Source organism: Streptomyces sp. NPDC046335, assembly GCF_055587985.1.
This window is the reverse complement of the sequence record NZ_JBVJFF010000001.1, coordinates 114564-341059: the sequence shown is the minus strand read 5'-3', so window position 1 is coordinate 341059 and position 226496 is coordinate 114564. Positions and strand designations below refer to the sequence as shown.

196 protein-coding genes, 6 tRNA genes and 1 riboswitch (2 of these 203 cut by a window edge) are annotated in these 226496 nt (G+C 71.1%); of the genes, 103 read left to right on the top strand and 99 right to left on the bottom strand.

Annotated features, from left to right (window positions below):
* Together ACZ6JY_RS01445 and ACZ6JY_RS01440 are read right to left on the bottom strand one after the other, a co-directional pair.
* A protein-coding gene (locus ACZ6JY_RS01445) for a YfjP family GTPase (protein ID WP_469191070.1) crosses the window boundary here: on the bottom strand, window positions 1-1441 show its 5' portion. Its footprint begins 428 nt before the window's first position; the window shows 1441 of its 1869 coding nt (coding positions 1-1441); its start codon is at window positions 1439-1441; its stop codon lies beyond the left edge, outside the window.
* Window positions 1442-1445: 4 nt separating this feature from the next.
* Window positions 1446-3140, bottom strand: coding sequence for a dynamin family protein (locus ACZ6JY_RS01440; RefSeq protein WP_469191068.1), 1695 nt, complete (start codon window positions 3138-3140; stop codon window positions 1446-1448).
* 272 nt (window positions 3141-3412) lie between these two features.
* On the opposite strand from ACZ6JY_RS01440, the gene ACZ6JY_RS01435 reads away from it, so the two are divergent.
* The 3 genes from ACZ6JY_RS01435 to ACZ6JY_RS01425 all read left to right on the top strand — a co-directional run bounded on the left by ACZ6JY_RS01435 (window position 3413) and on the right by ACZ6JY_RS01425 (window position 4407).
* Window positions 3413-3485: transfer RNA gene (locus tag ACZ6JY_RS01435), tRNA-Arg, on the top strand.
* Between the two features lie 204 nt (window positions 3486-3689).
* Window positions 3690-3959 (top strand): type II toxin-antitoxin system Phd/YefM family antitoxin, encoded by a 270-nt coding sequence (locus ACZ6JY_RS01430; RefSeq protein ID WP_469191066.1) that lies wholly within the window; start codon window positions 3690-3692, stop codon window positions 3957-3959.
* Window positions 3949-4407 (top strand): PIN domain-containing protein, encoded by a 459-nt coding sequence (locus tag ACZ6JY_RS01425; protein WP_469191064.1) that lies wholly within the window; start codon window positions 3949-3951, stop codon window positions 4405-4407. The genes ACZ6JY_RS01430 and ACZ6JY_RS01425 overlap by 11 nt, the downstream gene beginning before the upstream one ends.
* Before the next feature lie 150 nt (window positions 4408-4557).
* Here the strand turns inward: ACZ6JY_RS01425 and ACZ6JY_RS01420 are convergent, their stop codons facing one another.
* Window positions 4558-5118, bottom strand: coding sequence for a hypothetical protein (locus ACZ6JY_RS01420; RefSeq protein ID WP_469191062.1), 561 nt, complete (start codon window positions 5116-5118; stop codon window positions 4558-4560).
* Window positions 5119-5368: 250 nt separating this feature from the next.
* Here ACZ6JY_RS01420 and ACZ6JY_RS01415 point away from each other — a divergent pair, with 250 nt between their 5' ends.
* The 3 genes from ACZ6JY_RS01415 to ACZ6JY_RS01405 all read left to right on the top strand — a co-directional run bounded on the left by ACZ6JY_RS01415 (window position 5369) and on the right by ACZ6JY_RS01405 (window position 10343).
* Complete coding sequence (locus ACZ6JY_RS01415; RefSeq protein WP_469191060.1) at window positions 5369-5701, top strand: VOC family protein; 333 nt, start codon at window positions 5369-5371, stop codon at window positions 5699-5701.
* Window positions 5702-5934: 233 nt separating this feature from the next.
* Window positions 5935-7701: a hypothetical protein gene (locus ACZ6JY_RS01410; RefSeq protein ID WP_469191058.1), complete on the top strand. Its 1767-nt coding sequence runs from the start codon at window positions 5935-5937 to the stop codon at window positions 7699-7701.
* A gap of 176 nt (window positions 7702-7877) precedes the next feature.
* Window positions 7878-10343: an ATP-binding protein gene (locus tag ACZ6JY_RS01405; protein ID WP_469191056.1), complete on the top strand. Its 2466-nt coding sequence runs from the start codon at window positions 7878-7880 to the stop codon at window positions 10341-10343.
* 17 nt (window positions 10344-10360) lie between these two features.
* Here the strand turns inward: ACZ6JY_RS01405 and ACZ6JY_RS01400 are convergent, their stop codons facing one another.
* Window positions 10361-12283 carry an AMP-dependent synthetase/ligase gene (locus ACZ6JY_RS01400; RefSeq protein ID WP_469191054.1) on the bottom strand — a complete coding sequence of 641 codons (1923 nt, stop codon included), beginning with the start codon at window positions 12281-12283 and terminating at the stop codon, window positions 10361-10363.
* A gap of 193 nt (window positions 12284-12476) precedes the next feature.
* On the opposite strand from ACZ6JY_RS01400, the gene ACZ6JY_RS01395 reads away from it, so the two are divergent.
* The 3 genes from ACZ6JY_RS01395 (at window position 12477) to lacZ (ending at window position 18137) form a co-directional block, all read left to right on the top strand.
* Window positions 12477-12953 carry an SCP2 sterol-binding domain-containing protein gene (locus ACZ6JY_RS01395; RefSeq protein ID WP_469191893.1) on the top strand — a complete coding sequence of 159 codons (477 nt, stop codon included), beginning with the start codon at window positions 12477-12479 and terminating at the stop codon, window positions 12951-12953.
* A gap of 63 nt (window positions 12954-13016) precedes the next feature.
* The gene (locus ACZ6JY_RS01390; RefSeq protein WP_469191052.1) at window positions 13017-14762 is read left to right on the top strand and encodes an arabinofuranosyltransferase AftB family protein; all 1746 of its coding nucleotides are present in this window, start codon (window positions 13017-13019) and stop codon (window positions 14760-14762) included.
* 153 nt (window positions 14763-14915) lie between these two features.
* Entirely contained in the window at window positions 14916-18137 is a 3222-nt protein-coding gene (gene lacZ / locus ACZ6JY_RS01385) for a beta-galactosidase, LacZ type (RefSeq protein WP_469191050.1), read from the top strand.
* A gap of 83 nt (window positions 18138-18220) precedes the next feature.
* Here the strand turns inward: lacZ and ACZ6JY_RS01380 are convergent, their stop codons facing one another.
* The 3 genes from ACZ6JY_RS01380 to ACZ6JY_RS01370 form a co-directional block, all read right to left on the bottom strand.
* Window positions 18221-19855: a vWA domain-containing protein gene (locus tag ACZ6JY_RS01380; RefSeq protein WP_469191048.1), complete on the bottom strand. Its 1635-nt coding sequence runs from the start codon at window positions 19853-19855 to the stop codon at window positions 18221-18223.
* Window positions 19856-20028: 173 nt separating this feature from the next.
* A complete protein-coding gene (locus ACZ6JY_RS01375; RefSeq protein ID WP_469191046.1) occupies window positions 20029-20898 on the bottom strand; it encodes an ABC transporter permease in 870 nt (289 codons plus the stop codon).
* Complete coding sequence (locus ACZ6JY_RS01370; protein WP_469191044.1) at window positions 20895-23582, bottom strand: alpha/beta fold hydrolase; 2688 nt, start codon at window positions 23580-23582, stop codon at window positions 20895-20897. Before ACZ6JY_RS01370 ends, ACZ6JY_RS01375 begins: the two co-directional genes overlap by 4 nt.
* 148 nt (window positions 23583-23730) lie before the next feature.
* On the opposite strand from ACZ6JY_RS01370, the gene ACZ6JY_RS01365 reads away from it, so the two are divergent.
* A complete protein-coding gene (locus tag ACZ6JY_RS01365; RefSeq protein ID WP_469191042.1) occupies window positions 23731-24960 on the top strand; it encodes a threonine synthase in 1230 nt (409 codons plus the stop codon).
* 58 nt (window positions 24961-25018) lie between these two features.
* Here ACZ6JY_RS01365 and ACZ6JY_RS01360 read toward each other — a convergent pair whose 3' ends face one another.
* From ACZ6JY_RS01360 to iolC, 6 genes are all read right to left on the bottom strand, one after another.
* A complete protein-coding gene (locus ACZ6JY_RS01360; RefSeq protein WP_469191040.1) occupies window positions 25019-26446 on the bottom strand; it encodes an APC family permease in 1428 nt (475 codons plus the stop codon).
* Between the two features lie 383 nt (window positions 26447-26829).
* A complete protein-coding gene (gene mmsA, locus ACZ6JY_RS01355) occupies window positions 26830-28341 on the bottom strand; it encodes a CoA-acylating methylmalonate-semialdehyde dehydrogenase (protein WP_469191038.1) in 1512 nt (503 codons plus the stop codon).
* 17 nt (window positions 28342-28358) lie between these two features.
* Window positions 28359-30257, bottom strand: coding sequence for a 3D-(3,5/4)-trihydroxycyclohexane-1,2-dione acylhydrolase (decyclizing) (iolD, locus tag ACZ6JY_RS01350; RefSeq protein WP_469191036.1), 1899 nt, complete (start codon window positions 30255-30257; stop codon window positions 28359-28361).
* Complete coding sequence (gene iolB, locus ACZ6JY_RS01345) at window positions 30254-31066, bottom strand: 5-deoxy-glucuronate isomerase (protein ID WP_469191034.1); 813 nt, start codon at window positions 31064-31066, stop codon at window positions 30254-30256. The genes iolD and iolB overlap by 4 nt, the downstream gene beginning before the upstream one ends.
* Window positions 31067-31094: 28 nt before the next feature.
* Complete coding sequence (locus ACZ6JY_RS01340; protein WP_469191891.1) at window positions 31095-31997, bottom strand: Cgl0159 family (beta/alpha)8-fold protein; 903 nt, start codon at window positions 31995-31997, stop codon at window positions 31095-31097.
* Between the two features lie 110 nt (window positions 31998-32107).
* Window positions 32108-33061 carry a 5-dehydro-2-deoxygluconokinase gene (gene iolC / locus ACZ6JY_RS01335; RefSeq protein WP_469191032.1) on the bottom strand — a complete coding sequence of 318 codons (954 nt, stop codon included), beginning with the start codon at window positions 33059-33061 and terminating at the stop codon, window positions 32108-32110.
* A 137-nt stretch (window positions 33062-33198) separates the two neighbouring features.
* On the opposite strand from iolC, the gene ACZ6JY_RS01330 reads away from it, so the two are divergent.
* From ACZ6JY_RS01330 to ACZ6JY_RS01315, 4 genes are all read left to right on the top strand, one after another.
* Window positions 33199-34098, top strand: coding sequence for a sugar phosphate isomerase/epimerase family protein (locus ACZ6JY_RS01330; protein ID WP_469191030.1), 900 nt, complete (start codon window positions 33199-33201; stop codon window positions 34096-34098).
* A 255-nt stretch (window positions 34099-34353) separates the two neighbouring features.
* Window positions 34354-34551, top strand: a complete 198-nt coding sequence (locus ACZ6JY_RS01325) for a MerR family transcriptional regulator (protein ID WP_447037539.1) — start codon at window positions 34354-34356, stop codon at window positions 34549-34551.
* A gap of 146 nt (window positions 34552-34697) precedes the next feature.
* Entirely contained in the window at window positions 34698-35021 is a 324-nt protein-coding gene (locus ACZ6JY_RS01320; protein ID WP_469191028.1) for a heavy-metal-associated domain-containing protein, read from the top strand.
* Between the two features lie 213 nt (window positions 35022-35234).
* Window positions 35235-37484 carry a heavy metal translocating P-type ATPase gene (locus ACZ6JY_RS01315; RefSeq protein ID WP_469191026.1) on the top strand — a complete coding sequence of 750 codons (2250 nt, stop codon included), beginning with the start codon at window positions 35235-35237 and terminating at the stop codon, window positions 37482-37484.
* Window positions 37485-37926: 442 nt separating this feature from the next.
* Here the strand turns inward: ACZ6JY_RS01315 and ACZ6JY_RS01310 are convergent, their stop codons facing one another.
* From ACZ6JY_RS01310 to ACZ6JY_RS01290, 5 genes are all read right to left on the bottom strand, one after another.
* Window positions 37927-39216, bottom strand: a complete 1290-nt coding sequence (locus ACZ6JY_RS01310) for a citrate synthase (protein ID WP_447037543.1) — start codon at window positions 39214-39216, stop codon at window positions 37927-37929.
* Window positions 39217-39349: 133 nt separating this feature from the next.
* Entirely contained in the window at window positions 39350-41656 is a 2307-nt protein-coding gene (gene recD2, locus ACZ6JY_RS01305) for an SF1B family DNA helicase RecD2 (protein ID WP_469191023.1), read from the bottom strand.
* Between the two features lie 255 nt (window positions 41657-41911).
* Entirely contained in the window at window positions 41912-42748 is an 837-nt protein-coding gene (locus ACZ6JY_RS01300) for a sugar phosphate isomerase/epimerase family protein (RefSeq protein ID WP_469191021.1), read from the bottom strand.
* On the bottom strand, window positions 42745-43905 hold the full coding sequence (locus ACZ6JY_RS01295; RefSeq protein ID WP_469191019.1) for a dihydrodipicolinate synthase family protein: 1161 nt from the start codon (window positions 43903-43905) through the stop codon (window positions 42745-42747). The genes ACZ6JY_RS01300 and ACZ6JY_RS01295 overlap by 4 nt, the downstream gene beginning before the upstream one ends.
* Before the next feature lie 14 nt (window positions 43906-43919).
* Window positions 43920-45071, bottom strand: a complete 1152-nt coding sequence (locus ACZ6JY_RS01290; RefSeq protein ID WP_469191017.1) for a Gfo/Idh/MocA family protein — start codon at window positions 45069-45071, stop codon at window positions 43920-43922.
* 114 nt (window positions 45072-45185) lie between these two features.
* On the opposite strand from ACZ6JY_RS01290, the gene ACZ6JY_RS01285 reads away from it, so the two are divergent.
* Complete coding sequence (locus tag ACZ6JY_RS01285; RefSeq protein ID WP_469191015.1) at window positions 45186-46229, top strand: LacI family DNA-binding transcriptional regulator; 1044 nt, start codon at window positions 45186-45188, stop codon at window positions 46227-46229.
* Between the two features lie 79 nt (window positions 46230-46308).
* Here the strand turns inward: ACZ6JY_RS01285 and pdxR are convergent, their stop codons facing one another.
* The gene (pdxR, locus tag ACZ6JY_RS01280; RefSeq protein WP_469191013.1) at window positions 46309-47910 is read right to left on the bottom strand and encodes a MocR-like pyridoxine biosynthesis transcription factor PdxR; all 1602 of its coding nucleotides are present in this window, start codon (window positions 47908-47910) and stop codon (window positions 46309-46311) included.
* A 28-nt stretch (window positions 47911-47938) separates the two neighbouring features.
* Here pdxR and ACZ6JY_RS01275 point away from each other — a divergent pair, with 28 nt between their 5' ends.
* The 5 genes from ACZ6JY_RS01275 to ACZ6JY_RS01255 all read left to right on the top strand — a co-directional run bounded on the left by ACZ6JY_RS01275 (window position 47939) and on the right by ACZ6JY_RS01255 (window position 53393).
* Complete coding sequence (locus tag ACZ6JY_RS01275) at window positions 47939-48538, top strand: LysE family translocator (RefSeq protein ID WP_469191011.1); 600 nt, start codon at window positions 47939-47941, stop codon at window positions 48536-48538.
* Window positions 48539-48712: 174 nt separating this feature from the next.
* Entirely contained in the window at window positions 48713-49627 is a 915-nt protein-coding gene (locus ACZ6JY_RS01270) for a bifunctional helix-turn-helix transcriptional regulator/GNAT family N-acetyltransferase (RefSeq protein WP_469191889.1), read from the top strand.
* A 27-nt stretch (window positions 49628-49654) separates the two neighbouring features.
* The gene (locus ACZ6JY_RS01265) at window positions 49655-50455 is read left to right on the top strand and encodes a sugar phosphate isomerase/epimerase family protein (RefSeq protein WP_469191009.1); all 801 of its coding nucleotides are present in this window, start codon (window positions 49655-49657) and stop codon (window positions 50453-50455) included.
* 418 nt (window positions 50456-50873) lie between these two features.
* Entirely contained in the window at window positions 50874-52640 is a 1767-nt protein-coding gene (locus ACZ6JY_RS01260; RefSeq protein WP_469191887.1) for a glycoside hydrolase family 3 protein, read from the top strand.
* A 114-nt stretch (window positions 52641-52754) separates the two neighbouring features.
* On the top strand, window positions 52755-53393 hold the full coding sequence (locus ACZ6JY_RS01255; protein ID WP_469191007.1) for a hypothetical protein: 639 nt from the start codon (window positions 52755-52757) through the stop codon (window positions 53391-53393).
* 52 nt (window positions 53394-53445) lie between these two features.
* On the opposite strand, the gene ACZ6JY_RS01250 is transcribed toward ACZ6JY_RS01255, so the two are convergent.
* From ACZ6JY_RS01250 to ACZ6JY_RS01225, 6 genes are all read right to left on the bottom strand, one after another.
* Complete coding sequence (locus tag ACZ6JY_RS01250) at window positions 53446-54888, bottom strand: aminopeptidase (protein WP_469191005.1); 1443 nt, start codon at window positions 54886-54888, stop codon at window positions 53446-53448.
* Window positions 54889-55019: 131 nt separating this feature from the next.
* Window positions 55020-55427: a hypothetical protein gene (locus ACZ6JY_RS01245; RefSeq protein WP_469191003.1), complete on the bottom strand. Its 408-nt coding sequence runs from the start codon at window positions 55425-55427 to the stop codon at window positions 55020-55022.
* A 119-nt stretch (window positions 55428-55546) separates the two neighbouring features.
* On the bottom strand, window positions 55547-59284 hold the full coding sequence (locus ACZ6JY_RS01240; RefSeq protein ID WP_469191001.1) for an ABC transporter ATP-binding protein: 3738 nt from the start codon (window positions 59282-59284) through the stop codon (window positions 55547-55549).
* An 87-nt stretch (window positions 59285-59371) separates the two neighbouring features.
* Window positions 59372-60322 carry a serine hydrolase gene (locus ACZ6JY_RS01235; RefSeq protein WP_469190999.1) on the bottom strand — a complete coding sequence of 317 codons (951 nt, stop codon included), beginning with the start codon at window positions 60320-60322 and terminating at the stop codon, window positions 59372-59374.
* 168 nt (window positions 60323-60490) lie between these two features.
* A complete protein-coding gene (locus tag ACZ6JY_RS01230; RefSeq protein ID WP_469190997.1) occupies window positions 60491-60832 on the bottom strand; it encodes a hypothetical protein in 342 nt (113 codons plus the stop codon).
* Window positions 60829-61173, bottom strand: a complete 345-nt coding sequence (locus ACZ6JY_RS01225; protein WP_469190995.1) for a hypothetical protein — start codon at window positions 61171-61173, stop codon at window positions 60829-60831. Before ACZ6JY_RS01225 ends, ACZ6JY_RS01230 begins: the two co-directional genes overlap by 4 nt.
* Window positions 61174-61303: 130 nt before the next feature.
* Here ACZ6JY_RS01225 and ACZ6JY_RS01220 point away from each other — a divergent pair, with 130 nt between their 5' ends.
* From ACZ6JY_RS01220 to ACZ6JY_RS01210, 3 genes are read left to right on the top strand one after another with little or no spacing between them, the layout of a single operon-like run.
* On the top strand, window positions 61304-62098 hold the full coding sequence (locus ACZ6JY_RS01220) for a helix-turn-helix domain-containing protein (RefSeq protein ID WP_469190993.1): 795 nt from the start codon (window positions 61304-61306) through the stop codon (window positions 62096-62098).
* The gene (locus ACZ6JY_RS01215) at window positions 62091-62312 is read left to right on the top strand and encodes a DUF397 domain-containing protein (RefSeq protein ID WP_469190991.1); all 222 of its coding nucleotides are present in this window, start codon (window positions 62091-62093) and stop codon (window positions 62310-62312) included. Before ACZ6JY_RS01220 ends, ACZ6JY_RS01215 begins: the two co-directional genes overlap by 8 nt.
* A gap of 44 nt (window positions 62313-62356) precedes the next feature.
* The gene (locus ACZ6JY_RS01210) at window positions 62357-62623 is read left to right on the top strand and encodes a DUF397 domain-containing protein (RefSeq protein WP_469190989.1); all 267 of its coding nucleotides are present in this window, start codon (window positions 62357-62359) and stop codon (window positions 62621-62623) included.
* Window positions 62624-62644: 21 nt separating this feature from the next.
* Here ACZ6JY_RS01210 and ACZ6JY_RS01205 read toward each other — a convergent pair whose 3' ends face one another.
* The 3 genes from ACZ6JY_RS01205 to ACZ6JY_RS01195 all read right to left on the bottom strand — a co-directional run bounded on the left by ACZ6JY_RS01205 (window position 62645) and on the right by ACZ6JY_RS01195 (window position 66950).
* Entirely contained in the window at window positions 62645-64339 is a 1695-nt protein-coding gene (locus ACZ6JY_RS01205; protein WP_469190987.1) for a thiamine pyrophosphate-binding protein, read from the bottom strand.
* Complete coding sequence (gene speB, locus ACZ6JY_RS01200; RefSeq protein WP_469190985.1) at window positions 64336-65337, bottom strand: agmatinase; 1002 nt, start codon at window positions 65335-65337, stop codon at window positions 64336-64338. The genes ACZ6JY_RS01205 and speB overlap by 4 nt, the downstream gene beginning before the upstream one ends.
* A gap of 113 nt (window positions 65338-65450) precedes the next feature.
* A complete protein-coding gene (locus tag ACZ6JY_RS01195) occupies window positions 65451-66950 on the bottom strand; it encodes a sodium:solute symporter family protein (RefSeq protein WP_469190984.1) in 1500 nt (499 codons plus the stop codon).
* 161 nt (window positions 66951-67111) lie between these two features.
* Between ACZ6JY_RS01195 and ACZ6JY_RS01190 the strand changes: the two genes are divergently transcribed.
* Complete coding sequence (locus ACZ6JY_RS01190; RefSeq protein WP_469190982.1) at window positions 67112-68668, top strand: PucR family transcriptional regulator; 1557 nt, start codon at window positions 67112-67114, stop codon at window positions 68666-68668.
* A 94-nt stretch (window positions 68669-68762) separates the two neighbouring features.
* Window positions 68763-69551: a phosphatase gene (locus ACZ6JY_RS01185; RefSeq protein ID WP_469190980.1), complete on the top strand. Its 789-nt coding sequence runs from the start codon at window positions 68763-68765 to the stop codon at window positions 69549-69551.
* Here ACZ6JY_RS01185 and ACZ6JY_RS01180 read toward each other — a convergent pair.
* From ACZ6JY_RS01180 to ACZ6JY_RS01165, 4 genes are all read right to left on the bottom strand, one after another.
* A complete protein-coding gene (locus ACZ6JY_RS01180) occupies window positions 69512-70495 on the bottom strand; it encodes a cation diffusion facilitator family transporter (protein WP_469190978.1) in 984 nt (327 codons plus the stop codon). The genes ACZ6JY_RS01185 and ACZ6JY_RS01180 overlap by 40 nt on opposite strands.
* A gap of 60 nt (window positions 70496-70555) precedes the next feature.
* Entirely contained in the window at window positions 70556-71455 is a 900-nt protein-coding gene (locus tag ACZ6JY_RS01175) for an acyl-CoA thioesterase (RefSeq protein ID WP_469190976.1), read from the bottom strand.
* 10 nt (window positions 71456-71465) lie between these two features.
* Window positions 71466-72623 carry an acyl-CoA dehydrogenase family protein gene (locus tag ACZ6JY_RS01170; RefSeq protein ID WP_469190974.1) on the bottom strand — a complete coding sequence of 386 codons (1158 nt, stop codon included), beginning with the start codon at window positions 72621-72623 and terminating at the stop codon, window positions 71466-71468.
* A gap of 96 nt (window positions 72624-72719) precedes the next feature.
* Complete coding sequence (locus ACZ6JY_RS01165; protein ID WP_469190972.1) at window positions 72720-73310, bottom strand: SACE_7040 family transcriptional regulator; 591 nt, start codon at window positions 73308-73310, stop codon at window positions 72720-72722.
* Between the two features lie 87 nt (window positions 73311-73397).
* Between ACZ6JY_RS01165 and ACZ6JY_RS01160 the strand changes: the two genes are divergently transcribed.
* The 4 genes from ACZ6JY_RS01160 to ACZ6JY_RS01145 all read left to right on the top strand — a co-directional run bounded on the left by ACZ6JY_RS01160 (window position 73398) and on the right by ACZ6JY_RS01145 (window position 79176).
* Entirely contained in the window at window positions 73398-75014 is a 1617-nt protein-coding gene (locus tag ACZ6JY_RS01160; protein WP_469190970.1) for a carboxyl transferase domain-containing protein, read from the top strand.
* A 73-nt stretch (window positions 75015-75087) separates the two neighbouring features.
* Complete coding sequence (locus ACZ6JY_RS01155) at window positions 75088-77061, top strand: acetyl/propionyl/methylcrotonyl-CoA carboxylase subunit alpha (RefSeq protein ID WP_469191885.1); 1974 nt, start codon at window positions 75088-75090, stop codon at window positions 77059-77061.
* Window positions 77058-78014 (top strand): hydroxymethylglutaryl-CoA lyase, encoded by a 957-nt coding sequence (locus ACZ6JY_RS01150; RefSeq protein ID WP_469190968.1) that lies wholly within the window; start codon window positions 77058-77060, stop codon window positions 78012-78014. Before ACZ6JY_RS01155 ends, ACZ6JY_RS01150 begins: the two co-directional genes overlap by 4 nt.
* A 7-nt stretch (window positions 78015-78021) precedes the next feature.
* Window positions 78022-79176, top strand: coding sequence for an acyl-CoA dehydrogenase family protein (locus ACZ6JY_RS01145; protein ID WP_469190966.1), 1155 nt, complete (start codon window positions 78022-78024; stop codon window positions 79174-79176).
* A gap of 104 nt (window positions 79177-79280) precedes the next feature.
* Here the strand turns inward: ACZ6JY_RS01145 and ACZ6JY_RS01140 are convergent, their stop codons facing one another.
* On the bottom strand, window positions 79281-80894 hold the full coding sequence (locus ACZ6JY_RS01140; protein WP_469190965.1) for a beta-N-acetylhexosaminidase: 1614 nt from the start codon (window positions 80892-80894) through the stop codon (window positions 79281-79283).
* Between the two features lie 145 nt (window positions 80895-81039).
* Here ACZ6JY_RS01140 and ACZ6JY_RS01135 point away from each other — a divergent pair, with 145 nt between their 5' ends.
* From ACZ6JY_RS01135 to glmS, 3 genes are all read left to right on the top strand, one after another.
* Window positions 81040-81930: a DUF4429 domain-containing protein gene (locus tag ACZ6JY_RS01135; protein ID WP_469190963.1), complete on the top strand. Its 891-nt coding sequence runs from the start codon at window positions 81040-81042 to the stop codon at window positions 81928-81930.
* 86 nt (window positions 81931-82016) lie between these two features.
* Entirely contained in the window at window positions 82017-82274 is a 258-nt protein-coding gene (locus ACZ6JY_RS01130) for a hypothetical protein (RefSeq protein ID WP_469190961.1), read from the top strand.
* A 10-nt stretch (window positions 82275-82284) separates the two neighbouring features.
* Entirely contained in the window at window positions 82285-84102 is a 1818-nt protein-coding gene (gene glmS / locus ACZ6JY_RS01125) for a glutamine--fructose-6-phosphate transaminase (isomerizing) (protein WP_469190959.1), read from the top strand.
* A 259-nt stretch (window positions 84103-84361) separates the two neighbouring features.
* On the opposite strand, the gene ACZ6JY_RS01120 is transcribed toward glmS, so the two are convergent.
* Window positions 84362-84886, bottom strand: a complete 525-nt coding sequence (locus ACZ6JY_RS01120; protein ID WP_469190957.1) for a universal stress protein — start codon at window positions 84884-84886, stop codon at window positions 84362-84364.
* A 353-nt stretch (window positions 84887-85239) separates the two neighbouring features.
* Between ACZ6JY_RS01120 and ACZ6JY_RS01115 the strand changes: the two genes are divergently transcribed.
* From ACZ6JY_RS01115 to ACZ6JY_RS01100, 4 genes are all read left to right on the top strand, one after another.
* On the top strand, window positions 85240-85629 hold the full coding sequence (locus ACZ6JY_RS01115) for a hypothetical protein (protein WP_469190956.1): 390 nt from the start codon (window positions 85240-85242) through the stop codon (window positions 85627-85629).
* Between the two features lie 396 nt (window positions 85630-86025).
* Window positions 86026-87261, top strand: coding sequence for a helix-turn-helix domain-containing protein (locus ACZ6JY_RS01110; protein ID WP_469190954.1), 1236 nt, complete (start codon window positions 86026-86028; stop codon window positions 87259-87261).
* 10 nt (window positions 87262-87271) lie between these two features.
* Window positions 87272-87874, top strand: coding sequence for an oligoribonuclease (gene orn, locus ACZ6JY_RS01105; RefSeq protein WP_469190952.1), 603 nt, complete (start codon window positions 87272-87274; stop codon window positions 87872-87874).
* Between the two features lie 110 nt (window positions 87875-87984).
* Window positions 87985-88057 (top strand) — tRNA-His (locus tag ACZ6JY_RS01100).
* Window positions 88058-88185: 128 nt separating this feature from the next.
* Here the strand turns inward: ACZ6JY_RS01100 and ACZ6JY_RS01095 are convergent.
* Complete coding sequence (locus ACZ6JY_RS01095; protein ID WP_469190950.1) at window positions 88186-89241, bottom strand: LacI family DNA-binding transcriptional regulator; 1056 nt, start codon at window positions 89239-89241, stop codon at window positions 88186-88188.
* A 300-nt stretch (window positions 89242-89541) separates the two neighbouring features.
* On the opposite strand from ACZ6JY_RS01095, the gene ACZ6JY_RS01090 reads away from it, so the two are divergent.
* The 4 genes from ACZ6JY_RS01090 to ACZ6JY_RS01075 all read left to right on the top strand — a co-directional run bounded on the left by ACZ6JY_RS01090 (window position 89542) and on the right by ACZ6JY_RS01075 (window position 94315).
* A complete protein-coding gene (locus ACZ6JY_RS01090; RefSeq protein ID WP_469190948.1) occupies window positions 89542-90855 on the top strand; it encodes an ABC transporter substrate-binding protein in 1314 nt (437 codons plus the stop codon).
* 5 nt (window positions 90856-90860) lie between these two features.
* Window positions 90861-91865: a carbohydrate ABC transporter permease gene (locus ACZ6JY_RS01085; protein ID WP_469190946.1), complete on the top strand. Its 1005-nt coding sequence runs from the start codon at window positions 90861-90863 to the stop codon at window positions 91863-91865.
* On the top strand, window positions 91862-92788 hold the full coding sequence (locus tag ACZ6JY_RS01080) for a carbohydrate ABC transporter permease (protein ID WP_469190944.1): 927 nt from the start codon (window positions 91862-91864) through the stop codon (window positions 92786-92788). Before ACZ6JY_RS01085 ends, ACZ6JY_RS01080 begins: the two co-directional genes overlap by 4 nt.
* A gap of 108 nt (window positions 92789-92896) precedes the next feature.
* Window positions 92897-94315 carry a GH1 family beta-glucosidase gene (locus tag ACZ6JY_RS01075; RefSeq protein WP_469190942.1) on the top strand — a complete coding sequence of 473 codons (1419 nt, stop codon included), beginning with the start codon at window positions 92897-92899 and terminating at the stop codon, window positions 94313-94315.
* A gap of 117 nt (window positions 94316-94432) precedes the next feature.
* Here ACZ6JY_RS01075 and ACZ6JY_RS01070 read toward each other — a convergent pair whose 3' ends face one another.
* Window positions 94433-95854 (bottom strand): sensor histidine kinase, encoded by a 1422-nt coding sequence (locus ACZ6JY_RS01070; protein WP_469190940.1) that lies wholly within the window; start codon window positions 95852-95854, stop codon window positions 94433-94435.
* Window positions 95851-96555, bottom strand: coding sequence for a response regulator transcription factor (locus ACZ6JY_RS01065; RefSeq protein WP_469190938.1), 705 nt, complete (start codon window positions 96553-96555; stop codon window positions 95851-95853). Before ACZ6JY_RS01065 ends, ACZ6JY_RS01070 begins: the two co-directional genes overlap by 4 nt.
* Window positions 96556-96676: 121 nt before the next feature.
* On the opposite strand from ACZ6JY_RS01065, the gene ACZ6JY_RS01060 reads away from it, so the two are divergent.
* Window positions 96677-97270: a hypothetical protein gene (locus ACZ6JY_RS01060; protein ID WP_469190936.1), complete on the top strand. Its 594-nt coding sequence runs from the start codon at window positions 96677-96679 to the stop codon at window positions 97268-97270.
* Between the two features lie 15 nt (window positions 97271-97285).
* Here the strand turns inward: ACZ6JY_RS01060 and ACZ6JY_RS01055 are convergent, their stop codons facing one another.
* Entirely contained in the window at window positions 97286-98146 is an 861-nt protein-coding gene (locus ACZ6JY_RS01055) for a spermidine synthase (RefSeq protein WP_469190934.1), read from the bottom strand.
* A 67-nt stretch (window positions 98147-98213) separates the two neighbouring features.
* On the bottom strand, window positions 98214-98720 hold the full coding sequence (locus ACZ6JY_RS01050) for a hypothetical protein (RefSeq protein WP_469191883.1): 507 nt from the start codon (window positions 98718-98720) through the stop codon (window positions 98214-98216).
* A 295-nt stretch (window positions 98721-99015) separates the two neighbouring features.
* On the opposite strand from ACZ6JY_RS01050, the gene ACZ6JY_RS01045 reads away from it, so the two are divergent.
* Window positions 99016-100512, top strand: coding sequence for a tetratricopeptide repeat protein (locus tag ACZ6JY_RS01045; protein WP_469190932.1), 1497 nt, complete (start codon window positions 99016-99018; stop codon window positions 100510-100512).
* Window positions 100513-100525: 13 nt separating this feature from the next.
* Here ACZ6JY_RS01045 and ACZ6JY_RS01040 read toward each other — a convergent pair whose 3' ends face one another.
* On the bottom strand, window positions 100526-101119 hold the full coding sequence (locus tag ACZ6JY_RS01040) for a histidine phosphatase family protein (RefSeq protein ID WP_469190930.1): 594 nt from the start codon (window positions 101117-101119) through the stop codon (window positions 100526-100528).
* 298 nt (window positions 101120-101417) lie between these two features.
* Here ACZ6JY_RS01040 and ACZ6JY_RS01035 point away from each other — a divergent pair, with 298 nt between their 5' ends.
* The 7 genes from ACZ6JY_RS01035 to ACZ6JY_RS01005 all read left to right on the top strand — a co-directional run bounded on the left by ACZ6JY_RS01035 (window position 101418) and on the right by ACZ6JY_RS01005 (window position 108167).
* Window positions 101418-102371, top strand: a complete 954-nt coding sequence (locus tag ACZ6JY_RS01035) for a phosphatase PAP2 family protein (RefSeq protein WP_469191881.1) — start codon at window positions 101418-101420, stop codon at window positions 102369-102371.
* Window positions 102331-103452 (top strand): hypothetical protein, encoded by a 1122-nt coding sequence (locus tag ACZ6JY_RS01030; protein ID WP_469191880.1) that lies wholly within the window; start codon window positions 102331-102333, stop codon window positions 103450-103452. Before ACZ6JY_RS01035 ends, ACZ6JY_RS01030 begins: the two co-directional genes overlap by 41 nt.
* A gap of 259 nt (window positions 103453-103711) precedes the next feature.
* On the top strand, window positions 103712-105298 hold the full coding sequence (locus ACZ6JY_RS01025; protein WP_469190928.1) for a hypothetical protein: 1587 nt from the start codon (window positions 103712-103714) through the stop codon (window positions 105296-105298).
* 97 nt (window positions 105299-105395) lie between these two features.
* A complete protein-coding gene (locus ACZ6JY_RS01020) occupies window positions 105396-106757 on the top strand; it encodes an AAA domain-containing protein (RefSeq protein ID WP_469190926.1) in 1362 nt (453 codons plus the stop codon).
* A gap of 127 nt (window positions 106758-106884) precedes the next feature.
* Window positions 106885-107238 (top strand): hypothetical protein, encoded by a 354-nt coding sequence (locus tag ACZ6JY_RS01015; protein WP_469190924.1) that lies wholly within the window; start codon window positions 106885-106887, stop codon window positions 107236-107238.
* Window positions 107239-107440: 202 nt separating this feature from the next.
* Window positions 107441-108103 (top strand): bifunctional DNA primase/polymerase, encoded by a 663-nt coding sequence (locus ACZ6JY_RS01010; protein ID WP_469190922.1) that lies wholly within the window; start codon window positions 107441-107443, stop codon window positions 108101-108103.
* Window positions 108094-108167: transfer RNA gene (locus ACZ6JY_RS01005), tRNA-Lys, on the top strand. The genes ACZ6JY_RS01010 and ACZ6JY_RS01005 overlap by 10 nt, the downstream gene beginning before the upstream one ends.
* A 358-nt stretch (window positions 108168-108525) precedes the next feature.
* Here the strand turns inward: ACZ6JY_RS01005 and ACZ6JY_RS01000 are convergent.
* Window positions 108526-109779: a M6 family metalloprotease domain-containing protein gene (locus tag ACZ6JY_RS01000; RefSeq protein WP_469191878.1), complete on the bottom strand. Its 1254-nt coding sequence runs from the start codon at window positions 109777-109779 to the stop codon at window positions 108526-108528.
* 386 nt (window positions 109780-110165) lie between these two features.
* On the opposite strand from ACZ6JY_RS01000, the gene ACZ6JY_RS00995 reads away from it, so the two are divergent.
* Entirely contained in the window at window positions 110166-111998 is a 1833-nt protein-coding gene (locus tag ACZ6JY_RS00995) for a putative bifunctional diguanylate cyclase/phosphodiesterase (RefSeq protein ID WP_469190920.1), read from the top strand.
* 35 nt (window positions 111999-112033) lie between these two features.
* On the opposite strand, the gene ACZ6JY_RS00990 is transcribed toward ACZ6JY_RS00995, so the two are convergent.
* Window positions 112034-113134 carry an LLM class flavin-dependent oxidoreductase gene (locus ACZ6JY_RS00990; RefSeq protein ID WP_469190918.1) on the bottom strand — a complete coding sequence of 367 codons (1101 nt, stop codon included), beginning with the start codon at window positions 113132-113134 and terminating at the stop codon, window positions 112034-112036.
* 120 nt (window positions 113135-113254) lie between these two features.
* On the opposite strand from ACZ6JY_RS00990, the gene ACZ6JY_RS00985 reads away from it, so the two are divergent.
* Complete coding sequence (locus ACZ6JY_RS00985) at window positions 113255-113527, top strand: hypothetical protein (RefSeq protein WP_469190916.1); 273 nt, start codon at window positions 113255-113257, stop codon at window positions 113525-113527.
* Between the two features lie 65 nt (window positions 113528-113592).
* On the top strand, window positions 113593-113784 hold the full coding sequence (locus ACZ6JY_RS00980) for a hypothetical protein (RefSeq protein ID WP_469191876.1): 192 nt from the start codon (window positions 113593-113595) through the stop codon (window positions 113782-113784).
* Between the two features lie 15 nt (window positions 113785-113799).
* Here the strand turns inward: ACZ6JY_RS00980 and ACZ6JY_RS00975 are convergent, their stop codons facing one another.
* Both ACZ6JY_RS00975 and ACZ6JY_RS00970 read right to left on the bottom strand, forming a co-directional pair.
* On the bottom strand, window positions 113800-114531 hold the full coding sequence (locus ACZ6JY_RS00975) for a maleate cis-trans isomerase family protein (protein WP_469190914.1): 732 nt from the start codon (window positions 114529-114531) through the stop codon (window positions 113800-113802).
* A complete protein-coding gene (locus tag ACZ6JY_RS00970) occupies window positions 114528-115346 on the bottom strand; it encodes a maleate cis-trans isomerase family protein (RefSeq protein WP_469190912.1) in 819 nt (272 codons plus the stop codon). The genes ACZ6JY_RS00975 and ACZ6JY_RS00970 overlap by 4 nt, the downstream gene beginning before the upstream one ends.
* A 292-nt stretch (window positions 115347-115638) precedes the next feature.
* Here ACZ6JY_RS00970 and ACZ6JY_RS00965 point away from each other — a divergent pair, with 292 nt between their 5' ends.
* Window positions 115639-116619, top strand: a complete 981-nt coding sequence (locus tag ACZ6JY_RS00965; RefSeq protein WP_469190910.1) for a D-2-hydroxyacid dehydrogenase — start codon at window positions 115639-115641, stop codon at window positions 116617-116619.
* A gap of 50 nt (window positions 116620-116669) precedes the next feature.
* Complete coding sequence (locus ACZ6JY_RS00960) at window positions 116670-118073, top strand: amidase (RefSeq protein WP_469190908.1); 1404 nt, start codon at window positions 116670-116672, stop codon at window positions 118071-118073.
* 75 nt (window positions 118074-118148) lie between these two features.
* Here ACZ6JY_RS00960 and ACZ6JY_RS00955 read toward each other — a convergent pair whose 3' ends face one another.
* Window positions 118149-118652, bottom strand: coding sequence for a DUF3830 family protein (locus ACZ6JY_RS00955; RefSeq protein WP_469190906.1), 504 nt, complete (start codon window positions 118650-118652; stop codon window positions 118149-118151).
* Between the two features lie 98 nt (window positions 118653-118750).
* Here ACZ6JY_RS00955 and ehuB point away from each other — a divergent pair, with 98 nt between their 5' ends.
* The 12 genes from ehuB (at window position 118751) to ACZ6JY_RS00895 (ending at window position 129840) form a co-directional block, all read left to right on the top strand.
* Window positions 118751-119683: an ectoine/hydroxyectoine ABC transporter substrate-binding protein EhuB gene (ehuB, locus tag ACZ6JY_RS00950; protein WP_469190904.1), complete on the top strand. Its 933-nt coding sequence runs from the start codon at window positions 118751-118753 to the stop codon at window positions 119681-119683.
* The gene (gene ehuC, locus ACZ6JY_RS00945; RefSeq protein ID WP_469191874.1) at window positions 119683-120414 is read left to right on the top strand and encodes an ectoine/hydroxyectoine ABC transporter permease subunit EhuC; all 732 of its coding nucleotides are present in this window, start codon (window positions 119683-119685) and stop codon (window positions 120412-120414) included. Before ehuB ends, ehuC begins: the two co-directional genes overlap by 1 nt.
* Window positions 120411-121058: an ectoine/hydroxyectoine ABC transporter permease subunit EhuD gene (gene ehuD / locus ACZ6JY_RS00940; RefSeq protein ID WP_447037635.1), complete on the top strand. Its 648-nt coding sequence runs from the start codon at window positions 120411-120413 to the stop codon at window positions 121056-121058. The genes ehuC and ehuD overlap by 4 nt, the downstream gene beginning before the upstream one ends.
* The gene (gene ehuA / locus ACZ6JY_RS00935) at window positions 121048-121863 is read left to right on the top strand and encodes an ectoine/hydroxyectoine ABC transporter ATP-binding protein EhuA (RefSeq protein ID WP_469190902.1); all 816 of its coding nucleotides are present in this window, start codon (window positions 121048-121050) and stop codon (window positions 121861-121863) included. Before ehuD ends, ehuA begins: the two co-directional genes overlap by 11 nt.
* A gap of 156 nt (window positions 121864-122019) precedes the next feature.
* A complete protein-coding gene (locus tag ACZ6JY_RS00930; protein WP_469190900.1) occupies window positions 122020-122787 on the top strand; it encodes an IclR family transcriptional regulator in 768 nt (255 codons plus the stop codon).
* 76 nt (window positions 122788-122863) lie between these two features.
* A tRNA-Lys gene (locus ACZ6JY_RS00925) sits at window positions 122864-122937 on the top strand.
* 152 nt (window positions 122938-123089) lie between these two features.
* A complete protein-coding gene (locus ACZ6JY_RS00920; protein WP_469190898.1) occupies window positions 123090-123770 on the top strand; it encodes a DedA family protein in 681 nt (226 codons plus the stop codon).
* Window positions 123771-123779: 9 nt separating this feature from the next.
* On the top strand, window positions 123780-124934 hold the full coding sequence (locus ACZ6JY_RS00915) for a sensor histidine kinase (RefSeq protein ID WP_469190896.1): 1155 nt from the start codon (window positions 123780-123782) through the stop codon (window positions 124932-124934).
* Window positions 124925-125569: a response regulator transcription factor gene (locus ACZ6JY_RS00910; protein WP_469190894.1), complete on the top strand. Its 645-nt coding sequence runs from the start codon at window positions 124925-124927 to the stop codon at window positions 125567-125569. The genes ACZ6JY_RS00915 and ACZ6JY_RS00910 overlap by 10 nt, the downstream gene beginning before the upstream one ends.
* Before the next feature lie 102 nt (window positions 125570-125671).
* The gene (locus ACZ6JY_RS00905; protein ID WP_469190893.1) at window positions 125672-126982 is read left to right on the top strand and encodes a sensor histidine kinase; all 1311 of its coding nucleotides are present in this window, start codon (window positions 125672-125674) and stop codon (window positions 126980-126982) included.
* Complete coding sequence (locus ACZ6JY_RS00900; RefSeq protein ID WP_469190891.1) at window positions 126876-127559, top strand: response regulator; 684 nt, start codon at window positions 126876-126878, stop codon at window positions 127557-127559. The genes ACZ6JY_RS00905 and ACZ6JY_RS00900 overlap by 107 nt, the downstream gene beginning before the upstream one ends.
* A 160-nt stretch (window positions 127560-127719) precedes the next feature.
* Window positions 127720-129840 (top strand): MMPL family transporter, encoded by a 2121-nt coding sequence (locus ACZ6JY_RS00895; RefSeq protein WP_469190889.1) that lies wholly within the window; start codon window positions 127720-127722, stop codon window positions 129838-129840.
* Here the strand turns inward: ACZ6JY_RS00895 and ACZ6JY_RS00890 are convergent.
* From ACZ6JY_RS00890 to ACZ6JY_RS00875, 4 genes are all read right to left on the bottom strand, one after another.
* A complete protein-coding gene (locus tag ACZ6JY_RS00890) occupies window positions 129815-130180 on the bottom strand; it encodes a hypothetical protein (RefSeq protein WP_469190887.1) in 366 nt (121 codons plus the stop codon). The genes ACZ6JY_RS00895 and ACZ6JY_RS00890 overlap by 26 nt on opposite strands.
* Window positions 130181-130280: 100 nt before the next feature.
* The gene (locus ACZ6JY_RS00885) at window positions 130281-130937 is read right to left on the bottom strand and encodes a response regulator (RefSeq protein WP_469190885.1); all 657 of its coding nucleotides are present in this window, start codon (window positions 130935-130937) and stop codon (window positions 130281-130283) included.
* Window positions 130919-132205 carry a sensor histidine kinase gene (locus tag ACZ6JY_RS00880; protein WP_469190883.1) on the bottom strand — a complete coding sequence of 429 codons (1287 nt, stop codon included), beginning with the start codon at window positions 132203-132205 and terminating at the stop codon, window positions 130919-130921. Before ACZ6JY_RS00880 ends, ACZ6JY_RS00885 begins: the two co-directional genes overlap by 19 nt.
* Before the next feature lie 128 nt (window positions 132206-132333).
* A complete protein-coding gene (locus tag ACZ6JY_RS00875; RefSeq protein WP_469190881.1) occupies window positions 132334-132936 on the bottom strand; it encodes a lytic polysaccharide monooxygenase auxiliary activity family 9 protein in 603 nt (200 codons plus the stop codon).
* Window positions 132937-133139: 203 nt separating this feature from the next.
* Here ACZ6JY_RS00875 and ACZ6JY_RS00870 point away from each other — a divergent pair.
* The 4 genes from ACZ6JY_RS00870 (at window position 133140) to glxA (ending at window position 138228) form a co-directional block, all read left to right on the top strand.
* Window positions 133140-133213 (top strand) — tRNA-Lys (locus ACZ6JY_RS00870).
* Window positions 133214-133279: 66 nt separating this feature from the next.
* Window positions 133280-133993, top strand: coding sequence for a FadR/GntR family transcriptional regulator (locus ACZ6JY_RS00865; RefSeq protein WP_469190879.1), 714 nt, complete (start codon window positions 133280-133282; stop codon window positions 133991-133993).
* A gap of 300 nt (window positions 133994-134293) precedes the next feature.
* A complete protein-coding gene (locus ACZ6JY_RS00860; protein WP_469190877.1) occupies window positions 134294-136294 on the top strand; it encodes a glycosyltransferase family 2 protein in 2001 nt (666 codons plus the stop codon).
* On the top strand, window positions 136291-138228 hold the full coding sequence (gene glxA / locus ACZ6JY_RS00855; RefSeq protein ID WP_469190875.1) for a radical copper oxidase GlxA: 1938 nt from the start codon (window positions 136291-136293) through the stop codon (window positions 138226-138228). The genes ACZ6JY_RS00860 and glxA overlap by 4 nt, the downstream gene beginning before the upstream one ends.
* 53 nt (window positions 138229-138281) lie before the next feature.
* On the opposite strand, the gene ACZ6JY_RS00850 is transcribed toward glxA, so the two are convergent.
* The 13 genes from ACZ6JY_RS00850 to ACZ6JY_RS00790 all read right to left on the bottom strand — a co-directional run bounded on the left by ACZ6JY_RS00850 (window position 138282) and on the right by ACZ6JY_RS00790 (window position 150961).
* Window positions 138282-139313, bottom strand: a complete 1032-nt coding sequence (locus tag ACZ6JY_RS00850) for a glycoside hydrolase family 6 protein (RefSeq protein ID WP_469191872.1) — start codon at window positions 139311-139313, stop codon at window positions 138282-138284.
* 427 nt (window positions 139314-139740) lie between these two features.
* Window positions 139741-140406, bottom strand: a complete 666-nt coding sequence (locus ACZ6JY_RS00845; protein WP_469190873.1) for a class F sortase — start codon at window positions 140404-140406, stop codon at window positions 139741-139743.
* A gap of 15 nt (window positions 140407-140421) precedes the next feature.
* Window positions 140422-140991 (bottom strand): hypothetical protein, encoded by a 570-nt coding sequence (locus tag ACZ6JY_RS00840; protein ID WP_469190871.1) that lies wholly within the window; start codon window positions 140989-140991, stop codon window positions 140422-140424.
* 124 nt (window positions 140992-141115) lie between these two features.
* Entirely contained in the window at window positions 141116-141895 is a 780-nt protein-coding gene (locus ACZ6JY_RS00835) for an HAD-IIA family hydrolase (protein ID WP_469190869.1), read from the bottom strand.
* Window positions 141896-142071: 176 nt separating this feature from the next.
* Entirely contained in the window at window positions 142072-143142 is a 1071-nt protein-coding gene (locus ACZ6JY_RS00830; RefSeq protein ID WP_469190867.1) for a 2-aminoethylphosphonate ABC transporter substrate-binding protein, read from the bottom strand.
* Between the two features lie 36 nt (window positions 143143-143178).
* Entirely contained in the window at window positions 143179-143994 is an 816-nt protein-coding gene (locus ACZ6JY_RS00825; protein WP_469190865.1) for an ABC transporter permease, read from the bottom strand.
* Entirely contained in the window at window positions 143981-144835 is an 855-nt protein-coding gene (locus tag ACZ6JY_RS00820; protein ID WP_469191870.1) for a 2-aminoethylphosphonate ABC transporter permease subunit, read from the bottom strand. The genes ACZ6JY_RS00825 and ACZ6JY_RS00820 overlap by 14 nt, the downstream gene beginning before the upstream one ends.
* Before the next feature lie 7 nt (window positions 144836-144842).
* Complete coding sequence (locus ACZ6JY_RS00815; RefSeq protein ID WP_469190863.1) at window positions 144843-145898, bottom strand: ABC transporter ATP-binding protein; 1056 nt, start codon at window positions 145896-145898, stop codon at window positions 144843-144845.
* Entirely contained in the window at window positions 145895-146626 is a 732-nt protein-coding gene (locus ACZ6JY_RS00810) for a phosphonatase-like hydrolase (protein ID WP_469190861.1), read from the bottom strand. The genes ACZ6JY_RS00815 and ACZ6JY_RS00810 overlap by 4 nt, the downstream gene beginning before the upstream one ends.
* A gap of 17 nt (window positions 146627-146643) precedes the next feature.
* Window positions 146644-147768: a TIGR03364 family FAD-dependent oxidoreductase gene (locus tag ACZ6JY_RS00805; RefSeq protein WP_469190859.1), complete on the bottom strand. Its 1125-nt coding sequence runs from the start codon at window positions 147766-147768 to the stop codon at window positions 146644-146646.
* A gap of 112 nt (window positions 147769-147880) precedes the next feature.
* The gene (locus tag ACZ6JY_RS00800) at window positions 147881-148672 is read right to left on the bottom strand and encodes a GntR family transcriptional regulator (RefSeq protein WP_469190857.1); all 792 of its coding nucleotides are present in this window, start codon (window positions 148670-148672) and stop codon (window positions 147881-147883) included.
* Between the two features lie 35 nt (window positions 148673-148707).
* The gene (locus ACZ6JY_RS00795) at window positions 148708-149496 is read right to left on the bottom strand and encodes a hypothetical protein (RefSeq protein WP_469190855.1); all 789 of its coding nucleotides are present in this window, start codon (window positions 149494-149496) and stop codon (window positions 148708-148710) included.
* Window positions 149497-149815: 319 nt separating this feature from the next.
* The gene (locus ACZ6JY_RS00790) at window positions 149816-150961 is read right to left on the bottom strand and encodes an ROK family transcriptional regulator (RefSeq protein WP_469190853.1); all 1146 of its coding nucleotides are present in this window, start codon (window positions 150959-150961) and stop codon (window positions 149816-149818) included.
* A gap of 56 nt (window positions 150962-151017) precedes the next feature.
* Here ACZ6JY_RS00790 and ACZ6JY_RS00785 point away from each other — a divergent pair, with 56 nt between their 5' ends.
* On the top strand, window positions 151018-152097 hold the full coding sequence (locus tag ACZ6JY_RS00785) for a Gfo/Idh/MocA family oxidoreductase (protein ID WP_469190851.1): 1080 nt from the start codon (window positions 151018-151020) through the stop codon (window positions 152095-152097).
* Window positions 152094-152579, top strand: coding sequence for a heme-degrading domain-containing protein (locus ACZ6JY_RS00780; RefSeq protein ID WP_469190849.1), 486 nt, complete (start codon window positions 152094-152096; stop codon window positions 152577-152579). Before ACZ6JY_RS00785 ends, ACZ6JY_RS00780 begins: the two co-directional genes overlap by 4 nt.
* Window positions 152580-152586: 7 nt before the next feature.
* Here the strand turns inward: ACZ6JY_RS00780 and ACZ6JY_RS00775 are convergent, their stop codons facing one another.
* The 5 genes from ACZ6JY_RS00775 to ACZ6JY_RS00755 all read right to left on the bottom strand — a co-directional run bounded on the left by ACZ6JY_RS00775 (window position 152587) and on the right by ACZ6JY_RS00755 (window position 156889).
* Window positions 152587-153444: a fumarylacetoacetate hydrolase family protein gene (locus ACZ6JY_RS00775; protein WP_469190847.1), complete on the bottom strand. Its 858-nt coding sequence runs from the start codon at window positions 153442-153444 to the stop codon at window positions 152587-152589.
* Window positions 153445-153597: 153 nt separating this feature from the next.
* Window positions 153598-154389 (bottom strand): YidC/Oxa1 family membrane protein insertase, encoded by a 792-nt coding sequence (locus ACZ6JY_RS00770; RefSeq protein WP_469190845.1) that lies wholly within the window; start codon window positions 154387-154389, stop codon window positions 153598-153600.
* Between the two features lie 172 nt (window positions 154390-154561).
* Window positions 154562-154882, bottom strand: a complete 321-nt coding sequence (locus ACZ6JY_RS00765) for a DUF6412 domain-containing protein (RefSeq protein ID WP_469190843.1) — start codon at window positions 154880-154882, stop codon at window positions 154562-154564.
* A gap of 160 nt (window positions 154883-155042) precedes the next feature.
* A complete protein-coding gene (locus ACZ6JY_RS00760) occupies window positions 155043-156575 on the bottom strand; it encodes a sodium:solute symporter family protein (protein WP_469190841.1) in 1533 nt (510 codons plus the stop codon).
* Complete coding sequence (locus ACZ6JY_RS00755) at window positions 156572-156889, bottom strand: DUF3311 domain-containing protein (protein ID WP_469190840.1); 318 nt, start codon at window positions 156887-156889, stop codon at window positions 156572-156574. Before ACZ6JY_RS00755 ends, ACZ6JY_RS00760 begins: the two co-directional genes overlap by 4 nt.
* Window positions 156890-157279: 390 nt before the next feature.
* Here ACZ6JY_RS00755 and ACZ6JY_RS00750 point away from each other — a divergent pair, with 390 nt between their 5' ends.
* The 4 genes from ACZ6JY_RS00750 (at window position 157280) to ACZ6JY_RS00735 (ending at window position 161070) form a co-directional block, all read left to right on the top strand.
* Window positions 157280-158308 (top strand): SEC-C domain-containing protein, encoded by a 1029-nt coding sequence (locus tag ACZ6JY_RS00750; protein WP_469190838.1) that lies wholly within the window; start codon window positions 157280-157282, stop codon window positions 158306-158308.
* 76 nt (window positions 158309-158384) lie between these two features.
* The gene (locus tag ACZ6JY_RS00745; RefSeq protein WP_469191868.1) at window positions 158385-158795 is read left to right on the top strand and encodes a very short patch repair endonuclease; all 411 of its coding nucleotides are present in this window, start codon (window positions 158385-158387) and stop codon (window positions 158793-158795) included.
* Entirely contained in the window at window positions 158792-159763 is a 972-nt protein-coding gene (locus ACZ6JY_RS00740; RefSeq protein ID WP_469190836.1) for a DNA cytosine methyltransferase, read from the top strand. The genes ACZ6JY_RS00745 and ACZ6JY_RS00740 overlap by 4 nt, the downstream gene beginning before the upstream one ends.
* A 77-nt stretch (window positions 159764-159840) precedes the next feature.
* Entirely contained in the window at window positions 159841-161070 is a 1230-nt protein-coding gene (locus tag ACZ6JY_RS00735; RefSeq protein WP_469190834.1) for a DNA cytosine methyltransferase, read from the top strand.
* 20 nt (window positions 161071-161090) lie between these two features.
* On the opposite strand, the gene ACZ6JY_RS00730 is transcribed toward ACZ6JY_RS00735, so the two are convergent.
* The 3 genes from ACZ6JY_RS00730 to ACZ6JY_RS00720 are packed head-to-tail and all read right to left on the bottom strand — an operon-like array spanning window position 161091 to window position 165096.
* The gene (locus ACZ6JY_RS00730; RefSeq protein WP_469190832.1) at window positions 161091-161987 is read right to left on the bottom strand and encodes a DUF6339 family protein; all 897 of its coding nucleotides are present in this window, start codon (window positions 161985-161987) and stop codon (window positions 161091-161093) included.
* Window positions 161984-162976: a hypothetical protein gene (locus tag ACZ6JY_RS00725; RefSeq protein WP_469190830.1), complete on the bottom strand. Its 993-nt coding sequence runs from the start codon at window positions 162974-162976 to the stop codon at window positions 161984-161986. The genes ACZ6JY_RS00730 and ACZ6JY_RS00725 overlap by 4 nt, the downstream gene beginning before the upstream one ends.
* Complete coding sequence (locus ACZ6JY_RS00720; RefSeq protein ID WP_469190828.1) at window positions 162973-165096, bottom strand: helix-turn-helix transcriptional regulator; 2124 nt, start codon at window positions 165094-165096, stop codon at window positions 162973-162975. The genes ACZ6JY_RS00725 and ACZ6JY_RS00720 overlap by 4 nt, the downstream gene beginning before the upstream one ends.
* A gap of 956 nt (window positions 165097-166052) precedes the next feature.
* On the opposite strand from ACZ6JY_RS00720, the gene ACZ6JY_RS00715 reads away from it, so the two are divergent.
* From ACZ6JY_RS00715 to drmB, 4 genes are read left to right on the top strand one after another with little or no spacing between them, the layout of a single operon-like run.
* On the top strand, window positions 166053-170789 hold the full coding sequence (locus tag ACZ6JY_RS00715; protein WP_469190826.1) for a DEAD/DEAH box helicase: 4737 nt from the start codon (window positions 166053-166055) through the stop codon (window positions 170787-170789).
* A 5-nt stretch (window positions 170790-170794) separates the two neighbouring features.
* Window positions 170795-172696 carry a UvrD-helicase domain-containing protein gene (locus ACZ6JY_RS00710; RefSeq protein WP_469191866.1) on the top strand — a complete coding sequence of 634 codons (1902 nt, stop codon included), beginning with the start codon at window positions 170795-170797 and terminating at the stop codon, window positions 172694-172696.
* Window positions 172693-175917, top strand: a complete 3225-nt coding sequence (locus ACZ6JY_RS00705) for a helicase-related protein (RefSeq protein ID WP_469190824.1) — start codon at window positions 172693-172695, stop codon at window positions 175915-175917. Before ACZ6JY_RS00710 ends, ACZ6JY_RS00705 begins: the two co-directional genes overlap by 4 nt.
* A complete protein-coding gene (gene drmB, locus ACZ6JY_RS00700; RefSeq protein ID WP_469190822.1) occupies window positions 175914-177749 on the top strand; it encodes a DrmB family protein in 1836 nt (611 codons plus the stop codon). Before ACZ6JY_RS00705 ends, drmB begins: the two co-directional genes overlap by 4 nt.
* Here the strand turns inward: drmB and ACZ6JY_RS00695 are convergent.
* Window positions 177743-178414, bottom strand: coding sequence for an ATP-binding protein (locus ACZ6JY_RS00695; RefSeq protein ID WP_469190820.1), 672 nt, complete (start codon window positions 178412-178414; stop codon window positions 177743-177745). The two genes, drmB and ACZ6JY_RS00695, sit on opposite strands and share 7 nt — an antisense overlap.
* Before the next feature lie 203 nt (window positions 178415-178617).
* On the opposite strand from ACZ6JY_RS00695, the gene ACZ6JY_RS00690 reads away from it, so the two are divergent.
* From ACZ6JY_RS00690 to ACZ6JY_RS00660, 7 genes are all read left to right on the top strand, one after another.
* Window positions 178618-179463, top strand: a complete 846-nt coding sequence (locus ACZ6JY_RS00690; protein ID WP_469190818.1) for a helix-turn-helix domain-containing protein — start codon at window positions 178618-178620, stop codon at window positions 179461-179463.
* The gene (locus ACZ6JY_RS00685; protein WP_469190816.1) at window positions 179463-179660 is read left to right on the top strand and encodes a DUF397 domain-containing protein; all 198 of its coding nucleotides are present in this window, start codon (window positions 179463-179465) and stop codon (window positions 179658-179660) included. Before ACZ6JY_RS00690 ends, ACZ6JY_RS00685 begins: the two co-directional genes overlap by 1 nt.
* A gap of 84 nt (window positions 179661-179744) precedes the next feature.
* Window positions 179745-181469: a hypothetical protein gene (locus ACZ6JY_RS00680; protein ID WP_469190814.1), complete on the top strand. Its 1725-nt coding sequence runs from the start codon at window positions 179745-179747 to the stop codon at window positions 181467-181469.
* Window positions 181466-181996: a hypothetical protein gene (locus ACZ6JY_RS00675; RefSeq protein ID WP_469190812.1), complete on the top strand. Its 531-nt coding sequence runs from the start codon at window positions 181466-181468 to the stop codon at window positions 181994-181996. Before ACZ6JY_RS00680 ends, ACZ6JY_RS00675 begins: the two co-directional genes overlap by 4 nt.
* A 60-nt stretch (window positions 181997-182056) precedes the next feature.
* Window positions 182057-182569 (top strand): nucleoside deaminase, encoded by a 513-nt coding sequence (locus tag ACZ6JY_RS00670; protein ID WP_469190810.1) that lies wholly within the window; start codon window positions 182057-182059, stop codon window positions 182567-182569.
* 29 nt (window positions 182570-182598) lie between these two features.
* A complete protein-coding gene (locus ACZ6JY_RS00665) occupies window positions 182599-183114 on the top strand; it encodes a nucleoside deaminase (protein ID WP_469190808.1) in 516 nt (171 codons plus the stop codon).
* A 158-nt stretch (window positions 183115-183272) separates the two neighbouring features.
* Window positions 183273-183581, top strand: coding sequence for a hypothetical protein (locus ACZ6JY_RS00660; RefSeq protein ID WP_469190806.1), 309 nt, complete (start codon window positions 183273-183275; stop codon window positions 183579-183581).
* 97 nt (window positions 183582-183678) lie between these two features.
* Here ACZ6JY_RS00660 and ACZ6JY_RS00655 read toward each other — a convergent pair whose 3' ends face one another.
* The gene (locus ACZ6JY_RS00655) at window positions 183679-184599 is read right to left on the bottom strand and encodes a GlxA family transcriptional regulator (protein WP_469191864.1); all 921 of its coding nucleotides are present in this window, start codon (window positions 184597-184599) and stop codon (window positions 183679-183681) included.
* A 215-nt stretch (window positions 184600-184814) separates the two neighbouring features.
* On the opposite strand from ACZ6JY_RS00655, the gene ACZ6JY_RS00650 reads away from it, so the two are divergent.
* Window positions 184815-186032: an MFS transporter gene (locus tag ACZ6JY_RS00650; protein WP_469190804.1), complete on the top strand. Its 1218-nt coding sequence runs from the start codon at window positions 184815-184817 to the stop codon at window positions 186030-186032.
* Window positions 186033-186039: 7 nt separating this feature from the next.
* Here the strand turns inward: ACZ6JY_RS00650 and ACZ6JY_RS00645 are convergent, their stop codons facing one another.
* Window positions 186040-187548, bottom strand: coding sequence for an MFS transporter (locus ACZ6JY_RS00645; protein WP_469190802.1), 1509 nt, complete (start codon window positions 187546-187548; stop codon window positions 186040-186042).
* Between the two features lie 221 nt (window positions 187549-187769).
* Complete coding sequence (locus ACZ6JY_RS00640; protein ID WP_469190800.1) at window positions 187770-189044, bottom strand: DUF445 domain-containing protein; 1275 nt, start codon at window positions 189042-189044, stop codon at window positions 187770-187772.
* Window positions 189045-189357: 313 nt separating this feature from the next.
* Here ACZ6JY_RS00640 and ACZ6JY_RS00635 point away from each other — a divergent pair, with 313 nt between their 5' ends.
* Complete coding sequence (locus tag ACZ6JY_RS00635; RefSeq protein WP_469190798.1) at window positions 189358-190680, top strand: SGNH/GDSL hydrolase family protein; 1323 nt, start codon at window positions 189358-189360, stop codon at window positions 190678-190680.
* A gap of 48 nt (window positions 190681-190728) precedes the next feature.
* Here ACZ6JY_RS00635 and ACZ6JY_RS00630 read toward each other — a convergent pair whose 3' ends face one another.
* From ACZ6JY_RS00630 to ACZ6JY_RS00615, 4 genes are read right to left on the bottom strand one after another with little or no spacing between them, the layout of a single operon-like run.
* Window positions 190729-191583 (bottom strand): DUF1707 SHOCT-like domain-containing protein, encoded by an 855-nt coding sequence (locus ACZ6JY_RS00630; protein WP_469190796.1) that lies wholly within the window; start codon window positions 191581-191583, stop codon window positions 190729-190731.
* A 10-nt stretch (window positions 191584-191593) separates the two neighbouring features.
* Entirely contained in the window at window positions 191594-192559 is a 966-nt protein-coding gene (locus ACZ6JY_RS00625; RefSeq protein WP_469190794.1) for an ABC transporter ATP-binding protein, read from the bottom strand.
* 6 nt (window positions 192560-192565) lie between these two features.
* Entirely contained in the window at window positions 192566-193414 is an 849-nt protein-coding gene (locus tag ACZ6JY_RS00620; RefSeq protein WP_469190793.1) for an ABC transporter permease, read from the bottom strand.
* Complete coding sequence (locus ACZ6JY_RS00615; RefSeq protein ID WP_469190791.1) at window positions 193407-194228, bottom strand: ABC transporter permease; 822 nt, start codon at window positions 194226-194228, stop codon at window positions 193407-193409. The genes ACZ6JY_RS00620 and ACZ6JY_RS00615 overlap by 8 nt, the downstream gene beginning before the upstream one ends.
* Window positions 194229-194417: 189 nt before the next feature.
* On the opposite strand from ACZ6JY_RS00615, the gene ACZ6JY_RS00610 reads away from it, so the two are divergent.
* Window positions 194418-196982 carry a transglycosylase domain-containing protein gene (locus tag ACZ6JY_RS00610; protein ID WP_469190789.1) on the top strand — a complete coding sequence of 855 codons (2565 nt, stop codon included), beginning with the start codon at window positions 194418-194420 and terminating at the stop codon, window positions 196980-196982.
* Window positions 196983-197022: 40 nt separating this feature from the next.
* Here ACZ6JY_RS00610 and ACZ6JY_RS00605 read toward each other — a convergent pair whose 3' ends face one another.
* The 3 genes from ACZ6JY_RS00605 to ACZ6JY_RS00595 form a co-directional block, all read right to left on the bottom strand.
* Window positions 197023-197343 carry a DMT family transporter gene (locus ACZ6JY_RS00605; protein ID WP_469190787.1) on the bottom strand — a complete coding sequence of 107 codons (321 nt, stop codon included), beginning with the start codon at window positions 197341-197343 and terminating at the stop codon, window positions 197023-197025.
* A 48-nt stretch (window positions 197344-197391) separates the two neighbouring features.
* Window positions 197392-197456, bottom strand: a riboswitch (guanidine-III (ykkC-III) riboswitch).
* Window positions 197457-197533: 77 nt separating this feature from the next.
* Window positions 197534-197878, bottom strand: coding sequence for a GroES family chaperonin (locus ACZ6JY_RS00600; protein WP_062776278.1), 345 nt, complete (start codon window positions 197876-197878; stop codon window positions 197534-197536).
* Between the two features lie 53 nt (window positions 197879-197931).
* Complete coding sequence (locus ACZ6JY_RS00595; protein ID WP_469190785.1) at window positions 197932-198252, bottom strand: DUF3618 domain-containing protein; 321 nt, start codon at window positions 198250-198252, stop codon at window positions 197932-197934.
* A 203-nt stretch (window positions 198253-198455) separates the two neighbouring features.
* Here ACZ6JY_RS00595 and bcp point away from each other — a divergent pair, with 203 nt between their 5' ends.
* The 3 genes from bcp (at window position 198456) to ACZ6JY_RS00580 (ending at window position 200710) form a co-directional block, all read left to right on the top strand.
* Window positions 198456-198923, top strand: a complete 468-nt coding sequence (gene bcp, locus ACZ6JY_RS00590) for a thioredoxin-dependent thiol peroxidase (protein WP_362987235.1) — start codon at window positions 198456-198458, stop codon at window positions 198921-198923.
* 131 nt (window positions 198924-199054) lie between these two features.
* Window positions 199055-200551: a glycine betaine/L-proline transporter ProP gene (gene proP, locus ACZ6JY_RS00585; RefSeq protein WP_469190783.1), complete on the top strand. Its 1497-nt coding sequence runs from the start codon at window positions 199055-199057 to the stop codon at window positions 200549-200551.
* Window positions 200552-200626: 75 nt separating this feature from the next.
* A tRNA-Leu gene (locus ACZ6JY_RS00580) sits at window positions 200627-200710 on the top strand.
* A gap of 69 nt (window positions 200711-200779) precedes the next feature.
* Here the strand turns inward: ACZ6JY_RS00580 and rdgB are convergent.
* The 4 genes from rdgB to ACZ6JY_RS00560 all read right to left on the bottom strand — a co-directional run bounded on the left by rdgB (window position 200780) and on the right by ACZ6JY_RS00560 (window position 203274).
* On the bottom strand, window positions 200780-201382 hold the full coding sequence (rdgB, locus tag ACZ6JY_RS00575) for an RdgB/HAM1 family non-canonical purine NTP pyrophosphatase (protein WP_469190781.1): 603 nt from the start codon (window positions 201380-201382) through the stop codon (window positions 200780-200782).
* 187 nt (window positions 201383-201569) lie between these two features.
* A complete protein-coding gene (locus ACZ6JY_RS00570) occupies window positions 201570-201965 on the bottom strand; it encodes a hypothetical protein (RefSeq protein ID WP_469190779.1) in 396 nt (131 codons plus the stop codon).
* A gap of 137 nt (window positions 201966-202102) precedes the next feature.
* Window positions 202103-202840 carry a ribonuclease PH gene (gene rph, locus ACZ6JY_RS00565; RefSeq protein WP_469190777.1) on the bottom strand — a complete coding sequence of 246 codons (738 nt, stop codon included), beginning with the start codon at window positions 202838-202840 and terminating at the stop codon, window positions 202103-202105.
* 143 nt (window positions 202841-202983) lie between these two features.
* Entirely contained in the window at window positions 202984-203274 is a 291-nt protein-coding gene (locus ACZ6JY_RS00560) for a PTS sugar transporter subunit IIB (RefSeq protein WP_447041991.1), read from the bottom strand.
* A 206-nt stretch (window positions 203275-203480) separates the two neighbouring features.
* Between ACZ6JY_RS00560 and ACZ6JY_RS00555 the strand changes: the two genes are divergently transcribed.
* Window positions 203481-204794, top strand: coding sequence for a PTS transporter subunit EIIC (locus tag ACZ6JY_RS00555; protein WP_469190775.1), 1314 nt, complete (start codon window positions 203481-203483; stop codon window positions 204792-204794).
* Window positions 204795-205075: 281 nt separating this feature from the next.
* Complete coding sequence (locus tag ACZ6JY_RS00550; RefSeq protein WP_469190773.1) at window positions 205076-206323, top strand: PTS transporter subunit EIIC; 1248 nt, start codon at window positions 205076-205078, stop codon at window positions 206321-206323.
* A gap of 78 nt (window positions 206324-206401) precedes the next feature.
* On the opposite strand, the gene ACZ6JY_RS00545 is transcribed toward ACZ6JY_RS00550, so the two are convergent.
* Window positions 206402-207154 carry an MBL fold metallo-hydrolase gene (locus ACZ6JY_RS00545; RefSeq protein WP_469190771.1) on the bottom strand — a complete coding sequence of 251 codons (753 nt, stop codon included), beginning with the start codon at window positions 207152-207154 and terminating at the stop codon, window positions 206402-206404.
* Between the two features lie 268 nt (window positions 207155-207422).
* Here ACZ6JY_RS00545 and ACZ6JY_RS00540 point away from each other — a divergent pair, with 268 nt between their 5' ends.
* Window positions 207423-207893 (top strand): type II toxin-antitoxin system PemK/MazF family toxin, encoded by a 471-nt coding sequence (locus ACZ6JY_RS00540; protein WP_469190769.1) that lies wholly within the window; start codon window positions 207423-207425, stop codon window positions 207891-207893.
* Window positions 207894-208108: 215 nt separating this feature from the next.
* Here ACZ6JY_RS00540 and ACZ6JY_RS00535 read toward each other — a convergent pair whose 3' ends face one another.
* The 7 genes from ACZ6JY_RS00535 to clpS form a co-directional block, all read right to left on the bottom strand.
* Window positions 208109-209062: a PLP-dependent cysteine synthase family protein gene (locus tag ACZ6JY_RS00535; protein WP_469190767.1), complete on the bottom strand. Its 954-nt coding sequence runs from the start codon at window positions 209060-209062 to the stop codon at window positions 208109-208111.
* 12 nt (window positions 209063-209074) lie between these two features.
* Window positions 209075-209353: a MoaD/ThiS family protein gene (locus ACZ6JY_RS00530; RefSeq protein WP_469190765.1), complete on the bottom strand. Its 279-nt coding sequence runs from the start codon at window positions 209351-209353 to the stop codon at window positions 209075-209077.
* A gap of 126 nt (window positions 209354-209479) precedes the next feature.
* On the bottom strand, window positions 209480-209584 hold the full coding sequence (locus tag ACZ6JY_RS00525; RefSeq protein ID WP_469190763.1) for a putative leader peptide: 105 nt from the start codon (window positions 209582-209584) through the stop codon (window positions 209480-209482).
* Between the two features lie 96 nt (window positions 209585-209680).
* The gene (locus ACZ6JY_RS00520) at window positions 209681-210103 is read right to left on the bottom strand and encodes a M67 family metallopeptidase (protein ID WP_469190761.1); all 423 of its coding nucleotides are present in this window, start codon (window positions 210101-210103) and stop codon (window positions 209681-209683) included.
* A 115-nt stretch (window positions 210104-210218) separates the two neighbouring features.
* The gene (locus ACZ6JY_RS00515; protein ID WP_469190759.1) at window positions 210219-211718 is read right to left on the bottom strand and encodes an amino acid permease; all 1500 of its coding nucleotides are present in this window, start codon (window positions 211716-211718) and stop codon (window positions 210219-210221) included.
* A gap of 371 nt (window positions 211719-212089) precedes the next feature.
* Window positions 212090-212686 (bottom strand): DUF2017 domain-containing protein, encoded by a 597-nt coding sequence (locus tag ACZ6JY_RS00510; protein WP_469190757.1) that lies wholly within the window; start codon window positions 212684-212686, stop codon window positions 212090-212092.
* Between the two features lie 73 nt (window positions 212687-212759).
* Window positions 212760-213074 carry an ATP-dependent Clp protease adapter ClpS gene (gene clpS / locus ACZ6JY_RS00505; protein WP_447037724.1) on the bottom strand — a complete coding sequence of 105 codons (315 nt, stop codon included), beginning with the start codon at window positions 213072-213074 and terminating at the stop codon, window positions 212760-212762.
* Window positions 213075-213153: 79 nt separating this feature from the next.
* On the opposite strand from clpS, the gene ACZ6JY_RS00500 reads away from it, so the two are divergent.
* On the top strand, window positions 213154-214482 hold the full coding sequence (locus ACZ6JY_RS00500; protein WP_469190755.1) for a nicotinate phosphoribosyltransferase: 1329 nt from the start codon (window positions 213154-213156) through the stop codon (window positions 214480-214482).
* Window positions 214483-214548: 66 nt separating this feature from the next.
* Entirely contained in the window at window positions 214549-215133 is a 585-nt protein-coding gene (locus ACZ6JY_RS00495) for an isochorismatase family protein (protein ID WP_469190753.1), read from the top strand.
* A 58-nt stretch (window positions 215134-215191) separates the two neighbouring features.
* On the opposite strand, the gene ACZ6JY_RS00490 is transcribed toward ACZ6JY_RS00495, so the two are convergent.
* On the bottom strand, window positions 215192-215518 hold the full coding sequence (locus ACZ6JY_RS00490) for a hypothetical protein (protein WP_469190752.1): 327 nt from the start codon (window positions 215516-215518) through the stop codon (window positions 215192-215194).
* Window positions 215519-215664: 146 nt separating this feature from the next.
* On the bottom strand, window positions 215665-218037 hold the full coding sequence (locus ACZ6JY_RS00485; RefSeq protein WP_469191861.1) for an immune inhibitor A domain-containing protein: 2373 nt from the start codon (window positions 218035-218037) through the stop codon (window positions 215665-215667).
* A 536-nt stretch (window positions 218038-218573) separates the two neighbouring features.
* Between ACZ6JY_RS00485 and ACZ6JY_RS00480 the strand changes: the two genes are divergently transcribed.
* Window positions 218574-218855, top strand: a complete 282-nt coding sequence (locus ACZ6JY_RS00480; RefSeq protein WP_469190750.1) for a hypothetical protein — start codon at window positions 218574-218576, stop codon at window positions 218853-218855.
* Between the two features lie 53 nt (window positions 218856-218908).
* Here ACZ6JY_RS00480 and ACZ6JY_RS00475 read toward each other — a convergent pair whose 3' ends face one another.
* Window positions 218909-219607 carry an RDD family protein gene (locus ACZ6JY_RS00475; RefSeq protein WP_469190748.1) on the bottom strand — a complete coding sequence of 233 codons (699 nt, stop codon included), beginning with the start codon at window positions 219605-219607 and terminating at the stop codon, window positions 218909-218911.
* A gap of 142 nt (window positions 219608-219749) precedes the next feature.
* Window positions 219750-221231: an RDD family protein gene (locus tag ACZ6JY_RS00470; protein WP_469190746.1), complete on the bottom strand. Its 1482-nt coding sequence runs from the start codon at window positions 221229-221231 to the stop codon at window positions 219750-219752.
* Window positions 221232-221500: 269 nt separating this feature from the next.
* On the opposite strand from ACZ6JY_RS00470, the gene ACZ6JY_RS00465 reads away from it, so the two are divergent.
* A complete protein-coding gene (locus tag ACZ6JY_RS00465) occupies window positions 221501-221980 on the top strand; it encodes an SsgA family sporulation/cell division regulator (RefSeq protein ID WP_469190744.1) in 480 nt (159 codons plus the stop codon).
* A gap of 66 nt (window positions 221981-222046) precedes the next feature.
* On the opposite strand, the gene ACZ6JY_RS00460 is transcribed toward ACZ6JY_RS00465, so the two are convergent.
* Window positions 222047-223417, bottom strand: a complete 1371-nt coding sequence (locus ACZ6JY_RS00460) for an FAD-binding oxidoreductase (RefSeq protein ID WP_469190742.1) — start codon at window positions 223415-223417, stop codon at window positions 222047-222049.
* Window positions 223418-223514: 97 nt separating this feature from the next.
* Between ACZ6JY_RS00460 and ACZ6JY_RS00455 the strand changes: the two genes are divergently transcribed.
* A complete protein-coding gene (locus tag ACZ6JY_RS00455) occupies window positions 223515-224966 on the top strand; it encodes a tetratricopeptide repeat protein (RefSeq protein ID WP_469190740.1) in 1452 nt (483 codons plus the stop codon).
* Between the two features lie 2 nt (window positions 224967-224968).
* Here ACZ6JY_RS00455 and ACZ6JY_RS00450 read toward each other — a convergent pair whose 3' ends face one another.
* On the bottom strand, window positions 224969-225400 hold the full coding sequence (locus tag ACZ6JY_RS00450; RefSeq protein WP_469190738.1) for a MarR family winged helix-turn-helix transcriptional regulator: 432 nt from the start codon (window positions 225398-225400) through the stop codon (window positions 224969-224971).
* An 87-nt stretch (window positions 225401-225487) separates the two neighbouring features.
* Here ACZ6JY_RS00450 and ACZ6JY_RS00445 point away from each other — a divergent pair, with 87 nt between their 5' ends.
* Both ACZ6JY_RS00445 and ACZ6JY_RS00440 read left to right on the top strand, forming a co-directional pair.
* The gene (locus ACZ6JY_RS00445; protein ID WP_469190736.1) at window positions 225488-226045 is read left to right on the top strand and encodes a quercetin 2,3-dioxygenase; all 558 of its coding nucleotides are present in this window, start codon (window positions 225488-225490) and stop codon (window positions 226043-226045) included.
* Window positions 226042-226496: the 5' portion of an alpha/beta hydrolase fold domain-containing protein gene (locus ACZ6JY_RS00440; protein WP_469190734.1), read on the top strand. It continues 436 nt past the right edge of the window; 455 of the gene's 891 nt are visible here — the first part of the coding sequence; the start codon lies at window positions 226042-226044; the stop codon falls past the right edge of the window. Before ACZ6JY_RS00445 ends, ACZ6JY_RS00440 begins: the two co-directional genes overlap by 4 nt.

Genomic DNA, 226496 nt, shown 5'->3' with positions numbered 1-226496 from the left:
CGCCGCGCACCGCGGCCTCCCGTACGGCCTGTCCCCAGGGTTGCGGCAGCCCTGCCGCAGCCTCGTCGGCCACCGCGCGCACCGCGTGCTCCACGCGCTGGCGGGCCGTCACCTCCTCGTCCACGGGGCCCGGAGCGATGGGGACCGCCGAGCCCTCGGCCGAGCGCCGCGCCTCGTACCAGCGCCACAGCCGCAGCCAAGGGTCGCCGCACGCCTTGCCCGCGTTCCTGGCCCAGGCCCGTTCCGCGGCCTCGCCCGCGGTGGCGGCGCCCACGGCCTCCGCGAGGCGGTCGGTGAACTCCTCGCGCGCCTCCTCGCTGAGCCCGATACGCCCCCGGTTACGGCCCGCGGACGCCCCGGCCACATACACCGGACGCAGTCGTTCCGCCGCGGCGTCCAGGTCGGCTGCGATACGCCGGGCCGCGGCGGACCTCTGCCGGATGAACTGGCCGAGCGACTCGCGCAGTTCCTCCATGCCCTGGCCGGTGAGCGCGGAGAGCGCGAGGACCGTGGCCCCCGGTTCGCCGTGCTCGCCGAGCGCCAGGCCGTCCTCGTCCAGGAGCCGTCGCAGGTCGTCGAGGACCTGGTCGGCGGCGTCACCGGGGAGCCGGTCGATCTGGTTGAGCACCACGAAGGTGACCTCGGCGTGCCCTGCCATGGGGCGCAGATAGCGCTCGTGGAGCATCGCGTCGGCGTACTTCTCCGGGTCGACGACCCAGATGACGGCGTCGACGAGCCCCAGGATGCGGTCGACGTGCTCGCGGTGCTCGGCGGCCGCCGAGTCGTGGTCCGGCAGGTCGATCAGCACGAGCCCCTTGAGCTCGTCGGCGCCGGGCCCCTGGAGCGGGCGGCGGCGCAGGCGCCCCGGGATGCCGAGCCGGTCAAGGAGGCCCGCGGCGCCGTCCGTCCAGCTGCACCCGAGGGGCGCGGCGGTCGTCGGCCTCCGTACGCCGGTGTCGGAGATCATCACTCCGGCGAGGGCGTTGAAGAGCGTCGACTTGCCGCTGCCGGTGGCGCCCGCGATGGCGACGACCGTGTGCCGTCCGGAGAGTTTGCGCCGGGCGTCGGACTCGTCGAGGACACGGCCGGCCTCGGCGAGCGTGCTGGTGTCGAGGCGGGTGCGGGAGAGCCCGACGAGTTCCCGCAGGGCGTCGAGCCGCTCTCGCAGCGGTCCCTCGTACGAGGCGGGGGGCTGCGGGGCCTGGGGCTGCTTGGAGGGGGCGTACGCGCGTGCCGCGCTCTCCGCGGGCCGCTGCTGCCCCTCGGTGACACGCCGTGCGATGAGGCCGTCGCCCCAGGCGTCGCCGGAGCCGTCGGCGAACCGGCCGGAACTCCCCGGACTCCCGGAGCTCCCGGGACTTCCGGAACTCCCGGGATTCCCGGAGCTTCCGGAACGCTCGCCCCGCTCGTCGTGCTCTGTGTGATCAGTGACGGTGGTCACCGCGTCACCTTTCCTTCTGCAGTACGGACAGGGCGGCGATCAGTGCGGACTGGGGTTCGGGGCGCACTTCGAGGGCGTCCAGGGGGGCGAGCCGGCGCTCCCGCTCGGTGGCGAGGACGCGTTGCAGGTAGCCGACGAGCAGGTGCGCGCCCCGGTCGCGCAGCCTGACCGCGCTCTGGGCGCCGATGCGCTCGGCGAGCACCTCACCGGCCACGCGGGCCCGGTGCCCGCCGAGGAGGGTGGTGGCGAGCAGCGCGGCGACGGCCTCGGGGTCGGGGAGCGCGTTCCTCTCCATGCCCTGGAGCCCGCGGACCTCGTCCTCCGCGTACTCCTCCAGGACGCGCCGCCATCTGCGGACGGCCATCCCGATGCGGTGCTCGGCGCTCTCCATGGACGGGTCGCGGTCGGCGAGGCCGGGGACGCCCGCGGCGGGCTCTCGCCGCCAGGCCTCGTCGATGCGCTCGTCGGCCGCGGTCACCGCGCAGAGCAGGAGCGCCTCCAGGCTCTCGCAGATGGCGTCGAGCAGTTCGTCGGCCCGGCAGTCCAGCGGGTAGCTGCGCCACCGCTTCAGGGCGCCTCCCGCGAGCACGCCCCCGGCCCGCAATCGGCCGTGCACGCGCGCGTGCTCGTTGTCGTACGCCTCGTCGACGGCGGAGGTGAGCCGTAGCGCGGCGGCGTGCTGGGCGGCCACCGCGCCCGCGAGTTCGGGCATACGGGTGTCGAGCGAGCGCAGGACCCCGGACGCCGTACGGGTGATGGCCTGGGCGCGGGCGTCGGGGTCCTGGACCCGGTGCGTGAGCCAGGCGCGCAGGGGCGCGACGGCGGTGGCGGGGAGGAGGCCGCCGCCGCCGGCGGACTCGGGCAGCTCGGGCACCGTGAAGCGCGGCACGTCGCCGAGGCCCGCCTTGGTCAGGAGCGCCGCGTACTGCCGTGACACCTCGGTCACCACCTGGTGGGGCACCCGGTCCAGGACGGTGACCAGGGTGGCGTCGTGCTCCTTGGCGGTGCGGAGCAGGTGCCAGGGCACCGCGTCGGCGTAGCGGGACGCGGTGGTCACCATCACCCATACGTCGGCGGCGGAGATCAGCTCGGCGGCCAGTACGCGGTTGTTCGCGAGGAGGGAGTCGATGTCGGGTGCGTCCAGAAGGGCCAGCCCGCGCGGCAGGCTCTGCGCCGTCTCGATGCGCAGGGCGCGCTCGCCATCGGCCCCGAGGGCCAGCACGGCGTCGTCATCGTCGTCCCCCTCGTCACCGTTCTCCCCGCTGTCCATGGGGTCAGGCTGGGGCATCCACACGCGCGCGAGGTCGGGGAGGACGCGCATCCCCGCGAACCAGAGGTGGTCGTCCGGATGGCAGACCAGCACCGGTGTACGTGTCGTGGGCCGCAGCACGCCCGCCTCGCTGACCCGCCGTCCGACCAGGGAGTTCACCAGTGTCGACTTACCGGCACCGGTGGAACCGCCGATGACGGCGAGCAGGGGCGCTTCGGGCGCCTTGAGCCGGGGCACCAGATAGTCATCGAGCTGCGCGAGCAGCTCGTCCCGGTTGGCACGCGCGCGTGGCGCCCCCGGAAGGGGGAGCGGAAAGCGTGCGGCGGCGACACGCTCGCGCAGGGCGGAGAGTGCGTCAAGCAATTGAGGCCGTACGTCCAAAGTCACCACATGTGAAGAATGCCCAATTTTGGCAGCTTTCTGAAGCATATGGGTCGCTCTGCGCGCGCCGATCGGACACGGGTGAGGGAAGGGGCGGCCGGGACGGAGGCATAACGAGTGCACAACACCCGTGACGTGAGACGCCAAAAGCGGTGCGAGATTCGCACCTGCCTGCGATTATCAGGACCGCTTCACTGAACCTCCACATCGTGGCGCGGAGGCGGAGCACCAGGGACACGGACCCACAACCCCTATCCTTGTCCCCGGCAAGGTCACGGATGCCCCCCACATCCACCCCCTTCGCCACCCGGCCACATCCGGCCCCCGTAGCTCAGTGGATAGAGCAGGCGCCTTCTAAGCGCTTGGCCGCAGGTTCGAGTCCTGCCGGGGGCGCAAACGCCCCTCACCTGCGGTAACGCGTGAGGGGCTCATTCATGTCCGGCTGTACATCGCGCCATGAGCAAGCGCCTTCGCGGGGCCGTGATCATGGGCACCGGCAAACCCACGCGCCACGACGACGACAACGCCCCCGTCGGCGAATCCACGTCCGAAGCACGGTGTAGCACTGGGTGGCACACCCCCGGTATCGTGGGCAGCATGACAGCGCAGCCGGAGATCACTCAGCGCGATCTGCGCACCCGCTCCAAAGAGATCATGGACGCCGTCCAGGGAGGACAGGCGTTTACCGTCACCCGCGACGGACACCTTCTCGGCGAGCTGATCCCGCTCCGCCGCCGTCGCCGGTTCGTTCCCCGTGCCGAGTTCGCGGCCATGTCGCGCGCCGCCCCTGGCATCTCGCCAGACGCATTCCGCGACGACCAGGACGCCGTCGTCGAGCAGGAGTTGGACGACCCGTATGCCCGCTGAGCACGAGCAGGGACTGCTCGACACCAACATCATGATCCTGCGCAAGTGGATCGACGCCGACGAGTTGCCCGCCGAGATGGCCATCAGCGCCATCACTCTCGCGGAACTCTCCGCAGGCCCTCATCAGGTACGCGGCAGCGACGAACAGAGCGACTACGACGAACACGCCGAGCGGGCCCGCCGCATGGACGTCCTGCAGCGAGCCGAGAACGAATTCGACCCGATCCCCTTCGACGTGGAGGCGGCTCGCGTCTACGGCAGAATCTGCGCCGCAGTCGTCTCCGCAGGCCGCAAGCCCCGTCGCCGTGTGGCTGACCTGATGATCGCCGCCACCGCAGCCGCCGAGGAGCTCCCCCTCTTCACCACCAACCCCGACGACTTCAAGGGCCTCGACGACTTGATCACCATCGTTCCCGTGACCCGGCCCGAGATCCTGCACGACCGGTAGCACCGCACAGAAGTGGCCGCTCGCGCCATGATGGGCCGGGCAGTACCCAGCCATGAGGGCGCAAACGCCCCTCACCTGCGGTAACGCGTGAGGGGCTCTTTTGTGGCCGGGTGCGCTGCGCTGTGGCCCGCTGGGGTCAGGGACGCGGTGTCACTTCTTGACCGGCGGGCAGGTGCCCGTCTCCTCGCCGATCGAGTTGATCTCGGCGTTGGGGCGCGAGTCGCCCGCGTAGTCGACCTGGTCCGTGCACTTCGTGTCGGGGTCCTTCGGCGTGCCCGACGCCTCGCCGGACTTCTGGACCGGCGGGCAGGTGCCGGTGTCCTCGCCGATGGAGTTGATCTCGGCGTTGGAGCGCGCGTCGCCGGCGTAGTCGAGCTGGTCCGTGCACTTCGTGTCGGACGGCGTCTTCTGGACCGGCGGGCACGTGCCCGTGTCGTCGCCGATCGAGTTGATCTCCGCGTTGGAGCGCGGGTCGCCCGCGTAGTCGAGCTGGTCCGTGCACTTCGTGTCGGACTTGGCGGGCGCGCCCGTCGACTTGCCCTTCGCGGTGTCGGACTTCGCGGTGTCGGACTTCGGGGTGCTCGGGGCCGCCGCCGACGAACTGCTCGCAGAGGGGGAGGAGGTGTCGGCACTGTCGTTGTTGCATGCCGTCAGCGCCAGGCTGAGGGCCACTGCGGTCATGGTCAGTACCGAGATCTTCCGAGTGCGCATGCTGGGGTCTCTGTCCTCTGTGTGGGGCTGCCGCTCGTGGGGAGCGGGCGGTCGGGTGAGAGCCGGCGCGGCTGTTCGTCCGTGTGGCTTTCTGTCCTCGCAGACGGTCGCTGTGGTTGCCTGAGTTTCACCTTGATCGTGTTCAGGACACGTTCGTGACATGACAGTGGCCGGGCCGTTAAGTCGGCATCGGGCGGCCTGCTTCCGGAGAGAGTGCTGGTGAGCCGCCAGGCGCCGTTATTTTGGGCCGATGACGCCGATCAAGAAGTTCCAAGTCACCTTCGACTGCGCGGAACCCGAGCGCCTCGCGCGTTTCTGGTGCGAGGTGTTGGGATACGTCGTGCCGCCGCCCCTAAGGGGTTCGCCACGTGGGACGACTTCAAGCGCGGCCGCCAAGAACCGGGTGCATCTCGACGTGCGGGTCGGCACCGGGCTCGTGGGTGAGGAGCGCCTCGCCGCGCTCGAGGCCGAACGCGCGCGGCTGGTGCCGCTCGGCGCGGTACACGTGCGAACGCTGTATGACGGCAACGATGCGTACATCCCGATGCTGGACATCGAGGGCAACGAGTTCTGCATCGACTGAGGGGCCGCGAGCGTGTCCTCGTTCTGCCCGAGGGGTCAGGACCGCTCCTACAATGAAACCCCCCGGTCGATGGGCCCGGGGGTTCCTTGCCGTCCCAGCTGTCCCGCCTGTTCCGGAGGCGCTTCCTCTCGTGGCCCGGCGCAGACCAGAGAGGTTGCGGAAGAGCTTGAAATGCGCTAGCAGCCACACTCCCGCGAACCGCGAACCCTGCGCTGAGCGCGAGGGGGCTCGGGATGGCCGCGTCTTCCGCTGACATTCCGTTCCTGCGGGTGCCCGTCGGGCACGACGCCCACCGCTGGAGCACGTTCCACAGCGAGCGAACGCTCGTCGTGGCGACCCGTACTCTCACCTCGACGATCCGCGTCCTGGAGACACTGCCACCGGTACTCCGCGGTGACCCCCGGGTCACGGTGGTCTTCGCTCATGATCCGACCTCCGCCTTCGGCGACGGCTCGCTCGACCTGCTCCACGACTCCGGCTGCCGCGTCATGCCGTGGGATCAGTTGCCGTACGCCGACCCCGACCTGATCCTCAGCGCGAGCGAGAACATCGACGTACCGGAGGGGGACTGCCCGGTCCTCGTCCTCCCGCACGGCGTCGGCTTCCAGAAGTACGTGCCGGACTCACGGTCCTCCCGCGACCGGCTGTCGGGAGTGGCGCCCGACGCGCTCATCGGGGCGGGCCGGGCCTGGACGGCCGTATCGCATCCGGAACAGGAGCGGCAGCTGATCGCCGCGCATCCCGAATGCGCCGGGCGCACCCTGCTCATCGGTGATCCGTGCCTCGACGAACTGCTCGTCAGCGTGGACCGCCGTGACGACTACCGGCGGGCGCTCGGGGTCACGGACGATCAGCGCCTGGTTCTGGTGAGTTCGACGTGGGGGCCCACCTCCCTCATCGGCAACAGCCCCGGCCTGCCCGCGCGGCTCCTCGCCGGGCTGCCCTGGGACGAGTATCGCGTCGCGCTCGTCCTGCACCCCAACGTCTGGTCGGCCCACGGCTCCTGGTACATCCGCACACTCCTGGCCGACGCTCTCGATGCCGGTCTGCTGCTGATCCCGCCGGTGCACGACTGGCGCCCCGCGCTCGTCGCCGCCGATGCCGTCGTCGGAGACCACGGGTCGGTGACGCTCTACGGTGCCGCCCTGGGCAAACCCTTGGCTCTGGCCGCGTACGGGAAGGACGCGGTACCCGGCACCGCAGGCACCGAGCTGGCACGGCTCGCGCCTCGGTTCGATCCCGAGGACAGTCCGCGGCGGCAGATCGAAGACGTCCTGCGAGCTCACGCGGGCCGGGCGGAGCCGTACGCCTCGGTGGCCGCCCGTGCCTTCGACAAGCCGGGCACGGCGCTCGCCCGGCTGCGCACCACCCTCTACGACCTGCTCCGCCTGGAGCCGCCACCGGCAGCACCGCCGTCCCCGCTCATGCTCACGGAGCCGGGCAACCCCGCGGCGACGGTCACCTCCTGGGTGGTCGGCACCCGCATCGACACCGACGCCACGGGCGGAACCACGGTGACCGTCCGCCGTATCCCCGCCACCGTCGCCACCAGCGCCACCACCAGCGCCGTCTCCGTCGCCGAAGAGGAGAGGGGGGACGAAGCTCAGGAGGAAGCGGCGGGGCACTTCTCGCATCTCTCCGTCCGCCCTGACGAGGAACGCGACCGGCGCCTGACCGAGAGCGCCTCGGTCCTGCTGGCCGCCGCACCCGCGCCGACGACGGCCGCGGCCCGCCGCTGGGTGCGTGACGCGCTCGCCAGGTGGCCCGGAAGTCTGCTGGCCGCGACCGCGCTCGCCTCCGGTGGCTGCCTGGTGGGCCTGCGGGACGGCCGGACCGCGTCGGTGCCGGCCGACACCGGGAACGCCGACCCCGGGAACGCCGACCCCGGACTGGTCGCCGCGGTCGTCTATACGAGCCTCCGGGCCGGTCACCCTCCGGCCGGCGGCTCGATGACGTTGCGCGTCGGCGACACGTACGAGGTCATCCGTCTCTCTCCGTGATCACCCTGAGGCCCCAGCCCCGTCCCCGGCCCCGTCCCGTCCCGCCCCCGTCCCCCAAATAGCCCCACGCGCCTCCATGGGCCCACTACACAGCCCCCGTTGATCACACTACGGTTGTCGTCGGCACGCAGGCTGAAGCTGGTCCGGCAGCTCGGCCGGTACGTGAAGGGGGCGCGGTGGCGGTCGAGGTGGTGGCGATCGCCGCGTCAGGGGCGACGAGCACGCTGGTCGGGCTCGCGGTCACCGAGGCGTGGACACGTACACGGACCCTTGTCGCCCGGCTGTTCAGCCGACGGCAGGACGCGACCGCCGCGGGGGACCAAGAGCTTCAGTCCGCCGTGGAGCAGTTGGCTGCGGCGCTCCGGTCGGAGGACCAGCACTCCCTGGGGGACGCCACCGACCGGCTGCGGCGCAGGCTGCGCCACTCGCTGCGCGAGGAGTCGCGAGCCGCGCGTGAATTGGTCGCGCTGCTCGGCGAATTAGACGATACGGGCGACGAGTTGGGCGATGCGGGCGACGAGCGGGAGGGCAGCGCCGCGGCGGCCCGGTCCGCGGACGCGCCGACCGCCGTCTCCTACGACGTCCCTCCTGCCCTGCGCCCCGAAGGGCCGCCCTCGGAAGTTCCCGCCCTGCGCACCCGGTTCATCAACCGGCATGCGGAACTCGCCGCCCTCGGCGGCTCGTCGACGGACGCCACGGCCGCCGCCTCGCACGTCGATGTGCGCGTCCTCGCAGGACCTCCCGGAGTCGGCAAGTCCGCCCTGGCCCGGCACTGGGCGCACACGATGCCCGACCGCTTTCCCGGCGGGCGGCTCTACGTCGACTTCGCCGCGCTGCGCGACCGCGCGGGCGCCGGTGCGGACGTGACGGAAGCCGTCGGTCACTGCCTGCGGTCCCTGGGCGTCGACGACACGCTCCTGCCGCCGTCCCTGGCCGAACGGACCGCGCTGTTCCGCAGCCGGACGTCCGCACTGCGCGTACTGCTCGTACTGGACGGCGTGACGTCACCCGCGCAGGTACGGGCTCTGATCCCACAAGGGCCCGGCAGTGCCGTACTCGCCACGAGCACGGCGAAGCTCGGTGAACTCTCCCTCGACGGCGCCCGGCCGCTGCCCCTGAAGCCGCTCAGCCCGGATGCCTCGCTGCTCCTGCTGGCCGACCGGTGCGGCGAGGACCGGATCGCCGCCGACCCGGACGCGGCACGCCGCGTGGCCGGCCTGTGCTCCGGGCTCCCCGTCGCCCTCCATGTGGCCGCGGCCCGCCTGGTGAACGACCGCCGTCTCGGCCTGGCCGCGCTCGCCGCCGAACTGGAGGACGAGACGCGCCGGTTGTCCGCTCTTGATGTGGGAGGCGAGTCCCCTGTGTCCGCTGTACTGAACGCCGCCTACGGGCAGCTGTCACCCGAGCTGGCACACGGCTACCGGATGCTCGGCTGGATCCCCGGCCACTGCTTCGACGTGGCGACGGCCGCGGCGGCGCTCGGCTCCGACGCGGAGGCCGCCCGGCTGCTCCTTGACGTCCTTGAGGACATGAGTCTGCTGGAGGTCACGGACGACCGCCGTCACAGGTTCCACGGTCTCGTGCGTGCCCACTCGCGCGAGCGTGCGACGGCCGAGGAGCCACCGGGTACGGAGCATGCGGCCGTACGACGCGTCCTGACGCACTATCTGGCGCTGACGGCCTTCGCCGACCGCTCGGTGCGCGCGGACCGCACGCGCGTCGCCGACCTCCGGCTCCTCCTCGACGAGCGGCCGGACCCGTTCACGGTGCACGGCGGCCCCCGCCCACTGGACTGGCTGGAAGCCGAGCGGGCCAACATCATGGCGGTGCTGCGTGCCGCCGGTGCGCACCGGCTGTACACACCGGGGTGGCAGCTCGCGGAGTGCTTCACCGTGCTGTTCCTGCACCACCGGCACCTCGGCGACTGGCAGGAGTCCCTGGAGCTGGGGGCCGGGTACGCGCAGGCCGCCGTCGCCCCGGCCGCCGAGGCACGACTGCGCACCCTGCTCTCCCGCCCGCTGATGGACCTCGGCGAACACGACCGGGCGCACCGGGAGCTGACGGCGGCCATCGCCTGCGCCGAGGTCTCCGGCGACACGGTCCTGCAAGCGTCGGCGCTGGAGTTCTCCGGCCGCTACTGGGACCGGTTCGCCCCGGCCCGCGCGATCGCCGCGTACCAGCGCTCCATGGAGCTGAACGCGCAGGCCGGTGAAGCGCGCGGAGCGGCCATCGCCGCCTTCTTCCTCGGACGCGCCCAGGACGCGAACGGCGAGACCGCGCTCGCGCTCGCCACCCTCCAGCGGGCCCGCACGAGCCTGCTGTCCCTGCGCGATCCCGATCACCGCATGGCGGACCGGGCCGCCGCCGCGCTCGGCCGGGTCCTGGACCGCCTGGGCCGGACCACCGAGGCGGTGCCCGTCCTGCGCGAAGCCGCGCGGGCGCTGCGGGAGCACGAGGCGTACGCCTATGAGGCCGAGGCCCTGCTCGACCTCGCGTCCATCGCCGAGCGCCCCGGCGCCGACCGCTCCCGGCTGCGGGACGACTTGGCCAGGGCTCTGGCCGTCCACGAGGAGATGGGCAGCCCTCTCGCCGGGGAACTGCGTGAGCGGCTGCGCGCGGCGGAGGAACTGGACGGGGCCTGACCGTCAGGAAGACCGGTTCACCCCCCGTACAGCTCCTCGATCTGCCGTGCGTACGCCGCCGTCACCGCTTGGCGTTTGATCTTCAGGGAGGGGGTCAGGAGGCCGTTGTCCTCGGTGAACTCGCCCTCGACGATCGCGAAGGCGCGGATGGACTCGGCCCGTGAGACCGCCGCGTTCGCGTGGTCCACCGCCTTCTGGATCTCCGCCCGCATCTCCGGGTCCCGCGCGAGTTCCGTCAGCGAGGTGTCCCTGGGGCGTTTGCGTACCGTCAGCCAGTGTTCGACGGCCTCGGGGTCCAGGGTGATGAGCGCGGCCACGTACGAACGGTTGTCCCCCACCACGATGCACTGGCCCACGGGAGCCCGGCTGCGCAGCCGGTCCTCCAGGATCGCGGGGGCGACGTTCTTGCCGCCCGAGGTGACGATGATGTCCTTCTTGCGGCCGGTGATGGTGAGGTAGCCGTCGGCGTCCAGGGCGCCGATGTCCCCGGTGGCGAGCCACTCGTCCCGCAGGACGGCGTCCGTCGCCGCCGGGTTGTTCCAGTAGGAGGTGAAGACGATGCCGCCCTTGATCAGCACCTCTCCGTCGTCCGCGATGCGTACCGCCGTGCCCGGCACCGGCAGGCCGACCGTGCCGGGGCGTGGCCTCAGCGGTGGTGTGATCGTCGCGGCCGCTGATGTCTCCGTGAGGCCGTAGCCCTCGTAGATGATGATCCCGGCGGCGTAGAAGAAGAGGTTCAGGTCGCGGTCCAGGGGCGAGCCGCCGCTGATCGCGTAGCGCATCCGGCCGCCGACCTCCTTGCGGATGCGGCGGTAGACCAGGAGTTCGTACAGCGCCCAGCCGAGGCGGAGGCCGACGGACGGGCCGGGAGCGTCCTTGGACAGGAACCTGTTCAGGTACGCCTCGCCGAACCGCACCGCCACCCGTTCCGCCCGGTCGAAGGACGCGCCCCGGCCGATCTTCTCCGCGGTGGCCCGGCCGGTCTCGTGGATCTTCTCGAAGAGGTACGGGACGCCGACCACGAACGTCGGCCTGAAGGCGCGCAGCTCCGGGCGCAGTTCGTCCGGCTTGATGCTCGGGCAGTGGCCCAGCTCTATACGGGCCAGCATGCAGGCGATCTGGATCGTGCGACCGAGGATGTGGGCCAGCGGCAGGAAGAGGAGCGTGGACGCGACCTGGCCGGTGATCTCCTTGAAGACGGGGTGCAGCAGCTCGACCGTGTTCGCGGCCTCCGCGTGCAGGTTGCCGTGGGTGAGGACGCAGCCCTTGGGGCGGCCCGTGGTCCCCGAGGTGTAGCAGAGCGTCGCCACGGAGTCGGGAGTGAGCGCGGAGCGGCGTTCGGTCATCTCCTCGTCGGGGATGTCCCTGCCCGCCGCCGTCAGTTCCGTCATCGCGCCGTCGTCGAGGGTGCGGATGCGCGGCGGGTGGTCCAGGGTGCCGCAGGCCTTCTCGGCCGTGGAGGCGTTCTCCGCGGTCTCCGCGATGAGCACGCGGGCGCCCGAGTCGCGGACGATCCACTCGATCTGCTCCGCCGACGACGTCGCGTAGATGGGTACGGTCTGGCCGCCCGCCGCCCATATCGCGAAGTCGAGGACCGCCCACTCGTACCGCGTGCGCGACATCAGCGCGACCCTGCCGCCCGGTTCGAGGCCCGCCGCCACCAGGCCCTTCGCCGCCTCGGTCACTTCGCGCGCGAAGGCCGCCGCCGTCACCGGGAGCCACTGGCCGCCCTGCTTGCGGCGGAGCACCACGGCCTCGGGGGCCTCGGCCGCGTTGATGAACGGGATGTCGGCGATGCTGCCCGTCGCCGGTCGTCCCGCGAGGGCGGGGGTGTGGGCCTCGCGCACCGTGCCGTGCTCGTCCTTGACCAGTTCGACCCGGGCGCGCTCGGCGAGGCCGCCCTGCCGCTGTGCCCTGCGCAGATCCTTGCGTACGCCCATGACGGCTCCCGGCTTTCGGCTGACTTGCCTTACTTGCCTTGCTGCGACGTGCCGTTGCTTACCTGCGAGTCAACTTACCTACACGTAAGGAAACTTCAATGGGTCGCGTCGCGGGAATCCACGGACCCCGCCGCTTCCCTCATCCGGGCTCTGGGAGACTGGGCGCTCCGTGAGTTTACTTCTGAGTAAGGAGATGGCCGTGGCGGACGACGTCAGCAGGATCGCGGGGCTCGACTTCGCGAGCGTCACCCCCGAGGAGTTCGCCCGCCTGGTGAAGGAGCTCCCCGACAAGGAGATCACCGCGATCGCCCGCGACGGCGCGCTGCGCACCCGTGTCCTGCGCGAGGTCTTCGGCCGGATGGAGCGGCAGTTCAGGCCGGACGCGGCCGGGTCGCTCAAGGCGCTGATCCGCTGGCGGATCACGGGCAGCGGTGACAACGGCGACGCCGTGTACGAGACGGAGATCGACGAGGGCTCCTGCGTCGTGCGCGAGGGCGGCTCGGACGCGGAGCCGCGCCTCACGCTCGTCCTGGCCGACCCCGAGTTCCTCAAGCTGGTCTCCGGGAACGTCGGGCCCGTCAAGCTCTTCATGCTGCGCAAGGTCAAGGTCATCGGTGACGTCGCCCTCGCCGCCGGGCTCACCCGGTACTTCGACATACCGAAGGCGTAGCCGGGCGGCGCCACGGCCGGGCGTTGACTCAAGCCTCGACTGACCTGCGCCGATGTACCGTGCATGACGTCTACGTACTCCTCCGGTGTCCGTGCGGCGCGGCCCGCCGCCGAGCGCTCCGACGGCGCGGGGCTCGGGCGATGGCGCGGGCTCCTGCGCGTCGGGCTCTGCCTGCTGCCCGCCCTCGCCGTCGCCGTGGCCGGCTTCCAGCGGCGGTGGATGTCGGACGACGGACACATCTACGTGCGTACGGTCCGGCAGGTCCTCGCCGGCAACGGGCCCGTCTTCAACGCCGGGGAGCGCGCCGAGTCGTCCACGGGGACGCTGTGGCAGTGGCTGCTCGTGGCGGCCGGCGCGCCCGGCTTCGACGTCGCCGCGGCGGCCGTGTACGGCGGGCTGCTGCTCACCGCCGCCGGCTTCGCGCTGGCCGGTCTCGCGGCGCTCCGGCTGTACGGCGGGGACCGCCTCCTGCTGCCCTGCGGAGCCCTGGTGCTGCTCCCGCTGCCGCCGGTCTGGGACTTCGCCACCTCCGGCCTGGAGACCGGGCTCGCCACCTGCTGGATCGCCGGTGCCTGGCTCGCGCTCGTCGCGCGTCCGCGCTCCCCGGTGACGTGCGCGGTGCTCGGCCTCGGGCCGCTCGTACGGCCTGACCTGGCGCTGGTCTCCGCGGTCTTCCTCGCGGGGCAGTGGGTGACCGCGCGGCCCTCGTGGCGCGGCGTACTCGCGGGCGCCGGGGCCGCGGGCGCGCTCCCCCTCGCGTACGAGGTCTTCCGCATGGGGTACTACGGGCATCTGATGCCGCTGCCGGGCGTCACCAAGGAGGCCTCGCGGAGTCTGTGGGGGCGGGGTCTCGACTACCTCAGGGACTTCGCCGGGCCCTACGTGCTGTGGCTGCCGCTGCTGATCATCCTTGCCGCCGCCCTGGCGTGCCTGCCCGCGCGCGGGCGGGCCAACCCCCTGACCGCCGCGAGCGTCCGGCGGCTCGTCCCCGTGGCCGCCCCGCTGGTCGCGGGCGCCCTGTGCTGGCTGTACGTCATCAGGGTGGGCGGCGACTTCATGCACGGGCGGATGTTCCTGCCGGGGCTGCTCCTGATGCTGCTGCCCGTCTTCCTCGTGCCCCCCGCGCGCGCGTGGACGATCGCGGCCGCCGGGGTCGCGGTCTGGGCCGTGGCCTGCGGGGCGGTCCTGCGGATTCCGTACGAGGGGCGGATCGGCCCGCAGGGGATCGCGGACGAGCGCGGCGTGTACGTACGCCAGAACGCCGCGGCCCACCCCGTGCACCACGGCTTCGCCGGGCAGCCCGGCAACATGGCGTACGCCCGGCTCGTCCGCGAGAGCGTGCGCGAGGGCGAGCTCCTGGGCCAGCGCACGCTGCTGCTCGCCCATACCGCGCTGCCTGCCGCGCGGCCCGGCGTGACCGGCGTCTACAACACCCTCGGCTTCAGCGGCACCGTCATCCCCCTCTCCGGGGCGGCGCTCGACCCGATCGGGCTCGCCTATCCCCTGGCCGCCCACTCCGAGAGCTTCAACGGCCGGGTGGGGCACGACAAACGGCTTCCTGACGAGTGGATCGTCGCCGAGCGCGGCATGCCCGGCGCGCTGCCCGCCGGCATGGACCCCGCCCGCGTGGACGCCGCACGGCGGGCCCTGCGCTGCGGGCCGTTCGCGGAGCTGCGGGAGGCCACGCGGGCGCCGCTGACGGCGGGGCGGTTCTGGCGGAACCTGACGGGTGCCGTGGAGCGCACCTCCTTCCGGTTCTCCAACGATCCGGTGCGGGCGGAGCGGGAGGCGTGCGGGCCGCAGGGCTGACGGGGAGCCTGTCAGGGCCGAGCTGAAAGGGGTTCAGGCCGCGGTCGGGGGATCACCGCGCAGGACGGGGGCCATGGCTTGCACGGGTCTTGTGTTGTGCGCGATTACGTCTGAAGCTGATGGTTCTTGTTGTCTTACGTTCGGAGTTGCCGCATGAGCGCCCACCGTCCGAGCCGCCGTTCCCTCCTCGCCACCGGTACCGCCCTTGCGGGCTGGGCCGCCTTCGCCTCGCAGAAGCAGGCCTTCGCCGCACACGGGAGAGCCACCGGCGCGGCCACCGCCGCGGCGGCCGGGAAGCCCGAGTGGAACGCGAACCCCCGCGTGTTCCAGGTCAACAGAGAACCCGCCCGCGCCCGCCTCATCCCGTACGCCTCCACCGCCGACGCCCTGCGCGGCGAGTCGACGAAGTCGCCCTACTACCGCTCGCTGAACGGCCGGTGGGCGTTCCACTGGGCCAGGAACCCGGAGAAGCGGCCGGTCGGCTTCGAGGCCGAAGGCTACGACGTGAGCGACTGGGACCGGATCACCGTCCCGTCGAACTGGGAGATCGAGGGCTACCCGCACCCGGTCTACCTCAACATCAAGTACCCGTGGGAGGGCTACGAGAAGCCCGACTTCCCCGACGTGCCCCAGGACTTCAACCCCGTCGGCTCCTACCGCCGCACCTTCATCGTGCCGCGCGCCTGGCGCGGGCGCCGCACGCTGCTCTCCTTCCAGGGCGTGAAGTCCGCGTTCTTCGTCTGGGTCAACGGCGAGAAGGTCGGCTACAGCGAGGACAGCTACACCCCGGCCGAGTTCGACGTCACCGAGCACCTGCGCCCCGGCACCAACTCCCTGGCGGTCGAGGTCTACCGGTGGTCCGACGGAAGCTGGCTGGAGGACCAGGACATGATCGACCTGTCCGGGATCTTCCGTGACGTGTACGTGTACTCCGTACCGGAGGTGCACGTGCAGGACCTGGAGGTGCGGACCGGCCTCGACGGGGCGTTCCGCGACGCGGAGCTGTCCGTCGCCGTCACCGTGCGGGACCGGGGCGGGGAAAGGGGCGGGGAGCGGGGCAAGGAGCGGCGGGCCCACCGGGTCGACGCCGTGCTGCACGACGCCGAAGGGCGGGTCGTGCCGGGCGGGCGGCTGGGCGGCGACGCCGTGCCCGGTGAACCCCTGCGCCTCAAGGCCGACATCGGGAAACCGGCGCTCTGGTCGGCCGAGCAGCCCCATCTGTATACCCTCGTCGTCACCCTGCGGGACGGCTCCGGCAAGGCCGTCGACGTGCAGCGCACCCGCGTCGGCTTCCGGCAGGTGGACTTCGGCCCCGGCAAGCTGACGGTCAATGGCCGCCCCGTGATGTTCCGCGGCACCAACCGGCACGAGTCCCACCCCGACCACGGGCAGGCCGTCCCGGAGTCCGTGATGCTCCAGGACGTGCTGCTCATGAAGCGGCACAACATCAACGCCGTGCGCACCTCGCACTACCCCAACCACCCGCGCTGGCTGGAGCTCTGCGACCAGTACGGCCTGTACGTCATCGACGAGACCAACCTGGAGACGCACGGCGTGCGCGACCGGCTCCCCGGCTCGCTGCCCGAGTGGACGGACAACTGCGTGGACCGCATCCGGTCCATGGTCGAGCGGGACAAGAACCACCCGAGCGTCGTCGTCTGGTCGCTCGGCAACGAGGCCGGTCAGGGCGGCAACTTCAAGGCCATGGCCGACTGGGTGCGCGCCCGCGACGACTCGCGGCCCGTGCACTACGAGGGCATGAACTCCGTCGCCGACCTGCACAGCGAGATGTACACCAAGCCCGCGGGCGTCGAGAAGTACGGAAAGTCCGGCGACCCCAAGCCGTACATGCTCTGCGAGTACTGCCACTCCATGGGCAACAGCGGCGGCAACCTCCCCGAGTACTGGGAGATCTTCGAGAAGTACCCGAACCTGCACGGCGCGTTCGTCTGGGACTGGTGCGACCAGAGCATCCGGCTGCCCATACCGGGCGACCGCAAGCACACGTACCTCTCCTACGGCGGGGACTGGAAGCCCGGCTACCCCACCGACGGCAACTTCTGCGGCAACGGCCTCGTCGCCTCCACCCGCGCGCTCCACCCGGGCATCATGGAGATCAAGAAGGTCTACCAGCCGGTCTCCTTCGCCGCGGACGACCTCACCGCGGGCTCGGTCCGCGTCACCAACAAGCACCTCTTCACCGCTCTGGACGCGTACGAGCTGCGCTGGACCGTCACGCGTGACGGCGAGGAGATCCAGCACGGAACCCTGGCCGCGCCCGACGTGGCACCCGGCGCCTTTGGCACGGTCCGCGTCCCGTACGAGAAGCCCGCGCGCCCGGAGCCCGGCGCCGAGTACTGGCTGAACCTCGCCTTCGCGCTGCGGAAGAAGGCCGACTGGGCCCCGGCCGGGCACACCGTGGCCGTGGGCCAGTTCGCCCTGGCCTGGTACTCGCCCGCCCCCGCCGATCCGGAGCCGGGCACGCTGCCCCGCCTGGACCTGCACGAGGACGACAAGGAGGTACGGGTCACCGGCCGCGCCCTCGAACTGGTCCTCTCCAAGGCCACGGGGACCCTCTCCTCGTACAAGGTCAAGGGACGGCTGCTCCTCGCGGGCGGGCCCGTGCCCCATCTCTGGCGTGCCCCCACCGACAACGACATCGGCCGCAAGTACCCGGAGCAGGCCGCCACCTGGCGCGAGGCGGGCGCCAAGGTCAAGATCACCGGGGTCGAGGCCGCGCAGCCGTCGCCCGGCGAGGTCACCATCGAGGTGAGCGCCACGCTGCCGACCTCGCCGAAGGCGTCCGCCTGGCGCACGGTGTTCACCGTCCGCGGCGACGGCGAGGTGCGGGTCAGGCACACCCTGGAGGCCGCCGACGGACTGCCCGACCTGCCGGTGGTGGGGGCGCTGCTCACGCTGCCCGCGGGGTTCGAGCGGCTCGACTGGCTCGGGCGCGGGCCGCACGAGAACTACCAGGACCGCAAGTCCGGTGCGCTGGTCGGCCGTTACCGCTCGACCGTCGACGAGCAGGTCGCTCCGTACCTGCGGCCGCAGGAGACCGGCAACAAGACCGACGTACGCCGCGTCACGCTCACCGACCGCTCGGGGGACGGCCTCGTCGTCCGCGCCGACCCGGCGGACGGGGAGCCGTTCCTGGAGTTCAGCGCCCTGCACCACACGCCGGCCGACCTGGAGGGCCCGCGCCACCCGCACGACGTGACGGGCCGCGCGGAGACCTTCCTGGCCGTCAACCACCGCCAGATGGGAGTGGGCGGCAACGACTCATGGGGCGCGCCCCCGGAGGAGAAGTACCTGCTCCACGCGGGCCGCACGTACACGTACGCCTACCGGCTGCGGGCGGCCGACCCCCGTTAGGGACGACCGGGCCCCTTTTGGGGCGCGGGGAACTGCGCGACCAGCCACGACGGCGCCGCGGACAGAGATGAAGCGGACGGCGGTCATCCGGCAAGGCCCGCCCCGGGTGGGATCTCCCCCCGGGGCGAGTCGGCGCTCGGCGCCCGGCCGGTGAGCCGCACGGCCTGGTCGACGGCGCCGGCCAGGTCCCGCACCTGCTTCCCGCCGCCGGGCAACGCGTCCGCGCGCCGAGCCAGCTCGGGCAGCGACGGCGCCCCCGGCAGCGGCGCGGCGTCCTTGGGCGCGTCGTACCCACCGCCGCCGCGGCCCCGCAGCGCGTCCGCGAAGTACGCGGCGACGGCGGCCACCCGGAGGCCGCCGTCGGCACGCCACAGCGTCCCCTCCAGGTCGGCCGCCCGGACCCGTCCGGACGCTTCGCGCGGGGCCCGGCTCTCCGGGTCGAGCCAGCGCACGCGAGCCGTCGCGAGATGCCCCTCGGCCCCCGGCTTCGCACGCACCGCGTACAGCGCGGTCACCGTGTGGCCGGGGCCGATCTCACCGCCGTCCACGGAGTCGTCGCGGAAGTCGTCGTCGGCGACGGCACGGTTCTCGTAGCCGATGAGGCGGAACTGCTCCACGTTCTCCGGGTCGAAGGCGACCTGCGCCTTCGCGTCCCGCGCCCGCAGCTCGACGTGGGCCGGAAGCTGCTCGCAGAAGACCTCGCGGGCCTCCTCCGCGTCCGACACGTACGTGGTGTGGCCGTCGCCCTTGTCGGCGAGCCGCTCCATGAGGGCGTCGCCGTAGTCGCTGCCGACCCCGACCCCGAAGAGGGTGATGCCGTGCTCGCGGCGGGCGTCGGAGACGCGGTCGAGGATGCCGTCGGCGCTGGTGTCGCCGGTGTTGGCGAGGGCGTCGGAGAGCAGCACGACGCGGTTGGTCGCGCCGCGTTCCCTGCCGCGTACGGCGGTGTCGTAACCGGTGGTGATGCCCGCTTCGAGGTTGGTGGACTGCGTGGGCTCCAGACCGCTGATCGCCCTGTGGACGCGGCCGCGGCCGGCGCCGGTGTCGCCGAGGCGGGTCATCGGCAGGACCGTCTCCGCGGTGTCGCTGAAGGTGACGAGGGCGACGGAGTCGTCGGGGCGCAGCCGGTCGGTCATGATGCCGAGCGACTCCTTGACGAGGTCGAGGCGGCCGGGCTCGGCCATGGAGCCGGAGACGTCGATGACGAAGGTCAGGGCGGCGGGCGGCCGTCCGGACTCCCCGTCGTCACCCCTGGTGGCGAGGCCGACGCGCAGCAGCGACCAGCCGTCGTCGCCGGTACGGGCGCCGTCCACGCTGACCGAGAAGCCGTCGCCGTCCGGCCGGGGGTAGTCCTGGCGGAAGCTGTTGACGAACTCCTCGGGGCGGACCGTCGCCGGGTCGGGCAGCCGTCCCTCGGCGAGGGTGCGGCGCGCGTAGCCGTACGAGGCGGTGTCCACGTCGAGGGCGAAGGTGGAGAGGTGGTCGGGCGTGGCCGGGGGGTCGTCGGGGCCGCCGGGGGTGGCCGCGTCGCCCTTGCCGCCGTCGGGCGAGTCGGGGGCCGGGGCGGGGAGCGGTGCGGTGCCGTCGGCCCGCTGCCTGCCCTTGCCGTCGGCCGTACGGTCGAGCCCGCCGGAGCCGCCGCTGTTGCAGCCGGTCAGCAGGAGCCCGCCCGCCACCGCCACGGCGACCACCCCGTGCCGTATCTTCCGGGTCCGCATCTCTCCCCCTCGCGTCGTCGGTCTTCCCGACTGTGACGCGGAAGCCCCTCCGAACGATCGCCCCGAGACATTGCGGATACGTCTCGATGCGGCCACGGGGCCGGCCCGGCGGGGGGCTCACGACGACCGGACCCGGCATGGGCAGGACGGCAGACGCCCCCGGGGAGCGGCCCCTACGACACCACGTCCTTCCGCGCGAAGCCACGGAACGCCAGGGCGAACAGCACCAGGGCGTACGTCACCGAGACCGCCGAGCCCTGGATCATGCCGCCCCATTCGGGGGTCGGCTGGATGGCGTCGGCCCAGGCGAACTGCCAGTGGGCCGGGAGGAAGTCGCGCCAGTGGCCGAGCGCCGTGACGGCGTCGAGGACATTGCCGACGATGGTCAGGCCGACCGCGCCGCCGACTGCGCCCAGCGGCGCGTCGGTCCGCGTCGACAGCCAGAACGCGAGGCCTGCCGTGACCAGTTGGGAGACGAAGATGAACGCGACGACGACCAGCAGGCGCTGCACCGCCGTGCCCGCGGGCAGCGCGCCGCCGGTGGGTATCTCCAGCGGCCCCCAGCCGTACGCCACCGTGCCGATCGCCAGCGCGACCAGCGGCAGCAGCACCATCGCCGCGGCGCTGAGGCCGAGCGCGACGGTGAGCTTGGACCAGAGCAGCCGGGACCGCGGCACGGGCGCCGCGAGGAGATACCGCAGGGACGACCAGCTCGCCTCGGAGGCGACGGTGTCCCCGCAGAACAGGGCCACGGGGATGACGAGGAGGAAGCCCGCCGACACGAACAGCGCGGTCGCCGTGAAGTTCGCGGCCGACGCCGTGGCCGTGTCCATCAGCGTCACCCGGCCGCTGCGGGACTCGGGTGAGCCACCGGCGACGGCGAAGGCGATGACGAGCACCACCGGCAGGAGCGCCATGACGGCGCCCATGACGAGGGTGCGGCGCCGCTTGAGCTGGCGGACGGCCTCCACGCGCAGGGGCAGGGTGCGGCCCGCGCGGTAGCCGGGGGCCGTGGCGCGCTCCGGGGTTGCGGTGGCGGTCATGCGGCGCCTCCTCCGATCAGGGTCAGGAACGCGTCTTCCAGGCGGCGGTGCGGGCCCATGGACTCCACCGGCACCTCCAGGCGCACCAGTTCGGGCAGGAGCCGCGCGGCGGTCCCGGCCCCGGTCCCGTCGAGCCGGACCAGCAGACCGTCGTCGGCGCGGACCGCCGAGGCCACGCCGGGCAGTGCGGCCACCTTCTCGACGAGCGGGTCGGAGACGTCCTGCGCGAGGCCGACCAGGAGTGTGTCCCCGGAGCCGACGATCTCGGCGACGGGCCCGGCCTGGACGAGGCGGCCGCGGTCCATGACGACGAGGTGCGTGCAGGACTGCTCGACCTCGGCGAGGAGGTGGCTGGAGACGATGACGGTGCGCCCGCCGCGCGCGTACCGGATCATGACCTCGCGCATCTCGCGGATCTGCGGCGGATCGAGGCCGTTGGTCGGCTCGTCGAGGATCAGCAGGTCGGGCATGCCGAGCATGGCCTGGGCGATGGCCAGGCGCTGCCGCATGCCCTGGGAGTACGTCCGCACGGCGCGGGCCAGCGCGGTGCCGAGCCCGGCGATCTCCAGGGCCTCGTCCAGGTGGGCGTCCTCGGCGGGGCGCCCGGTGGCCTTCCAGTACAGCTCCAGGTTCTCCCGGCCGGAGAGGTGCGGCAGGAATCCGGCGCCCTCGACGAACGCGCCGACCCGGGAGAGGACCGGCGCGCCCGGCCTGATGGCCTGCCCGAAGACGTGGATCTCGCCCGCGTCGGGCCGGATCAGGCCCATGAGCATGCGCAGGGTCGTCGTCTTGCCCGCGCCGTTGGGTCCGAGCAGGCCGAGGACCTGGCCCTTCTCCACGCGGAAGGACACGTCCCGTACGGCGTACCGGTCGCTGGACTTCGCGTACCGCTTGCTCAGGTCCGTGATCTGGAGGGGGACTTCGGCCAGCTCCGGGTCGGGTGCGGGCGCCGTCGTGCGGCGCCGCCCGGTGACGAGCAGCGCGAGGGCGATCACGGCTCCGGCGGCCGGCAGCCACCACACCCAGGCGGGCATCGGCGCGGCGGCGGTCCGCACGCCGGACGCCGTCGGCACCGTCAGGTCACCCTTGAGGGAGACGGTGTACTTGGCGGGCTCGGCGGGCGAGGCATAGCCGAGGTCGGTCGAGGCGACGACGAGGCGCAGGCGGTGGCCCTTTCGCGCCTCGTGGTCGACGGCGGGCAGCCGCAGCTCGACGTCCTTGCCCGCCTTGGTGCCCTCGACACGTACGGGAGCGACCAGTTGGGAGGGCAGGACGCGCTGCTTGCCGCCGGGCCCGACGTCGTAGACCTTCGCGAAGAGGACGGTGTCCTCGCCGGAGGACTTCACGTGCACGCGCGCGGTCGGCGTTCCGGTGATCCGCAGGTCTTCCTTGAGCGGCCGTGAGTCGAACTTCGCGTACTGCCCGGGGACGTCGAGGGAGACGCCGACGCCGAGCGAGGACATCTGGGAGAGGTTGCCCGCGCCGATGCCCGGCAGGCCGGAGATGGCGGGCGGGCTGGCGCCCGCGGGGTTGTCGAAGGTCTGCTCGCGCCCGCTGAGCGGCACGGCGCGCGGGTTGCTCTCCAGGCCCGGGTAGCGGTCGGAGCTCGCGCCGCGCAGCCGCGCGGCCCCGTCGGTGGAGTCCATGCCTCCGGTGCGGGTGACCCGGAACGCGGGGCCGGTGTCGACGCCCTTGTCGTCCTTCAGATAGCGGTCGAACCACGTGGTGACGCGCTGCTCCACCCGGCCGCGCTCGCGGTCGCCCCCGTCGTGGCCGCCCGCGATCCAGTCCACCTTCACGGGCGCGTGGTTGGCGCGGATCGCCTTGGCGATGGCGTCGCCCTGGCCGAGCGGGAAGAGGGAGTCGGTCTGCCCCTGGGTGAGGAGCGTCGGCACCTTGATGCGGTCGCCCACGGCGGCCGGGCTGCGCTCGGCGAGCAGCTTCCGCGCGGCGTCGTCCGGCTTCCCGGCGACCGCGACCCGGTCGTACATGTCGCACAGCCGCTTCTCGAACTGGTCGCAGCCGCCTCCGGCGTTCATGAACGTGCCCGCCCAGAGCTTCTTGAAGACGCCTTGGGGGAAGAGGGCGTCCGCGAGGTTCCAGTACGTGATCTGGGGGGCGATGGCGTCCACCCGGCGGTCGTGTCCGGCCGCGAGCAGCGACACCGCGCCTCCGTACGAGGCGCCGGTGACGCCCACGCGCGGGTCGCCGTCCTTGTCGAGCCGCACCTCGGGGCGCTTCGCCAGCCAGTCGATCATCTTGGAGACGTCGGCGACCTCGCCCTTCGGGTCGTTGAGGCCGATCTTGCCGGTGGACTTCCCGAAGCCGCGCGCCGACCAGGTCAGGACCGCGTACCCGTCCTCGGCCAGGGCCTCCGCCTGGTCCCGCACGTCGTTCTTGCTGCCGCCGAAGCCGTGGCCGATGAGGACCGCGGGGCGCTTGTCCGCGGGGTCGCCCGCCGTGAAGTACGAGGTGTCGATTTTCGCGCCGCCGGTGTCGAGCGTCCCGTCGGCCCTGTGCACCGCGGGACCCTCGTCCGAGGCGACGGCCGTCCAGGTGCCCGCGCCCGCGAGCAGCACGACGGCGGCCGCGGCGGCGACCAGCCGCCGCGGGCCGCCCCTTGTGCGCACGGGGCCGCTCTCGGGCCCCGTCCCCGTCCTGGGCCTGGGCAGTCGTAGATCCATGACGTCAACCGTACGGGCGAGGACCGACAACCGGGGCAACCGGCGGACTGAACTGTGCGCCCTCCCGCGGGAGTACGCTCCGCGCCCGGCATACCGCCGCCGTGGTACGCGGGCCGTGGCGCGTCAGGGGTGAATAGAGTCTGCACCCATGACATCCCCGTCCGCACCCATGACATCCCGGGAATCGCTCGCCACCGGCCAGCGCTCGCTCGGCGACCCTGCCGTCCGTTTCCCGCTGTGGCCTCCGCTGACCGCCGGCTGCCCGGTGACCAGCACGGAGAGCGTCTCGTACCCCGTAGAGGTCGACTACGCCTACGACGAGGTCCCGGCCGGCCTGTTCGCCACCGCCGCCGGGCAGCCGCGCGGCCACGACCGGTGGGCCCCGCTCCTGCCGCCGCTGCTCGCGCCGGGGCTCGGGGAGGGCGGCACGCCCCTCGTCCCCCTCGGCGACGGCCTCTGGATCAAGGACGAGTCCCGCAATCCGACCTGGAGCCACAAGGACCGCATCAACCGCGTCACGGTCGGCGCCGCCGTCGGCGCGGGCGCGGAGGGCGTCGTCGTCGCCTCGTCGGGCAACCACGGGGCCTCGGCGGCCGCGTACGCGGCGCGGGCCGGACTGCGCTGCGTCGTGATCGGCTCGACGGGGACGCCGCCCGCGGTGGAGGCGTTCCTGCGGGCGTACGGGGCCGTGGTGCTGTCCGTGCCCGTGGAGGCGCGGTGGCCGCTGCTGCGCAGGATCGTGGAGCGGTTCGGCTACCACCCCGTCAGCAACGTGACGCCCACGCACACCGGGCACGCCTTCGGGCCCGAGGGGTACAAGACCCTGGCCTACGAGATCTTCACGGAGCTCGGCGTGCCCGGTGCCGTGTTCCTGCCCACGGGGTACGGGGAGCTGCTCTTCGGCGTCTGGAAGGGGTTCACGGAGCTGGTCGCCCTGGGGCTCGCCGACCGGGTGCCGCGGCTCTACTCCTGTGAGCCCGCGGCCGGGGGCCCGCTCGCCGCCGCGCTGCGGGACGGGGTGCCCGCCACCCAAGTCCCCGTCGGGGAGACCGCCGCCTACGCGATCAGTTCGCCGGTCGGCGGGTACCGCGGGGTCGTGGCGGTCCGGGAGAGCGGGGGGCGGGCCCTGCTGGTCTCCGACGCGGAGATGGCCGCGGCGCGTTCGGAGCTCGCCGGGGCCGGCCTGTGGGCCGAGCTTTCCGCCGCCGCCGGGCTCGCGGGGTACCGGCGGCTCGGCCCCTCCGCCGAGGGGCCCGTGGTGTGCGTGTCCACGTCCAGCGGGTTCAAGGACCGTGACCTGCTGTCCCCGGGCGGCTCCGCCGAGGTGGACCCCGAGGACTGGGCGGAGGTGGAGCGGCGGGTCTCGGCGCGGCGCTGAGCCGGGCCGCCGGTTCGCGCGGCCCGGCCGGCGTTCGGGGGCCGGGGGGCGCCGGGGGTCAGCCCTGCCCGTCGTCCTCCGGCACGCTCACCAGCCAGCGCGTCTCCCGCCGCGGCCGCAGGTACAGGACGTAGTACAGCGTCGCCGCCGCCACGATCCCGCCGGTCCACACGAGGTACCCGGGCTCCTGCTGGCTCAGCACGTAGGCGAGGACCACGATCAGCACCACCGGCACCGCGGGCCACAGCGGCATCCGCCAGGCCGACCGGTGGCCGTGGCCGCCCCGCCTGGCCAGCAGCGCGGCCACCGCCACCAGCAGGTACATGCCGGTCACGGAGACCCCGGTCACCCCGTACAGCGTGTCGAGGTTGACGAAGCACAGGAGTGCTCCGGGTACTCCCACGAGCAGCGTGGCCACCCACGGCGCGCCGGAGGCGCCGAGCTTCGACAGGGCCTTGTTCACCGGCGAGGGCCACGCCTTGTCGCGGGCCGAGGCGAACAGGACGCGGGAGTTCTGGATGACCATGACGATGCCCGCGTTGATGATCGCGAGGGCCACGCAGAGGCTGACGAACGTACCGACGGCCGAGTTGGACCAGGCCGTCACCATGGCGCTGATGTCGCCCTCGGTGATGGCCGTCAGGCTCTCCGCGCCCATGGTGATCGCGACGACCGGCACCAGGATGATGACGGAGGAGATGGCGAGGGTGGCGAGGACGGTGCGCGCGACGTTGCGGCGCGGGTTCTCCAGCTCCTCGGAGAGGTAGACGGCCGTGGAGAAGCCCTGCGTGATGAAGAGGGCGATCGCGAGGCCGGAGACGATCAGCATGGCCGTGACGGTGTCGACGCCGCCGGGCCCTGAGCCCGCCACCGACAGGTCCACGAGGCTGCCCGCGCCCCGTTCGGCGTGCGCGAAGCCGAGTACGGCCACGAGGCCCGCCGCGATGACTTCGAGGACGAGGAAGATGCCGGTGATCCAGGCGTTGGCGCGCAGGTCGAGCAGGCCGGCGAGGGTGGCGAGGATCATGACGCCGGCGCCCGCGTAGGACGGGTCGAGGTCGAGGACCGGCGCCAGGTAGTCGGCGGTGCCCATGGCGATCACGGGCGGCACGATCATCACGACCAGGAGGGACAGGACGAAGACCAGCCAGCCGGCCAGGCGTCCCGCCATCGTGGAGACCATCGCGTACTCGCCGCCCGCGCTGGGGATGAGCGTGCCCAGCTCGGAGTAGCAGAACGCCACGCCCACGCAGAGCAGGGAGCCGATCGCGATGGTGAGCGCGGTCGCGGTGCCGAGCGAGGAGAAGAGGTCGGGGACGACCACGAAGAGCGTGGAGGCGGGCGTCACGCAGGACAGCGTCAGGAGGGTGCCTCCCACGACGCCGATGGAACGCTTGAGCTTCTGGGGATCACCCGGCACGGCCACCGGCGCCGGAGGGGCGTCGGCCGTGGTGGCGGGCGTGGGCGGGCGAAGCGTATCGCTCATACGGCGCGGTTCCGATCGACTCGTGCGGCGGGTGCTGCGGCGGGAGCCCTATCGCCTCCGAAGGCAGTCGAGCGTCTGTCAGTGGCTCCCGGCGCGTCATCGAACCCCGGCGATAACCGGAACGTCAACGGTCATTTACCTACGGAATCCGCAGCGCCCTGCCGACCCAAGTCGCCTGGCTTTCCCAAGAGTTTGTGCTCATGGGTGGCAATGAGTAGTCGGCTCTCGTTGTTGACCTTGTCTTCACAGGCATATCCATGCGGACACCTTCGCTGCCCGTATTGCACCGTGTGCACGGGAACCGCAAAGACGGCGTTAAAAAAGAAGGAAGGTCGTCCGGATACCGGACGACCTTCCTCCACGCGCTGTCACGCGCCGGTGACTCAGTGGTTGCGCGGGAAGCCCAGGTCGACCCCGGCCGGCGCGTCCGACGGGTCGGGCCAGCGGGTGGTGATGACCTTGCCGCGCGTGTAGAAGTGCGTGCCGTCGTTGCCGTAGACGTGGTGGTCCCCGAAGAGGGAGTCCTTCCAGCCGCCGAAGGAGTGGTAGCCCACCGGCACCGGGATCGGCACGTTCACGCCGACCATGCCCGCCTCGATCTCCAGCTGGAAGCGGCGGGCCGCGCCGCCGTCACGGGTGAAGATCGCGGTGCCGTTGCCGAACGGCGAGGCGTTCATGAGGGCGACGCCCTCCTCGTACGTGTCGACGCGCAGCACGCACAGGACCGGGCCGAAGATCTCGTCCCGGTAGGCCTTGGCGGTCGTCGGGACGCGGTCGAGCAGGGAGAGGCCGATCCAGTGGCCGTCCTCGTGGCCCTCGACCGTGTAGCCGGTGCCGTCGAGGACGACCTCGCAGCCCTCGGCGGCGGCGCCCGTGACGTACGAGGCGACCTTGTCGCGGTGGGCCGCGGTGATCAGCGGGCCCATCTCGGAGGTGGAGTCGTTGCCGGGGCCGATCTTGATCTTCTCGGCGCGCTCCTTGATCTTGCCCACCAGCTCGTCGGCGACCGAACCGACCGCGACGACGGCCGAGATGGCCATGCAGCGCTCGCCCGCGGAGCCGTAGGCCGCCGAGACGGCGGCGTCGGCCGCCGCGTCCAGGTCCGCGTCGGGCAGGACCAGCATGTGGTTCTTGGCGCCGCCGAGCGCCTGTACGCGCTTGCCGTTGGCGGAGGCGGTGGCGTGGATGTGGCGGGCGATGGGAGTGGAGCCCACGAAGGAGACGGCCGCTACGTCCGGGTGCTCCAGGAGGCGGTCGACGGCCACCTTGTCGCCGTGCACGACGTTGAAGACGCCGTCGGGAAGGCCGGCCTCGCTCAGCAGCTCCGCGATCTTCATCGACGCGGACGGGTCCTTCTCGCTCGGCTTGAGCACGAAGGTGTTGCCGCACGCGATGGCCAGCGGGAACATCCACATCGGCACCATGGCGGGGAAGTTGAACGGCGTGATGCCCGCGACGACGCCCAGCGGCTGGCGGATGGACGCCACGTCCACGCGGCTCGCCACCTCCGTCGACAGCTCGCCCTTGAGCTGCACGGTGATGCCGCAGGCCAGGTCGACGATCTCCAGGCCGCGGGCGACCTCGCCGAGCGCGTCCGAGTGCACCTTGCCGTGCTCGGCGACGATCAGCTCGGCGATCGCGTCGCGGTTGGCGTCAAGGAGCGCGCGGAACTTGAAGAGGATCGCGGTGCGCTTGGCGAGCGAGGACTTGCCCCAGGCCGCGAAGGCCTCGCGGGCCGAGGCCACGGCGGCGTCCACCTCGTCGACCGACGCGAACGCGACCTGCGTCGTGACGGCGCCGGTCGCCGGGTCGGTGACCGGGCCGTACGATCCGGACGCGCCCGCGGCCCTCTCGACGGGCTTTCCACCGATCCAGTGATTGACGGTCTTCGTCATGACAAACATCCCTACTCTCACAGGTGGCGGCGTCGGGCAGCGACGTGCCGGTCGTACTCTTCCCTGGCCTTGACCGCGGACACCCGGGTCGCCGTCTCGGCCACGGGCACATCCCACCACGCCTGCGCGGGAGGCGGGCCCGACACAATGTCTGCCGTTTCCGTCTCCACATAGACACATGTGGGACGGTCTGCGCCGCGCGCCTCCCGCAGGGCCTCGCGCAGCTCACGGACGGTTTTCGCGCGCAGCACACGCATGCCCAGCGAGGCCGCGTTGGCCGCCAGGTCGACCGGCAGCGGCCCTCCGGTGTACGTGCCGTCGTCCGCCCGGAAGCGGTAGGCCGTGCCGAACCGCTCGCCGCCCACCGAGGCCGAGAGCCCGCCGATCGAGGCGTAGCCGTGGTTCTGCAGGATGACGACCTTGACCGGGATGTTCTCCTGGACGGCCGTGACGATCTCCGTCGGGTTCATCAGATACGTGCCGTCGCCGACCAGCGCCCACACCGGCCGCCCCGGCGCGGCGAGCGCCACGCCGATCGACGCCGGGATCTCGTAGCCCATGCAGGAGTAGCCGTACTCGACGTGGTACTGCCGCGCCGACCGTGTGCGCCACAGTTTGTGCAGGTCACCGGGGAGCGAACCGGCGGCGTTGATGACGATGTCCTCGTCGGTCACCACCTCGTCGAGCACCCCGAGTACCTGGGTCTGGCTGGGGCGCACGTCCGGCTCGTCCGCGCCGTAGGCGGCGTCGACGCGCTGCTCCCAGCGCGCCTTGTCGCCCCGGTAGTCGAGGGAGAAGGTGGGCTCGACGCGGTACCCGTCCAGCGCCTCGGTGAGCGCTTCGAGCCCGGCGCGGGCGTCGGCGATCAGGGTGGCGCCCGCCATCTTGTGCCCGTCGAAGGGCGTGACGTTCAGGTTCAGGAAGCGCACTCCGGGCGCCTCGAAGAGGGTGCCGGAGGCCGTGGTGAAGTCGCTGTAGCGGGTGCCGACGCCGATCACCAGGTCGGCGGCGCGGGCCAGTTCGTTCGCGGGGGCCGTGCCGGTGTGCCCGATGCCGCCGACGTCCGCCGGGTGGTCGAAGCGCAGGGAGCCCTTGCCCGCCTGGGTGGAGGCGACGGGGATGCCGGTGGCGTCGGCGAGGCCGCGCAGGGCGTCCTCTGCGGCGCTGTGGTGGACGCCGCCGCCCGCGACGATCAGGGGCCGCCGCGCCGCGCGCACCAGGTCCGCGGCTTCGGCGAGTTCCCGCGGGTCGGGGGCCTGCCTGCGTACGGTCCACACCCGCTCGGCGAAGAACTCCTCGGGCCAGTCGTACGCCTCCGCCTGCACGTCCTGCGGCAGGGCGAGCGTGACGGCGCCGGTCTCGGCGGGGTCGGTGAGCACCCGCATCGCGGCGAGGGCGGCCGGGATCAGGGCCTCGGGCCGGGTGACGCGGTCGAAGTACCGGGACACGGGCCGCAGGCAGTCGTTGACGGACACGTCGCCCGCGTACGGCACTTCGAGCTGCTGGAGCACCGGGTCGGCGGGCCGGGCGGCGAAGGTGTCGCCGGGCAGCAGCAGCACCGGCAGGCGGTTGACGGTGGCGAGCGCGGCGCCGGTGACGAGGTTGGTGGCGCCGGGCCCGATGGACGTGGTGACCGCGTGGGTGGCGAGCCGGCCGGACTGACGGGCGTAGCCGACGGCGGCGTGCACCATGGCCTGCTCGTTGCGGCCCTGGTGGAACGGCATGTCTTCGGCGTACTCCACGAGCGCCTGGCCGACCCCCGCCACGTTGCCGTGCCCGAAGATGCCCCAGGTCGCGCCGATGAGCCGCTGCCTGGTGCCGTCCCGCTCGGTGAACTGCCTGGTCAGGAAGCGTACGAGTGCCTGCGCCGTGGTCAGCCTGACGCTGCCCGCGGTGTTCGCCGGAGTCCCCGTCATCGATATCCCTCCGTGTGGTCGGGGTGGAAGCAGATCCTCCACTCCCTCTCGTCGCCGGGTCCGGCCATCACGTTCAGGTAGTACATCGCGTGCCCCGGCTGGGCGACGGACGGGCCGTGCCAGCCGTCGGGCACCAGGACGGCGTCGCCGGTGCGGACCTCGGCAAGGACGTCGGTACCACCGTCACGGGAGGGGAAAACCCGCTGATATCCGAATCCGTCACGCCCTCCGTGGGCCTCGATCTCGAAGTAGTAGATCTCTTCGAGCTCGGTCTCGACGCCCGGACGGTGCTCGTCGTGCTTGTGCGGCGGGTACGAGGACCAGTTGCCGCCGGGCGTGATCACCTCCACCGCGATGAGGCGGTCGCACTCGAAGGCGTCGGCTGCCGCGAAGCCCCGGACCTCGCGGGCGCAGGTGCCGCTCCCGCGGCTCTCGATGGGTACCTCCGGCGCGGAGCCGTAGCGGGCGGGGAGTCGACGCTCGCACTTCGCTCCTGCCAGGGCGAAGCGGCCTCCCGCGCCGGAGGCGATGTGGACCTGGGCGTCGCGGGGCACGTAAGCGAAGTCGGAGACTCCGCTGAACACGCTCTCCCGGCCCAGGAGTTCGATGATCCCGTCTTCCGCGTGCACCGTACAGCCGCCGGTCAGCGGCAACACGATCCATTCACTCTCACCGGTGGTGAAGGCGTGCGTGCCGCCGGGCGGAATCTCGACGACACGCAGCGCGGAGTAGGCCCACCCTGCCCTCTTCGGGTCGATGTCGAGGGCGTACGGACCGTCGCTCGCACTCCCTTTCGGCACGTACGTCATATGGGGCCTCCAGAGCCTCTCTCGCCCGCTACAACAGTCCTACGGCGGTGTCGACCGCCCCCGCCACGTCGCCGTCGGGCGGGTAGAGCAGCGCCCTGCCGACGACGAGGCCCTGCACGGTGGGCAGCCGCAGCGCGCCGCGCCACTTCTCGAAGGCGGCGTCCGCGCCCCCGGCGTCGTTGCCCACGTCGCCGCCGAGCAGCACCGTCGGCAGGGTCGAGGTCTCCATGACCCTGGCCATGTCGTCGGGGTTCTCGGTGACGGGGACCTTCAGCCAGGTGTACGCGGAGGAACCCCCGAGCCCCGAGGCGATGGCGATGGCCCGCGACACGGCCTCCGCGCTCAGGTCATTGCGGACGGGGCCCCGCCCCTCGCGCCGGCTGAGGAACGGCTCGACGAAGACCGGCAGTTGCCGTTCCGCCATCGCGTCGACCGTGCGCGCGGCGGAGTGCAGGGTGCGCAGCGACCCCGGGTCGTCGTAGTCGACGCGGAGCAGCAGCTTGCCCGCGTCGAAGCGGAGCCGCGTCAGGTCTTCCGGCCGGTACCCGGTGAACCGGTCGTCCATCTCGAAGGCGGCCCCCGCGAGCCCACCGCGGTTCATCGACCCCATGACGACCTTGCCGTCGAGCACGCCGAGCAGCAGCAGGTCGTCCAGGATGTCGGCGGTGGCGAGCACCCCGTCGACCCCGGGCCTGGCCAGGGCCACGCAGAGCCGCGCGAGCAGATCGCCGCGACTGGCCATGGCGAGCGGATCACCCCCGACGGCGAGGGACCCCCGGGCGGGATGATCGGCGGCGACGATCATCAGCCGCCCGCTCCCCCCGACCAACGACCGCCGAACCCGCCGAGCGGCGGCCTCGCCAATGACCCCAGGCTCCCGCGCCCGAACCCGAGCAAGCGCCCCGACATCGACAGACTCAACCCTGTTCAGCCTGTTCAGCCCCTCCGGCACAGAGGCAGCGGCGCCCAGATTCAGCCCCTCCGGCGTTTGAGGAGCGGGGTCCGGGGCGGAGCCCCGAGAACGGCCACGGAAGGCGCCGGTCACAGAACAGCCCCGGCAGCAACAGCAGAGGCGACCTCGCCAGCAAAAGGCATGGCCGAAGAGCACTCGAGGCGGGACGCCACGATCGCCCCCGCGGCATTGGCGTACCGCATGGCCCGCTCCAGCCCCCAGCCGCTCAACAGCCCATGGCACAGCGCCCCGCCGAACGCGTCCCCGGCGCCAAGGCCGTTCAGCACCGTCACGGGAAGCGGCGGCACCTCAGCGACGTCACCCGCCCGGTTCATCGCGAGCACCCCCTTGGGCCCCTGCTTGACCACGGCGAGTTCGACCCCGGCGTCGAGCAACGCCCGCGCCGCCGCGCCCGGTTCCCGGCACCCCGTGGCGATCTCCACCTCGTCGAGGTTGCCGACGGCGACCGTGGCGTGCGCGAGGGCGGCGGCGTAGTGCGGCCGGGCTTCGGCGGGGTCGCTCCAGAACATGGGCCGCCAGTCGAGGTCGAAGACCGTGGTCCCGGCGGTCCGCGCGCCGAGCGCCGCCAGCGTGGCCGCCCTGCTGGGCTCCGCGCACAGCCCCGTACCCGTCATCCAGAAGATCCGCGCGGCGGCGATCGCCCCGAGGTCGAGTTCACCCTCGGAGATCTCCAGGTCGGGGGCCTTGGGCAGCCGGTAGAAGTACAGCGGGAAGTCGTCCGGCGGGAAGACCTCGCAGAACGTCACGGGCGTCGGCAGCCCGGGAACCCCGCTCACCCAGCGGTCGTCGACGCCGAACTCCCGCAGCGCCCGGTGCAGATAGGTCCCGAAGGGGTCCTGACCGGTGCGCGTCACGACGGCGACGCGGCGGCCGAGGCGCGCCGCGGCCACCGCGACGTTGCTCGCCGAGCCGCCGAGGAACTTCCCGAACGTGGTGACCTCGTCGAGAGGCACCCCCGTCTGAAGTGGATAGAGGTCGACCCCGATCCGGCCCATGGTGATGACGTCGTACGGATCACTCACCCTGTGCGTCCCTTCGCCGGGCCGGTCGGTCGTGTGCCCCCAGGTCTAATCCCGGCCCGGGAGCCCTGTCAACATTTTGTCCTTACATTCGGACCACTCCTTGACACTCTTCCGACGACGCCTGGAGGCTGGCCGACATGACGACGCTGTCTCGCATCCGGATCGGTTCGGCGCCCGACTCCTGGGGCGTGTGGTTTCCCGAGGACCCGCAACAGGTCCCCTGGCGCCGCTTCCTCGACGAGGTCGCCGAATCCGGGTACGAGTGGATCGAGCTCGGCCCGTACGGCTACCTGCCCACCGACCCCGCCGAGCTGGCCGCGGAGACGGGCCGCCGCGGCCTCAAGGTGTCGGCGGGCACGGTCTTCACCGGCCTGCACCACGGACCCGCGGTCTGGGAGAAGACGTGGGCGCACGTCGCGGACAACGCCGCGCTCGCCCAGGCGATGGGCGCCGAACACCTCGTCGTCATCCCCTCCTTCTGGCGCGACGACAAGACCGGCGTGGTCCTGGAGGACCGCGTCCTGACGCCCGGACAATGGCGCGAACTGACCAGCCAGACCGAGCGCCTGGCCCGCGAGGTCCGCGAGCGCTACGGCCTGCGCGTCGTGGTCCACCCGCACGCGGACACGCACATCGACACCGAGGAGAACGTCACGCGCTTCCTCGACGCCACCGACCCGGACCTCGTCTCGCTCTGCCTGGACACCGGGCACTACGCGTACTGCGGCGGCGACAGCGTCCAGCTCATCGAGACCTACGGCGAGCGCATCGGCTATCTGCACCTCAAGCAGGTCGACCCGGAGATCCTGGCCGGCGTGCGCGCCGAGGAGGTGCCGTTCGGGCCCGCCGTGGGCCGCGGGGTGATGTGCGAACCGCCCGTCGGGGTGCCCGCCCTGGAACCCGTGCTCGCCGCGGCCCAGAAGCTCGGCGTCGAGCTGTTCGCGATCGTGGAGCAGGACATGTACCCGTGCCCTCCGGACAAGCCCCTCCCGATCGCCCGCCGCACCCGCGCCTTCCTCCGCTCCTGCGGGGCCTAGAAGCCGCCTCGGGACGGGGCCCGCCCGGCGATGGACCACTCGACGGCGGATGCGTCGCTTCTGTCACAAAGAACCCCTTCCCGTCACACATGTCTCACCCGCGCGAAACCTGCGTCACAGAACGTCAACAGAGATCCACGCAGGGTAATTCGCCGCCGCTCACCGGGCACAGGCTGAGTGATCGCCGCGCGCCGCGCCCGGCCCCCCTGTCGGCCACGCCCGGCCGCCCCCGGGCGCGCGCAGGGAGGTGCCGCCATGACGGACCGCAGGCTCTGGTCGTACAAGGAGATCGCCGCGCACATCAAGGTGCAGCCCGACACCGTGCGCTCCTACCGCAAGCACGGGCTGCTGCCCGACCCCGACCACGTGGAGCGCGGCAAGCCCTACTGGTACGCGGACACGGTCCGCGCCTGGGTCGCCGCCCGCCCACGCAACAGAGGGCGCGGGGCCTGAGGGGCCCCGCCGCGAGGCGCCCCCGTCTCGTTGAGAAATACCCCCTAGGGGTATAGTCTTCGATGCGTCAGGAGGTCCCCGGGACTGCGGGGTCCCCTTTCGCACGTTACGTCGCACACGTACCCACGCCATCCGAGGAGAACGACATGAGCGCCCAGACCGAGCTCCCGCAGGCCGCGTCCGAGACGACCGGCTCCTGCTGCTCCCCCAGCGGTTCCTGCCACGGTGACGGCGCCGCGGAGACCCCGCAGGGCGCCGTCACCACGGTGTACGAGGTGACGGGGATGACCTGTGGCCACTGCGAAGGTGCCGTCGGCTCCGAGATCTCGGAGATCGCGGGCGTCGGTTCCGTCGAGGCCTCGGCCGCCACGGGTCTGGTGACCGTGGTCTCCGCGGCCCCGCTGGACGAGGAAGCGGTTCGCGCCGCGGTGGACGAGGCGGGCTACGAGCTCGTCGGCGTCAAGGCCTGACCGCCGCCCGACCCCCGTCTGACCGGCGCCCTGCCGGGTACTCCGGGCCCTGTGGTGTCACCCTCGACACCACAGGGCCCGCAGCCGTCCCCCGACAACGATGAGCAGCACGAGAGAGCCATGCCCGAACCGTCCGCAGCCCCGTCAGCGTCCGCAGCCCCGTCAGCCTCCGAAGCGTCCGCAGCCTCCGAGGTCGAGCTGGCCGTCGGCGGGATGACCTGTGCGTCCTGCTCGTCCCGCATCGAGAAGAAGCTGAACCGCGTGGAGGGCGTGACCGCCTCGGTCAACCTCGCCACGGAGAAGGCCAGGGTCGCGTACGCCGAAGGGGTGGCGGTCGCCGACCTCATCGCCCTGGTCGAGAAGCTGGGCTACACGGCGGAAGAGATCCTTCCGCCGGAGCCGGAGCCGGAGCCGACGTCGGAGCCGGGGCCGGCGTCTGCGCCCGGCCACACCCCGCCGCCGACCACCGCCGACATCACCGAGCCCGACACGCTGCGGCAGCGCCTGGTGGTCTCCGCGCTGCTCTCCCTGCCCGTCGTGCTGCTCGCGATGGTCCCCGCCCTCCAGTTCGACAACTGGCAGTGGCTCTCGCTGACCCTCGCCGCTCCGGTCGTCGTCTGGGGCGGCCTGCCCTTCCACCGGGCGGCGGCCACCAACCTCCGGCACGGCGCGGCGACCATGGACACGCTGGTCTCCGTGGGCACGCTCGCCGCCTTCGGCTGGTCGCTGTGGGCGCTGTTCGTCGGGGACGCGGGGATGCCGGGGATGCGGCACGGCTTCGACTTCACGGTCGGACCGGGGGACGGCGCCTCGACGATCTACCTCGAAGTCGCCTCCGGCGTCGTCTCCTTCATCCTCCTCGGCCGCTGGCTGGAGGCCCGCTCCAAGCGGAAGGCGGGCGCCGCCCTGCGCGCCCTGCTCGAACTCGGCGCCAAGGACGTGACGGTCCTGCGGTCCGGCTCCGAGGAGCGCGTCCCGGTCGGCCGGCTGGCCGTCGGCGACCGTTTCCTCGTACGGCCGGGCGAGACCGTCGCCACCGACGGCACCGTCGTCGAAGGCGCCTCCGCGGTCGACGCCTCGATGCTGACCGGCGAGTCCGTACCGGTCGACGTGGGCGTGGGCGACGCCGTCACGGGTGCGACCGTGAACGCGTCGGGCCGCCTTGTCGTACGGGCCACCCGCGTCGGCTCCGACACCCAGCTCGCCCGTATCGCACGGCTCGTCGAGAACGCCCAGACCGGCAAGGCGCGGGTGCAGCGCCTCGCCGACCGGATCGCCGGGGTCTTCGTACCGGTGGTCCTGCTCATCGCGGCCGGCACGCTGGCCGGCTGGCTGGGCGCCACCGGCGACGTGACCGCCGCCTTCACCGCCGCCGTCGCCGTCCTGATCATCGCCTGCCCCTGCGCGCTCGGCCTGGCCACGCCGACGGCCCTGATGGTCGGCACCGGGCGCGGCGCCCAGCTCGGCATCCTGATCAAGGGCCCGGAGGTCCTGGAGTCCACGCGCCGCGTCGACACCGTCGTCCTGGACAAGACGGGCACGGTGACGACGGGCCGGATGGAACTGGAGGACGTGTACGCCGCGGCGGACACGGACGAGAAGCGGCTCCTGCGCCTGACGGGCGCCCTGGAGCACGCCTCCGAGCACCCGGTGGCCCGCGCCCTCGCGGCGGGCGCGGCCGAACGCCTCGGCCTCGGCGCCGGGGAGCTGCCGGCCCCGGAGCGCTTCGAGAGCGTCGCCGGGCTCGGGGTGCGGGGCACCGTGGAGGGCCACGAGGTCCTTGCGGGACGGGAGCGGCTCCTCGCGGACGCCGGGGTCTCGGGGCTGGATGCGCTGGCGCCCGCGAGGGAGCGGGCGCGGGCCGCCGGGCGCACGGCCGTGCTCGTCGCCTGGGACGGGGAGGCGCGCGGCGTGCTCACGGTCGCCGACGCCGTCCGGGAGACCAGCCCGCAGGCGGTGCGCGAGCTGCGGGCGCTCGGCCTGGAGCCGGTGCTGCTCACCGGCGACAACAAGGCCGTGGCCGACGCGGTGGCGCAGCGGGTGGGCATCGCGCCCGACGCGGTGTACGCGGAGGTGCTGCCGCAGGACAAGGTCGACGTCGTACGGCGGCTGCGGGGCGAGGGCCGGGTCGTGGCGATGGTCGGCGACGGTGTGAACGACGCGGCGGCGCTCGCCACCGCCGATCTGGGGCTCGCGATGGGCACGGGCACCGACGCGGCGATCGAGGCGAGCGATCTGACGCTGGCGCGCGGGGACCTGCGGGTGGCGGCGGACGCCATCCGGCTCTCCCGGAAGACCCTCGCCACGATCAAGGGCAATCTGTTCTGGGCCTTCGGCTACAACGTCGCCGCGCTGCCGCTCGCAGCGGCCGGGCTCCTCAATCCGATGATCGCGGGGGCCGCCATGGCGTTCTCGTCGGTCTTCGTCGTCACCAACAGCCTGCGGCTGCGGACGTTCTCATAGTCCTTCGGACATTCTCATGGGCCCTTCACATGTCCGTTTCAGCACCTTCACACCCTTGCCGTTATCCACATATCGGGGCCCTTGCGGATAGACGGGACATATGCAAGAGACGCAGATCACATTGCTCTGGACGTAACCATCTTGGGGGGTCGCGAGTCTAATGGGACGATGCCAGAAGATGTCTTGGGGGACGTCTTCCGACATCGGAGGACATCTTGGGGGATGTTCTCGGAGTGTGTTGTTGGCCGGGGCACGTGCGTCGGGGAGCTTTGAGCGGCCCTCCCGTCAGTACGCGTCCCGGCAGACCGCAGGGCCACCAAAAACGCCCGGCCGGATCCCGTGGGGGGAATCCGCACCGGGAAAAAGGGAAGCGCCCCGACCGTCGACCCGTGGGGGGATCGATGGCGGGGCGCTTTCCGCTTGGCAGGGGCCTTGTCGAAGGTCAGCGACCCTCGACCGGGACGAAGTCCCGGAGAACCTCACCCGTGTAGATCTGGCGCGGACGCCCGATGCGCGATCCGGGCTCCTTGATCATCTCGTGCCACTGGGCGATCCAGCCCGGCAGGCGGCCCAGCGCGAAGAGGACCGTGAACATCTCGGTCGGGAAGCCCATGGCGCGGTAGATGAGCCCCGTGTAGAAGTCCACGTTGGGGTACAGCTTGCGCTCGACGAAGTAGTCGTCGGCCAGCGCGTGCTCTTCCAGCTTCAGCGCGATGTCGAGCAGCTCGTCGGACTTGCCGAGCGCCGAGAGGACATCGTGCGCCGCCGCCTTGATGATCTTCGCCCGGGGGTCGAAGTTCTTGTAGACGCGGTGCCCGAAGCCCATGAGCTTCACGCCGTCTTCCTTGTTCTTCACCTTGCGGATGAAGGTGTCGACGTCGCCGCCGGAGGCCTGGATGCCTTCCAGCATCTCCAGGACCGACTGGTTGGCGCCGCCGTGCAGCGGGCCCCACAGGGCGGAGATGCCGGCCGAGATCGAGGCGAACATGTTCGCCTGCGAGGAGCCGACCAGCCGCACGGTGGAGGTCGAACAGTTCTGCTCGTGGTCCGCGTGCAGGATCAGGAGCTTGTCGAGCGCGTTGACCACGACCGGGTCCAGCTCGTACTCGGCGGCGGGCACCGAGAACGTCATGCGCAGGAAGTTCTCGACATAGCCGAGGTCGTTGCGCGGGTAGACGACCGGGTGGCCCTGCGACTTCTTGTACGCGTAGGCCGCGATCGTCGGAAGCTTGGCGAGAAGGCGGATCGTCGAGAGGTGACGCTGCTTCTCGTCGAACGGGTTGTGACTGTCCTGGTAGAACGTCGACAGCGCGCTGACCACGGACGACAGCATCGCCATCGGGTGGGCGTCACGCGGGAAGCCGTCGTAGAACCGCTTGACGTCCTCGTGCAGCAGCGTGTGCTGCGTGATCTCGTTCTTGAACGAAGCCAGCTCGTCGACCTTCGGCAGTTCGCCGTTGATCAGCAGATACGCCACCTCGGTGAAGGTGGAGCGCTCGGCCAGCTGCTCGATCGGGTAGCCGCGGTACCGGAGGATGCCCTGTTCGCCGTCGAGATAGGTGATGGCGGATTTATAGGCGGCGGTGTTGCCATAGCCGCTGTCCAGGGTCACCAGACCGGTTTGGGCGCGGAGCTTCCCGATGTCGAAGCCCTTGTCGCCGACGGTCGAATCGATCACCGGGTAGGTGTACTCGCCATCGCCGTACCGCAGTACTACAGAGTTGTCGCTCACGTCATCCCTCACCGACGTTGTGCCTCTTCTTCGAGGTGCCCTGACTGTCTCTACCATCCCCCATTTGGCCCTGGAGAGTGCACTCGGGGTCGACCATTGGGCCTATTGGCGGCACTCAGTGCCGCCAACCTGCTCATCCTGCCCCCTTCGCCCCGGTTGCGAAAGTGCTGTGTGACGTTTCCGACTCGTTTGATCGATCAAATCGTCCCTGAGCCGGGATCCGGCGGCCCGCGAGCCGGAAATCCAGGGCCGTGCAGCGCCTGCCCGCGGAGACCGTGCGTACGGCCTGTCCGAGAGCCTTGCGCGATCCGACGAGGACGACCAGCTTTTTCGCGCGTGTCACGGCGGTGTAGAGCAGATTGCGCTGGAGCATCATCCACGCGCCCGTGGTGACGGGGATCACCACCGCCGGATACTCGCTGCCCTGGGAGCGGTGGATCGTGACCGCGTACGCGTGCGCCAGCTCGTCCAGCTCGTCGAAGTCGTACGGAACCTCCTCGTCCTCGTCGGTGAGGACGGTGAGCCGCTGCTCGTCGGGGTCCAGGGCGGTGACGACGCCCACCGTGCCGTTGAAGACGCCGTTCTGCCCCTTCTCGTAGTTGTTGCGGATCTGGGTGACCTTGTCGCCGACGCGGAAGACCCGGCCGCCGAACCGCTTCTCGGGCAGGCCGGGACGCGCGGGCGTGATGGCCTGCTGGAGGAGGCCGTTGAGGGTGCCCGCGCCCGCGGGTCCCCGGTGCATGGGCGCGAGGACCTGGACGTCGCGGCGCGGATCGAGACCGAACTTCTTGGGGATGCGGTGCGCGGCGACGTCCACCGTGACGCGGCCCGCGTCCTCGGTCTCGTCCTCGACGAAGAGGAAGAAGTCCTTCATCCCCTGGGTGATCGGCGGCACCCCGGAGTTGATGCGGTGGGCGTTGGTGACGACGCCGGACTCCTGGGCCTGGCGGAAGATCCGGGTCAGGCGGACGGCGGGGACGGGGCTGCCGTCGGCGAGCATGTCCCGCAGGACCTCGCCGGCGCCGACGCTCGGGAGCTGGTCGACATCGCCCACGAAGAGCAGATGGGCGCCCGGCGGCACGGCCTTGACCAGCTTGTTGGCGAGCAGCAGGTCGAGCATCGAGGCCTCGTCGACCACGATGAGGTCGGCGTCGAGCGGGCGCTCCTTGTCGTACGCCGCGTCTCCCCCCGGCCTCAGTTCGAGCAGGCGGTGCACGGTGGAGGCCTCGGCGCCGGTGAGCTCGGCGAGGCGCTTGGCGGCGCGTCCGGTGGGGGCCGCGAGGACGACCTTGGCCTTCTTGGCGCGGGCCAGCTCGACGATGGAGCGGACCGTGAAGGACTTGCCGCAGCCGGGGCCACCGGTCAGAACGGCCACCTTCCGCGTCAGCGCCAGCTTGACGGCGTCCTGCTGCTCGGCGGCGAGCTGGGCGCCCGTGCGCTTCGCGAGCCAGGCCAGGGCCTTGTCCCAGTCGACGTCACCGAAGGCGGGCATGCGGTCGTCGGGCGTCTTGAGCAGGCGCAGGAGCTGGGCGGCGAGGGACAGTTCGGCGCGGTGGAAGGGGACGAGATAGACGGCGGTGATGTCGTCGCCCCCGTCCGGGGCCGGGAGCTTCTCGCGCACGACGCCCTCCTCGTCCTGCGCGAGCTCGGCGAGGCAGTCGATGACGAGGCCGGTGTCGACCTGGAGGAGCTTCACCGCGTCGGTGATGAGGCGCTCCTCGGGGAGGTAGCAGTTGCCCTGGTCGGTCGACTGGGAAAGGGCGTACTGGAGACCGGCCTTGACGCGCTCGGGGCTGTCGTGCGGGATGCCGACGGACTGGGCGATGCGGTCGGCGGTCAGGAAGCCGATGCCCCAGACGTCGGCGGCGAGGCGGTACGGCTCGTTCTTCACCACGGAGATGGAGGCGTCGCCGTACTTCTTGTAGATGCGCACGGCGATGGAGGTGGAGACGCCCACTCCCTGGAGGAAGACCATGACTTCCTTGATGGCCTTCTGCTCCTCCCAGGCGGCGGCGATCATCTTGGTCCGCTTGGGGCCGAGGCCCGGCACCTCCACGAGCCGCTTCGGCTCGGTCTCGATGATGTCGAGGGTGTCGACGCCGAAGTGGGTGGTGATGCGGTCGGCCATGACGGGGCCGATGCCCTTGATGAGTCCGGAGCCGAGATAGCGGCGGATGCCCTGGATGGTGGCGGGGAGCACCGTCGTGTAGTTCTCGACGGTGAACTGCTTGCCGTACTGCGGGTGGGAGCCCCAGCGGCCCTGCATCCGCAGGGACTCGCCCGCCTGGGCGCCGAGCAGCGCGCCGACGACGGTGAGCAGGTCGTTCCCGCCGCGTCCGGTGTCGACGCGCGCCACGGTGTAACCCGTCTCCTCGTTGGCATACGTGATGCGCTCGAGGACACCCTCCAGCACCGCGGCCGCCGCCGTTGGACTCGACATGATCCGACGCTACAGCCCGGCACTGACAGCGGGAACTTCGGGAACCACGAAGGGGCCCGGTCCTTCGACCGGGCCCCTTCGCGCCCTCCCCCAAATGTCAGAAACCCCGCGATTCCCCCTGGATCCCCCCAGATCCCCCCTCGGGAAGTCCTGACGCAAAGTACGACACGCTTGGTGGCCAAAGGGTTGCACGCCGTCGCGAAGAATTTTCCGGACGCCGGCCGGAAGTGCTCCCGAGGTCTTGGTGGGCGTGGCTCACGCGTGCGCGTGGAAGCGCTGGGCCGTCTCCCGCAGCACCTCGCCGCCGTCCCGCGCCCACAGGGCCTCGTTGAAGATCTCGACCTCGATCGGCCCGTCGTACCCGGCGGCGTCCACCAGTTCGCGCCACGCCCTGAAGTCGACGCTGCCGTCGCCCAGTTGGCCGCGGCCGAGCAGGACGCCCGCGGGCAGCGGCGTGATCCAGTCCGCGAGCTGGAAGGCGTGCAGGCGCCCCCCGGCGCCCGCACGCGCGATCTCCGCGGGCGCCCGGTCGTCCCACCACACGTGGTACGTGTCCACGACCACGCCCACCTGGTGGGCGGGGAACCGCTCCGCGAGGTCGAGCGCCTGGCCGAGGGTGGAGACGACGCAGCGGTCCGAGGCGAACATCGGGTGCAGCGGCTCGATGGCCAGGCGCACGCCCCGCTCCTCGGCGTAGGGCCCGAGGCGCGCGAGGGCGTCCGCGATCCGCTCCCGCGCGCCCGCGAGGTCCTTGCTGCCGGGCGGCAGGCCGCCGGAGACCAGGACCAGCGTGCCGGTGCCGAGCGCCGCCGCCTCGTCGATCGCCGCGCGGTTGTCGTCGAGGGCACGCGCGCGTGCCGCTTCCCCGGTGTCCGTGAGGAAGCCGCCCCGGCACAGGCTGGTGACGGCGAGGCCCGTATCGCGCATGAGCCGGGCGGCGCGCTCGACCCCGTACTCCTGGACCGGGGCGCGCCAGAGGCCGACGGCGGTAATGCCCTCCTTGGCGCATCCTTCGGCGAGTTCGGGCAGCGTGAGCTGCTTGACCGTCTCCTGGTTGACGCTCAGCCGTGACAGTGGGGGCGGGGTGCTCATCGCGGTACTCCATGGACGGTCAGCAGCGAGCGCATCCGGGACGCCGCCAGGGACGGGTCGGGGAACAGGCCGAGGCCGTCGGCGAGTTCGTAGGCGCGGGCCAGGTGCGGCAGGGAGCGGGCGGACTGGAGGCCGCCCACCATGGAGAAGTGTGTCTGGTGTCCGGCCAGCCAGGCGAGGAACACCACGCCGGTCTTGTAGTAGCGGGTGGGTGCCCGGAAGAGGTGGCGCGACAGCTCGACGGTGGGGTCGAGGAGGCCGCGGAACGCCTTCACGTCCCCCGTGTCCAGGACCCGCACCGCCTCGGCCGCCAGCGGCCCCAGCGGGTCGAAGATGCCGAGCAGGGCGTGGCTGAAGCCGTGGTCGTCGCCCGCGATCAGTTCGGGGTAGTTGAAGTCGTCGCCGGTGTAGCAGCGCACACCCTGCGGCAGGCGGCGGCGCAGGGCGATCTCCCGCCCGGCGTCCAGGAGCGACACCTTGATGCCGTCGACCTTGTCGGGGTGGGCGGCGATGACCTCCAGGAAGGTCTCCGTCGCGGCGTCCAGGTCCGTCGAGCCCCAGTAGCCCTCCAGGGCGGGGTCGAACATGGGGCCGAGCCAGTGCAGGATCACCGGCTCGCTCGCCTGGCGCAGGAGGTGGCCGTACGTCTCCAGGTAGTCGTCCGGCGAGGTGGCCGCCGCCGTGAGGGCGCGCGACGCCATGAGGATCGGCTGGGCGCCGACCGACTCGACGAGCGCGAGCTGCTCCTCGTACGCCTCGACGACCCGTGGCAGCGTGGCGGGCCCGGTCAGCTGGTCGGTGCCGACGCCGCAGGCGATGCGGCCACCGGCCGCCTTCGCCTCTGCGGCCGAGCGGCGGATCAGCTCGGCCGCTCCCGCCCAGTCCAGGCCCATGCCGCGCTGGGCGGTGTCCATGGCCTCCGCGACGCCCAGGCCGTGCGACCAGAGGTGGCGGCGGAAGGCGAGCGTGGCGTCCCAGTCGACGGCGGCGGGGCCGTCCGGGGAGACGTCGGCGAACGGGTCGGCGACGACGTGTGCGGCGGAGAAGACGGTGCGGGAGGTGGGCGGCGGGCCGCTCGCCGTGATCCGTGACGGCTCGGTGCGCGGGGTGTACGCGCGCGTGCCGCCGCCCGCGACGGGGAGCAGAAGGGTGGTCACTGCGCTCGCGGCACTCACAGCGCGATCTCCGGTACGTCGATGCGGCGGCCCTCGGCCGATGAGCGCAGGCCCAGTTCGGCGAGCTGCACGCCGCGCGCGCCCGCGAGGAGGTCCCAGCGGTAGGGGGCGTCCGCGTAGACGTGCTTGAGGAAGAGCTCCCACTGGGCCTTGAAGCCGTTGTCGAACTCGCCGTTGTCGGGCACCTCCTGCCACTGGTCGCGGAAGGAGTGGGTGACGGGCAGGTCCGGGTTCCACACGGGCTTCGGCGTGGCGCTGCGGTGCTGGACCCGGCAGTTGCGCAGGCCCGCGACGGCGGAGCCCTCGGTGCCGTCGACCTGGAACTCCACCAGCTCGTCGCGGTTGACGCGCACCGCCCAGGAGGAGTTGATCTGCGCGACGGCACCGCCGTCCAGCTCGAAGACGCCGTACGCGGCGTCGTCGGCCGTGGCGTCGTAGGGCTTGTCCCGCTCGTCCCAGCGCTGCGGGACGTGCGTGGCGATGAGCGCCTGGACGGTGCGCACGCGGCCGAACAGCTCGTGCAGGACGTACTCCCAGTGCGGGAACATGTCGACGACGATGCCGCCGCCGTCCTCGGCGCGGTAGTTCCAGGACGGGCGCTGGGCGGGCTGCCAGTCCCCTTCGAAGACCCAGTATCCGAACTCACCCCGTACGGACAGGATCCGGCCGAAGAACCCGCCGTCGATGAGCCGCTTCAACTTCAGCAGGCCCGGCAGGAAGAGCTTGTCCTGGACGACGCCGTGCTTGATGCCGGCGTCCTTGGCGAGCCTGGCGAGGCCGAGGGCTCCGGCGAGGCCGGTGGCGCTCGGCTTCTCGGTGTAGACGTGCTTGCCCGCGGCGATGGCGCGCTTGATGGCGTCCTCGCGGGCGGAGGTGACCTGCGCGTCGAAGTAGATGTCGACGGACGGATCGGCCAGGACGGCGTCGAGGTCCGTCGAGTAGTGCTCCAGGCCGTACTGCCCGGCCAGCGACCGCAGCGCGTCCTCCCTGCGGCCCACCAGGACCGGCTCCGGCCACAGCACGGTGCCCTCACCGATGTCCAGGCCGCCCTGTTCGCGCAGGGCCAGGATCGAGCGGACGAGGTGCTGGCGGTGGCCCATGCGTCCCGTGACGCCGTTCATGGCGATGCGCACCGTCTTGCGTGTCACGAAAGTCCCTCCGTAGGTGCGTAGCAAGCGCTTTCTATCTAGACAGAAGCTAGCCTGCCGCACAAGGTTCGGACAAGGGCTTCGGGCCACGGCAGTGACCAAAGGACGACGAAGATGACCGTGACCCTGGCGGACGTGGCGGCCCGCGCGCAGGTCTCCCCCGCCACCGTCTCCCGCGTACTGAACGGCAACTATCCCGTGGCGACCGCCACGCGCGAGCGCGTCCTGCGCGCCGTCGACGACCTCGACTACGTCCTGAACGGGCCCGCGAGCGCGCTCGCCGCCGCCACGTCGGACCTGGTCGGCATCCTGGTCAACGACATCGCGGACCCCTTCTTCGGGATCATGGCGGGCGCGGTGCAGTCCGAGATCGGCGGCCCCGGCGGGCGCGCGGGCGGCGAGCGGATGGCCGTGGTCTGCAACACCGGCGGCTCCCCCGAGCGCGAGCTGACCTATCTCACGCTCCTCCAGCGCCAGCGCGCCGCCGCGGTGGTCATCACCGGCGGCGCGGTCGAGGACGCCGAGCACGCCGCCGCGATGGCCGGAAAGCTGCGGCGCCTCGGCGAGGCGGGCGCCCGGGTGGTGCTCTGCGGCCGGCCGCCCTCCCCCGACACCGACGCCGTGGCACTCACCTTCGACAACCGCGGCGGCGGCCGGCGGGTCACCGAACACCTGCTCGGCCTCGGCCACCTCCGCATCGGCTACATCGCGGGCCCCGAGGAGCGCACCACCACCCGGCACCGCCTGGAGGGCCACCGGGAGGCGCTCGCCGCGCACGGCGTCAGCGACGACCCTGCGCTCACCGTCCACGGCCCCTACGACCGCCGCTCCGGCTACGACGCCACCGACGAACTGCTGCGCCGCGCCCCCGACCTGACCGCCGTGGTCGCCGCCAACGACACGGTGGCGCTCGGCGCCTGCGCGGCCCTGCGCGACAAGGGCCTGCGCATCCCGGACGACGTCTCCGTGGCGGGCTTCGACGATCTGCCGTTCAGCGTCGACGTCGTCCCCGCGCTGACGACGGTCCGCCTGCCGCTGCACGAGGCGGGCGCACGCGCGGGCCGGATCGCCATGGGCAAGGAACAGCCGCCGCCGGGAGGCGTGGCAACGGTGCACGGCGACCTGATGGTCCGCGGCTCGACGGCGCCGCCGCGGTAGATCGGTGGGGCGTTGCAGAAAAGTCCCGCCCATATCGCCACATTTTCCGCGCGCCGCCGGGACTTTCCCGCAACGCGCCTCAGCGGGGGCGGGCTCGGGCCAGGTGCGTGATTGCTTCCGTGATGGTCGTGGGGGGTGTGGCCGCGTAGCCGAGGACCAGGCCCGGGGGGTGGGGGCGCTGGGTGTGCCAGGACAGGGGGTGGACCTTGACGCCCCGGTCGAGGGCGGCGGTGGCGAGCGCGGCGTCGGGGCCCGCGTACGCGGTGTCCCACGTGATCGTCAGGTGCAGCCCGGCCGCCGCGCCGTGGACGACGGCTCCCGGCAGGTGCGTGCGGAGGGCCGCGATCATCGCGTCCCTGCGGCGGCGGTGGTGCCTGCGGATGAGCCGCAGATGGCGTTCCAGGTCGCCGGATTCCATGAGGCGGGCCAGGACCAGTTGCGGGAGCGCGGCGTTGCCGAGGTCGACCAGGCGCTTGGCGTCGAGGAGGCCGGGGCGCAGCGCGCGCGGGGCGAGCAGCCAGCCGATGCGCAGGGCGGGCGCGAGGAGCTTGGAGACGCTGCCGGTGTAGCAGACCCGCTCGGGGAGCTGGGCGCGGAGGGCGGGGACCGCGGGGCGGTCGTAGCGGTGCTCGGCGTCGTAGTCGTCCTCGATGACGAGGCCGCCGTCGCGGGCCCACTCCATCAGCTCGCGGCGGCGCTCGCCGCCGAGCACGACGCCGGTGGGGAACTGGTGGGCGGGCGTGAGCAGTACGGCCCGGGCTCCGGTGGCCCGCAGGGCGTCGACGCGGACGCCCTGCGCGTCGACCGGGACGGGCGGTGTGCCGAGCGGACGCAGGTGCTGGCGGACGCCGAGCGACCCCGGTTCCTCGACGGCCACCCGGTCGATCCCCTCGGCGCCCAGTACGTCGACGAGGAGCCGCAGCGCCTGGGCCGTGCCGTTGACGATCATCACGTCGTCGGGGTCGGCGTTGATCCCCCGGTTGCGGGAGAGCCAGCGCGCGACGGCCGTGCGCAGGGCCGGGGTGCCGCGCGGGTCCCCGTATCCGAAGGCGTGCGGGGTGAGGTCGGCGAAGACGGCGCGTTCGGCGCGCAGCCAGGCCGCGCGGGGGAAGGCGCTGAGGTCGGGCAGGCCGGGGGTGAGGTCGATGCGGGCGGGGGCGGCGCGCAGGGCCTCGAAGACACCGAGGCCGGGGGCCGCGGCGAACGGGTCGGCGCGGGCGGGCATTTCGGGGGCGGCGCGGGTGGGCTCTTCGGGGGCGGCGCGGACGGGCTCTTCGGGGGCTGCGCGGGTGGGCTTTCCGAGACCCGCCGCCGGGGCCGAGGCCGCCGCCGGGCCGGGCGGTGAGGCCGGCGCCCCGGTGGGTGACGGGTGCTGCGGTGCGGCCAGGACGACGGTGCCGCCACGGCCCCGCCCCGCGACATGGCCGTCCTCGCCGAGGCGCCGGTAGGCCTCCGTCACGACGCCGCGGGACACGCGGAGTTCGTCGGCGAGGGTACGGGTGGCGGGCAGCCGGCTGCCGGTGGGGAGCCGCCCGTCCGCGATGGCGGACCGGATCTCCCGCGCCAGCCAGTCCGCGAGCCCGCCCCTGGGGGCGGTACGGGGATCGAGCTGGAGGAAGTCGGAGGTGGCGGCCGGCGTCGTTATGGACTGGTCGACAGGTAGTCCTTTGGACCTGTTCATGGGTCCATTGTGGCGTCAGGGTCAAGGCATGGAATTCTTCCTCACCTCCCTCGTCGTCTGCGTGACCCCCGGCACCGGCGCCCTGTTCACGATCGCGGCGGGCCTGTCGCGGGGCACGCGGGCCGCGGCCGTCGCGGCCATCGGCTGCACGCTGGGCGTCATCCCGCACATGGTGGCCGCGATCACGGGCCTCGCCGCGCTGCTGAACGCCAGCGCGGTCGCGTTCGAGACCCTGAAGTACCTCGGTGTGGCCTATCTCCTCTACATGGCGTGGAGCACGCTGCGCGACAAGAGCGAGCTCACCGCGGAGCGGGAGGCGGAGCCGCGCTCGGCGGGCCGCACGATCCTGACGGCCGTACTGATCAACGTCCTCAACCCGAAGCTGACCCTGTTCTTCTTCGCGTTCCTGCCGCAGTTCGTGGACACGGACGAGCCGTACGCCATGCTGCGCATGACCGAACTCAGCGCGTACTTCATGCTGATGACGTTCGTCGTCTTCCTGGCCTACGGCCGCTTCGCCGCGGCGATGCGCCACCACGTCATCGCCCGCCCCCGGGTCGTCGACTGGATGCGCCGCACCTTCGCGACGGCGTTCGCCGCCCTCGGCCTGCGCCTGGCGTTTCTCTGAGAGCCGCGGAGTTCTGAGAGCCGCGGGGCTTCCCCGGTACACCGCCCGGGGCTACCGTTGACTCAGTCAAAGGTAGATCAGGTGGTCATCGTGCCGAAACCGATCGAGAAGACCCAGAAAACGACCCAGGCGAAGACCCAGGCACCGCCGGTGGCGCGTGCGCCCATCCAGGAGATGCGGGCCTTCAACCGCTTCTACACCAACCTCATCGGTGTCCTCGACTACGGCCGTCGCCTGTACGTCCCGTACACCCTCACCGAGTCACGCGTCCTGTACGAGCTCTCGCGGTCGCCGCACACCGACGCGGCCGACCTGCGGGGCACGCTCTCCCTCGACGCCGGGTACCTGAGCCGGCTGCTCGCCAAGTTCGAGCGGGACGGTCTCGTGGAGCGCGCTCCGTCCGTGCCCGATCCCCGGCGGCAGCGGATCACGCTGACCGCGCGGGGGCGGGACGCCGCCGACCTGCTCGACGAGCGGTCACGGGAATCCGTCGGGGCGCTCGTCGCCGACGTGCCCGCCGCCGACCGGGCCCGCCTCGCCGCGGCCATGCGCACCGTCCGCGGCATCCTCGAAGGCACCGACCGGCGGCGCCCGAGCGTCCGGCTCAGGGAGCCGCGGCCGGGTGACCTCGGCTGGATCGTGCAGCGCCACGGCGCGCTGTACGCCGCCGAGTACGGGTGGAACACCGAGTACGAAGGGCTGGTCGCCCGCATCGTCGCGGACTTCGCCCAGGACCACGATCCGCACCTGGAGCGGGTGTGGATCGCCGAGCTGGACGGGCGCCCGGTGGGGAGTGTGATGTGCGTGCGCGACGAGGCCCCCGGCGCGGCACGGCTGCGCCTCCTGCTCGTCGAGCCCGACGCGCGCGGCCTGGGGATCGGGGACCAGCTCGTGAGCGCCTGCGTCGGCTTCGCACGCGACGCCGGGTACCGGGAGCTCGTGCTCTGGACCGTCGGTGTGCTCGCCGCCGCCCGCGCGATCTACCAGCGCCACGGCTTCGTCCTCGCCGACGAGAGGCCGCACCGCTCCTTCGGCGCCGACATCGTCGGCCAGGACTGGCGGCTGCCCCTGCACGAGCGGCCCGCCTGAGCGCCTCCTGTCCCCTACTGTCGGACCATGAAATTCGCCTTCTCCACCCTCGGCGTGCCGGGCCTGCCCGTCGCCGACGTGCTGCGGCTCGCCACCGACCACGGCTACCGGGGCGTCGAGCTGCGCGCACACCCCGAGGAGCCGGTGCACCCCGGGATCGGCCTCGCCGAACGGGCGGACGTCGCCGCCGAGTTCAAGGCGGCGGGCGTGGACATCCTCGGCATCGCCGGGTACGCGCGCGTGGCCGCGCCCGGCGACGACGCACCCGTACTCGACGAGGTGCGCTCCCTCGTCGCCCTCGCCCGTGACGTCGGCGCCCCCTTCGTACGCGTCTTCCCCGGCGGCGGCACCGGGCAGAGCACGGCGGAGGCCGACGCGACGGCCGCGAGGCGGCTCGGCACCGCCGCGCGGTACGCCGCCGACGCCGGCGTACGCGTCCTCCTGGAGACCCACGACTCGCACCGCACGGGAGCCGATGTCGCCCGGGTCCTCGGCGCGGTCGGGCACCGCCAGGTCGGCGCGCTGTGGGACGTCATGCACACCTTGCTCGGCGGCGAGTCCGTCGGCGACAGCTTCGCCGCCCTCTCCCCCCACCTCGGCTACGTCCAGGTCAAGGACATCGCCTCCGCACACGACACAACCCCGCTGGCCCTCGGCGCCGGCACGCTGCCGCTCGCCGAGACCGTGGCGCTGCTCGGCGCGGAGGGGTGGGACGGCTGGCTGTGCTGGGAGTACGAGAAGCGCTGGTACGAGGGGGCGGCGCCGCTGCCCCGACTCCTCGGCCCCGGCCGGTCCCACCTGGTCCGCCTCACGGCCGGTCAGCCCTGAAGCCCCGGAAAGCCCTGACGCCCTGAAGCCCTGACGCCCTGCCTGAAGCCCTGACGCCCCCGCCCAGGAAGAACCCAGGCGCACCACCCACACCCCCCGCACCACTTCCCCGAAACCGGGAACCCTCCCCCGCCCCCGGTCGTCCAACCGGCACGCTGCCGATGAGTCTCCGCAGGGCGGTGTCGGCATCGCTGCTGGCTGCGAACGCTGACCACCCTCTCCGCCGCCTGCGGCCGGCAGCCCGCCGTCACCGGCGCGCCCCCCTTCCACACAGCGCCGGTGACGGCCCCGGCCGCCCGTCCTCTCTTGACCGGCAGAAATCTTCGGGATATCCGTAGCTCCTGAAAGTTTCCTTCGGCCAGCAGGAGCGCCCGTGCCCCAGCCCGACGACCCCACGCTCCGCGCCCTCATCGCGAGGATGAGCCTGGAGGAGAAGGTCGGCCAGCTCTTCGTGATGCACGTGTACGGGCACACGGCCACCGCCCCCGACCAGCGGGACATCGACACCAACCGCGAGGAACTCGGCGTCGACGACGCGGCAGGGCTGATCGCCCGCTATCACCTCGGCGGCATCATCTACTTCGGCTGGGCCCACAACACCCGCGACCCGCACCAGATCGCCGCCCTCTCCCGGGGCATCCAGCGGGCGGCGGCGGAAGCGCTCCCCTCGGGCATCCCCGTACTGATCTCCGTGGACCAGGAGCACGGCGCCGTGGCCCGCGTGGGCGCCCCGGCGACGCTCCTGCCCGGCGCGATGGCGCTGGGAGCATCCGGTTCGCACGAGCACGCCCGCGAGGCGGCCCGCATCGCGGGCACCGAGCTGCGCGCCCTCGGCATCCGCCAGGACCACGCCCCGGACGCCGACGTGAACATCGACCCGGCCAACCCGGTCATCGGCGTACGCTCCTTCGGCTCCGACCCCGAGGCGGTCGCCGGCTTCGTGACGGCGCAGATCGAGGGCTACCAGAGCGCGGGCGTGGCGACCGCGGCCAAGCACTTCCCCGGGCACGGCGACACGACGGACGACAGCCACACCGAGCTGCCGCACATCCACCACACCCGCGAGGAGTGGGACAGGTTCGACGCGCCGACCTTCCGCGCGGCGGTCGCCGCGGGCGTGGACTCCGTGATGACGGCCCACATCGTGGTGCCCGCCCTTGACCCCTCGGGCGACCCGGCGACGCTCTCGCACCCGATCGTCACGGGCGTCCTGCGGGAGGAGCTGGGCTACGACGGGGTGGTCGCCACCGACTCCCTGGCGATGCGGGGCGTGCGGACGAAGTACGGGGACGACCGCGTGGCCGTGCTGGCGCTCAAGGCGGGCGTGGACCAGCTCCTGAACCCGCCGCGCCCGCAGGTCGCGTGGGACGCGGTGCTCAAGGCCGTGGCCGACGGCGAACTGACCGAGGACCGCGTCGACGCGTCGGTCCTGCGCGTCCTGCGCATGAAGGCGAGGGTCGGCCTCCTCACCGAGGACGGCACGGCGGCCCCGGATCTCGTGGCCGGGACGGACGCCACCGTGGGCGGCGCCGCCCACCTGGCGGCGGCCGACCGCATCGCGGAGGCGACGACGACGCTGCTGAGCAACGAGAACGCCACGCTGCCGCTGTCGCCCCGTACGCACCGCGACATCCTCGTGGTGGGCGCCGACCCGCGCTCGCCGTCGGGCACGACGGGCCCGCCGACGTCGGTCCTCGCGGACACCCTGACCGGCCTCGGCTTCACCGCCACCGCCCTGCCGACGGGCACGTCACCGGACGCGGCGACGGTCGAGAAGGCGGTGGCGGCGGCGGAAGGCGCGGACGCGGTCCTGGTGGCGACGTACAACGTCGCGACCCACGCGGCCACGGCGCGGGACAACACGCAGGCCGCGAACGCCGCGCTGTTCGCGGCGCTGCCCGCCGGGGACACCGCGGCGGACGGGCAGGCCGCCCTGGTGGCCGCGCTCAAGGCCACCGGCGTGCCCGTCGTCGCCCTCGCCATCCGCAACCCCTACGACGTGGCCCGGCTCCCCGAGGTCGACGCGGCGCTGGCCTCGTACTCCTGGACCGACGTCGAGCTGCGCGCCGCCGCGCGGGTGATCGCGGGCCACGCCACGCCGCGGGGGCGGCTGCCGGTGCCGGTGCGGCGGGCGGACGACCCGGCGCAGGTGCTGTATCCGGTCGGCCACGGGCTGACGTACTGACGCGTACGCCGGACCGTCGGCGCCGCACCTCCGATCGCCGCAAAGCGCCCCGCGCGCCTGGCACGGCCCCGCTCCCACGGGTCACGCTGGACCGCACGTATCGGGGGGAACGCCATGCTTGCCTGCGACGACGCGCCGCGCGCGGCCAAGGGGACGCTTCGCGCGCTGCTGCTCGCCTGCGCGCTCGCGCTGACCGGCTGTCAGGGCTCGGGCGGCGGCGAGGAGGGCACGGACGGCCAGGCGCCGGTGGCTTCGCGCCCCTCGGGTTTCGGCAAGGTGTTCCTCGCCGTGGACGAGTGCAGTTCGCGGGGGCGGGCGGCGTTCACGGAGGTGCCGTGCACCAGCGAGCGGGCGGCGGCGCGGGTCCTCGCGCGGCACTACGGCAAGGTGCGGCAGGGCCCCTCCTGCCCGGCCCGCACCGACTTCGTGCTGCACATCAGCGAGAGCAGGCCCGCGGAGGACGAGGACGGCGACGGGGCGGTGCCGCGGGGCCACGCCTGCATGCGCAACCTCGAACCGCCGCACCCCGGTGACCCCGGGGGCGGCGGCGGCCCGAGGACCGTCGTGGGCGACTGCGTGTACTCCGCGGGGCGGGGCGAGGTCCGGGAGACCGCCTGCGACGGCGGCGGCGAGCGGGCCCCCGAGTACCGGGTCGCCTCGGCGGTGCGGAGCCGCGGCGCGTGCGGCCCCGCGACGGATCTCTACGTCACGCTGGGCGGGGCCCGGCCCGTGGGGTGCGCCACGCGGCTGTGACGCCACGGGACTCCCCGTTCCGGAGCCGGACCCCGCTCTCAAACGCCGGGGGCTACGGCCGCAGCGTCATCTCCTTCTTCACGTCCTTGCGGTCGAGGCGCGCGTCGTACGCGGCCAGCGGCTTCGACGTCGCGGTGGACACACCGGCCCACGCCTTGATCCGCTGCGTGGCCTTCGCCTTCTCGTCTGCGGTGAGCTGCGAGACCGTCGCCCCGTGGTTCGCCCCCGGGGCCGTGAAGACGTACGAGTCGTGCTTGGCGCCCCGCGCGGGGCGGAACTGTTCGGCGCCGTACGGGTCGTACTCCCCGTACACGTACATCATCCGGTGCGCGTTGTGCCGCACCCAGCGGTCGATGTCGCGCATCGCGGCCGGCTTGAACTTCATCGGGATCTCGCGGGGCACGAAGTTCCGCGGCGGCTGGTAGCCGTAGCGGCTCAGGTCGCCGAGCCAGGGCTGGCTGATGGCGGGCGAGCCGAGTTCCGTGCCCGCCTGGTAGTAGTACGGCGTGTACGGCTCCAGGCCCTGGTCGGTGTAGGAGGACCAGCCGCCCACGGAGTCGACGTAGTCGAAGAGGGCCTGGTCGGACATGGTGGCCGCGTCCGGGATCTCGCCGCAGGCGGTGGCGGCGGGCTGGTACTGCCAGAAGCCCCACGTCAGGTCGAGGACGACCGCCTCGAAGGCCTTGTCCAGGGTGCCGACGGTGTGGAACGTGCGGTTCTCGGCGGCGGCGTAGGCCGCGAGCTTCTGCGACAGCGGCTTCCTGCGGACGAGCGCCTCGCGCTGCACGGCCTGGATGCGGTCGCGGCACGCCTTGGTGCCGACGTTCGCCAGGAACTCGTCGTACGCCGAGTCCTCCTTGTCCACCACGTCGTTGGGCGCCACGTACGAGACGATGCCGGCCATGTCACGGGGGTAGAAGCGCTCGTAGTACGTCGCCGTCATGCCGCCCTTCGAGATGCCGGTGGCCAGCCACTTCTTGCCGTAGATGGGCTTCAGCGCCCGGTAGATGCGGTGCTGGTCGGTGGCGGCCTGCCAGATGTCGAGCTTGGACCAGTCGGCCGGGGCCGGACGCGAGGGCGTGAAGAAGCGGTACTCCATGGAGATCTGGTTGCCGTCGACGATCTGCGTCGGCTCGCGGCGGCTGGGGTTGGTGGAGACGCTGTAGCCGCTGGTGTAGTAGACCGTGGGGCGGCTCGTGTCCTTGTGCAGGACCGTCAGGCGCTGCTTGAAGGTGCCCTTGGAGGGGCGGCGGTGATCCACCGGCTGGGTGTAGTTCAGGACGAAGAAGCGGTAGCCGGGATAGGGCTTCTCCTCGATGAGGCTCATGCCGGGTATGGCGAGCAGCCTGTCTTTGATGTCCGGTTCCGCGGTGGTGGCCCGCTCCCCGGTGGTGGCCCGTTCGGCGGCGGTGGCCGCTCCGGACGTCGCTCCGGCCGCGCTCACCGTGCCTATCAGCACGACGAGCGACACCAGCCATCTGAGCGCCTTGCGCATGCACCCTCCCCTGTCGACACAGCAGTGCCCCGGAACCTAACGGAGCAACTGGTGTCGCACCAGAGGCAGACGGGCGCGGCTCACGCGCGTCAGCGGAGAAGCGTCGGCGGCGAGGCGTCAGCAGAGCGGCGTCAGCAGAGAATCCATCCCGAAGTGACCCCACGCCCGCTGATCTTCCCCGTGACGCGCACGCACCGGTTCCCCGCGTGGACCGTCACGGGGCCCGCGCGGTGGGTGAAGCGCCCCTTGTCCCGCACTGCACGGCTGCCGCGGGCCTGAACGCTCACGGACATGGTCTTGCGGGCGCCGGGACGCTTGGCGACCAGCACGACGCAGACGTAACCGCGGGACTTGAAGACGTCGACCCTGCCCTTGCTGAAGGGCAGGACGCGCACCTTGTGCCCCGCGCAGGCGCCGGCGGCGGCGTGCGCCGGACCCGCGCCGGGGCCCACGAGGGCCAGCAGAAGGGAGGCGGCGAGCCCGGCTGCGCCGAGCGTCAGCCACCGGCGTATGCGACTCCGCCCGCTACCACTGCTCACGGTGTTCCCTCCCGCCACTGCGGCATCAACGTACTGATGTACGGACGCGGCCCGCCGCCTCGCGGTTGCGGCCTCCCCCGGCTTTTCTCGGGCTTTTCTCGACTTGCCCGCGGCCCCGCTCAGACGGCCTCGACCGGCTCCCCCACGAACGTGCGCCACAGCCGCGCGTACCGACCGTCGAGGGCGAGCAGTTCCTCGTGCGTGCCGTCCTCGGCGACGCGTCCGCCGTCCATCACGACGACGCGGTCCGCGCGGGCGGCCGTGGTGAGCCGGTGGGCGACGACCAGGGTGGTGCGCTTGCCCGCGATGCGGTCGGTGGCCTGGTTGACCTGCGCCTCCGTGGCGAGGTCGAGCGCGGCGGTCGCCTCGTCGAGGAGCAGGATGTCGGGGTCGACCAGCTCGGCGCGGGCGAGCGCGATGAGCTGCCGCTGCCCGGCGGAGAGGTTGCGGCCCCGCTCGGTGACCTCATGGAGGTAGCCGCCGTCGAGGGTGGCGATCATCTCGTGCGCGCCGACCGCGCGGGCGGCGGCCTCGACCTGGGCGTCGGTGGCGTCGGGACGCCCGTAGGCGATGGCGTCGCGGACGGTGCCCACGAAGAGGTAGGCCTCCTGCGGGACGACGCCGAGGCGGTGGCGGTACGCGGTGAGGTCCAGGGAGCGCAGGTCGGTGCCGTCGACCGTGACCCGCCCGCTCGTCGGGTCGTAGAAGCGGGCGACCAGCTTGACCAGCGTGGACTTGCCCGCGCCGGTCTCGCCGACGAAGGCGACGGTCTGCCCGGCGGGTATCCGCAGCCGCACCTCGCTGAGGGCCTCCTCCTCGCCGGTGTAGGCGAAGCTGACGTCTTCGAAGGCGATCTCACCGCGCAGCGAGGACACACCGAGGGGCTTGTCGGCGGCCTTGGTCGAGGTCGGCTCCTGGAGCAGCTCCTGGATGCGGCCGAGCGAGACGGTGGCCTGCTGGTAGCCGTCGAAGACCTGGGAGAGCTGCTGCACGGGCGCGAAGAACAGGTCGATGTAGAGCAGGTACGCGACGAGCGCGCCGGTGGTCAGCGTGCCCGCCTCGACGCGGCCCGCGCCCACGACGAGGACGGCGACGACGGCGACGGACGACAGGAACTGCACGAACGGGAAGTACACCGAGATCAGCCACTGGCCGCGGATGCGGGCCTGGCGGTAGCTGTCGCTGCTCTCCGCGAACCGCTGGGTGCCCGAGCGCTCGCGCCGGAAGGCCTGCACGATGCGGAGCCCGGCCACGGACTCCTGGAGGTCGGCGTTGACGACGGAGACGCGCTCCCGCGCCAGTTCGTACGCCTTCACGCTCGACTTGCGGAAGAAGTACGTGCCGATGACGAGCAGCGGCAGCGTCGCGAAGACGACGAGGGCGAGCTCCACGTCGATGACGAGCAGGGCGGCCATGATGCCGAAGAAGGTGACGACGGCGACGAAGGCGGTGACGAGTCCGGTCTGGAGGAACGTGGAGAGCGCGTCCACGTCCGTGGTCATCCGGGTCATGATGCGCCCGGTCAGCTCCCGCTCGTAGTAGTCGAGCCCGAGCCGCTGGAGCTGCGCGAAGATCTTCAGCCGCAGCGAGTACAGGACCCGCTCGCCGGTGCGTCCCGTCATCCGCATCTCGCCGGTCTGCGCCGTCCACTGCACGGCGACGGCGGCCAGCGCGAGGCCGGACGCGGCCCAGACGGCACCCAGCGCGAGCTGGTTGACGCCCTCGTCGATGCCGTGCCGGATCAGGACGGGCAGCAGCAGCCCCATGCCCGCGTCGACGGCGACGAGCAGCAGGCTGAACAGCAGGGGGCGGCCGAACCCGCCGAGCAGCCTGCGCAGGCCGTAGGACTTCTCGGGCGTGACGGCCCGCGCCTCGTCGATGCCGGGCTTGTCGTCGGCCGGGGGCAGCGCGTCGACCTGGGCGAGCAGCTCGGGCGTGGACGGCATCCCGGAGAGCGCGGTGTCCTTCGGCTCCCTGTCACCGGTCCACAGGGCGGGCGTGATGCCGCGCTCGGCGTCGAACTCGGCGTCGAGCTCGTCGCGTACGGAGGTGTCCTCGGGCAGGTCGGCGGGGAGGGCGTGGCCGGGCGAGACGCCGCCCAGCTCGTCGGGGTCGGTGAGCAGGCGCCGGTAGAGGGGCGAGCGCTCCTCCAGCTCCGCGTGGGTGCCGAGGTCGGCGAGGCGCCCGTCGTCCAGGACGGCGATGCGGTCGGCGAGGTTGAGGGTGGAGCGGCGGTGGGCGATGAGCAGGGTCGTACGCCCCGCCATGACGCCGCGCAGCGCCTCGTGGATCTCGTGCTCGACGCGGGCGTCGACGGCGGAGGTGGCGTCGTCGAGGACGAGGAGGCGGGGGTCGGTGAGGATGGCGCGGGCGAGCGCGATGCGCTGGCGCTGGCCGCCGGAGAGGGTGAGCCCCTGCTCGCCGACCTTGGTGTCGTAGCCATCGGGCAGCTCGGAGATGAACCGGTCGGCCTGGGCGGCCCTGGCCGCGGCCTCGATCTGCTCCCGGGTGGCCTCGGGGTGGCCGTAGGCGATGTTGGTGCCGACGGTGTCGGAGAAGAGGAAGGAGTCCTCGGGCACGAGTCCGATGGCGGCGCGCAGGGAGCCGAGGGTCAGCTCGCGCACGTCGTGGCCGCCGATGAGAACGGCGCCGTGGGTCACGTCGTAGAAGCGCGGCAGGAGCAGCGAGACGGTCGACTTGCCGCTGCCGGAGGAGCCGACGACGGCGAGCGTCTCGCCGGGGGCGATCTGGAAGGAGAGGCCGTCCAGGACGGGCCTGTCGTCCTCGTAGCCGAAGCCGACGTCGTCGAACTCGACGGTGGCGGGGGCGTCGGCGGGCAGTTCCTTGGTCCCGTCGCTCATGCTCGGCTCGGTGTCGATGAGCTCAAGGACGCGCTCGACGCCCGCGCGGGCCTGCTGGCCGACGGTGAGGACCATGGCGAGCATCCGTACGGGTCCGACGAGCTGCGCGAGGTAGGTGGAGAAGGCGACGAACGTGCCGAGCGTGATCTCCCCGCGCACGGCGAGCCAGCCGCCGAGGGCCAGCATGGCGACCTGGCCGAGCATGGGGACGGCCTGGAGGGCGGGGGTGTAGCGGGAGTTGAGCTTGACGGTCCGCAGCCGCCCCGCGAAGAGCTTGCGGCTCACTTCCCGCAGCTTGCCGGTCTCCTGGTCCTCCTGGCCGAAGCCCTTCACCACGCGTACGCCGCTGACGGAGCCGTCGACCACTCCGGCGACGGCGGCGGCCTGGGCCTGCGCGTACCAGGTGGCGGGGTGCAGGCGGGTGCGGGAGCGGCGGGCGATGAACCAGAGGGCGGGGGCGACGGCGAGGGCGACGAGGGTGAGCGGCAGCGAGAGCCACGCCATGATCGCGAGGGAGATCACGAAGAGCAGGATGTTGCCGATGGTCATCGGCAGCATGAAGAGCAGGCCCTGGATGAGCTGGAGGTCGCTGGTCGCGCGGCCGACGACCTGCCCGGTGGACAGCTCGTCCTGCCGCCGCCCGTCGAGCCTGGTGATCGTCCCGTACATCTCGGTGCGCAGGTCGTGCTGGACGTCGAGGGCGAGCCGGCCGCCGTAGTAGCGGCGGATGTAGGTGGCTATGTACACGAGGACGGCCGCGCCGATCAGCGCGCCGGCCCACGGCCCCATGGACCTGCCGCCGCCCTGCCCGTCCTGCCCGATCACATCGTCGATGATCACCTTGGTGATCAGCGGTACGAGGGCCATGACGGCCATGCCGGCGAGCGAGGAGCCGAGCGCGAGCACGACGTCCTTCGGGTACCGCCACGCATACCCGGTGAGCCTCTTGGCCCAGCCGGGTTCCCGCTGCCCGGAACCGCCCCGTTCCTGCGTCACGCGCTGCCTCCCGTAGACCTGACCTGCCGAGAGGCCCAACGCGGCGGGGTGCGGATTTCATCCCGCCGCAACAAATCGGTGCCCGCGTCAGATGGCGGGGGCCGTCACCAGCGCCTCCCTGGGCGTGGCCGTCGGGGCGTAGCGCTGGGCCGCGGGGGCGTGCGGCGTCAGGTCCTTGTGGATGGCCTTGGCCACGCCCTGGATGGTGGCGACGCCGTAGTTCATGGTGCTGTTTCCGTGGCTGAGCACGGACATCGTGTAGTCGTGGCCGCCGCCCTTGAACGTGCCGATGCTGTGCACACGCCAGCCGTGGGTCGACCGCTGGAGCCAGCCGTTCTTGACGTGTATGGAGACGCCGGACGGCGCGCCCGCGGGGGTGCCCCAGCGCTGCGAGGCGATCACCTTGCCCATCAGCTTCAGGACGTACGAGCGAGAGGCGCTGGTCAGAACGGTGTTCTCGCCGGTGAAGAGGGCGAGGAGCTTCTCCTCATCCGTGGCGTTGATGCGGGTGAGCCCCCAGTAGCCGCCCGAGCCCGGCACCGTGCGGGTCATCTTGGCGGCCCTGAGGAAGCCCTTCACCTTGGCCGCGCCGAGCTGTCGCCACAGGGTGGTGGTGGCCGCGTTGTCGGACTTGGTGATCATGGCGGTCGCGAGGCTCTTCTCGCGGGACGACAGCGCCCGGCCGCTCTTCTGGGCGTCCCACAGGAGCGTGGCGAGGACGGTCGCCTTGACGACGCTGGCCGAGTCGAACGAGGTGGTCGCCCGCAGGGTGCAGGTGGTCCCGGTGGCCCGGTCACGAAGGCCGACGGCGACGGTGCCCTTGCGGTTCTTCAGGGCCGCGGTGATGTCCTTGGTGAGCTTGGCGGCGAGACCGGTCTGCGCGGAGGTACAGGTCACCCTCGGGGCGGCGGCGGGCCTCGGGGCGGCTGTGGCGGGTGCGGCGACCGCGGCCGTGCCGAGCGGTATGAGCACTCCGGCGGCGAGGCCCGCCGAGAGCACGCGGGCGCGCCTGGATATCCCGGATGCCGGGTGAGTCATGAAGTCTTTCCGTTCCCTCGGGCCCGTACCGGACCCCCCGGGCCCGTACAAGCGCACCTCCCGGCACGCTCGCCACGCATGACTCACGGGTGCCGGTGAAGGTTGCACGAAAGGGGGAAGGCTATCCGAAATGCGGCGAGGCCCAAAAATCCCGGCGGCCTCTTCGCATCACCCCTGGCAGTCGCCGCCGTCGCCGTCATCGCGAGCGGGTACGGGGATGCGGGCCCCGCGGCTGCGGGCGATACGGGTCACATCTCGCAGGGACTCGGCCATGCGGGCGGCAAGGTAGCGGAGCTGGGGCGCGGTGGTCGTCGGGTCACCGGCCAGGGCGTCGGCGTGCCCGAGGATTTCGTCGGCCATGCCGAGCTGGACGGATTCGATGTTGTCGGCGATACGGGAGACGTGGCCGGTTCCGTCGCCGATGAGGTAGCAGGGGTTGCCGTCGAGGTTGCACCAGGGGAGCAGCCGGGGGGCCGTCGGTTCAGGGGAGGATGCCTCGAAGGAGATCACGCGGCGGCCACCTCGATGCCGTGGATGTGGCGGGGCCCCACGTCGACGCCGTGCACGGCGAGCCAGAGAGCACGGCGTCGGGCGCGCTGCCGCTTGGCCTCCTCGCGTCGCTCGTGGGCGACGAGGTAGGGCCGGACGAGGGGGCTGTCTTCACCGCGCAGGACGGTGTCGTACGGGAGAGGGCGGTGCGGAGGGCGTCCGCTCGCGCGTACGTCACACAGGTCCGGGTCGGGTACGCCGGCCACGTCGAGGGCCGCCGCCCCTGGGAGGCGATGGCGCCCCGAGGCGGGCCACAGGAACCGCAGCAGCGGCTCGGCGAGGCGGGCGATCTGGCACAACACGTCTACTGCTCCCGGTAGTTGGTGGGTCTACGCATCGCTGTGTAGCGATCCACTCACAGAGTGAGACGACTCGGACTACTGTCACCAGGGGGTAGCGCGTGACAAAGCGCCTGTCACACGGGAGTTGACGTTGAGTAACATCTATGGGGAATGGCTGAGGGCCCAGCGGGAAGCGGCCGGGCTCACGCAGCAGGAGCTGGCCGACATGGCGCTCATGACCCGTTCGCACATCGCGCACATCGAGGCGGGCCGACGCATCCCCTCCAAGGAGGACGCCCGGAGGCTGGACAGGGCGCTGGGCACGGGAAACGTACTGAGCAGCTTCCTGCCGGACGACGACACGGCGGTGGCGGAGTACTTCCAGTCGGCGCTGCAACTCGAACAACAGGCGACGATGATCCGGGAGTTCGCGCTGTCGTTCGTCCCCGGCATCCTCCAGACGGAGGGGTACGCGCGAGCGGTTCTGGGCACGTCGTTCCCTCCGGTGGGTGAACAGGAGCGTGACGGGCGCCTTGTCACACGCATGGAGCGCGCGGAGATCCTTGCGGATCCGGTGACGCCCGTAGTGTGGGCGTTACTTGATGAGGCGGTGCTCCGTCGGGTCGTTGGTGGCCCCCAAGTAATGGCGGAGCAAATCGACCACCTCTTAGGCCTCGCTGAGAGCCGTCGGATCCAGGTGCACGTGTTGCCCTTCGAGTTGGGCCTCCACCCCCTCATGAACAACATGCTCACGCTGATGTGGTTCGAGGACCAACCGCCCCTGGCGTACGGCGAGGGCCTGCGCATGGGCAAGATCCACGACAGCCCATCCGTGGTCCAGGAACTGCAACACCGCTACGATTACGCATTGGCCAACGCTCTCCCCCGTAAAGAGACATTGACTCTGCTCCGGGCAACAGCAAAGGGTTACCAAGACCATGACTGAGCGAACCATCCCGAACGCAACAGCGCTCGAAGGCTGGCGGAAGTCTTCCTACAGCAATGACGAAGGCGGCAGCTGCATCGAGGTACTGGACAGCTACCCGGCGGGCATACCTGTCCGCGACTCCAAGGCCCCGCAAGGCCCCGCCCTGCTCATCCCCCCGGCGGGCTGGTCCTCGTTCATCACAGCACTCAAGGACGGTCACCTCACCGACTGAGGCGAGCCACCTGATGCTGGCGACAGCAAAGGACTACGGCCACCATGACTGAACGCATACACGCCGGTTGGCGGAAGTCGACGTACAGCGGCAGCGAAGGCGGCAGCTGCGTCGAGGTACTACTGACCGGCTGGCGCAAGTCGACGTACAGCGGCAACGAAGGCGGCAGCTGCATCGAAGTTCTGGACGGCTACCCGGCGGGGGTCCCCGTCCGCGACTCCAAGGCCCCGCACGGCCCCGCCCTGGTCTTCCCCCCGGCGGGCTGGTCCTCGTTCATCACAGCGCTCAAGGCCGGACAGCTCACCGGATGAGGTGAGCCGCCGGCCGGGTGATCAGCCCCCCGCGAGATGCGTAGGCGCGAACATCCGCAGTACCGCCGGAAGCACCACCACCGAAGGCCCCGGTTCGGCCAGTGCCTTTGACAGGTCGGTCCGGAGTGTTTCCGGGGAGGACCGCACGCCAGGTACCCCGAAGGATTCCGCGAGGGCGACGAAGTCGGGCCGGGAAAGTTCCGTGGCGCTCGCCTCGCCGAACGCGTCGGACATGTACTCGCGCAGGATGCCGTAGCCCCCGTCGTCGACGATCAGCCAGGTCACGGGCAGGTCGTACTGCCTGGCCGTGGCCAGCTCCGCTATCGAGTACATCGCGCCGCCGTCGCCGGAGACCGCGAGGACCGGGTAGGAGGGGTCCGCGACGGCCGCGCCGAGGGCGGCCGGGAAGCCGTAGCCCAGGCCGCCCGCGCCCTGCGCCGAGTGCATGGTGTTCGGGCGCCGAGCGTCGAACGCGGACCACGCCCAGTAGGCGAGGATCGTCATGTCCCAGAAGGACGGTGACGTGTCGGGGAGAGCGTCGCGCACGGAGGCCAGGATCTGCTGCTCCAGGGTGAGGTCCTGGGCGGCTATCCGCTCGCGGACGCGATCGAGCACGGCCCGCACCCGCTCGGGCGCCGACGCGTCCTCCCGGGGTGACTCGATCGTCTCCAGGAGCGCGGAGAGCGCGAGCCGCGCGTCCGCGTGGATGCCGAGCGCCGGGTGGTTGGACTCCAGCTTGCCCGCGTCCGCCTCGATCTGGATGACCCGGCCGCGCGGGGCGAACGTGTGGTAGTTCGAGGACAGCTCGCCGAGGCCCGAACCGACCACCAGGAGGACGTCCGCGTCCTCCAGGAAGTCCGTGGTGTACCGGTCCTCCAGCCAGGACTGGAGCGACAGCGGGTGCTCCCAGGGGAAGGCACCCTTGCCGCCGAACGTCGTGACCACGGGCGCGTTCACCAGCTCCGCGAGGGCAAGCAGCTTGCCGCTCGCGTCGGAGCGCACCACGCCGCCGCCCGCGATGATCGCCGGGCGCTCGGCCCGGGACAGCAGGTCGGCCGCGACCGCGGTCAGCTCGGGGCGCGGCACGACCTCCTCCGGGGTCGCGTCCATCGCCGTCACGACCGGCAGCATCGTCTCGGCGAGCAGCACGTCCTGCGGGATCTCCACCCAGACCGGGCCGTGCGGCGCTGTGAGCGCCGACTCCCAGGCCGCCGCGATCGCGGAGGGGATCTGCGAGGCCGTGCGGACCGTGTGGACGGATTTCACGACGTCACGGAAGGACGCCTGCTGGTCGCGGAGCTCGTGCAGATAGCCGTGGCGGCCGCCGCCGAGTCCGGCGACCGGGACCTGGCTGCCGATCGCGAGGACCGGTGAGGAGCCCGCCGCCGCCTCCTGGAGCGCGGCCAGTGACGTGAGCGCGCCGGGGCCGGTGGAGAGCAGCAGCGGGGCGACCTCGCCCGTGATCCTGCCGTACGCGTCCGCCGCGAAGCCCGTGTTGTTCTCGACGCGCAGCCCCACGTACGAGAGCGAGGAGCGGCGCAGGGCGTCGAACATGCCGAGGGCGTGCTGGCCCGGCAGGCCGAAGACCGTCGTCGCGCCGAGGCCGTGGAGGGTCTCCACGACGAGGTCGCCGCCGGTGCGCCCCGCAGGCGGGTTCAGGGCCGCCTCCGTCTGCGCGTCGGTGGGCCGCAGGACAACGTCGTGGTCATGCGTCACTTGGCCGCGCTCCTCTCAGTGATCTGGCGGGCCTCCGCGATCTGGCGGGACATGATCGTCGTCAGCTCGTACGCGGTGTGGGAGGCGGCGACGGCCGTGATCTCCGCGTGGTCGTAGGCCGGCGCGACCTCGACGACGTCGGCCGAGACGAGGTTGCAGGAGGCGAGGCCGCGCAGGATCTCCAGGAGCTCGCGCGACGTCATGCCACCCGCCTCCGGGGTGCCGGTGCCGGGGGCGTGGGCCGGGTCCAGGCAGTCGATGTCGATCGAGATGTACAGCGGGCGGTCGCCGATGCGCTGGCGGAGCTGGTCGGCGACCTCGTCCGCGCCGCGGCGGTAGATGTCCGCCGAGGTGACGATGCCGAAGCCCATCTTTTCGTCGTCGGTGAGGTCCTTCTTGCCGTACAGCGGGCCGCGCGTGCCGACGTGGGAGAGCGCCTCCGTGTCGAGGATGCCCTCCTCGACGGCCCTGCGGAACGGCGTGCCGTGGGTGTACTCCGCGCCGAAGTACGTGTCCCAGGTGTCCAGGTGCGCGTCGAAGTGCAGCAGGGCGACCGGGCCGTGCTTCTTGGCGACCGAGCGGAGCAGCGGCAGGGCGATGGTGTGGTCGCCGCCGAGGGTCATCATGCGGGCGCCGGAGCCGAGCAGCTCGTCGGCGGCGGCCTCGATCGTCTCCACCGCTTCGTTGATGTTGAACGGGTTCGCGGCTATGTCGCCCGCGTCGGCGACCTGGGCGAGCGCGAAGGGCGAGGCGTCCTGCGCGGGGTTGTAGGGCCGCAGGAGGCGGGAGGCCTCGCGGATCGCGTTGCCGCCGAAGCGGGCGCCCGGGCGGTAGGAGACGCCGGAGTCGAAGGGCACGCCGACCACCGCGACGTCCGTCCTGCCGCCGACCTCGTCGAGGCGGGGCAGCCGCGCATACGTCGCCGGTCCCGCGTACCGGGGGATGCGGGACGAGTCGACGGGGCCGCGGGGGGTCGTCGGGGTCTCGGCGCTGCTCATGGTCGGTTTTCCTCCTGCTGGTGCGAGTGCGGTGTGCGGTGCGGGTGCGGGCACGCCGCGAGTGCTGCGTTTCAAGTGTCGCGCGGCCCACTGACATCGGGCCGCGCGAAGATCTAGACGGTCACCGGAGCGTCCGCCTCCGGCTCCGCGCCCCGCCCGGCCAGGCGTTCGCGCCAGGCGGCGAGGACCACGGCGTCGGTGGGCCTGGTGGCGAGGGAGACGGCGACGTACACGGCGAGGGAAATCAACAGCCCGTAGTACACGGGCTCGTTGGCGAGGATGCCGTACGCCCACATGAGACCGATGACGGACAGACCGCCGGTGGTCACGGCCGCGAGCGCGCCCGCCGCCGTGCCGCGCCGCCACAGCAGTCCGCCGAGGATCGGCACGAGCAGGCCGGCGACGAGCAGGTTATAGGCGACGGTCAGGGCCTGGACGACGTCGTTGAGCGCGATGGCGATGAGGATCACGGCGACGCCCATGGCGAGGATGAAGACACGGTTGCCCCTGACCTCGTCATGCGCCTTGTCGTGCCTCTTGTCATGCGCCTCGTCATGCGCCGTGTCGTCGGAGCCGGCCTTCACGACGCCCCGCAGCCGCGACCAGATGTCGTTGTTGGCGACGGTCGCGCAGGCGATGAGTGCGCCGGAGGACGTCGACATCACGGCGGCGAGCGCCGCGGCGAGGACGAGGCCCCGTACGCCCATGGGCAGTTCGTCCTTGACGATGGTCGCGAACGCGGCGTCGGCGCTCGGGAGCTTGGGGTACATGACCTTGGCCGCCGTACCGATGACGGCGCCCGCGACGGCGTAGACCAGGCAGTACGTGCCGGCGACAGTCCCTCCGTAGCGGGCGACCTTGTCACTCCGGGCGGTGAAGACGCGCTGCCAGATGTCCTGCCCGATGAGCATCCCGAAGGTGTAGATCAGCACGTACGTGAAGATCGTCTCGCCGCCGATGCCCAGCGGGTCGAAGTACTCGGTGGGCAGCTTCGCCTTCATCTCGCTGAAGCCGCCCGCCTTGACGACGGCGATGGGCAGCAGCAGGAGCAGCACGCCGATGGTCTTCACCACGAACTGCACCATGTCGGTGAGCGTGATGGACCACATGCCGCCGAGCGTGGAGTACGCGACGACGATCGAGCCGCCGAGGATGATCGCGATCGTGCGGTTCATGTCGAAGATGACGTCGAAGATCGTGGCGTACGCGATGGTCGAGGTGACCGCGAGCATCAGCGTGTACGCCCACATGACCACTCCGGAGATGACGCCCGCGCGCCCTCCGTAGCGCAGGTCGAGCATCTCGGAGACGGTGTAGACCTTCAGGCGGGCGATGCGGGCCGAGAAGAACACGCTCAGCGCGAGCAGCCCCAGGCCGATGGTGAAGACCATCCAGGCGCCGGAGAGGCCGTACTGGTAGCCGAGGCCGACGCCGCCGATGGTGGAGGCGCCGCCGAGGACGATGGCGGCCATGGTCCCGGAGTACATCCACGGCCCGAGGCGGCGCCCGGCGACGAGGAACTCGCTCTTGGACTTGGCGCGGCGCATGCCCCACCAGCCCATGGCCAGCATCCCGGCGAGATAGACGACGATCACTGTGTAGTCGACGGCCATATGGGGGCCTCCTTCGCGCACCTCGGTGGCGTGTCGTGCAGATGGGGGTGAGGACCGGCCGCGGGGACATCCGCCCGTACCCGCGGCCTGTGGTCGGCACGACCTTAGGTGGCCGGAAAGCAACGCTGAAGTGTACGTTTCCTCCACTCCCCGCGATCGAGATGGATGGAACGTCCACCATGGCCGACTCCGCAGCGCACGCCGCCCCGTCGGGCCCCGCCGCTCCCCCGACCCCGCCGGTCCCGCTCGCCGCCCTCCTGGCCCGCGACGACCTGGGGCTGCGGCAGATCGCGGGTCCCGACGCGCGGGCGGCGGGCACGGCCGTGCAGTGGGTACACACCTCGGAGATGACGGACCCCTACCCGTACCTGCTCGGGGGTGAGCTGCTCCTGACCGCGGGCGTGCACATCGCCGACCCGGCGGCCCCGGACGGCTCCCTCGACGCGTACGTGTCCCGCATCGTCGCCGCGGGCGGCGCGGCCCTCGGCTTCGGCGTTGCGCCGGTCCACGACACGGTGCCGCACGCCCTGGTGGAGGCCTGCGAACGGCACGGGCTGCCGCTCGTCGAAGTGCCGCCGCGCACCACGTTCAGCGGCGTCGCGCGCGCGGTGTGGCGCCTGATGGCCGAGGCCCGCCACGCCGAGCTGCGCCGGGTCACGCAGGCGCAGCAGGGCCTCGCGACGGCGGCGGCGCGGCCCGACCCGGTCTCCGCGGTCCTGCGCCAGCTCGCGGCACGGCTCGGCGGGCTCGCCGCGCTGTACGGGCCCGACGGCACCGAGCTCCAGTCGGCGGGGCGGACGCCGGACGCGGCGCACGAGGCGCTGCGGGAGCTGACCGGGGTCGTGCGGCGGGGCGCTCCGACGGCCCCCGCGTCCGCCGCCGACACGGCCGGGGGCGTCCACCTCGCCGCCTACGCGCTCGGTGGCGGCCGCGGCTTCGCCCTCGCCACCGCCACGGAGCGCCGCGAGCCCGGGGACCACACCATCGCGGGGGCGGCGGTCGTCCTGCTCTCCCTGCTCACCGGGGAGCACCAGGGGGCATCCGAGTCCGCCCGCTCGACGGCCCTCGTACGCCTGCTCCTCGGAGCCTCACCGGAGGAGACGGCACCACTCCTGGGCGACGGCCCCTGGACGGTGATCCACGCGCGCGTGGCGCACGCGGGTGCCGGGACGGGGACGACTGGGGCCGAGGCCGGCGCAGGGCACGTTTCCCTTGGTGTCTCCGCGCTTGCCGCGGCGGTCGGGACCGCTCTCGTGGATCCGGGCGGTCCCGGCGGGGCGGTGCGTCTACTCGTGTCCGCCGACCGCGGGCCCGCGCCCGTCGACGGCTGGGTGCTCGGTGTCTCCGCCGCGGCCCCGCCCGCCGGGCTCGGCGCCGCCGACGCCCAGGCCGCCCGCGCCCTGCGCCGCGCGGAGGCCACCCGCCGCCCCCTCGTACGCCACCACGCGAACGGCATCGCCGCCCTGGTCGCCCCCGCGGAGGCCGACGCCCACGCGCGCGTGCTGCTCGCCCCGATCGCCGGCAACGAGTCCCTGACCCTGACCCTGCGCACCTGGCTCTCCCTGCACGGCAACTGGGACCGCACGGCGGTGGCCCTGGAGGTGCACAGGAACACGGTCCGGCAGCGGATCAGCCGCTGCGCGGCACTTCTGGAGGCGGACCTGGACGACCCCGACGTACGCATGGAGCTGTGGTTCGCGCTGAACCGGGCCCGGTGAGCGGTACGTGCGGCCCCGCCGCGCGGCGCGCGCCCGGTGTCCGTGCTTCGGGACGCCCCCTGCGCGACAACTGACCGACGGCACAATGGAGGGCATGCCGATACCCAGCCGCGCCGCGCTTATAGAGCACCTCGTCCGCACCCGCATCGCGGGAGACGTCGCCACGCCACGTGACAACAACCTCAGCCACTACCGGAAGCTCGCGAACGGCGACCGCCACTACTGGCTCGGTCTGGAACTCGAAGAGCGCTGGACCGACGAGCAGGACGTCCTCGCGGTGATGGCCGAGCGCTGCGGCGTCATCGACGACCCGGAGTACCGGTTCGGCCAGGACACCATCGACCCGGAGCTGACGGTCGCCGCCCTGGAGCGCATGGCCGCCCGGCTGCGCAAGGCCGCCGAGGCCAAGGAGAGCGTCCTCTTCGCCACCGGCCACCCCGGCGGCCTGCTCGACGTGCACCGCGCCACGGCCGCCGCCCTGCGCGCGGCGGGCTGCGAGATCGTGGTGATCCCCGAAGGCCTCATGGCCGACGAGGGCATGGTCTTCCAGTTCGCGGACGTCGCGGTCCTTGAGCGCGGCGCGACGCTGTGGCACACCCACTCCCCCGAGCCGATGAACGCGATCCTGGACGGCCTGGAGCGCGAGGGCCGTCCGCAGCCCGGCCTGGTCGTCGCCGACCACGGCTGGGCGGGCCGGGCGGGCCAGCGCGGCCTTGACTCGGTCGGTTACGCGGACTGCAACGACCCCGCGCTGTTCATCGGCGAGGCCGAGGGCACGGTGCAGGTCACGGTCCCGCTGGACGACCACGTGACGAGCCCCCGGCACTACGACCCGATGACGGCCTACCTGCTCGACGCGGCGGGGCTCTCCGGCGGCTCCTGAGCCGGGCCCGGCGTCGGGTCCAGGTACACGCGCCGGACCGCGGGGAAGCGCTCACGGACGCGGCGCGCCATGGAGTCGCAGGCCCGCTCGATGTCCGCGGCCGAGTACATGTCCCGGAAGTCCACCTTGGCGGCGACCAGGGCCTCATCGGGGCCCTGGAGGAGCGTGGTCAGCTCGATGACGTCCATCACGTGCGGGTCGGCGAGGAGTTCGGCGCGGACCGCCGCCCGCATCTCCGCGGGCAGCGGCCGCCCGATGAGCAGCTCGGAGTTGGCGTGGCCGAGGACCCAGGCCACGTACACGAGCAGGACGCCGATGCAGAGCGAGGCGACGCCGTCCCAGACGCCGGAGCCGGTGAGCTGCCCGGCGAACAGCCCGGCCGCGGCGAGCAGGAGGCCCGCGAGCGCCGCCGAGTCCTCCATCACGACGGCCTTGACCGCGGTGTCCGGCGTGCGGCGCAGATAGCGCTTGAGCCGCACCCCGAGGCGGTCGGCCTCGCCGCGGGCCTGCTTGAGGCCGGTCCGCAGCGAGTAGCCCTCCAGGATGAAGGCGACGGCGAGCACGAGGTACGAGATGAGCGGGTCGCCCGGGTCCTCGCGGTGCGTCAGGGTGTGGACGCCGTCGTACATGGCGAAGACGCCGCCGCCCACGAAGGTGGCGACGGAGGCGAGCAGCGCCCAGATGTAGCGGGCCCCTCCGTAGCCGAGGGGGTGTTCCTCGTCGGCGGGCCGGTCGCTCGCCTTCAGGGAGACCAGCAGCATCAGCTCGGTGACGGTGTCGGCGACGGAGTGCGCCGCTTCGGAGAGCATGGCGCTGGAGCCGCTGATGACGCCCGCGACGGCCTTGGCGAGCGCGATCCCCAGGTTGGCGACGGCGGCGACGACGACCGTGGTGGTGCTCTCGCCGCCGCCCTCGCGCGGCTTGCTCCGCGTCGGCTCACTCATGCATCGGACGGTATGTCCGATCAACGGGGAACGCGAAACAGGGTGCTCCGTAGAGCCCTGTCAGCGCGGGACGCGGACCACGCCTTCCTGGATGACCGTCACGGCGAGCCGTCCGTCCTGCGTCCAGATCCGCGCCTGGCCGAGGCCGCGCCCGCCGGAGGCCGACGGCGACTCCTGGTCGTACAGGAGCCATTCGTCGGCGCGGAAGGGGCGGTGGAACCACATGGCGTGGTCGAGCGAGGCGCCGACGACGTCACCGACCGCCCAGCCGCCCCTGCCGTGCGCGAGGAGCACCGAGTCGAGCAGCGTCATGTCGGAGACGTACGTGGCGAGACAGACGTGCAGCAGGGAGTCGTCGTCGAGTTTGCCGTTGGCCCTGAACCACACCTGGGAGCGCGGCTCGCGCGGCTGTCCGACGGTGCCCCAGGGCGGCACGTCGGCGTAGCGCAGGTCGACGGCCGCGCGGGCCTCGACGAGCCGCTCGGCGACGTCCGGCGGCAGGTGGCGCGGCAGCATCTCGGCGGCCGTGGGCAGCGTCTCCGGGTCCGGCGCGTCCGGCATCACCGCCTGGTGCTCCAGGCCCTCCTCGTACGTCTGGAAGGACGCGGAGAGGTGGAAGATCGGCTGCCCGTGCTGGACGGCGACGACGCGGCGCGTGGTGAAGGAGCGGCCGTCGCGGATGCGGTCGACGGTGTAGACGATGGGCGCGCCAGGGTCCCCCGGACGCAGGAAGTACGCGTGCAGGGAGTGGGCGCTCGGGGTCTCCCCTGCTCGGGCGGAGCCGAGAGCTGGGGGAAGGCCGCCCGGGACGGTGCGTCCGGCGGCCACCAGGGCCTGTGCGGCGACCTGGCCGCCGAAGACGCGGGGCACGAGCGCCGAGCGGCTCTCGCCCCGGAAGATGTCCTCCTCGATCTGCTCCAGGTCGAGGAGATCGAGGAGGGCTTGGAGTGCCTGGTTCATGAACGTGGTTCTACAGGCCCATGTTCTTGGCGATGATCATCTTCATGACCTCGCTGGTGCCGCCGTAGATGCGGTTGACGCGGTTGTCCGCGTACAGGCGGGCGATGGGGTACTCGTTCATGAAGCCGTAGCCGCCGTGGAGCTGGAGGCACTTGTCGATGACGCGGTGGGCGACCTCGGTGGTGAACAGCTTCGCGGAGGCGGCCTCGGCGGCGGTCAGCTCGCCCGCGTCCAGGGCTTCGAGTGCGCGGTCGACGACGGCCTCTGCGGCGTCCACCTCGGCCTGGCAGGCGGCCAGCTCGAACTTGGTGTTCTGGAAGGAGGCGACCGTCTTGCCGAAGACCGTACGGTCCTGGACGTACTCCTTGGCGAACCGGACGGCGGCCTTGGCCTGCGCGTAGGCGCCGTAGGCGATGCCCCAGCGCTCGGAGGGCAGGTTGCTGCCGAGGTAGTGGAAGCCCTTGTTCTCCTCGCCGAGGAGGTCCTCGACGGGGACCTTGACGTCGACGAAGGCCAGCTCGGCGGTGTCGGAGGTCTTCAGGCCGAGCTTGTCGAGCTTGCGGCCGATGGAGTAGCCCTCGGACTTGGTGTCGACGGCGAAGAGGGAGATGCCGAAGCGGCGGTCCTCGGCGGTGGGCGCGGAGGTGCGGGCGCAGACGATCACGCGGTCGGCGTGGACGCCGCCGGTGATGAACGTCTTGGAGCCGTTCAGGACGTAGTGCGTGCCGTCCTCGGAGAGCTTGGCGGTGCTCTTCATGCCCGCCAGGTCGGAGCCGGTGCCCGGCTCGGTCATCGCCAGGGCCCACATCTCCTCGGCGGAGACGAACTTCTCCAGGTAGCGCTTCTTCTGCTCGTCGGTGGCGAGCGCCTTGATGTAGGGCAGGGCGAGCAGCACGTGCACGCCGGAGCCGCCGAAGGAGACGCCCGCGCGGGCGGTCTCCTCGTACTGGATGGCCTCGAACTTGTGGGTGTCCAGGCCGGCGCCGCCGAACTCCTCGGGGACGTTGATGCCGAAGAGGCCCAGCTCGGCGAGCTTGTAGTAGAACTCGCGCGGCACCTGACCGGCGGCGAACCACTCCTCGTGGACCGGGACGACCTCGGCCTCGATGAAGGCGCGCAGGGTCTCCCGGAACGCCTCGTGGTCCTCATCGAAAACGGTACGGCGCACGGAGTACTCCTTCTGCCTGCATCTCTGCCTACATCGACTAAGCGCTTGCTCAGAGGCAGGTTACCCGGCGGTCACCAGAGCGTCCAGAGACGCACGTCACTCGGCCGCCGCCTCGAACGCCCCGCGCGCCAGGCGGTGCAGCAGCCCCGCCATGCCCTCGCGGCTCGGCAGCGCGTCGCGGCGGCTCAGGTGCGGTGTGGAGTTCAGCAGGCCGAAGACGGCGTGCACCGAGACCCGGGCGGCGTTCTCGGCGAGGCCCGGATAGACCTTGCGCACCACGTCGACCCAGATCTCCACGTACTGCCGCTGGAGCTGGCGGACCAGCTTGCGGTCGCTGTCGCGCAGGCGGTCGAGCTCGCGGTCGTGCAGCGTGATCAGGGAGCGGTCGTCGAGGGCGAAGTCGATGTGCCTCTCGATCAGCGCGTCGAGAACCCGCTCCGAGGAGCCGTCCGTGTCGCTCACGCACCGCTTGCCGCCCGTCAGGAGCTGCCCGCTGATGCCGACGAGCAGCTCGGCGAGCATCGCGTCCTTGCCCGCGAAGTGCCGGTAGAGGCCGGGGCCGCTGATGCCCACGGCGGCGCCTATCTCGTCGACGCCGACGCCGTGGAAGCCGCGCTCGGCGAAGAGCCGGGCGGCCTCCCTGAGGATCTGCTCGCGGCGGGTGGGGGCGTCGGTTCTCGTGGCCATGGAATTGATTCTAGACACGACGGTTAGCGCTCGTTAACCTGGAGCGAACGCGTTAACGCTCATTAACCGGGCAAGGGGGCTCGACTGATGCGGCAGGCACCAGTGCTGACGACCGCGGCTGATCCCGCGTCGGAGGCATGGCGGGCGAACGAGGCGGCGCACACCGCCCTCGTCGACGAACTGCGGGCCAGGCTCGCGGCGGCCAGGCTCGGCGGCGGCGAGCGGGCCAGGGCCCGCCATGTGGCGCGCGGAAAGCTGCTGCCCAGGGACCGCGTGGACACGCTCCTCGACCCGGGCTCGCCCTTCCTTGAGCTGGCACCACTGGCGGCGGAGGGGTTGTACGGCGGGGATGCCCCGGCGGCCGGTGTCATCGCGGGGATCGGCAGGGTCTCGGGCCGCGAGTGCGTGATCGTCGCCAATGACGCCACCGTCAAGGGCGGCACGTATTACCCCATGACGGTCAAGAAGCACCTGCGCGCCCAGGAGGTGGCCCTGGAGAACCGCCTCCCGTGCCTCTATCTGGTCGACTCGGGCGGCGCCTTCCTGCCCATGCAGGACGACGTCTTCCCCGACCGCGAGCACTTCGGCCGGATCTTCTACAACCAGGCGCGCATGTCGGGCGCCGGCATCCCGCAGATCGCCGCGGTCCTCGGCTCCTGCACGGCGGGCGGGGCGTATGTCCCGGCGATGAGCGACGAGGCGGTGATCGTGCGCGAGCAGGGCACGATCTTCCTCGGCGGCCCGCCGCTGGTGAAGGCCGCCACCGGCGAGGTCGTGACGGCCGAGGAGCTGGGCGGCGGCGCGGTCCACTCGCGCACCTCCGGGGTGACCGACCACCTCGCCGAGGACGACGCGCACGCCCTGCGGATCGTGCGCACCATCGTCTCCACCCTCCCCGAGCGCGGCGCGCTGCCGTGGCCGGTGCAGCCGGTGGAGGAGCCCAAGGTCGACCCCCTGGGGTTGTACGGCGCGGTGCCGACGGACTCCCGCACCCCCTATGACGTACGCGAGGTCATCGCGCGCGTGGTCGACGGCTCCCGCTTCGCCGAGTTCAAGGCGGAGTACGGCACGACGCTGATCACCGGCTTCGCGCACATCCACGGCCACCCGGTCGGCATCGTCGCGAACAACGGCATCCTGTTCTCGGAGTCCGCCCAGAAGGGCGCCCACTTCATCGAGCTCTGCGACCAGCGCGGCATCCCCCTGGTCTTCCTCCAGAACATCTCCGGCTTCATGGTCGGCAGGGACTATGAGGCGGGCGGCATCGCCAAGCACGGCGCGAAGATGGTGACCGCCGTCGCGTGCACGCGCGTGCCGAAGCTGACGGTCGTGGTCGGCGGTTCGTACGGCGCGGGCAACTACTCCATGTGCGGCCGGGCCTACAGCCCCCGCTTCCTGTGGATGTGGCCGAACGCCAAGATCTCCGTGATGGGCGGCGAGCAGGCCGCGTCCGTCCTCGCCACGGTCAAGCGCGACCAGCTGGAGGCCCGCGGCGAGCAGTGGGCGGCCGAGGACGAAGAGGCCTTCAAGGACCCGATCCGCACGCAGTACGAACAGCAGGGCAATGCCTACTACGCCACGGCCAGGCTCTGGGACGACGGCGTGATCGACCCGCTGGAGACCCGGCAGGTCCTCGGCCTCGCCCTGACCGCGTGCGCCGGGGCACCGCTGGGCGAGCCCGGCTTCGGCGTCTTCCGGATGTGAGGGGCGGACGATGAGCGACTTCCGGCCGGAGACCAGCGCGGTCTCGCAGGGGACCACCCCGGGGAGAGGGAACATGTTCGACACGGTGCTCGTCGCCAACCGCGGCGAGATCGCGGTCCGCGTCATCCGCACCCTGCGGACGCTCGGCGTCCGCTCGGTCGCCGTCTTCAGCGACGCGGACGCGGACGCCCGCCATGTGCGCGAGGCGGACACGGCCGTACGGATCGGCCCGGCACCGGCGACCGAGAGCTATCTGTCGATCGAGCGCATCCTGAGGGCCGCGGCGAGCTCCGGCGCCCAGGCGGTGCACCCGGGCTATGGGTTCCTCGCGGAGAACGCCGCGTTCGCGCGGGCGTGCGCCGACGCGGGGCTCGCCTTCATCGGCCCGCCCGCCTCGGCGATCGAGCTGATGGGCGACAAGATCCGCGCCAAGGAGACGGTGCGGGCGGCCGGTGTGCCTGTCGTCCCCGGCTCCTCCGGGAGCGGCCTGACCGATGCCGAACTGGCTGCGGCGGCCCGCGAGATCGGCACCCCGGTGCTGCTCAAGCCGAGCGCGGGCGGCGGCGGCAAGGGCATGCGCCTGGTGCGGGACGAGGCCCTGCTCGCCGACGAGATCGCGGCGGCCCGGCGCGAGGCCCGCGCCTCCTTCGGCGACGACACACTCCTTGTGGAGCGGTGGATCGACCGCCCCCGGCACATCGAGATCCAGGTCCTCGCGGACGGCCGGGGGAACGTGATCCACCTGGGCGAGCGCGAGTGCTCGCTCCAGCGCCGCCACCAGAAGATCATCGAGGAGGCGCCCAGCGTCCTCCTGGACGAGGCCACGCGCGCGGCGATGGGCGAGGCGGCGGTCCAGGCCGCCCGCTCCTGCGGGTACTCGGGCGCGGGCACGGTGGAGTTCATCGTCCCCGGCAAGGACCCGTCCTCGTACTACTTCATGGAGATGAACACCCGCCTCCAGGTGGAGCACCCCGTCACCGAGCTGATCACCGGGATCGATCTGGTGGAGTGGCAGCTCCGGGTGGCCGCGGGCGAGCAACTGCCGTTCGCACAGGACGACATCACCCTCACCGGGCACGCCATAGAGGCCCGTGTCTGCGCCGAGACCGTGTCCGTCAAAGCGGGGGCCCGCGGGTTTTTGCCCTCCGGCGGCACGGTCCTCTCCCTGCACGAGCCGCAGGGCGAGGGCGTGCGCACCGACTCCGGGTTGAGCGAGGGCACCGAGGTCGGCAGTCTCTACGACCCGATGCTCTCCAAGGTCATCGCCTACGGCCCCGACCGGGCGACGGCCCTGCGCAAGCTGCGCGCCGCCCTCGCCGAGACGGTCACCCTCGGCGTCCCGACCAACGCGGGCTTCCTGCGCAGGCTCCTCGCCCACCCCGCGGTGGTCGCGGGCGACCTCGACACCGGCCTCGTCGAGCGCGAAGCGGACTCCCTGGTCCCGCAGGGCGTGCCCGAGGAGGTGTACGAGGCGGCGGCGGCCGTGCGCGAAGCGGCACTGGCACCTTCGGGTGACGGCTGGACGGACCCCTTCTCGGTGCCCAGCGGCTGGCGCCTCGGCGGCACCCCGAAACCCGTCACCCACTGGCTGCGGGTGGCCGGCCAGGACCCCGTGGAGCACCGGCTCGGCAGCGGCGTCCGCACCGTCACGCCCGACCGCGTCTCGGTCACCGTGGACGGCACCCGGCACACGTTCCACCGCGCGGGTGACTGGCTCGGCCGGGAAGGGGACGCCTGGCAGGTGCGGGACCACGACCCCGTCGAGGCGAGCCTGACCGGCGCAGCGCACGCGGGGGCCGACGCGCTCACCGCACCCATGCCGGGCACCGTCACGGTCGTGAAGGTGACCACCGGCGACCGGGTGAGCGCCGGGCAGAGCCTCCTCGTGGTCGAGGCGATGAAGATGGAGCACGTCATCTCCGCCCCGCACGCGGGCACCGTCACCGAGCTGGACGTCACCCCGGGGTCGACGGTCGCCATGGATCAGGTCCTCGCCGTGGTCGAGCCGGACGAGGCACCCGCCACCACCCCCGAGGAGGCACTATGAGCGCCGCAGGGCTGCCCATGACCGTTCCGGCCGACGGGCTGCCGGCCCGGGTGCGCATCCACGAGGTCGGCGCGCGCGACGGCCTTCAGAACGAGCAGGCGGTCGTCCCCACGGAGGTCAAGGCGGAGTTCGTCCACCGCCTGGCCGACGCGGGCCTGACCACCATCGAGGCGACCAGCTTCGTACACCCCAAGTGGGTGCCCCAACTGGCCGACGCCGAGCGGCTGTTCCCGCTCCTGGACGACCTCAGGGGTGACCCCCGGGGCATCCACCTCCCGGTCCTCGTGCCGAACGAACGCGGCCTGGAGCGCGCCACCGCCCTCGGCGCGGACCGCGTGGCCGTCTTCGCCAGCGCCACCGAGTCCTTCGCCAAGGCCAACCTCAACCGCACGGTGGACGAGGCCCTCGCGATGTTCGCCCCGGTGGTCTCCCGCGCCAAGGAACGGGACATGCACGTCCGCGGCTATCTCTCGATGTGCTTCGGCGACCCCTGGGAGGGCCCGGTCGAGATCGGCCAGGTCGTCCGGGTCTGCCGGGCCCTGCTCGACCTGGGCTGCGACGAGCTGAGCCTCGGCGACACCATCGGCGTGGCCACGCCGGGCCATGTCACCGCCCTGCTCACCGCGTTGAACGAGGCAGGGGTCCCCACGGACCGCGTCGGCGTCCACTTCCACGACACGTACGGCCAGGCGCTCGCCAACACCCTGGCGGCGCTGCGGCACGGCGTGACCACGGTGGACGCCTCCGCGGGCGGCCTCGGCGGCTGTCCGTACGCGAAGAGCGCCACCGGAAACCTCGCCACCGAAGACCTCGTCTGGATGCTGCGGGGACTCGGCATCGAGACCGGCGTCGACCTGGGCCGTCTCAGCGCCACCAGCGCCTGGATGGCCGGCCAGTTGGGCCGGCCGAGCCCGTCCCGTACCGTCCGCGCCCTGACCCACCAGGAGCAGTGAGTTAACGATGGACCACCGTCTGAGCCCTGAGCTCGAGGAACTCCGCCGCACCGTCGAGGCGTTCGCCCACGACGTCGTCGCCCCGAAGATCGGCGACTTCTACGAACGGCACGAGTTCCCCTACGAGATCGTCCGCGAGATGGGCCGCATGGGCCTGTTCGGCCTGCCCTTCCCCGAGGAGTACGGCGGGATGGGCGGGGACTATTTCGCGCTCGGCATCGCCCTGGAGGAGCTCGCCCGCGTCGACTCCTCCGTCGCGATCACCCTGGAGGCAGGCGTCTCGCTCGGCGCCATGCCGCTGCACCTGTTCGGCACGGAGGAGCAGAAGCGGCAGTGGCTGCCGCGCATGTGCTCGGGCGAGATCCTCGGCGCCTTCGGCCTCACCGAGCCGGACGGCGGCTCGGACGCCGGCGGCACCCGCACGACGGCCGTGCGGGACGGCGACGAATGGGTGATCAACGGCTCGAAGTGCTTCATCACCAACTCCGGTACGGACATCACGGGCCTGGTCACGGTCACCGCCGTCACGGGCCGCAAGGACGACGGCCGCCCCCTGATCTCCTCGATCATCGTGCCGTCCGGGACACCGGGCTTCACGGTCGCGGCGCCGTACTCGAAGGTCGGGTGGAACGCCTCGGACACGCGTGAGCTGTCCTTCTCCGACGTCCGCGTCCCCGCCGCGAACCTGGTCGGCGAGGAGGGCCGGGGGTACGCGCAGTTCCTGCGCATCCTCGACGAGGGCCGCGTGGCGATCTCCGCGCTCGCCACCGGGCTCGCCCAGGGCTGCGTGGACGAGTCCGTGAAGTACGCCAGGGAGCGGCACGCCTTCGGCAGGCCGATCGGGGCGAACCAGGCCATCCAGTTCAAGCTCGCCGACATGGAGATGCGGGCGCACATGGCCCGCGTCGGGTGGTACGACGCGGCCTCGCGCATGGTCGCCGGGGAGCCGTTCAAGAAGGAGGCGGCGATCGCCAAGCTCTACTCCTCGACGGTGGCCGTGGACAACGCGCGAGAGGCCACGCAGATCCACGGCGGCTACGGCTTCATGAACGAGTACCCGGTGGCCAGGATGTGGCGCGACTCCAAGATCCTGGAGATCGGCGAGGGCACCAGCGAGGTGCAGCGGATGCTGATCGCCAGGGAGCTGGGTTTCGCGGGCTGAGCACCGGCGGGGCGTGACGCGGGGCGTGGCTCTTCGCGAGCCGCGGGGCTTCCGAGACGGTCCTCGGGAGCCCCGCTTCTGGCCGAACGGTCCCTATGACACGCCTACTCGGCGGGCTGCCACGGCACCTGCGGTGACTTGTAGTAGCCGATGCCGAGCGCGTCCCAGCGCGGGCCCTGCGCGGCGAGCCGCGTCTTGTACGCGTCCCAGTCGTGCGTGGCCGCGGGAGACCAGCCGAGTTCGGCGATCCCGGGCAGCCTCGGGAACGCCATGTAGTCGAGGTGCGCGGAGGTCGACAGCGTCTCCGTCCACAGCGGCGCCTCGACACCGAGAATCGCGTCGGCGGGCGCGCCCGGGAGGTAGGTGCCCGGGTCCCAGTCGTAGGAGCGCTCCACCTCGACGAGGCCCGCCCAGGAGAGGCCGAGCGGCGTGTCCTTGGTGTACTTGTGGTCGAGGTAGGAGCGGTCGGCCGGCGAGAGGACCAGCTTGGTGCCGTTCTTCGCGGCGTTCACGACCTGCTCGCGCTCGGCGGCGCCGGTCCTGTCGTAACCCCAGTACTGAGCGACGGCGCCCTCGGCGGGCTTGGCACCGGTGAGCTGGTGCCAGCCCATCACCTTCTTGCCGTACTTGGCGACCACCGGCTGCACCTTGTCCATGAACGCGACGAAGTCCTCGTGGCTGGTGGAGTGCGCCTCGTCGCCGCCGATGTGGAGGTACTCGCCGGGCGTCATGGCGGCCAGCTCGCGGATCACGTCGTCCACGAAGTCGTACGTGACGTCCTTCTTCACGCACAGCGAGCTGAAGCCGACGGCGGTGCCGGTGTAGAGCGGCGGGGCCACGCCGTCGCAGTTCAGCTCGGCGTACGAGGCGAGCGCGGCGTTGGTGTGCCCCGGCATGTCTATCTCGGGCACGACCTCCATGTACCGCGAGGAGGCGTAGGCCACGATCTCCTTGTACTGGGCCTTCGTGTAGTAGCCGCCCTTGCCGCCGCCGACCTGCGTGGAGCCGCCGTACGTCGTGAGGCGCGGCCAGGAGTCGATGGCGATGCGCCAGCCCTGGTCGTCGCTGAGGTGCAGGTGCAGCTTGTTCATCTTGTAGAGGGACGCCTGGTCGATGTAGCGCTTGACCTGGTCGACGGTGAAGAAGTGCCGCGAGACGTCGAGCATCGTGGAGCGGTAGCCGTAGCGCGGCATGTCCTTGATGGTGCCGCCCGCGATCCGCCAGGGGCCGCGCTGCTTCGTGTTCTTCTCCACGGCGGCGGGCAGTTGCTGCCGGACCGTCTGGACGCCGTGGAAGAGACCGGCGCCGGTCCAGGAGGTGATGGTGAGGGAGCCGCGCGCCGAGACGACCCGGTAACCCTCGCTGCCGAGGGCCTTGTTCGCCGGATCGGCGCTGATGCGCAGCCGGATGCCGTCGCCGCCCTTGCCGCTGGTGACAGGCAGCTTGTAGCCGGTGGAGGGCCGCAGCACCTTGGCGAGGTACTCGCCGACGCGGCGCTCCTCGGGGTTGCCGCCGCCGACGCGGATGCGTGTCTTGGCGGTGATCTCGTATCCGGCGCCGCCCGCCTCCGCCTTCAGGGGGGCGGGCACCACCTCGCCGAGCGGGGTGACGGAGGGCCGGGCCGCCTCGGGGGCGGGAGCGGCGGCGAAGGAGGAGATCCCGACCGCCGCCACGAGCAGCAGCGAGCCGAGCAGTCGGGTCGATTTGTGCGTTCTCACCAGCGGGTCCCTTCGACGAAGTGTCAGTGAAGGTGTCGCAACTGTGGTGCATCGCAATCGAACGGTCCCCATTGGTAACCCCGGGTCCACAAGGGGTCAAGGGGTGTAGACCATTTGTCCGATGAGTCAGTGCGAGAATCCCGGCATGGCGGAAATCATCCAGCGTGACGGGACCTGGACCTTCGACGGAGAGATGCTGCGCCTTGTGCCCGGCCACGACAAGAACGTGTCGCTGCTGCGCAAGACCCTCGGTGAACTGGCCGTACCGCTGGAGGCGTTGGCGGGCATCGCCTTCGAACAGGGCAAGAAGGCGGGGCGGTTGCGGCTGCGCCTGCGGGACGGTGCCGACCCGCTGATCCAGGCGACGGGCGGGCAGCTCACGGATGCCTCGGACCCGTATCAGCTCACCGTGGAGCCGGACCGGTACGGAGTCGCGGAGTACCTGGTCGACGAGGTGCGCAACGCCCATCTGATCGAACAGGTGCCGGCCACCCCCTGCGAGGCCTATCTCATGGCGAGCCCGTCCGTGCCGCTCTCCGTCTCGGCCGGGGACGGCACCGCGAGCTTCGACGGGGACCAGGTGCGCCTGGAGTGGAACTGGAAGACCGAGGAGGCGAAGTCGGCGGCCGGCACCAGGTCCCTGGCGCTCGCCGACATCGTGGCGGTGGAGTGGCAGCCCTCGGTCGGCCTGGAGAACGGCTGCCTCCGCTTCACCGTGAGGAACGCCCCGACCAAGGCCCCGCCGAAGTACGACCCGAACGCGGTGGAGCTCTGGGGCTTCAAGAAGGACCCGCTGATGGCCCTGGTCGCCGCCGCCGTCCAGGCCCGCCTCCCGCACCCCCTGGCCCCGGCTCCCCCGGCGGCCCCGGCCGACACCTCGCCCGTCGCCGCCAAGACCCTCGCCCCCGCACCCCCGGCCGACGACCACGACGCCCTGCTGCGCCGCCTGCGCGAACTGGGCGAGCTGCACCAGTCGGGGATCTTGACCGACGAGGAGTTCGCCACGGCCAAGCAGGCCGTTCTACGCCGTATGTGAGCCCCCTGTGGCCCATTCCGGCGCCCACGTGCCCGATTCCGGGCAGGATTCTTGCGAAAGCCGTGGAGATCCCCCAGGATCATCGAATGCACGACGAACTGGTGGACCACCTCACCCGCAGCACCCCGCTCCAGCGGGGCGAAGCGCTGCGGGTCATCCAGGACGTGCTCGCCTACTTCGACGAGACGACCGAAGAGTTCGTCCGTCGCCGCCACCGCGAACTCCAGGGTCAGGGCCTGCTGAACGCGGCGATCTTCGAACGGATCTCGGCGGATCTCGGATACCGCGCGGTCGCGCCGCCCGAGCTCACGCTCCGGCAGTTGCGCCGCATCATCTACGGCTAGGAAACCCTCTATGTGCGGAATCGTCGGATACATCGGCAAGCGTGACGTCGCCCCGCTCCTCCTCGAAGGCCTTCAGCGCCTGGAGTACCGCGGCTACGACTCCGCGGGCATCGCCGTCACCAGCCCCAAGGCCTCCGGCCTGAAAACGGTGAAGGCCAAGGGCCGCGTGCGTGACCTGGAGGCCAGGGTCCCGGCCCGCTTCAAGGGCACGACCGGCATCGCCCACACCCGCTGGGCCACCCACGGCGCCCCCTCCGACGAGAACGCCCACCCGCACCTGTCCCAGGACGACAAGGTCGCCGTCGTCCACAACGGCATCATCGACAACGCCTCCGAGCTGCGCGCCAAGCTCACCGCCGACGGCGTCGAGTTCCTCTCCGAGACGGACACCGAGGTCCTCACCCACCTCATCGCCCGCTCCCAGGCGGACACCCTGGAGGAGAAGGTCCGCGAGGCCCTGCGGCACATCGAGGGCACGTACGGCATCGCCGTCCTGCACGCCGACTTCAACGACCGCATCGTCGTCGCCCGCAACGGCTCCCCGGTCGTCCTCGGCATCGGCGAGAAGGAGATGTTCGTCGCCTCGGACGTCGCCGCGCTCGTCTCCCACACCCGCCAGGTCATCACCCTCGACGACGGCGAGATGGCCACCATCAAGGCGGACGACTACCGCACGTACACCACCGAGGGCTCGCGCACGACCGCCTCGCCGACCACCGTGGAGTGGGAGGCCGAGTCGTACGACATGGGCGGCCACGACACGTACATGCACAAGGAGATCTTCGAGCAGCCCGACGCGGTGGACCGCGTCCTGCGCGGCCGCATCGACGACCGCTTCTCCACCGTGCACCTCGGCGGCCTCAACCTCGACGCGCACGACACCCGCAAGGTGCGCCGCGTCAAGATCCTCGGCTGCGGCACCTCGTACCACGCCGGCATGATCGGCGCCCAGATGATCGAGGAGCTGGCCCGCATCCCCGCCGACGCCGAGCCGGCGAGCGAGTTCCGCTACCGCAACGCGGTCGTGGACCCCGACACCCTCTACGTCGCCGTCTCGCAGTCCGGCGAGACCTACGACGTCCTCGCCGCCGTCCAGGAGCTCAAGCGCAAGGGCGCCCGCGTCCTCGGCGTGGTCAACGTCGTCGGCTCCGCCATCGCGCGCGAGGCGGACGCGGGCGTGTACGTCCACGCGGGCCCTGAGGTCTGCGTGGTCTCCACCAAGTGCTTCACCAACACGACCGTCGCCTTCGCCCTGCTCGCCCTGCACCTGGGCCGCATCCGTGACCTGTCGGCCGCCGACGGCAAGCGGATCATCGAGGGGCTGCGGAAGCTGCCGGGCCAGATCTCGGAGATCCTCAAGCGCGAGGACGAGATCAAGAAGATCGCCAAGAGCTACGCCGAGGCCCGCTCGATGCTCTTCATCGGGCGCGTGCGCGGCTACCCCGTGGCCCGCGAGGCCTCCCTCAAGCTCAAGGAGGTCTCCTACATCCACGCCGAGGCCTACCCCGCCTCCGAGCTGAAGCACGGCCCGCTCGCCCTCATCGAGCCCGCCCTGCCGACCGTCGCGATCGTCCCGGACGACGACCTCCTGGAGAAGAACCGCGCCGCCCTGGAGGAGATCAAGGCCCGCAGCGGCAAGATCCTCGCGGTCGCGCACCAGGAGCAGGAGAAGGCCGACGAGACGATCGTCGTACCGAAGAACGAGAACGAGCTGGACCCGATCCTGATGGGCATCCCGCTGCAACTCCTCGCCTACCACACGGCCCTGGCGCTCGGCCGGGACATCGACAAGCCGCGCAACCTGGCGAAGTCCGTGACCGTGGAGTAGTCCCCACTGGCCTGAATACGGCCTCACAGAGGTGAACGGCTCCCCGCGCGTGCCACCAGCACGCGGGGAGCCGTTCTTCAAGGGCCGAGGTCGCCCATTACCCCGACCCGCGCCCGCATCGACCGGTAGCCGTCACCCCCGGCCGGCAGGGCGGTGTGCCGGCGACCTTTATGTACCCTTCAGCGGCGCGTCCAGCACCTCTACGCACAAGTAGATTTATCTGTTCCTCAGCGGCCGGCCCCGCGACGGCGGCCCTCCGCTACGGGATGACGATGACCGGCCGCTGCGCACGCCGCGCGAGGCGGCCCGCGACGGAGCCGAAGATGCGCCCGACGATGCCGTGCGTGGAGCCGACGACGATCGCGTCCGCGCTGTACTCGTGGCCGACCTCCTCCAGCTCGTGGCAGATGTCGCCGCCGCGCTCGACGAGGATCCACGGCACCTCGGCGAGATAGTCCGCGCAGGCCAGCTCCAGGCCGAGCACTTCGGTGCGGTGGTCGGGCACGTCCACGAAGACCGGGGGCTCGCAGCCGGCCCACACCGTGGTGGGCAGCCGGTTGGCGACGTGGACGATGATCAGGCCCGATCCTGAGCGGTGGGCCATCCCGATCGCGTAGGCGAGGGCCCGCTCACTGGAGGTCGAGCCGTCGAAGCCGACGACGACACCGTGCCGGAAGGCCGGATCGCAGGAATGACGTGGTTCTTCCGCCGCCTGGGGGGTCGCCGTGGGATCGGCGACCTGCCGCTTGCGGTCCGCTGGTTCGGAGAATTCTTGACCGGCCATGGGTGTCTCGGCGAAGGAGTCCTCTGTGGGAGGGTCGGCTTTCGGGTGGTGCGAGGATCAGGACCTGGAAGGTCGTCCGGGAATCATCTTCCCAACCCCATACCCCCAAGGGTACGGCGACACTCCTCTCCTGCCCAGAGCCTGCGAAGGGCCCGCGAAGACCCTTTGCCGGGCCGTGCACAGGGCCTCCCGGCGTTCACCGGAGCATGCATGAGCCTCGCCCGTATGGCAATGGTTGCTGCCACGTACAGGCGGTTTGCCCACCCGTCCGGAGGCCGCTGGATGGCTCACCAGTGACCGCCCGCCCGACCGCGCGTTGTACTCCGGTCCGCCACCGCCACAGGGAGCACGCCGTGCCTGGATCCTCGACCGCGTCCGCACTCTCCTCCCGCGCCCCGTCTTCACCCGAGCAAGCCCCGGCGCGCGGCTCGCGCGCCCGGCGGCCGAGCGGCGCGCCGCAGCAGGAGTCGGCGAGCGACGTGGTCCGCTGGGCCGCGTTCAGCTGCGTCCTGGTTCCCGTCGTCCTCGTGGGGTACGGGATCTCGATGGCCGGGGCGGGCGGCGCCGCGCTCGGCCTCGCGGCCGTCACCGGAGTCTGCCGGGTGCTGCTCCGGCAGTCCGAGCGGTGTGCCGCGCGACTGCTTGCAGAACAGAACACCGCACATCGCGGACGGCACGGGAGAACGGCCTCGGGAGCGCACCGGGGCATGCGTCACGGCGTCGGCAACGCACCGGTCGACTGACGCATTCGCACACACGATCCCGTAGCTTTTCAGCCAACTTCCCGGGGTCCCGCGTATCTTGCCGGAAGGGGTCTCCAACCCCCGGTTGACCAGGGCTGAAAGGAGCCCTGAAGGCGTGCGCACCCTACGGGGACCGGCCATGGAGCGGAGGCGCACTTCCCAGTACGGCCAACGAGTGCAACGCTTCGTGATCGAATGCTTCACGCCAAGTTGCCATGTCGACATTCTGCCGGGTGCTGAACTGGTCACCCCGGTGGCACGGGACGCAGTAGATTCGATCTTGACTGTATTACGGCGGGGGACTGGTGGAGGACCGAGGGGAAACGTGCAGCAGCGACAGGCCAAGCAAGCACGTCAAGAACAGGGAGCCGCGACGACCGAGGGGGGTTTAGCAGCATGAGTCACGACTCCACTGCCGCGCCGGAGACCACGGCTCGGAAGCTGTCCGGGCGTCGCCGCCGGGAGATCGTAGCGGTGCTGCTCTTCAGCGGTGGACCCATCTTCGAGAGTTCCATACCGCTCTCCGTTTTCGGCATCGACCGGCAGGACGCAGGCGTGCCCCGCTACCGGCTGCTCGTGTGCGCCGGCGAGGACGGACCGCTGCGGACCACCGGCGGGCTCGAACTCACCGCGCCGCACGGCCTGGAGGCGATCGGACGGGCGGGCACCGTCGTCGTGCCGGCCTGGCGGTCGATCACGTCGCCGCCGCCGCCGGAGGCGCTCGACGCGCTGCGCCGCGCGCACGAGGAGGGCGCCCGCATCGTCGGGCTCTGCACCGGCGCGTTCGTGCTCGCCGCGGCAGGGCTGCTCGACGGCCGCCCGGCGACCACCCACTGGATGTACGCGCCGACGCTCGCGAAGCGCTATCCGTCCGTCCACGTGGACCCGCGGGAGCTGTTCGTCGACGACGGGGACGTCCTGACGAGCGCGGGGACCGCGGCCGGAATCGATCTCTGTCTGCACATCGTGCGCACGGATCACGGCAACGAGGCGGCGGGCGCGCTCGCCCGCAGGCTCGTGGTGCCGCCGCGCAGGGCCGGCGGTCAGGAGCGCTACCTCGACAGGTCTTTACCCGAGGAGATCGGCGCCGACCCGCTCGCCGAGGTCGTCGCCTGGGCCCTGGAGCACCTCCACGAGCAGTTCGACGTGGAGACGCTCGCCGCGCGCGCGTACATGAGCAGGCGAACCTTCGACCGCAGGTTCCGCTCGCTCACCGGAAGCGCGCCGTTGCAGTGGCTGATCACCCAGCGGGTGCTTCAGGCGCAGCGGCTCCTCGAGACCTCCGACTACTCCGTCGACGAGGTCGCGGGCCGCTGCGGCTTCCGCTCGCCGGTGGCGCTGCGGGGTCACTTCCGGCGCCAGCTCGGCTCGTCACCCGCCGCCTACCGGGCCGCCTACCGGGCCCGCAGGCCGCAGGGCGAGCGGGCCCTTGAGGCCGCCTCTGCGGCACATGCGGCGCAGGCGGTGCCGACGCTGGTCGAGGCGGGCCCCGTGCCCTCCCAGTCCCGGCGCACGGCCGCCGCGAGCGCGCTCGGCCCCTCGGCCTCGGTGCCCACCGAGATCGGCAGGCCGGGCTCGGACGTCTACGCTCCAGGTCGCACGCCACTGCCCGGCCAGAGGAGTGCGCCGTAGGGTAAGACGCATGAACGATCGCATGGTGTGGATCGACTGCGAGATGACCGGGCTCTCGTTGACGGACGACGCACTTATCGAGGTGGCCGCACTGGTCACCGACTCGGAACTGAACGTGCTCGGCGAAGGGGTGGACATCGTGATCCGCCCGCCGGACGCGGCGCTGGAGACCATGCCCGAGGTGGTGCGCACCATGCACACCGCCTCGGGGCTCCTCGACGAGCTGGCCGGCGGCACGACGCCGGCCGACGCCGAGGAGCAGGTCTTGGCGTACGTACGTGAGCACGTCAAGGAGCCGCGGAAGGCTCCGCTGTGCGGGAACTCGGTCGGCACCGACCGCGGCTTCCTCGCACGGGACATGCGGACGCTGGAGGAGTATCTCCACTACCGCATCGTCGACGTCTCCTCCATCAAGGAGCTGGCCCGGCGCTGGTACCCCCGGGCGTACTACAACAGCCCGGACAAGAGCGGCAACCACCGCGCGCTCGCCGACATCCGCGAGTCCATCGCCGAGCTCCGCTACTACCGCGAGGCGGTCTTCGTCCCGCAGCCGGGACCGGATTCGGACACCGCGAGGACGATCGCGGCGAAGTACGTCCTGCCCGCGGAGTAGCCCCCGCGGAAGCCCTGTGTACGGGGTCCGGGAAACGTGTGCGCGAGCACCCCTTCGGACCCTGTACACTTTTTCTCGGCCGGTCGGAAGAGCGACAAAGACCGGACATGGTGGGTGTAGCTCAGTTGGTAGAGCACCTGGTTGTGGTCCAGGTGGCCGCGGGTTCAAGTCCCGTCACTCACCCTGAAGAAAGGGCCCCGGTTCGAGAGAACCGGGGCCCTTTCCGCGTTCCGGTCCGGCTTTCCGGTCCAGCCTTCCGGGGCGGCTTTCCGGGGCGAGGGACACCACCCGGGAAAGCCGGACCGGAAAGGTCAGGAAGAGTCCCGCTCCACCAACCGGGTGGGGAGCACGAGCTGGCGCCGCTCCAGGCGCCGGGCGGCGAACGGGCGGCTGTCCGCGATCTCGGCGAGCAGCAGGTCGATCATGGCCCGCCCCATCTCCTCGATCGGCTGGCGCACGCTCGTCAGCGGCGGGTCCATGTGGCGGGCGATGGCCGAGTCGTCGAAGCCGACGAGCGCCACGTCGTCGGGTATGCGGCGGCCCGCCTCCCGCAGCACCTGCCGGGCGCCCGCGGCCATCACGTCGGAGCCCGCGAAGACCGCGTCGATGCCGGGGCGGGCTTCGAGGAGCTCCGCCATCGCGCGCCTGCCGCCCTCCTCCGTGAAGTCGCCCGGCGCGACCAGCCGCTCGTCGACCGGGCGTCCCGCGTCCAGCAGCGCGGCGCGGTAGCCGTCGAGGCGGCGCTGGGCGCCGTACACGTCGAGGCGGCCGGTGATCGTCGCTATGGACGTACGCCCCCGTGCGAGCAGGTGCTCCACGGCCGAGCACGCCCCGGCGAAGTTGTCGGAGTCGACCGAGGGCAGCGGCTCGTCGGCCGACCTGCGGCCGCTGATCACGGCGGGGATCTCCAGCTGCGAGAGGAGGTCGGGCAGCGGGTCGTCGGCGTGCACGGAGACCAGGAGCACCCCGTCGACGCGGTGGGCCGCCAGGTACTGGGCCAGGCGCTGGCGCCGCTGGTCGCTGCCCGCGAAGATCAGCAGCAGCTGCATCTCGGTCTCGCTGAGCTGGGCGCCCACCCCGCGCAGGACGTCGGAGAAGTACGGCTCGGCGAAGAAGCGGGTCTCGGGCTCGGGCACGACCAAGGCGATGGCGTCCGTGCGGTTGGCGGCGAGGGCGCGCGCGGCGGTGTTCGGGACGTAGCCCAGCTCGGCCACCGCGGCCTCCACGGCGCTGCGGGTCGCCTCGCTCACCCGCGGCGATCCGTTGATCACGCGGGAGACCGTCCCACGGCCGACGCCCGCCCGCGCGGCGACCTCTTCCAGAGTGGGCCGTCCGCCGCTGCGGCCACGCGCTGCGTGAGCTGCCATTCCGCCTCCCGTCACCATTCCCCCGGCCAGGAATGTAACAGCCGGATCCGCACCGGGCCGCCGCGCCGAAATCGTGGGCTTCCCGTAACGGCCCGATAACCGAACGCAGATCTCCGCGTCCGGTCTCTTGACACCCCCGTCCGGAGCCACGAGTCTTCAACTCATCACTTGTGGGAGCGCTCCCACACTACCTGACACGTAAATAACCCGCACGTTCCCCGCCCGAGCCGCAGCGTGAACCAACGGGCCCAGCAGTCCAGTTGGCCGGGGGGTCGGCACGTCAGGCAACAGGAGGACGCAATGCTCAGCAATTTCCGCCGGTCCCGGCGGCTGGTGGCCTACGCGGCCGTGACCGCGCTGGCCACGAGCCTGCTGGCCGCTTGTTCCAGTGATGACGAAGGCGGTTCAGCGGGCAGCGACGGCAAGATCACGCTGAACGTCGGCACGTTCGGCGTGCTGGGCCTGAAGCAGGCCGGGCTCTACGAGGAGTACGAGAAGTCGCATCCGAACATCACGATCAAGGAGAACGTGATCGAGCGGAACGACGCCTACTACCCGAAGCTGCTCACCCAGCTCCAGTCCGGCGCCGGCGTCAACGACGTGGCGGCCGTCGAGGTCAGCAACATCACCGAGGTGGTGAAGACCCAGGGCGCCAAGTTCGAGGACCTGGGCAAGGCCGAGGGCGTCGACAAGTCGACGTACCTCGACTGGAAGTGGGACCAGGGCACGACCGAGGACGGCAAGACGATCGGCCTCGGCGTCGACATCGGCCCGACCGCCCTCTGCTACCGCAAGGACCTCTTCAAGAAGGCGGGGCTGCCCACCGACCGCGAGGAGCTCGCGAAGGAGTGGGGCGGCGACTGGAACAAGTACGTCGCGATGGGCGAGAAGTACATGAAGAAGGCGCCCGACGGCACCAAGTTCGTCGACTCCGCCTCCAGCGTCTACAACGCCGTCTTCGCCGGTGCCAAGGAGCGGTACTACGACAAGAGCGGCAAGGAGATCTACGAGGACAGCCAGGGCCGCAAGGACGCCTGGGACGCGGCCATGAAGGTCGCAGAGGGCGACATGTCCGCCAAGCTCAAGCAGTTCGACCCGACGTGGGACCAGGGCTTCGCCAACGCCAAGTTCGCGTCGGTGGCCTGCCCCGCCTGGATGGCCGGGTACATCCAGGAGAAGACGGGTCCGGAGGGCAAGGGCCAGTGGGACATGGCCAAGGCCCCGACGGACGGCAACTGGGGCGGCACGTTCCTCGGTGTGCCGAGCGCGGGCAAGCACAAGAAGGAGGCGACCGAGCTCGCCGTCTGGCTGACGCAGCCCGAGCAGCTCTCGAAGGTCTTCGCCAAGCAGGCCAGCTTCCCCTCGACCCCTTCCGCGTATGACTCGCTGAAGCCGTCGCCCGCCACCAAGGCGTACTTCAACGACGCCCCGATCACCGAGATCTTCGCCGGCATCGCGAAGAACACGCCCTCGGCCGTCTACGGCATCAAGGACGCCCAGATCGGCCAGTCCATCACGGACATCGGCGTGCTCCAGGTGGAGCAGCAGGGCAAGTCTCCCGAGGAGGGCTGGGAGGCGGCCCAGAAGGAGATCAAGGATGTTCTGGGACAGTGACCCCCATGTCCGAGACCGCTGAGTACGCCGAGACCGCGCCCCCCGGAAAGGGGGGCGCGGCCCCGGCCGCGACCGGGAGCAAGTCCTCCCGCACGCCGTCCCCCTGGCGCAGGCGTCTGTACCGCTGGGACATCAAGGCGTCGCCTTACGTCTTCGTCGCGCCGTTCTTCCTCTTCTTCGGCGCCTTCGGCCTGTTCCCGCTGCTCTACACGGGCTGGGCCTCGCTGCACCGCCTGGAGCTGACCAACCTCGACGACAGCACCTGGCTCGGCCTGGAGAACTACACCAACCTGCTGCAGAGCGACTACTTCTGGAACGCGCTCGGCAACACCTTCACCATCGGCGTCATCGCCACCGTCCCCCAGCTCGCCATCGCGCTCGGCATCGCGCACCTGCTCAACTACAAGCTGCGCGGCTCCACCCTGTGGCGCGTGGCGATGCTCGCTCCGTACGCCACATCGGTGGCTAGCGCGTCGCTGGTCTTCACGCTGCTGTTCGCGTGGGACGGCGGCATGGTCAACTGGATGATCGGGTCCATCGGCATCGACCCGGTCAACTGGCGCGAGTCGTCGTGGGGTTCGCAGTTCGCCGTGTCGTCAATCGTCATCTGGCGGTGGACCGGCTACAACGCGCTGATCTACCTGGCGGCGATGCAGGCCGTGCCGCACGACCTGTACGAGTCGGCGGCGCTGGACGGCGCCTCGCGCTGGCAGCAGTTCCGGCACGTGACGATCCCGATGCTGCGGCCGACGATCCTGTTCACCGTGGTCGTCTCCACCATCGGGGCCACCCAGCTCTTCGGTGAGCCACTCCTCTTCGGCGGCACGGCCGGGTCCAAGGGCGGCGCCGACCACCAGTTCCAGACGCTGGGGCTCTATCTGTACGACCAGGGCTGGATCAACGGCCACCTGGGGCGGGCCTCGGCGGTCGCCTGGCTGATGCTCGCGATCCTGCTGATCATCGCCGCGGTCAACTTGCTGATCGTCCGACGTATGAGGAAGGACCGATGAAGGCCCGCACGGTGGACCCGAAGGCCGGCCTCCCCGAGGCCCCGCCGACCGACCGCGTCCCGGCGCCGCGGAGCAGGGTGCGCCCGCTCGGCCAGAAGGCCGGCCGGACGATGCACGCGGGCCCCGTCGCCTACGTCGTCCTCGCGCTGTTCACGGCCGTCTCGCTCGCGCCGCTGATCTGGACGGCGATCGCGGCCTCGCGCACCAGCGGGCGGCTCGCGCAGACGCCGCCGCCCCTGTGGTTCGGCGGCAACCTCTTCAAGAACCTGGAGAGGGCGTGGACGGAGGCGAGCCTGGGCGACGCGATGCTGAACACCACGATCGTGGCGGGCAGCATCACCATCGGCACCGTCCTGTTTTCCACGATCGCCGGATTCGCCTTCGCCAAACTGAAGTTCCGGTTCAGCGGGGCGCTGCTCCTGCTGACCATCGGCACGATGATGGTGCCGCCGCAGCTCAGCGTCGTACCGCTGTACCTGTGGGTCGCGGACCTGCAGTGGACCAACCAGCTCCAAGCGGTGATCCTGCCGACGTTCGTGAGCGCCTTCGGGGTGTTCTTCATGCGGCAGTACCTGCTCCAGGCGCTGCCCGGCGAACTGATCGAGGCGGCGCGGATGGACGGGGCGAGCAGCCTGCGGATCATCTGGCACGTGGTGTTCCCGGCGGCGCGGCCCGCGATGGCCGTGCTCGGACTGCTGACGTTCGTGATGGCCTGGAACGACTTCCTGTGGCCGATCATCGCGCTCAACCAGTCGAACCCGACCGTGCAGGTGGCGCTCAACTCCCTCGGTACGGGGTACATCCCCGACCGGGCGGTGATCATGGCGGGCGCCCTGCTTGGCACGCTGCCGCTGCTGCTCGCGTTCATCCTGTTCGGCAAGCAGATCGTGAGCGGGATCATGCAGGGCGCGGTGAAGGGCTGATTCTCCGGGGGCCCGTCCAGGCTCCCGGAACTCCCCCTTCTCCTGCCCCTCCCCCGTCCCTCTCCGCTCTGTACCTCTCTTCCCCCTACGCTTCATGGGAGCGCTTCCATGCCTGAACCCATTACCTTTCCGGCCGGTTTCCTCTGGGGCACCGCCACGTCCGCGTACCAGATCGAGGGCGCCGTGCGCGAGGACGGCCGTACGCCCTCCATCTGGGACACCTTCAGCCACACTCCGGGCCGGACGGACGGCGGTGACACCGGGGACGTCGCCGTCGAGCACTACCACCGCTACCGCGACGACGTCGCGCTCATGGCCGACCTCGGCCTGAGCGCCTACCGCTTCTCCGTCTCCTGGTCACGCGTGCAGCCCACCGGACGCGGCCCCGCCGTCCAGCGCGGCCTCGACTTCTACCGGCGCCTGGTCGACGACCTGCTCGCCAAGGGCATCGAGCCCGCCGTGACGCTCTACCACTGGGACCTGCCGCAGGAGCTCGAGGACGCCGGGGGCTGGCCGGCGCGGGAGACCGCGTACCGGTTCGCGGAGTACGCGGGCATCGTCGGCGAGGCCCTCGGCGACCGCGTCAACTCCTGGATCACGCTCAACGAGCCGTGGTGCAGCGCCTTCCTCGGTTACGGCTCCGGCGTCCACGCCCCCGGCCGCACCGACCCGGCGGCCGCCCTGCACGCCGCCCACCACCTCAACCTCGCGCACGGCCTGGGCACGCAGGCCCTGCGCACCGTCCTGCCCGCCCGCGCCCGCGTCGCGGTGAGCCTCAACTCCTCCGTGGTCAGGCCGGTCTCCGAGGCCCCGGGGGACCTCGACGCGCGGCGGCGCGTCGACAACCTCGCCAACGGCATCTTCCACGGGCCGATGCTGCACGGCGCCTACCCGAAGGACCTCTTCGCGGACACGGCACGGATCACCGACTGGTCCTGCGTGCGGGACGGCGACCTGGCCGCCATCCACCAGCCGCTGGACGCGCTCGGCCTCAACTACTACACGCCGGCCCTGGTGTCGGCCGCCCAGGACGGTTCGGGGTCCGCGAGCAACGACGGGCACGGCGCCAGCGAGCACTCCCCCTGGCCGGGGGCCGAGGACGTCGCCTTCCACCAGACGCCCGGCGAGCGCACCCAGATGGGCTGGTCCATCGACCCGACCGGGCTGCACGAGCTGATCATGCGGTACACGCGGGAGGCGCCCGGGCTGCCGCTGTACATCACCGAGAACGGCGCGGCCTACGACGACAAGCCCGACCCCGAGGGTCGCGTCCACGACCCCGAGCGCATCGCGTACCTCCACGGCCATCTGGCCGCGGTCCGGCAGGCCATCACGGACGGGGCCGACGTCCGCGGCTACTACCTCTGGTCGCTCCTGGACAACTTCGAATGGTCCTACGGCTACAGCAAGCGCTTCGGCACGGTGTACGTCGACTACGAGACGCAGGCCCGCACCCCGAAGTCCAGCGCCCACTGGTACGCGAAGGTCGCCCGCGCGGGTGAGCTGCCCGAGCTCGCGCTCGACTGACCCGTACCCGACGACGGGGGGAAACGGGGGGCGGTGCCCCGGCCGCGTGGGGGATGCCACCGGCCGGGGCACCTGGCGGCACGGCATAACGGGTGTTTCCGGCCCCCGGGATGATCCTTAGGGCCCGCTTGAGGGAGGGCTGACCGGGGGCTCAGGCTGGGCGTGATGACTTCGGCGTCTTCCCCGGTGGCCCCGGCGGTCGTTCTCCGTCCCGCGGCGGCCCCGACGGTCGGCCCGCTGGAGCCAGAGGCGCACCTCCGTGCCGCCGAGGACCGAGCGGCCCACCCGTACGTCGCCGCCCGTCGACTCCGTGAGGCGGCGGACGATGTCGAGGCCGAGCCCCGTGGACCCGTCCGCCCCCGACCCGGCGCCCCGCGCCAACGCGGCCTCGGGGTCGGCGATGCCCCGCCCCGCGTCGGAGACCAGGACGATCACCGCGTCCTCGGCGCTGTGGACGTCCACCGAGAAGCCCGTGCCCTCGCCCGTGTGCCGGAAGACGTTGCCGAGCAACGCGTCGAGCGCGGCGGCCAGTTCGGCGCGGGCCACGGGGATGCGGACGGGCCGCTCCACCCCCGCCACGCGGACCTCCCGCCCCTCGTCCTCCGCAAGGGCCGACCAGAACGCCATGCGGTCCCTGATCACCTCGGCGGCGTCGCACCCCGCCCCGGCCCCGACCACCGCCGTCTGCGGCTTCGCGTCCCGCGCGGTGCGGATGATCGTGTCGACCTCGCGCTCCAGCGTCTCGACGGCCGTACGGGTCTGCTCCGCCGCGGGGCCGTCGCCGAGCGAGGCCGCGTTCAGCCGCAGCACGGTCAGCGGCGTCCGCAACCGGTGCGAGAGATCCGCCGCGAGCTCCCGCTCGTTGGCCAGGAGCCGCACCACCTGGTCGGCCATGGAGTTGAACGCCACCGCCGCGAGGCGGAGCTCCTTGGGCCCCTCCTCCGGCACCCGCGCCCCCAGCTTCCCCTCGCCGAGGTCACGCGCGGCGCCCACGAGCCGCTTGGCGGGCAGGACCATCCGTACGCCCAGCCGGTCCGCGACCGCCACCGAACCGATGACGAGCGCGATACCGACGCCCGCGAGCACCAGCCACGCCGTGGTCACACCATTGCTGACCTCGGCCTCGGGCACGTAGATCTCCACGACCGCCGTGCCCGAGCTCAGCGCGGTCGGCTGAAGGACCACGAAGCCGCCGGGCACCTCGGCGGTCCTTGCCCGGCCCTCGTTACGGGTGGCCTCCACGGCCCGCGCCCCGGCCCTCGGGTCGCCGACCTCGAAGGCGCCCGCGTCACCGGTGGCCGGTACGTACACGGCCATCCGCCCGTCACCGCCCGCCGCGGACGTGGCGACGGCCCGGGTCAGCTCCGCGCGGTCGGTGGTGATGGAGAGGGTGGGGCCCATGCCCGCCCCGTGGCGCTCCGCGTTGGAGATGGCACGGTCGCGGGCCATCTCCTTGACGACGAGGCCGAGCGGCACCGCGAAGGCCACCACGACCATCGTCGTGACGGCCAGGCACACCTTGACGAGCGCCCATCTCACCGCGGCGGTCCCGCCATCGGCGGTTCCAGCTTCACGCCGACCCCGCGCAAGGTGTGCAGGTAGTGCGGCTTGGCGGCCGTCTCGCCCAGCTTCCGCCGCAGCCAGGAGAGGTGGACGTCGATGGTCTGGTCGTCCCCGTAGCTCTGCTGCCACACCTCGGCGAGCAGTTCCCTGCGGGGCACGACGACGCCGGGCCGCCCGGCGAGGAAGGCCAGCAGGTCGAACTCGCGCCGGGTCAGGTCGAGCCGTGCCCCGTCCAGTTCGGCCTGGCGCCGCAGCGGATCGATGGCGAGCCCGCCGACCCGCAGCACGTTGCCCGCAGGCGCCTCGCCCGACGCGGCGCGGGAGCGGCGCAGCACGGCGGCCATGCGCGCCGACAGGTGCTCGACGGAGAACGGCTTGGTGAGGTAGTCGTCGGCGCCGTCGTTCAGGAGCCGGACGATCTCGGCCTCGTCGTCCCGCGCGGTGGCGATGATCACGGGTACGTCGGTGATGCCGCGCAGCATCTTCAGCGCCTCCGACCCGTCGAGGTCGGGCAGGCCGAGATCGAGGATCACCACGTCGAAGCGGTGGTGGGCGACTTCCCGCAGCGCCTCGAGGGCCGTGCCGACGCTGCGCACGGTGTGCGTCGCCTCGGTCAGATGCCGGATGAGGGCCGAGCGTACGAACTGGTCGTCCTCGACGACGAGCACACTTGCCATGGGCGGCACCGTACGCCATACGGAGGAACGCGGTCCCCCTCGGACGCCCCGGCCCCCGTGGCACGGGACGGCGGCCGTCCGCCGGGACACGGGCCCGTGACGTGGTGCAGTATGGCCCGCGATGCGCAGAGGACTCGTACACACCGTCGCGTGGTCGCTCGCCACGGGCGCGGCCGTCACGCTCTCCTGGTGGGGCGTCCACACGGTGCTGGCGGGGACCGCCTACGACCCGCCGCTCGCCCTGCCGCTCGCGGACGGCGGCGGCCGGAGCGAGCCGCTGTCCTCCTCGACGCACCGCGCCGACCCGGGCCCCGCCGACAAGCCGGACAAGTCCGAGAACGCCGAGAACGCCGAGGACCCGGAGAAGGACGAGCGGCCGGACAGCACCGGGAATCCGCGGCGGACGGCAGACCCGTCCGAGCCGTCGAAGACCCGTACGAAGAGCCCCGCGGCGCCGTCACCCGCCCAGGCCGGCAGGGACTCCGGCGGCACGGGCACCGTGAAGGGCTACAACACGGACGGCGGCCGGGTCGTCCTCGACCTCGGCAAGGAGTCCGCGACGCTGGTCTCGGCGACCCCGGCGGCGGGCTGGTCGGTGCGGACGTGGACGCAGGAGAAGTGGATCCGCGTGGACTTCACGGGCGGCGCGGCCACGGTCTCGGTGTTCTGCACCTGGCACGACTCCGCGCCACGCGTGGAGATCACCAAGTCGTGACGGCGGCCGTGGCGCTCAGCGGAAGACCGAGGGCGGCGGCGCGGGCGAGGCGACCGCGTTCGCGTCCGTCACCGCGGCCGCTCCCCCGCTGAAGTCCCGCAGCCCGCGCCCGTGTTCGACCCGGGCCGGGTGCGGATCGCTCGCGCTGCGCCGGGTCAGCTCCGCGACGGGCAGCGCGTGGTCACCGGCGAGCAGCACGGCGTTGCCGAACCGCTTGCCGCGCAGCACGGCGGGGTCGGCGACGAGGGCGAGTTCGGGGAAGAGCGCGGCGGCGGTGGCGAGCTGGCCGCGCAGATGCGCGAGCGGCGGCCCGTCGGCGAGGTTGGCGGCGTAGAACCCGCCGGGGCGCAGCACCCTGCGTACGTCGGTGAGGAACTCCGTGCTGGTGAGGTGCGCGGGGGTACGGGCGCCGCTGAAGACGTCGGCGATGACGAGGTCCGCCCAGCCGTCGGCGATCTTCGCGAGGCCGTCGCGGGCGTCGGTGCCGCGCACCCGTATGCGGGCCTGCGGGTCGAGCGGCAGAGCACGGCGGACGAGCGCGATGAGGGCGGTGTCGCGCTCGACGACCTGCTGGGTGGAGCGGGGGCGGGTCGCCGCTATGTAGCGGGCGAGGGTGAAGGCGCCGCCGCCCAGGTGCAGGGCCTGTATCGGCTTGCCCGGGGGCGCGACGAGGTCGGCCACGTGCCCGAGCCTGCGCTGGTACTCGAAGTCGAGGTACCCGGGGTCGTCGAGGTCCACGTGGGACTGCGGGGCGCCGTCCAGGAGAAGCGTCCACGCGCGCGGCCTGTCCCGGTCCGGCGTCAGCTCGGCGAGCCCGCCGTCCACCTGCTCGACGACCGCCTCGGACTCTTCGCGGGATCGCCTGTTCCTTGCCATCGGACCATTATCGGCGCCCGGTGCGGCGCGGGCCCCGCGAGGTGCTCCCGGCCGCCCGCGGCCGGTGTCAGCGGCAGTTGTCGGCGGCCTCGATCGTGCGGGCCGCCCGGCCGAGCGCTTCCCGCAGGACGGCGGGGTCCGTGACGGGGTCGGTCTCGCCGCCCGGCGGCAGGAGCCAGCCGGTGCCCGCGACCGGCGGCTCGGGGACGGCGGGCCCGGGGTCCGGCTCCGCGTACACGCTCATGCCGCGCCCGAAGGTCTGCGTGCAGGCACTGCCCGGCAGGTCCCAGCCGTCGGCGGTGCCGGGCGGCACCAGGAAGCCGAGGGTGTCGCAGTCACCGTCGTGCAGGACGGGGCCGATGGTGTCGCCGGGCCCGCGGCGCAGGATGTCCACCGCTTCGAGCCCCTGCCGCGCCGGGACCGTGACCAGGTCACAGCACTCGTCCTCGCACACGGCCCGGCCCGGCGGCGACGAGCTTCCGTCCTGCGTGGGCGAGTGCCGGGCCGTCGTCAGTGACGCCGGTGCCGCGCCGCTCTCCGTACGGGAGTCGCTGTTCTCCATGCCGATCTCCAACAAGGGGGACCCTCCTCGCGAGTACGGGAGCTGTTGCGGTCTCCCTCTCCGCATGGTTCAACGCGGACCCGCGTCAACGGGCACTGCGGCACGCCGCCACAAAGGATGGCAGTTCATGGCAGATCGTGGGTGAGATGACCGGTTTGTAGGTGAACTCCGTGTATCCGCACCATCACAGCGGGTACGTTCGTGCTCCGCCGGAACAGGGGCGCCCCGCGAGATCCCGTGCGCGGGTGTGACCGCTGCGCGCGAGCAGGTGCGCGGTCCGGCACGATCCGCACGAGAGGGTCCGGCCATGGCGACCTCACCGATGGCATCGTCAACTCAGTCCCCGCGACCGAACCTTGCCTTCCGGCGCCTGCGCGGTCAGCGCTCGCCCGGCGAGTTCGCGGCGGCGGTCCGCCGGGCCGCCCGTGAGATCGGCGAGCGGGTGAGCTGCGACGCGCGGTACATCGGGCGGGTGGAGGCCGGCGAGATCCGCTGCCCCAACTACGCCTACGAGCGCGTGTTCCTGCACATGTTCCCCGGCCGGAACCTGACCGACCTGGGGTTCGCGCCCCGGTCGCTGGTGCGCGGCAGAGGCGCGCGCCCCGGCTCCGGCGCACCACCGCCGCCGGGCTCCACCGCCGACCCCACCGAACCCCCACCCTCCGTCATCACGAACCACCCGCACACCTCGATCCACTCGTACGAGTCCCATCCGTCCGGGTCCGACCCCAGCGCCTGCGATCCGTACGCGATCCAGACTCCAGAGGAGAGCGACGTGCGACGTCGCGCATTCATGACCGGCTCGACGGCCGCCGTGGCCGCCGCGTCCCTGGGGCCCGTCGGGCTCCCCCCCGGCCACCCGGCCGAGGCCGCCGTCCGGCCCGGCCGCAGGGCCGGCGACACCGAGGCGGCCGCGGTCGAGGAGGCCGTGCGCCAGATCAGGCTGCTCGACGACCGGCACGGCGCCGACGGCCTCTACCGCCGGGCGGCCGCGCCCCTGAAGACCGCCTACGCCCTGCTCGACGCGGGCACCACCCGGCAGTCCACCGCGGACCGGCTGCACGCGGGCGCGGGCGAACTCGCCATCTCGGTGGGCTGGCTCGCGCACGACTCGGGCCGCTTCGACGACGCCCGCTCCTACTACGCCGAGGCCCTCGCGACCGCCCGGGTCGCCGACGACGACGCCCTGGAGGCGCACGCCTTCTGCAACACCGCCTTCCTCGCCCGCGACACCGGGCGCCCCCGCGAGGCGGTCCGGGCGGCCCAGGCGGCCACCCGCGCCGCCCGGCGGCTCGGCTCCCCCCGGCTGCTCTCGCTCCTCGCGCTGCGCGAGGCCGGCGGCTGGGCGGGGCTCGGCGACCGCGCGGGCTGCGAGCACTCGCTGACCCGCGCGCACGCCCTCTTCGACCGCGGCGCCTCCCCCGAGGACCCGGAGTGGATGAGCTTCTACGGCGAGGCCGAGCTGAACGGCCTGGAGGCGCAGTGCTGGTCGGCACTCGGCGACTGGTCGCGGGCGGCCACGTACGCGCGGCGCGCCGCGGTCACGGCCGCGTCCGAGACCCCGCACTTCACCAGGAACATCGCGCTGTACACCGCCGAGCTGGCCGACGACCTGGCGCGCGCGGGGCGGCCCGACGAGGCGGCGACGGCGGGGCTTCGGGTGCTGTCGTTCCTCGACGAGGTGCAGTCGTCGCGCGTCCAGTCGATGCTCGCCACGACCGCGCGGGTGCTGCTGCCGCACCGCAGGGCGTCGGGGGTCGGCGGCTTCCTGGAGCGGCACGCCGCGCTGCCGCGGGCCGTGTAGGCACCGCTCGCGGCTACGACAGGTGGCCCGTCTCGTTCCACGATTCGATGGCGGGCTCCCCGTAGGCCCAGCCGAGGACCGAGAGGGACGTGGGGTTGAGGCGGATGCGGGAGGCGAATGTGATGTCCTCGCCGAGCCAGCGCGCGCCGATGACCCGCAGGATGTGGCCGTGCGCGAAGACCAGCACGTCGCGGTCGGCGCTCCTGGCCCACTCGACCACCTCGTCCGCGCGCGCGGAGACCTGGGCCAGCGTCTCGCCCCGCGGGACGCCGTCGCGCCAGATGAACCAGCCGGGGCGGACGGCCTGGATGTCGGCGGGGGTCATGCCGTCGTAGGAGCCGTAGTCGAACTCCATGAGCGCGTCCCAGGTGCGGGCGCGGTCCCCGAAGCCGGCGATCTCGCAGGTCTCCCGCGCCCGGGAGAGCGGGCTCGTGCGCACCTCGACGTCCGGCAGGCCGTCGTGGGGCGCGCGGTGCAGCCGCTCGCCCAGGAGCTTCGCGCCGAGGCGGCCCTCGGCCAGGAGCGGGATGTCCGTCCTGCCGGTGTGCTTCCCGGACAGCGACCATTCGGTCTGTCCGTGCCGGGCCAGCAGGATGCGCGGTGCCATGGGTGTCTCTCCAAGTCGTACGCGGCCTCGGGCGCGGGCGCGGAGGGGCTCCGGCAGCTTTCACCGAGGGACTTTTGCGGCTTTTTACGGACAGGTGGGTGCCCGTTCCCTCCATCATCACCCACCCGTGACAGGACCTCCGCCCGGGTCGGCAACCCTGCGTGCGATCTCTGCGTCTGGTACCGCGGAGGCGCAACGGTGTCTCCCGCGCAGCCCGTAAGGTGATGCGGCGGCGAACGCCGGGTGATCTGGGCGGCGAGCGCCGGGTGAACAGAGATGATGGGGGACCGACCGGATGCTGCCCAAGACCGAGGCGCCAGGCACGGGCGGCCGGCCCGTACAGCGACTGCGCTGGTGGACGGAGCTGCCGCTGATCGTGCTGGTGTACGCCGCGTACTCGGCCGGGCGGCTCGTGGTCCGGGGCGACGTCGCCGCCGCCGTCGACCACGGCATCGGCATCCTGCGGGCCGAGCAGTTCCTGCGGCTGAACGCCGAGAGCCCGCTGAACCGGCTCTTCACCTCGCAGGCCTGGATCGGCGTCCCTGCCGACTTCTGGTACGCCTCCCTGCACTACCTGGTCACGCCCGCCGTCCTCGTCTGGCTCTTCCGCAGCCGCGCGGTCCACTACCGTGCCGCACGCGCGTGGCTGATGATTTCCACGATGATCGGCCTGGTCGGCTTCACGCTCCTGCCGACGTGCCCGCCGCGGCTGCTGAGCGCGGGCCACGGCTTCGTCGACACCATGGCGCAGTACAGCGACTACGGCTGGTGGGGCGGCGAGGCGAGCGCGCCGCGCGGGCTCGGCGGCATGACCAACCAGTACGCGGCGATGCCCAGCCTGCACGTGGGATGGGCGCTGTGGTGCGGCGTGATGCTGTGGCGGCACGGGCGCACGCCGCTGGCGCGGGTCGCCGCTGTGGCGTACCCGCTGATCACCACGCTCGTCGTGATGGGCACCGCCAACCACTACTTCCTCGACGCGGTCGCCGGCGCCGCCGTGATGGGCGTCGGACTGCTCCTCGTACGGCCCGTGCGGCGGCTCAGCGAACCCGCGCTGGCCCGGCTGCGGAGCCGCTTCTTCCGGCCCGACGGGGTCCCGTCCGCCACAGAGTCCTCGATTGTCGGTGCCGGGTGCCAGACTTCGGTGGGTGAGCCACTTCCCCGACAGCGCAAGCAGAGTGCCGGCCTCGGCGCCGGGCCCAGCGCCGACCCTGCCGAGGCCGAGGACGGCGCTGCGGCACCGTCTCGCTGAGCTGCGCGGCCCCGACGTCCCCGCGCAGCCGCTGGACGCCAGGGCGCTCGCCGCGCTCGCGGCCAACCCCGGGTGCAGGCGGCGTTCGCTGCTCGATGGCGCGGGCGTGGACAAGACGGCGCTGGCCCGGTCGCTCGGCGCGCCCTCCGGCTTCGGCCAGTCCCAGTTCGCGTTCATGCGCGGCAATGCCTTCGAGGCGCGGGTCAAGGCCGACGGCGGCGCGGAGCTGCTGCGCCTGACGCACCAGCGCCTCGGCGGCGGGGCCGAGCCCGTGCCCGGCGGGAGCGCCGTCCCCGACCTGGCCGCGGCGGGCCCCGAGGGCCGCTCCGCCCGCACGGCGCTGGCCCTGCGGGAGGCCACGGCGTCCGGCGGCTGGACGCTTCTGGACCACCCCATGCTGGCCCTCGACGTGGCGGGGACGCCCGCCTTCCTGGAGCCGGACGCGGTCGTCGTCCACCCCGACGGCGGCTGGACGGTCGTCGAGATCAAGTCCTTCCCGATGATCGACGGTTCGGCGGACGCGGCGAAGGTGGGGGCGGCGGCGCGCCAGTCCGCGGTGTACGCGCTGGCCCTGGAGCAGGTGGCCGCGCGGATCGATCCCCCGGCGGTGATCCGCCACCACATCCTCCTCGTCTGCCCCAAGGACTTCTCCAACCTGCCGACGGCGTCGGCGATCGACGTCCGCAAGCAGCTCTCGGTGACCCGGCGCCAGCTCGCCCGCCTCACGCGCGTCGAGGACATCGCGGCGGAGCTGCCCGAAGGCACGACGTTCGACGTGCGCCGCCCGGCGGCCGAGCTGTCGGCGGCGGTGGAGGCGGTCCCGGCGACGTATGCCCCCGAGTGCCTGTCCGCCTGCGAGCTGGCCTTCCACTGCCGGGCCCGGGCCCGCGAGGAGGGCGAGGTGACGGCGCTGGGCCGCTCGATCCGGGGCGAGCTCGGCGGCCTGACCTCCGTCGACGACGTCCTGTCGGCCGCCTCCGGCACCACGGGCGACCCGGACGACCCAACGGTGGCGACCCTGCGCAGAGCCTCACGACTACGGGCCGAGGCCCTGACCGGAGAGGCGGCGAGATGTCACTGACCCACACCCCCTCCCACCCACAGACGCCTTCCACCACCACACGGTCCCCGAACAACCCGGCACCCACCGCACACCGCCGAGCGGCCGCCCCACGGGCCCGAGGCCTTGGCCGGAAAGGCGGCGAGATGTCACTGACCCACGACCCCACCCACCCACAGACACCCCCCACCGCCACACGCACCCCGGCCAACCCGGCACCCACCGCACACCGCCGAGCGGCCCACCCACGGGCCGAGGCCCCGGCCAGGGAGGTGGCGGGATGTCGTTGATTGATGGGCTTGCTCGGCTTGAAGCTGTCTCTTCGGGGCGGGCGCAGCCGAGGGCCACCGTGCGTCACCGGCATCTGTCGCAGCGGCCGCTCGTCCTCGTGCCGCTCACCACCGCGGGCGAGGCGGGCGCGCCCCTCGGCGCGCTCGTGGGGACGGAGCGGACCTCGCCGCGGCTCCTCGTCGTGCCCCAGCCCCGCGACCGGGACCTGCGCTTCACGTTCCTGGCGCAGCTCGCCGAGATCGTCCTGCCGTACGTCGACTCGTTCGCCGAGGACGTCGAGGCGGCCGAGCGCAACGACACGGACCCCGAGACGGGCAAGCGCGTCAAGGTCGAGGTCGAGCTCTGCGCGGACGCCCCGCAGCTCATCGTCCCCAGCCGGGCCGGCATCGAGTTCGTGCGGCTGCTCGGCCGCTCCATGCGCTTTCGCCGCACCGCCGAACAGGACCCCGACGCGCCCTACCCCGCGCCGCCCCGCGTCCCCCTCCTCGGCCGCTGGCTGACGCACTTCGGGGAGCGGGCCCGCGTCCCGGGCTCGTCCCTGCTGCTCGCCATGACCGAGCTGCTCTCGCGGCACTGGGCCACCGGCCAGTCCAGCCTGGAGGACCAGCATCTGGGCGCCCTGCTCGCCTGGATCGAGGCCCCGGAGGGCACATCGGGCGCCGAGGCCGCCTTCCGCGCCGAGCTCGGGCGGGACAAGGACGGCCAGTTGCTGTGCCCGCCGGCGGGCCCGGCCACGGACCCGGCGTTCGACAACACCCTGCTGGCCCCGGCCATGGAGCGCTACGACCGCGCCCGCACCGCCCTGGCCGCCGCCGAGGACGGCGTCCAGGCGGACGTCCGCCTCGCCGCGCTCACGGCGGCGGAGCGGGAGATCCACGCCCTGATCGACAGCAGGACCCGCCCCACCTGGGACGCCGTGTGGCGCGGCCTCGACGCCCTGTGCAAGCTGCCCGTGGCGGCGCACGACGCCGACCGGTGGACGCGTGACCGCTGGTCGTTCACGGGCCACCGGGACCGGGTGGCCGCGGGCGAGCCGCCGCAGCCGCGCGTCGACGACGCGGTCACCGCGGCGAACAAGCTGGCCACGCGCGAGCGCGAGCAGTCCCGCCTCGAAGCCCAGGAGGCCCTCGACGACCCCCTGGTGATGGCGGGCCGCCGGCTCGCGGGCGAGGCCTTCGCGGGCGAGGTGACGGAGGTCGTCATGGCGTACACCGAGGCCAAGAGCCCGCGGCCGCGCCCGCTGCTCACCGTGCGCACCGACGACCGCCCGCACCTCGGCGAGCGCACGAAGGTGTACCGCTCGCTGGGAGGCAAACCGCAGGCGGCCGAGTTCGTGGCGTACGAGGACGAGGGCGTCGTCGTGCTGCGCCTGACCGACAAGATGGGCCGCGGCAAGGAGCCCGACGCGGGGTCGGTCCCCGAGAAGGGCGACCGGATCTGCTGGACGCTCTTCGAGCACGAGCAGCGCGGCGGCCCCAAGCTCCCGGACCCCGAGGAGACCCCGTGGACCCACGGCGGCCCGCCGTCGGACACCGCGGAACGCCCCGATCCGGTGACCACGGAGGACACCCTGTGACGCACGCGGCGATTGTTGTGACGCGCGCGGAGACCCTGCCGGGACAACGCGACACGCGCGGAGAAGCCCCTGTGACGCACGCGGAGGAAAACCTGTGATGCAGCTCGCCCCGCCCGCCGGTGGCGCCTTCGATCCCGGCGCCGAGGCCGCGCGCGCCACGGAGGCGATCCTCCACGACACGCTGCACGGCACGCACCGCGGTGTCGTGGTCGACTCGCCGCCCGGCGCGGGCAAGTCGACGCTGGTGGTCCGCGCGGCCCTCGAACTGGCCGCGGCGGGCCGCCCCCTGATGGTGATCGCGCAGACGAACGCGCAGGTGGACGACCTGGTCCTGCGGCTCGCCGAGAAGGACCCCGAGCTGCCGGTCGGCCGCCTGCACAGCAGCGACCCCGACCCGTACGACAAGGCGCTCGACGATCTGCCGAACGTCCGCAAGTCGACCAAGGCGGGGGATCTCGCGGGGCTCGACGTGGTCATCTCCACGGCCGCGAAGTGGGCGCACGTCAAGGTCGACCAGCTCGACGCGCCGTGGGGGCACGCGATCGTCGACGAGGCGTACCAGATGCGGTCGGACGCGCTGCTCGCCGTGGCGGGGCTCTTCGAGCGGGCGCTGTTCGTGGGCGACCCGGGCCAGCTCGACCCGTTCTCGATCGTGGGCGCCGAGCAGTGGGCCGGCCTCGCGTACGACCCTTCGGCATCCGCTGTGACGACGCTGCTCGCCCACAACCCGGAGCTGCCGCAGCACCGACTCCCGGTCTCCTGGCGGCTGCCCGCGTCGGCGGCGCCGCTGGTCTCGGGCGCCTTCTATCCGTACACGCCCTTCCGCAGCGGCACGGACCACGGCGACCGCACGCTGAACTTCGCGGTGGCGTCGGACGGTTCGGCCGCGGACCGGGTGATCGACGAGGCGGCCGAGGCGGGCTGGGGTCTCCTGGAGCTGCCCGCGCGGAACACTCCGCGCACGGACCCCGAGGCGGTCGGCGCGCTGGCCCAGGTGGTGCGGCGGCTCCTCGACCGGGGCGGCGCGGCCACGTCGGAGCGCGGTCCCGGCCCCGCCCCGCTCACGGCGGACCGCATCGCCGTCGGCACGGCCCACCGGGACCAGGCGGCGGCGGTCCGCGCGGCCCTCGCCGCGCTCGGCATCAAGGACGTCACGGTGGACACGGCGAACCGTCTGCAAGGCCGTGAGTACGACGTGACGGTCGTCCTGCATCCGCTCTCCGGCCGCCCGGACGCCACGGCGTTCCACCTGGAGACGGGCCGCCTCTGCGTCCTGACCTCCCGCCACCGCCACGCCTGCGTCGTGGTCTGCCGGGCGGGCGTGGACACCCTCCTGGACGACCACCCGTCCACGGAACCGGTCCAGCTGGGGGTCACCGTGAAATTCCCGGACGGCTGGGAGGCGAACCACGCGGTGCTGGCACGGCTGGCGGAGCACCGGGTGCGGTGGGGCGGGTGAGCACCGGCGGAGCCGGGGGCGCGGGTGGCGGCGGGGCGAGCGCCGTGGCCCACTTGTGCGGCAAGGGACAATGGTAGATGGCCTGAACGCCGCACGGACGGCGCGCACCGTACGAGGAGGATCCACCATGGCGGAGCCCGAGCGGCCCCGGACCGAACAGCGCATGCGACCCGCGCCTCTGCTCTTCGAGCCCGCGGAGGCGGTGGCCGACACCGAGCACTTCTTCGACCTGGAGTCGATCGAGGACCCCCGGCGGCTGCTCGACCGCGCGACGGAGCTGACGCACGCGTTCCGCGCCGCGACGGACCGGTCCGTCGAGTTCCAGGCCATGGCCGCGGCCCAGCTCGCCGACCCCCGCCGCTTCGACCGGCTGACGCCCGCGCTGATCGCGGAGCGCGCGCAGTGGACGGAGGACTACGCCAAGAAGATGGTGGAGTTCGGCCGTGACCTGCTGCGCGGGGGCGCCGAGAAGCAGGCCTAGCCGCGCTGGTCCGGCGGGGCACTGGTGGCCCCTTGGCGGCGACTGGTGGCAGCCGGCGGCGTCGGCGGCACTGGCGGCCACCTGAAGCGAACATATGTCCGGCATATGCCACGGGGGCAAGGTACCGCAATCCACCCGTCGCCGTCCCCGGATTCGGCAACCCTGTGAAACCGTGCGCTCACCAGCGGTAGACGTACCTGCCATGAGTACCAGCGCCCCTCCGCACGGCCAGACCGCCCCCTCCCCCCTCGGCCCCGCCCACGACGCGGCCTGTGACGTCACCGCGGAGGGAGCCGCCTGGCTCGCCTCCGCCGAGACGTATCCGCGCAGCGCGCTCACCCACTGGCGGGCCAGGCCCGCCGCTCCCGCCGTACTGCCCTGCGGCTCCGTCTTCGACGTCGTGAGCGTCCCCGCGGTCTTCGGCCGGCGGATGCTGGACCACTTATGGGACGAGGGTCCGGGCTCGGGGCCGGTGGCCGTGCACCGCGGCCGCACGCTGCTGTTCGCCGCCCCGCGCACCGCCCAGCGCCTGCCCTCGCTCCTCGGCTGGGAGGAGTGGGGCCCCTCCGTCCCGTCCGTGCTCTGCCACGGCACGGGCGACGCGGTCACCGTGCCGCCGCTCACGGCCCCCGCCGACGCCTCGCCCGCCCATGCCGAGACGCGCTGGCTGGTGGCCCCCGGCACGCGTCACCCCTGGCTGCCGGGGCCCGAGGTACTGCTCTGGGCCTGCGTACGGGCGGCCCGCGGAACGGGCACGGCGGCCCACGGGGACGCGGTCCCTGCGGCGCCTTCCGGGGCGCACATATCGATTTTTCCTGGCGGCGATCAGGATGCTAAGGTCTACGACGTCAGCAGGCGCCGCTAGCTCAGTTGGTTAGAGCAGCTGACTCTTAATCAGCGGGTCCGGGGTTCGAGTCCCTGGCGGCGCACAGACAACAAGAAGCCCCTCGCGAAAGCGGGGGGTTTCTTGCGTGCGGCCCCCTAGCTGCATCGCAGCCGCCGGCCCCAACGGCACCGCAGCCGCCGCGCCCGGCACCGGCGATTCCGCCCACGCCGCCGCGCCGGCACCGCAGCCCACGCGCCCGCACCACCAACTCGACCCGCTCGGGCACACCAGCACCAGCACAGGCAACAGGCAGCGACACCGGCACAGGCACAGGCACCGGCACCCCCAAGCCCACCCGCACCGCCACCACGCCCCAAGCGCCCCAGCACCCCCGCAGGAACCCGCCCGCCCCGAAGCTCACCCCAGAACCCACCCCGCCCCGCCCCGCCCCCCGGAACCCCTCACTCCACGGTCGTGATCTTCACCGTCCACGCCCCCGAGGGCATCCTCGTCTCCACCTCCACGCGGACGTCCTCCCCGGGGACCGAGAAGCTCTCGCCCGCTCGCACCGGGGCGTCCGCGAGCTGGGGGTAGACCGAGTCGCCCCAGCAGGACTCCGACTTCGGGTGGGCGTCGATGACCTTGACGGGGCCGCTGCCGGAGGCCGTCTCGTTCTGGACCTCGTAGATGAGAACGCCCTCCGTGCACGTCGCGTGGTCGTTGCCCGTCCGGCCGCGGGCCTCCAGGGCCAGGGCCGTGTCCCGGCCCGTGCGGACCACCGCGAGCCGGGTGCCGCCGAGGGCGCCGTGCACGGGGTCGGCCGCCAGGGGCTCCAGGGTCAGCCGTTCGGCGCCCGTGGTCACGCAGTGCACCTGGTGGGGCTCCAGCCAGCCCAGCTTCCACTTGTGCCAGCCGAAGAGGTCCGGCGCCAGGCCGAACTGGCTGCCCATGACGTCCCAGTCCCCCACATGCGTGTCCCAGTCGCCCTTGCCGTCGGTCGGGCGGTGGTAGAGGTCCGGCAGGTCGAAGACGTGGCCGGTCTCGTGGGCCAGGACGTTGCGGTCCGGCGGGTGCCGCTCGAAGACCGTGACGATGCGCCGGATGTCGGCGCCGTCGGCCCGCATCGGCCGGTCGAAGTTCACGACCTTGGTGGCGTCGGAGTCGACGCCGGGCGCGTCCGGGTCGGCGACGAAATAGACGACGTCGTAGCGGGAGAAGTCCACGTGCGGATCGGCGGCGGCCAGCGCGTCCCGCAGATAGGCGGCCCTGCGCTGGGCGTTCCAGTCACGCTCTATGGCGTACTCCGTGGAGGTCCGCGGCATCTCCACCCACTCGCGCCCCGGATGCGGCCGGAGGCTGAACTTGCCGTACGAGGCCTGTTCGAAGAACCGGCTGGTGGCGGGGAAGTGGTCGGCGGCCAGCTCCTGCGGCGTCGTCAGCGGCGGCGAGTCGGGGAAGGACAGGAAGACCATGACCGCGTCCAGGGTCCTGGCCGGGCGCGGATAGCCGGTGTTCCAGGTGTCGAGCCCCTCCGAGTGATGCGCGGCGGTGCGACGCAGCGCGCACGGCCCCGCGACGGACTCGGCGATCGCGGGCCCCGCGGCCAGCGAGGTGGCGGCCAGGGCGGTCAGCGAGGTGAGGATCGCCGCGGTGCTGCGCAACCGGGGATTTCCCCCTCCAGGGGTGAGTCCCCAAGAGGGGTGCTGACGCGGCACGTCGACCTCCGGGTGCGGAATGCGGGACACCCCACCCACCTTGTGACGCTTTCAAGCGTTACGCCCTGTTTGCCTGGCCCTTCCGGGTGAGCACCGGACAGAGGGCCGACACCCCGAGTGCTCACGGAACGTCACAAGTGATCATCCGGAGAAGGAACCGGTCCAGTGCCGAGCAGAAACGATCTGTCGTGGTCGGCGGGCCGCGCCCGGGGCGGCGGCATGGCTGGATGGGTTCTCCGGTCGGCCTCTATGATCGGCACACTTTCCGGCGCGGGCCCGTCCCCCACATGGGCCCCGTCGGCTCTACGACGCCCGACGAGACCTGTTCGAGAACGACTGCACTGTGGGAGCAAGCGGTGAACGGAACGTCCGAAGGGCCCGCCTCCATGACCGCCACACCATCCGTCCGGTGCCGTCACGCGGTGACGGACCGTGGTGAACCGAAGCGCGCCGACGAACCGAAGCGCACCGGCGAGCCGGAGCGCGCCGACTACCGCGGCGCCTTCGCGCACGCCCCCCTCCCCCTCGCCGTGGTCGACGGCGAAGGCCTCGTCGTCGACGCCAACGACGCCTTCGCCGCGCTCCTCGGCGCGCACCCCGAGGAGCTCACCGGGCGCATCGCCGCCGACCTGGTCGACCTGGCGTCCGACGCCCGCACCTGGCACACGTACCGCGAGGTGCTCCGCGGCCGGCAGGCCGAGCTGCGCTGCACGCGGCGCCTGAAACACCCCGACGGGCACTCCCTCTGGGCGCGGATCACCGTGTCGCCGATGCCGGAGTCCGCAGACCGGGGCGGCGGCGGGACCGTGCTGCTCGCCGCCGCCGACATCAGCGCGCGCCGCGAGCTCCAGGCCAGGCTGCGCCACATGGAGATGCACGACCCGGTGACCCGGCTGCCCAACCGCAACCTCTTCTTCGAACGCCTCGCGACCGCGCTCGAAGCGGGTGCGTACGACGATTCGAGCACCGGCCGGGTGGGCCTCTGCTATCTGGACCTCGACGGGTTCAAGGCGGTCAACGACGCCCTCGGCCACCGGATCGGCGACCGGCTGCTGGCCGCCGTCGCGGAGCGGCTCACGCGCTGCGCCGACCGCGCCGGTCACGGCAGGAACGTACCGCCGCTGGTGGCGCGGCTCGGCGGGGACGAGTTCGCGCTGCTCGTGGAGGAGTCGACCGGCACCGAGGAGCTGGCGGACCTCGCCGAGGCGACGCTGAAGGCGCTCCAGGACCCTTTCGACCTGTCAGGGCGGCGGCTCTCCGTCTCCGCGTCCATCGGTGTGGTGGAGCGGCGCGCCAGCGGCACCACCACGACGGCGCTCATGCAGGCCGCCGACACCACGCTGTACTGGGCGAAGACGGACGGCAAGGCCCGCTGGACGCTGTTCGACCCCGAGCGCAACGCCCACCGCATGACCCGCCAGACGCTCTCCAGCTCGCTGCGGCCCGCCGTCGACCGGGGCGAGTTCGTCCTCGACTACCAGCCGCTGGTGGGCCTCCACGACGAGGACGTGCTCGGCGTCGAGGCGCTGGTGCGGTGGCGGCACCCGCAATTCGGGCTCCTGACGCCGAATCGGTTCATCAGCCTCGCCGAGGAGGACGGGTCGATCGTGCAGCTCGGCCGCTGGGTGCTGCGCACGGCCTGCCGTCAGGCGCGCCGCTGGCAGCTCGCCCACCCGGAGCGGGAGCCGGTCTTCGTCAGCGTCAACGTGGCGGTGCGGCAGGTGTGGGACTCCGACCTCGTCGCGGACGTGGCCGCGATCCTCGCCGAGACCGGGCTCCCGGCGGGGCTGCTGCAACTGGAGCTCACCGAGTCGGCCGTCATGGGCTCCGCGGGCCGCCCGCTCCAGGCCCTCCAGGAGCTCAGCGACATGGGCGTGCGCATCGCCATCGACGACTTCGGCACGGGCTACTCGAACCTGGCGTACCTGAGCCGGCTGCCGGTCTCCGCCCTCAAGCTGGACGGCTCCTTCGTACGGGGCTTCCAGTACGAGGAGGGCGAGGCGCAGGGCAACCCCGCCGACGAGGTCATCGTCGAGGCGATGGTGCGACTGGCCCACCGCCTCGGCCTCACGGTGACCGCGGAGTGCGTGGAGACCGCGGCGCAGGCGACCCGGCTGCGGCGGATCGGCTGCGACACGGGACAGGGGTGGCTCTACTCCCGGCCGGTCGCGGCGGATCGTATCTCCGTACTACTGGGCGAGGTGGGCCCCGGCGTGTGAGCCGGGGCGCGCCCTCCCACGCCTTCAGGGCCGCACTACGCCTTCGGCAGGCCGTACGCGTCCGCGATCAAGTCGTACGAGCGCAGGCGGGCCTCGCCGCTGTGGGCGTTGCCCGTGATCATCAGTTCGTCGGCGCCGGTGCGCTTGGCGAGGTCGTCGAGGCCGGTGCGGACCTGGTCCGCGGTGCCGTGGATGACGTTGGCGTTCCAGCTGTCGACGAAGTCGCGCTCCATCTCGCTGAACGCGTACGCCTCCGCCTCCTCGGGGGTGGGGACGAGGCCGGGGCGGCCCGTGCGCAGCCGGACCATGTTCAGGGCGGCGGCGAGGACCTGGCGGCGCGCCTCGTTCTCGTCGTCGGTCGCGAGCGCGGAGACGCCGATGAGGGCGTACGGGGCGTCGAGGACCGCGGAGGGCTTGAACGACTCGCGGTAGAGGTCGAGCGCCGGGACCGTGTTCTGCGCGGAGAAGTGGTGCGCGAAGGCGAACGGCAGGCCGAGGACGCCGGCGAGGCGGGCGCTGAACCCGGAGGAGCCGAGCAGCCACAGCGGCGGCCGGTGCGGAGACTGGACGCCGCCGGGCGAGGTCGCCTGGACGGGGCCGGGCACGGCGTGGATGCGGCGGTAGGGGTGGCCGTCGGGGAAGTCGTCGTCGAGGAAGCGCGTCAGCTCGGCGAGCTGCTGGGGGAACTCGTCGGCGCCTTCGCCGAGCCGCTCGGTGCGGCGCAGGGCGGCGGCCGTGGCGCCGTCGGTGCCGGGAGCGCGGCCGAGGCCGAGGTCGACGCGGCCCGGGGCCATGGCCTCCAGGGTGCCGAACTGCTCGGCGATGACCAGCGGGGCGTGGTTGGGCAGCATGACGCCGCCGGAGCCGAGGCGGATGCGGCCGGTGTGGGCGGCGAGGTGGGCCAGGATCACGGCGGGCGACGAGGACGCGACGCCGGGCATCGAGTGGTGCTCGGCCACCCAGTAGCGGTGGTAGCCGCGGGCCTCGGTCAGCTTGGCGATGTCGACGCTGGTGCGCAGCGCGTCGGTGGCCGTGCGGCCTGCGCCGACGGTGACGAGGTCCAGGACGGACAGGGGTACGGGCGCCGTGCCGTGCCGCTCGCCGCGGATGCCTTCGTCGGTCGGGTCCACTGTCACTGGGGGCCTCCTGCACTGCGTACGTGCGTCTCGCGTTCCATGGGTACGGGTGGGCCAACAGGAGGCTCACTCCGCTTATTCCCCTCCCGCGCGCCGCGCCGCCTCGCTAACGTGATCACCATGGCTGATCCGCTGAAGACCGTGGTCGACGGAGTCGAGGTCGAGGTGCCCAACACCATCCCCGACATCCGCGCCGCCCTGCCCGGGGAGCGGCGCGCGGAGTTCGACCGGGCCATCAACGCCGCGGGGATCGACGAGATCCACTCCGTGATGCGGCACTGGATGCTGGAGGCGGTGCCCGACCCCGACGCCGAGGCGCGCCTCGCCCGGCTGGCCTCCGACGAGGCGCAGCGGCGCGGCACCGACGGCCCGGAGGGGCGGGGGTCGCGTTGAGCCCTCGCCACCGCCGCGTCCACCGCGTCACCTACGCGCCGCCCGCCGACGACACCCTCACCAAGATGGGAGACGCCGAGGCCTTCCGCGCCGAGCTCGTGCGGACCCTGGGGCGCGCCCCCTACGACCACGGCTCGACACCCGTACGGGACGACCCCGACCGCAGGGAGGCGACGGTCCGCAGCGCCATCGTTCTCTACTACGTGTCCGCCTCGGTCCACACGCTGACCGTGGTCAGGCTGATCCTCAGCCCGTGACCGCGCCCCCGCCCCTCAGACCTGCACCAGCGGCTCCCTCGTGAACAGCGCGCCGAGCTCCGGGGCGTTGATCCGGCGGTCGGCGAGCCGCAGGGCCTCCCAGACCGTGACCTGGTTCGCGGTCAGGACCGGTTTGCCGAGGGCCGCCTCCAGGTCGCGCACGTGCGCCGCCGTGTGCAGCGCGGTGTCCGGCAGGAGCACCACCCCGGCGTCCGGGTGGTCGCCCCCGCGGGCCAGCGCGAGGACCTCGTCGCGGCCCCAGGTGCCGACCTCCGCCGCGGTGATGATGCCACTCCCGCGTACGGAGACGACCTCCACGCCCGCCGACTTCAGGAACACCGAGAAGTGCGCGGCCACGTCCTCCGGGTACGTCGCCGCGACCGCGACGCGGCCCGCGCCCAGCTCCCGTACGGCGTGGGCGAAGGCGAACGACGTCGACGAGGCCGGCAGGCCCGCGGCGACGGCCAGTTCCCGCACCTGCGCGTGGGCGCCGTCCCAGCCGAAGACGAAGCTGCCGCTGGTGCACGCCCAGACCACCGCCTCGGCGCCGGAGAGCCGCAGCTCCTCGACGCCCGCGGCGAGCCGCGCGGGCGAGCCCATCTCCAGGAGCGCGTCGACACGGTGGGCGTCCTCGCCGATGTCCGTGTGGACGACCGTCAGCCGGACATCACTGCCGAGCATCTGCTCCATGCGGGGGTAGTCGTCCTCGGCCGAGTGCCCCGGGTAGAGAAATCCGAGTGCCGTCACGTCCAGCCTCCTCCTTCTGCGGGTGGTCCTTCGGGCAGGCCCTGCGGGGGCGGCGGGGCCAGCGGTCTGGCGCCCGGCCGCGCCCCCAGGTCGATGAGCGCCTGGTAGGGCCCTACCGCACGCGTACCCAGCCGGCGCAGGGCGGACCACATCGTCACCTGGTTCGCCGAGATCACCGGCACCCGCAGCTCCGCCTCCAGCTGCGGGATGACGTCGTACGTGGGGAGGTTCGTGCAGCTGATGAAGAGGGCGTCGGCGCTGCCCCGTACCGCCTGGCGCGCCATGTCGGCCACCTCCCGGTAGGAGACCTTCCAGATGTGCCGTGTCAGGCCGAGGTAGGCGCGGGCCGTGACCGAGACGCCGGACTCGGCCAGGTACTCCTCCAGGACCTCGGTCACCGACCAGGTGTAGGGCGTGACGAGCGCGACGCGCCGCGCGCCCAGTTCGTCGAGCGCCTCGATGAGCGCGCCCGACGTGGTCACGGAGGCGACCGCGCCCTCGCGGGTCATGGCCGCGCACATCGCGCGTTCACCCGCGATGCCGCCGACGAAGCTGCCCGACGTACAGGCGTACGCGAGGACCTCGGGCTCGGCGGCGCTCAGCGCGCGCACGGCGTCGGCGAGCGTCTCGTGCTCGCTGACCAGGCGTGCCAGGTCGAGGCTGACCTCGACCGGCACGTACGGGGTCCGGGTCAGATGGAGGGAGACCTCGTCCGGAACCCAGCGCCAGAGTTCACGGTCGAGGACGAAGTCGAAAGGGGCTACGACGCCCACACCGCGCTGTGGGTGCGGGCCACCGAGGAAAGAGACGTCCATGAGCAGGCCCCATGTTCTTACGTGGTGTCAGGGACCGGCCGGGGGCCGGGGAGGAGCGGGGAGCCGGCGACGCGCCGGGACGTCGGGACGGGGAGCTCCGCGCGGCCGACCGCACGGACGGAGGGTACGAGCGCGCGCACGGAGAGTACTCGGTTGACGGTGTGCCGACGCGCCAGTGCCTCTGTTGACGAAGGTAGGTTCGGGTGCCAGCGTGGTCAATCCGCACATCTCAGACGGCTGAGCCGTACTTCTTCAGGGAAGCGGTACCTCTTTGCGAAACGGTTTCCCCTCGATGTCCGAACCGTCACCCTCGACGCGGCCAGGAACAACCGTTCTGGTCCTCGACGCCGCGCCCCCGACCCCGCCGCCGCGCCTCGGCGGCCTCACCGGACGGGCCCGCGTACTGCACGCGGACCAGACCACGCTGGCCGAGCAACTCCCTTACGCGGACGCCCTGTTGGTGTGGGACTTCACCTCGGACGCGGTGCGCCGCGCCTGGCCGGGTGGGGGCCGGCGACCGCGCTGGGTGCACACCGCGAGCGCCGGGGTCGACCACCTCATGTGTCCTGAACTCGCCGCGTCCGACACGGTGGTGACGAACGCCCGCGGCGTCTTCGACCAGCCGATCGCGGAGTACGTCGCCGCGCTCGTCCTGGCCATGGCCAAAGATCTGCCGCGCACCCTGGAGCTCCAGCGGGAGCGCGCCTGGCGCCACCGCGAGAGCAGGCGGATCGCGGGCACGCGCGCGTGCGTGGTGGGTTCCGGGCCGATCGGCCGGGCCGTCGCGGGGACGCTGAAGGGGCTCGGGATCACCACCGCCCTGGTGGGGCGCGCGCCGCGCCCCGGCGTGCACGGGACCGCCGAGCTCGACCGGCTGCTCACCCGCGCGGACTGGGTGGTCTGCGCGGCGCCGCTCACGGACGACACGCGCGGCATGTTCGACGCGCGACGCTTCGGCCTCATGCAGCCGTCGGCCCACTTCGTCAACATCGGGCGCGGCCCGCTCGTCGTCGAGGACGACCTGCTGGCCGCCCTGTCGAAGCGGTGGATCGCGGGCGCGGCCCTGGATGTCTTCGAACACGAGCCGCTGCCCGCCGACAGCCCTCTGTGGACCGCTCCGGGGCTGATCGTCTCCCCGCACATGAGCGGTGACACGGTCGGCTGGCGCGACGACCTGGGCGCCCAGTTCATGGAGCTGTACGAGGAATGGGCGGCGGGCAGACCGCTGCGGAACGTGGTCGACAAGGAACGCGGGTACGTCCCGGGGCCGTGAACCGCGCCCCGGCCGCCCGGCACCGCCCCACTCATCGCTGAGGAGCGTGCATGACCGAGCTCACGGATCTCACCGCCGTACAACTCGTCGACGGCTACCGGAAGGGTGAATTCAGCCCGGTCGATGCGGTCCGTGCCGTGCTGCGGCGGGCCGAGGAGGCACAGCCCGCCCTGAACGCGTTCGTGCGCGTCGAGGCGGAGCAGGCTCTCGAACAGGCCGGGCTGAGCACCGAGCGGTGGCGGCGCGGCGAGCCGCGGGGCCTGGTGGACGGCGTGCCCGTGTCGGTGAAGGACCTCCTGCTGATGCGCGGAGGCCCGACCCTGCGCGGCTCGAAGACCATCAGCGCGGACAGGGCGTGGGACGAGGACGCCCCCTCGGTGGCGCGGCTGCGCGAGCACGGCGCGGTCTTCGTCGGCCGCACGACGACCCCCGAGTTCGGCTGGAAGGGCGTGACGGACAGCCCGCTGAGCGGCATCACCCGCAATCCGTACGACACCTCCCGCACCTGCGGCGGCTCCAGCGGGGGCAGCGCGGCGGCCGTGGCGGCCGGCGCGGGCCCGCTGTCGCTCGGCACGGACGGCGGCGGCTCGGTGCGCATCCCCGCGGCGTTCTGCGGGATCTTCGCGCTGAAGCCGACGTACGGCCGGGTTCCGCTGTACCCGGCGAGCCCGTTCGGCACGCTGGCGCACGTGGGGCCGATGACGCGGGACGCGGCGGACGCGGCGCTGATGATGGACGTCATCACGGGGCCCGACCCCCGGGACTGGTCGCAGCTCGCGGCGGCGCCGGCGAGCTTTCGCGACGGCCTCGACGAGGGCGTACGGGGACTGCGCGTCGCCTACTCCCCCTCGCTCGGCGGGCAGGTCGCCGTGCGGCCCGCGGTGGCGGCGGCCGTGCGGGGCGCGGTGGAGTCCCTCGCGGCGCAGGGGGCGTACGTGGAGGAGACGGACCCCGACTTCTCGGAGCCGGTGGCGGCCTTCGAGACCCTGTGGTTCAGCGGCGCCGCCCGCGTCGTGCAGCACATGACACCGGCCCAGCGCGAGCTGCTCGACCCGGGGCTGCGGGAGGTCTGCGGGCAGGGGGCGCGGTACAGCGCGCTCGACTACCTCGCGGCGGTCGACGTCCGCATGGACCTCGGGCGGCGCATGGGTGCCTTCCACTCCACGTACGACCTGCTGGTCACGCCCACGCTGCCGATCACCGCGTTCGCCGCGGGGGTGGAGGTGCCCCGGGGGGCGGGGCACCGGAGGTGGACGGGGTGGACCCCGTTCACGTACCCCTTCAACCTCACGCAGCAGCCCGCGTGCACGGTCCCGTGCGGGACGGACGCGGAGGGGCTGCCCGTCGGGGTGCAGATCGTGGGCGCGCGGCATGCCGATGCTCTGGTGCTTCGTGCGGCGCAGGCCTTGTACTCGGCAGGGACCGGGGGGATCGCGCCGCCGCGCCTCGGCTGAGGGTTCGGGGGCTTCGCCCCCGCGCCCCCAGTCCTCAATCGCCGGACGGGCGCAATTTTCCGCCCGGCGGCTCTGCTATTCCTGTCGCCGGAAGTTCAGCGTCTCGCCCTGCGCCCCCGCCCGCCACAGGTCGTTGCAGGCCTCGGCCATGCGGTCGAGGCCCTCGACGATCTGGCCCCAGACGATGCCGGGGACCCAGCCGACGTCACCGTTCAGGAGCAGGTTGTTCCGTTCGTAGAAGAGGGCGAGGTCGACGACGGTGGTGCCGGCCCGGACGTCGGCCTGTGGCTCGTATCCGTACGCCTGGGTCCCCAGCTCCGTCCCGGAGAAGGAGAAATAACAGAGATCTCCCGGGATGGGGGTGACCGTCGGGTTCTCAAGGGGCGGCTCGCGGTCCGCGAACGCCGGGAAGAGGGCGTAGATCTCGTTGCGCGCGTACTTCGCGTGGTAGACGTCCGAGCCGAGCGGAAGTGCTTCCCACACCGCCGCGCAGGTCACCGGAGCCCGGTCGTCGAGCAGCTTCGCCGTGCACTGAACTCCCCGCTTGGCGAGGGAGACTTCGATGAATCGGTCTGCCATGTGTCCCATGCTCCTCTCTGGAGTCAAGACCACAACGATTGCACCATGGGCTGAAATTGAGCGGCATATTCCGCGTCGAGTCGGGTAGCCGCGCGCCCATGGCTCCACCACTTGGGAACAACGAGGGATTCACAGGCAGAGCGGTCCGCCGCCGCGCCCTGCTCACCGGAGCGGGAGGGGCGGCGCTGGCCGCGTTCGGCGCCTCGGCATGCAGCCGGGTGCCAGACGAAGGGAAGGTTGAGGGGGGCGATCTGCTGGACCGGCTGCGCGACAGCGGCACGGTCAGGATCGGTGTCGCGGGCGAGGTCCCGTTCGGCTACATCGACGAGAACGGCGAGGTCACCGGTGAGGCGCCGGAGATCGCCAAGGTCATCTTCCCGCGCCTCGGCGTGCCCAAGGTCAAGGCGGTGCCCACCAAGTTCGGCGCCCTGATCCCCGGCCTCACACAGGCACGGCAGTTCGACGTGGTGTCGGCGGGCATGTACATCAACCCGACCCGCTGCGAGCAGGTCCTCTTCTCCGACCCCGACTACCTCATGCTCGACTCCTTCATCGTCAAGAAGGGGAACCCGCACGGGATCAAGACGTACGAGGACATCGCCAAGAAGGGCCTGAAGCTGGCGAGCGGCACCGCGTACGCGGAGATCGACTACGCCAAGGCCGCGGGCGTGAAGGACGTGCTCGTCCTGCCCGACCAGGTGGCCGGGCTCGACGCCGTGGCCCAGGGCCGCGTGGACGCCTTCGCCGGCACCAACGTCACCGTGCGCACCGTGATCAAGGGCAGCACGCGCGCCGAGGCGACGGAGCCCTTCCAGCCGGAGGTCGACGGCAAGCCCGCCTACGGCGCCGGCGGCTTCGCCTTCCGGCTGTCCGAGAAGAACCTGCGCGACGCCTTCAACAAGGAGCTGCACAAGCTCAAGAAGAGCGGCGAGCTCCTGCGCATCGTCAAGCCGTTCGGCTTCACCGAGGACGAGATGACCGACCTCACCCTCCAGAAGCTGTGCCCGCCTGCGAAGGGCGCCTCCTCATGATGTCGTCGGAGTTCTTCCAGAACTGGTTCCTTCCCGGGATCTGGATCACCATTCAGGTGACCTTCTTCAGCGCGGCCCTGGCCTTCGTGATCGCCTTCCCGATCGGTGTGCTGCGCACGTCCCGCCTCTGGATCGTGCGGTTCCTCGCCGGGGCCTACTTCGAGATCTTCCGCAGCACGTCGTCGCTGGTCTTCATGTTCTGGATCGCGTTCACCGTGCCGCCGGTCTTCAACATCAGCTTCCAGCCGATGTTCGCGGGCGTGCTCGCCCTCGGCATCACCTACGGGGCGTACGCGTCGGAGATCGTGCGTGGCGCGCTCGCCGCGGTGCCGCCCGCGCAGCGCGAGGCGGGCATCGCCCTGAACTTCACCCCGGCGCAGCGGCTGCGCCGCATCGAGCTGCCGCAGGCCTGGCCTGAGATGCTCCCGCCGTTCAACAACCTGCTGATCGAGCTGCTCAAGGGCACGTCCCTGGTGTCGCTCATCGCGGTGGCCGACATGACCTTCGCCGGTGACCTGCTGCGGCTCGTCACCAACGACAGCGCGCCGATCTACACGCTGCTGCTCGGCCTGTACTTCGTGCTGGCGTTCCTCCTGACGCGCGGCATGCGCCTCCTTGAGCGGCACGCCAAGAAACGCGTCGGGCAGGCACCCGAGAAGACGAGCCTCTTCGGCGGGATGCGCTCGAAGTCGTCGATCGACGTCATGACCGGCACGGGGGGTGCCAAGTGAACTGGGACTGGTCGAATGTCGACGACTTCATGCCGCTCTTCTGGGACGGCCTGGAGCTCACGCTCAAGGCGCTGCTCTTCGGCACCCTGATCGCCTTCTCGCTCGGTCTGGTCTGGGCGATCGCGCAGCGCTCGGAGAAGAAGTGGATCCGGTGGCCGGTCACGGTGGTGACCGAGTTCATCCGGAACACCCCGCTCCTGGTGCAGTTGTTCTTCCTGTTCTACGTGGTGCCGGAGTGGGGCCCGTCGATGTCCCCGCTCACCACCGGCATCGTCGGCCTGGGGCTGCACTACTCGACGTACACCTCGGAGGTCTACCGGGCGGGCATCGAGGGCGTGCCGGCCGGCCAGTGGGAGGCGGCGACCGCGCTCAGCCTCTCCAAGCGCCGGACCTGGACGTCGGTGATCCTGCCGCAGGCCGTGCGCCGGGTGATCCCCGCGCTCGGCAACTACGTGATCGTCATGCTGAAGGAGTCGCCGCAGATGGCCGCCATCGGCGCGCTCGACATGCTGGGCCAGGCACAGGGCTACAGCCAGGCGACCTTCACGTACGAGGCGATCAGCGTCGTCGGCGTCGCCTTCATCGTCATCGCCTACCCGGCCTCTCTTCTTCTGCGAGTTTTGGAGCGTCGTCTTGTCCGCTGACAGCAGCACTTCCCAGGAAATCCCCAACCCCGCCGTCGACGGCAGCGAGCTGATCCGCTTCGACAACGTGGTCAAGCGGTACGGCTCGAACACCGTCCTCGACCAGCTCGACTTCTCCGTCGCCTCCGGCAAGCACGTGACGCTGATCGGCCCCTCCGGTTCCGGCAAGACCACGATCCTGCGCCTGCTGATGACGCTGGTGAGACCGGACGAGGGCACGATCAAGGTGGGCGGCCAGTACCTGACCCACGAGGAGAAGAACGGCAAGCTCGTCCCCGCGGGCGAGAAGCACGTGCGGGAGGTCCGCAAGAACATCGGAATGGTGTTCCAGCAGTTCAACCTCTTCCCGAACATGAAGGTCCTGCGCAACCTCATGGAGGCGCCGGTCACCGTCCTCGGGCTCTCCAAGGACGAGGCCGAGCAGCGCGCCCGCGAGCTGCTCGACCTGGTCGGCCTCGGCGACCGCTGCGACGCCTATCCGACGCAGCTCTCCGGCGGCCAGCAGCAGCGGGTGGCCATCGCGCGCGCCCTGGCGATGCGCCCGCAGGTGCTGCTCCTGGACGAGGTGACGTCCGCGCTCGACCCGGAGCTGGTGGCCGGCGTCCTCGACGTGCTCCGCGACATCGCGCACACCACGGACATCACGATGCTCTGCGTCACCCACGAGATGAACTTCGCACGGGACATCTCGGACCAGGTGCTGATGTTCGACTCGGGTCACGTCATCGAGTCGGGTACGCCGGAGAAGATCTTCACCGAGCCCGAGCACGAGCGCACCCGCGAGTTCCTCAGCGCGGTGCTGTGACCGCTGCCTGACAGTGGCATATGCCATCGTGGCGCGTTCCTGCTGACGGAGCCGGAGCGCGCCACGAATCTCGACAACAGACGCTCCCCCTGAGCCACTTGACGACTATCGTGGGAACAGCTCGACTGTCCGGATCCGTTCCACCTGGGGGAAGCCGTGGCGTTGCAGCACCAGGCGACCGCGCCGCACGACTCCGTCCAGAGCGCCCTGCGGGTGCTCGAAATCGTCGCCAGGCACGACACCGGCGTGACCACCGTCGAGCTGGCCCGCGAGACCCGGCTGCCCGCCACCCGCCTCGCGCCCCTCCTCCGCATGCTGCGCCGCGAGGGGTATGTGGAGCAGCTCACCGACAGCCCGGTCGGCGCCTATGTGACCGGGGAGACCCTCAACCGCCTCGGCTCGGCCGGCCACCACGAGCAGGCGCTGCGCGCGAAGCTCCAGCGCACCCTGGACGGCCTGCGCGACTCCATCGGCGCCGCCGTCTACATCAGCCGCTACGTCGACGGCGAGGTCAGCGTCACCGGCTTCGCGGCGGGCCCCCGCACCCCCGCGGTCAACGAATGGGTGGACTTCCGCTCCTCGGCCCACGCCAGCGCCATCGGCAAGAGCCTGCTCACCCAGCTCGACGTGAACGGCCGCCGCGACCACCTCTCCCGGCACAAGATGGCCCGCCTCACCTCCCGGACGATCACGAACGAACGGGCGCTGCTCAACCGGCTGGCCGCCCAGCCCGCCACGGTCCCGGTCCTCGACCTCCAGGAGTACGCGGTCGGCACCGTCTGCGCCGCCGTCCCCATCACGGCGGGCTCCGCGGTCGGCTGCCTCGCCCTGTCCCTGCCGTTCGAGCACGCCCACCGGCTGCGCGAGGCCGCGGACACCCTGAACCGCGGGGCGGCGCCGGTGCTGCTCTCCATGGCGATCTAGTCTCCCCGGCGATCTAGGCCCTCGGCCGGGTGTGCGGAGCACCCTTTCGGACCAGGTACTATTTATGAGTCAGCAGGCGCCGCTAGCTCAGTTGGTTAGAGCAGCTGACTCTTAATCAGCGGGTCCGGGGTTCGAGTCCCTGGCGGCGCACTTGCGAATGCCGAAAGGGCGTTCCCGGTCTTCCGGGGACGCCCTTTCGCGTACGGACGCCCTCCGGGCCCGCGCGGGGTGCGGTTTTCCGCACCCCCACTCGACGGCAACCCCCATACCGCGGATGACCTGCGGTTTCTAGCGTGGTGCACATGGAATTCACGACTCTCGCCCTCCCCGAGGAACCCGCGGGCGGCATCGCGGGCTGGGCCGCCGACCTGGTGGACGTCATGGGCGGCCCCGGGGCCGGGCTCGCCATCGCCCTGGAGAACCTCTTCCCGCCGCTGCCCAGCGAGGTGATCCTGCCGCTGACCGGCTTCGCCGCCGGGCAGGGGGTGATCAGCCTGTTCTCCGCGCTCTTCTGGACCACGCTCGGCTCGGTGGTCGGCGCGGCGGCCCTGTACTGGATCGGCGTGCTGTTCGGCCGCGAGCGCATGCACGCCCTGTGGGGCAAGCTGCCGCTGGTCAAGCCCGCCGACCTGGAGCGCACCGAGGTGTGGTTCGCGCGGCACGGCACCAAGGCCGTCTTCCTCGGCCGGATGGTGCCGATCTTCCGCAGCCTGATCTCCGTGCCCGCCGGAGTCGAGCGCATGCGGCTGCCGGTCTTCCTCGCGCTGACCACGCTGGGCAGCCTGGTCTGGAACACCGTGCTCGTCATGGCCGGGTACTGGCTGGGCGACCAGTGGCACGCGGTCGAGACCTACGTGGGCCTGCTCTCCAAGGCCGTCCTCGTCCTGGTCGTCATCGCCCTCGCCGCCTACATCGCCGTACGCGTGCGCTCGCGGAAGCGGCCCATGGATGCCGCCGAGCCCCGCCACCGCCGCGCCGGCTAGGGACGACTAGTGTCGGACGACGTGAAGGAGCCCGTGGCCGCGCCGTTCTTGCTCAGAGGCCTCGGTGTGCTCATCGGCTGCCTCACCGCCCTGCTCGGCCTGGTCTACTTCGTCGTCGCCGGGACCGCCCTCGGCGCCTTCCTCCTCTTGCCGCGCACCCGCCCGCGCGCCCACGCGCTGCTCGCCTCGGGCGCCCGCAGGCTCACCGCCCTCGAGCGCGGGCGCCGCTCCGTCTTCTTCCACGACGCGTTCCCCGAGCACCGCCCATCCGACCAGCGGATCCTGCGCTACCTCGCCGCCCGCACGTACTCGGGGCTGCTCTGCGGCGTCGTCGTCGCCATGGTCGACTTCGGCGCGGTCCTCGCGGGGATCTTCGCGGTGTCGCTCGTCCGGACCTCGATGAGCTGGGTGGACCTGCTCAGCCAGTTCGTCCTCGGCGGCACCCTGCTCTTCCTCGCCGTGCAGGGGCTGCGCGCGCTCACCGACCAGGACGCCCGCCTCGCCCGCGAGTGCTTCGGCCCCTCCGAGCGCGAGGTGCTCCAGCGGCGCATCGACGAGCTGGCCACCAGCAGGGCCGCAGTGGTCCACGCGGTCGACGCCGAGCGGCGCCGGGTCGAGCGCGATCTGCACGACGGCGTCCAGCAGAGGCTCGTCGCGCTCGCCATGCTGCTCGGCCGGGCCCGCCGCGGGCGCACCCCCGAGCGGGCCGACGCGCTCCTCGCCCAGGCCCACAAGGAGGCCAGGGAAGTCCTGACCGAGCTGCGCGAGGTGGCCTGGCGGGTCTACCCCAGCGCCCTGGACAGCCTTGGCCTGCACGAGGCGCTCGGCGGGGTCTCGGAGCGGTGCGCGCTCCCCGTACGCATGGAGTACGACGTGCCGGGACCGCTGCCGTCCGCCGTCGAGACCGCCGCCTACTTCGTCGTGTCGGAGGCGGTGAACAACGCCGCCAAGCACTCGTCCGCCGAGGAGGTCTCCGTGACCGTACGGCAGCGGGGCACGGTCCTGGCCGTCGCCGTCCGCGACAGCGGGACCGGGGGCGCCGACGCCGGGGGCAGCGGTCTGACCGGGCTGCGCAGCCGGGTCGCCGCGCTCGACGGCACCCTGGACGTCGACAGCCCCCTCGGGGGGCCCACCACCATCACCGCGGAGCTGCCGTGCGCGTAATCCTGGCCGAGGACTCGACCCTGCTGCGGGAGGGCCTGGTGCGGCTGCTCGCCGAGGAGGGCCATGAGGTCCTCGCCGCCGTGGGCGACGCCGACGCGCTGCTGCGCGCGGTCGATGAGGACGTTCCCGACGTCGTCGTCACCGACATCCGCATGCCGCCGGACCACACCGACGAGGGGCTGCGCGCCGCCGTCCGCATCCGCGAGCTGCGGCCCGAGGTGGGCGTGCTCGTCCTGTCCCAGTACGTCGAGCGCAACTACGCGACCCAGTTGCTCACCTCCAGCGCCGAACGGGTCGGCTACCTCCTCAAGGACCGGGTCGCCCAGGTCGAGGAGTTCCTCGACGCGCTTGAGCGGGTCCACGCGGGCGGCGCCGCCATCGACCCCGAAGTCGTACGGCAGTTGCTCATCCGCACCACGCACGGCGACCCGCTGACCCGGCTGACGCCGCGCGAGCGCACCGTCCTCGAAGCGCTCGCCGAGGGGCACACCAACGCGGCCATCGGGGAGAAGCTGCACATCTCCCTGAGCGCGGTCGAGAAGAACCTCAACGCGATCTTCGACAAGCTCGGCCTGTCCCGCACGACCGGCTACAGCCGCCGGGTGCTCGCGGTGCTGCGGTACCTGGAGTCCTAGGCCCTCCCGCTCCCCGGGCGCGGATATCCCTCGCACCGGTGAGGACGGCGTCGCACGGCCGCCGGGATACTGGCACGGCTTCCCGCTCCCAGGAGCCGCCGTATGCCCGCGCTTTCATGGCCCGCCGCCCGGCTTCGCGCCGTCCGGCTCCGTGCCGCCCACCCTTACGTGGTCGACTCGGCTCTCGCGGCCGCCGTGCTGTTCGCCGTGTCCCTCCAGTTCCTCTTCCCCGACGAGGGCGGGGACGCGCTGTCGCCTGCCGGGTTCCTGCTCGGCGCGGGGACGGCCGTGCCGCTGGTGTGGCGGCGCCGCGCGCCCTTCCTCGTCGCGTGCGCCGTCACCTGCTTCACGCCCGCCATGGCTCTCCACCACCGCCCTCCGCCCGACATCACGTACGGCGGGCTCGTCGTGCTGTACACCGTGGCCGCCCTCGCCCGGCCCTGGCAGCGGCGCCTCGTACTCGTGGGGTGGCTGATCGGCACGACGGTCACCATGGCGTTCCACGAGCGCGCCGAACCCTACGAGTACCCCTTCCACCTGCTGAGCCTCCTCAGCGCGTACGTGCTCGGGTCCCTCGGCCGCGTCCGGCGCGCGTACACCGCCGCCCTGGAGGACCGGGCCAGGCGCCTGGAGCGGGAGCGGGCGAGCGACACCGCGCGTGCCGTGGCCCTCGAACGCGCCACCATCGCCCGGGACATGCACGACATCCTCGCCCACGCGGTGAGCCTCATGGTGGTGCAGGCGGAGGCCGGGCCCGTGGTGGTGCACAGCGATCCGCCGCGCGCGGAGGCCGCCTTCGACGCGATCGCCGCGGCAGGACGCGACGCCATGGTGCAGCTCCGCCGCATCCTGGGCGTCCTCAAGGAGGAGCGGCCCACCGGCGGACGCGGCCCGCAGCCCACCCTCGACGCGCTGCCCGAGCTGCTGGCCCGGGTCCAGCACGCGGGCCTGGAGGCCCGGTTGGAGACGCACGGGCCGCCCCGCCCCCTGTCGGCGGACGCCGAGGTCGCGGCGTACCGCATCGTCCAGGAGGCGCTGACGAACACGGTCAAGCACGCCCGGGCGGACCGGGTGCTCGTGCGACTGGACTGGTCCGTCGCCGAGTTGCGGCTCACCGTCACCGACGACGGCCGCGGCGGCGGCCCGTCCGAGGACAAGGGCGAGGGCGACGGCGGTGCCGGTGGCGGGCACGGGCTCATCGGTGTGCACGAGCGGGCGAGCGCCTGCGGCGGGCGGGCGGAGACCGGTCCAGGACCGGACGGGGGATTCCGTGTCCTCGCGCGGCTGCCCACGGCATCATGGCGGGATGAGCATCCGGGTGGTGGTCGCCGACGACCAGGAGCTGGTGCGCAGCGGCTTCTCGATGATCCTGTCCGCCCAGCCGGACATCGAGGTGATCGCGGAGGCCGGTGACGGCGCGGAGGCGGTCACCGCGGTGCGCCTGCACGCCCCGGACATCCTCCTGCTCGACATCCGCATGCCCGGCATGGACGGCATCGAGGCGGCCCGCCGGGTCTGCGCCTCGTCCGGCTGCCGGGTGATCATGCTGACCACCTTCGACCTCGACGAATACGTGTACGAGGCGCTGTACGCGGGGGCCAGCGGCTTCCTGCTCAAGGACGTCCGCAGGGACGACCTGGTGCACGCGGTGCGGGTCGTCGCCGCCGGTGACTCGCTGCTCGCGCCCTCGGTGACGCGGCGCCTGGTCGCGGACATCGTGGGCCGCCGCCGCACCGCGCGGGCCACGGACGGCGCGCCGCCCGCCGAGCGGCTCGCCGCGCTCACGGCCCGCGAGGAGGAGACGCTGCTGCTCCTGGCCCGCGGCCTGACCAACGCGGAGATCGCGGCGGCTTTCGTGGTGAGCGAGCACACCGTGAAGACGCACGTCAGCAATGTCCTTTCGAAGCTGGCGCTGCGGGACCGGGTGCAGGCGGTGATCTGCGCGTACGAGACGGGCCTCGTGGTCGCCGGGGAGACCGAGGAGGGCTGAGCCCCCCCCGGCCGGGCGGCCCCGGCTCACTCCGGCGGGTGAGGCGTCCCCCGGGGGAGGGAGGCGGGAAGACCGCTCCGGGCGGCGATCCGCGACCGGCGGCCCGGCACGACTCTGGGACACGTGTCCGCACGCTTCCCGGAGCCGCCAAGGAGCCGTCATGCTCGCCACGTTCGCCAGGACGGCGACCCGCCGTCCGCTCACCGTCATCGCCCTCTGGGTCCTCCTGATCGTCCTCGGCCTCGGCTTCGGCACCCGCGTCTTCGGGGACCTGACGTCGACGGTGGAGGACGTTCCCGGCAGTGAGTCCGTGGTCACGGACGAACTCCTCGACGACCTCGACCCGACCGGGGCGTCCTTCACCGCGGTCGTCTCCGGCAACGGCCGGGTCGACCGCTCGGAGCTGCGCGCCGAGGTGGCCGCCGCCGTCGCCGAGGTGCGCGCCCTGCCCGGTGTCGCGGAGGTCCCCGACCCCTACGCCACGCGCGGCCTGGTCGCCGGGGACTCGCGGGCGCTGCTGGTCCCCGTGACGCTCAAGGGCGGCCTTGACGACGACGCGGAGGAGGACGCGGTCGGCGACGCGGCCGACGTCATCCGGGGCATCGAGGGCGCCGACGTGGCCGTGAGCGGTGGACCGCTGCTCGGCGAGCAGATGGGGACGCGGGCGCAGGAGGACGTGGCCAGGGCGGAGTTGATCACTCTGCCTGCCGTTCTGCTCGCGCTGCTGCTGATCTTCGGGGGGCTCCGCGCGGCGGGGCTTCCGCTGCTGGTCACGGTCAGCGGGGTCGCCGGGTCGTTCCTCATCCTGTTCGGCTTCAGCCTGTTCACGGACATCTCCGTGTACGCCGTGCAGATCGTCACCATGCTGGGGCTCGGGCTCGCCGTGGACTACGCGCTGCTCATGGTGGTCCGCTTCCGCGAGGAGCGCTCGTACGGCCTGGCCGTGCCGGAGGCCGTGCACGCCACGGTGGCCCGCGCGGGACGCACGGTCCTCTTCTCCGGCATGACGGTGGCCATCAGCCTGTCGGGCCTGATCTGGTTCCCCAGCCCGTTCCTGCGCAGCATGGGCCTGGCGGCCGGTGCCGTGGTGGTCGTGGACATGCTGGCGGCGCTGACGTTGCTGCCGGCTCTCCTCGCCCGGTTCGGGGGGAAGATCGCCGCCCCCGCGCCGGCCTCGGGCGGTCCGCGCGGAGGTGCGTTCTTCGCCCGGCTCGCGAAGTTCTCCGTGGCCCGGCCGGTCGCCGTGCTCACCCTCGTCGTCGCCGCGCTGACCGTCCTCGCCGTGCCCGTCGTCGGGATGCGGATCAACATCGGTGACGCCCGGCAGCTGCCGCACGAGACCGAGGCCCGGCAGCTCTACGACACCGTGCGCGAGCACTATCCGGCCGAGACCGACACCAGCCCCGTGGAGGTCCTCATCAGGCCGGGCGCCGAAGCCGACTGCGAGCGGAAGATCCGTGCACTGCCGGGCGTCGCCGCCGCCGAGCGCCAGCGGCTCTCCGACGGCACGGTCCTCCTCGAACTCACCCCCAGGGGCCCGGCCGACGGCCCCGCCGCCACCCGGCTCGTCGAGCGCGTACGCGACCTGCGGGGCGCCGAACCCGTCGAGGTCACCGGCGACGCCGCCCGCCTCGTCGACTTCCGCGGCATGCTCGCCGAGCGCGCCCCCTGGGCCGCACTGACCGTCCTCGTGGGCCTCTTCGGCCTCCTCTTCGCCTTCACCGGCTCCGTGCTCATCCCGCTGCGCACCCTCGCCACCACCCTGCTCAGCCTCGCCGCCGCGCTCGGCGTCGTCACCTGGGTGTTCCAGCACGGGCACGGGGCCTCGCTGCTCGGCGGCGAGGGGCTGGGGGCGCTGAGCCTGACGGCGCCGCCGCTGATCATCGCCATCGCCTTCGGGCTCGCCATGGACTACGAGCTGTTCATCCTCTCCCGGATGCGGGAGAGCTGGACGGAGACCGGCGACCACCGCACCGCCGTCGTCGAGGGGCTGCGCCGCTCCGGGCGCGTGGTGAGCTGTGCGGCGCTGCTGCTCGCCATCGTCTTCGCCGGGTTCATGACGGGCGGCTTCTCGCCGATCCTTCAGATCGGGCTCGGCCTGACGCTGGCCGTCCTCATCGACGCCACCGTGGTCCGGATGTTCCTCGTACCGGCGACGATGGCCCTGCTCGGCCGTCGCGCCTGGTGGGCGCCGGGTCCGCTGCGGCGCCTGCACGAGCGGTACGGGGTACGGGAGTTCACGCCGCGGGAAGCGGCTACGACAGGACGACCCCGTCCATGAGCAGTGCCGCCACGAGCCCCGCGGCCAGGAGCCAGGTGCCGAGCCTGGTCCGGCCGCGGCGGCTCAGTTCGATCACTCCGCCGCAGAGGATGAGCAGCAGTCCGTAGACCCCGACGACCAGGACCGATGAGCGGCTCGCCAGGCGCAGCGCGAGGACGACCGCCGCCGCGGCCATCAGCAGCGAGGCCGCGGCGATCCGGGCGCGGCGGGCGCGGGCGGCCGGGGTGGGGCCGGAAGGCGGGGCGTCGGACGGGTCCCCGGACGGCGCCTCGGGGCTCGCGTCGCTTCCCGGCACGTTCTCGTCGTCGTACGGCAGTTCGGTCTGGTCGGACGTGCTCATGGGGCAGGAGCGTAATCGCTCACGCGAACGGGGACGGGACCCGTGTCCGTTCCGCACCTTTCCCTCACCTGGTGCTCCGCCCGCCCCGGCGATGCCCCGCTCACGCGCGCAGATACGCGAGGACCGCGAGCACCCTGCGGTGGGTGCCGTCGCCCGGCGGCAGGTCGAGCTTGGCGAGGATGTTGCCGATGTGCTTGCCCACCGCGGCCTCGGAGACGACGAGTCCGGCGGCTATCGCCGCGTTCGACCGCCCCTCGGCGACCAGTCCGAGCACCTCGCGCTCGCGCGGGGTGAGCCGGGCCAGCGGGTCGCGTCTGCGCCGCAGCAACTGCCGTACGACCTCCGGGTCGACGACCGTCCCGCCCTCCGCCACCCGCGTCAGCCCCTCGATGAACTCCTCGACCTGGCCCACGCGGTCCTTGAGCAGATAGCCGACGCCCGTACCGTCCCCCGTGTCCAGGAGCTCCGCCGCGTAGGTCCGCTGCACGTACTGGCTCAGCACGAGCACCGGCAGCGTCGGCCGCTCCGCCCTGATCGCGACGGCCGCGCGCAGCCCCTCGTCCTTGAACCCCGGCGGCATCCGCACGTCGGTCACCACGATGTCCGGTTCGTACGCCGACACGGCGTCCCGCAGCGCCTCCGCGTCGCCGACCGCCGCCACCGTCTCGTGCCCGAAGCGGCCCAGCACGCCGATGAGCCCTTCCCGCAACAGCACGCCGTCCTCGGCGAGTACGACTCTCAGGCTTCGGCTCGGCACGGTATCTCCACGGACAGGACGGTCGGGCCGCCGGGCGGGCTGGTGAGCGTCAGTGTGCCATCGAGGACGGCGAGGCGGTCGGCGAGCCCGGTGAGGCCCGTGCCCCGCGCCGGGTCGGCGCCGCCGCGGCCGTCGTCGCGCACGTCGATGCGCAGGGCCGTGCCGGTGTGCGCTGCGGTGACCCGGGCGCTGTCGGCACCGCTGTGCCTGCCCACGTTGGCGAGCGCCTCGCGGACCGCGAAGTACCCGGCGGACTCGACGGCTTCGGGGAGGCGGGGCAGCTCGACGCCGGCCGTGTCCACGGGCACCGCGGACCGGTCCGCCGCGTCCTCGATGGCGGTGGCCAGGCCGTAGTCGGTGAGGACCTGCGGGTGGATGCCGCGGATCAGCTCGCGCAGCTCGGTCAGGACGTGGCCCGCCTCGTCGTGGGCGGTGGCGAGCCGCTCGGCCAGCGGGCTGCCCGGGGCCGTGTCGAGCCGGGCGAGCCCCAGGCTCATGGTCAGCGCGACGAGGCGTTGCTGGGCCCCGTCGTGCAGGTCACGCTCGATGCGCCGCCGCTCCGCCTCGAAGGCGTCGACCAGGCGGGCCCGTGAGCGGGTGACCTCGGCGAGGCTCGCGGCGAGTTCCGTGTCGCGGGGGGCAAGGAGCAGCCGGGCGAACGCGGCCCTCCCCGCGGCGTACGCGCCCAGCGGGTACGCGAGCACCAGCAGGGCGACCAGTCCGAGCAGGGCGGTGCCGCAGGCCGCCGGGTAGGACTCGACGAGCCACAGCTTGGCGGGGCGGATGCCGGTGCCGGGGCCGCCGACGGCCGCCAGGTGGGCGGGGGCGGCGAGCAGCAGGCCGGGGAGGGCGACCGTGCAGGCCAGGACGGTGAGGTCCAGCGGCCACAGGACGAGGGCGAGCAGCACGGCGTAGGCGAGCTCGCGCCAGGTGGCCTGCTCCTTGACGCGGAGCCGGAACCAGGCGTTGATGCCGGGCGCTTCGGGGGTGCGGTGCGGGCTGGGGGCCGGTGCCGGGTCGACGGCGCGGAGGCGGCGGCGCTCCAGGGCGGCGAGGGGCACGCCGCAGAAGGCGAGCGCGCCGAGGAGGGGAATCCCGACGAGCACGAGGGTGAGGGCGGCCCCGACGGCGGTGAGAGCGGCCCCGACGAGCAGCACGAGTGCCCCGAGAAGCACCCCGCTCCCCAGATACCCGGCGCTGCGCCAGGGAGCACTCCCCCACACGTACCCCCGCCCCCGAAGCCGCGCCCAGACGCTGTCACTTGGCATGGGGCCTACGGTAGGCGGCCGTCTCGGGTGGATGGTGCCGCGCACGCCGCGTGCGAGGGGAAGGCACGGCGTGCGCGGCACCCGCGCGAAGGCACGGAGGGGCGCGGAGGGGCGCCCCAGGGCCTCGCCTAGAAGCGGACGTCGGAGCAGGCGTAGAACGCGTTCGCCGTGTCCGCGACCGTCCAGACCGCGACGATCACGTGGTGACCGCTGCGACCGCCGGGGATGGTGCCGCTGTGCGAGAGGGTCGCGGGCGGCTGCTGGCTGTTGTACGGGACGCTGAGGAACGGCGTGGTGTTCAGGGCGGCCCTGGTCACCGGCTTGCTCTCGTCCCAGCCCTGCTTGGTGATGTAGTACTTGAAGTCCGTGGTGCGGTGCCGGGCGGTGAACTGCCAGCGGAACGTGTAGTTCTGCCCGCCGCTCACCTGCGTGGTGGGCCAGGCGCTGCCGTTCGGCGCCTTGGCCGCGTCGAGCTGGCTGAAGCCGCCCACGCCCGCCGAACAGATCTTGCCGTCGGCGGGTCCTGCCGCGGGGAAGCCCTTGAGGCCCTCGACGCTCTGCGGTTCCCACTGGATGTTGCCGCAGTTGGCCACCACGCCCTTGGCGCAGTTGATCTGCCGGCTGGCCGGCAGATCCGTGTAGCCGTGGCTGCTGGCGCCACCGGCGGAGAGCGCGAACGCGCCCACCGTGCCGAGGCCCACCATCGCGGCGTACATCTTCTTGTTACGCATGTCGCTCCTGACCGAACGTGGGGAGTTCCGGGGGACGTTCCGTACGACGTTCCGTAAAACGTTCCGTGGGACGTGCGCGCGCTGCGGTCTAGACCAAGTTCAGATTATTGCCGGTAGTTGAACATGTCCATACCAATCACGGAGAGGATCGCCCGCGGTCCGGGGCACCCCCGTGCGTCCGGTAGAGTTCTCCAGGTCAGCGGGCGCCGCTAGCTCAGTTGGTTAGAGCAGCTGACTCTTAATCAGCGGGTCCGGGGTTCGAGTCCCTGGCGGCGCACAGACAGCGAAGGCCCCCCGTTCACGCGGGGGGCCTTCGTCGTGCGCGTACCGCTACCGTTGCGCCATGGCGCGCGACATCCAGGAGCGGATCAAAAAGCTCATCATCGATTCCAGGCTGCCCTCCGGGGCCTCACTGCCCACCGAGCCGGAGCTGATGGAGCGCCTGGGAGTCAGCAGGAACTCCGTACGGGAGGCGCTCAAGGCGCTCCAGGCGATGGGCATCGTGGAGATTCGTCATGGTTTCGGCACCTATGTCGGCCCCATGTCGGTCGCGCCGATGATCGAGGGGCTCGCCTTCCGCACGGTCGCGGGCCACTACCGCGGCGAGGACAGCCTGCTCCAGCTCCTGGAGCTGCGCGAGGCCGTCGAGACCGGCCTGATCGCGCGGCTCGCGGGCCGGGTCCCGGAGGCCGACCTCGCGGAACTCGACGCCTTGGTGGAGCGCATGGAGGCCGAGGCCGACGCCGCGGAGGGCGGGGTACGCGCCGAGACCGACCGCGCATTTCACGCCACGCTCTACCGCGGTCTGGGGAATCTGCTGCTCGGTGAGGTTCTGGAGGCCTTCTGGGACGCGTTCCACAAGGTCCGCACGGATCTGGTGGACGTGCCGCTGGACCCGAGGGTCACCTGCCGGCAGCACCGGGAGATCCTGGAGGCCGTCCGCTCGGGGGATGCCCAGCGGGCAGAGCGGGCCATAAGGGAGCACTTCGGCAACATTCGCGCCCGCCTTGGCACACCTGTCCCACTAGAGCGCTCAAATCGCTCGTATGACCGGTAAACCCCTTGTATCGCTCTTGCGATCATGCCTTGGGGCGTAGAACCCTGGTCGGGAGCCACTGGCTTTCATGAGGCGGACGATGCGGAGCACTTGGGGGCTCGCCGGTCCGCGCGACAAGGCAGGGATGGGGGTCCCGTTCGTGTCGCGATGCCTAGGGGGGCATCATGCAACCGGAAGGTAGCCGTTCCATGTCTAAGGGGACGGTGGCCTGCCACTGATGCGTCGGCGAGGGTCGGAGGGGATCCGGACCGGCGGAAGGACCAACGACCGCGCGGGCGACCGCGTGCGGGGGGATGACTCATGACGTCGACGCCGACGGGCGCGCGGCAGAACGACCCGTCTGAAACGACCCAGCTCAGGGCCGTCTCACACCGGACAGGCGGGTTCCGCAGAATCAAGAAGACCCTGCCGCGCTACGACTACGAGCACTACAGCCGGCTCGCCGGGCCGCTGACCCAGCCCGACCCGAGCAAGCCGTACAAAGTGAAGTACCGCTCGCTGCTCTCGCAGGAGCCGCACAAGGTACGGGCCGCGCTGATGCTGGGCGCGGCCCCACTGCTCTCTCTCGTGCTGCTCGGCTGGCTGCTTCAGCCCGAGCACTGGACGAAGCGGGACTACGTGGCCAACGACTGGCTGCCCGTCCTCGACGTCGTCATGCTCATATCGATCGGCCTGATCGAGTTCTTCCGCTGCATGAACGTCCTCTCCAACGCGCACGCCACGCTCGTCGCCCGCGACCCGATACCCGTGGTGCCCGAGACGGGCACCCGAGTCGCCTTCCTCACCTCGTTCGTGCCCGGCAAGGAGCCGATCGAGATGGTGACGAAGACCCTGGAGGCCGCGGTCAAGATCCGCCACCGCGGCACGATGCACGTCTGGCTCCTCGACGAGGGTGACGACCCTGAGGTCAAGGAGGTCTGCCTGCGGCTCGGCGTGCACCACTTCTCCCGCAAGGGCGTGGCGAAGTGGAACATGGCGAAGGGCCCGCACCGCGCCAAGACGAAGCACGGCAACTACAACGCCTGGCTCGACGCACACGGCGACGACTACGACTATTTCGCGTCGGTGGACACCGACCACGTCCCGATGCCGAACTACCTGGAGCGGATGCTCGGCTTCTTCCGGGACGAGAACGTCGGCTTCGTCATCGGCCCGCAGGTCTACGGCAACTACGACAACTTCGTCACCAAGGCCGCCGAGTCGCAGCAGTTCCTCTTCCACGCGCTGATCCAGCGGGCCGGCAACGCCTACGGCGCCCCGATGTTCGTCGGCACGTCCAACGCGGTGCGCATCAGGGCCCTGAAGCAGATCGGCGGCCTGTACGACTCGATCACCGAGGACATGGCGACGGGCTTCGAGATCCACCGCGCCACCAACCCGGCGACCGGCAAGAAGTGGAAGTCGGTCTACACCCCGGACGTGCTCGCGGTCGGCGAGGGCCCCAACGCCTGGACGGACTTCTTCACCCAGCAGCTCCGCTGGTCGCGAGGGACGTACGAGACGATCCTCAAGCAGTTCTGGAAGGCGCCGTTCTCGCTGCCCCCGGGCCGCCTCTTCAACTACACGATGATGGTCATCTTCTACCCGATGTCCGCCATGAACTGGATCCTGGCCGCGCTGAGCTGCGCCCTGTTCCTGGGTCTCGGCGCGTCCGGCGTGAACATCGACCCGACCATCTGGCTGATGCTGTACGGCAACGCCTCCGCGCTCCAGATCGGCCTCTACATCTGGAACCGCAGGCACAACGTCTCCCCGCACGAGCCCGAGGGCTCCGGCGGTGTGGCGGGCATGGTGATGTCGGCCCTCTCGGCGCCGGTCTACGCGCGCTCGCTCCTCGACGCGGCCCTGCGCCGCAAGAGCAAGTTCGTGGTGACCCCCAAGGGCGATTCGGCGAGCCCCGACACCCTGTTCGGCACCTTCCGCATCCACCTGTTCTTCATCCTGGTCTTCGGCGCCTCGATGGCCGCCTCCTTCGTGTACGGGCACGCCCACCCGGCGATGATCACCTGGGCCACGTTCGCCCTCCTGATCACGGCGGCGCCGATCTTCGCGTGGCGCTGGGGCATGCGGCAGGACAAGAAGAAGCCCAGGCCCGACGCGGGCCCTGGGCCCTCGGGACCGCCGTCGGAGGCGGACCCGTCGGTACCGCTGCCGCGCGACGCCACGGCGCCCCTGCCGCAGACCCAGCCGCCGGTCCCCACGCACGGACGGCACGCCGCCCCGCACGCGCCACAGCAGAAGCCCAGCTGGGCATCGCCCGACCAGACCATGCAGATTTCCCTTGGGGGACGTAAGAAATGACAGACCGTTCCAGCCGCCGCCGCGCCCGCCGCATCGCGATAGGCGCGGCGGTCGTCCTCGCGCTGGCGGGGATGAACGGCCCGTGGCTGTGGCGCGTGGGCTCGGAGAAGTACCACGACTACAAGATCAACAAGCCGGAGTACAAGGCGGACAACGGCCACTGGGAGGTCGTGGACTTCCCCGAGGAGTACCGCCAGAACACGATCCACGCGGCCCTGCTGCACACCGGCAAGGTGCTTCTCGTCGCGGGGTCGGGCAACAACCAGAAGAACTTCGACGACAAGAAGTTCGACACCCGGCTCTGGGACCCGGTCAAGGGCACCATCAAGAAGATCCCGACGCCCACCGACCTGTTCTGCACGGGCCACACCCAGCTCGGCAACGGAAACCTGCTGATCGCGGGCGGCACGCAGCGCTACGAGAAGCTGAAGGGCGACATCACCAAGGCCGGCGGCCTGATGATCGTCCACAACGAGGACCCGGACGAGCCGAAGACGATCCCGGCGGGCACGAAGTTCACCGGCAAGAAGAACGGCAAGACCTTCGTCTCCAAGGACAACATCCTCGTCGAGAAGGCGAAGAAGGTCTTCGACAAGCAGACCGGCAGGTTCCTGCGGACCGAGCCGGGCCTCGGCCGGGTCTACGTCGAGGCGGCCAAGAGCGGCACCAAGCACGAGACGGGCACCCAGGACAACTACCGCATCCAGGGCATGAAGGGCTCCGACACCCGCAACGTCTACGGCATGGCGCAGAAGCTCGCCCTCGACAAGAAGGACTTCCAGGGCATCAAGGACTCCTTCGAGTTCGACCCGGTGGCCGAGCGGTACATCAAGGTCGACCCGATGAACGAGGCGCGCTGGTACCCCACGCTGACCACGCTCAGCGACGGCAAGGTCCTCTCCACCTCCGGCCTGGACGAGATCGGCCAGCTCGTCCCCGGCAAGAACGAGGTGTACGACCCGAAGACCAAGAAGTGGACGTACACCAAGGGCATCCGGCAGTTCCCGACGTACCCGGCGATCTTCCAGATGGCCAACGGCAAGCTGTTCTACTCCGGGTCGAACGCGGGCTACGGCCCCGACGACGTCGGCCGCAAGCCCGGCATCTGGGACCTGAAGACCAACAAGTGGCAGGGCATCCCGGGCCTGAGCGACGACAAGCTCCTGGAGACCTCCGGCACGGTGGAGCTGCCGCCCGCCCAGGACCAGAAGTACATGGTGGTCGGCGGCGGCGGTGTCGGCGAGTCCAAGGAGTCGAGCAACAAGACCCGGATCGTCGACCTGAAGGCGGACGACCCGAGGTTCACCGACGGCCCCGAGCTGGAGAAGGGCACGCGCTACCCGCAGATATCGACGCTGCCGGACGACACCGTGCTGATATCCGGCGGCTCCGAGGACTACCGCGGGCGCAGCGACTCCAACATCCACCAGGCCCGCATCTACGACGCCAAGACCGGCGAGATGCGGAAGGTCGCCGACCCGGAGGTGGGCCGCAACTACCACTCGGGTTCGGTGCTGCTGCCCGACGGGCGCGTGATGTTCTTCGGCTCCGACTCGCTCTACGCCGACGCGGCGAACACGAAGCCCGGCGTGTTCGAGCAGCGCATCGAGATCTACACGCCGCCGTACCTGTACCACGGCTCGCAGCCCTCGCTCGGCAAGGGCCCGAAGAACATCGAGCGGGGCGGCAGCGGGACGTTCCCGACGAAGCACTCCTCCGCCATCAAGTCGGCGCGCCTCATCAAGCCGAGCGCCTCCACGCACGTGACGGACATCGACCAGACGTCGATCGCGCTCGGCCTGAAGAAGTCACCCGGCAAGGTCACGGTCACGGTCCCGAAGAACCGCAGCCTGGTCGAGACGGGCTGGTACATGCTCTTCGTCACGGACGACCAGGGCACACCCAGCAAGGCCCAGTGGGTCCACGTGCCGTAGGCACCGCCCCGTAAGGGGCGCGGGGGCTGCGCGAGCGCGCAGCCCCCGCACTCTCAGTCGGAGGCCTTCGCGAGGCTGAGTGCGTACTCCGGCCACCACTCCCCGGCCTTCGGCCCGCCCCTGCACGTGCCGTCGGACTCACCGGGCCGCTTGATCCACAGGTAGGCGTCGATGAGCGGGTCGGAGGTCTTCGTGGTGGGCACCTCGCCCAGCGCGCGGCCCGGCGGGTTGCACCAGGAGTCCTTGCCCTTGGTGTAGGACCCGTTGCCGTTGCGGGCCGTGTCGATGACGAACGGCTTGCCGCCGATCTTCGCGGACAGCTTCTTGCCGAAGTCGGCGCTCGCCTCCGTCGTCTGGAAGTTGGAGACGTTCACCGAGAAGCCGTCGGCCTGCTCGACGCCGGACCACTTCAGGGGCTCCCAGAGCGAGTCGGGGTTCTTCCAGCCCGCGTTGCCCGCGTCCAGGTACACCTTGGTGTTCTTCAGGGACTTGAGCTTGCCGATGGCCCCCTTCAGGAGGTCGTAGCGCTCCTCGTGGAACTGCTCGGGCGTGCAGTTGTCGACCATGTGGAGCACGGCGTCCGGCTCCAGGATGACCGTGGCGCGGCGGTCGCCGATGCCCTTGGCCACCTGGTCGACGAAGGCCCGGTACGCGTTGCCGTCGGCCGCGCCGCCGCCCGAGTACTGGCCGCAGTCGCGGTGCGGGATGTTGTAGAGGACGAGCAGGGCGTCGCGGTCGGCCTTGGTGGCGGCCTCGGTGAAGCCGCGCGCCTGTTCCTCCGCGTTCTCCGGGACGATCCACTCGGCGACGGGCTGCTCGGCGATCTTCCTTATCAGCTCGGCGTCTTCCTTCTTGCCGTCCTTCTCATAGGCGGCTACCTGCTTCGCCGCGTTTCCCTCCGGGTTGACCCAGTACGGGTCCTTGCCCTTGGGCTGCTGTTTCACCGGCGGACCCGAGTCGCTGCCCGGGTCGTCACCGGAGGAGGAGCATGCGGAAAGAAGCAGCGCGGCCCCCACCAGCGCCGCTCCCGTCCGCACCCCCCTGGCCGCGAAAACAAGTCCGCGGCCGGTGCCTTTGCGGTACATCCACTCCCCCTTGGGTGCACTGTCGGTCATTCAATCCTGACATACGCCTCCCCTGCCCACGAGGCCCGTCCGTCCTGCGGCGAGAGCTGTGGAAGAGCTGTTACCGAAGGCGTCTCCAGCGGGCGCCACCTGCGCTGATGCCGGAGTGACACAGGAGGCGCCCCGCCGCTGCCCGGGCCCGGCCACCCCGGGTCACGCGCGACGACCCCTAGGCCACCGGGCTCATTGGTCCTAGAGTTCGTCGCACGGCCCCAGCCCCCGGCCCGGTCGACCCTTCCGTACCGGAACACCCCGAGAACCTCCCGCGTGCCGCCGGGTTACTCCCGCAGCTCGTACGCGCGCGGTCGAGGAGCCGGTCCGGCCGGTGGCTCCAGGGGGAGCGGGCCGCCGACCGGACCCGGCGAGGCCCGCTGTGCCGCTGCCCGCCCTAGCGGCGGACCCCCGTGAGGTACGCCGAGACGATCACGTTGGCCGTGTACGTGTGGGCGGCCCTGTCGAAGGCGCCGCCGCAGGTGATCAGGCGCAGCTCCGCGCGGTCCTCCTCGTGCGGGCCGTAGGCCTTCGCGGCGTCGAAGCGCTCGCGGGTGACGACCTGGACGTCGTCGACAGTGAACTCCGCGGTCGTGCCGTCGTCGCGGGCCACCCGGACCTTCTGGCCGGGGCGCACCGCGCTGAGGTCGTAGAAGACCGCGGGCCGGGTCCTGGTGTCGACGTGGCCGACGAAGAGGGCCACTCCGGCGGCCCCCGGGCGGGTGCCGCCGCCGTACCAGCCGACGGTGTCGGACCGCTCGAAGGGCGGGGGGTCGATGGCGCCGTCGGGGTCGAGGCCGCGGGCGCTCACCGGAGCCTTGATGCCGAGGGCCGGCACGTCCACGCGGTGCGGTCGTGCGGGGGCCAGCGGCTCGTGGCCGCGCGGCAGTTCCACGCCGAGGGGGCGGCCGACCGCCGCCACGTCACCGGTCGCCGGTGCCGCGAGGCTGCCTCGCAGGTCGGAGAGGCCGCTGCCCCACAGCCCGAGGCCCGCGAGGAGGACCGCCCAGGCGATCCCGGTGAGGAGGCGTCCTGGCCCTGGTGAGTGTTCATCACCGGACATGCTCACGTCCGCCCGTCACTCGGGGCGGCGCCGTCGGACGCTGCGGAAGGCCACGGCGACGGCCGCCGCTCCGGCGAGGACCAGGCCCACCACGGCGTGCCGGGTGCCGGGTCCCGCCTCGGAGGCGTCGTCGGCCGCGTCGTCCGCCGCCGCGTCGGTGGCGTGCGCCGCGAGATCGGTGGTGCCGCCGCCACCGGCCTTGACCGGGGCCTCGGGCACCGGGTCGTGGCGTTCCACGACGACCTTGCCCACGCCCTGGTGCGGGTGGCCGTCACAGGTGACGGTGAGGTCGTACGTACCGGTCAGGCCCTCTTTGATCCTTGCGCTGCCGCTGAGCGTGTGGGAGTCGCCGCCGCGCCCGGTGAGCTCGGCGTCCTTCTCGAAGGCTCCGGCTCCGGCCGACCCCGTCGCGCCCTCGCAGCCCGAGACGCGCACCTCCACGGTGGCGCCGGGCGCGGTGGTCGCCGGGGTGACATCGGCCCGTACGGACTCCTGGTCGTGGGCCTGCGCCGCGCCGCCCGGCAGGACCATGGCCAGGGCCACGGCGGCCGGGGCGGCGCGCAGGGCTAGGGGACCTATGCACATCGTGAACCTCCTGATCCGAGGTTCACGCGCGGTGCGCCTCGCCGCACACCGGAGTGCGGCAAACGGGTCTCCCCCGGGTGCCTGTCCGTGCCTGTCCGTGCCTGTCCTGATGCGGTACGCGTGCCTAGACGCGGTCGACCAGGTCGGCGATGGAGTCCACGACGGTGGAGGGCCGGAAGGGGTACTGGTCGATGCCGTCGCGGGACGTCAGTCCGGTGAGGACGAGGAACGTCTCCATCCCGGCCTCAAGACCGGCCAGGACGTCGGTGTCCATGCGGTCGCCGATCATGGCGCTGGTCTCGGAGTGCGCCCCGATGGCGTTGAGCCCGGTCCGCATCATCAGCGGGTTCGGCTTGCCCGCGAAGTACGGGTTCTTGCCGGTCGCCTTGGTGATCAGCGCGGCGACGGCGCCCGTGGCGGGCAGCGGTCCCTCGGCGGAGGGCCCGGTCTCGTCGGGGTTGGTGCAGATGAAGCGGGCCCCGCCGTTGATGAGGCGCACGGCCTTGGTCATCGACTCGAAGGAATAGGTGCGGGTCTCGCCGAGGACCACGTAGTCCGGGTCGTGGTCGGTCAGGATGTACCCGATGTCGTGCAGCGCGGTGGTCAGGCCCGCCTCGCCGATGACGTAGGCGGTGCCGCCGGGGCGCTGGTCGTCCAGGAACTTCGCGGTGGCGAGCGCGGAGGTCCAGATGTTCTCGACGGGCACGTCCAGGCCCATGCGGTTCAGCCGGGCCTGGAGGTCGCGCGCGGTGTAGATGGAGTTGTTGGTCAGGACGAGGAACGGCTTGCCCGACTCGCGCAGCTTCTTTATGAAGGCGTCGGCACCCGGGATCGGGACTCCCTCGTGGATCAGCACGCCGTCCATGTCGGTGAGCCACGATTCGATGGGCTTGCGCTCTGCCATGGGGTGCACTCCTGCGGTCTGCGAGTTCTGCGGGGCGCCGGGACAGCGCTGTGCCGACGCCCCCAGCCTAAACAGGAAGCCGTGATCTTGACCCCGTCGATCTCGCCGATCTCGCCGATCTCGTCGATCTCGTCGATCTCGTCGATCTCGTCGGACTTGGTCACGCGCCGGTTCTGTCAGCTTCCTGTCGCCGCCTTCCAGTCCTCCACGTACGAGGTGAGGTTCTCGGAGATGTCCGTCCAGTCCGGCTCGAAGACCTCGACGCCCTCGACGATCCGGTCCAGGGCGATCGCGTCGGCGTCGGTGGCCTTGATGTCCTTGCGGGCCGCGAAGCCGCCGCCGACCGAGCTGACCTGGGCCTGTGCCTGCTGGCTGAGGAGGTGGTCGAGGAACTTCTTCGCGTTGGCGTTGTGGGGCGCCTTGGTGACCAGGCCCGCCGCGTACGGCAGCGCGAACGTCGTCGGCCTGCCGCCTTCCTTGGCGGGGAACCAGATGCCGAGGTTCGGCATGTCCTTGGACTGCGCGTAGTTCATCTGTACGTCGCCGTTGGCGGCCAGCAGCTCGCCCTTGTCGACCTTCGGCGCGAGCTTGCCCGTGGAGGCGGACGGGCCGACGTTGTTGCGCTGGAGCTTCTTCAGATACGCCATCGCCGGCTTCCTGCCGCCGAAGTCGTGCATGGCCTTGATGAGCACGGCCGTGCCGTCGCCCGCGACGCCGGGCGTGGAGTACTGCACCTTGTTCTTGTACGTGTCTTCGGTGAGGTCCTCCCAGGTCTTGGGCGCCTTGCCGCCCGGCAGTTCCTTCTTGTTGTGGATGAAGCCGAAGTAGTTGTTCACGACGGCGGTCCACTTGCCGTCGGCGTCCTTGGCGGAGCCGTCGACCTCCTCGGAGCCCTTGGGCTCGTAGGCCTGGAGGAGGCCCTTGTCGTCGGCCTGCTGGATGAAGGGGGGCAGCGTGATCAGGACGTCGGCCTGGGTGTTGGACTTCTCGCGGACGGCGCGCTGCACCATCTCCCCCGAGCCGCCCTCGACGTAGTTCACCTTGATGCCGGTCTTCTTCTCGAAGTCCTTGAAGACCTGGTCGTACCAGCCGTCGCCGTTCTCGCCCTTGAGGCCGTCGGCGCTGTAGACGGTGACGACGTCGTCGTCGGACGCGGCCGTACCGCCGCCGCACGCGGTGAGGGAGCCGGCGAGCACGAGGCAGCCGGTGACGGCGGCGAGCGTTCTGATCTGCGTGGCGCGGGACATGACGCGGGGTACTCCTTGCGAGGGCGGGGACATGGGTCAGCGGTAGGAAGCGCGGGTGCGGACGCGGGAGACGGCGAGGAGCACCAGCAGGGTCGCCGCCATCAGGACGACGGCGAGGGCGGCTCCGGTGAAGGTCGAGCCGCGGTCGGTGGCCGCGTAGATCCGCACGGGGAGCGGCGTCCAGTCGGGCGGGTAGAGCATCATCGTGGCGCTCAGCTCGCCCATGGAGAGCGCGAAGCAGAGCCCGGCCGCGGCGCTCAGGGAGGGCAGGAGCAGCGGCAGCCTCACCTTCCACAGGACGTACGAGGGCCGGGCCCCGAGCGAGGCGGCGGCCTGTTCGTACGCCGGGTCGAGCCGCGCGAGGGCGGCCGCGACCGACTGGTGGGCGAAGGCCGTGACGAGGACGGCGTGGGCGAGGACGACGATCCACCGGGTGCCGTTGAGGAGCATCGGCGGCTCGCTGAACGCCACGAGGACCGCGAGCCCGACGACGACCGAGGGCACGGCGACCGGCAGCACGAAGAGCGTGTCGAGCACCCTGCCCGCGAGGCGGGAGAGCCGTGGCCCCTTCTTCAGCGAGGCGGCGGCGAGCGCGGCCCAGGACCCGGCGGCGAGCGCGAGGAGACTCGCGGTGACGGCGGTGACCAGGCTGGTGGTGAGGGCCTGGAGGGACTCCCCGCGGGTGGCCGCCGCGTAGTGCCCGGTGGTGAGGCCGGACGGGAAGGCACCCGACCAGTGGGCGGAGAAGGAGGCCGCGAGGATCACCAGGAGCGGCAGCGCGAAGAGGGGCAGGAAGAGGACGGCGAAGAGGACCCAGGCGGCCCACCTGCCGCCGCGGCTATGCACCAGCACGTCGGCTCACCACCCGGTAGAGGCCGTAGAGGCCCACGGAGATCGCGATGTTGACGACGGCGACGACGCAGGCCGCAGGGTAGTCGGACTCCAGGATGGCCTTGCCGTAGACGAGCGTCGGCAGCGTGGTGACCCCTTTGGCGCCGGTGAAGAGGACGATGCCGAACTCGTTCAGGCACATGACGAGTACGAGGCTGCCGCCGGCGGCGAGCGCGGGCAGCGCCTCGGGCAGGATGACGCGGCGCACGATCCTGGCGGGCTTCGCGCCGAGGCTCGATGCCACTTCGAGCTGGGCCGTGTCGAGCTGCGAGAACGCGGCGAGCAGCGGCCGCAGCACGAACGGCGTGAAGTACGTGATCTCCGCGAGCAGCACGCCCCACGGTGTCGACAGGAACTGGAAGGGCCCCTCGGCGGCCCCGGTCGCGTCCGTCCAGATCCCGTTGGCCATGCCCTTGGTTCCGTAGACGAAGAGCAGGGCGAGGGTGATCAGGAAGGACGGGAAGGAGAGGAAGACGTCGATGAACCGGGAGACGGCCCTGGCGCCGGGGAACGGCACGAAGGCGATGACCAGCGCGAGCGCGAACCCGAGCACGAGACACCCGATGGTGGAGCCGAGCGCGAGCCACACGGTGGTGGCGAGGGCCTCACGGAAGGCCTCGGAGGCGAAGACGTCCGCGTAGGGCTGGAGGGAGGTCCCTCCGGTGTCCGGCCGCACGGACTGCTGGACGACGAGGGCGAGCGGGTAGAGGAAGACGAGTCCGAGCACGGCCACGGGCGGCAGGGCCCACACCCAGCCGGGCACGGCGCGGGGCGGTCGCACGGCGGGTGCGGCGCCGCTCATCACGGCGCTAGCCATCGGTCACCACCCCCGCGGTGAGCAGCACCGCGTCCTCGGGGGCGAAGTGCACGGTGACCTGGTCGTCGATGGCGGGCGGGGTGCGCAGTTCGCGGACGTCCGCCTTGATCCGCTCCCCGCCCACGTCGACGTACAGCCGGTGCGTGGCACCCCGCCACTGGACCTCGCTCACCCGGCCGGTGAGCGCGTTGGGCCCCTCGCCGAGGCCGACGAGGTGCGGGCGGACGCAGAGCGTGGCGGTCGCGCCGGGAGCGGCGTCGCCCGTGTCGACCTTCAGCTCGGCACCGTCGAGGGTGACGGTGCCCGCGCCCACGGTCACCGCGAGGAGGTTCGCGTTGCCGACGAACGAGGCCGTGAACTCCGTGCGGGGCGTCCGGTAGAGCTCCTGCGGGGTGCCGCAGTCCTGGAGCCTGGCCCGGTCCATGACGGCGATGCGGTCCGCCAGGGTCAGCGCTTCGACCTGGTCATGGGTGACGTACAGGATGGAGACGTCCGGCAGTTCGCGGTGCAGCCGGGCGAGTTCGGCCAGCATGCCCGACCGGAGCTGTGCGTCGAGCGCGGACAGCGGCTCGTCGAGCAGGAGCACGCCGGGCCGGATGGCCAGGGCCCGCGCGATGGCGACGCGCTGCTGCTGGCCGCCGGACAGCTCGCGCGGATACCGCTCGGCGTACGCGCCCATGCCCGTCATCTCCAGGGCCTCGGCGACCCGCCCCGGGATCTCGGCCTTGGCGGCCTTCTGCGCCCGCAGGCCGAAGGCCACGTTGTCCTTGACGCGCAGGTGCGGGAAGAGGGCGTACTGCTGGACGACCATGCCGATGCCCCGCCGGTGCGGCGGCAGCCCGGTGACATCGTGCCCGCCGATGAACACCCGCCCGGAGGCGGGCCGCACGAACCCCGCCACGGCCCGCAGCGCGGTCGTCTTGCCGGACCCGGAGGGCCCGAGCAGGGCCATGACCTCGCCGGGTTCGACGGTCAGGTCGAGCGAGTCGAGGACGGTGTTGCCGTCGTAGGCGACGGAGACCCGGTCGAAGCGGATGCCGCTGCTCATGTCCGCCCCCGGGCCGGCGGCGGAGACGACGCGAGCAGCGCGGGCAGTTCGGCGACCGAGGCGAGGACGTGGGTGGCGCCGTGCTCCCGCAGCCCGGCCTCGCCGTGGGCGCCGGTCAGCACGCCCGCGACGACCCCGGCCCCGGCCCGCACCCCGCTGGTCATGTCGTACGCGGTGTCGCCCACGACGGCGACCTCCCGCACGTCCGCCACGGCCCCGGTCCGCAGGAAGGCGCTGAGCACCATGTCCGGGTAGGGCCGGCCGCGGCCGCCCGCGTCGGCGGGGCACAGGGTCAGCTCGACGAGGCCGCGCCAGCCGAGCGCGTCCAGGATGGCGTCCTGCGTGACGCGGGCGAAGCCGGTGGTCAGGACCACCGTCAGGCCGTCCGCCCGCAACTGTTCGACGGCTTCCCGCGCTCCGGGGATCGGCGCGATCCGGCCGCCGTCGACCAGCTCTCCGTACGCCTTCTCGAAGGCGGTGTTGGCCCGCCGGGCGAGCGTCTCATCGCCGAACAGGTGCCGGAACACGGAGATCTTGGACTCGCCCATCGTGGCGCGTACGTAGGCCAGCTTCTCGGTGTGGTCCGCGGAGCCCGGCTCGACGCCGAGCTCTCCCGCGGCGGCGGAGAAGGCCTGTTCGACGAGGCCCCCGTCGGCGACGGTGGTCCCCGCCATGTCGAGCACGACGAGCCCGACGCGTCGCTGTCCCATGGTCACCTCTGTGGTCATCTCCCTGGTCACCTCTCTCACCAGCCCAACTCGTCCGCGGTCCGCTCGGCGATCGCCGGTGAACAGGTCATGCCGCGCCCGCCGGGCCCGGTGACCAGCCACACGCCCTCGCGCAGCTCCTGGCGGTGGACGACGCGGCTGGTGTCGACGCACTGCGCGTACACCCCGGCCCAGCGCCGCCTGATCTTCGGCAGCGGGCGTCCGAGGAAGCCCTCGACGACCTCGGTGAGGTGGTCGTAGGGCTCTTCGAGGGTGTCGAAGGCGAAGGGGTGCTCGTACTCGTGCGTGTCGCCGATGGTCAGGCCGCCGTCCGCACGCTGCACCATCAGGAGCTGCATCTTGTGCGCGGCGGCGGTGGGCGTCTGCGCCTGAGTGGCGTTGAGCGCGTCGAGGGCGTCCGACGTGTACGCCGGGTAGTACCGGAAGCTGTCCGCGTCCGCGACGGACGTCGTGAGCGCCTCGCCGAGCGGCTCGGTCTGCATCATCTGCAACCGGACCCGGCGCACGGGCAGGTCGGGCCCCGCCAGTTCGCGCACGAGGCCGCCGAGCCAGGCGCCGGTGGCGAGCACGACGACGTCGCCTCCGTGCACCTCCCCGTGGTCGTCCCGTACCGCGCCCGCGCCGATGACCTCGCGGACCTCTCGGTTCGGCACGAACGTGTAGCGGGGCGACTTCAGCAGCGCCTCCCGCAGCCGGAGCTGGGCGGTGCGGGGCTCCACGGCGGCGTCCCGCTCGCACCGCAGGGCCGCGAGGAAGTCGCCGCGCAGCGCCGGGTTGAGGGCGCGCGCCTCGTCGGCGGTGAGCAGCTCGTACCCACGGGCCGCCGCGTCGGTCCTGGCGAGCGCGGCCTCGGCGACCGCGCGCTCACGCTCGTCGCGTACGAGGGTCAGGGACCCGTTGGCCCGGAAGCCGAGGCCCGGCACGCGCTCGCCGATGCCCTCCCACAGCTCGCGGGCGCGCAGGGCGGTGTCGAGTTCCTCGCCGCCCGCGCGGCCGCTCACCCATATCTGTCCGAAGTTGCGCAGCGACGCCCCCCTGGCCTCGCTCTCGCGCTCGATCTGTACGACCTCGTGGCCGCGTTCCACTGCGTGCCAGGCGTGCATGGTTCCCACCACGCCGGCTCCTACGACGATGACTCTCACGGCGGCAACGCTCCTGCCGCCGGGTGGCGCGGGCGGGACCGAGCGGCAACGGGACGGTTAACGGGCCATCAATCTTGGACTAGACCCGTTATGTTTCCGTTACCTGAGTCGCCTACTTGTCGGTGCCCTCGCCGTCCGCGAGCCGGGTGGTGAAGGAGAAGCGGTCGCCGCGGTAGAGGGTGCGGACCCGCTCCAGGGGGCGGCCCGCCGTGTCGCGGGAGAACCGGTGGATGAGCAGCATGGGCAGCGCGGGCGGCGTCCCGATGAGCAGGGCCTCGCGCGGGGTGGCGAGCACCGTCTCGATCCGCTCGTCGGCGTCACCGAAGGCGATGCCGAGTTCGTCGCGGAGGTAGGCGTAGAAGGAGGAGTCCGGTGCGAAGTCGGCGTCGAGGCGGGGCACGCGGGCCACGGAGACGTACGTGCTCTCCAGGCCGACCCGTTCGTCGTCCGCGAGCAGTACGCGCTCCATGTGCCAGACCGGTTCGCCGGGTCCGGCCCCGATCTCGGCGGCGAGCGGGGGCGGGCACGGGAAGCGGTCGAGCGAGATGAGACCGCGGCCCGGCGTCCGCCCCTGCCGCCGTACGCCCTCGGTGTAGCTCGCGAGCGACAGCGGCTGCTCCAGCTTGGGCCCCGCGGCGACCGTGCCGCGCCCCTGCCTGCGCAGCCGCCCCTCCAGGAGCAGTTCGCGCAGCGCCTGGCGCACGGTCTCCCGCGCCACCTCGTACCGCACGGCGAGGTCCCGCTCGGTGGGCAGGGCCTGGCCCTCGACCAGCTCGTCCACGAGGGCGGAGATCCTGGCCTTGACGGCGTAGTACTTCGGGATGCGTCCGTGCTCGGGGATGCCGGAGCGGACGGGGGCGCCCGGCGCGTGGCCGAGCGGGCGGGCGGGGTTCGGTTGGTCCACCCGGGGATGTTCGCAGACGTACGTGAACGGCGGACTCAGCGGTTTTTGGTGGCGGTTCCGTTGCGGATGCGGCGGGCGCCCGCGATCACGGCGGCGCCGCCGAGCACGAGGATTCCGGCGGCGGCGCCGAGGGCGATCAGGAACCGCTCGCCCGTCTGCGCGAGCTGGTCGGCGGAGAGCGTGGTGGGGGTGTCGGGCGCGATGGCGAAGGCGTAGGGGTTGGACTCGCCGACCCAGTCGCCGTCGTTCTTCCTGCGCTGGACGAGCGCGGCGGTGGCGGTGACGCTGTCGGCGGCGGCCTCACCGGTGAAGCCCATCCGCACCTTGGCCGTGACGGTCTTGCCCGGCCCGACCGTGAAACCGCCGAACCCGTCGTCGAAGACGCCGACGTTCTCGTTCTGGTCGGTCCTGTGGAAGGCCACGGGGTGCCAGCGGGAGCCGTCGTGGAACTCCAGCCGGATGTGCTCGGGGCGCAGCGACCGCTCCTTGCCGACCAGGACGACGAGGGGGTGGACACGGCCGCAGGGCTCGCTGGTGGCGTTGGTGAGATCGATCGACCACTCGTGTTCGCCGCCGCCAGGACGGTAGGTGCGCGGACCCTCGTGGATGCGGGCGTCGATGGGGAATCCCGCGCGGTCGTCAGGGGCGCAGGTGGGTTCGTACGCGGCGATCGGGGTGGGGCGCGCCGGCGCCGGGGCCACGCTCTCCCCCGCCCGGGCGGGCGCCCCCGCGACGGCGAACGCGAGGGTGACGGCCAGGGCGAGAGCGAGGGCGACGGCGACGGCGGTGGCCACGCCGGAGGCGGGGGAACTGCACAGGCGCATGGAGGACCTTTGCGGGACGGACCGCCGAGCGCCTCCCGCCGGGTGTACGGGAGCGGCGCCGCGGACGGCGTTCGTACGGGCCACCGCCGGCCCGGCACAGTCGTGGCCCGGTTGCGCGGTGGCGGGGGCAGCGCCCTCTCGCATACCTGCCCCGCCGGCACCTTCCCGCCGCGCCCCGGGACCTGTTTGCCCCCGATCGGCCGCTGCCCGACCGCACGATCGGTCCAGCGCGGGGCACCGGGGCGCCCCCTTCGGACGCCGCCGGGGGCTTTGAGCCGCAGGGCGGGACGGGGCGGCTTCGACTGCGGGGCGGGGTCTTTCAGCCGCCGGGTGCGCTGAGTGGTTCTGCCGGTCGGCCGAAGAGGGGGGACAGGATCAGTTGGGCCGCTCCCTCCGCCACCGCGCGTTCGCCGCCGGGCGCCAGTGTGACGGGGACTTCCGCTCCGCCTCCGCCGCGGCGGACTCGTTCGGTCACGACGGTGCCCACATCTCGTACGAAAAGATCTCCGGCGGCGAACACCGTGCGGCCACCGAGCAGGACGCGGTCGATGTCGAGCAGCCCGACCAGGTTCGCCGCGGCCGTGCCGAGCACCCGCGCGGCCTCGGCGAGGTCGCCCGCCGCGACGGCCGCCAGGCAGAGCGCCTCGACGCAGCCGCGGTCCCCGCACTCGCAGGGCGGCCCGTCGAGCCGCAGCACCTGGTGCCCGAACTCCCCCGCCCCGGTGCGGGCCCCGCGGTGCAGGGAGCCGCCGAGTACGAGACCGGCGCCGAGCCCGGTGCCCAGATGCAGATACGCGAAGGAGTCCGCGTCGCCCGCCGTGGCCATGCCGAGGGCGGCGGCGTTGGTGTCCTTGTCCACGGCCACCGGCAGCCCGAGCCGCGCCGCCAGCGCGTCCCGCAGCGGAAACCCGTCCCACTCCGGGAACCCCGTCACCCGCCGCAGCACCCCGCCGGCATGGTCGAGCGGCCCGGGCAGAGCGACCCCGACCCCCGGCACGGGCACGCCTCCCGGCCCCGCGGCCACCTCGGGCCCGTCCGCGAGGAGGCTCCGCACCGCCCGCGCCGCCGCCTCGACCACGGCGTCCACGCCCGCCGCGAAGGCCAGCGGGGCGCGGTGTTCGGCCACCACCGCCCCGGTGAGGTCGACCAGGACCGCCGTCAGCTCGTCCCGGTCCAGGTGCAGGCCCACCGCGTGACCGGCCTCCGGCACCAGGCGCAGCACGGTGCGCGGCTTGCCGCCCGTCGAGGCCCGCCGCCCCGCCTCCGCGGCGAGCCCCTCGGCCCGCAGCCGCGCGGTGATCTTGCTGACCGCCTGCGGGGTGAGCCCGGTGCGCTCGGCGAGTTCGAGGCGGCTGATGCCCGCCTCACCCGCCGAGCGCAGCAGGTCGAGCACCAGCGCGGCGTTGTGGCCGCGCAGCACCGGCAGGTTCACCCCGGGGCTGATCCGGCTTCCATAGGACTTCACCAGGCCATTGTCCCGCCCGCTTGCACTTTGGCAACACCGTTGCTTAAGTGGAGGGCATGACTGGTACAGGCACCTCGCGCGTCGGCCTCATCGGGTACGGCCTCGCGGGCTCCGTCTTCCACGCCCCGCTGATCGCCGCCACCGAGGGCCTCGCGCTCGACACGGTCGTGACGTCGAACCCCGACCGGCAGGCGCAGGCCCGCGCCGAGTTCGGCGACTCCCTGCGCCTCGCGGCCTCGCCCGACGAGCTGTGGGACCGCGCGGACGAGCTCGACCTGGTCGTCATCGCGTCCCCGAACAAGACCCACGTGCCGCTCGCCACCGCCGCCCTCAAGGCGGGCCTGCCGGCCGTCGTCGACAAGCCGGTCGCGGGCACGGCCGCCGAGGCGCGCGAGCTCGCCTCCCTCGCGGACGAGCGCGGACTGCTCCTGTCCGTCTTCCAGAACCGCCGCTGGGACAACGACTTCCGCACGCTGCGCCAACTGCTCGCCGACGGCGGCCTCGGCGACGTATGGCGCTTCGAGTCCCGCTTCGAGCGCTGGCGCCCGCGCCCCAAGGGCGGCTGGCGCGAGTCCGGCGACCCGGAGGAGATCGGCGGGCTCCTCTACGACCTGGGCAGCCACGTCGTCGACCAGGCCCTGACGCTGTTCGGCCCGGCGGTGAGCGTGTACGCCGAATCGGACGTGCGCCGCCCCGGCGCCGAGGCGGACGACGACACGTTCATCGCGGTGACGCACGCCGACGGCGTCCGCTCGCACCTGTACGTGAGCGCCACCACCGCCCAGCTCGGCCCGCGCTTCCGCGTCCTCGGCTCCCGGGCCGGTTACGTGAAGTACGGCCTCGACCCCCAGGAGGCCGCCCTACGCGAGGGCCGGCGCCCCGCGGCGCCGGACCCCTGGGGCGTGGAGCCCGAGTCGATGTGGGGCACCGTCGGCTCCGGCGAGTCCCCGGCGACCGGCGGCGGCCGCCCGCTGCCGACGCTGCCGGGCGACTACCCCGCGTACTACGAGGCGGTCGCCGCCGCCCTGCGCGGCACCGGCGAGAACCCCGTGACCGCGTACGAGGCCGCCGCGGCCCTCGACGTCCTTGAGGCGGCCCGCCGCTCGGCCCGCGACGGCGTGACGGTGACGCTGTGACGGCGACACCCGGGAAGAGCCCGGCCCCCTCGATCGACGAACTGGAGGCCCAGGAGACCCGCCTGACCCTCCCCCGCTTCACGCACGACGACGCGTGGACGCTCGGCTCGCTCCTGGTGGAACTGGCCCGCGAGCGCGGCGCCCCGGTGGCCATCGACATCACCCGCGGCGGCCAGCAGCTCTTCCACGCGGCGCTGCCCGGCTCGACCCCGGACAACGACGCCTGGCTGGCCCGCAAGCGCCGCGTCGTCGAACGCTACGGCTGCTCGTCGTACCTGGTCGGCTCCCGCTTCCGCGCCAAGGGCACGACGTTCGAGGCCTCCTCCCGCCTGGCCCCGGACGTCTACGCGGCCCACGGCGGGGCCTTCCCGATCACGGTCGAGGGCGCGGGCGTGATCGGCGTGGCAGCGGTCTCGGGCCTCCCGCAGCTGGAGGACCACGCGTTGGTGGTGGAGGCGCTGGAGAGGTTCGCCGGGGCGTAGATCGGGGCTACGCGTCCTTCAGTTCCTGTCGCTGCCGCCCGAGGCCCTCGATCTCCAGCTCCACCACGTCGCCCGCCCGCAGATACGGCTTCGGCTCGGGGTGGCCCATCGCGACGCCCGCCGGCGTACCGGTGTTGATGACGTCACCCGGGTACAGCGTCATGAACTGGCTGACGTACCGCACGACCTCCGCCACCGGGAAGATCTGGTCGGCGGTCGTGCCGTCCTGCTTCAGCTCACCGTTGACCCAGAGTTTCAGGGACAGCTCCTGCGGGTCGGGTATGTCGTCGGCGGTGACCAGCCAGGGGCCCAGCGGGTTGAACGTCTCGCAGTTCTTGCCCTTGTCCCAGGTGCCGCCGCGCTCGATCTGGAACTCCCGCTCGGAGACGTCGTGCGCCACCGCGTACCCCGCCACGTGCGCGAGCGCGGCCTCGTGCGACTCCAGATAGCGGGCCGTACGTCCGATGACCACCGCCAGCTCCACCTCCCAGTCGGTCTTCACCGAGCGGCGCGGCACCAGCACGGTGTCGTCCGGACCGACCACCGTATCGGCCGCCTTGAAGAAGACGACGGGCTCGGCGGGCGGCTCGGCACCGGTCTCGCGGGCGTGGTCGTGGTAGTTCAGGCCGATGCACACGACCTTCCCGATCCGCCCCACCGGCGGCCCGACCCGCAGCCCCTCCGCGACAAGAACCGGCAGGTCACCGGCGTCGGCGGCGGCCCTGATCCGGTCGAGGGCCGCCGCGTCGGCGAGCACGCTCCCGTCGATGTCGGCGACGATCCCCGACAGGTCCCGCAGGGTTCCCCCGGCGTCGAGCAGCGCGGGGCGCTCCGCGCCCGCCGTACCGACTCGCAGCAGCTTCATCGTCTGACTCCCTTGGTCGAGCGTGACCTACGTGATCACGTGGCCAGGCCGATGGGTTGCGGCCATCGGAGGTTTGGTCGATCGTCCAAGGTCGGCGTCCGCTCCGCAATACCCCGTTCACGTACTGGACCTTTACGGCCCGGTAGCCACGGCTCAGACGGCGGTCGCCAGGCCCGCCGCCCCCGCGGGCACATCGCGGTACAGGAACGCCCGCTCCACCGCGCTCCAGGTCGTGCTCGTCACCACGTACAGCGCGGCGGCCAGCGGCACCACGGCCACGGTGAACAGAGTCATGAACGACATCAGCGGCATCACCTTCATCATCGCGCCCATGCCGGGCATCTGCGGGTCCCCGCTCCCCCCGGCCTGCGTGGACGCCGCCTGCTGGGTGGACGCCATCTGCTGCTTGGTGCGCCGGTAGTTGAAGGTCGCCACGGCCGCGACGATCGCGAACAGCACCAGGTAGACGAGCCCCTGCGCCCCGAAGACGCCACCCTCGGCCAGCGCGTCGGTCCACCGACCGCCCAGCGGCGCGGCGAAGAGGGTATGCCCGAGCAGCGCGTTCGCCTCGCCACCGATGCTGGAACTGGAGAACAGGTGGTAGAGCAGGAAGAACGCCGGCAACTGGAAGAGGCTCGGCAGGCACCCGGAGAGCGGCGACACCTTCTCCTTCCGGTGCAACTCCATGACTGCCTTCTGCAACCGCTCCGGATTCTTGGCGTGCTTCTTGCGCAACTCCGCGATCTGCGGCGAGAGCTTGGCGCGCGCCTTCTGGCCGCGGGCCGACGCCCGGGACAACGGGTGTACGAGCAGACGTACGCAGGCGGTGAAGAGCACGATCGCGGCGGCGGTCGCCGAGCCGTGGAAGAGCGGTTCGACGGCGTCGGCGATGTGCTCGACCAGACCGGCGAACACGGACATGAAGGAGGAGAAGAGGTCGGACATGGAGAAGCCCTCCGGGGATCTCGTCGTGCCGGGAGTGCCGACCAACCGAGCGGCGATCAACTGAGCAGTGATCGGCTGGATGGTGATCGGCTGAGCAGTGATCGGCAGAGTGCTGATCAGCTCGGCATGACGATCCGCGAGGGGCGTGCGCTCTACGGGAGGTGGCGTTCCCCTACGCGGCCGTCAGGAGGGGACGGCCGGGTGCTCGGGGGCGCCTGCGGCCCCTGGCGTCGGGGTCGCGCTGCGGCAGGAAGGCGGTGCGCCGCTCCCGGTCGCGGATGGCCGTGCGCACCCTGGTGCGGGGCACGGCGGGCGCGCAGCGCGCGGCGATCACCGAGCAGACGGTGAGCGCGGTGCCGACGGCGGCGGTCGCGGCGAGCGCGACGGCGGCCGTGAGGCTGCCGGTGTCGACGAGGACGACCTCGACGAGGAGGAACAGGAGAAGCAGGGCGGGGCGCAGGGCGGCTTTGCCGCCGCGGATCAGATCGCGCACCGTCACTCCTCCTCTCCGTCACCGTCACACGTGTGCGGCAGTAGTCATACTGCCGCACTGTCCTACGGTCCTACTGCCCCCGTTATACAGGATCGGTGTCGCTGGGCTGAAGGAGCCGGCGGACCCGGGCCCCCGTGGGCGGGACCTGAAGGCAGCCCTGTCAGGAGGAGGCGGCGGCGCGGACGTCTCGTTCGCTCCCGGCAGGCGGCGCCCCCAGCGGATCACTCGCCAGGACCTCCTCGTCCGGCCGCTCATCGGCCCGCCCCGCCGGACCCACGTACGACACGACAAGGGCCACGACGAGATTGACGGCGAGCGCGACGATCCCGGCGTTCACGCCGAACACGGGGTCGTGCTCGCTGAAGACGAGCGCGCACACGATCCCGACCCCCACGACGAGCCCGCTCAGCGCCCCCGCGAGGCTCAGCTTTCGCCAGACGAGGCCGATGAGCAGCATGGGGACGAGCTGGGCCATGCCCTCGTAGGAGATGAGGGAGAGCCGTACGAGGGTGTTGGGCGCCGCGTAGGTGAGGACGAGGGCGAGCGCGCCCGCGACGACGACCACGCCCTGCGAGGCCAGCTTCTGGCGCCGCGGACCGCGCCACCGGGGCAGCAGGGACAACACGCTGCTGCCCCACATCGTGCCGATGACCAGCATGAACACCGCCATCGGCACGATGGAGGAGAGGGCGGCGGCGACCCCGATGACACCGACGCCCCACGCGGGCAGCGAGTCGACCACCAGCTTGAAGAGAGCGAGGTTGGACTCCGCTCCGACAAGACCCGGCACGACGAAGAGCGCGGCCATGCCGAGGAGCATGGGGACGAAGAGCAGCACGTTGTAGGCGGGCAGCCAGATGGCGTTGCGCCGCAGCCCGTCGGCGCTGCGGGCGCCCAGGTACCCGGCGACGGTGGTGGGGAAGATGACGACGGTCAGGGCGTTGAGCAGCGAGGTCGTGGCGAACCAGGCCTCCCCGTAGGGGCTGCCGCCGCTCCCCGGCAACGTCAGCCAGTCGCTCTTCTCGCGCACCACGCGGTCGAGGAAGTCCCCGTAGCCGTCGAAGTAGTGGAGGGGTACGTAGACGGCGAGGAAGGCGAGCGTCGCGATGACGAGCACGTCTTTGAGCACGGAGACCCAGGCGCTGCCGCGCAGCCCGCTCACCACCACGAACCCGGTGGTGACGGCGAAGCCGATGAAGTACGCCCAGTTCAGGCTGATGGCGCCGTAGGAGATGGTGGAGACGACGACGCCCATGCCGGTGATCTGCAACTGGATGTAGGGCAGCAGGAAGACGGTCACGAGCAGGGCGACACCGGCGCCGAGCCACGGCCGCCCGTACCGGTGGGCGACCATGTCCGAGATGCTGACGAGCCCGTGCCGCCGGGCGTAGGCCCAGAGCATGGGGCCGACGACGTACCCGACGGCGTAGCCGCAGCTCATGTACGCGACGACGTACAGGACGGGCGCCCCGTAGTTGTACCCCCAGCCCGCGGCGCCCAGATAGCTGAAGCTGGTGTACCCCTCCCCCGCCATCAGCACCCAGATGAACACGGCCCCGAGGCTGCGCCCGCCCACGGACCACTCGGCGAGCCCGCCCTGCTTGCCGCGCCCGCGGACGGCGGCGAGCCCGAGGGCGACGGTGCCGGCCATGAAGACGGCGAAGATGGTGGTGGCAACGGCTCCGTCACTCATGCCCGGCCTCCCGTCTCCCGCGTCTCGCGTGCCTCCCGCGTCTCCCGCGTCTCCCGCGTCTCCCGCTCCTCGATCCGGCGGTCGCCGCGGTGGGCGAGCCACACGCACACGGGCGTGAGCACCGTCGCCGCGAGCAGCCAGAGAAAGAGAAACGGCACCCCGAACACGACGGGCCGCACCCGATTGACGAGCGGCAACGCTCCCAGATAGAGCACGAAGGGGGCGAGCAGCCACAGCAGGTGGGGGCGGGAGCGGGCGCGGACGCGGACGCCGGCGCGGTCGCCCGAAGGCGGACGGGGACTTCTGTCGATCACGGGAGGCGAGCCTAGCGGGGTGCCGGGGGCGGCCGGGGGCGGTGCCTGGCGTCGGCTGCGGGGCGGCGGCTGCCGGGGGCGTGGTCGGGGGCGGCGACCGGCCGGGGGGACGGCGGTGCCCGGACCGGGGTGACGGCGGTGCCCGACACCCAAGCCCCGATGGCCGAGCGGAGCCGGAAGGGCTGGCTCGGCGACGGGAGCCGGGAGGAGTGGCTGGCGACGAAAGCCGGAAGGGCTGACTCGGCGACGGGAGCGGAGAGGAGTGGCTCGGCGACGAGAGCCGGGAGGAGTGGCTGGCGACGGGAGCCGGGAGGGATGGCTGGCTCTGCGAGGGAGCCGAGGCATCCCGGGCCTCCTGCAAGGGGCCCGCTCGGCAGTACCGTGTCCCGTATGCGCCCCGAGAAGCCTGCTGCCGCCGACCACGTCGACACCGACCACATCGCCGAAGCCGCGCGCCTGGAGCGCACGGCCGGTCTGTACCCGGAGGACGCCGAGCACCTCCTCATCCAGGCCGCGGCCCACCTCGAACTGGCCGGCGCGCGCGACGACGCGACGACGCTCTACGACCGCCTGCTGTCGCCCTCCGCGCCGCGCCCCGCTTCCGCGCCCCTCCTGATCCGCGCCCTGAAGGCGTCGAACCTCTGGGAGTACGGACACGAGGCGGAGGCCCGCGCGATCATCACGGGAGTGCGCGCGGCGGCCCCGAGGGACCCGGCGCCGTGGGTGATCGTGGCGGAGTCCCTGGAGTCGCACGACGAGCTGGAACAGGCGCACGAGACGTTCACGGAGGCCGCGACGCTGCTCATCCCCGCGGAGACGCAGGACCCCCCGTACGCGACGCACCCGCTCCTCTTCGGCCGCCACCGCGTACGCCGCCTGCTCGGCGCGGAACACGACGCGTGGGACGCGCTGGCGGACCGGGTCTCCACGGCCCAGATCCCGCTGGACGAACTGCACGACCCGAAGCGGGTATGGTCCCTCGGCTCGGAGAACCCGGCGGAGCTGCGCGCGGAGATCGCCCGCATCCAGGCGGAACTGGGCTCCTACCGCCAGGCGCTGTCCCGCCCCTTCCCTGTGGCGATCCTGCGCTGGCCGTCCGAGGAGCTCACGGAACTCCTGACGGCGTACCCGTCCCTGACCTCGGAATACCCCTCGTACGAGGCCCACTTGGCGACCATAGAGTCCTCCCTGCGCGAACTCGCCGCCTCGGGCACCCCCAACCTGGGCATCGTCACCGCCACAGTCCCCTCCTACGAGGCCTTCGCAGCCTCAGAAGGCACAACCCCTGACCAGCCGGCCCTCCTCCCCCAGTACGCCACGACGCTCGCGGCAAGAGGCCGAGCGGTGGCTTGGCCGCCGGAGGCGTCGGCCGAATGCTGGTGCGGGTCCGGACGGGCGTACGGGGAGTGCCACGGGTAGGCCAGATGTCCAGTCATGAGAGAACGAGAGAGCCGTGAGTACCGCGAAGCCGTCCTCGCCCGGCGTCTCCGCCAGGATGAGCCGTCAGGCCAGCCGGGACACCGCACCCGAGGTGGCCGTGCGACGCCTGCTCCACGCCGAGGGCCATCGCTACCGTCTCAACGTACGCGTCCCGGACATGCCGCGGCGGACGATCGACATCGCCTTCAGCCGCGCCAAAGTCGCCGTGTTTCTCGACGGTTGCTTCTGGCACGGGTGTCCGGAGCACGCAACGCGGCCCAAGTCCAATGTCGAGTGGTGGCAGCAGAAACTCGACCGCAACATCGCGCGGGATCTGGAGACGAACAAACACCTGGCCGAAGCCGGATGGACCGTTCTACGGTTCTGGGAACATGAGGCGCCCGACAGGGTGGCGAAAAGCGTGGCAGCAGCCGTCGCGCGCCAGCGCCGGGAGAAGCGTCAGCGACGCGACGAGGGAGAGCAGTGAGCAGTTTACGGTTCGTGGATGTGTGCTCGGGTGGCGGCGGCCTGGCGTTGGGCCTGGAGCAGGCCGGCTTCGAACCGGTGCTACTGCTGGACGAGAAGCCTGTCGCACTGGAGACGCTCCGGGCGAACAGGCAGGCGTGGAACGTACTGCGGACGGACCTTCTGGACTTCGATCCGGTCGACCACCAGGAAACCTACGATGTGGACTTGCTGTCCGCCGGTCTCCCTCGGGTGAAGTCTTCAGCGACCGCGAAGCGTGTGGAGACCGGAATCGAGCTGGAGCTGCTCAAGGCCACGGTTCTCCTGGCCCACGCCGTGCAGCCGCGCGCCCTGGTGATCGAGAATGTGCCGGATCTCGTCGCAGGTGAGGCGTTCGGAGAGGTACGGGATTTCATCAAGGGAGAACTCGAGCACCTTGGCTATGGATTTCACTGGTTCGTTCTCAATGCGGCCGATTTCGGTGTCCCGCAGGAACGTAAGCAGGGAGTGCTTGTCGCGTTGAAACGGCAGTTCTTCGACAACTTCCAGGAGCCGGCGCCGACCGTGAACCGGCACATAACGGTGGGTGAGGCCCTTTACCCGTCAATGTCCGCACGGGGCTGGGCAGGCGCCGCCTCATGGGCGGCCCATGCGGATCAAGTGGCACCGACCCTGGTCGGGGGTTCGGAGAAGCGCGGAGGCGCCGACCTCGGACTGACCGGCACCAAAAAGGCATGGGCCCGAATGGGCATCAACGGAGGTGCACTCGCCGACGAAGTCCCCGGTCCGGACGGGGTTCAGGAGTCGGACACGTCCGGCTCCGCACTGAAGAAGATCACGGTGAAACAGGCCGCGCTCCTCCAGTCCTTTCCTGTCGACTGGGTCTTCGCGGGCAAGAAGACGGCCCGCTACCGTCAGATCGGCCATGCCTCACCACCGCCTGTCGGCAAGGCGCTGGGGATGGCAGTCGCCAAGGCGCTGGGGGCTTGACCGCCTGCCCGATGCCCCACTGATCGACTCGGACTACGGCCATGAGCACCACTGGCCGCCGGCTACACTTCGGTCCCATGACCCCCGCACATCCGAAGCCGCCCCAGCCTGCAGATTTTCGCATCGTGGACCTGTTCGCGGGGCCCGGTGGCCTCGATATCGCAGCCACGATCATGGGAGTGGAGAGCATCGGGGTCGAGTGGGACGACGCAACACGGGCCACACGTGCGGCAGCGCATCTGCTCACGACCGACGAGAAGGACGTTGCCGCACTGAGTCCCTGCGACGCCCAGGTCAAGGGCGCGAACGTGCTCACCGGGGGTCCGCCGTGCCAGACGTTCTCGGTCGCGGGGAACCGTGAGGGGCACAAGGCGCTGGAGGACGTGCAGCGCCTGGCCACCCGATTGGTGAGCGCCACGAATGCAGGGGCTTTCGAGGCCGTCTGGAAAGAGGTCAAGGACGAGACCGATGACATGTCGGACGACCGGACAGGTCTCGTGCTGCAACCACTGCGCTGGATCATGGAAGCCAAACTCAAGCGCCAGGATCCTTACAAGATCGTCGTCCTTGAGCAGGTGCCAACCGTCCTACCAGTGTGGAAGCACTATGCCTCGCTCCTCCGGACGGTCGGTTACGCCGCTGCCGCCCACGTCCTGCACGCCGAGGAATTCGGGGTCCCGCAGACCCGTCGGCGTGCCGTGTTGATCGCTCGATACGCCCCGGGGAACGAAGACATGGCTGTCGAGTTCCCTCAGCCCACTCATCAGCGCTACCGTCCGGGAGTAGACCGCCTCCCGGAACGGACACTGGAAAACGTGGATCAGGACCGGCAAGAGGCACTGTTCACCGACTCCGACAGCACGCAGCCGATCATCCGTTGGACGGCGATGCAGGATGTGCTTCATGAACGGCCACGGGACTTCGAAATTGTCTCCAATTACGGCTCGGGCGGTGACCCGAAGAAGCGCGGCCGCCGCACCTCCGAGGAGCCGGCGGCGACCGTCACCGGCAAAATTCGCCGCAACCGCGTTTTTCGCCTGAAAGAGACAAAATCAGGAACGAAGGAGATCGGAGAGGAGCTGGAACGGCTGACTCCGCAGGAAGCAGGCCTTCTCCAATCCTTTCCGGCGGCGTATCCCTGGCGATCGACCGATGTGGCCCAGCAGATCGGCAACGCTATTCCGCCGCGCCTGTCCCTTCACATCCTGAGCTGTGCGCTCGGATTCGGGAAGCCGGAGGAAGCACTTCTCCGTAAGCTCCAGGAGTGGCAACCCTCGTCGATCGACGAACCCGCCGAGGATGTCTGAAAGCCGGCGGGCCGGGAAGATCAGGAACTGCTGTCATCGACCGGCTCTTTCCCACGTACTGGCGCATCCGCGAAGAGTCCCGCAAAGTAATTGACCAGCACCTCGACTGAGCCATCGGGAACCTGCTCCTCGTCCGGACCTTCAGGGAGTGTCCGACGAGGCACCGCGGTAGCCGACCCGGAGGCCGCGATCCACTCGCGGAGGGGCCCCGCGTCGCGCTCGGCGTCCGGGGCAAGGGCGTCGTACATCAAAGTGGCCGCGGACGTGTTGATCGCACGAGCCAGTGCGTTGACATCACGGCCGGTGCTCACGGTGCCGCGCTCGATCAGACGCACCATCGCTTGGGCTGTGGGCCGATGGTCGATGACGTCCAGGCGCAGGGTCGTGTTGAGCATGTCCTGATTGGCGCAGGCGGTCACCGCAGGACTGTAGTCAGTGCCGTTCCTGAAGAGCTCGGCCGCCCACCACAGCCGAGCGAATGCTTGGGTGTAGTGCGCACCACGGAACCGGGTGGCCGCGACCTTCGACGTCTTCTTCTCCTCCTCCTTCGGTTCCAGCATGTGGCGCCACACGACATAGTCCGGGGCGACGCCGAGAGCCAGGTAGTTCCACAGCTTCCTGTCCGCAGCCTCCCGGCGGCTGAGCCTCAAGGTGGCATGGAGCCGGGGCGCCAGCCACGCGTCGGCCTGAGTTGGCTTGACCTCTCGAAATGCGTGCATCGCGTCGTCGATGAGGTCGCGTACGGGATGCAGCGCTGCCCGTGCTTCCTCCCCGGGCACAGGTTCGGCGACCTTGTTGAGCGCTATGGCGGGGACATCTTCCTTCCCGGTGAGCAGTCCTTCGGTGAGGTACTGGGCGGCGTTGAGGTCGGACAGCAGTGCCAAGCGTTCGGGCAGGTATGACGGTTTGTGGGTCATGCGTCGTTCCCCTGGTGAAGTCGGTCCAAGCCGCGAATGGTGGTGGACAGGGCCTTGGGAACTTCGGCCCTGCGAGTGGCTGCGAAGTGAATGCGGGGCTGAAGATCGATCCAGCCGGATGTTCCGGTGCGCCGCCGATGAACCTCGCGCAGTGCCTCTTCGAGGGGACGGTTGGGGACAACATCCGGGAGCATTTCGCGGAGTACTTCGCCCCGCCAGTCATGCGGAAAGAGTGGCGTACCGTCGTCCTCGATCTCCAGGTCTCCGATAGCGGTGTGGAAGACCGCTGTCCACACATCCGTGCACATCTGGGCGAGCACCAGTTCACGCACCAGGCCCTCAACGGAGGCCCCGTTACCGCCGACCAGTTCCGTGATGCCTTCGAAGTCGACATTCACGTGCACGGCAGGCAACTCGCCAGATGTGTCCACAATCCATGGCACGTCCCTGAAGGGCCGCAGCCACTCCGGCCCCTCACGGAAGCCGACTTCATTGACGTCGAGTTCACGTTGCCGCAACGGCACCTCGGACGCCAGGTCGACGATCCATTCCCTGTCCGACGTGGCGATCACACGTCCGGGCACTCCATCGACCGTGGCGATCACGTGAACGGACAGAACGGCACGGTCAAGATGGTCGGCACGCCACAGGTCCAGCGAGCCTACCCACTCCCGTCCGCCCTCCGTCCCCGACTCCAGCAGAACGGCCGTCCGCGCGTTGGTGGCCTTCTCGGTCAGTACTGCGAGGACCGATACATCGCACCAGTAGCCACTCGCTTCGGTAGCCTTGGCGGGAATAGTGGCCGACAACTTCAGACGGGCGCTCTCCCAGTCGTCGCGTTCGGCCTGACCCAGCGCAACCACCTGTTCGACGACCGAGAACGCCTTGGTGTCGAGTGGCTCGCGGCTCTCTCCCGGTGTCTTCAACTCCACGGCTGTCACGCGCAGCGACACGGCACCGGCCAGGCGCTTGTACGGGTAAGCCTTCACGCCTTGTCCCCCTTGTCCGTGCGCAGTTCGACCACCAGGCCGGTGAGAGTGGCTCGTACCGGATGGCTCGATACGTCGGTGACGCCGCTGAAGGTGGCTGTCCGCGCACCGGGGGTGAAGTGCAGCACTCCGTCGACGAATTCGCAGTTGCGCACGGCTACAAGCTCTGCCCACGCCACCACAGGGCGGGGCCCCGACCTCACGTCCAGTTTGGCGACCGGCGCAAGATGCCAGGCCTCGGCCCCGCGGGGTACCTTCACCTCGGCGGTGATGCGCCACGCACCGTCCGTTCCGACTTGGGCGTCCAGTTCGTCCAGTACGGGAAGGCCGGCCGCGACGGGGGGCCGAACCGTCCGCTTGCCACCGACTGCCAAGCGCTTACGCAGTCGATCGGTGTCCGTGCGTCGCGTCTCCTTGGGCACCGCCACAAGTTCACGTACGGCCTTGTTCGTTTCGCGTACCAGAGTGCCGATCCTTCGGTACGCCGAGGCCGAGTACCGCATACGCAACTCTTCCGTCTGTCCCCACTTGTCGTGCTCGGGGGGCTCTGAAGTGCGCAGAAACTCCTCGGCCTCCTCGGCGAAGGGGGCGTCCTGACCCGCGGCACGACCCGCGAGGAGCACCGCCTGGAATGGGTTGGTACCCAGCTCCAGGCCAGTGACCGAGCTCGTTCTGACCGTCATGCGGTTGCCCCGCATCATGGCCACGGTGTTGTGACGCTTGCCGTCGGCGTCTTCGGCCTCGGTCACCAAGAGGACCGCTCGATGCTCTCCCCCGCTTCTACGGCCCTCACGGCCGGGCACGTTCAGCGGTACCGTCGTCATGGCCACCTGCCCCGACTCCGTCAGGCGCTCCACCGTCGTACCTTCCAGAAAGGCACGAAGCGCCCGGGTGCGTGACGGTTCGGATGCGTGGGGATCGACCCGTTCCTCCTCGATGATCTCCATCCCATTACGCAGCGTTCGGACCGATGCCTCGAGCAGCGGGCGGCTGGTCCCGCCCGCAGTCATGGCAGCCCAGAAATTTCGCCCAAGGGCTTCGACGAGACGCTTGTGCATGCGATGCACGCTGTCGTCGTCCTCACTGTCACTTTCGGCCGTGGCGGTGGGGTCCGCGAGGCTGGCCACGTCATGGGCGCCCACGATCAGAAAAGAAGTGCCGGGTTCGTTGCTCTCCCGCGTGAGGTGCAGTCGTTGGACCGTCTCCTCGTCGGCCCACCACGAACGGGCGACATCCTCACCGGCCACGTCGGGGTCCGGCTGACCGAACCAAGCGGGACCTGCCCAAGGCCTGCCGTCGACCTCGCGCCACGGAAGGTCGAGTCGCCCGATGAGCCGTCGCTCGGTTCGGCCTTCGTGCGGCTGGGACAGAGTGGAGTTGATCAGCACGAGGCCGAGCCGACTGGTGGCCCAGAGAGTCGCCTTGCCCAGACCGTACGAACCACCGGCACCGCTTCCCGACTTGTGGCTGTCCAGCTGCCGCCTGACGACGGCGGCGAACCGGCCGGTCTCGTAGTCGTCCCCGGTCAGGCCAGAGGCGTTGTAGTCGTCGACCCGCAGCAGCACCAGCCGATCCCGCGTGTACATCTCATGCAGTCCGGCGGCAATGACCCTTCCGACCTTCTGGTCCTGGGTCGCCGCCGCCTCGTAGTGCGGAAACAGCTCGTCCCAGCGGATCGCCTCACGGAATCGGGCGAGGTTCTCGCCCGTCAGTTCTTCCAGCGTGTAGCGCACGCGGACCGGCTGGTCATGTTCGGTGAGGCGCTCGTCGAGACTGTTCTGGGTGGCCTCGCGAGCCAGTACCCCCACATCGGCTTCGAAGGCGAAGGCGGCGGCGTTGCCGAAATCTCGGCCACCATCGGCATACGCCGGTCGGTGGCACCACGTGACGGGCCGACCGACCAAGGTGTCCGTGGTGCGGCTATGGATCGTCCCCAAGTCCGTACCAAGAGCCTCCGCGATCTTCCTGATGGTCTCGTCACGGGGTGTGGCCCGGCCAGTGATCCAGGCCGAGACGGCAGCTCGGGTCACACCTACCGACTCCGCCAGCTCGGTCTGTGTCTTCCTGGCCCTCTTCAACTGACGGGCGAGCCAGGGCCCGAAGTCTTCTCCACCGTCCACGGCGTCCACTCCTCAGCTGAGCCAGCGTTCCGGAGCCCACCTTACCAGCCCTGTTTGACATGGAAGCCGTTTGTACAACACTGGTTGACACCCGGACGGGCAAGGGTGGAGGCTGTACCGGCGGGGCCAATCACCACCTTCGCACCAATCACCCTGTATGCCCACACACGTCCACATTGCCCTCGTTCGGATGCGCTACTACCCAAGGGCAATAGAGCGCCTAAACGGCACTCGTAGTTCCATTTCTTCAGGTGACGCCCGCCTATTGCGTAAGGCCAAGTTCGACCCTAGAGTTCGATTTCTCTCCACCAGTTTCAACTGCCCCGCAGGAACCATCTGCTAAGGGGGCTTTTCCCTCATGCCCTCCCCGTTGAAACTCCGCAATGCGCGCCACCTCAGCCGACCGCAACCAACACGTTTCAACGGAACGAGGATCCCTGTGCCCGAAAGCCCCGAAGTCGAGTCCGCCTTAGATCTCATGCGACGGATCGTCGCTCAGTACGACTCGCGCGAGACAGCGGAGAGCAAGGCGGAATTCCTGACCGGACGGGGGATCACCCTCGGGGTCATTCAGACATATCGGAAGTTGATCGAAATCATCGATCGCAGAAAGGTTTCCCCTCCGACCGACTCCCGCGCCACCGAAGCCCCTCGCCGCCACGGCCCCCGTCGCCGTGCCCGCCACATTCGGACCGGCCCGCCCGGGCATCCGGGCACAGGTAACCGGTCGGCCCGGAACCGGCGTACCCACACCCGCGTCACTGTCGTCATCATTGCCTTCGATCTGCCGTAATCCGCATCGCATTGCCGAACATTGGGTCTATCGTCTTCGGGAGTGCCGGTCGCGGCGTACAGCGTCGCGGCCGGCACTCCCGTACCCGCGCTTCTCCACCAGTCACAGAAACGGAAATGCCGTGAGCCACTTCAACTCGGCGGACACTACGGACTCATCACCCGTGATCAAGAAAGTCGTCGAGCAATCTGCACGGGTGCTGGAAACATACCGGGTCGACCCCGGACTTATCCAAGAGCACGCCAATGGTGAGCGACGGATCACCCAAGGCGGGTACGGAGACCGACAGCTCTTCGAGTTGATACAGAACGCGGCCGACGAAATCGCGAACGAGCCTGGCGGAACAGTTCACTCCGTTCTCACTGGGACTCATTTATACTGCGCGAACCAAGGAACACCAGTCACTCCCGACGGGGCCGAGACCATCCTCCGGATGAGTGTCTCCAAAAAACGTGGCGGTCAGATCGGACGCTTCGGTGTCGGCGTAAAGTCCATCCTCGCGATCACGGACACTCCCCAGTTCTTCAGCAGATCAGAAAGCGTCGAGTTCGGCTTCGGGTTCGATCGGGACTGGGCTTTTTCGCAGATCCGAGATGCGTGCGGGGCCGAGCCCGACGCGCGATTCGAGGCCCCGGTTCTCCGCATGGCACGCCCCCTCGACGTGGGCGAGGAGCGGAAGGGGGATTCTGTCCTTGATGAGCTGCTCGGCTGGGCAACCACAGTGGTTCGCCTTCCCCTGCTCAGCGGAGCCGCAGGGCGGCTTGCGGGGGACATGCACCAGGATTCCAAGGGGGGCGCGCAGACCGAGTTCCCTGCCCGGTTCCAACTCTTCTCCCACCATGTCGGGACCGTGGTTCTCGAGGACCGCCGCGTGATGCCTCCCGTACGCCGCACCATCAAGGTTGAGCACGAGGACTTCCGACACACGATCCATGAACAGCGCACCGGGCAGCAAGCCTCGCGCACCGACTGGAAAGTGTTCACGCACGCGCACCGCCCGACAGAGGCCGCCCGTCGCAGCGCCGGCGAAATGCATGATCGCGGAACCATCGATATTGCATGGGCCGTGTCCGAGTACACCGGTGACAAGTTGCTGTCCACCCCGCGTGGTCGCGGCGAGTTCTGGTCGTTCTTCCCGACCAAGTACCCCATGACCCTGAGCGGCGCCCTCAATGGTGCGTGGAAGACCAACGAGGACCGGCAGAACCTGCTCGACGCCAGTCCTTTCAACGAGGAAATCATCCAGGTCGCGGCCCGCTTGGTCGTGGACTCACTGCCACACCTCGCACCGGCGCAAGATCCGGGCGCCTACCTGCCCTTGCTCCCTGGTCGACCCAGGGAGTCCGAAACGCTCAACTGGGCCGATCAGCAACTGACCGAAAAGATCTGGGAGATGGCCGCTCAGCGTCCCTCACTCCCCGACCAGGACGGAGTCCTGCGCATTCCACGGGAACTCCGCCTCCATCCCGACATGGGCAAGCGTGGAAAACTTGAGTTGCAGTGGCTTGAGCGGTGGAACTCCTATGCGGGGCGCCCCTCGAACTGGGTCCATCCATCCGTCGAGGCGGCCGAAATACGGTCGGGCAAGGTCGAGCACATCATCTCGGCGGCCAAGCGGGAACGCGCCACGGTCCGCGAATGGCTGGAGGCCCTGGTGGCCGACGGATCGGCTGACGCCTCAGCCGTGGCGATACACATCCTCGCAGAGATGATCAAAGGATCCTCCGCCTTCGCCGACGAGGCCCGCACGGCGCGCATCGTACTGACCGAGGAGCACGGCATGGTGCCGCCGGTCGCGGGCAAGGTCTTCCGACGAACCGTCCAGGACGGCCTCAAGGATGATCTCGTCTATATCGACCCGAAGCTGTCGGAGGACGTGTCGCTGTTCCCCGCACTCAGCGTGATCGGAATCCGCGAGGCGGACGCCCGAGGTCGGTTCATCGGCGTACTGGACCAAGGGTTCGATCATTACTCCGCGCAGGATTGGACGCGGTTCTGGGAACTTTTCCACAGTGCGGGAGGAAGCCACGTCACCGCGGAAGTACGTGACCGAGTGCCGCAACCTCTGACGACCTTGTTCGTCCGAACCCAGGACGGTCGCTACCACCGCATGCGGGACTGCATGATCCCCGGCCCGGTGGTGCCGGCCGATGGCTCGCGCGACACCTCGGTGGCTGTGGACATGAACTTCCACTCCGACGACATGTCCGTCTTCCGCGAGTTCGGGCTTCTGGACCGCCCGACCGGCGGATGCCGTCCGGAGAGCGAGCCGTGGTTCGACGAATACCGCACGGCAATTTTCGACAGTTACTGCCGAACGCTCGACAGTAAGGCAGATCGCCCAAAGATCTACCGACTCAAACTCGAAGGCGCCGCGGTCGGCGGCCCACTGCACTTGCTCCCGCTGCTCTCGGACGAAGGCAAGGCCGCCTTCCTCAAAGCGCTACCGGACGACTCCGTCATCGATGTCTGGACCAGACAGTTCGGTGCGCAGGCCAACACGCGTAAAGCGGTCGCTTCCCCACTGCGCTGGATGGTGCGCGCCCATGGCCTCGTCACCACATCCAAGGGCATCGTGAAGCTCACGGACGCGGTCGGGCCGCAGCTCCGCGCCTACAGCGATGTGTTGTCCGTCGCCGATATCAGCCCGGAGAAGGCTCGCAAGCTGCGCCTTCCCGTGGTGGTGGACGACGTGCCCGAGGCTCAGTGGGAGCAGTTGATGCAAGAGCTGCTCCGAAGCGAGGACGACGTCTTCGTCGGCCACACCTACGTGATGCTGACTCGTCTCCAGGTCGGCTTCCCGGAGGACTCCCTCACCCGGTGTCGTGTCGGTAGCGAGTGGAGCACTCGGGAGGACGGCGAGATCGCGGTGGCCGCCACGACCGAGGAGTACAAGGCGCTACGAGCCGAGCAGCTTCCGGCCCTCCTCGCGGGCACTCCGGAGAACGCCGAGCTGATGATCGGCCAATGGGGCATGCTGCGCTACTCCGACGTCATCAGCAGGGAAACGCGGCACGTGGCTTCGGGAGAGCCCATCCCGTTCCGGGATGAGTTCCCCACCCTGCGCCAGAGGTTGGGCAGCTCCGTCAACAGCTATGAGTTGCAGCGCTGCTCGGAACTGGAAGAGGTTGTACGCACCCCGAACGGCATTCGGACCACCCCTCTAAAAAGCGCTCTGCACGACACCACGGTGCTCGTCCTCGCCCCTGACGACCGGCTCACCGCCCTAAGGGCGGCCGATCGGGAACTGCGGTGGGGCTTGGGGGAATCCGGCTGCCGAGCGGTGCTCGAAGCACAGCAACGGCAAGAGCAGGATCAGCAGCTCCAGGACTCTCTCCGCGCCGTACGTGAAGCGGAATCCGTTGTGGAGAAGCTGCGGTTGCTGATCGGTGCCGACTCACTACGGACGGGCCTCCCCGCCGGCCTGCTGGCGAGCGAGCAAGCGGACCTCGGGGGTGCCGAGCCCTCCGCGCAGCGCATCGCACAGATGGCGTACAACGCACATGGCGACGGCGTACTGCACGTACACGCCAAGGACCTGACAGCCGCCTATCCCAGCCATGCCCCCTCCTCCTTCACCGGCGCGACCCCGGCCGTGAAGTTCGTGTCCGATCTCGGCTTCCCCGATTCTTTCGCGGGTGTCCGCGCTCCCTCGTTGGCTCCTCGGATCGATGTCGAAGGCCCCACGGAGTTCCCGCGTCTCCACGGCTACCAAGAGCGCCTTGCCACCAGCGTCTTCACCATGCTCGACCGGCTTTCCCCGCAACGTGGCATGTTGTCCCTCCCCACCGGAGCGGGCAAGACACGGGTGGCCTCCGAAGCGGTCATCCGATGGATCAAGCAGAACGGGCAGCTCGACGGTCCGGTCCTGTGGATCAGCCAGACCGAGGAGCTGTGCGAACAAGCCGTTCAAAGCTGGATGTTCGTGTGGTCAAAGGTCGGCGCCGAGAGCCCCTTGGTCATCAGTAGGCTCTGGTCGACGAACGAGGCCGGCCCTGTCACTGACCACCCGCACCTCGTCGTGGCCACGGACGCCAAGCTGCGCACCTCCCTCGACACTCATGCCTACGCCTGGCTTCGCAAGGCCTCCCTGGTCATCGTGGACGAAGCTCACGTAGCCATCGCCCCTCAGTACACCGAGATCCTCGCGCTGCTGGGCCTGACTCACTCCCGCACCGATCGCCATCTGTTGGGCTTGACCGCCACCCCGTTCCGCAATACCAACGTCGACGAGACGAAACGACTGATCCAACGCTTCGGCGGCCGCCGCCTGGACGAGGGCATCTTCTCCTCCGGTGATCCCTATGGCGAGCTCCAGGAGCTGGGCATGTTGGCCCGCGTCACGCACAAGGAGCTTGCCGGTGGGTCCATCGAGTTGACGCGTGATGAGAAGGAACGAGCCGAACAACTGAGTGTCCTGTCCAAAGCCGCGGAACAACGTCTGGCCGACGACAACGACCGCAACCGGCGCATCATCGACGAAATCCACGCCATGCCGGCGGACTGGCCGGTCCTGGTCTTCGCCACGTCCGTCAGTCATGCCAAGTTCCTCGCGGCAAAGCTCAACGACAGAGCCATCACCGCCGCGGCCGTCGACTCCGCGACCACCTCCACCGAGCGTCGAAGGCGGATCGACTCCTTCCGACGAGGGCAGACCCGTGTGCTCACCAACTACGGCGTCCTCACTCAAGGGTTCGACGCTCCCGCAACCCGCGCTGTCGTCGTGGCCCGCCCCACATACAGCCCCAACGTCTACCAGCAGATGATCGGCCGCGGCCTCCGTGGGCCGCGTAACGGCGGCAAGGACACCTGCCTCATCCTCGATGTGCGGGACAACATCTCCAACTATCAAAAGGCTTTGGCGTTCACCCAGTTCGAGCACCTGTGGGGAGCCAAGTGAGCGGCATGTATGCAGACAGCCCCATGCTGACGGCTGAACAACAGGCTGTCGTCGATCAGCCCTGGGACGCGCGTGTCCTTGTCAGGGCCGGGGCGGGCACAGGCAAGACCCACACACTCGTACGGCGGCTCGACGCCTTGGTCAGTCGCGAGGAAGACGCCTTGGAGACCAGCGAGATCCTGGTGCTCAGCTTCTCCCGTGCTGCCGTACGTGAACTTCGTGAGCGCATCGCCGCCCACGGTCGCCGAGCCCGACGGGTCCGCGCCCAGACCTTCGACTCCTGGGCGTACACCCTGCTGCAAACTGCTTATCCGGACCAGGAGTGGAGTCGGTATACCTTCGACGAGCGGATTCAGGAGGCGGAGAAGGCGATCGCCGCAGGAGCGGTGGAGGCCGGAGAGCTCGGCGCACCGGCGCACGTGATCATCGACGAGGTCCAGGACCTCGTCGGCGATCGCCGGAACATGGTGCAGACGCTGCTGGACTGCTTCCAGGACAGCTGCGGTTTTACCGTGGTCGGTGACGGTGCCCAGGCCGTCTACGGTTTCCAGGTCTCCGACCTCGATGCCCGAGCCGCCGAAACCAACTACTTCTTCGACTGGCTGCGTGTGTCGTACGCCGACGATCTCGTTGAGCTGCGGCTGACGACCAACTTTCGCGCCCGGACCGACGAGTCACGTACGGCGCTATCTCTGGGGTCCACGCTCCAAGAGCTCCCTTCCCACACCGGCGAGGCCGCGACGGCGGGCACCGCCGTCTATCATGACCTGCGTCAACGGCTCCTCGCCTGCTCGGACTTCGGCGATCTGACCGCCGCCTACACCGTCGACTCGCTTCGCGACTACCCGGGTACGTGCGCGATCCTCTGTCGGGACAATCGCCAGGCGCTCGTCCTGTCGGAGACACTGTCCGAGCACGGCGTACATCATCGGGTTCGGCGTTCGCTGCAGGACCGCCCGGTTCCGTCATGGGTCGCGGCTCTGCTGAGGCACACGGGTTCCGCGACCCTCGGCGAAGAACGCTTCCACGAAATCCTCGCCGACGCCGGTGTTCTGCGTGGCACCGATCCCGCGCCTCTGTGGCGGTCCCTGCGCGGAGCCGCACGTGCTTCGCGCGGACTGCTGGACGTTGCCGCGGTACGCAGGCTCGTCACCGAAGGGCGCTTCCCCGACGAGTTGGCCGCAGTCGAGCCCGATCGCCTGGTCATCGCCACGGTGCACCGTGCGAAGGGGCTCGAGTTCGATCGGGTGATCGTCGTCGAACCCGCCACCATGGCCGCACTGAGCAAGCAGCACACGCACGTCGACCCCGCCGCTGAGGCGCGGGCACTGTACGTCGCGATGACACGCCCTCGGGACGATCTCTACCGGGCTGCCGCACCGCGCACGGAGCTGATCCGCCGCGACCGCGTCGTGGGCCGCTGGTACGCGGCGGGGTGGAAGGCATACGCGCGCTACGGCATCGAGGCCGGCGGGCTCGATGTCTGCCGCGAACACCCGCCGGGCACGGACGGTTTCGCATCCGACCCGGTAGCCGTGCAGAGGCACCTCGCCTGTACGACGCGCGCCGGTGACCCACTGGTCCTACGCCGTCTGCACGAATTGCAAGCCGCCGGTGATCAGAGTCCTCCCTACGCCGTGTACCACGAGGGCATGCCGGTCGGCGTGGTCTCGACGAAGTTCCGTCAGGACCTGTACGCGTCCCTCAAAATCAATCGCACCTGGGACATCAACTGGCCGGCGGAGATCGTGGGCTTCCGGGTCGACACCGTAGAGACCGTGGCAGGCAGCATCGCCTCCGGAGTGCGAGCCGGGATCGGGGAGTACGGGGTCTGGCTGGTGCCGCGTATGTCCGGACTGGGGCGCTACAAGTGGGGCGAGCACGCCCGGGGAGGTCACGACCGATGACGAACGACGCGAGAGACCATACGGAGCATTACGCCGTCCGTGACAGCCTGGTCTCGCAACTCCGGCGGGGTCTCTTGGGTCCTGGAACCCCCGACGAGGTCTTGACTCAGGATCCTCCGATCACGGCCTATCCGATCGGCGTGCTGTTCCCCCGAGCGACGGGTGAGGCGGCAGAGGAGGAGCGCGCCGCCAGGATCGCCGAACAAGGACTCGACGACACTCCCGTGCAGAAGCGGAGGGACATCGAGGACACGACCCTGGACCTCGGCATCTCCCTGGCCAATGACCGCAAACCGTCCTCCATGGGAATTACCTTCGCGGTCGACCCAGACGTGTCCCGCACGGTCGTCGTCATGACGGAGGCCGCCGCATACGACCCGGTCGACGCGGAGGGCCGTCCGATAACGGCCCAACGCTCGGAGGCTCGCAGCACCTCCGAACAGAACGAGCACTGGCGGCGTCGTCCGCTGGACTTCCGACCGATCACGGTGGATGTGACCAGTCCCGGCATGCAGCGCCCGGCCCCCGTGGCGGACGGGGTGAATATCCGCGCCCTCGTGCGGAAAGCAGCACCTGACGGCACGGTCACGGTGACGGTCACCCTGATCAACGATCAGCGGATCAGTGAACGTGAACTGCAGGACGCTTTCAGCCTGTTCCAGCCTCGACTGACCGTCAGCACCCCCACCGGGGCGCCGGCCTTCGTCGACAGGCAGCCCGCGTCCGAGGCCGCCGATCCGGAGCAGGCCGTCAGCAGGCTTCTCCACCGCCACGCCCCGACCTTCGCGACAGGCCATGGGTGCGCGGCCGACTGGGAGTGGACACCTCCGCCCATCGGCACCCGGTTCCTCGACCGCGCTGCCGTCGACCAGGTCCGGACCGAGTTCCTACCCGTCCATGAAGTACTGCTGACCGACTCGAACCCGGAGATCGATGCCTCGGCTCTCACCATGCACGGGCTGGCGACTCGTCCGGACTCCGAGGTTCTGTCCGCGCTCGAAGGACTGCTCGCCGGATATGGGGACTGGATCCAACGCAAGACGTCCGAGGCAGCGACGATGGCAGGCACCCCGTTCGAGGTACCGGCGCAGAAGCAGATCGAGGCGTGCGGCGTAGCGCTCGGCCGTATGCGGCGAGGTATCCGTCTGCTCTATGACCGTAGCCGACCGGAGATCATGCGAGCATTCAAGCTCGCCAACGAGGCAATGGCCCAGCAACGTGCACGCAGTCTGTGGGTGAAGAACGGGCGCACGGGCACACCCGACCTGGCGTCGGGGCGCTGGCGTCCGTTCCAGATCTCCTTCGTACTCCTCTGCCTGGAAGGGATCGTCGACCCCGGCCACGAGGATCGAGAGATCGCCGACCTGCTCTGGTTCCCGACGGGAGGCGGCAAGACCGAGGCCTACTTGGGCCTGATCGCCTTCACCACCTTCCTGCGCCGCATGCGCCTGGAGGCGCGCGGCGCCGGTGTGACCGTGCTGATGCGCTACACGTTGCGGCTGCTCACTCTTCAGCAGTTCGAGCGTGCCGCCATCCTCATCTGCGCGATGGAGCGCATGCGACTGGCCGACGAGGCGCTCCTCGGCGTCGAGCCGATCTCCATCGGGATGTGGGTCGGCCAGTCCGCCACCCCGAACAAATTGAACGTCGCCGCGGACAGTCTGGTGGAACTCCGCAAGGGCAGGTCCCTCCAGGAAAAGAACCCGGCCCAGCTCCACGCCTGCCCCTGGTGCGGTGCCCGACTCGACGCCCACCAGTACGAGGTGGATGAGGAGGCTCGGCGCATGCACGTGCGCTGCCCCAACCCCTCCTGTGACTTCCGCGATGGGCTGCCCGTGCACCTCGTCGACGATGCCGTGTACGACGCACGCCCCACCCTGGTGATCGCCACGGTGGACAAGTTCGCGTCCATGCCATGGCGGGAGAAGACCGCGGCGCTCTTCAACCGGGACCGTGCGGACCGCACGCCTCCCCCAGAGTTGATCGTCCAGGACGAGCTGCACCTGATCTCTGGGCCTCTCGGCACCCTCACCGGTTTGTACGAAACGGCTGTGGACATCCTCGCCGACCGGCCCAAGGTGATCGCCTCGACCGCGACGATCCGCAGGGCGGGCGCTCAGGGCAGAGCCCTGTTCGCCCGTGAGGTCTCTCAGTTCCCCCCGGCGGGGTTGGACAGCAGGGACTCCTGGTTCGCCGTGGAGACACCACGTGGGCGTAAGGCCAGTCGGCAGTACGTCGGCCTCCTCACCCCGAGCACCAGCCAGTCGACCCTGCTGATCCGCACCTACGCGACACTGCTGCACCAGGCGATGCGCGCAAACACCTCCCCAGAGGTACGTGACGCCTATTGGAGTCTGGTCGGCTACTTCAACAGCCTTCGGCTGCTCGCCGCCGCCGACCTCCAGGTCAGGGACGATGTCGAGGCCTATTTGGAGTATCTGGCCGAGCGCGACGGCACCGACAGGCGTCGTGTCCTGGAGATGACCGAGCTGACCAGCCGGGCCACCTCCAGCGAGATCCCGGCACGACTCAAGCAGATCGAGCGGCGGCTCCCGCACAAGGAGACGGTCGACGTACTGCTCGCCACGAACATGATCTCGGTCGGGGTCGATATCGACCGCCTCGGCCTAATGGCTGTCATGGGGCAGCCGCAGACGACCGCCGAGTACATCCAGGCCACCAGCCGCATCGGCCGTACCCATCCGGGCCTCGTCGCCGTAATGCTCAACTCGTCGCGCTCGAGGGACCGTTCCCACTACGAAAACTTCCTGCATTTCCATTCGGCGCTGTACCGCGAGGTCGAGTCGACCTCGGTAACCCCCTTCTCCTCCCGCTCCCGAGAACGCGGCCTGCACGCCGTGATTGTCGCGCTCGCTCGTATCCTCATTCCTGCCGCCCGCCCCAACGACGGCGCCGGCCGCATCGACGGGTTCCGCGACGAACTCGCGGGCCGGATCCGGCCCCTCCTGCTCGATCGCGTGCTGGACATCGACCGGGGTGAGTATGAGGCGACCGCCGACGCCTTCGACGAGTTCGTCGACAGGTGGGCGGATGCGGCAGAAGCTCAAGGCGGCCTCTACTACGAACCTGTACGCGGCAAGAGGTCCCCATCCCTGTTGTGCGGTTTCGACGACGAAACCGATAGCGACGCCTGGCCAACCCTGTGGAGTCTGCGTGACGTCGACGCGGAGACGGCCCTGTTCATGGAGGCATCCCGATGACCCCGCCCCCCGCCCGTCGCCGCCGGGGCGCAGGCGCTCCCGAACGCAGCTACCCACGGCGCGGCTCGGTCCGCCGCGCCCAGATGATCACGACGTACGGTGTCGGGTCGATGATCGCCGTCGAGAACGAGTCGTTCATGGTGGCCGGCACGGACTCCTGGAACGTCAAGGAAGCCCCTACGATCCACGAGCACCGGCTCGCCCGGATCCTCGGCGTACGGTCGTTCCGTCTGCCTCCCGCTTCGGACGACACCAGCAAGGACGGCGTACGAGTACGTCGCTTCCCGCTCTGGCACTCGTGCCCGACCTGTAACGCCCTTCAGCACGTGCGGGGTTTCAACTCCCCGCCCGGAAAGAACGAATGCGGTGACTGCCAGGAGAGCTTGGTTCCCTCTCGCTTCGTCATGGCCTGTGCCCACGGGCACATCGACGACTTCCCGTATTGGAAATGGGCACACCGCGACAACCGCGCGGAGGGCGCCTCGGGCCTCTGCGGTGGTGAGATGCGTCTGCGGACCACCGGCCGGACCGCATCCCTGCGCTCCATTCTCATCTCTTGCACCTGCGACATTCCGGAAGTCTCGATGGAGGGAGCCTTCCGGCGTACGGCCCTGACCAAGCTCAAGGTTCGATGCGAGGGCAGGCGACCATGGCTCAAGGACGCTCCCGCGGAATCCTGCTCCGAGCCGCCCCGCACGCTCCAACGCGGTTCATCTGCGGCATGGCATCCGATCGTCAGGTCCGCGCTGTCCATCCCGCCATGGAGCGACGGTCTGGCCGACCGTCTCGCGCCGTACTGGGATGAGCTCCGCAGCATCGACCGCTCGGAGATCCCGCTATACCTGAAAATCATTACGATGCGGGAAGGAAACGAGATCTCCGCGGATGCCGTCAGCGCTCTGCTCGACGCCGAACTGGGCGAGGACCCGGAGGGTGATCAGAGGCACGGCGCGGACAGGGCCTATCTCGCTCTGCGCTACCAGGAGTACAACCAACTGCGAAGCGGCAACGCGGAACGCGACGCGTCTCGTGAGGAGCAGTTCGTCTGTGAGCCACCAGGGACCCACTCACCGGATCTGACCCGCCTCGGCCTGGCCGGCCCGATGCTGGTCAAACGGTTGCGGGAGGTCCGGGCCCTCAAGGCGTTCTCCCGTGTGGAGGCTCCGGACAACAACGCCGAAGTTCACGAGGCCCGGTTGTCCGTCGACGATCTGAGTTGGCTGCCCGCCATGGAGGTCCAGGGTGAGGGGGTGTTCCTACGCCTCGACGAGGAGAAGATCGAGGCCTGGGCCCGCAGTACGGCCGTCGCGGCCCGAGTGGAACGCATGCGGAACAATCACCGTCGCCAGCTCCGCGAGCGAGCTTCGGATCCGATGGCCGCGCCCGAGTCCCCGGCCACGCCTCGCATGGTGCTGCTCCACACGCTGGCGCATGCACTGATCAATGAGTGGAGCCTTGACGGTGGCTATCCAGCTGCCGCGCTTCGAGAACGTCTCTACTCGGGCGACTCCATGTCAGGTCTGCTCATCTACACAGCGACCAGTGATTCGGCCGGCAGCCTCGGCGGCGTGGTCGCTCAGGGCGAGCCCGCGCGGCTGGCCGCCGCGCTACGGTCCGCCCTGCACCGTTCGGAGTGGTGCTCGGCCGACCCGCTGTGTATCGAGTCCGAGGCGAGCGGGGCGGGCAGCGTCAACCTCGCGGCCTGTCACGCCTGTGTCCTGCTACCCGAGACGAGTTGCGAGCAGAACAACGGATTGCTTGATCGCGCTCTGCTCGTGGGTACTCCGGAGGACCCGTCCATAGGGTTCTTCCACGGCACCTTCAATCACTGATCCATCACGCACTCCACCTCCTCCATCTCGGCTTCGAAGTGCACCTGGGCCCGATCAAGGGCTTCGTCCGGGTCGCACCCATGTGCTCGGAGCCAGTGGAGGAGGTCTGCGATCACGTCGATCGCGACCTCTTCCGCGACCGCGGTACTGAGTCGTGACAACTCGCCGTTCCGCGAAGTCCTGGCCTCTCCGTAGCCATGGATCACCTCCTCGGCTCGACGCGCCTCGGAACCACTCGAGTATCCGTCCCGAGGACCGTGCCCCGTGGCCAGCTCGCACCATGTGACCTTCGAGTCCGACTTCAGCTCGACGCCCCACCGTTCGGCTAGCGCATCCAACAGCGCGATGCCGCGGCCTCCTTCCGCGTCGTGGCCGGCAGCGACAAGAGTCGGCAGAGCACGCGCATCCGGATCTCGCACCTCAATGCGCACACATGGTTCGCGAAATGAGAGCAGCAGGACAGTCGGCGTCCCGGCACCCACGTGCTCGATGACGTTCGTCACGAGCTCGCCGACACACAGTTGCGCCACGTCGATCAGGTGAGGTAGCCCCCACTGCACCAGACGCAGTCGAACTATGCGGCGCAGCACTGACACCTCCTCCGGTTCGGCGAGGAAGGGCAACTCCCAACTACGCAGTGGCACTACACGCTGTTCGTCCGCCATGAGCATCCAGCCCTTGCTTCGTTACCAGTGTCGCGGGTCGCGATCAATCCGCTACACAGCGTGGCAGTGCAACTTCCAAAATGGAACTCTCACGGCGGCCTCACGGAAGCACGCCCTGGTCCCGCGCGCCCCCGGCGCGCGCAGTCTTGCTCTGCCGCCGCCGTGCGGGCACGCTCGTCCCGGACTACAAGAAGGGCCAGAACATGGCTGTGGGACCGACGACCCGCCGTCGCCAACTCGGCGCGGACCTCCGCCGTCTACGCGAACTCAAGGGGCTGACCCTGGAGGAAGCGGGAGCGCGCGTAGGTATCTCCAAAGCCACCTTGAGTCGCTATGAGACCAAGGAGGGTGTGGTCAAGTGGCCGGCCGTGGATGCGCTCTGCCGTGAGTACGAAGCGGCCGACGACGTGCGGCAGGCCCTGGTCGAGTTGGCGAAGGGCGCCCGGATTCAGGGGTGGTGGCGCTCGCTGGCCGACCCCATCCCCGAATCGATGAACCTCATGCTGACCCTTGAGGACGAGGTCGTTCGCGAGGACCACTACGCGTGTATGTACATCCCAGGCCTGTTCCAGACCCGGGGGTACGCGGAAGCCGTGCATCGCGCTTCCGAGGTGGGCTGCACCGAACGCGAAGTGCAGCACATGGTGGACATCCGCATGAAACGGCAGGAGCTCCTCCAGCGGACTGATCCACCTCGTATCTGCGCAATCGTCGACGAGGCCGCCGTGCATCGCGTCGTCGGTGGAGCCGATGTCATGCGGGAACAGCTTGAGCACCTCTTGGCCCTGTCAGAGGGCCCTCAGGTGACGGTCCAGATACTGCCGTTCTCCGCGGGCGCCCATGCCGCCGCCGTGGGCAGCTTCGTCCTCCTCCGAGGGCAGAGCCCGGCCCTGGACGTCGTCTACGTAGACCTGCTGGGCGGCGGGCTCTTCATGGAGAAGCAAGCCGAGCTCGAGCGCTACAAGTTGGCGTTCGATTACCTACGTGCACAGGCCCTGGATCTGAAATCATCCACTGAAGCCATTCGTCGAAGCCTCAGGGAGTTGTGATGGACCCCCGCCACCCAGTCCGCTGGTTCAAGTCGTCCTACAGCGGCGGTTCCGGAACCGAGTGCGTCGAGGTGGCGATGGTGACGCCGCAGGTCATGGTCCGTGACACGAAGTGCCCGGCCGATGGCCGGGTTCGCGTCGGAGCTGCCGCTTGGGCCGAGTTCGTGACGGCACTGCCCGGGATGCCTCGGCACTGACACCGCGCTCGGTTGGCAACTACCGCTGCCCCTGACACAGTTGTTCGCACATCGCAGGCGCGGGGAGCGGGGGCACACAGAGGTATGGGGCACACGCGTCGACGGGCGGCACTCGCGTTGGGCGCTCTGGGGCTTGTCGTCGCGGCGTGGGAGTGGCCGGTAGGGCAGGACGATGCCGTTGACGCCACTCAGTTCACCATCGCCTTCTTCGCCACGCTCCTCACCGGTGAAGCCGTGATTTTCGCGCTGTCCTTCTCTGCCGCCAGCTCATGGCCTTCCTTACGTGCGATTGACAGCCACATCGCCTTCCGGGAGTGGGTACTCGCCGGATGGGTTGCGGCCATGTTCACCGCGGGTGGGCTGCTGGGGCAGAGCGAACGGAGTACGACCTATGGAGCGCTGCTGTTCCTGCTCGCCAACTGTTTCGGGGTCTTCTCCTTCGCCCGGCTCTTCGGCCTCGCCAGCGTCGGCGGACGTAACCGCCTGTTGCGGCGGACCCTGGCGCGAGGGTTGTGCGAACTTCGCGCGCGGGACGCGAGTCTGGAAGAGGAGCTCAGCGATGACCCCGTCGTTGCCGCCTACCTAGGTGCGCTCGATCAAGTCATCAGTGGCAACGACCCCAACGGCATTCGTAACCTCGTCGCCCAGCTCACTGACGTGAACGTGCCCCCGCCGGCCAACGAGGACGCCGCCGCCCTCCACCTCGAAGTGCTGCACCGACTCTGTCGGGCCGCTCTGGTACGGGGAACAGACCCTGTCGTCGTAGTGGGGTGCGCGGACTCGATCATCGGCTCCCTGATACGTCACGTGCGGACACTTCCCGACCCGGCAGTCGCGCTCGGTGAGGCCAGTCGCTACCTGGCTTGGCTCGGCAGTACCGCGACTCTGATGTCCCAGCGGGGCATCGCTTCCAAGCGCGCCGCCCGTGAACTTGTCGCCGTGACCGTCGAGAGCCGCCGCCTCATTCTTCGACAAGTCGATCCTGACCCGGTTGCCGCCAGCGGCTCGGCCGACATGGGATCCGTGTGCGACAGTCCGGCTGCGATGCTGGTGTGGGCCCGGGACTTCACCGAGTTCCATGGGTCGGACCAGGCCGGTGCGTTCTACGGAGTGCACCAGTTCCTCACCGGGCAGAAGTTCATGGGGAACTACTGGGATGGAGCTTCCGTGCTGAGCGCTACGCGAGCGACGTTGTACGGCAGCGCGGAGAACAGTCCGGCCGGCACGCCGGAGGCCCGCGCCTCACGGGAGCTCTTCGGCGACCTCGCGGGGTTCGATCGCTTCTGGGCCCTGGTTTCGGTCAACGCTCTCGCGACGTTACGTGACGTGCGCGCCGAACACCCTGCCGAGCTCATTCGGCCCGAGTTCACGCCGGATCCGCAACTGCTCGGCGCGTATCTGCGGACATTCGCGAGCCACCGCTGGTTCAACACCGCCGCTCAAGCGAATACCGCACTGCTGTTCCTCATGGCACACACGGACGGCCCCGAATCGCCATGGGCTCAGGCCCGCGCCCGTACCGCACGTTCCGTCATTCGCACTCCCGCCCCACGCGGTGAACCCCAGGACCGGCCTGCTGCCATGGCTCTCGCTGTCGCCGCCCGGCTTGCTCCCCTTGCACCCGGCGAACCCGACCATGAACTTCGCGCGTTCGTGTCCGGCCTCTCCCCTTCGGCGCTTGCGGCCACCGCCCGGCTCGCCGCACGCGTCCTTCCAGGTGCGGCGGAAGCAGACGACCCTCGGGAAGCTGTCGTCATCGGTCTGAGAGTGTTGAGGCTCGTCGGTGCCCACACAAGGACCACCGCATGAGCGGCGAGGGCCAAGCGCAAGACTGGGCCGCCGCCCTGTCCTGCTTTGCGCGACCGAGCGTGGAAGCCATTCTCGTCGTCCAGTGCGGGCTCGACTGGCTCGCACCGCAGCAACTGGCCCTGCGCAACGCCATCGACGAGGCACTCATCAAAGCCAGTTGTTCAGTCGGTGCACCCCATATCACCCGCGTGCTGCTCCATAACCTTCCGGCCGGCGCACTCGAAGGTCCGGAAGGGGCGGCCATGGCACGGTCCTTCTCTGAATGGAACCACCGGCTCGCCGCTTCCGCCGCTTTGCTGTCCGCGCCCTCCCCGCACGTGCAGAGGCTCATCATCGACGGGGCCGAATCCGGTGCTTCCGTTCCCGATATGGTCAGTGTTCTGGAGTACGACCACTGGAGCCATGCGGAGCTCCGAGATCAGGTTCTCCGCATCGTCGAAAGCCCCGGCTCGACGACGCCGCTGACCATTTATGACGTCGACCTGGACGGGCCGTTCAGCGACGTAGATCCATCGGTTCATATGTGACACCGGTTGGAACGTGAGTCGCCTACGGATCGCGATACGTACGAGGAAAGGGAGTACCCGTTGCCTTACACGCCGGAAAACGAGCAGGACCGCAAATTCCTCGAACAAGCCATCGCCATCTCCCGGCACGCGCTCGACGACGAGGGGAAGACACCGTTCGGCGCCGTCATCGTCGTGGGTGGCCAGGTGGTGGGCACGGGTACAAGCTCAGTCGTCGAGTTGCATGACCCGACCGCTCACGCCGAGGTGATGGCTCTTCGTGACGCAGGACGGAGCCTCGGGCGCCACCTCATGGAAGACGGCGTGATGTATTCGAGCAGCGAGCCGTGCCCGATGTGTCTCACCGCGTGCTACTGGGCCCGGGTCCCTCGCCTCGTCTACGCCGCAAACAGCCACGACGTCGCCGTCAACGGATTTGAGGATCTGCAGTTCTATCGCGAGTTGGCACTGCCCAACGCCGAGCGTCAGCTGATGGCTGAGGTGGCCGTCGGAGGCGACCTACGCTCCACCGCGGCGGGCGCCCTCGGTGAATGGTCTGCCTCGCTACCGTTTCCGGTGGAACCGAAGCTCTGACACCAAGGCTCGCGAGGAAAGGAGCCCCGTTGCCCTACGCCCCCGAACAAGACCGAGACCGCAAGTTTCTCGACCTGGCCATCGAGAGCTCCCGCCGCTCCCTGTACCCCGACAGCACCGCCAAGCCCTTCGGGGCCGTCGTCGTTGTGGGTGGGGAAGTCGTGGGGGAAGGGGTCAATTCCGTCGTTGCCACCAACGATCCGACCGCGCATGCCGAGGTCATGGCCCTGCGGGAGGCGGGGCGGCGGCTTGGGCGGTATTCCATGGGGGACGCGGTGCTGTACGGCAGCAGCGAGCCTTGTCCCATGTGTCTCGTCGCCTGTTACTGGGCCGGGATTCCACGGGTCGTGTACGGGGCCACCACCCGCGACGCCGCCGCCAACGGGCACGAGGATCTGCGGTTCTACCGGGAGCTGGCCCTGCCCAACGCCGAGCGGCGGATGCTGGACGAAGTGGCCGTGGAGGGGGCGCCGCGGTCGGCCGCGGTGGAGGTTCTCGCCGCCTGGGCCGCCGCGCAGCCCGGGGTCGTCGAGCCGAAGCCCTGAGCCCGCCCCCGGCCCACCCGGTCCGCCCCCGGTCCGCCCCTCGATCCGCCCCCTCGATCCGCCCCCCCCGATCCACCCACCGACCCACCCCCCACTCACCCCGCGTTAACCTCTCACCAGAGGACATCACGGACGTATCAGCGAGAGGCAGGCCCGGCATGGCGAGGGTTTCCGGAGCAGTCGTAGCCGCCGGTGGGCTCGTCGGGGGGTATGCCGTCGCTCGGTTCACCGGGAGGCGGCCCCTCGGCGGAGCCGTGCTCGCCGGGGCCGGGGTCGTCGCCGCCCGGCAGTGGCGGGAGAGCGCCGGGAACAAGGCGGCCGCCGCGCTCAGCGCCGCGTACGTCGCCGGGTTCGCCGGCTCGCACCCCCTCGCCAAGAAGGTCGGCGCCTGGCCCGCCGTCCTCGGGGTCGCCGGCGCCGTCGGCCTCGCCTCCTGCGTCGTCGCCGACCGCCCCACCGCGGGCTGAGCACCGGACGTACCGCCCCGGCGTTGCACGTAAGTTCCGGCGACACGCCGTCCGCCTCGGCGTGTCGCCGGGACTTTTCCGCGACGCGCCGAGCCATCTAGCCGCCGGTCGGCCCGCCCCGGAACGTCGCCCGGTACGCGCCCGGCGGCACCCCCACCCCCAGCGCGAAGTGCTGCCGCAGGGACGCCCCCGTGCCGAAGCCCGCTTCCGCGGCGATGCGGTCCACCGTGTGGTCCGTCGTCTCCAGGAGTTGCCTGGCCCTGTCCAGCCTGCGCTGCGTCAGCCACTGCATCGGCGTCAGGGCCGTCTCCTCGCGGAAGCGGCGGCTGAACGTCCGCACGCTCATCGACTCCACCCCGGCCAGCTCCGCCAGCGTCAGCGGGTCCGCCAGGCGCTTCAGCGCGTAGGCGCGGGCCCGGCCCGTCGACGTCAAACCCGGTTCCGCCAGCGGGCGACGGATGTACTGGGCCTGGCCGCCCTCCCGGTGCGGGGGCACCACCGTGCGGCGGGCCACCTCCGCTGCCACCGCCGCGCCGTGGTCCTCGCGGATCAGGTGCAGGCAGAGGTCGATGCCCGCCGCCTCGCCCGCCGAGGTGAGCACCTCGCCCTCGTCCACGTACAGGACGTCCGCGTCCACCGTGACCTGGGGAAAGGCCTTCGCGAAGCGGTCCGCCGACATCCAGTGCGTCGTCGCCCTGCGGCCGTCGAGGAGGCCGGCCGCCGCCAGGACGAAGGAGCCGGTGCAGATCGAGGCCACCCTGCCGCGGCCGACCAGGGCGCGGGCCACCAGCGGGTCGAGTCCTCCCGGCTCCAGCGCCTCGTCGCTCTCGTGTGACGCCGGGACGATCACCGTGTCCGCCGCCGCGACCACGTCCAGGCCGTGTTCGGCGTAGACGGGGAAGTCGGCGTCCGTGCGGATCATGCCGGGGCGGGGCGCGCAGGTGCGTACGGAGTAGAGCGGGTCCCCGTCGGCCGAGCGTGCCGTGCCGAGCAGTTGGTGGACCAGGCCCAGTTCCATCGGCAGCACGCCGTCCCTGATCAGGACCGCCACCACGTGGGGCGCCACCGCGTGGGGCGCCACCACGTGGGACGTCGGCACCGTTGCGCGCCCGCCCGTCCGTCCGTCGGCATCCACGCCCAAGGCATCCAACGCCAGATCCATGGCCAGATCCTTTCACATGTCGGCCGTCTGGCCAGTCGTGGTGTCCGCGTCGTCCGCGCAGGCTCGTGGGCATGGAGATCGTCAGCGTCAAGAGCCGGGCCTGGGCCGTCGCCTCCGGAGCCGCCCTCGCCATCGTCGTCGCCGGGGCGTTCAGCACGCTCGCCGGGCTGCTCATCGGGCCGTTGCACGACGATCTGGGCTGGTCACGGTCGTCCGTCGGGCTCGGGTCGCTCGTCAACATGGTCGTGTACGGGGCGACCGCGCCGTTCGCCGCGGCGCTGATGGACCGGCTCGGGATGCGGCGCGTGGCGACGGGGGCGCTGCTGCTCGTGGGGGTGGGGGCCCTGCTCACCACGACCATGACCTCGCCCTGGCAGTTCGTGCTCTATTGGGGCGTGCTCGTCGGGCTCGGGACCGGAGCCACCGCCGCCACCTTCGCCGCCACCGTCAGCGAACGCTGGTTCACCGCGCGGCGCGGCCTCGTGACCGGGCTGCTCACGGCGGCGAGTGTGGTCGGACAGTTCGCCTTCCTGCCCTTGCTGTCGTGGATCGTCGAGTCGTACGAGTGGCGCGTCGCCGCCTACGTGCTCGCCGGCGCCGCCACGCTGTCCCTCCCGGCGGTCTGGGCCTCCGTACGCGACCCCGAAGCCATGGCCGCCCCCGGGGCCGCGCGGCCGCGGGCCCTCGCCGTCCTCGCCCGCGCCGCCCGCACCGGCCCCTTCTGGCTGCTCGCCGGGACCTTCGCGGTGTGCGGGGCCTCCACCAACGGTGTGATGTGGACGCACTTCGCGCCCGCCGCGCACGACCACGGGATGCCGGTGACCGTCGCCGCCTCGCTGCTCTCGGTCATCGGGTTCTGCAACGTCGCGGGGACCGTGGGGTCCGGGTGGGCCACCGACCGGTTCGATCCCCGGCGGCTGCTCACCGCGTACTACGCCCTGCGCGGGCTCTCGCTCTTCGCGCTGCCGCTGCTCCTGACGGCCACGGTCGATGTGCCGATCGTCGCGTTCGCCGTGCTGTTCGGGCTGCTCGATGTGGCGACCGTGCCGCCGACCGTCGCTCTGTGCCGGGCGCACTTCGGCGCCGATACCCCCGTGGTCTTCGGGTGGATCAGCGCCGCGCACCAGGTGGGGGCCGGGGCGGTGGCGTTCGCCGGGGGGCTCGCGCGGGACGCGTTCGGTTCGTACGACGTGATGTGGGTGGGGGTGGGCGTGCTGTGCGCCGTCGCCTCGCTCGTCGTCCTGACGGTGCGGGGGACCGGGCGGGCGTGTGAGTTGGTCGGCGCGTGAGCGTCGGCTACGGCTCCACCGAGGACAGCGGCTTCGCGATGTCCTCCAGTGAGCGGCGTTCCGCGTTGACCGCCAGTGCCGCGGCCACCAGGCCCGCCGCGCACATCAGGCCCGCGCCGATCTGGAAGGCCAGGACCGTGTCGCCGACGACGCCCGACTCGGTCAGCTTGGCGAAGATCAGCGGGCCGCTGATGCCGCCGGCGGCGGTGCCGATCGCGTAGAAGAAGGCGATGGCCATGGCGCGGGTCTCCATCGGGAAGATCTCCGAGACCGTCAGATAGGCGCTGCTGGCGCCCGCCGACGCGAAGAACAGGACCACGCACCAGCAGGCCGTCAGCGTCGTCGCGCTCAGCGAACCCCGGTCGAAGAGCCAGGCCGTGGCGAAGAGCAGGACGCCGGAGATCAGGTACGTGGAAGAAATCATGATGCGGCGGCCCACCGTGTCGAAGAGCTTGCCGAGGAGGAGCGGGCCCAGGAAGTTGCCCGCCGCGATGACGGCGAAGTAGTAGCCCGTGCTGCCCGAGGCGATGTCGAAGAACTGGGTGAGGATCGCGCCGAAGCCGAAGGTGATCGCGTTGTAGAGGAACGCCTGGCCGACGAAGAGGGACAGGCCGAGCACCGCGCGCCTGGGGTAGTCGCGGAAGACCGTTCTGGCGATGAGGCCGAAGCCGATGCTCTTGCGCTGGTGGATGGTGATCTCTTGTCCCGGGGGCGGCAGGCGCTCGCCCTTCTCCTCCTCGATCTCCCGTTCCACCGCCGTGACCAGGGCGTCCGCCTCCTCGCCGCGGCCGTGGATGAACTGCCAGCGCGGGCTCTCCGGCACATGGCGGCGCACCAGGAGGATGGCCAGGCCGAGGACGACGCCGAGGGCGAAGGTGAGCCGCCAGCCGAGGTCCTTGGGGAAGATGCTGGTGTTGAGCATGACGACGGAGAGCAGTGAGCCGCCGATCGCGCCAAGCCAGTAGCTGCCGTTGATGATCAGGTCGACGCGGCCGCGGTACTTGGACGGGATGAGTTCGTCGATGGCGGAGTTGATGGCCGCGTACTCGCCGCCGATGCCGAAGCCGGTGAGGAACCGGAAGGTGAAGAACCACCAGGCGTCGTACGAGAGTGCGGTGAGCGCGGTGGCGGCGAGGTACACCGCGAGGGTGACCATGAAGAGCTTTTTTCGGCCGAACTTGTCCGTGAGGTGACCGAAGAAGAGGGCGCCCGCGCAGGCGCCCGCCACATACAGGGCCGCCGCGATGCCGGTGACCTGGGCGGAGCTGATGGCGAGGCCGCTGCCCTCCTCGGAGAGGCGGCTCGCGATGTTGCCGACGGTGGTGACCTCAAGGCCGTCCAGGATCCAGACCGTGCCGAGGCCGATGACGATCATCCAGTGCCAGCGGGACCAGGGCAGCCGGTCGAGACGGGCGGGGACGGCCGTGGTGACGGTGCCGGTCCCGTACTCCGGTCGGTCCCGGTCCCGGTCCCGGTCCCGGTCCGGCGGCGGTGCGGGCGTGGACGACGCGGTCATGGCGGGCGGCTCCTTCCGCTGCTCCCACGTCACCCGGCCCGCGGCTTCACGAGGCCGGCCGCGCGCAGTTGCCCGCGTGACGCCGGCTGCGTGACGTCGGCCTCGCGAGGCCCTGGCGACGGTCCTCCCCGCTTCGGGAGAACGTCTCCAGAGTGCCCGGCAAACGCCTCCTCACGCGCGCCGGAGCCCGCCGGGCGCCCCCGCCCGCCCGCGCCGCCCGCCTACGCCCCCGCCAGCCGCGACACCGCGTAGATCACGAGCCCCGCCAGGGAGCCGACCACCGTGCCGTTGATCCGGATGAACTGGAGGTCACGGCCGATGTGCGCCTCGATCTTCTTCGAGGTGTGCTCCGCGTCCCAGCCCGCCACTGTGTCGGTGATGAGCGAGGTGATCTCGTCGCGGTACGTCGTCACCACGTACACCGCGGCGCCCTCCACCCAGCCGTCGACCTTCTGCTGGAGCCGCCCGTCCTCGGCCATCCGCGCGCCGAGCGAGAGCAGCGAGGCCCGCACCCTCAGCCGCAGTTCGCTGCGCTCGTCCTCGGCGGCGGCCACGATCATCGCGCGTACGGACGACCAGGCCGAGGCGATCAGGTCCTGCACCTCGCCGCGCGCCAGGATCTCCCGCTTGAGGCGCTCCACGCGCGCGCGGGTGTCGGAGTCCGACTGGAGGTCGGCGGCGAAGTCCGCGAGGAAGCGGTCGACGGCGCCGCGCGCGGGGTGCTCGGGCATGTCGCGCATCTCGGTGACGAAGCGCAGCAGTTCCTTGTAGACCCGCTCGCCGACCCTCTTGTCGACGAACCGCGGGGTCCAGCCGGGGGCGCCGCCCTGAACGGCGTCCATCACCGAGTCGCCGTGCTCGACCAGCCAGTCGTGGGCCCGTACGCAGACGAGGTCCACGACCCGCTTGTGGCCGCCGTCGGCGACGACCTTCTCCAGCGTCTTGCCGATGCCGGGCGCGATCTCCCGCGCGTCGGCGCGGCGCGTGATGGCCTCGCCGACGACCGCCTGCACATCGGAGTCGCGCAGGACGGTGAGGGCGCCGCGCAGCGCCGTCGCGAGCTCGGCGGTGACGCGGTCGGCGTGCGCGGGCTCGGCGAGCCAGGTGCCGAGGCGGCTGCCGATGCCGACCGAGTGCAGACGGGCGCGCACGACGTCGCCGGAGAGGAAGTTCTCCCCCACGAAGTCACCCAGGGACGCTCCCAGTTGGTCCTTCTTGTTCGGGATGATCGCGGTGTGCGGGATGGGTACGCCGAGCGGGTGCCTGAAGAGCGCGGTCACCGCGAACCAGTCGGCGAGCGCGCCGACCATGCCCGCCTCGGCCGCCGCCGCGACATAACCCGCCCAGGTGCCCGCGCCGGAGTGCTGCGCCCACTTGGCCAGCACATAGACGACCGCCACGAAGACGAGCAGCCCCGTGGCCATCGTCTTCATGCGGCGCACCCCGCGCCGCTTCTCCTCCTCGGCGGCGCTGTAGGAGAAGCCGCCGGGGGTCACCGGAGCGCCCGGTCCTGTTACGCCATCGGGGCGAGAGGGAGGCCCGTCGTCACTCTTGTCCGGTTCCGTCGCTTCCTCCGTGTTTGCGCGGTTCACTCACACCACCCGACCCGTCCGCCTCGTCCTCATCCGCATTGTCTCCGCGCCATGTGTTCTCCGTCCCTTCCTGACCTACTCCTGGAACGAACGACAAGTTCCCGGCGTCTGATATTGCGGAGGGGGGCACTGTCGGCCCGCTCACGGCCCATGCCGCATCATGGGGTGATCACATCGGAGCCTCGGGGCTCCCCCTGCCCGAGGAGAAAGATCCCGCATGACCAAGCGACACGGTTATGCCCTTCTCGCCGCGGTCCTCGCGGTCATAGTGGTGGTCTCCGCCGCCATATACATCGGTGTCGCGGGCACCGACGACGACTCACGGGACACCATCAACGCCGGTGGACGCACCCCGCGCAACTCCGCCGCACCCGCCTCTTCGGGCACCTGGGTCGGCTCCTGGTCCGCCTCCCCCGCCGGCGCCGAACCGGGCACCGAGCAGAAGGGGTTCGCGGGCCGCTCCATCCGTAACGTCGTGCACACCAGCGTCGGCGGAGCCAGCGCCCGCATCACCCTCTCGAACCTGTACGGGGCCACGCCGCTCAGCATCACGCACGCCTCCATCGCGGTGGCCTCCGCGACGAACGACCCGGCGGCCGCGGCGGGCACGCTGCGCCGCCTGACCTTCAACGGCAACACCTCGGTGGTCATCCCGCCGGGCGCCGAGGTGATGAGCGACGCGGCCAGGCTCCGCGTCCCGCACGACGCCGACCTGCTCGTCACCACGTACTCCCCCACCCCCTCGGGCCCGGTCACCTACCACCCCCACGCACGCCAGATCAGCTACGTGGCGGCGGGCGACCGCACCGAGGACCCGAACGCCGACGCGTACACCGAGCAGAGCCCGTACTGGCGCTACCTCACCGCGGTGGACGTGCTGAGCAACGAGACCGACGGCACCGTCGTCGTCCTCGGCGACTCCATCACCGACGGCATCTCCTCCACGATGGGCGCCAACCGCCGCTGGACCGACGTCCTCTCCGACCGCATGCGCGACGAGACGGGCGCGCCCCGCTACGGCGTCGTCAACCAGGGCATCAGCGGCAACCGCGTCCTGTCCGACGGCAACGGCCGGCCCGCGGTGAACCCGAGCGGCCTCTCCCGCTTCGACCGCGACGTCCTGGACCGCACGGGCGTCAAGGCCGTCGTCATAGCCCTCGGCGTCAACGACATCCTGCGCAACCCGCACGAGACCGACCCGGACCGCATCGTCGACGGCCTGCGCGAGCTGACCCGCCAGGCGCACACCCGCGGCCTGCGCGTCGTCGGCGCGACACTGATGCCCTTCGGCGGCCACCGCGGGTACGAACCGGGCCTCGAAGCGGTGCGCCAGGCGGTGAACGAACAGATCCGCTCCGGCGAGGTCTTCGACGACGTCGTCGACTTCGACCGCGCCCTGCGCGACCCGTACGACCCGCGCAGCCTGCGCGCCCAGTACGACTCGGGCGACCACCTGCACCCGTCCGACGCGGGCTACCGCAAGATGGCGCAGACGTTCAACCTCTCGCACCTGAAGGGCTCGGCCGCGGCGGAGCTGTAGCCCGCACCGCCGTCGGCACCTCCGGCGGCAGCGACCCCGGCGGCGGCCTCAGTCGCGCTCCCCGCGCTCCTCGCGGCGCTGCCGGTGCTCGTCCAGGATGTCCTCGTGCCGGCGTATCTGGAGCTCATGGCGCTTCTCGTGCTTGAGCCGGTGCTGCTCGGAGCGCTCCCAGTGCGCCGCGCGGCGCTCCTCACGGCGTTCGAGACGCTCCAGGCGGCGCTCCTCCTTCATGCGCAGCTTCTCGGCCCTGCGCAGCTTCCGCTCGACGCCGACGCCGCCCATCAGCGCGTAGCCCTTGACGACGACGCGCGGCGACCCCGGGGTGCCGAGGCCGGTCGCCTGGTCGTCGACGCCGCCCATGATGCCGAAGCCCTTGACGGTGACGTTCAGTTCGGGCGGCACGGTGACCTGGAGGCCGCCCATGATCGTGAAGCAGCGGATCTCCACGTCACGGTCGGTGAAGTAGGCGTCCCGCAGGTCGATCTCACCGCCGCCCCACATCGCGAACGCCGTGAACTGCCGCCCGATCGTCCAGCCGCCCTTGCGGCTGAACCCGCTCCAGAACGCGAAGCCGCCCGCCGACGTGGGAGCGCCGTCCACCATCCGCAGCGACCAGTCGACCGCGGCCGGGTCGTCGTCGCTCACCTGCCGCTTCACCATGGACACCTTGGCCACGTGCGAGGGCAGGTCGCTCGTGATCGGCTCCAGCTCGCGGTACGTACGGGCCTTGTACGCGGCGTCGAGCCGCTCCTCGAACTCCGTCATGTCCAGACGGCCCTCGGCCATCGCGTCCCGGAGTTGCTCGGCGACCCGCTCGCGGTCGGCGTCGGAGGCCCGCAGATCGGGCAGTTGGGGCCCTGAGGGCTCGCGGGGCGTGCCCCCGGAGGATGCAGCGTCACTCATGATGCGCAGCCTACGAGGTCGCCTTCTCCGCGTACATCTTGGCGATGACCGCTTCGATGTCCGGCTCCCTGACCGAGAGGTCGGCCAGCGGGTACTCCGCCGCGATCCGCGCCACGAGCGGAGCCGCCGACTCCGCGGCGGGGAACGCCAGCCACTGCCGCGGGCCCTCCACCTTCACCACCCGCGCCGAACCGACGTCGATGGGCGGAAGTTCACGCTCCAGATCCACCACGAGGGTGCGCTCGCTCTCGCCCACCTCGTGCAGCCCCGCGAGCGCCCCGTCGTACATCAAGCGCCCGTGGTCGATGACCATCACCCGCCGGCAGAGCTGCTCGATGTCGGTGAGGTCGTGCGTGGTGAGCAGCACCGTCGTGCCCGCCTCGGCGTTCAGGTCCCGCAGGAACCCCCGCACCTTGGCCTTGCTGACGACGTCGAGGCCGATCGTCGGCTCGTCCAGATAGAGCACCTCGGGGTCGTGCAGGAGCGCCGCCGCGATGTCGCCGCGCATCCGCTGCCCGAGCGAGAGCTGCCGCACGGGGACGTCCAACAGGGCGCCCAGTTCGAGCAGTTCCACGCACCGGTCGAGGTTCTCGCGGAAGCGGGCGTCGGGGATGCGGTACATGCGGTGCATCAGGCGGTAGGAGTCGATCAGCGGCAGGTCCCACCAGAGCGTGGTGCGCTGGCCGAACACCACGCCGATCCGCCGGGCGAGGCGGGTCCGCTCCCGCGAGGGGTCGATGCCCGCGACCCGCAGCCGGCCGCCGCTGGGCGTGAGGATGCCGGTCAGCATCTTGATCGTCGTCGACTTCCCTGCGCCGTTCGGCCCGATGTAGCCGACCATCTCCCCGCGCGGCACGGTGAAGGAGATCCCGTCGACGGCCCGCACCTGGTGCCGCTCGCGCCGCAGGAAGCCGGTCTTCCTGCGTACGTCGAAGACCTTCTCGACGCCGTCCAGCTCGATCAGGTTCTCTTCCATCGCGGTTCAGCTCCCTGTGCTGCGGTACGAACGAAGGCCCGTGCGCCAGGCGAGTCCCGCGAGCGCCAGACAGCCCACGGCCACCGGCGGCGGCATGAACGCCACCCACTCCGGCAGGTCAAGCGGATACGGCCGCCCAAGGACGTACAGCGCGGGCAGCCAGTTCACGAAGGCCAGCGGCAGGACGAAGGTGACGCCGCGCACCAGGTCCTTGGCGAAGACGGTCGGCGGGTACTGGAGCAGCGTGGTGCCCCCGTAGGTGAAGGCGTTCTGCACCTCGGCCGCGTCCTGCGCGAGGAACTGGAAGGCCCCGCCCGCCACGAACACGGACGCGAAGATCCCGGCGCCGCAGAGCAGCATCAGCGGGACCATCACCACCTTCAGCGGCGTCCAGTCGACGTCCACGACCACGAGGGCGTACGCGAGGACGAGCGCGCCCTGCGTCAGCCGCCCGACCCTGTGCAGCCCGAAGCGGTCCGCGGCGACCTGGGCGAGCACCGGGGCGGGCCGCACGAGCAGCGTGTCGAGCGTGCCGTCGCGCACCCGCCTGCCGAGCCGGTCCATGGACCCGATGAGGAGGTCCGCGAAGCCGAACGCGGTGCACGAGATCCCGTACAGGAAGGCGATCTCGGACAGTGAGTAGCCGCCGAGCCGGTCCACCTGGGAGAACATCAGCAGGATCGCCGCGAAGTCGAAGGCGGTCACCGCGAAGTTGCCGAACGCGGTCATCGCGAAGGACACGCGGTAGGCCATCAGGGAGCGGATCCACATGGCGGAGATCAGCCGGTAGGCCCGCAGCCCGTCGCGCAGCCGCGACGGTTCGGCCGCCTCGGACGCCCGTGCCGGTTCAGCCACCCTGGACCACCACCCTGCGTGTCGCGACCGCCTGGAGCAGCCGCCCTGCCGTGAGCAGCGCCACCGCCCAGCCGAGCTGGAAGGCGTACGTACCGATGAGGTCCGTGCCGCTGCTCGTGCCGAGGAAGACGTCGGCGGGGAGCTGGAGCAGCGCCGACCAGGGCAGCGCGCGGGCGACCTCGCCGAGCACGCCGGGGAAGACGTTCAGCGGCAGCAGCATCCCGGAGAAGAAGGTGCCCGCCAGCATCGCCACCTGCGTCACACCCGCCCCGTCCATCAGCCAGAACGCGGAGAGCGCCACCAGGAAGCGGATCGCGAAGCTGACCAGCACGCCGAGCACCACCGCCACCGCGAACGCCAGCCAGCGCAGCGGCTCCGTGGGCAGCGCCAGGTCGAAGACCAGCGCCCCGACCGCCATCGGCGCCACACCTCGTCCAAGGAGCTGGAACAGCCCCCGGCCCGCGTCGGTCGCCAGCCACCAGGCCTGGAGGTCGGCGGGGCGGTACAGGTCGACGGCGATGTCCCCGGTGCGGATCCGCTCGATCAGCTCCGCCTCGAAGCCGCCGCCCATCAGCGCCATCACCGTGAGCAGCGCCTGCCCCAGCCAGACGTACGTGACCGCCTGCGCCTGGTCGTACCCGCCGAGCCCCGGCCGCTCGTCCCAGAGCGCGATGTAGGTGTACGCCAGGATCAGCCCGAAGACCGTGTTGGTGAACACCCCCGCGGCGGTCGCGATCCGATACGTGGCGTATCTGCGGAAGGCCGATTGCGCGACAGCCGCGTACAAACGGAACCGTCCTGTACGCACGTGCATCCCTTCCACCGTGAGCCTCGCCCCCGAAATGGGCCAAAGCGCAGGATCGTAGTGTGAGGAGGACCACCCGTGCCAGGCATTTTTCGGCACGGGGGTGCGTGCCTTGGTCATCCGCGGACGCGGCGACAGTGTGCAATGGGTGTACGAGGCGTACTGGACGTACGACGCTAACCGGGAGTTCCGCGAGACATGAGCGACGAGCCGCAGCGGCAGGGCCCTGACGGGCACCAGGGCTGGGCGCCCAGGGAGCCGGAGGACGAGCTGCCGGGCAAGGCCGCGGCCGAACCCGGGACCGGGTCCGAGTCCGAGGCCGAGTCCGTCCCGGCCGAGTCCGCCCAGGCCGAGTCCGCCCAGGCCGACGCAGGTGGCACGGGTGCTGCGGGCGGCGCGGGTGCCGCGGGCGGCGGCGACGGCAAGAAGGGCAAGAAGCCCAAGCGGCCCAAGCGCAAGGGCTGGCGGCGGATCTTCCCCACCTGGCGCATGGTCCTCGGCGGCTTCATCATCGTCGTCCTGCTGCTCGTGGGCGCCTTCATGACCGGCTACTTCCTCGTCGAGATCCCCCCGGCCAACGCCGCCGCCACCAAACAGAGCAACGTCTACCTCTACGCCGACGGCACCGAGATCGCCCGCGACGGCAAGGTCAACCGCGAGAACGTGCGGCTCCAGCAGGTCCCGCTGACCGTCCAGCACGCCGTGCTCGCCGCCGAGGACCGCGACTTCTACAGCGAGTCCGCGGTCGACCCCAAGGCGATGATCCGCGCCGCCTTCAACACCGTCACCGGCAAGGGCAAGCAGTCCGGGTCCACGATCACCCAGCAGTACGTCAAGAACTACTACCTGGGCCAGGAGCAGACGGTCACCCGCAAGGCCAAGGAGTTCTTCATCTCCATCAAGCTGGACCGCGAGGTGAGCAAGGACGACATCCTCTCCGGCTACCTCAACACCAGCTACTTCGGCCGCAACGCCTACGGCATCCAGGCCGCCGCCCAGGCGTACTACGGCAAGGACGTCAGGAAGCTCACCACCGCCCAGGGCGCCTACCTCGCCACGCTCCTCAACTCCCCCAACGCCTACGACGTCGCCACGCACCCCGAGAACAAGCCGCGCGCGGCCGGACGCTGGAACTACGTCCTGGACGGCATGGTCAAGCAGGGCTGGCTGAGCAAGTCCGAGCGGGCGGGCATGAAGTTCCCGGTGCCGGACGAGGCCAAGGGCACTGCGGGCCTCTCCGGGCAGCGCGGCTACGTCGTCAAGGCCGTCGAGGACTACCTCACCAACAACAAGATCATCGACGAGGACCGGCTCGCCAAGGGCGGCTACCGCATCACCACGACCCTCCAGAAGGACCGTCAGGACGCCTTCAAGAAGGCCGTCGACGAGCAGGTGATGTCCAAGGTCGACAAGGACGCCCGCAAGGTCGACCGCAACGTCCGCGCGGGCGGCGCCTCCATCGACCCGGCCACCGGCAAGGTCGTCGCGATGTACGGCGGCATCGACTACACCAAGCAGTACGTCAACAACGCCACGCGCCGCGACTACCAGGTCGGCTCCACCTTCAAGCCGTTCGTCTTCACCTCCGCGGTGGAGAACGGCTCGGTGACCCAGGACGGCCGCCCCATCACGCCCAACACCGTCTACGACGGCACCAACAAGCGCCCGGTGCAGGGCTGGAGCGGTGGCGCCTACGCCCCCGAGAACGAGGACCAGGTCTCCTACGGCGAGACCACCGTCCGCGAGGCCACCGACAAGTCCGTGAACTCGGTGTACGCGCAGATGGCCGTCGACGTCGGCTCCGACAAGGTCAAGAAGACCGCCGTCGCCCTCGGCGTCCCGGAGAACACCCCCGACCTCACCGCGTCCCCGTCCATCGCGCTCGGCCCGTCCACCGCGAGCGTCCTGGACATGACCGAGGCGTACGCGACCCTCGCCAACCACGGCAAGCACGGCACCTACTCGATCGTCGAGGCGATCACCAAGGACGGCCAGAAGATAGAGCTGCCGGACCAGGACGCCACCGAACAGGCCGTGTCCCGCGAAGCCGCCGACACCACCACCTCCATCCTCCAGAGCGTCGTCGAGGGCGGCACCGGCACCGCCGCCCAGGGCGCGGGCCGCCCCGCCGCGGGCAAGACGGGCACCGCCGAGAACGACACCGCGGCCTGGTTCGCCGGCTACACCCCCGACCTCGCCACCGTCGTCGCCGTCATGGGCCAGAACCCCGACACGGGCGCGCACACCCCGCTGTACGGGGCGCTCGGCGAGGCCCGCATCAACGGCGGCGCCTACCCGGCCCGCGTCTGGGCGCAGTTCACCAGGGACGCCCTGGAGGGCGAGCCGGTCAAGGACTTCGACCTGGAGCTGGAGGACGGCGCGGACCTGCCGCTGCCCGACCCGACGGCCACGGGCGCCACCGGCGAACCGGACACCGACGGCGGCGCCACCGACGGGGGCACCACCGACGGCGGCCCCACGGACGGCGGCACGACCGACGGAGGGCCCACGACGGACGGCGGCACCACCGACGGGGGGCCCACGGACGGCGGCCAGACCGACGGCGGCCAGACCGGCGACCCGACGGGCGACCCGACCGACGGCGGCGCCACGGGCCCCGGAGGAACGGCGACCGACGGCGGCACGGTCGACGGAGGCGCCGCACAGGGCGGCCCGGCCAACGGCGGCACCACGGGCCCCGGAGGAACGGCGACCGACGGCGGCGCGGCCGACGGAGGCACCATCGGCGGCATGGACCCATAGCGCCCGGCCGCCCGGACGCCCGGCCGCCGGCGCCTCGGCCCTAGTGCCCCGAGGTGGCCTTCAGGCCGACCACGGCGACGAGCAGCAGACAGACGAAGAAGATCCGGGCGGCGGTGACGGGCTCACCGAGTATCACCATGCCGAGCACCGCCGCACCGGCCGCGCCGATGCCCACCCACACGCCGTACGCGGTACCGATGGGCAGCGTCTTCGCCGCGTACGACAGCAGCAGCATGCTCGCGACGATGCCCGCGCCGGTGCCGAGGCTCGGCCAGAGCCGGGTGAACCCCTCGGTGTACTTCATCCCGATGGACCAGCCCACTTCGAGCAGACCGGCGATGATCAACAGAACCCAGGCCATGACGGCACCTCCGACGAGTACGGACGCCGCTCGGCGTCCACTGATGGGGGTGCGTCGTCTTTGCGTAGCCCGGTACGGCGCGTCTCGTCGGGTGCTTTCCAAGGTAGCAAACCGCACGTGAAAGGGGCCGGTGACGATGGTCACCGGCCCGCTCCGCCGAAGGTACGGATCTACAGGTAGAGGTACGGGTCTACAGGTAGAGGCCCGTCGTGTCCTCGGACCCCTCGAACCGGTCCGCGGCCACCGCGTGCAGGTCGCGCTCGCGCATCAGGACGTACGCGACGCCCCGCACCTCGACCTCGGCGCGGTCCTCCGGGTCGTACAGGACGCGGTCGCCCGGCTCGACCGTGCGTACGTTCTGCCCGACCGCGACCACCTCGGCCCACGCGAGCCGCCGGCCCACGGCCGCCGTCGCGGGAATGAGGATGCCGCCGCCGGAACGGCGCTCGCCCTCGCTGGTGTCCTGCCGCACGAGCACGCGGTCGTGCAGCATACGGATGGGCAGCTTGTCGTCGTGGTGGGTCTTTGCGCTCACGCCCCGAACCTACCTGCCCCCGCGGCCTCCGTGGCCCCCGGGTGGCCGGGACATCAGCGCCCGCGCCGCCGCGATGTCACGACGAGGAGCCCCACCAGGCCCGCGGCCACCAGGGCCACCGGGACGATCCGCTCGATGCGGGGCGAACCGTCCGCCGACACGAGCTGGCCCCGCACGTCGGTGACGAATCGGTTCGCCCCCACGTACGCCCGGCCGAGTGAGTTGTCCACACTCGCCGCGACCTTCGCCTTCGCGTCGCCGACGATCGTCTTCGGGTGGACACGCACCCCGATCTCGTCGAGCGTATCGGCGAGCTGGTCGCGCCGGCGCTTGATGTCCGCCTCGATCTGCGCAGGGGTCCTGGCATCCGACACCGCGCTGCCTCCGTGGGTCGTATCGGTCGTTTCCGTCGTTTCGTCCGCGTTCGCGTCGCGTTCGAGAAACGATGAACGTCTGACCCACAGTCTGTCAGCTCCGGGCCCACCACACCCCACGGCACCCCTATTACGCTCGACTCCGTTCACCCCACCCGTTGCGAAGCACCCCGTTGCGCAGCACCCCCGCGAGGAGACCGAAGATGAGCGAGCGACTCCAGCCCGGCGACACCGCCCCCGCCTTCACCCTGCCCGACGCGGACGGCAAGGACGTCTCCCTGGCCGACCACAAGGGCCGCAAGGTCATCGTCTACTTCTACCCGGCCGCGCTCACCCCCGGCTGCACCAAGCAGGCCTGCGACTTCACCGACAACCTCGACGTGCTGGCCGCCGCCGGGTACGACGTCATCGGCGTGTCGCCGGACAAGCCGGAGAAGCTCGCGAAGTTCCGCGAGCAGGAGAACCTCAAGGTCACGCTGGTCGGCGACCCCTCCAAGGAGACCCTGGAGGCGTACGGCGCCTTCGGCGAGAAGAAGCTGTACGGCAAGACGGTGACCGGCGTCATCCGCTCCACCGTGGTGGTCGACGAGCAGGGCAAGGTCGAGCACGCCTTCTACAACGTGAAGGCGACCGGACACGTGGCGAAGATCATCAAGGACCTCGGCGTCTGAGACGGCTCCGGGCGCGCACGCCCGCCGAACTGTGACAAAGGCCCCCCTCACGGGGGGCTTTCGTTTGCTTCGGCGATGTTCGAGCAAGTGATCCAGGGGGAGCTTGCCCGAAGAACGAAAGGAACCACTCCATGACGGCCCACGAAGCCACAGAGGCCGATCACGAGGCGCTCAGACGCCACCGCACGCTGTTCCGGGCCGTGAAACGCCGCAGGAACCCGCCGCTCCGGCGCACCGACATCACGGTCACGGACGAAGCCGCGGTCAAGCGAGCGGTCAAGGCGGCCTCGCTCGGCAATGCCATGGAGTGGTTCGACTTCGGCATCTACAGCTATCTCGCCGTCACCATCGGCCACGTCTTCTTCCCGTCCGGGAACGACACGGTCCAGCTGATCTCGTCCTTCGCGACCTTCGCGGTGTCCTTCCTCGTCCGCCCCATCGGCGGCATGGTCTTCGGACCGATGGGCGACAAGATCGGCCGCAAGAAGGTCCTCGCCCTGACGATGATCATGATGGCCATCGGCACCCTCGCCATCGGCCTGATCCCGTCCTACGCCACCATCGGCTTCTGGGCCCCGGTCCTGCTGATCTTCTTCCGCCTGGTGCAGGGCTTCTCGACGGGCGGCGAGTACGGCGGCGCCTCCACGTTCATCGCCGAGTACGCCCCCGACAAGCGGCGCGGCTACTTCGGCAGCTTCCTGGAGCTCGGCACGCTCGCGGGCTACACCGGCGCGGCCGGCCTGGTCCTGATCCTCAACTCCGCGCTCGGCTCCGACACCATGGAGTCGTGGGGCTGGCGCATCCCGTTCCTGGTCGCGGGCCCGCTCGGCCTCGTCGGCCTCTACCTGCGGCTGAAGCTCGACGAGACGCCGGCCTTCCAGAAGCTGGAGGACCAGACCTTCCACTCCGCGTCCGAGGGCGCGTCCACCGTGGAGACCACGGCCAAGGGTGACCTCGCGAAGATCTTCACCCAGTACTGGCCGACCCTGATCCTCTGCATCGCGCTGGTCGGCGCGTACAACGTCACGGACTACATGCTCCTGTCGTACATGCCGACGTACCTCTCGGACGAGCTCGGCTACGACGACTCGCACGGGCTGCTGATCCTCATCGGCACGATGATCGTCCTGATGCTGATCATCAGCCGGGTGGGCAAGCTGTCGGACCACTTCGGCCGCAAGCCCCTGCTCATGACGGGCATGGTGAGCTTCCTGGTCCTCTCCATCCCGGCGTTCCTCCTGATCAAGCAGGGCAGCCTGCTCGCGGTCTCCGGGGGCATGCTCCTGCTCGGCCTCTCCCTGGTCTGCCTCCTCGGCACGATGTCGGCGACGCTCCCGGCCCTCTTCCCCACCCCGGTCCGCTACGGCTCCCTCTCCGTCGGCTACAACCTCTCCGCCTCCCTCTTCGGCGGCACGGCCCCCCTGGTGATCACGTCCCTGATCAGCATCACGGGCACGGACATGGTCCCGGCGTACTACTCGATGGCGGCGGCGCTGGTCGGCATCATCGCGGTGGCCTGCATGAAGGAGACGGCCCAGAAGCCACTGTCCGGCTCACCGCCGTCGGTGGAGACGAAGGAGGAGGCGGCAGAAATGGTCGAGGCCCAGTCCCCGGCCCCCAGGTTCTGACCCCACCACCGCTCGCGTCCCGGGGAAACCTGCGATCACCGAGAGCCGACCGCCCGGTACCATGACAGGCGGTCGGCGGCGGTGGCGCAACGGCGACGCAGCAGACTTAGGATCTGTGGCCCTTGATCGGGCTTGAGGGTTCGAATCCCTTCCGCCGCACGGTGAACGGCTGAATGGCCTGCGAAGCAAAGGATTGCTTCGCAGGCCATTCCGTTGCGCGTCTCGCGTCTAGGCCAGCAGCTCCCGCACCACCGGAACCAGCGCCCGGAACGCCTTTCCGCGGTGGCTGATCGCGTTCTTTTCGGCGGCCGAGAGTTCCGCGCATGTGCGGGTCTCGCCGTCCGGCTGGAGGATCGGGTCGTAGCCGAAGCCGCCCGCGCCCGCGGGGGACGTGCGCAGGGTGCCGCGGAGGCGGCCCTCGACCACGCGTTCCGTGCCGTCGGGGAGGGCGAGGGCCGCCGCGCAGGCGAAGTGGGCCGCGCGGTGGGGGGCGGCGATGTCGCCGAGCTGGGCCAGGAGCAGATCCAGGTTGGCCCGGTCGTCGCCGTGGCGGCCGGCCCAGCGGGCGGAGAAGATGCCGGGTGCCCCGCCGAGGACGTCCACGCAGAGCCCGGAGTCGTCGGCGACGGCGGGCAGCCCGGTGGCCTGGGCGAGGGCGTGCGCCTTGAGCAGGGCGTTCTCGGCGAAGGTGACGCCGGTTTCCTTGACGTCGGGGATCTCGGGGTAGGCGTCGGCACCGACGAGCTCGTACGAGAGCCCCGCGTCGGCGAGGATCGCCCGCAGTTCGGTGATCTTGCCGGCGTTACGGGTGGCGAGGATGAGGCGGGTCATGCCGACCAGTATCCCCGTGGGGGTGGACCCGGCTCGGCGCGGGCTCCACCCTCGTACGGCGTCCCGTCGCGGAGGTCTGGGCCGCCGCCGCGCGGTATTCGCGCGGCGGCCGGGGTTCGCTGCGTGGTGGTCCGTCGGCCGTCGTCCCGCCGCGGCGACGGGCCCCGGCGAGTGCGGGGCCCGGCGGTTACGGCGTGCAGACCTTGGTCAGTTCGCCTGCCGCGTCCGTGACGGGGCTGACGTCCGGCGTGGAGTCGCCGTTCTTGATGGCCTCGCGGACGTTGTCGACGGCCTTGTCGAGATCGTCGACCGCCTTGTTGACGTCCGTGTCATCGGTCTTGTCGCCGATCTTGTCGAGGTTCTTGCCGATGTCGTCGAGGGCACGGTCCGCCTCGGCGGGGTTGTCGGCCGCGTTCTCGGCGGCCTGCTGGAGGTCGGTGACGCTGTCGGCGATCACGTCTGCGGTCTTGACGCAGTCCAGGGCCTTCGAGACGGCGTCACAGCCGACGAGGCCGACGCCTGCCGGTACGACGATGAGAGCTGTGGCGACAGCGGTGGCGATACGACGGTGGCGCGCGGCCATGGTTCGGTCCCTCCCCAGGGGTACGGACGGGCGCACGGTTCTGCCCGCGCGCCCGTACTCGTAAGAACGTCTGTCGAGGGGGTGTTGGTTGCCTCGCGTGACCGACGTCGCCCGATGTCCCCCGAAGTCGCCGGACGTCAGAGCTGAAGCGTGGCTTCGAGGGCCGCTCGCTGGTGGGCGGCGAGGTCGTCGCAGCCGGCCACGGCGAGGTCGAGGAGCGCGTTCAGTTCCTTGCGGTCGAAGGGCTCGGCCTCGGCGGTGCCCTGGATCTCGACGAAGCGGCCGTCGCCCGTGCAGACGACGTTCATGTCGGTGTCGGCCTTCACGTCCTCCTCGTAGCAGAGGTCGAGGAGCGGTTCGCCGCCGACGATGCCGACGGAGACGGCGCTGACGGTGCCGGTGAGGGGCTTGCGGCCGTGCTTGATGAGCTTCTTGCCCTGGGCCCAGGTGACGGCGTCGGCGAGGGCCACGTAGGCGCCGGTGATGGCGGCGGTGCGGGTGCCGCCGTCGGCCTGGAGGACGTCGCAGTCGAGGACGATGGTGTTCTCGCCGAGCGCCTTGTAGTCGATGACGGCGCGCAGCGAGCGGCCGATGAGCCGGCTGATCTCGTGGGTGCGGCCGCCGATCTTGCCGCGGACGGCCTCGCGGTCGCCGCGGGTGTTGGTGGAGCGGGGCAGCATCGAGTACTCCGCGGTGACCCAGCCCTCGCCGCTGCCCTTGCGCCAGCGGGGGACGCCTTCGGTGACGGAGGCGGTGCAGAAGACCTTGGTGTCGCCGAAGGAGATGAGGACGGAGCCCTCGGCGTGCTTGCTCCAGCCGCGTTCGATGGTGATCGGGCGGAGTTGTTCGGGGGTGCGGCCGTCAAATCGAGACATGCGGTGAGCCTAGCGTTTCGGTGGTCCACGGGATGCCGGCCGCCGTGGCTTCACCCTGGGCCCCGGGGGCCCGGCTCGATCTGCGCGAGAGGCCCCCGCCGCGGCTAGCGGTGGGGGCCTCTCGGGGGTGTGGGGTGGGGCGGTTACATCATGTCTTCGATGTCCGCGGCGATCGGGTCGGCGTCCGTGCCGATGACGACCTGGATCGCGGTGCCCATCTTGACCACGCCGTGGGCGCCGGCGGCCTTCAGGGCGGCGTCGTCGACCAGGCCCGCGTCCTTGACCTCGGTACGGAGGCGGGTGATGCAGCCCTCGACCTCTTCGATGTTGTCGATGCCGCCGAGCCCGGCAACGATCTTCTCAGCCTTGGTGGCCATGGTGTTTCTCCCTGAGTTGCTTGTGGCTTGGGCCCGGGGTCGCCCCGGGGAGCGCAGCCATAGGACGCGGCCTCGACGCACCGTAGGTCCGCGATGTCACGGTAACGCACGGTTGGACCATCTTCGCGGGCGGTTGCGGCGGTCGTGCCCAATGATGGCGGTCATGGTGTCCGCCTTACGGCACAGCACCAGCCCCCACCGCCCCCAACTGGTCTACACCAGTCTGCCACGACCGCCGACCTGGCCCGTCCGGGAGGACGCCGATGAGTTCCGACGCCGCCGCGCTGCCCGGGAAGAAGTGGTGGAGCGGCTTGTTCCAGGGGCTGCAGAAGATGGGCCGGAGCTTGCAGCTCCCCATCGCGGTGCTGCCGGCCGCCGGCATCCTGAACCGGCTCGGCCAGCCGGACGTCTTCGGCGAGGACGGCCTCGGCTGGACGAACGTCGCCAAGGTCTTCGCCGCCGCGGGCGGCTCACTTCTCGACTCCTCGCTCGGGCTGCCGCTGCTGTTCTGCATCGGCGTCGCGATCGGCATGGCGAAGAAGTCGGACGGTTCGACGGCACTGGCGGCCGTCACCGGGTTCCTCGTGTACTTCGCCGTTCTCCGCGCCTTCCCCGACGACTGCCCCAAGGACACGACGTTCGGCGCCGCCGGGATGTGGGGCGGGGTCTGCATCGCGGAGGACGGCACGGTCGCGCAGGCGGCGTACCAGAATCCGGGGGTGTTCGGCGGCATCGTGATGGGGCTGCTCGCCGCCTGGTTCTGGCAGCGCTTCCACCGGGTGAAGCTGGTGGACTGGCTCGGCTTCTTCAACGGCCGCCGTCTCGTGCCGATCATCATGGCCTTCGTCGGCCTCGTCTTCGCGGGGCTCTGCGTCTGGATCTGGCCGCCGATCGGTGACGCGCTGACCAGCTTCTCGAAGTGGCTGGTGGATCTGGGGTGGCTGGGCTCGGGCATCTTCGGTGTCGCCAACCGCGCGCTGCTGACCGTCGGGCTGCACCAGTTCCTGAATACGTTCGTGTGGTTCCAGTTCGGGGACTACACGAAGCCGGACGGCACCGTCGTGCACGGTGACATCAACCGGTTCCTCGCGGGCGACCCGACCGCGGGGCAGTTCACCTCGGGCTTCTTCCCGATCATGATGTTCGCGCTGCCCGCCGCGGCCCTCGCGATCACGCACTGCGCACGCCCGGAGCGGCGCAAGGTGGTCGGCGGCCTGATGCTCTCGGTCGGCCTGACGTCGTTCGTCACGGGCATCACCGAGCCGATCGAGTACTCGTTCCTCTTCATCGCTCCCCTGCTGTACGCGATCCACGCGGTGCTGACCGGCGTCTCGATGGCGGTGACGTGGGCGCTGGGCGTGAAGGACGGCTTCAGCTTCTCTGCGGGACTGATCGACTACGTCATCAACTGGAGTCTGGCGACCAAGCCCTGGCTGATCATTCCGATCGGGCTCTGTTTCGCGGTCGTCTACTACTTCCTCTTCCGGCTGGTGATCATCAAGTTCGACCTGCACACTCCGGGCCGCGAACCGGAGGAGGAAGCGGAGGCTGAGGACAGGGAGCAGACCAAGGCCTGATCCGGTGCTCCCGAGCCCCTGAGCGGGCGCCTGACATGACGTCCGCATGGCATGACAGCATGGGCGGGAGAGGCTCCCGGCCATAAGCGGAAGGCCCTCGACCCTTGGGTCCGGGGGCCTTTGGTCTGCCATGTCTGCATATGGCCGAGCCCACAGGAATCGCGGGTTCCTTACGTCACCTTCACCGTGCTACAACAGGTCTACACCATTAAGTGGTGTAGACCACCGGGGTGCTGTCCACCCCCAACTGTCCCCGACAGCACCCGCACATGGAGGAAGTCATGAGTACGGCCACCGCCAAGGCGGCGCCCGCGAAGAAGCGGGGCTCCGGCCTGTTCCAGGGCCTGCAGAAGGTGGGCCGCAGCCTGCAGCTGCCCATCGCCGTCCTGCCCGCCGCCGGCATCATGGTCAGGCTCGGGCAGGACGATGTCTTCGGCAAGGACGGCCTCGGCTGGGACAAGGTCGCCGCGGTCTTCAACAACGCCGGCGGCGCGATCACCGGCTCCCTGCCGCTCCTCTTCTGCATCGGCGTGGCCATCGGCTTCGCCAAGAAGTCGGACGGCTCGACCGCGCTCGCCGCCGTCGTCGGCTTCCTCGTCTACAGCAAGGTGCTCGAAGCCTTCCCGGTCACCGAAGCGGTGGTCAAGAAGGGTGCGGACGATCCGGCGGTCTACAACAACCCCGGTGTCCTCGGCGGCATCATCATGGGCCTGCTGGCCGCGGTGCTGTGGCAGAAGTACCACCGCACCAAGCTGGTCGACTGGCTCGGCTTCTTCAACGGCCGCCGTCTCGTGCCGATCATCATGGCCTTCGTCGGCATCCTCGTAGGCGTCTTCTTCGGCGTCGTCTGGGAGCCCATCGGCCACGGCATCGAGAACTTCGCCGAGTGGATGACCGGCCTCGGTGCCGGTGGCTCCGCGCTCTTCGGTGGCATCAACCGCGCGCTGATCCCGATCGGCATGCACCAGTTCGTCAACACCATCGCCTGGTTCCAGCTCGGTTCGTTCAACGACGGCGGCGAGATGGTCCACGGCGACATCGCCCGCTTCCTGGCCGGTGACCCGTCCGCCGGTCTGTACATGTCGGGCTTCTTCCCGATCATGATGTTCGGCCTCCCGGCCGCCGCGATCGCCATCGCGCACTGCGCCCGCCCCGAGCGCCGCAAGGTCGTGATGGGCATGATGGTGTCGCTGGCGCTGACCTCGTTCGTGACCGGTGTGACCGAGCCGATCGAGTTCACCTTCATGTTCATCGCCCCGGTCCTGTACGCGCTGCACATCGTGCTGACGGCCATATCCATGGCGGTGACCTGGGCGCTCGGTGTGCACGCCGGCTTCAACTTCTCGGCCGGCTTCATCGACTACGCGCTCAACTGGAGTCTGGCGACCAAGCCATGGCTGATCATCCCGATCGGTCTCGTCTTCGCGGCGCTGTACTACTTCGTCTTCCGGTTCGCGATCCTCAAGTTCAACCTCATGACCCCGGGCCGCGAGCCCGAGGAGGAGATCGAGGACCTCACGAAGGCGTAGCCCTCACGGCATCGCAGTGCGTCGCATCGCATGGGGAAGGCCCCGGAACCGGCTCGGTTCCGGGGCCTTCCCCATGTCTCAGACCTCGTACGTCGCGCCCGGCGCCGCGAGTGCCACAGGGCCGCCGTAGGCCGCCCGGGCGTCCGCCAGGTTCACCTGGGGGTCCGTCCACGGGGGGATGTGGGTGAGCAGGAGGCGGCCCGCACCGGCGCGCTGGGCGCATTCGCCCGCCTCGCGGCCGTTCAGGTGCAGGTCGGGGATGTTCTCCTTGCCGTCGGTGAACGCCGCCTCGCACAGGAACAGGTCGGTGCCCACCGCCAGTTCGTCCAGGCCTTCGCAGGTGCCGGTGTCCCCGGAGTACGTGAGGGACCTGCCGCCGTGCTCGACGCGGATGGCGTACGCCTCGACGGGGTGGTGCACCCTCTCGGTGCGCACCGAGAACGGGCCGAGCTCGAACGAGGCGGGCTTGACCGTGTGGAAGTCGAAGACCTCGCTCATCGAGGACGCCGAGGGCGTGTCGGCGTACGCCGTGGTGAGCCGCTGCTCGGTGCCTTCGGGGCCGTAGACCGGGATGGGGGCGCAGCGGCCGCCCTCGTGCCGGTAGTAGCGGGCCACGAAGTACGCGCACATGTCGATGCAGTGGTCGGCGTGCAGATGGCTGAGGAAGATCGCGTCGAGGTCGTAGAGACCGATGTGGCGTTGCAGCTCGCCGAGGGCGCCGTTGCCCATGTCGAGCAGCAACCGGAAGCCGTCGGCCTCGACGAGGTAGCTCGAGCAGGCCGAGTCCGCGGACGGAAACGACCCCGAGCAGCCGACGACGGTGAGCTTCATGAAGCTGGAACCTCCGCGCTGGCGTGGACTGACAAGGGGAGCCGGGGGGTGGGCGGTCCGTCGAGCGTAAGGCGCAAAAGGCCTGGTCGCTCCTCCGTCGCGGGCCGTTGTGGGCGAACTCACCTGCGGTGTCACCGGTTCGGCGGGCGTACGGACGCAGTGGGGCGGCGTGAAGCGCCCAGGCCGCTGTGGTGGCGGTCGGGCGGGTGTACGGGCCGGTGGCGGGGGTGGTGGGCGGTGCGTGGAGCGCGCCGGTACCGTCGGTGCCATGGACACGTCTTGGTGGCTCGCGCTGGCGGCGGTGGTGATGCTCGCCGTGGTCGCCACGGTGGTGGACGGCTGGGGGCGCGGGCCGCGGAAGCGGAGCGTCCGGCCGCCGGGGTCGTCGAGGCCGCCGCGTGGGCCCAGGGGGCCGCGTCTGCCGTTGCCCGCGCCGGAGCCGGCGGAGATCTGGTGGGCTCGGGTGCCTTACGAGGACGGGCCGGGCGGGAAGGACCGGCCCTGCCTGGTGCTGTCGGTCCGTGGCCGGCGGGCCCGCGTCGCGAAGATCACCAGCCGGTACCACGAGGAGCGGGCCGGCGTGATCCCGCTGCCGCCGGGCTCGGTGGGCGACGCGCAGGGCCGGCCGAGCTACCTGGAGACCGACGAGCTGAGGGACGTACCGCTCCGGGATTTCCGCCGCAGGGCCGGGACGGTGGATCCGGCGCTCTGGGACCAGGTGAAGTACCTGGTGCGGTGAGCCGGCTGCCGGACGCCGGCACCTGACACCGAACGCCGGGCGCCGGACGGGTGATGGAGATCAGCCCGCCCGGCGCCCGGCGTTCAGCGTTCAGCGTTCAGCGTTCAGCGTTCAGCGTTCGGAGACGCTCCGGCGGAGCCGGCGCCCCGGTGAGGAGCCTGCGGCCCGGCCGGTCCCGCGCCCGGCGGCGAGGTCACGCACCCTCCCCCGGGCGGTCAGGCCCAGAGCTGGCCCTGCAGCGTTTCGATGGCCGCTTCCGTCGTCTCGGCGGTGTAGACGCCCGTCGAGAGGTACTTCCAGCCGCCGTCGGCGACGACGAAGGCGATGTCCGCCGTCTCCCCCGCCTTGACCGCCTTCTGGCCGACGCCGATCGCCGCGTGCAGCGCCGCGCCCGTGGAGACGCCCGCGAAGATGCCCTCCTGCTGGAGGAGTTCGCGGGTGCGGGTGACCGCGTCGGCCGAGCCCACGGAGAAGCGGGTGGTGAGGACCGAGGCGTCGTACAGCTCGGGGACGAAGCCCTCGTCGAGGTTGCGCAGCCCGTAGACGAGATCGTCGTAGCGCGGCTCGGCGGCGACGATCTTGACGTCGGGGTTCTGCTCGCGCAGGTACCTGCCGACGCCCATGAGCGTGCCGGTGGTGCCGAGGCCCGCGACGAAGTGGGTGATGGAGGGGAGGTCCGCGAAGATCTCCGGGCCCGTCGTCGCGTAGTGGGCGCCCGCGTTGTCCGGGTTGCCGTACTGGTAGAGCATCACCCAGTCCGGGTGCTCGGCGGACAGCTCCTTGGCCACGCGGACCGCCGTGTTGGAGCCGCCCGCCGCGGGGGACGAGATGATCTCGGCGCCCCACATGGCGAGCAGGTCACGCCGCTCCTGGGAGGTGTTCTCCGGCATCACGCACACGATGCGGTAGCCCTTGAGCTTGGCCGCCATGGCGAGCGAGATGCCGGTGTTGCCGGAGGTCGGCTCCAGGATCGTGCAGCCGGGCGTCAACCGGCCGTCCTTCTCGGCCTGTTCGACCATGTGCAGGGCCGGCCGGTCCTTGATGGAGCCGGTCGGGTTGCGGTCCTCCAGCTTGGCCCAGATGCGGACGTCGTCCGATGGGGAGAGCCGCGGCAGGCGTACGAGCGGCGTGTTGCCGACCGCGGCGAGCGGGGAGTCGTATCGAGGCATCCGGGATCGGGCCTAGACCATGCCGCCGGCGACGGCCGGCAGGATCGTGACGCTGTCGCCGTCGGACAGCTTCGTGGTGATGCCGTCGAGGAAGCGGACGTCCTCGTCGTTCAGGTACACGTTCACGAAGCGGCGGAGCTTGCCGTCGTCGACGATGCGCGCGGCGATGCCCTCGTGCCGTGAGTCGAGGTCGGTGAGGAGCTCGGCGAGGGTGTCCCCGCTGCCCTGCACGGCCTTCTCGCCGTCGGTGTAGGTGCGGAGGATGGTCGGGATGCGGACCTCGATGGCCATGCTGAGGGCTCCTGTCGGGAGTCGAGAAGTACGGGTGACGGGCGCGCGCGTGCGGCGCTGATCAGTCGGGGTGCACGCGTGGCGCGGCGTGCGGCGGCGCGGCCCGGGGCCGTGCGGCGGAACGGTTCAGCGGGAACAGATCGCGCTGGCGAGGCGGCACAGGTCGACGTGCAGCCGCGCCACGAGCAGCGGTGCGCTCGGCGTCTCTTCGCTCACGTCATGGGGAACCATGCGGTCATCGTATCGATTCCCGGTCCGGGTTCCGGAATGTGATATCGCATGCTGGACGGATTGCGTTCAGCATGCGGACGAAGAGGCGTGCGCCCCTCAGTACGCCTCGACGACCCGCACGTCTTCCTCGGTGATCGTGCCGTCCACGATGCGGTACGAGCGGAACTGGAAGGGCCCCGCGCCGTCGGTGTCCGCCGTGGAGACGAGGACGTAGTGCGCGCCGGGCTCGTTCGCGTACGTGATGTCGGTGCGGGAGGGGTACGCCTCGGTCGCGGTGTGCGAGTGGTAGACGATCACCGGCTCCTCGTCCCTGTCGTCCATCTCGCGGTACAGCTTCAGGAGGTCGCCCGAGTCGAACTCGTAGAACGTGGGCGAGCGCGCGGCGTTCAGCATCGGGATGAACCGCTCGGGCCTGCCGGTGCCCGCCGGGCCCGCGACCACGCCGCACGCCTCGTCGGGGTGGTCCTGGCGCGCGTGCGCGACGATCTGGTCATGGAGGGCCTGTGTGATGGTCAGCATGGGAGCCAGGATAAGCAGAGGGCCCGTACGTACCGGTATGTGGTACGCACGGGCCCGAATGCTGGACATTGCCCCGAGGGGCCAAGAGTGGACAGTGGCTCCGGGGAGCCGCTTGTCAGACCTTGTCGACCGGCTCGTCACCGGAGGCGACGGCGGCGGTCTTGCGCTTGTTGAACGCGGCGGCCCGCGGGTCGCGATTCTTGAGGACCAGGTAGGAGATGCCGAGGATCGCGGCCCAGACCGGCGCGGCGTACAGCGAGATCCGCGCGTCCTTGTCGACGCCCATCATCACGATGACCATGCCGATGAAGAGCAGGGCGAACCAGCTCGTGTACGGGGCTCCGGGCGCCTTGAAGGTGGACTGCGGCAGCTCGCCGCGGTCGGCCTTGCGGCGGTAGCGGATCTGGCTGCACAGGATCATGATCCAGGCCCACATGCCGGAGATCGTGGCGAAGGAGACGACGTAGTTGAACGCCTTGCCCGGCCACTGGTAGTTGATCCAGACGCCGACCAGCATGAAGGCGGCGGAGGCCGTGGTGCCGATCAGCGGCAGGCCGTTCTTCGTGAGCTTGGTGAAGAACTTCGGGCCCTGGCCGTTGAGCGCCAGGTCGCGCAGCATGCGGCCGGTGGAGTACATGCCGGAGTTGCAGGAGGAGAGCGCGGCGGTGAGGACCACGAAGTTCACGATCGCGGCGCCGACGCCGAGCCCCATCTCCTCGAAGGCGGCGACGAACGGCGAGACGTCGGGCTTGAACGAGGTCCACGGGACGACCGAGAGGATCATGATGAGCGCGCCGACGTAGAAGACGGCGATGCGCCACGGCACGGTGTTGATGGCCTTGGGCAGGACGGTCTTCGGGTCCTTGGACTCGCCCGCGGTGACGCCGACCAGCTCGACGGCGAGGAAGGCGAACATCACGATCTGGAGCGTCATCAGCGTGGAGCCGATGCCGTTGGGGAAGAAACCGCCCTGGTTCCACAGGTGGGCCACGGAGGCGGTGTCGCCGGCGTCGGAGAAGCCGATGGTGAGGATGCCGACGCAGATCAGGATCATGCCGATGATGGCGGTCACCTTGACCATCGAGAACCAGAACTCCAGCTCGCCGAAGAGCTTCACGGAGATGAGGTTCGCGCCGTACAGGATGACGGTGAAGATCAGCGCGTAGGCCCATTGCGGGAATGAGTCATGTGTCCAGTACTGCATGTACTGGGCCGCGGCCGTGACTTCCGTGATGCCGGTGACGACCCAGAAGAGCCAGTACGTCCAGCCGGTGACGAAGCCGAAGAACGGGCCGAGGAACTCACGCGCGTACTCGGAGAAGGAGCCCGAGACCGGGCGGTACATGAGGAGCTCGCCGAGCGCCCGCATGATGAAGAAGATGACGAGGCCCGCGATGGCGTACGCGAGGATGAGGCTGGGCCCGGCCTTGTGGATGGCCTTGCCCGCGCCGAGGAAGAGGCCGGTGCCGATGGCTCCGCCGATGGCGATCATCTGGATCTGCCGGGCCCCGAGGCCGCGCTGGTAACCCTCGCCCTCGCCGGCGGGTCCCGCGCCCTGCACGACACCATTGCCGCCGTGCTCGTCGTGGTGCTCTTCGACCTGCACTGAGGTCATGGTGACGCCTTTCTCCATGCTGATCCGCGCCGCGTACCGCGGTGTGCCGCGGATCAGGTCCTGATCCCCCCGGATATGGATGGAGTGCTGCCGACGGTCTGCCGGCCCGAGCGCCCGCGGCGACATGGGTGGCGTCGCCGCGCGGTCGTGAAGATTTATCACGGTGACAGGAGTGAGGAAATCAGCCACGTGTGTCCGGGGCCACAAGGAAAACCGGACAAAAGGCATGGGGCGGCTACAAAAGCGGGCAATGATTTGACGTGATCGTTATCCGGATTTGAGCATCCGTTGAGCGAACAGCCCACTGCGTGAACAGAAGCTGTCCACTACAACAAATTTTGCTGCATTCTGCATCGAAATATGCGTCGAACCTAACCCATCAACGTCCCGACCAGCGTCTCCTGAAGTCCGCCCAGCCAGAGGTAGGCCATCACCATCGGCTTGCGGGGATCGGAATCGGGGAGCCGGTACAGCAGCTCGGCGTCGTCCTCGTCGGCGACTTCGAGCCGGGTGCCGATCGCGAGCCGGAGGTCGTTGAGGGCGCCGAGCCAGTGCCGGGACTCCTCGACCGTCAGTTTCAGGACAGTTTCGCCCCCGCCCGACGACGCCGCCGCGTCGAGCGAGCGGATCACCACGAGGGCGTCGTCACGCTTCTTCGCCCGCAGGTCGTTCTCCGTGAAGCGGCGGAATTCCGAGGAGTAGGCCCGCAGTTCGTCCTCGTCCCCCCGCTCGCTGCCCGGCCCGCCGTAGCCGTCGGGGAGCAGGCGGCGCATCACCGGATCGGCGGGCGGCTCGCTCGGGCCCTCCGCGAAGAGCTCAGCGAGCGGGTCGTCCGACGGCTCGCCGCCCGGCCCGGGGCCGATCAGCTCCAGGAGCTGCACGGCGAGGGAACGGATGATCGAGATCTCGACCTCGTCGAGCGCGACGGTCGCGCCGCCCCCGGGGATCGGTTCGAAGTGTCCTGGCATCAGATGCGTCGCTGCTTCCGGTCCGTCCGCCGCCGGCGGGCCCGCCGGTCCGCGGTCCCCGCCCTTGCGGCCCTCACTTGCGGTCCTGCTGAAGGGTGGCCCACAGGCCGTATCCGTGCATGGCCTGCACGTCGCGCTCCATCTCCTCGCGCGTACCGCTGGAGACGACGGCCCGGCCCTTGTGGTGCACATCCATCATCAGTTTGTCGGCCTTGCCCTTCGAGTACCCGAAATACGTCTGGAAGACGTACGACACGTAGCTCATCAGGTTGACCGGGTCGTTGTGCACGAGCGTGATCCAGGGGACGTCCGGTTCGGGGACGACATGCGCCTCTTGGTCCGATTCCGGGCGGGTGATCTCTGCGGGAGCCGTACTCACCTGGCCCATGCTGCCACTCCTGACGGGCCCCCGCACAAACGGGCCAGGAAATCGTCAGTGTGACGAGATGCGGGGTAGCATCCTTCACATGAACACAGCGGACCTTGGGCTGCCGGTGGATGTTCCGTCGACGGCGCTCTTCACGGACCAGTACGAGCTGACGATGCTGCAGGCGGCGCTGAAGGCCGGTACGGGCGACCGGCGCTCCGTCTTCGAGGTCTTCAGCCGCAGACTCCCCGAGGGACGTCGCTACGGCGTGGTGGCCGGAACGGGCCGGGTGCTCGACGCCGTCGAGAACTTCCGCTTCGACGCCCCCGTGCTCGGTTTCCTGCGCGAGCGCGGCATCGTCGACGAGGCGACGCTCGCGTGGCTCTCCGGCTACCGCTTCACGGGCGACATCTGGGGCTACCCCGAGGGCGAGGTCTACTTCCCGGGCTCGCCGGTCCTGCGGGTCGAGGGGTCCTTCGCGGAGTGCGTGCTCCTGGAGACCGTGATCCTCTCCATCCTCAACCACGACTCGGCGATCGCGGCCGCGGCCTCGCGGATGTCCTCGGCCGCCGGGGACCGCCCGCTGATCGAGATGGGCGCCCGCCGCACCCATGAGCTGGCCGCCGTGGCCGCCTCCCGCGCCGCCTACGTCGGCGGCTTCGCGACCACCTCCGACCTGGCCGCCGGGTTCCGCTACGGCATCCCGACCGTCGGCACCAGCGCCCACGCCTTCACCCTGCTGCACGACAACGAACGGGACGCCTTCCGTGCCCAGGTCGACTCGCTCGGCCGCGGCACGACCCTGCTCGTGGACACCTACGACGTGACCGAGGCCGTCCGGATGGCCGTCGAGGTCGCCGGGCCCGAGCTCGGTGCCGTGCGCATCGACTCCGGGGACCTGCTCCTCGTCGCCCACCGGGTGCGCCAGCAGCTCGACGACCTCGGGGCGACGGAGACGAAGATCGTCGTGACGTCCGACCTCGACGAGTACGCCATCGCCTCGCTCGCGGCGGCGCCCGTGGACGCGTACGGCGTGGGCACGCAGCTCGTCACGGGCTCCGGGCACCCCACCGCCTCGATGGTCTACAAACTGGTGGCCCGCGCCCACTCGGCCGACCCCGAGGCCCCGCTCGAACCCGTGGCGAAGAAGTCGCTGGGCGCCAAGAGCTCCGTGGGCGGCCGGAAGTGGGCCGCGCGGCGCGACGACGCGCACGGGGTGGCCGAGGCCGAGGTGATCGGCACCGGAGCCGTGCCGGCCGAGCTCGCCGAGCACCAGCTCCTCGTCGAGCTGGTCAAGGGCGGTGAGGTCGTCGCCCGTGAGCCGCTGGACGCGGTCCGCGACCGGCACGCCGCCGCGCGCGGCAGGCTGCCCCTCTCGGCGACGCAGCTCTCGCGGGGCGAGGCGGTCATCCCCACCGAGTACGTCTGAGCCCCTCTTCCCGCGGGGCACCCGCAGTCTCTACGCTCGTAGTCACTCCACCAGAAGGAATCCGCCATGCGCCGCGCACTGATCGTCGTAGACGTACAGAACGACTTCTGTGAAGGCGGCAGCCTCGCGGTGGCCGGGGGGTCCGACGTGGCCGCCGCCGTCACCGAGCTGATCGGCCAGGCCCCGGCCTGCTACCGGCACGTGGTGGCCACGCGTGACCACCACATCGACCCCGGCGCGCACTTCTCGGACCACCCGGACTACGTCGACTCCTGGCCGCCGCACTGTGTGGCGGGGACGGAGGGCGTCGGCTTCCACCCGAACTTCGCCCCCGCCGTCGCCTCCGGCGCCATCGACGCCGTCTTCGACAAGGGGGCGTACTCCGCCGCCTACAGCGGCTTCGAGGGCGTCGACGAGAACGGGGTCTCCCTGGCGGAGTGGCTGCGGACCAGGGAGATCACCGAGGTGGACGTGGTGGGCGTCGCCACGGACCACTGCGTGCGCGCCACCGCTGTGGACGCGGCCCGGGAGGGGTTCAGGACGACCGTCCTCCTTGACCTGACCGCGGGGGTCGCCGCGGCGACCACGGAAGCGGCCCTTGCCGAGCTGCGCGCCGCCGGGGTCGAGCTGACCGGGAAGCCGGTCGTCTGACCCGCGTCGTCCGACCCGCGTCGTCCGACCCGGGGCTCCGCCCGGACCCCGCTCCTCCTCAGACGCCGGAGGGGCTGGATCTCGCCTGCCGCTTCAGCGCCCGCACCGGGTGCCACAGTTCCCGTACGTCGTCCGGCGCCGTCCGCCATATCAGGCCGTCCGGGTGGTGCAGGACCGCCGTGACCTCGTCCGGCGTGGGGGGCTCGGCGTTGCCCCGGAGGTAGACCGCCCGCAGGCCCAGGTTGCGGACCCTGGTCAGGGCCCTGGCGCGGTTGACGGCGTGGACGATCACCCGGACCGCGCCGCCGCGCGGCGCCGGGCCCGGCAGGGTCAGCGCCACCACCACGCTGCCGTTCGGCAGCTTGCAGAAACCTCCTGCGGACATGCTTCGTCACACCCCCGTGAGACATCGTGCGGAGCCCGTGCCGGGCCCCGCGTCAATAAGAGAACCACACGACGCACCTAAACACGATCGGCCGCCGCCCGCTAGAGGGCGACGGCCGATCATGGTTTGACCTGCGGAAACGCTACTTACTTCTTGGAGGGGCCCACCTGGACCGTGATCGTCGAGCCGTCCTTGGGCTGCTTGATGATCTTGATCTGGGTGTTGGTGTCAGTGACCTTGACACTTCCCGTGGGGTTCTCCTTGTACCAGTAGGTGCCCTTGTGGTCGTCGAAGACCGAGACACCCTTGCGCTTCAGCAGCTTCAGCGACACGTCCGCGTTGTGGAGCGTGAACGAGTCGGTGCTGTACTTGCTGAACGGCGCGTCGTACGGCTGGATCTTGTTGCGGAGGAGCGTGCCGTCCTTCCACTTCATCGGCTTGGCGTGGGCGTCCACCGGAAGGATCAGACCCTGGCCCGGGTGGGCGCTGGTGTTGTTGTCCTTCTGCGAGGTGTCCCACTGCCAGACCATCAGGCCGGTCTGGTACGGGTAGTGCTCGACCCAGTCCGGACGGGACTTCGAGAAGCCGAAGTTGTACGGGCCGACCTCAAGGGTCTTGTCGTACGAGACGTACTGGCGGTTCTCGGCCAGGTAGTACTGGTCGTACTTCTTGGTGAAGGACTCGCCGATGCGCGAGAAGCCCTTCGCCGTCCAGCCGTTGTCGTCGCCCTCGGCGCCGTCCTCGAAGAGCTTCGTGCCGTCCGCGGTGACCGCGAGGGCGTCGGCCGTGAAGCCCTTGCCGCCCGCGCCGCCGTCCGTGGAGTAGCGGAAGCGGACGTCGATCTTCTTGCCCGCGTAGGCGTCGAGCGGGAAGACCAGCTTCTTGTACGCGCCCGAGACACCGGTCAACGCGGGCTTGTCGCCGGCGTCGCGGGTGATCGGCTTGCCGTCGGCGGTGCCGTCCACCGGCGTCCAGTTGGCGCCGTTGTCCGTCGAGACCTCGGTGTAGAGGTAGTCGTAGTTGGCCTCGATGTCCCACCAGCCCTGGAGCGAGAGGTCGGCCTTGGCCTTGCCGGTCAGGTCGACGGAGCGCGTCAGGGTGTTCTTGAGGTCGTCGCCCTGGTCGCTCCACCACTGCTTGGAGCCCTCGGTGGGCTTGGTGACCGTGGTGGTGACGGCCTTCTTGGGCAGGTCGACGACGAGCGCCTGACGGTGGCGCGTGTTGTACGCGGAGACGCCCAGCTTGTGCTCGGACTCCGTCGCGGCCTTCGCCTTGGCGTAGTCGAGCCAGCCCAGCTGGAACTTGTCCCAGGCGGTCATGTCGCCCGGCATGTCACCGATGGCGTCCTTGCCGGTGCCGAGCCAGGAACCGGCCGACATCAGCGACCAGAAGCCGACCGAGTTCTCGCCCTTGCCCGAGGTGTCGTACAGGTCGGGCAGACCGAGGTCGTGGCCGTACTCGTGGGCGAAGACGCCGAGGCCGCCGTTCTCCGGCTGCATCGTGTAGTCACCGACCCAGATGCCGGTGTCACCGATCTGGGTGCCGCCGGCCTTGTTCTTGCCGGGGCCGGTGCTGCCCGCGTCGTTGCCGTAGGCGTACCAGCGGTGCGCCCACAGGGCGTTCTCGCCCTCGGCGCCGCCGCCGGCCGACTCGTCCTCGCCCGCGTGGACGATCTGGAAGTGGTCGATGTAGCCGTCGGGCTCGTTGAACTCGCCGTCGTTGTCGAAGTCGTAGCGGTCCCAGAGGTCGTACTTGGCCAGGTCGGCCTTGATCTGAGCGTCCGTACGGCCGCGGGCCTTCTGGTCCTTGGCCCAGGAGGTCACGCCGTCCTTGACCGCGTCCCAGACGTTCGGGCAGTTGGTGTCGCCGCAGTAGTTCGAGCCGTAGCGGGCCTCGTTGTAGTCGACCTTGACCCAGTCGGAGACCTCACCGTCGACCGAGTAACGGCCGGACGAGGTCTTCTCGTAGTAGGTCTTCAGCGAGTGCTTCTGCTTGCCCTTGCTGTCCTTGCCCTCGCCGAAGTACAGGTCCTGGAAGTGCTTCTTGTTGTAGTCCTTCTGCCAGGCCGTGCTGTTGTCCTTCTTGCGGTCGGGCTTGGCTATCTTGTTGTGCAGGGGGCCGGGCTTGCCGCCGTACTTCTTGACCGGCGCCTCGGGGCCCTCGGGGCCGTCCGGGTCGTACATGGTCGTGTCGTCGACCTTGTCCCCGAACTCCACCAGGATGGTGAAGATCTTGTCGGTCTTCTCGCGGCCCAACTCGACGTACTTCTTGTCGTCGAGCTTGACGACCTTGGAGCCGCCCCGCTTCTGGACCTTGGCGTCGCCCGCGACGACCTGCTGGAGGGCCGCCTTGCGCTGCTGGGCCTGCTGCTTGCTGAACGGGCCTTCGAGGTCGTGGTCGACCTCCGCCTTGGCCCGCGACGGGTCCTGCCGGTCGATGGCCGGCGCCCCGCCCGGGGATCCGTCCCCGGCCGAGGCCGAGGCCGTGGCCGCCGAGTACGTGGCGGCGGCAGCGGCCATCGCCACGGCCACCGCCGTGGCTCTGAACGTCCGTGTTCTTGCTGTCACTTGATTCGGTTCCTCCCCACGCGCCCGCGCGAATGGCGGACCGTGATTCCGGTCGGAGGAGGTCCGCGCGCGATGTACGCGTCACAAGTGACGACATTCGACCGGAAGTACGGGAGAAAAGACAGACCTTGACTTGTGCAGGCCAAGTGCACTATGCAGGCCCGCACATCCGGTATCCGGACAGGACACGCCCCGTTCAGGCAAGGTCAACGGGCGCGCCCACTGTCCACCTGATGGACGTCATGAACCCGTGCGCCCCCCGTGCTCCGGCACCGTGGGTTAGGTCACGCTTACCGCCCGTTCCCGTCGGGCATGCAGCGTCATAGAGTCAATCGACGGTGCGCTACAGCGCTCGGCGGCACATCCCAAGTCGCCACCGTCGAGCACCCTTTGATTCGTATACAGCCGTACACACATCCGCATCCGCCCCCATCGTCAAAAGCCTGGGGGGATTCCTGCCGAGGACGGATCACGTCATGCCTCGTCCCATGCCACGTCCGACCACCGCACAGATCGCCTACGGTTCGCTGACCGTCGTCTTCTCCACCCTCGCCATGCTGCTGCTCTCCCGGACCGCATCGGGCGCCGGTGTCGCGGTGATAGCCGTGGCCGCGCTCGGCCTCGGCCTGCTGGTGGCGCTGACGGTCCCGCAGCCCGGTCCGGCCGCGCCCGCCGCGCGCGCCGTGCCCGGGTCCTCCCCCGCCCAGCGGCGCGTGCCCGCCCAGCACGCCGTGCTCACCGAATCCGTGCGCGAACCGGCGGGCCCGTAGTCCACGGGCCCGCCGGCCGGGCGTGCCACCGCCGAAGCGGACCTACGTCGGACCTACGTGCTGACCACCACCGTCTTCGCGGCCTTGTCGTGCAGGCCCTGTTTGTAGGGCTTGTCGAAGAAGCTCCAGCCGCCGCAGATCGCCGTCCAGACGCAGGCGCAGCAGAAGGCGAACGGCAGCCAGAGGACCGCCGCCCTGGCCAGCGCGGTCTGCATGCTCGGCGTGGCGCCGTCGTTGAGGTTCGCGACGCGCAGCCCGAGCAGCTTCTTGCCGAGCGTCTGCCCGGTCTTGGCGGTCATATAGGTGTCGTACGCGATGTAGAGCACGGCGGCCAGCAGCGACTGGCCGAACGAGCGGCCCGTGTTCACGCTGTCCGGGTCGATGTCGTACTCGGACGTGCCGAACGCCCAGGACAGCAGGCCGACGACGACGCCCACCAGAATCATGTCGACGATGCGGGCGAGCACACGCTTTCCGCTGTCGGCCAGGGGCGGCATTCCGGCGAGGGGGTCCTGACCGCCGTAGCCGCCCGGCCCTCCGCCGTAGGGCCCACCGCCGCCCGCCCCCGGGGGCACGCCTCCGTAAGGCGCGCCGCCGCCCGGTGGAGGGGTGTCGTACGGGGAGCCGCCGCCGGGAGGTGGCGGAGTGTCATACGGGGAGCCGCCGCCGGACGGTGGCTGGTGCGGCGGCTGTTTCCTGAACGGGTCGCTGTCGTCGTCCGGTGGCGGGTATTGCGGCGGTTCGGTGCTCATGGCCCGAGTCGACCGCTTCGGCCCCCGCTCCGCATCCGGCGAGCGGCTGACCGGGTTACCCGACATCCCGCGTACGGCCGGCCCACGATCGGCGTACCCGCCGCCCCGCGGATGACGCAGGCGCTCCGGCCGCGCCCGGGGGTCATCCCGCCACGAACGTTCCTGCCGCCTTGTCGTGCCAGCACTGCCGCCACGGGCGGTCGAAGAGGCACCACAGGACACCCACGACCCCGATGACCAGGACGCCCGGCACGCTGTACACCAGCCAGCGCCGGAGCGCCGCCCCGAACGTCGGTACCTCCAGCTCCTCGATGTCCCGCACCTCGATGCCGCACACCTTCTTGCCCAGGGTGCGGCCCCACTTGGCGGTGGGCAGCGCCTCGTACACCACGCCGAAGAGCAGCAGGACGGCGAGGACGATGCCGAGGTAGCCCGCGGTGGTGCCGTCGAGCAGCCAGACCGTGGTCTTCTCCCCCGAGAGCTTCGCCGCGTCGATCTTGCCGTCGACGTGGTCCACCGCCTCGGCGCCGAGCGGCAGCGCCGCCGCTCCGGTGACCGCGGCGAGGACGACGGTGTCGATGAGCCGCGCCGCGAAGCGCCTGCCGAGCCCGGCGGGCCTGGCCGACGCCTGGGCGCGCGCCGCCGCGAGGAAGGGGTCCTCGGTCACGGGCTTCCACGGCAGGACCGGCTGCGCCTCGCCCGGTGCGGCCGGTCCCGACGCGGCGAGCTGGTGCACCTGCTGCGCCCAGGAGGACGATCCGCCGCCGGGGCCCGAGGTGACGGGCGCCGGGGCGCCGCCCTGCTGCGGGACGTGCGGCTGCGGGGTGACGGGGGGCGGCTGCGGGGCCGACGCCTGGGGCGGTACGGGGGCCTGCGGGGCCGCTGCCCGCGGGGCCTCCGCCCGCGCGCCCGGCTGTGCCGAGCCGTGGCGGAGGGCGCGGATCGCCATGGTGCCCTCGATGCCCGGCGAAGGGGCGGGCGTGGGCCCGGCGGCCGGCCGCACCGGTCCCGACGGGCGGCGGAACGTCACTGTGCCTTCGCCGGTGGGCGGCGTCGAGGCGCCGGGCGCCGCGTCGCCCGGCTTCACGGCGCGGATGGTGACGGTCCCTGGGTTGCTCTCGTCCTCGCGCGGCTCCGGCTCCTCGCGCGGCTTCGGCTCCCCGGCGGGCGCGGGGGCCGCGTTCGGCGCCTCGGCGCGGGGCGCGGGTTCGCTCGGCACACGCGGGTCGGCCTGTCCGGGGGCGCCCCACGAGATGCGGTTCTCCTGCTCGGCGCCGAGGCCCGCCTGCCGCGTCGCGTCGGCCTGCCAGGCGGACGCGGGCTCGGGCCGCGCGCCGTGCCGGCCGGCCTCGGGGTCGGCCTGAGCGGGCGGGTCGTGCTGGGCGGGGGCCGCCGCGGGGTCCTCGTCGAAGAAGTGCGGTCCCGTCTCCTCGACGGGGGGCGCCACCGTGGCCGCCGCGCCGGGCGGGGCCGGCAGGGGTTCACCGTCGGACGGCGCGGGACGGCTCGTACCGGGCACCCAGGCGGCACCGTTCCAGTACCGGACATATCCGGGAATGGACGGGTCGGGGTAGTAGCCTTCGCGGGGCCTGTCGTCGCCTGGGGCCGGAGTTGGGGCGCTCATGTCCGTCGTCCCGTATCTGCTCGGGGGTCTGTTGAGGGGTCCACATCTATCAGACCCCGCTGTCCCCACGGGCGGCTCCCGCCCTACGGACCACTTTCCGGGCACGCTCCCCACACAACCCCCGCGAGCCCCGCGCCTCCCAACCCGTCACCTCTTCGGGCTCGTTCGGAGAAATTTCCCCGAACCCGCGTAACGCTTCGGCGATCTCGCGCTCTCCACTCGTACGGGTCCGCTCCAAGGACCCCGTACCGGGAAGGAAGCGCACCGACATGCACTCCGTGGTGGAACGCGAGCTCGAACTCAAACTGGTCGTGTCGCCGGAACGGGCCGTGCCCGTCCCGGCCCGGCTCACCTACCGCACCGACGACCCCTACGCCGTCCACATCGCCTTTCACATCGGCTCCGCGCGCCCCGTGCACTGGACGTTCGCCCGTGAGCTGCTCGTCGAGGGGGTGTTCCGGCCGTGCGGCCACGGTGACGTGCGGGTCTGGCCGGCGAAGGTGGACGGCCGCGGTGTCGTCATGATGGCGCTGAGCTCGCCGGACGGCGACGCCCTGCTGGAAGCTCCGGCGGCCGCGGTGTCCGCCTGGCTGGAGCGCACCCTGCGGGTGGTCCCTCCGGACTCCGAGGGTGAGCGGCTCGGCATCGACGACGGCCTCGCCGAGCTGCTCGCACCTACTTCTGGCCGCTTCGACGAGCCGTGGCCGCGCGACCCGTGGCCCTCGGACGAGTCCGCGGACGGCGAGTGAGCCCCGCCGCCGCGGGGGCGACGGGGACGGCACGACCAGCGGGGACGCCCGGCCCTGCGGGGGGTCTCAGAACAGCTTGCCGGGGTTGAGGAGCGAGTGGGGGTCGAAGGCCGCCTTGACGGCGCGCTGCATCTCCACTCCCACCGGGCCGATCTCGCGCGCCAGCCACTCCTTCTTCAGCACCCCGACGCCGTGCTCGCCGGTGATGGTGCCGCCGAGTTCCAGGCCGAGGGCCATGATCTCGTCGAAGGACTCGCGTGCGCGCCTGCCCTCGTCGGGGTCGGCCGCGTCGAAGCAGACGGTGGGGTGGGTGTTGCCGTCCCCCGCGTGCGCGCAGACCCCTATGGTCAGCCCGTACTTCTCGCCGATGCGTTCGACGCCGTCGAGCATCTCGGCGAGCTTCGAGCGCGGCACGCACACGTCGTCGATCATCGTGGTGCCCTTGACGGCTTCGAGTGCCGTGAGCGAGAGCCGCCGCGCCTGGAGCAGCAGTTCCGACTCCGCGGCGTCCTCCGCGGGGACCACCTGGGTGGCGCCGGCGGCCTCGCAGAGCGCGCCGACGGCGGCGAGGTCGGCCGTGGGGTCGGGGGTGTCGAAGGCGGCGAGCAGGAGCGCCTCGGTGGTCTCGGGCAGGCCCATGTTGGCCAGGGCGTTCACGGCCTTGACGGTCGTGCGGTCCATGAGTTCGAGCAGGGAGGGCACGTGGCCGCCCTCCATGATCTTGCAGATCGCGTCGCAGGCGGCCTTGGCCGAGCCGAACTCCGCCGCGAGGACGAGCTGCCGCGGCGGCTGCGGCTTCAGCGCGAGGACCGCGCGGACGACGATGCCGAGGCTGCCCTCGGAGCCGACGAAGAGGCGCGTGAGGTCGTAGCCCGCGACGCCTTTGGCGGTACGCCGTCCGGTGCTCATGAGCCGCCCGTCGGCGAGGACGACGTCGAGTCCGAGGACGTACTCGGCCGTGACGCCGTACTTGACGCAGCACAGGCCGCCGGACGCGGTGCCGATGTTCCCGCCGATGGTGCACGTCTCCCAGCTGGAGGGGTCCGGCGGGTAGTAGAGGCCGTGCTCGCCGACCGCGCGGGAGAGCGTGGCGTTGACGACGCCGGGCTCGACGACCGCGATGCGGTCGACGGGGCTGATCTCCAGGATGCGGTCCATCTTGACGAGGGACAGCACGATGCAGCCCTCGGAGGCGTTGGCCGCGCCGGACAGGCCGGTGCGGGCGCCCTGCGGCACGACGGGGACGCGCAGCTCGGTGGCGGTGCGCATGACGTGCTGCACCTGTTCGACAGTGCGCGGCAGCACCACGGCGGCGGGCACGCCCGCCTCGCAGAAGCTCGCCATGTCGTGGGAGTACGCGGACGTGACGTCCGGGTCCGTGAGGACCGCCTCGGCGGGCAGGCCCTCCTGGAGGAGTTCGATGAGGGTGCGGCTCATGATCACAGCCTCGCACTCGGGGCCATCGGTGTGAACCCGTGTGCGACGCCGATCCGCGTGCCGGGATGTGCTCTTCGTATTGACGCACAGTGACGTCATGAAGCTCTCGATGAAGCATGTGCTCGTGGCCTCCGTCGCGGGGAGTCTCGTGCTCGGCGGCGTCCTGGTGCTCTCGTGGCCCGACGGCGGCGGTCCGGCCCGGCCCGCGCTCGGCCCGTCGGGGCGCGCGATGGCGGCCGTGGGGGCGGGCGGTCCCGCCGCGCTGCGGGATCTGGCGGCGCTGATCGGGGAGCGCGAGACGCATCTGCGGGCGCATCCCGGCGATGTGCACTCGTGGGCGGTGCTCGGCTCGGCCTATGTGGCGCGGGGCGAGCGGACCGCCGACTTCCGGTACTACCCGAAGGCCGAGAAGGCGCTGCGGACCTCGCTGGAGGCGGGCCCCGAGAAGAACCCGGAGGCGCTGACGGGCCTCGCCACGCTCGCCAACGTCCGGCACGACTTCCGTACCGCGCGCGACTTCGGCGAGCGGGCGGCGCGGCAGGCGCCGAAGCGGTGGACGGTGTATCCGGCGCTGGTCGACGCCTACAGCGGGCTCGGCGACATCAAGGCCGCCGACAAGGCCCTGGACAAGCTGAAGGCGCTTGGCCCGCGCTCCGCCGTCAAGGTGCGCGCCGGGTGGTTCTACCGCGACCGCGGCTGGCGCGAGGACGCGAACTCCGCCCTCTCCTCGGCCGCGGCGCTCGCCGGCACCCCCGCCGAGCGGGCGGCGGCCTCGTACCGCGTCGGGCAGATGGCGTGGGAGCGGGGCGAGCCGCGCGTGGCCCTGCGGCACTACGAGGCCGCGCTCGACGCCGAAGCCGACCACCACCCCTCGCTCGCGGGCAAGGGCCGCGCGCTCGCGGCGCTCGGCCGCACCTCCCAGGCGCTGCACGCCTACCGCTCGGCGCTCACCAGGCAGCCGCTGCCCGAGTACGCCCTGGAGCTCGGTGAGCTGTACCAGTCGCTGAAGCTGCGGCCCGCGGCGCGGGCGCAGTACGCCGACCTGCGCAAGCGGGTGCGGGAGGTGAGCGCGGGCGGCGTCAACGAGCAGCGTGTCCTCGGCATCTACGAGGCGGACCACGGGGACCCGGAGATCGCGGTGCAGCGGCTCACGGCGGAGTACGCGGTGCACCGCAATCCGGAGACGGCGGACGCGCTCGGCTGGGCGCTGCACCGCTCCGGGGACAGCAAGGCGGGCCTGAAGTACGTCACCAAGGCGATCAAGAAGGGGCCGCGCAGCGCCCTCTTCGCCTACCACCGGGGCGAGATCGAACGGCAGCTCGGCGAGTACGGGGCGGCGCGCCGCCATCTCCGCGAGGCGCTCCAGATCAACCCCTACTTCTCGCCGCTGGCCGCGCCCGCCGCGAAGGCGGCCCTGGAGCGCCTCGGCGAGCCGTCGGCGGGCGGGCCCGACCAGGTCTACGCCCCGCCGGGCGAGAAGCCCGACCCCATGCCGAAGCCGAAACCCAAGCCGTCGAAGCGCAAGGCGGCTTCGGGCGACTCCGACTGACCTCAGGGGGCGGGCGGGCCCCACGGGGCTTCGAGGGCCGCGCGCAGGGCGTCGGCGAGGTCCTTGCCGATGCGTTCGGCGACGACCTCCTCCATCCGGTCGAGGACGGCGTGGGCCGTGCGGTGCGCGCGCTCGCCCTCCGCGGTGCGCCTGATGAGCCGCTGCCTGGCGGACGCGGGGTCGGGAACCTGCTCAAGGAGCCCGGCGGCGACGAGGCCGTGCACGGCCTGGTGCGCGGTCTGCCGGGTGACACCCATGCGGCGCGCCAGCTCGGAGACCGTGGTGCCCGCGTCGTCGAGCACGGCGAAGAGCTGCACCTGCGTGGGCGACACGGGGGCCGAGCCACCGGCCTCCATGGCGGCGAGCAGGCCTTCGTCGAACCAGCGGCGCGCGTCGCCGAGGAGCTGGGGGAGGTTGTGGCGGGTGGACGGCATGTTTCCTCACTGACTGCTGCGCCGAGGGTTGCCCGATCGGCCTCATGAATGTCAGGCTACCTGACGTTCACCGATCGAGGAGCAGCGATGACCATCGAGTACGCCACCCGCTACCGCACCACCTCCCGCATCCCCGCGGAACCCGGCAAGCCCTACTTCATCGAGAAGGGCGAGGGTGACCGCGCCCATCTGTTCGGCGACCTGATCACCGTCTACGCGGGCGGCGAGCAGACCGAGAACACCTTCAACTTCTTCACCGTCGAGGGCCCCAAGGGCGACCTCATCCCCGCCCACGTGCACGCCGACACCCACGAGGTCTTCTACATCACCCAGGGCGCGGTCCGGCTCTTCGTCGAGGACACCGAGGGCGTCCAGCAGGAGAAGCTGCTCACCCCCGGCGACTTCGGCTTCGTACCGAAGAACTGCCGCCACGCCTACCGCATGGAGCGCCACCACAGCCAGGTCGTCGGGGTCGCCGCGGGCCCCGGCGGCACCTTCGAGCGGTTCTTCGAGAACCTCGGCGCCCCCGCGGAGCAGCACGGCCTGCCGCACCGGCCGCTCGTCCCTGAGCCCGCCAAGTTCCGCAGCGTCCCCGAGCAGTACGACGTGCGCTTCCTCCCCGACCACCAGTGGCGCGCCCAGTGACCGCAGCCGCCGGGCCGTCCGTGCGGGCGCTCATCGCCGCGCCGCACCCCGACCACGCCCCGCTGCCGCCCCCGGCCCCGCGCGAGCCCGGCGTGCGCGAGCTGCGCGGGGTGCCGTACGCCGAGGTGGCGGGCGGCCGGCCGCTCGAACTCGACCTCTGGCTGCCCGCGTCCCGCCCCGCTCCCCTGGTGCTCTTCGTGCACGGCGGCGCCTGGCGCCGGGGGCGGCGCGACGACATGGGCCCGCGTACGAGGCACTGGGCGCCGAACCCCTTCGCGCGCATCGCGGCGGCGGGCCTCGCCGTGGCCTGCGTGGACTACCGGCTCAGCGGCGAGGCCGTCTTCCCCGCCCAGCTCGACGACCTGCGCGCCGCACTGCGCTGGCTCACCCTGCGCGCGGCGGAACTCGGCGTCGACACCGGCAAGGCCGTGGTCTGGGGCGAGTCCGCGGG

Bases quoted from the DNA above. Each gene is read 5' to 3' on its own strand.
- ACZ6JY_RS01440 (WP_469191068.1), bottom strand. From the start codon at position 3,140: ATGCTTCAGAAAGCTGCCAAAATTGGGCATTCTTCACATGTGGTGACT.
- ACZ6JY_RS01430 (WP_469191066.1), top strand. From the start codon at position 3,690: ATGACAGCGCAGCCGGAGATCACTCAGCGCGATCTGCGCACCCGCTCC.
- ACZ6JY_RS01425 (WP_469191064.1), top strand. From the start codon at position 3,949: ATGCCCGCTGAGCACGAGCAGGGACTGCTCGACACCAACATCATGATC.
- ACZ6JY_RS01420 (WP_469191062.1), bottom strand. From the start codon at position 5,118: ATGCGCACTCGGAAGATCTCGGTACTGACCATGACCGCAGTGGCCCTC.
- ACZ6JY_RS01415 (WP_469191060.1), top strand. From the start codon at position 5,369: ATGACGCCGATCAAGAAGTTCCAAGTCACCTTCGACTGCGCGGAACCC.
- ACZ6JY_RS01410 (WP_469191058.1), top strand. From the start codon at position 5,935: ATGGCCGCGTCTTCCGCTGACATTCCGTTCCTGCGGGTGCCCGTCGGG.
- ACZ6JY_RS01400 (WP_469191054.1), bottom strand. From the start codon at position 12,283: ATGGGCGTACGCAAGGATCTGCGCAGGGCACAGCGGCAGGGCGGCCTC.
- ACZ6JY_RS01395 (WP_469191893.1), top strand. From the start codon at position 12,477: ATGGCCGTGGCGGACGACGTCAGCAGGATCGCGGGGCTCGACTTCGCG.
- ACZ6JY_RS01390 (WP_469191052.1), top strand. From the start codon at position 13,017: ATGACGTCTACGTACTCCTCCGGTGTCCGTGCGGCGCGGCCCGCCGCC.
- lacZ (WP_469191050.1), top strand. From the start codon at position 14,916: ATGAGCGCCCACCGTCCGAGCCGCCGTTCCCTCCTCGCCACCGGTACC.
- ACZ6JY_RS01380 (WP_469191048.1), bottom strand. From the start codon at position 19,855: ATGCGGACCCGGAAGATACGGCACGGGGTGGTCGCCGTGGCGGTGGCG.
- ACZ6JY_RS01375 (WP_469191046.1), bottom strand. From the start codon at position 20,898: ATGACCGCCACCGCAACCCCGGAGCGCGCCACGGCCCCCGGCTACCGC.
- ACZ6JY_RS01370 (WP_469191044.1), bottom strand. From the start codon at position 23,582: ATGGATCTACGACTGCCCAGGCCCAGGACGGGGACGGGGCCCGAGAGC.
- ACZ6JY_RS01365 (WP_469191042.1), top strand. From the start codon at position 23,731: ATGACATCCCCGTCCGCACCCATGACATCCCGGGAATCGCTCGCCACC.
- ACZ6JY_RS01360 (WP_469191040.1), bottom strand. From the start codon at position 26,446: ATGAGCGATACGCTTCGCCCGCCCACGCCCGCCACCACGGCCGACGCC.
- mmsA (WP_469191038.1), bottom strand. From the start codon at position 28,341: ATGACGAAGACCGTCAATCACTGGATCGGTGGAAAGCCCGTCGAGAGG.
- iolD (WP_469191036.1), bottom strand. From the start codon at position 30,257: ATGACGGGGACTCCGGCGAACACCGCGGGCAGCGTCAGGCTGACCACG.
- iolB (WP_469191034.1), bottom strand. From the start codon at position 31,066: ATGACGTACGTGCCGAAAGGGAGTGCGAGCGACGGTCCGTACGCCCTC.
- ACZ6JY_RS01330 (WP_469191030.1), top strand. From the start codon at position 33,199: ATGACGACGCTGTCTCGCATCCGGATCGGTTCGGCGCCCGACTCCTGG.
- ACZ6JY_RS01325 (WP_447037539.1), top strand. From the start codon at position 34,354: ATGACGGACCGCAGGCTCTGGTCGTACAAGGAGATCGCCGCGCACATC.
- ACZ6JY_RS01320 (WP_469191028.1), top strand. From the start codon at position 34,698: ATGAGCGCCCAGACCGAGCTCCCGCAGGCCGCGTCCGAGACGACCGGC.
- ACZ6JY_RS01315 (WP_469191026.1), top strand. From the start codon at position 35,235: ATGACCTGTGCGTCCTGCTCGTCCCGCATCGAGAAGAAGCTGAACCGC.
- recD2 (WP_469191023.1), bottom strand. From the start codon at position 41,656: ATGTCGAGTCCAACGGCGGCGGCCGCGGTGCTGGAGGGTGTCCTCGAG.
- ACZ6JY_RS01300 (WP_469191021.1), bottom strand. From the start codon at position 42,748: ATGAGCACCCCGCCCCCACTGTCACGGCTGAGCGTCAACCAGGAGACG.
- ACZ6JY_RS01285 (WP_469191015.1), top strand. From the start codon at position 45,186: ATGACCGTGACCCTGGCGGACGTGGCGGCCCGCGCGCAGGTCTCCCCC.
- pdxR (WP_469191013.1), bottom strand. From the start codon at position 47,910: ATGAACAGGTCCAAAGGACTACCTGTCGACCAGTCCATAACGACGCCG.
- ACZ6JY_RS01275 (WP_469191011.1), top strand. From the start codon at position 47,939: ATGGAATTCTTCCTCACCTCCCTCGTCGTCTGCGTGACCCCCGGCACC.
- ACZ6JY_RS01270 (WP_469191889.1), top strand. From the start codon at position 48,713: ATGCGGGCCTTCAACCGCTTCTACACCAACCTCATCGGTGTCCTCGAC.
- ACZ6JY_RS01265 (WP_469191009.1), top strand. From the start codon at position 49,655: ATGAAATTCGCCTTCTCCACCCTCGGCGTGCCGGGCCTGCCCGTCGCC.
- ACZ6JY_RS01260 (WP_469191887.1), top strand. From the start codon at position 50,874: ATGAGCCTGGAGGAGAAGGTCGGCCAGCTCTTCGTGATGCACGTGTAC.
- ACZ6JY_RS01255 (WP_469191007.1), top strand. From the start codon at position 52,755: ATGCTTGCCTGCGACGACGCGCCGCGCGCGGCCAAGGGGACGCTTCGC.
- ACZ6JY_RS01250 (WP_469191005.1), bottom strand. From the start codon at position 54,888: ATGCGCAAGGCGCTCAGATGGCTGGTGTCGCTCGTCGTGCTGATAGGC.
- ACZ6JY_RS01235 (WP_469190999.1), bottom strand. From the start codon at position 60,322: ATGACTCACCCGGCATCCGGGATATCCAGGCGCGCCCGCGTGCTCTCG.
- ACZ6JY_RS01215 (WP_469190991.1), top strand. From the start codon at position 62,091: ATGACTGAGCGAACCATCCCGAACGCAACAGCGCTCGAAGGCTGGCGG.
- ACZ6JY_RS01210 (WP_469190989.1), top strand. From the start codon at position 62,357: ATGACTGAACGCATACACGCCGGTTGGCGGAAGTCGACGTACAGCGGC.
- speB (WP_469190985.1), bottom strand. From the start codon at position 65,337: ATGAGCAGCGCCGAGACCCCGACGACCCCCCGCGGCCCCGTCGACTCG.
- ACZ6JY_RS01195 (WP_469190984.1), bottom strand. From the start codon at position 66,950: ATGGCCGTCGACTACACAGTGATCGTCGTCTATCTCGCCGGGATGCTG.
- ACZ6JY_RS01190 (WP_469190982.1), top strand. From the start codon at position 67,112: ATGGATGGAACGTCCACCATGGCCGACTCCGCAGCGCACGCCGCCCCG.
- ACZ6JY_RS01185 (WP_469190980.1), top strand. From the start codon at position 68,763: ATGCCGATACCCAGCCGCGCCGCGCTTATAGAGCACCTCGTCCGCACC.
- ACZ6JY_RS01180 (WP_469190978.1), bottom strand. From the start codon at position 70,495: ATGAGTGAGCCGACGCGGAGCAAGCCGCGCGAGGGCGGCGGCGAGAGC.
- ACZ6JY_RS01175 (WP_469190976.1), bottom strand. From the start codon at position 71,455: ATGAACCAGGCACTCCAAGCCCTCCTCGATCTCCTCGACCTGGAGCAG.
- ACZ6JY_RS01165 (WP_469190972.1), bottom strand. From the start codon at position 73,310: ATGGCCACGAGAACCGACGCCCCCACCCGCCGCGAGCAGATCCTCAGG.
- ACZ6JY_RS01160 (WP_469190970.1), top strand. From the start codon at position 73,398: ATGCGGCAGGCACCAGTGCTGACGACCGCGGCTGATCCCGCGTCGGAG.
- ACZ6JY_RS01155 (WP_469191885.1), top strand. From the start codon at position 75,088: ATGTTCGACACGGTGCTCGTCGCCAACCGCGGCGAGATCGCGGTCCGC.
- ACZ6JY_RS01150 (WP_469190968.1), top strand. From the start codon at position 77,058: ATGAGCGCCGCAGGGCTGCCCATGACCGTTCCGGCCGACGGGCTGCCG.
- ACZ6JY_RS01145 (WP_469190966.1), top strand. From the start codon at position 78,022: ATGGACCACCGTCTGAGCCCTGAGCTCGAGGAACTCCGCCGCACCGTC.
- ACZ6JY_RS01135 (WP_469190963.1), top strand. From the start codon at position 81,040: ATGGCGGAAATCATCCAGCGTGACGGGACCTGGACCTTCGACGGAGAG.
- ACZ6JY_RS01130 (WP_469190961.1), top strand. From the start codon at position 82,017: ATGCACGACGAACTGGTGGACCACCTCACCCGCAGCACCCCGCTCCAG.
- glmS (WP_469190959.1), top strand. From the start codon at position 82,285: ATGTGCGGAATCGTCGGATACATCGGCAAGCGTGACGTCGCCCCGCTC.
- ACZ6JY_RS01120 (WP_469190957.1), bottom strand. From the start codon at position 84,886: ATGGCCGGTCAAGAATTCTCCGAACCAGCGGACCGCAAGCGGCAGGTC.
- ACZ6JY_RS01110 (WP_469190954.1), top strand. From the start codon at position 86,026: ATGAGTCACGACTCCACTGCCGCGCCGGAGACCACGGCTCGGAAGCTG.
- orn (WP_469190952.1), top strand. From the start codon at position 87,272: ATGAACGATCGCATGGTGTGGATCGACTGCGAGATGACCGGGCTCTCG.
- ACZ6JY_RS01095 (WP_469190950.1), bottom strand. From the start codon at position 89,241: ATGGCAGCTCACGCAGCGCGTGGCCGCAGCGGCGGACGGCCCACTCTG.
- ACZ6JY_RS01090 (WP_469190948.1), top strand. From the start codon at position 89,542: ATGCTCAGCAATTTCCGCCGGTCCCGGCGGCTGGTGGCCTACGCGGCC.
- ACZ6JY_RS01085 (WP_469190946.1), top strand. From the start codon at position 90,861: ATGTCCGAGACCGCTGAGTACGCCGAGACCGCGCCCCCCGGAAAGGGG.
- ACZ6JY_RS01080 (WP_469190944.1), top strand. From the start codon at position 91,862: ATGAAGGCCCGCACGGTGGACCCGAAGGCCGGCCTCCCCGAGGCCCCG.
- ACZ6JY_RS01075 (WP_469190942.1), top strand. From the start codon at position 92,897: ATGCCTGAACCCATTACCTTTCCGGCCGGTTTCCTCTGGGGCACCGCC.
- ACZ6JY_RS01065 (WP_469190938.1), bottom strand. From the start codon at position 96,555: ATGGCAAGTGTGCTCGTCGTCGAGGACGACCAGTTCGTACGCTCGGCC.
- ACZ6JY_RS01060 (WP_469190936.1), top strand. From the start codon at position 96,677: ATGCGCAGAGGACTCGTACACACCGTCGCGTGGTCGCTCGCCACGGGC.
- ACZ6JY_RS01055 (WP_469190934.1), bottom strand. From the start codon at position 98,146: ATGGCAAGGAACAGGCGATCCCGCGAAGAGTCCGAGGCGGTCGTCGAG.
- ACZ6JY_RS01045 (WP_469190932.1), top strand. From the start codon at position 99,016: ATGGCGACCTCACCGATGGCATCGTCAACTCAGTCCCCGCGACCGAAC.
- ACZ6JY_RS01040 (WP_469190930.1), bottom strand. From the start codon at position 101,119: ATGGCACCGCGCATCCTGCTGGCCCGGCACGGACAGACCGAATGGTCG.
- ACZ6JY_RS01025 (WP_469190928.1), top strand. From the start codon at position 103,712: ATGTCGTTGATTGATGGGCTTGCTCGGCTTGAAGCTGTCTCTTCGGGG.
- ACZ6JY_RS01020 (WP_469190926.1), top strand. From the start codon at position 105,396: ATGCAGCTCGCCCCGCCCGCCGGTGGCGCCTTCGATCCCGGCGCCGAG.
- ACZ6JY_RS01015 (WP_469190924.1), top strand. From the start codon at position 106,885: ATGGCGGAGCCCGAGCGGCCCCGGACCGAACAGCGCATGCGACCCGCG.
- ACZ6JY_RS01010 (WP_469190922.1), top strand. From the start codon at position 107,441: ATGAGTACCAGCGCCCCTCCGCACGGCCAGACCGCCCCCTCCCCCCTC.
- ACZ6JY_RS00995 (WP_469190920.1), top strand. From the start codon at position 110,166: ATGACCGCCACACCATCCGTCCGGTGCCGTCACGCGGTGACGGACCGT.
- ACZ6JY_RS00985 (WP_469190916.1), top strand. From the start codon at position 113,255: ATGGCTGATCCGCTGAAGACCGTGGTCGACGGAGTCGAGGTCGAGGTG.
- ACZ6JY_RS00980 (WP_469191876.1), top strand. From the start codon at position 113,593: ATGGGAGACGCCGAGGCCTTCCGCGCCGAGCTCGTGCGGACCCTGGGG.
- ACZ6JY_RS00970 (WP_469190912.1), bottom strand. From the start codon at position 115,346: ATGGACGTCTCTTTCCTCGGTGGCCCGCACCCACAGCGCGGTGTGGGC.
- ACZ6JY_RS00965 (WP_469190910.1), top strand. From the start codon at position 115,639: ATGTCCGAACCGTCACCCTCGACGCGGCCAGGAACAACCGTTCTGGTC.
- ACZ6JY_RS00960 (WP_469190908.1), top strand. From the start codon at position 116,670: ATGACCGAGCTCACGGATCTCACCGCCGTACAACTCGTCGACGGCTAC.
- ACZ6JY_RS00955 (WP_469190906.1), bottom strand. From the start codon at position 118,652: ATGGCAGACCGATTCATCGAAGTCTCCCTCGCCAAGCGGGGAGTTCAG.
- ehuB (WP_469190904.1), top strand. From the start codon at position 118,751: ATGGCTCCACCACTTGGGAACAACGAGGGATTCACAGGCAGAGCGGTC.
- ehuC (WP_469191874.1), top strand. From the start codon at position 119,683: ATGTCGTCGGAGTTCTTCCAGAACTGGTTCCTTCCCGGGATCTGGATC.
- ACZ6JY_RS00920 (WP_469190898.1), top strand. From the start codon at position 123,090: ATGGAATTCACGACTCTCGCCCTCCCCGAGGAACCCGCGGGCGGCATC.
- ACZ6JY_RS00905 (WP_469190893.1), top strand. From the start codon at position 125,672: ATGCCCGCGCTTTCATGGCCCGCCGCCCGGCTTCGCGCCGTCCGGCTC.
- ACZ6JY_RS00900 (WP_469190891.1), top strand. From the start codon at position 126,876: ATGAGCATCCGGGTGGTGGTCGCCGACGACCAGGAGCTGGTGCGCAGC.
- ACZ6JY_RS00895 (WP_469190889.1), top strand. From the start codon at position 127,720: ATGCTCGCCACGTTCGCCAGGACGGCGACCCGCCGTCCGCTCACCGTC.
- ACZ6JY_RS00890 (WP_469190887.1), bottom strand. From the start codon at position 130,180: ATGAGCACGTCCGACCAGACCGAACTGCCGTACGACGACGAGAACGTG.
- ACZ6JY_RS00880 (WP_469190883.1), bottom strand. From the start codon at position 132,205: ATGCCAAGTGACAGCGTCTGGGCGCGGCTTCGGGGGCGGGGGTACGTG.
- ACZ6JY_RS00875 (WP_469190881.1), bottom strand. From the start codon at position 132,936: ATGCGTAACAAGAAGATGTACGCCGCGATGGTGGGCCTCGGCACGGTG.
- ACZ6JY_RS00865 (WP_469190879.1), top strand. From the start codon at position 133,280: ATGGCGCGCGACATCCAGGAGCGGATCAAAAAGCTCATCATCGATTCC.
- ACZ6JY_RS00860 (WP_469190877.1), top strand. From the start codon at position 134,294: ATGACGTCGACGCCGACGGGCGCGCGGCAGAACGACCCGTCTGAAACG.
- glxA (WP_469190875.1), top strand. From the start codon at position 136,291: ATGACAGACCGTTCCAGCCGCCGCCGCGCCCGCCGCATCGCGATAGGC.
- ACZ6JY_RS00850 (WP_469191872.1), bottom strand. From the start codon at position 139,313: ATGTACCGCAAAGGCACCGGCCGCGGACTTGTTTTCGCGGCCAGGGGG.
- ACZ6JY_RS00845 (WP_469190873.1), bottom strand. From the start codon at position 140,406: ATGTCCGGTGATGAACACTCACCAGGGCCAGGACGCCTCCTCACCGGG.
- ACZ6JY_RS00840 (WP_469190871.1), bottom strand. From the start codon at position 140,991: ATGTGCATAGGTCCCCTAGCCCTGCGCGCCGCCCCGGCCGCCGTGGCC.
- ACZ6JY_RS00835 (WP_469190869.1), bottom strand. From the start codon at position 141,895: ATGGCAGAGCGCAAGCCCATCGAATCGTGGCTCACCGACATGGACGGC.
- ACZ6JY_RS00830 (WP_469190867.1), bottom strand. From the start codon at position 143,142: ATGTCCCGCGCCACGCAGATCAGAACGCTCGCCGCCGTCACCGGCTGC.
- ACZ6JY_RS00820 (WP_469191870.1), bottom strand. From the start codon at position 144,835: ATGAGCGGCGCCGCACCCGCCGTGCGACCGCCCCGCGCCGTGCCCGGC.
- ACZ6JY_RS00815 (WP_469190863.1), bottom strand. From the start codon at position 145,898: ATGAGCAGCGGCATCCGCTTCGACCGGGTCTCCGTCGCCTACGACGGC.
- ACZ6JY_RS00810 (WP_469190861.1), bottom strand. From the start codon at position 146,626: ATGACCACAGAGGTGACCATGGGACAGCGACGCGTCGGGCTCGTCGTG.
- ACZ6JY_RS00795 (WP_469190855.1), bottom strand. From the start codon at position 149,496: ATGCGCCTGTGCAGTTCCCCCGCCTCCGGCGTGGCCACCGCCGTCGCC.
- ACZ6JY_RS00785 (WP_469190851.1), top strand. From the start codon at position 151,018: ATGACTGGTACAGGCACCTCGCGCGTCGGCCTCATCGGGTACGGCCTC.
- ACZ6JY_RS00775 (WP_469190847.1), bottom strand. From the start codon at position 153,444: ATGAAGCTGCTGCGAGTCGGTACGGCGGGCGCGGAGCGCCCCGCGCTG.
- ACZ6JY_RS00770 (WP_469190845.1), bottom strand. From the start codon at position 154,389: ATGTCCGACCTCTTCTCCTCCTTCATGTCCGTGTTCGCCGGTCTGGTC.
- ACZ6JY_RS00760 (WP_469190841.1), bottom strand. From the start codon at position 156,575: ATGAGTGACGGAGCCGTTGCCACCACCATCTTCGCCGTCTTCATGGCC.
- ACZ6JY_RS00750 (WP_469190838.1), top strand. From the start codon at position 157,280: ATGCGCCCCGAGAAGCCTGCTGCCGCCGACCACGTCGACACCGACCAC.
- ACZ6JY_RS00745 (WP_469191868.1), top strand. From the start codon at position 158,385: ATGAGCCGTCAGGCCAGCCGGGACACCGCACCCGAGGTGGCCGTGCGA.
- ACZ6JY_RS00735 (WP_469190834.1), top strand. From the start codon at position 159,841: ATGACCCCCGCACATCCGAAGCCGCCCCAGCCTGCAGATTTTCGCATC.
- ACZ6JY_RS00730 (WP_469190832.1), bottom strand. From the start codon at position 161,987: ATGACCCACAAACCGTCATACCTGCCCGAACGCTTGGCACTGCTGTCC.
- ACZ6JY_RS00710 (WP_469191866.1), top strand. From the start codon at position 170,795: ATGTATGCAGACAGCCCCATGCTGACGGCTGAACAACAGGCTGTCGTC.
- ACZ6JY_RS00705 (WP_469190824.1), top strand. From the start codon at position 172,693: ATGACGAACGACGCGAGAGACCATACGGAGCATTACGCCGTCCGTGAC.
- drmB (WP_469190822.1), top strand. From the start codon at position 175,914: ATGACCCCGCCCCCCGCCCGTCGCCGCCGGGGCGCAGGCGCTCCCGAA.
- ACZ6JY_RS00695 (WP_469190820.1), bottom strand. From the start codon at position 178,414: ATGGCGGACGAACAGCGTGTAGTGCCACTGCGTAGTTGGGAGTTGCCC.
- ACZ6JY_RS00690 (WP_469190818.1), top strand. From the start codon at position 178,618: ATGGCTGTGGGACCGACGACCCGCCGTCGCCAACTCGGCGCGGACCTC.
- ACZ6JY_RS00685 (WP_469190816.1), top strand. From the start codon at position 179,463: ATGGACCCCCGCCACCCAGTCCGCTGGTTCAAGTCGTCCTACAGCGGC.
- ACZ6JY_RS00680 (WP_469190814.1), top strand. From the start codon at position 179,745: ATGGGGCACACGCGTCGACGGGCGGCACTCGCGTTGGGCGCTCTGGGG.
- ACZ6JY_RS00675 (WP_469190812.1), top strand. From the start codon at position 181,466: ATGAGCGGCGAGGGCCAAGCGCAAGACTGGGCCGCCGCCCTGTCCTGC.
- ACZ6JY_RS00660 (WP_469190806.1), top strand. From the start codon at position 183,273: ATGGCGAGGGTTTCCGGAGCAGTCGTAGCCGCCGGTGGGCTCGTCGGG.
- ACZ6JY_RS00655 (WP_469191864.1), bottom strand. From the start codon at position 184,599: ATGGAACTGGGCCTGGTCCACCAACTGCTCGGCACGGCACGCTCGGCC.
- ACZ6JY_RS00650 (WP_469190804.1), top strand. From the start codon at position 184,815: ATGGAGATCGTCAGCGTCAAGAGCCGGGCCTGGGCCGTCGCCTCCGGA.
- ACZ6JY_RS00645 (WP_469190802.1), bottom strand. From the start codon at position 187,548: ATGACCGCGTCGTCCACGCCCGCACCGCCGCCGGACCGGGACCGGGAC.
- ACZ6JY_RS00635 (WP_469190798.1), top strand. From the start codon at position 189,358: ATGACCAAGCGACACGGTTATGCCCTTCTCGCCGCGGTCCTCGCGGTC.
- ACZ6JY_RS00630 (WP_469190796.1), bottom strand. From the start codon at position 191,583: ATGAGTGACGCTGCATCCTCCGGGGGCACGCCCCGCGAGCCCTCAGGG.
- ACZ6JY_RS00625 (WP_469190794.1), bottom strand. From the start codon at position 192,559: ATGGAAGAGAACCTGATCGAGCTGGACGGCGTCGAGAAGGTCTTCGAC.
- ACZ6JY_RS00615 (WP_469190791.1), bottom strand. From the start codon at position 194,228: ATGCACGTGCGTACAGGACGGTTCCGTTTGTACGCGGCTGTCGCGCAA.
- ACZ6JY_RS00610 (WP_469190789.1), top strand. From the start codon at position 194,418: ATGAGCGACGAGCCGCAGCGGCAGGGCCCTGACGGGCACCAGGGCTGG.
- ACZ6JY_RS00605 (WP_469190787.1), bottom strand. From the start codon at position 197,343: ATGGCCTGGGTTCTGTTGATCATCGCCGGTCTGCTCGAAGTGGGCTGG.
- bcp (WP_362987235.1), top strand. From the start codon at position 198,456: ATGAGCGAGCGACTCCAGCCCGGCGACACCGCCCCCGCCTTCACCCTG.
- proP (WP_469190783.1), top strand. From the start codon at position 199,055: ATGACGGCCCACGAAGCCACAGAGGCCGATCACGAGGCGCTCAGACGC.
- rdgB (WP_469190781.1), bottom strand. From the start codon at position 201,382: ATGACCCGCCTCATCCTCGCCACCCGTAACGCCGGCAAGATCACCGAA.
- ACZ6JY_RS00570 (WP_469190779.1), bottom strand. From the start codon at position 201,965: ATGGCCGCGCGCCACCGTCGTATCGCCACCGCTGTCGCCACAGCTCTC.
- rph (WP_469190777.1), bottom strand. From the start codon at position 202,840: ATGTCTCGATTTGACGGCCGCACCCCCGAACAACTCCGCCCGATCACC.
- ACZ6JY_RS00555 (WP_469190775.1), top strand. From the start codon at position 203,481: ATGAGTTCCGACGCCGCCGCGCTGCCCGGGAAGAAGTGGTGGAGCGGC.
- ACZ6JY_RS00550 (WP_469190773.1), top strand. From the start codon at position 205,076: ATGAGTACGGCCACCGCCAAGGCGGCGCCCGCGAAGAAGCGGGGCTCC.
- ACZ6JY_RS00545 (WP_469190771.1), bottom strand. From the start codon at position 207,154: ATGAAGCTCACCGTCGTCGGCTGCTCGGGGTCGTTTCCGTCCGCGGAC.
- ACZ6JY_RS00540 (WP_469190769.1), top strand. From the start codon at position 207,423: ATGGACACGTCTTGGTGGCTCGCGCTGGCGGCGGTGGTGATGCTCGCC.
- ACZ6JY_RS00535 (WP_469190767.1), bottom strand. From the start codon at position 209,062: ATGCCTCGATACGACTCCCCGCTCGCCGCGGTCGGCAACACGCCGCTC.
- ACZ6JY_RS00530 (WP_469190765.1), bottom strand. From the start codon at position 209,353: ATGGCCATCGAGGTCCGCATCCCGACCATCCTCCGCACCTACACCGAC.
- ACZ6JY_RS00525 (WP_469190763.1), bottom strand. From the start codon at position 209,584: ATGGTTCCCCATGACGTGAGCGAAGAGACGCCGAGCGCACCGCTGCTC.
- ACZ6JY_RS00520 (WP_469190761.1), bottom strand. From the start codon at position 210,103: ATGCTGACCATCACACAGGCCCTCCATGACCAGATCGTCGCGCACGCG.
- ACZ6JY_RS00515 (WP_469190759.1), bottom strand. From the start codon at position 211,718: ATGACCTCAGTGCAGGTCGAAGAGCACCACGACGAGCACGGCGGCAAT.
- ACZ6JY_RS00510 (WP_469190757.1), bottom strand. From the start codon at position 212,686: ATGCCAGGACACTTCGAACCGATCCCCGGGGGCGGCGCGACCGTCGCG.
- clpS (WP_447037724.1), bottom strand. From the start codon at position 213,074: ATGGGCCAGGTGAGTACGGCTCCCGCAGAGATCACCCGCCCGGAATCG.
- ACZ6JY_RS00500 (WP_469190755.1), top strand. From the start codon at position 213,154: ATGAACACAGCGGACCTTGGGCTGCCGGTGGATGTTCCGTCGACGGCG.
- ACZ6JY_RS00495 (WP_469190753.1), top strand. From the start codon at position 214,549: ATGCGCCGCGCACTGATCGTCGTAGACGTACAGAACGACTTCTGTGAA.
- ACZ6JY_RS00490 (WP_469190752.1), bottom strand. From the start codon at position 215,518: ATGTCCGCAGGAGGTTTCTGCAAGCTGCCGAACGGCAGCGTGGTGGTG.
- ACZ6JY_RS00485 (WP_469191861.1), bottom strand. From the start codon at position 218,037: ATGGCCGCTGCCGCCGCCACGTACTCGGCGGCCACGGCCTCGGCCTCG.
- ACZ6JY_RS00480 (WP_469190750.1), top strand. From the start codon at position 218,574: ATGCCACGTCCGACCACCGCACAGATCGCCTACGGTTCGCTGACCGTC.
- ACZ6JY_RS00475 (WP_469190748.1), bottom strand. From the start codon at position 219,607: ATGAGCACCGAACCGCCGCAATACCCGCCACCGGACGACGACAGCGAC.
- ACZ6JY_RS00470 (WP_469190746.1), bottom strand. From the start codon at position 221,231: ATGAGCGCCCCAACTCCGGCCCCAGGCGACGACAGGCCCCGCGAAGGC.
- ACZ6JY_RS00465 (WP_469190744.1), top strand. From the start codon at position 221,501: ATGCACTCCGTGGTGGAACGCGAGCTCGAACTCAAACTGGTCGTGTCG.
- ACZ6JY_RS00460 (WP_469190742.1), bottom strand. From the start codon at position 223,417: ATGAGCCGCACCCTCATCGAACTCCTCCAGGAGGGCCTGCCCGCCGAG.
- ACZ6JY_RS00455 (WP_469190740.1), top strand. From the start codon at position 223,515: ATGAAGCTCTCGATGAAGCATGTGCTCGTGGCCTCCGTCGCGGGGAGT.
- ACZ6JY_RS00450 (WP_469190738.1), bottom strand. From the start codon at position 225,400: ATGCCGTCCACCCGCCACAACCTCCCCCAGCTCCTCGGCGACGCGCGC.
- ACZ6JY_RS00445 (WP_469190736.1), top strand. From the start codon at position 225,488: ATGACCATCGAGTACGCCACCCGCTACCGCACCACCTCCCGCATCCCC.